At 64.5% G+C, this 230,686-nt stretch carries 196 protein-coding genes, 2 tRNA genes and 1 pseudogene (1 of these 199 cut by a window edge); 90 read left to right on the top strand and 109 right to left on the bottom strand.

Features of this window, described 5'->3' with window-relative positions; genetic code table 11:
* From LDN95_RS06475 to LDN95_RS06460, 4 genes are all read left to right on the top strand, one after another.
* Positions 1-1,422: the 3' portion of a lytic transglycosylase domain-containing protein gene (locus tag LDN95_RS06475; RefSeq protein ID WP_226016827.1), read on the top strand. It extends 360 nt beyond the left edge of the window; 1,422 of the gene's 1,782 nt are visible here — the last part of the coding sequence; the start codon falls outside the window, past its left edge; it ends in the stop codon at positions 1,420-1,422.
* Positions 1,412-1,939 (top strand): molybdenum cofactor biosynthesis protein B, encoded by a 528-nt coding sequence (moaB, locus tag LDN95_RS06470; protein ID WP_226016826.1) that lies wholly within the window; start codon positions 1,412-1,414, stop codon positions 1,937-1,939. Before LDN95_RS06475 ends, moaB begins: the two co-directional genes overlap by 11 nt.
* Positions 1,940-2,017: 78 nt before the next feature.
* Positions 2,018-2,248 (top strand): hypothetical protein, encoded by a 231-nt coding sequence (locus LDN95_RS06465; protein ID WP_226016825.1) that lies wholly within the window; start codon positions 2,018-2,020, stop codon positions 2,246-2,248.
* Between the two features lie 79 nt (positions 2,249-2,327).
* Positions 2,328-3,401, top strand: a complete 1,074-nt coding sequence (locus tag LDN95_RS06460) for a PA0069 family radical SAM protein (protein WP_226016824.1) — start codon at positions 2,328-2,330, stop codon at positions 3,399-3,401.
* Here LDN95_RS06460 and LDN95_RS06455 read toward each other — a convergent pair.
* From LDN95_RS06455 to LDN95_RS06425, 7 genes are all read right to left on the bottom strand, one after another.
* Positions 3,398-3,811 carry a DUF1330 domain-containing protein gene (locus LDN95_RS06455; protein ID WP_226016823.1) on the bottom strand — a complete coding sequence of 138 codons (414 nt, stop codon included), beginning with the start codon at positions 3,809-3,811 and terminating at the stop codon, positions 3,398-3,400. The genes LDN95_RS06460 and LDN95_RS06455 overlap by 4 nt on opposite strands.
* Before the next feature lie 60 nt (positions 3,812-3,871).
* Positions 3,872-5,482, bottom strand: a complete 1,611-nt coding sequence (locus LDN95_RS06450) for a long-chain fatty acid--CoA ligase (RefSeq protein ID WP_226016822.1) — start codon at positions 5,480-5,482, stop codon at positions 3,872-3,874.
* Between the two features lie 54 nt (positions 5,483-5,536).
* A complete protein-coding gene (gene dnaE, locus LDN95_RS06445) occupies positions 5,537-9,127 on the bottom strand; it encodes a DNA polymerase III subunit alpha (RefSeq protein ID WP_226016821.1) in 3,591 nt (1,196 codons plus the stop codon).
* Between the two features lie 135 nt (positions 9,128-9,262).
* Positions 9,263-9,751, bottom strand: a complete 489-nt coding sequence (locus LDN95_RS06440; RefSeq protein ID WP_226016820.1) for a glutathione peroxidase — start codon at positions 9,749-9,751, stop codon at positions 9,263-9,265.
* A gap of 80 nt (positions 9,752-9,831) precedes the next feature.
* Positions 9,832-10,521: an ABC transporter ATP-binding protein gene (locus LDN95_RS06435; RefSeq protein WP_226016819.1), complete on the bottom strand. Its 690-nt coding sequence runs from the start codon at positions 10,519-10,521 to the stop codon at positions 9,832-9,834.
* Complete coding sequence (locus LDN95_RS06430) at positions 10,514-11,755, bottom strand: lipoprotein-releasing ABC transporter permease subunit (RefSeq protein ID WP_226016818.1); 1,242 nt, start codon at positions 11,753-11,755, stop codon at positions 10,514-10,516. Before LDN95_RS06430 ends, LDN95_RS06435 begins: the two co-directional genes overlap by 8 nt.
* Positions 11,756-11,862: 107 nt before the next feature.
* Entirely contained in the window at positions 11,863-13,272 is a 1,410-nt protein-coding gene (locus LDN95_RS06425; protein WP_226016817.1) for a sensor domain-containing diguanylate cyclase, read from the bottom strand.
* A gap of 303 nt (positions 13,273-13,575) precedes the next feature.
* On the opposite strand from LDN95_RS06425, the gene purF reads away from it, so the two are divergent.
* The 3 genes from purF to LDN95_RS06410 all read left to right on the top strand — a co-directional run bounded on the left by purF (position 13,576) and on the right by LDN95_RS06410 (position 16,221).
* On the top strand, positions 13,576-15,045 hold the full coding sequence (gene purF, locus LDN95_RS06420; RefSeq protein ID WP_226016816.1) for an amidophosphoribosyltransferase: 1,470 nt from the start codon (positions 13,576-13,578) through the stop codon (positions 15,043-15,045).
* Positions 15,045-15,758, top strand: coding sequence for an SDR family NAD(P)-dependent oxidoreductase (locus LDN95_RS06415; protein WP_226016815.1), 714 nt, complete (start codon positions 15,045-15,047; stop codon positions 15,756-15,758). Before purF ends, LDN95_RS06415 begins: the two co-directional genes overlap by 1 nt.
* A 94-nt stretch (positions 15,759-15,852) precedes the next feature.
* On the top strand, positions 15,853-16,221 hold the full coding sequence (locus tag LDN95_RS06410) for a PilZ domain-containing protein (protein ID WP_226016814.1): 369 nt from the start codon (positions 15,853-15,855) through the stop codon (positions 16,219-16,221).
* 24 nt (positions 16,222-16,245) lie between these two features.
* Here LDN95_RS06410 and LDN95_RS06405 read toward each other — a convergent pair.
* From LDN95_RS06405 to LDN95_RS06395, 3 genes and pseudogenes are all read right to left on the bottom strand, one after another.
* Positions 16,246-17,607 (bottom strand): annotated as a pseudogene (locus LDN95_RS06405) (deoxyribodipyrimidine photo-lyase).
* Between the two features lie 82 nt (positions 17,608-17,689).
* Positions 17,690-18,706: a 2-oxoacid:ferredoxin oxidoreductase subunit beta gene (locus tag LDN95_RS06400; RefSeq protein WP_226016813.1), complete on the bottom strand. Its 1,017-nt coding sequence runs from the start codon at positions 18,704-18,706 to the stop codon at positions 17,690-17,692.
* 12 nt (positions 18,707-18,718) lie between these two features.
* Positions 18,719-20,605, bottom strand: a complete 1,887-nt coding sequence (locus LDN95_RS06395) for a 2-oxoacid:acceptor oxidoreductase subunit alpha (protein ID WP_226016812.1) — start codon at positions 20,603-20,605, stop codon at positions 18,719-18,721.
* 277 nt (positions 20,606-20,882) lie between these two features.
* Here LDN95_RS06395 and LDN95_RS06390 point away from each other — a divergent pair, with 277 nt between their 5' ends.
* Together LDN95_RS06390 and LDN95_RS06385 are read left to right on the top strand one after the other, a co-directional pair.
* The gene (locus LDN95_RS06390) at positions 20,883-21,866 is read left to right on the top strand and encodes an alpha/beta hydrolase (protein WP_226016811.1); all 984 of its coding nucleotides are present in this window, start codon (positions 20,883-20,885) and stop codon (positions 21,864-21,866) included.
* A complete protein-coding gene (locus tag LDN95_RS06385) occupies positions 21,863-22,384 on the top strand; it encodes an RNA pyrophosphohydrolase (RefSeq protein ID WP_226016810.1) in 522 nt (173 codons plus the stop codon). The genes LDN95_RS06390 and LDN95_RS06385 overlap by 4 nt, the downstream gene beginning before the upstream one ends.
* A gap of 24 nt (positions 22,385-22,408) precedes the next feature.
* On the opposite strand, the gene LDN95_RS06380 is transcribed toward LDN95_RS06385, so the two are convergent.
* The 4 genes from LDN95_RS06380 to LDN95_RS06365 all read right to left on the bottom strand — a co-directional run bounded on the left by LDN95_RS06380 (position 22,409) and on the right by LDN95_RS06365 (position 27,333).
* Entirely contained in the window at positions 22,409-22,915 is a 507-nt protein-coding gene (locus LDN95_RS06380) for a lipopolysaccharide assembly protein LapB (RefSeq protein WP_226016809.1), read from the bottom strand.
* Positions 22,916-22,977: 62 nt separating this feature from the next.
* Positions 22,978-24,162 carry an RsmB/NOP family class I SAM-dependent RNA methyltransferase gene (locus LDN95_RS06375; RefSeq protein ID WP_226016808.1) on the bottom strand — a complete coding sequence of 395 codons (1,185 nt, stop codon included), beginning with the start codon at positions 24,160-24,162 and terminating at the stop codon, positions 22,978-22,980.
* 27 nt (positions 24,163-24,189) lie between these two features.
* The gene (gene guaB, locus LDN95_RS06370) at positions 24,190-25,647 is read right to left on the bottom strand and encodes an IMP dehydrogenase (protein WP_226016807.1); all 1,458 of its coding nucleotides are present in this window, start codon (positions 25,645-25,647) and stop codon (positions 24,190-24,192) included.
* Positions 25,648-25,713: 66 nt separating this feature from the next.
* Positions 25,714-27,333, bottom strand: a complete 1,620-nt coding sequence (locus LDN95_RS06365) for a M28 family metallopeptidase (protein ID WP_226016806.1) — start codon at positions 27,331-27,333, stop codon at positions 25,714-25,716.
* A 224-nt stretch (positions 27,334-27,557) separates the two neighbouring features.
* Here LDN95_RS06365 and LDN95_RS06360 point away from each other — a divergent pair, with 224 nt between their 5' ends.
* A complete protein-coding gene (locus tag LDN95_RS06360) occupies positions 27,558-28,487 on the top strand; it encodes a neutral zinc metallopeptidase (RefSeq protein WP_226016805.1) in 930 nt (309 codons plus the stop codon).
* Between the two features lie 98 nt (positions 28,488-28,585).
* Positions 28,586-29,155 (top strand): hypothetical protein, encoded by a 570-nt coding sequence (locus LDN95_RS06355; protein ID WP_226016804.1) that lies wholly within the window; start codon positions 28,586-28,588, stop codon positions 29,153-29,155.
* Positions 29,156-29,248: 93 nt separating this feature from the next.
* Here LDN95_RS06355 and sdhA read toward each other — a convergent pair whose 3' ends face one another.
* Genes sdhA through sdhC form a run of 3 tightly spaced genes read right to left on the bottom strand, consistent with a single transcriptional unit; the run spans position 29,249 to position 31,923 of the window.
* Positions 29,249-31,075 (bottom strand): succinate dehydrogenase flavoprotein subunit, encoded by a 1,827-nt coding sequence (gene sdhA, locus LDN95_RS06350; protein ID WP_226016803.1) that lies wholly within the window; start codon positions 31,073-31,075, stop codon positions 29,249-29,251.
* Between the two features lie 3 nt (positions 31,076-31,078).
* Positions 31,079-31,462 carry a succinate dehydrogenase, hydrophobic membrane anchor protein gene (sdhD, locus tag LDN95_RS06345; protein ID WP_226016802.1) on the bottom strand — a complete coding sequence of 128 codons (384 nt, stop codon included), beginning with the start codon at positions 31,460-31,462 and terminating at the stop codon, positions 31,079-31,081.
* A gap of 35 nt (positions 31,463-31,497) precedes the next feature.
* Positions 31,498-31,923 carry a succinate dehydrogenase, cytochrome b556 subunit gene (sdhC, locus tag LDN95_RS06340; RefSeq protein ID WP_226016801.1) on the bottom strand — a complete coding sequence of 142 codons (426 nt, stop codon included), beginning with the start codon at positions 31,921-31,923 and terminating at the stop codon, positions 31,498-31,500.
* Between the two features lie 193 nt (positions 31,924-32,116).
* On the opposite strand from sdhC, the gene LDN95_RS06335 reads away from it, so the two are divergent.
* The 4 genes from LDN95_RS06335 to LDN95_RS06320 all read left to right on the top strand — a co-directional run bounded on the left by LDN95_RS06335 (position 32,117) and on the right by LDN95_RS06320 (position 35,548).
* A complete protein-coding gene (locus tag LDN95_RS06335) occupies positions 32,117-32,824 on the top strand; it encodes an SDR family oxidoreductase (protein WP_226016924.1) in 708 nt (235 codons plus the stop codon).
* Positions 32,814-33,716 (top strand): subclass B3 metallo-beta-lactamase, encoded by a 903-nt coding sequence (bla, locus tag LDN95_RS06330; protein ID WP_226016800.1) that lies wholly within the window; start codon positions 32,814-32,816, stop codon positions 33,714-33,716. The genes LDN95_RS06335 and bla overlap by 11 nt, the downstream gene beginning before the upstream one ends.
* A complete protein-coding gene (locus LDN95_RS06325; protein WP_226016799.1) occupies positions 33,713-34,669 on the top strand; it encodes a 50S ribosomal protein L11 methyltransferase in 957 nt (318 codons plus the stop codon). Before bla ends, LDN95_RS06325 begins: the two co-directional genes overlap by 4 nt.
* 66 nt (positions 34,670-34,735) lie before the next feature.
* The gene (locus LDN95_RS06320; RefSeq protein WP_226016798.1) at positions 34,736-35,548 is read left to right on the top strand and encodes an enoyl-CoA hydratase/isomerase family protein; all 813 of its coding nucleotides are present in this window, start codon (positions 34,736-34,738) and stop codon (positions 35,546-35,548) included.
* On the opposite strand, the gene LDN95_RS06315 is transcribed toward LDN95_RS06320, so the two are convergent.
* Genes LDN95_RS06315 through recN form a run of 5 tightly spaced genes read right to left on the bottom strand, consistent with a single transcriptional unit; the run spans position 35,533 to position 41,148 of the window.
* A complete protein-coding gene (locus tag LDN95_RS06315; RefSeq protein WP_226016797.1) occupies positions 35,533-36,042 on the bottom strand; it encodes a CinA family protein in 510 nt (169 codons plus the stop codon). The genes LDN95_RS06320 and LDN95_RS06315 overlap by 16 nt on opposite strands.
* Entirely contained in the window at positions 36,042-36,665 is a 624-nt protein-coding gene (locus LDN95_RS06310; RefSeq protein WP_226016796.1) for a LysE family translocator, read from the bottom strand. Before LDN95_RS06310 ends, LDN95_RS06315 begins: the two co-directional genes overlap by 1 nt.
* A 30-nt stretch (positions 36,666-36,695) precedes the next feature.
* On the bottom strand, positions 36,696-38,759 hold the full coding sequence (ligA, locus tag LDN95_RS06305) for an NAD-dependent DNA ligase LigA (protein WP_370631660.1): 2,064 nt from the start codon (positions 38,757-38,759) through the stop codon (positions 36,696-36,698).
* A 2-nt stretch (positions 38,760-38,761) separates the two neighbouring features.
* Positions 38,762-39,454, bottom strand: a complete 693-nt coding sequence (locus tag LDN95_RS06300; protein ID WP_370631661.1) for a GNAT family N-acetyltransferase — start codon at positions 39,452-39,454, stop codon at positions 38,762-38,764.
* 2 nt (positions 39,455-39,456) lie between these two features.
* On the bottom strand, positions 39,457-41,148 hold the full coding sequence (gene recN, locus LDN95_RS06295; protein WP_226016794.1) for a DNA repair protein RecN: 1,692 nt from the start codon (positions 41,146-41,148) through the stop codon (positions 39,457-39,459).
* A gap of 201 nt (positions 41,149-41,349) precedes the next feature.
* Between recN and LDN95_RS06290 the strand changes: the two genes are divergently transcribed.
* Entirely contained in the window at positions 41,350-42,294 is a 945-nt protein-coding gene (locus LDN95_RS06290; RefSeq protein ID WP_226016793.1) for a UDP-2,3-diacylglucosamine diphosphatase, read from the top strand.
* The gene (locus LDN95_RS06285) at positions 42,291-43,352 is read left to right on the top strand and encodes a glycosyltransferase family 1 protein (RefSeq protein ID WP_226016792.1); all 1,062 of its coding nucleotides are present in this window, start codon (positions 42,291-42,293) and stop codon (positions 43,350-43,352) included. The genes LDN95_RS06290 and LDN95_RS06285 overlap by 4 nt, the downstream gene beginning before the upstream one ends.
* A gap of 93 nt (positions 43,353-43,445) precedes the next feature.
* Here LDN95_RS06285 and LDN95_RS06280 read toward each other — a convergent pair whose 3' ends face one another.
* The 6 genes from LDN95_RS06280 to LDN95_RS06255 form a co-directional block, all read right to left on the bottom strand.
* Positions 43,446-44,258: an outer membrane protein assembly factor BamD gene (locus tag LDN95_RS06280; protein WP_226016791.1), complete on the bottom strand. Its 813-nt coding sequence runs from the start codon at positions 44,256-44,258 to the stop codon at positions 43,446-43,448.
* Positions 44,259-44,342: 84 nt separating this feature from the next.
* Positions 44,343-44,780, bottom strand: a complete 438-nt coding sequence (locus LDN95_RS06275; protein ID WP_226016790.1) for an Rrf2 family transcriptional regulator — start codon at positions 44,778-44,780, stop codon at positions 44,343-44,345.
* A 66-nt stretch (positions 44,781-44,846) separates the two neighbouring features.
* Complete coding sequence (locus tag LDN95_RS06270) at positions 44,847-46,148, bottom strand: sugar MFS transporter (RefSeq protein ID WP_226016789.1); 1,302 nt, start codon at positions 46,146-46,148, stop codon at positions 44,847-44,849.
* Between the two features lie 46 nt (positions 46,149-46,194).
* A complete protein-coding gene (locus LDN95_RS06265) occupies positions 46,195-47,700 on the bottom strand; it encodes a carboxylesterase/lipase family protein (RefSeq protein WP_226016788.1) in 1,506 nt (501 codons plus the stop codon).
* A 4-nt stretch (positions 47,701-47,704) separates the two neighbouring features.
* On the bottom strand, positions 47,705-49,930 hold the full coding sequence (locus LDN95_RS06260; protein ID WP_226016787.1) for a glycoside hydrolase family 3 C-terminal domain-containing protein: 2,226 nt from the start codon (positions 49,928-49,930) through the stop codon (positions 47,705-47,707).
* A gap of 92 nt (positions 49,931-50,022) precedes the next feature.
* Entirely contained in the window at positions 50,023-52,281 is a 2,259-nt protein-coding gene (locus LDN95_RS06255) for a TonB-dependent receptor (protein ID WP_226016786.1), read from the bottom strand.
* Positions 52,282-52,637: 356 nt separating this feature from the next.
* Here LDN95_RS06255 and LDN95_RS06250 point away from each other — a divergent pair, with 356 nt between their 5' ends.
* From LDN95_RS06250 to LDN95_RS06240, 3 genes are read left to right on the top strand one after another with little or no spacing between them, the layout of a single operon-like run.
* On the top strand, positions 52,638-53,672 hold the full coding sequence (locus tag LDN95_RS06250) for a LacI family DNA-binding transcriptional regulator (protein WP_226016785.1): 1,035 nt from the start codon (positions 52,638-52,640) through the stop codon (positions 53,670-53,672).
* Positions 53,669-55,168, top strand: coding sequence for a DUF1593 domain-containing protein (locus LDN95_RS06245; protein ID WP_226016784.1), 1,500 nt, complete (start codon positions 53,669-53,671; stop codon positions 55,166-55,168). The genes LDN95_RS06250 and LDN95_RS06245 overlap by 4 nt, the downstream gene beginning before the upstream one ends.
* Positions 55,152-56,675: a glycoside hydrolase family 30 beta sandwich domain-containing protein gene (locus LDN95_RS06240; protein ID WP_226016783.1), complete on the top strand. Its 1,524-nt coding sequence runs from the start codon at positions 55,152-55,154 to the stop codon at positions 56,673-56,675. The genes LDN95_RS06245 and LDN95_RS06240 overlap by 17 nt, the downstream gene beginning before the upstream one ends.
* 47 nt (positions 56,676-56,722) lie before the next feature.
* Here the strand turns inward: LDN95_RS06240 and LDN95_RS06235 are convergent, their stop codons facing one another.
* The 3 genes from LDN95_RS06235 to LDN95_RS06225 all read right to left on the bottom strand — a co-directional run bounded on the left by LDN95_RS06235 (position 56,723) and on the right by LDN95_RS06225 (position 63,647).
* Entirely contained in the window at positions 56,723-60,130 is a 3,408-nt protein-coding gene (locus tag LDN95_RS06235; RefSeq protein ID WP_226016782.1) for a glycosyl hydrolase, read from the bottom strand.
* A gap of 47 nt (positions 60,131-60,177) precedes the next feature.
* A complete protein-coding gene (gene rhaI / locus LDN95_RS06230) occupies positions 60,178-61,470 on the bottom strand; it encodes an L-rhamnose catabolism isomerase (RefSeq protein WP_226016781.1) in 1,293 nt (430 codons plus the stop codon).
* A gap of 65 nt (positions 61,471-61,535) precedes the next feature.
* Positions 61,536-63,647, bottom strand: a complete 2,112-nt coding sequence (locus tag LDN95_RS06225) for a bifunctional rhamnulose-1-phosphate aldolase/short-chain dehydrogenase (RefSeq protein WP_226016780.1) — start codon at positions 63,645-63,647, stop codon at positions 61,536-61,538.
* Positions 63,648-63,773: 126 nt separating this feature from the next.
* On the opposite strand from LDN95_RS06225, the gene LDN95_RS06220 reads away from it, so the two are divergent.
* The 4 genes from LDN95_RS06220 (at position 63,774) to LDN95_RS06205 (ending at position 68,400) form a co-directional block, all read left to right on the top strand.
* On the top strand, positions 63,774-65,174 hold the full coding sequence (locus LDN95_RS06220) for an FGGY-family carbohydrate kinase (RefSeq protein ID WP_226016779.1): 1,401 nt from the start codon (positions 63,774-63,776) through the stop codon (positions 65,172-65,174).
* Entirely contained in the window at positions 65,171-66,316 is a 1,146-nt protein-coding gene (lldD, locus tag LDN95_RS06215) for an FMN-dependent L-lactate dehydrogenase LldD (protein ID WP_226016778.1), read from the top strand. Before LDN95_RS06220 ends, lldD begins: the two co-directional genes overlap by 4 nt.
* A gap of 67 nt (positions 66,317-66,383) precedes the next feature.
* Positions 66,384-67,463, top strand: a complete 1,080-nt coding sequence (rhaT, locus tag LDN95_RS06210; RefSeq protein ID WP_226016777.1) for an L-rhamnose/proton symporter RhaT — start codon at positions 66,384-66,386, stop codon at positions 67,461-67,463.
* 145 nt (positions 67,464-67,608) lie between these two features.
* Positions 67,609-68,400, top strand: a complete 792-nt coding sequence (locus LDN95_RS06205; RefSeq protein WP_226016776.1) for a DeoR/GlpR family DNA-binding transcription regulator — start codon at positions 67,609-67,611, stop codon at positions 68,398-68,400.
* A gap of 12 nt (positions 68,401-68,412) precedes the next feature.
* On the opposite strand, the gene LDN95_RS06200 is transcribed toward LDN95_RS06205, so the two are convergent.
* From LDN95_RS06200 to ahpC, 13 genes are all read right to left on the bottom strand, one after another.
* Positions 68,413-69,732: a family 1 glycosylhydrolase gene (locus LDN95_RS06200; RefSeq protein ID WP_226016775.1), complete on the bottom strand. Its 1,320-nt coding sequence runs from the start codon at positions 69,730-69,732 to the stop codon at positions 68,413-68,415.
* A 50-nt stretch (positions 69,733-69,782) separates the two neighbouring features.
* Positions 69,783-70,643 (bottom strand): alpha/beta hydrolase, encoded by an 861-nt coding sequence (locus tag LDN95_RS06195; protein ID WP_226016774.1) that lies wholly within the window; start codon positions 70,641-70,643, stop codon positions 69,783-69,785.
* 58 nt (positions 70,644-70,701) lie between these two features.
* Positions 70,702-73,065: a TonB-dependent receptor gene (locus tag LDN95_RS06190; protein ID WP_226016773.1), complete on the bottom strand. Its 2,364-nt coding sequence runs from the start codon at positions 73,063-73,065 to the stop codon at positions 70,702-70,704.
* A gap of 24 nt (positions 73,066-73,089) precedes the next feature.
* Positions 73,090-73,923, bottom strand: a complete 834-nt coding sequence (locus tag LDN95_RS06185) for a fumarylacetoacetate hydrolase family protein (RefSeq protein ID WP_226016772.1) — start codon at positions 73,921-73,923, stop codon at positions 73,090-73,092.
* 60 nt (positions 73,924-73,983) lie between these two features.
* Positions 73,984-74,892, bottom strand: a complete 909-nt coding sequence (locus LDN95_RS06180) for a VOC family protein (protein ID WP_226016771.1) — start codon at positions 74,890-74,892, stop codon at positions 73,984-73,986.
* Positions 74,889-75,323 carry a heme-binding protein gene (locus LDN95_RS06175; RefSeq protein ID WP_226016770.1) on the bottom strand — a complete coding sequence of 145 codons (435 nt, stop codon included), beginning with the start codon at positions 75,321-75,323 and terminating at the stop codon, positions 74,889-74,891. Before LDN95_RS06175 ends, LDN95_RS06180 begins: the two co-directional genes overlap by 4 nt.
* Positions 75,320-76,834: a bifunctional 3-(3-hydroxy-phenyl)propionate/3-hydroxycinnamic acid hydroxylase gene (locus LDN95_RS06170; RefSeq protein ID WP_226016769.1), complete on the bottom strand. Its 1,515-nt coding sequence runs from the start codon at positions 76,832-76,834 to the stop codon at positions 75,320-75,322. Before LDN95_RS06170 ends, LDN95_RS06175 begins: the two co-directional genes overlap by 4 nt.
* Positions 76,831-78,063 carry an amidohydrolase family protein gene (locus LDN95_RS06165; RefSeq protein WP_226016768.1) on the bottom strand — a complete coding sequence of 411 codons (1,233 nt, stop codon included), beginning with the start codon at positions 78,061-78,063 and terminating at the stop codon, positions 76,831-76,833. Before LDN95_RS06165 ends, LDN95_RS06170 begins: the two co-directional genes overlap by 4 nt.
* A gap of 106 nt (positions 78,064-78,169) precedes the next feature.
* Positions 78,170-79,063 (bottom strand): LysR family transcriptional regulator, encoded by an 894-nt coding sequence (locus tag LDN95_RS06160; protein ID WP_226016767.1) that lies wholly within the window; start codon positions 79,061-79,063, stop codon positions 78,170-78,172.
* 126 nt (positions 79,064-79,189) lie between these two features.
* The gene (locus LDN95_RS06155) at positions 79,190-79,585 is read right to left on the bottom strand and encodes a cytochrome c family protein (RefSeq protein WP_226016766.1); all 396 of its coding nucleotides are present in this window, start codon (positions 79,583-79,585) and stop codon (positions 79,190-79,192) included.
* Positions 79,586-79,696: 111 nt separating this feature from the next.
* Positions 79,697-81,166, bottom strand: a complete 1,470-nt coding sequence (locus tag LDN95_RS06150; protein ID WP_226016765.1) for an ATP-binding protein — start codon at positions 81,164-81,166, stop codon at positions 79,697-79,699.
* A gap of 236 nt (positions 81,167-81,402) precedes the next feature.
* A complete protein-coding gene (gene ahpF / locus LDN95_RS06145; protein ID WP_226016764.1) occupies positions 81,403-82,959 on the bottom strand; it encodes an alkyl hydroperoxide reductase subunit F in 1,557 nt (518 codons plus the stop codon).
* A gap of 252 nt (positions 82,960-83,211) precedes the next feature.
* The gene (gene ahpC, locus LDN95_RS06140) at positions 83,212-83,775 is read right to left on the bottom strand and encodes an alkyl hydroperoxide reductase subunit C (protein ID WP_226016763.1); all 564 of its coding nucleotides are present in this window, start codon (positions 83,773-83,775) and stop codon (positions 83,212-83,214) included.
* Positions 83,776-84,245: 470 nt separating this feature from the next.
* Between ahpC and LDN95_RS06135 the strand changes: the two genes are divergently transcribed.
* The 4 genes from LDN95_RS06135 (at position 84,246) to LDN95_RS06120 (ending at position 89,521) form a co-directional block, all read left to right on the top strand.
* Positions 84,246-85,310 (top strand): HlyD family secretion protein, encoded by a 1,065-nt coding sequence (locus tag LDN95_RS06135; RefSeq protein WP_226016762.1) that lies wholly within the window; start codon positions 84,246-84,248, stop codon positions 85,308-85,310.
* Entirely contained in the window at positions 85,307-86,914 is a 1,608-nt protein-coding gene (locus LDN95_RS06130) for an MDR family MFS transporter (RefSeq protein ID WP_226016761.1), read from the top strand. The genes LDN95_RS06135 and LDN95_RS06130 overlap by 4 nt, the downstream gene beginning before the upstream one ends.
* Positions 86,914-88,392 carry an efflux transporter outer membrane subunit gene (locus LDN95_RS06125; RefSeq protein WP_226016760.1) on the top strand — a complete coding sequence of 493 codons (1,479 nt, stop codon included), beginning with the start codon at positions 86,914-86,916 and terminating at the stop codon, positions 88,390-88,392. The genes LDN95_RS06130 and LDN95_RS06125 overlap by 1 nt, the downstream gene beginning before the upstream one ends.
* 217 nt (positions 88,393-88,609) lie before the next feature.
* Positions 88,610-89,521, top strand: coding sequence for a TetR/AcrR family transcriptional regulator (locus LDN95_RS06120; RefSeq protein WP_226016759.1), 912 nt, complete (start codon positions 88,610-88,612; stop codon positions 89,519-89,521).
* Between the two features lie 50 nt (positions 89,522-89,571).
* On the opposite strand, the gene LDN95_RS06115 is transcribed toward LDN95_RS06120, so the two are convergent.
* Entirely contained in the window at positions 89,572-90,837 is a 1,266-nt protein-coding gene (locus tag LDN95_RS06115) for a YceI family protein (RefSeq protein WP_226016758.1), read from the bottom strand.
* A gap of 208 nt (positions 90,838-91,045) precedes the next feature.
* On the opposite strand from LDN95_RS06115, the gene LDN95_RS06110 reads away from it, so the two are divergent.
* Positions 91,046-91,879, top strand: coding sequence for an AIM24 family protein (locus LDN95_RS06110; RefSeq protein WP_226016757.1), 834 nt, complete (start codon positions 91,046-91,048; stop codon positions 91,877-91,879).
* Positions 91,880-91,959: 80 nt separating this feature from the next.
* On the opposite strand, the gene LDN95_RS06105 is transcribed toward LDN95_RS06110, so the two are convergent.
* Both LDN95_RS06105 and LDN95_RS06100 read right to left on the bottom strand, forming a co-directional pair.
* Positions 91,960-94,461, bottom strand: coding sequence for a TonB-dependent receptor (locus LDN95_RS06105; RefSeq protein ID WP_226016756.1), 2,502 nt, complete (start codon positions 94,459-94,461; stop codon positions 91,960-91,962).
* Positions 94,462-94,585: 124 nt separating this feature from the next.
* A complete protein-coding gene (locus LDN95_RS06100) occupies positions 94,586-94,783 on the bottom strand; it encodes a YezD family protein (RefSeq protein WP_226016755.1) in 198 nt (65 codons plus the stop codon).
* Positions 94,784-95,275: 492 nt separating this feature from the next.
* On the opposite strand from LDN95_RS06100, the gene LDN95_RS06095 reads away from it, so the two are divergent.
* From LDN95_RS06095 to LDN95_RS06085, 3 genes are all read left to right on the top strand, one after another.
* Complete coding sequence (locus LDN95_RS06095; protein ID WP_226016922.1) at positions 95,276-97,414, top strand: RNA degradosome polyphosphate kinase; 2,139 nt, start codon at positions 95,276-95,278, stop codon at positions 97,412-97,414.
* Positions 97,415-97,487: 73 nt separating this feature from the next.
* Positions 97,488-98,972, top strand: coding sequence for a Ppx/GppA family phosphatase (locus LDN95_RS06090; protein ID WP_226016754.1), 1,485 nt, complete (start codon positions 97,488-97,490; stop codon positions 98,970-98,972).
* Between the two features lie 259 nt (positions 98,973-99,231).
* Positions 99,232-100,248 carry a Tat pathway signal protein gene (locus LDN95_RS06085; protein WP_226016753.1) on the top strand — a complete coding sequence of 339 codons (1,017 nt, stop codon included), beginning with the start codon at positions 99,232-99,234 and terminating at the stop codon, positions 100,246-100,248.
* Positions 100,249-100,322: 74 nt separating this feature from the next.
* Here LDN95_RS06085 and LDN95_RS06080 read toward each other — a convergent pair.
* Positions 100,323-100,413 (bottom strand) — tRNA-Ser (locus tag LDN95_RS06080).
* A gap of 74 nt (positions 100,414-100,487) precedes the next feature.
* Between LDN95_RS06080 and LDN95_RS06075 the strand changes: the two genes are divergently transcribed.
* From LDN95_RS06075 to LDN95_RS06065, 3 genes are all read left to right on the top strand, one after another.
* Entirely contained in the window at positions 100,488-101,441 is a 954-nt protein-coding gene (locus tag LDN95_RS06075; protein WP_226016752.1) for a peptidylprolyl isomerase, read from the top strand.
* Positions 101,438-101,758, top strand: coding sequence for a DUF1905 domain-containing protein (locus LDN95_RS06070; RefSeq protein ID WP_226016751.1), 321 nt, complete (start codon positions 101,438-101,440; stop codon positions 101,756-101,758). The genes LDN95_RS06075 and LDN95_RS06070 overlap by 4 nt, the downstream gene beginning before the upstream one ends.
* A gap of 98 nt (positions 101,759-101,856) precedes the next feature.
* Positions 101,857-102,996, top strand: coding sequence for a CaiB/BaiF CoA-transferase family protein (locus tag LDN95_RS06065; protein ID WP_226016750.1), 1,140 nt, complete (start codon positions 101,857-101,859; stop codon positions 102,994-102,996).
* A 24-nt stretch (positions 102,997-103,020) separates the two neighbouring features.
* On the opposite strand, the gene LDN95_RS06060 is transcribed toward LDN95_RS06065, so the two are convergent.
* Positions 103,021-103,953: an MBL fold metallo-hydrolase gene (locus LDN95_RS06060; RefSeq protein ID WP_370631659.1), complete on the bottom strand. Its 933-nt coding sequence runs from the start codon at positions 103,951-103,953 to the stop codon at positions 103,021-103,023.
* Between the two features lie 119 nt (positions 103,954-104,072).
* Positions 104,073-106,166: a bifunctional (p)ppGpp synthetase/guanosine-3',5'-bis(diphosphate) 3'-pyrophosphohydrolase gene (locus LDN95_RS06055; protein ID WP_226016749.1), complete on the bottom strand. Its 2,094-nt coding sequence runs from the start codon at positions 106,164-106,166 to the stop codon at positions 104,073-104,075.
* Positions 106,167-106,272: 106 nt separating this feature from the next.
* On the opposite strand from LDN95_RS06055, the gene LDN95_RS06050 reads away from it, so the two are divergent.
* The gene (locus LDN95_RS06050; RefSeq protein ID WP_226016748.1) at positions 106,273-107,499 is read left to right on the top strand and encodes a glycosyltransferase family 87 protein; all 1,227 of its coding nucleotides are present in this window, start codon (positions 106,273-106,275) and stop codon (positions 107,497-107,499) included.
* On the opposite strand, the gene LDN95_RS06045 is transcribed toward LDN95_RS06050, so the two are convergent.
* Both LDN95_RS06045 and hemF read right to left on the bottom strand, forming a co-directional pair.
* Positions 107,428-108,081 carry an N-acetyltransferase gene (locus tag LDN95_RS06045; protein ID WP_226016747.1) on the bottom strand — a complete coding sequence of 218 codons (654 nt, stop codon included), beginning with the start codon at positions 108,079-108,081 and terminating at the stop codon, positions 107,428-107,430. The two genes, LDN95_RS06050 and LDN95_RS06045, sit on opposite strands and share 72 nt — an antisense overlap.
* A 13-nt stretch (positions 108,082-108,094) precedes the next feature.
* Complete coding sequence (hemF, locus tag LDN95_RS06040; protein ID WP_226016746.1) at positions 108,095-108,958, bottom strand: oxygen-dependent coproporphyrinogen oxidase; 864 nt, start codon at positions 108,956-108,958, stop codon at positions 108,095-108,097.
* A 71-nt stretch (positions 108,959-109,029) separates the two neighbouring features.
* Here hemF and pdeM point away from each other — a divergent pair, with 71 nt between their 5' ends.
* The 4 genes from pdeM (at position 109,030) to LDN95_RS06020 (ending at position 113,838) form a co-directional block, all read left to right on the top strand.
* Positions 109,030-109,716 (top strand): ligase-associated DNA damage response endonuclease PdeM, encoded by a 687-nt coding sequence (gene pdeM / locus LDN95_RS06035; protein ID WP_226016745.1) that lies wholly within the window; start codon positions 109,030-109,032, stop codon positions 109,714-109,716.
* A 168-nt stretch (positions 109,717-109,884) separates the two neighbouring features.
* Entirely contained in the window at positions 109,885-110,406 is a 522-nt protein-coding gene (gene infC, locus LDN95_RS06030) for a translation initiation factor IF-3 (RefSeq protein WP_226016744.1), read from the top strand.
* 135 nt (positions 110,407-110,541) lie between these two features.
* Entirely contained in the window at positions 110,542-112,656 is a 2,115-nt protein-coding gene (locus LDN95_RS06025; RefSeq protein WP_226016743.1) for an amidohydrolase family protein, read from the top strand.
* A 69-nt stretch (positions 112,657-112,725) separates the two neighbouring features.
* On the top strand, positions 112,726-113,838 hold the full coding sequence (locus LDN95_RS06020; RefSeq protein ID WP_370631658.1) for a TrkA family potassium uptake protein: 1,113 nt from the start codon (positions 112,726-112,728) through the stop codon (positions 113,836-113,838).
* Positions 113,839-113,850: 12 nt separating this feature from the next.
* On the opposite strand, the gene sthA is transcribed toward LDN95_RS06020, so the two are convergent.
* The 13 genes from sthA to ccoN all read right to left on the bottom strand — a co-directional run bounded on the left by sthA (position 113,851) and on the right by ccoN (position 128,437).
* Positions 113,851-115,242 carry a Si-specific NAD(P)(+) transhydrogenase gene (sthA, locus tag LDN95_RS06015; RefSeq protein WP_226016742.1) on the bottom strand — a complete coding sequence of 464 codons (1,392 nt, stop codon included), beginning with the start codon at positions 115,240-115,242 and terminating at the stop codon, positions 113,851-113,853.
* A 165-nt stretch (positions 115,243-115,407) separates the two neighbouring features.
* On the bottom strand, positions 115,408-118,197 hold the full coding sequence (locus LDN95_RS06010) for a phosphoenolpyruvate carboxylase (protein WP_226016741.1): 2,790 nt from the start codon (positions 118,195-118,197) through the stop codon (positions 115,408-115,410).
* 71 nt (positions 118,198-118,268) lie between these two features.
* Positions 118,269-118,883, bottom strand: a complete 615-nt coding sequence (gene eda / locus LDN95_RS06005; RefSeq protein WP_226016740.1) for a bifunctional 4-hydroxy-2-oxoglutarate aldolase/2-dehydro-3-deoxy-phosphogluconate aldolase — start codon at positions 118,881-118,883, stop codon at positions 118,269-118,271.
* Positions 118,884-118,990: 107 nt separating this feature from the next.
* Entirely contained in the window at positions 118,991-120,322 is a 1,332-nt protein-coding gene (hemN, locus tag LDN95_RS06000; protein WP_226016739.1) for an oxygen-independent coproporphyrinogen III oxidase, read from the bottom strand.
* Positions 120,312-120,572: a hypothetical protein gene (locus LDN95_RS05995; protein ID WP_226016738.1), complete on the bottom strand. Its 261-nt coding sequence runs from the start codon at positions 120,570-120,572 to the stop codon at positions 120,312-120,314. The genes hemN and LDN95_RS05995 overlap by 11 nt, the downstream gene beginning before the upstream one ends.
* Positions 120,569-120,730 (bottom strand): cbb3-type cytochrome oxidase assembly protein CcoS, encoded by a 162-nt coding sequence (gene ccoS, locus LDN95_RS05990; RefSeq protein ID WP_226016737.1) that lies wholly within the window; start codon positions 120,728-120,730, stop codon positions 120,569-120,571. Before ccoS ends, LDN95_RS05995 begins: the two co-directional genes overlap by 4 nt.
* 13 nt (positions 120,731-120,743) lie before the next feature.
* Entirely contained in the window at positions 120,744-122,891 is a 2,148-nt protein-coding gene (locus LDN95_RS05985) for a heavy metal translocating P-type ATPase (protein ID WP_255630686.1), read from the bottom strand.
* The gene (locus tag LDN95_RS05980; protein ID WP_226016736.1) at positions 122,888-123,406 is read right to left on the bottom strand and encodes a FixH family protein; all 519 of its coding nucleotides are present in this window, start codon (positions 123,404-123,406) and stop codon (positions 122,888-122,890) included. Before LDN95_RS05980 ends, LDN95_RS05985 begins: the two co-directional genes overlap by 4 nt.
* A complete protein-coding gene (gene ccoG, locus LDN95_RS05975; protein WP_226016735.1) occupies positions 123,403-124,875 on the bottom strand; it encodes a cytochrome c oxidase accessory protein CcoG in 1,473 nt (490 codons plus the stop codon). Before ccoG ends, LDN95_RS05980 begins: the two co-directional genes overlap by 4 nt.
* Positions 124,876-124,905: 30 nt before the next feature.
* A complete protein-coding gene (ccoP, locus tag LDN95_RS05970; RefSeq protein WP_226016734.1) occupies positions 124,906-125,835 on the bottom strand; it encodes a cytochrome-c oxidase, cbb3-type subunit III in 930 nt (309 codons plus the stop codon).
* Positions 125,825-125,998, bottom strand: coding sequence for a cbb3-type cytochrome c oxidase subunit 3 (locus LDN95_RS05965; protein ID WP_226016733.1), 174 nt, complete (start codon positions 125,996-125,998; stop codon positions 125,825-125,827). The genes ccoP and LDN95_RS05965 overlap by 11 nt, the downstream gene beginning before the upstream one ends.
* On the bottom strand, positions 125,995-126,747 hold the full coding sequence (gene ccoO / locus LDN95_RS05960) for a cytochrome-c oxidase, cbb3-type subunit II (RefSeq protein WP_226016732.1): 753 nt from the start codon (positions 126,745-126,747) through the stop codon (positions 125,995-125,997). The genes LDN95_RS05965 and ccoO overlap by 4 nt, the downstream gene beginning before the upstream one ends.
* Before the next feature lie 31 nt (positions 126,748-126,778).
* Entirely contained in the window at positions 126,779-128,437 is a 1,659-nt protein-coding gene (ccoN, locus tag LDN95_RS05955; RefSeq protein WP_226016731.1) for a cytochrome-c oxidase, cbb3-type subunit I, read from the bottom strand.
* A gap of 251 nt (positions 128,438-128,688) precedes the next feature.
* Between ccoN and LDN95_RS05950 the strand changes: the two genes are divergently transcribed.
* A complete protein-coding gene (locus LDN95_RS05950) occupies positions 128,689-129,375 on the top strand; it encodes an OmpW family protein (protein ID WP_226016730.1) in 687 nt (228 codons plus the stop codon).
* Positions 129,376-129,538: 163 nt separating this feature from the next.
* Here the strand turns inward: LDN95_RS05950 and LDN95_RS05945 are convergent, their stop codons facing one another.
* Entirely contained in the window at positions 129,539-130,888 is a 1,350-nt protein-coding gene (locus LDN95_RS05945; RefSeq protein WP_226016729.1) for an alginate export family protein, read from the bottom strand.
* 151 nt (positions 130,889-131,039) lie between these two features.
* Positions 131,040-131,735 carry a Crp/Fnr family transcriptional regulator gene (locus LDN95_RS05940; protein ID WP_226016728.1) on the bottom strand — a complete coding sequence of 232 codons (696 nt, stop codon included), beginning with the start codon at positions 131,733-131,735 and terminating at the stop codon, positions 131,040-131,042.
* On the opposite strand from LDN95_RS05940, the gene LDN95_RS05935 reads away from it, so the two are divergent.
* Positions 131,734-131,928: a hypothetical protein gene (locus tag LDN95_RS05935; protein WP_226016727.1), complete on the top strand. Its 195-nt coding sequence runs from the start codon at positions 131,734-131,736 to the stop codon at positions 131,926-131,928. The two genes, LDN95_RS05940 and LDN95_RS05935, sit on opposite strands and share 2 nt — an antisense overlap.
* 63 nt (positions 131,929-131,991) lie before the next feature.
* On the opposite strand, the gene LDN95_RS05930 is transcribed toward LDN95_RS05935, so the two are convergent.
* Both LDN95_RS05930 and LDN95_RS05925 read right to left on the bottom strand, forming a co-directional pair.
* Entirely contained in the window at positions 131,992-132,477 is a 486-nt protein-coding gene (locus LDN95_RS05930; protein WP_226016726.1) for a flavin reductase family protein, read from the bottom strand.
* 67 nt (positions 132,478-132,544) lie between these two features.
* Positions 132,545-133,483 (bottom strand): CmcJ/NvfI family oxidoreductase, encoded by a 939-nt coding sequence (locus LDN95_RS05925; protein WP_226016725.1) that lies wholly within the window; start codon positions 133,481-133,483, stop codon positions 132,545-132,547.
* Positions 133,484-133,630: 147 nt separating this feature from the next.
* On the opposite strand from LDN95_RS05925, the gene LDN95_RS05920 reads away from it, so the two are divergent.
* Positions 133,631-134,203, top strand: coding sequence for a TetR/AcrR family transcriptional regulator (locus LDN95_RS05920; protein ID WP_226016724.1), 573 nt, complete (start codon positions 133,631-133,633; stop codon positions 134,201-134,203).
* A 276-nt stretch (positions 134,204-134,479) separates the two neighbouring features.
* Here the strand turns inward: LDN95_RS05920 and LDN95_RS05915 are convergent, their stop codons facing one another.
* From LDN95_RS05915 to LDN95_RS05905, 3 genes are all read right to left on the bottom strand, one after another.
* Positions 134,480-135,370 (bottom strand): phosphatase PAP2 family protein, encoded by an 891-nt coding sequence (locus tag LDN95_RS05915; protein ID WP_226016723.1) that lies wholly within the window; start codon positions 135,368-135,370, stop codon positions 134,480-134,482.
* Positions 135,371-135,636: 266 nt separating this feature from the next.
* Positions 135,637-137,439 (bottom strand): translation elongation factor 4, encoded by a 1,803-nt coding sequence (gene lepA / locus LDN95_RS05910; RefSeq protein WP_226016722.1) that lies wholly within the window; start codon positions 137,437-137,439, stop codon positions 135,637-135,639.
* Between the two features lie 72 nt (positions 137,440-137,511).
* The gene (locus tag LDN95_RS05905) at positions 137,512-140,211 is read right to left on the bottom strand and encodes an EAL domain-containing protein (protein ID WP_226016721.1); all 2,700 of its coding nucleotides are present in this window, start codon (positions 140,209-140,211) and stop codon (positions 137,512-137,514) included.
* Positions 140,212-140,368: 157 nt separating this feature from the next.
* Between LDN95_RS05905 and LDN95_RS05900 the strand changes: the two genes are divergently transcribed.
* From LDN95_RS05900 to LDN95_RS05885, 4 genes are all read left to right on the top strand, one after another.
* Positions 140,369-141,214, top strand: a complete 846-nt coding sequence (locus LDN95_RS05900) for an alpha/beta fold hydrolase (protein WP_226016720.1) — start codon at positions 140,369-140,371, stop codon at positions 141,212-141,214.
* A 112-nt stretch (positions 141,215-141,326) separates the two neighbouring features.
* On the top strand, positions 141,327-142,646 hold the full coding sequence (locus tag LDN95_RS05895; protein WP_226016719.1) for an FAD-dependent oxidoreductase: 1,320 nt from the start codon (positions 141,327-141,329) through the stop codon (positions 142,644-142,646).
* A 132-nt stretch (positions 142,647-142,778) separates the two neighbouring features.
* The gene (locus LDN95_RS05890) at positions 142,779-144,527 is read left to right on the top strand and encodes an amidohydrolase family protein (RefSeq protein ID WP_226016718.1); all 1,749 of its coding nucleotides are present in this window, start codon (positions 142,779-142,781) and stop codon (positions 144,525-144,527) included.
* Positions 144,524-145,537 carry an NAD(P)-dependent alcohol dehydrogenase gene (locus tag LDN95_RS05885; RefSeq protein ID WP_255630676.1) on the top strand — a complete coding sequence of 338 codons (1,014 nt, stop codon included), beginning with the start codon at positions 144,524-144,526 and terminating at the stop codon, positions 145,535-145,537. Before LDN95_RS05890 ends, LDN95_RS05885 begins: the two co-directional genes overlap by 4 nt.
* 14 nt (positions 145,538-145,551) lie before the next feature.
* Here the strand turns inward: LDN95_RS05885 and LDN95_RS05880 are convergent, their stop codons facing one another.
* From LDN95_RS05880 to LDN95_RS05855, 6 genes are all read right to left on the bottom strand, one after another.
* Positions 145,552-146,985, bottom strand: coding sequence for a globin-coupled sensor protein (locus LDN95_RS05880; RefSeq protein WP_226016717.1), 1,434 nt, complete (start codon positions 146,983-146,985; stop codon positions 145,552-145,554).
* 97 nt (positions 146,986-147,082) lie between these two features.
* The gene (gene dnaN / locus LDN95_RS05875) at positions 147,083-148,201 is read right to left on the bottom strand and encodes a DNA polymerase III subunit beta (protein ID WP_226016716.1); all 1,119 of its coding nucleotides are present in this window, start codon (positions 148,199-148,201) and stop codon (positions 147,083-147,085) included.
* A gap of 234 nt (positions 148,202-148,435) precedes the next feature.
* Positions 148,436-148,969, bottom strand: coding sequence for a hypothetical protein (locus LDN95_RS05870; RefSeq protein WP_226016715.1), 534 nt, complete (start codon positions 148,967-148,969; stop codon positions 148,436-148,438).
* On the bottom strand, positions 148,969-149,730 hold the full coding sequence (fabG, locus tag LDN95_RS05865) for a 3-oxoacyl-[acyl-carrier-protein] reductase (RefSeq protein ID WP_226016714.1): 762 nt from the start codon (positions 149,728-149,730) through the stop codon (positions 148,969-148,971). The genes LDN95_RS05870 and fabG overlap by 1 nt, the downstream gene beginning before the upstream one ends.
* Before the next feature lie 3 nt (positions 149,731-149,733).
* On the bottom strand, positions 149,734-150,669 hold the full coding sequence (gene fabD, locus LDN95_RS05860; protein WP_226016713.1) for an ACP S-malonyltransferase: 936 nt from the start codon (positions 150,667-150,669) through the stop codon (positions 149,734-149,736).
* A gap of 29 nt (positions 150,670-150,698) precedes the next feature.
* The gene (locus tag LDN95_RS05855; RefSeq protein ID WP_226016712.1) at positions 150,699-151,529 is read right to left on the bottom strand and encodes an LD-carboxypeptidase; all 831 of its coding nucleotides are present in this window, start codon (positions 151,527-151,529) and stop codon (positions 150,699-150,701) included.
* Positions 151,530-151,638: 109 nt separating this feature from the next.
* Here LDN95_RS05855 and LDN95_RS05850 point away from each other — a divergent pair, with 109 nt between their 5' ends.
* The gene (locus tag LDN95_RS05850; protein ID WP_226016711.1) at positions 151,639-153,057 is read left to right on the top strand and encodes a Mur ligase family protein; all 1,419 of its coding nucleotides are present in this window, start codon (positions 151,639-151,641) and stop codon (positions 153,055-153,057) included.
* A 48-nt stretch (positions 153,058-153,105) separates the two neighbouring features.
* Here the strand turns inward: LDN95_RS05850 and LDN95_RS05845 are convergent, their stop codons facing one another.
* On the bottom strand, positions 153,106-153,642 hold the full coding sequence (locus LDN95_RS05845) for a GNAT family N-acetyltransferase (protein ID WP_226016710.1): 537 nt from the start codon (positions 153,640-153,642) through the stop codon (positions 153,106-153,108).
* A gap of 326 nt (positions 153,643-153,968) precedes the next feature.
* Here LDN95_RS05845 and rpsA point away from each other — a divergent pair, with 326 nt between their 5' ends.
* The 5 genes from rpsA to LDN95_RS05820 all read left to right on the top strand — a co-directional run bounded on the left by rpsA (position 153,969) and on the right by LDN95_RS05820 (position 158,583).
* A complete protein-coding gene (gene rpsA, locus LDN95_RS05840) occupies positions 153,969-155,675 on the top strand; it encodes a 30S ribosomal protein S1 (protein WP_226016709.1) in 1,707 nt (568 codons plus the stop codon).
* A gap of 119 nt (positions 155,676-155,794) precedes the next feature.
* Entirely contained in the window at positions 155,795-156,193 is a 399-nt protein-coding gene (locus tag LDN95_RS05835) for a GFA family protein (protein ID WP_226016708.1), read from the top strand.
* Positions 156,194-156,201: 8 nt separating this feature from the next.
* Positions 156,202-156,963, top strand: a complete 762-nt coding sequence (gene gloB, locus LDN95_RS05830) for a hydroxyacylglutathione hydrolase (RefSeq protein ID WP_226016707.1) — start codon at positions 156,202-156,204, stop codon at positions 156,961-156,963.
* Between the two features lie 79 nt (positions 156,964-157,042).
* On the top strand, positions 157,043-158,068 hold the full coding sequence (locus LDN95_RS05825; protein ID WP_226016706.1) for a LacI family DNA-binding transcriptional regulator: 1,026 nt from the start codon (positions 157,043-157,045) through the stop codon (positions 158,066-158,068).
* Between the two features lie 14 nt (positions 158,069-158,082).
* Complete coding sequence (locus LDN95_RS05820) at positions 158,083-158,583, top strand: GNAT family N-acetyltransferase (protein ID WP_226016705.1); 501 nt, start codon at positions 158,083-158,085, stop codon at positions 158,581-158,583.
* A 77-nt stretch (positions 158,584-158,660) separates the two neighbouring features.
* On the opposite strand, the gene LDN95_RS05815 is transcribed toward LDN95_RS05820, so the two are convergent.
* The 8 genes from LDN95_RS05815 to LDN95_RS05780 all read right to left on the bottom strand — a co-directional run bounded on the left by LDN95_RS05815 (position 158,661) and on the right by LDN95_RS05780 (position 165,414).
* Positions 158,661-159,212 (bottom strand): hypothetical protein, encoded by a 552-nt coding sequence (locus tag LDN95_RS05815; RefSeq protein WP_226016704.1) that lies wholly within the window; start codon positions 159,210-159,212, stop codon positions 158,661-158,663.
* On the bottom strand, positions 159,205-159,699 hold the full coding sequence (locus LDN95_RS05810; RefSeq protein ID WP_226016703.1) for an ATPase: 495 nt from the start codon (positions 159,697-159,699) through the stop codon (positions 159,205-159,207). The genes LDN95_RS05815 and LDN95_RS05810 overlap by 8 nt, the downstream gene beginning before the upstream one ends.
* A 68-nt stretch (positions 159,700-159,767) precedes the next feature.
* Positions 159,768-159,995, bottom strand: a complete 228-nt coding sequence (locus LDN95_RS05805) for a F0F1 ATP synthase subunit C (RefSeq protein ID WP_022677864.1) — start codon at positions 159,993-159,995, stop codon at positions 159,768-159,770.
* A 48-nt stretch (positions 159,996-160,043) separates the two neighbouring features.
* Complete coding sequence (locus LDN95_RS05800) at positions 160,044-160,826, bottom strand: F0F1 ATP synthase subunit A (protein WP_226016702.1); 783 nt, start codon at positions 160,824-160,826, stop codon at positions 160,044-160,046.
* A 73-nt stretch (positions 160,827-160,899) separates the two neighbouring features.
* Positions 160,900-161,220: an AtpZ/AtpI family protein gene (locus tag LDN95_RS05795; RefSeq protein WP_226016701.1), complete on the bottom strand. Its 321-nt coding sequence runs from the start codon at positions 161,218-161,220 to the stop codon at positions 160,900-160,902.
* A 215-nt stretch (positions 161,221-161,435) separates the two neighbouring features.
* Positions 161,436-161,837 carry a YdbL family protein gene (locus LDN95_RS05790; RefSeq protein WP_370631657.1) on the bottom strand — a complete coding sequence of 134 codons (402 nt, stop codon included), beginning with the start codon at positions 161,835-161,837 and terminating at the stop codon, positions 161,436-161,438.
* Positions 161,837-162,082, bottom strand: coding sequence for a YnbE family lipoprotein (locus tag LDN95_RS05785; RefSeq protein ID WP_226016700.1), 246 nt, complete (start codon positions 162,080-162,082; stop codon positions 161,837-161,839). Before LDN95_RS05785 ends, LDN95_RS05790 begins: the two co-directional genes overlap by 1 nt.
* 47 nt (positions 162,083-162,129) lie before the next feature.
* Positions 162,130-165,414 carry a YdbH domain-containing protein gene (locus LDN95_RS05780; RefSeq protein WP_226016699.1) on the bottom strand — a complete coding sequence of 1,095 codons (3,285 nt, stop codon included), beginning with the start codon at positions 165,412-165,414 and terminating at the stop codon, positions 162,130-162,132.
* Positions 165,415-165,503: 89 nt separating this feature from the next.
* Between LDN95_RS05780 and radC the strand changes: the two genes are divergently transcribed.
* The 7 genes from radC to LDN95_RS05745 all read left to right on the top strand — a co-directional run bounded on the left by radC (position 165,504) and on the right by LDN95_RS05745 (position 170,854).
* Positions 165,504-166,256, top strand: a complete 753-nt coding sequence (gene radC, locus LDN95_RS05775; protein ID WP_226016698.1) for a DNA repair protein RadC — start codon at positions 165,504-165,506, stop codon at positions 166,254-166,256.
* A gap of 112 nt (positions 166,257-166,368) precedes the next feature.
* Positions 166,369-167,697, top strand: a complete 1,329-nt coding sequence (gene purB, locus LDN95_RS05770) for an adenylosuccinate lyase (RefSeq protein ID WP_226016697.1) — start codon at positions 166,369-166,371, stop codon at positions 167,695-167,697.
* A gap of 88 nt (positions 167,698-167,785) precedes the next feature.
* Entirely contained in the window at positions 167,786-168,082 is a 297-nt protein-coding gene (locus LDN95_RS05765) for a DUF1049 domain-containing protein (protein WP_226016696.1), read from the top strand.
* Positions 168,079-168,753: an orotidine-5'-phosphate decarboxylase gene (gene pyrF / locus LDN95_RS05760; protein WP_226016695.1), complete on the top strand. Its 675-nt coding sequence runs from the start codon at positions 168,079-168,081 to the stop codon at positions 168,751-168,753. Before LDN95_RS05765 ends, pyrF begins: the two co-directional genes overlap by 4 nt.
* Before the next feature lie 13 nt (positions 168,754-168,766).
* Positions 168,767-169,279, top strand: coding sequence for a GNAT family N-acetyltransferase (locus LDN95_RS05755; RefSeq protein ID WP_226016694.1), 513 nt, complete (start codon positions 168,767-168,769; stop codon positions 169,277-169,279).
* Between the two features lie 109 nt (positions 169,280-169,388).
* Entirely contained in the window at positions 169,389-170,153 is a 765-nt protein-coding gene (locus LDN95_RS05750; protein WP_226016693.1) for an SIMPL domain-containing protein, read from the top strand.
* Positions 170,154-170,209: 56 nt separating this feature from the next.
* Positions 170,210-170,854, top strand: a complete 645-nt coding sequence (locus LDN95_RS05745; protein WP_226016692.1) for a phosphoribosylanthranilate isomerase — start codon at positions 170,210-170,212, stop codon at positions 170,852-170,854.
* A gap of 88 nt (positions 170,855-170,942) precedes the next feature.
* On the opposite strand, the gene LDN95_RS05740 is transcribed toward LDN95_RS05745, so the two are convergent.
* Positions 170,943-171,416 carry a hypothetical protein gene (locus tag LDN95_RS05740; protein WP_226016691.1) on the bottom strand — a complete coding sequence of 158 codons (474 nt, stop codon included), beginning with the start codon at positions 171,414-171,416 and terminating at the stop codon, positions 170,943-170,945.
* Between LDN95_RS05740 and LDN95_RS05735 the strand changes: the two genes are divergently transcribed.
* The 6 genes from LDN95_RS05735 (at position 171,408) to LDN95_RS05710 (ending at position 176,456) form a co-directional block, all read left to right on the top strand.
* Positions 171,408-171,725 carry a hypothetical protein gene (locus tag LDN95_RS05735; RefSeq protein ID WP_226016690.1) on the top strand — a complete coding sequence of 106 codons (318 nt, stop codon included), beginning with the start codon at positions 171,408-171,410 and terminating at the stop codon, positions 171,723-171,725. The two genes, LDN95_RS05740 and LDN95_RS05735, sit on opposite strands and share 9 nt — an antisense overlap.
* Before the next feature lie 39 nt (positions 171,726-171,764).
* Complete coding sequence (trpB, locus tag LDN95_RS05730) at positions 171,765-172,979, top strand: tryptophan synthase subunit beta (protein ID WP_226016689.1); 1,215 nt, start codon at positions 171,765-171,767, stop codon at positions 172,977-172,979.
* Positions 172,980-173,199: 220 nt separating this feature from the next.
* Positions 173,200-173,424, top strand: coding sequence for a hypothetical protein (locus LDN95_RS05725; RefSeq protein WP_226016688.1), 225 nt, complete (start codon positions 173,200-173,202; stop codon positions 173,422-173,424).
* 43 nt (positions 173,425-173,467) lie between these two features.
* Positions 173,468-174,271 carry a tryptophan synthase subunit alpha gene (gene trpA / locus LDN95_RS05720; RefSeq protein WP_226016687.1) on the top strand — a complete coding sequence of 268 codons (804 nt, stop codon included), beginning with the start codon at positions 173,468-173,470 and terminating at the stop codon, positions 174,269-174,271.
* A 13-nt stretch (positions 174,272-174,284) separates the two neighbouring features.
* The gene (gene accD / locus LDN95_RS05715; protein ID WP_226016686.1) at positions 174,285-175,136 is read left to right on the top strand and encodes an acetyl-CoA carboxylase, carboxyltransferase subunit beta; all 852 of its coding nucleotides are present in this window, start codon (positions 174,285-174,287) and stop codon (positions 175,134-175,136) included.
* Between the two features lie 9 nt (positions 175,137-175,145).
* Positions 175,146-176,456 (top strand): folylpolyglutamate synthase/dihydrofolate synthase family protein, encoded by a 1,311-nt coding sequence (locus LDN95_RS05710; RefSeq protein WP_226016685.1) that lies wholly within the window; start codon positions 175,146-175,148, stop codon positions 176,454-176,456.
* A gap of 6 nt (positions 176,457-176,462) precedes the next feature.
* Here the strand turns inward: LDN95_RS05710 and LDN95_RS05705 are convergent, their stop codons facing one another.
* Positions 176,463-178,151, bottom strand: coding sequence for an MFS transporter (locus LDN95_RS05705; RefSeq protein ID WP_226016684.1), 1,689 nt, complete (start codon positions 178,149-178,151; stop codon positions 176,463-176,465).
* Between the two features lie 134 nt (positions 178,152-178,285).
* Between LDN95_RS05705 and LDN95_RS05700 the strand changes: the two genes are divergently transcribed.
* On the top strand, positions 178,286-179,632 hold the full coding sequence (locus LDN95_RS05700) for a pseudouridine synthase (protein ID WP_226016683.1): 1,347 nt from the start codon (positions 178,286-178,288) through the stop codon (positions 179,630-179,632).
* A gap of 10 nt (positions 179,633-179,642) precedes the next feature.
* Positions 179,643-180,200, top strand: coding sequence for a 16S rRNA (guanine(966)-N(2))-methyltransferase RsmD (rsmD, locus tag LDN95_RS05695; protein ID WP_226016682.1), 558 nt, complete (start codon positions 179,643-179,645; stop codon positions 180,198-180,200).
* Between the two features lie 8 nt (positions 180,201-180,208).
* Here rsmD and LDN95_RS05690 read toward each other — a convergent pair whose 3' ends face one another.
* Positions 180,209-181,468, bottom strand: coding sequence for an MFS transporter (locus LDN95_RS05690; RefSeq protein ID WP_226016681.1), 1,260 nt, complete (start codon positions 181,466-181,468; stop codon positions 180,209-180,211).
* A 253-nt stretch (positions 181,469-181,721) separates the two neighbouring features.
* Here LDN95_RS05690 and LDN95_RS05685 point away from each other — a divergent pair, with 253 nt between their 5' ends.
* Positions 181,722-181,988, top strand: a complete 267-nt coding sequence (locus LDN95_RS05685; RefSeq protein ID WP_226016680.1) for a hypothetical protein — start codon at positions 181,722-181,724, stop codon at positions 181,986-181,988.
* A 37-nt stretch (positions 181,989-182,025) separates the two neighbouring features.
* Positions 182,026-184,350 carry an ATP-dependent helicase gene (locus tag LDN95_RS05680; protein WP_370631656.1) on the top strand — a complete coding sequence of 775 codons (2,325 nt, stop codon included), beginning with the start codon at positions 182,026-182,028 and terminating at the stop codon, positions 184,348-184,350.
* A gap of 15 nt (positions 184,351-184,365) precedes the next feature.
* Here LDN95_RS05680 and LDN95_RS05675 read toward each other — a convergent pair whose 3' ends face one another.
* The 3 genes from LDN95_RS05675 to LDN95_RS05665 all read right to left on the bottom strand — a co-directional run bounded on the left by LDN95_RS05675 (position 184,366) and on the right by LDN95_RS05665 (position 187,101).
* Positions 184,366-184,545 (bottom strand): Flp family type IVb pilin, encoded by a 180-nt coding sequence (locus tag LDN95_RS05675; RefSeq protein ID WP_226016678.1) that lies wholly within the window; start codon positions 184,543-184,545, stop codon positions 184,366-184,368.
* Between the two features lie 288 nt (positions 184,546-184,833).
* Positions 184,834-186,381, bottom strand: a complete 1,548-nt coding sequence (locus LDN95_RS05670; protein WP_226016677.1) for a DEAD/DEAH box helicase — start codon at positions 186,379-186,381, stop codon at positions 184,834-184,836.
* Between the two features lie 159 nt (positions 186,382-186,540).
* The gene (locus LDN95_RS05665) at positions 186,541-187,101 is read right to left on the bottom strand and encodes a hypothetical protein (protein WP_226016676.1); all 561 of its coding nucleotides are present in this window, start codon (positions 187,099-187,101) and stop codon (positions 186,541-186,543) included.
* Positions 187,102-187,327: 226 nt separating this feature from the next.
* On the opposite strand from LDN95_RS05665, the gene LDN95_RS05660 reads away from it, so the two are divergent.
* Both LDN95_RS05660 and LDN95_RS05655 read left to right on the top strand, forming a co-directional pair.
* Positions 187,328-188,785, top strand: a complete 1,458-nt coding sequence (locus tag LDN95_RS05660; RefSeq protein ID WP_226016675.1) for an FAD-binding oxidoreductase — start codon at positions 187,328-187,330, stop codon at positions 188,783-188,785.
* Positions 188,786-188,991: 206 nt separating this feature from the next.
* Positions 188,992-189,774, top strand: a complete 783-nt coding sequence (locus tag LDN95_RS05655) for a SapC family protein (protein ID WP_226016674.1) — start codon at positions 188,992-188,994, stop codon at positions 189,772-189,774.
* Between the two features lie 374 nt (positions 189,775-190,148).
* On the opposite strand, the gene LDN95_RS05650 is transcribed toward LDN95_RS05655, so the two are convergent.
* Entirely contained in the window at positions 190,149-191,207 is a 1,059-nt protein-coding gene (locus tag LDN95_RS05650; RefSeq protein WP_226016673.1) for an N-formylglutamate amidohydrolase, read from the bottom strand.
* Between the two features lie 181 nt (positions 191,208-191,388).
* Between LDN95_RS05650 and cpdR the strand changes: the two genes are divergently transcribed.
* The gene (gene cpdR / locus LDN95_RS05645; protein WP_226016916.1) at positions 191,389-191,778 is read left to right on the top strand and encodes a cell cycle two-component system response regulator CpdR; all 390 of its coding nucleotides are present in this window, start codon (positions 191,389-191,391) and stop codon (positions 191,776-191,778) included.
* A gap of 123 nt (positions 191,779-191,901) precedes the next feature.
* Positions 191,902-191,976, top strand: a tRNA-Val gene (locus LDN95_RS05640).
* Between the two features lie 70 nt (positions 191,977-192,046).
* Here LDN95_RS05640 and LDN95_RS05635 read toward each other — a convergent pair.
* Both LDN95_RS05635 and LDN95_RS05630 read right to left on the bottom strand, forming a co-directional pair.
* On the bottom strand, positions 192,047-193,537 hold the full coding sequence (locus tag LDN95_RS05635; protein WP_226016672.1) for a methyl-accepting chemotaxis protein: 1,491 nt from the start codon (positions 193,535-193,537) through the stop codon (positions 192,047-192,049).
* 206 nt (positions 193,538-193,743) lie between these two features.
* Positions 193,744-194,511 carry a crotonase/enoyl-CoA hydratase family protein gene (locus LDN95_RS05630; protein WP_226016671.1) on the bottom strand — a complete coding sequence of 256 codons (768 nt, stop codon included), beginning with the start codon at positions 194,509-194,511 and terminating at the stop codon, positions 193,744-193,746.
* Positions 194,512-194,689: 178 nt separating this feature from the next.
* On the opposite strand from LDN95_RS05630, the gene LDN95_RS05625 reads away from it, so the two are divergent.
* The 3 genes from LDN95_RS05625 to LDN95_RS05615 all read left to right on the top strand — a co-directional run bounded on the left by LDN95_RS05625 (position 194,690) and on the right by LDN95_RS05615 (position 199,464).
* Positions 194,690-195,913: an NADP-dependent isocitrate dehydrogenase gene (locus tag LDN95_RS05625; protein ID WP_226016670.1), complete on the top strand. Its 1,224-nt coding sequence runs from the start codon at positions 194,690-194,692 to the stop codon at positions 195,911-195,913.
* Positions 195,914-196,084: 171 nt separating this feature from the next.
* A complete protein-coding gene (locus LDN95_RS05620) occupies positions 196,085-197,599 on the top strand; it encodes a DUF1963 domain-containing protein (RefSeq protein WP_226016915.1) in 1,515 nt (504 codons plus the stop codon).
* Positions 197,600-197,679: 80 nt separating this feature from the next.
* Entirely contained in the window at positions 197,680-199,464 is a 1,785-nt protein-coding gene (locus LDN95_RS05615; RefSeq protein ID WP_226016669.1) for a cation:proton antiporter, read from the top strand.
* Positions 199,465-199,480: 16 nt separating this feature from the next.
* Here the strand turns inward: LDN95_RS05615 and LDN95_RS05610 are convergent, their stop codons facing one another.
* The 5 genes from LDN95_RS05610 to recA form a co-directional block, all read right to left on the bottom strand.
* Complete coding sequence (locus LDN95_RS05610) at positions 199,481-201,532, bottom strand: S9 family peptidase (protein ID WP_226016668.1); 2,052 nt, start codon at positions 201,530-201,532, stop codon at positions 199,481-199,483.
* A 116-nt stretch (positions 201,533-201,648) separates the two neighbouring features.
* The gene (alaS, locus tag LDN95_RS05605) at positions 201,649-204,294 is read right to left on the bottom strand and encodes an alanine--tRNA ligase (RefSeq protein ID WP_226016667.1); all 2,646 of its coding nucleotides are present in this window, start codon (positions 204,292-204,294) and stop codon (positions 201,649-201,651) included.
* Between the two features lie 43 nt (positions 204,295-204,337).
* Positions 204,338-205,201, bottom strand: coding sequence for a trans-aconitate 2-methyltransferase (locus tag LDN95_RS05600; protein ID WP_226016666.1), 864 nt, complete (start codon positions 205,199-205,201; stop codon positions 204,338-204,340).
* Between the two features lie 15 nt (positions 205,202-205,216).
* The gene (locus LDN95_RS05595) at positions 205,217-205,846 is read right to left on the bottom strand and encodes a glutathione S-transferase (protein WP_226016665.1); all 630 of its coding nucleotides are present in this window, start codon (positions 205,844-205,846) and stop codon (positions 205,217-205,219) included.
* 262 nt (positions 205,847-206,108) lie between these two features.
* Entirely contained in the window at positions 206,109-207,179 is a 1,071-nt protein-coding gene (recA, locus tag LDN95_RS05590; RefSeq protein WP_226016664.1) for a recombinase RecA, read from the bottom strand.
* A gap of 414 nt (positions 207,180-207,593) precedes the next feature.
* On the opposite strand from recA, the gene LDN95_RS05585 reads away from it, so the two are divergent.
* The gene (locus LDN95_RS05585) at positions 207,594-209,684 is read left to right on the top strand and encodes a PAS domain-containing methyl-accepting chemotaxis protein (protein ID WP_226016663.1); all 2,091 of its coding nucleotides are present in this window, start codon (positions 207,594-207,596) and stop codon (positions 209,682-209,684) included.
* An 8-nt stretch (positions 209,685-209,692) separates the two neighbouring features.
* On the top strand, positions 209,693-211,309 hold the full coding sequence (locus LDN95_RS05580) for a chemotaxis protein CheW (protein WP_226016662.1): 1,617 nt from the start codon (positions 209,693-209,695) through the stop codon (positions 211,307-211,309).
* A gap of 6 nt (positions 211,310-211,315) precedes the next feature.
* On the opposite strand, the gene LDN95_RS05575 is transcribed toward LDN95_RS05580, so the two are convergent.
* The 4 genes from LDN95_RS05575 to smpB form a co-directional block, all read right to left on the bottom strand.
* Complete coding sequence (locus LDN95_RS05575) at positions 211,316-212,263, bottom strand: S-adenosyl-l-methionine hydroxide adenosyltransferase family protein (RefSeq protein WP_226016661.1); 948 nt, start codon at positions 212,261-212,263, stop codon at positions 211,316-211,318.
* A gap of 124 nt (positions 212,264-212,387) precedes the next feature.
* The gene (locus LDN95_RS05570; RefSeq protein ID WP_370631655.1) at positions 212,388-214,874 is read right to left on the bottom strand and encodes an ATP-binding protein; all 2,487 of its coding nucleotides are present in this window, start codon (positions 214,872-214,874) and stop codon (positions 212,388-212,390) included.
* Entirely contained in the window at positions 214,871-215,422 is a 552-nt protein-coding gene (locus LDN95_RS05565) for a DUF2062 domain-containing protein (RefSeq protein ID WP_226016660.1), read from the bottom strand. Before LDN95_RS05565 ends, LDN95_RS05570 begins: the two co-directional genes overlap by 4 nt.
* 117 nt (positions 215,423-215,539) lie before the next feature.
* Positions 215,540-216,022, bottom strand: coding sequence for an SsrA-binding protein SmpB (gene smpB, locus LDN95_RS05560; protein ID WP_226016659.1), 483 nt, complete (start codon positions 216,020-216,022; stop codon positions 215,540-215,542).
* Between the two features lie 194 nt (positions 216,023-216,216).
* On the opposite strand from smpB, the gene LDN95_RS05555 reads away from it, so the two are divergent.
* Positions 216,217-217,344: a patatin-like phospholipase family protein gene (locus tag LDN95_RS05555; RefSeq protein ID WP_226016658.1), complete on the top strand. Its 1,128-nt coding sequence runs from the start codon at positions 216,217-216,219 to the stop codon at positions 217,342-217,344.
* 77 nt (positions 217,345-217,421) lie between these two features.
* Positions 217,422-218,204: a 3-hydroxybutyrate dehydrogenase gene (locus LDN95_RS05550; RefSeq protein WP_226016657.1), complete on the top strand. Its 783-nt coding sequence runs from the start codon at positions 217,422-217,424 to the stop codon at positions 218,202-218,204.
* Positions 218,205-218,466: 262 nt separating this feature from the next.
* On the opposite strand, the gene dapA is transcribed toward LDN95_RS05550, so the two are convergent.
* Complete coding sequence (gene dapA / locus LDN95_RS05545) at positions 218,467-219,348, bottom strand: 4-hydroxy-tetrahydrodipicolinate synthase (protein ID WP_226016656.1); 882 nt, start codon at positions 219,346-219,348, stop codon at positions 218,467-218,469.
* A 127-nt stretch (positions 219,349-219,475) separates the two neighbouring features.
* Here dapA and LDN95_RS05540 point away from each other — a divergent pair, with 127 nt between their 5' ends.
* The 6 genes from LDN95_RS05540 to LDN95_RS05515 all read left to right on the top strand — a co-directional run bounded on the left by LDN95_RS05540 (position 219,476) and on the right by LDN95_RS05515 (position 223,657).
* On the top strand, positions 219,476-221,491 hold the full coding sequence (locus LDN95_RS05540; RefSeq protein ID WP_226016655.1) for a lytic transglycosylase domain-containing protein: 2,016 nt from the start codon (positions 219,476-219,478) through the stop codon (positions 221,489-221,491).
* Positions 221,492-221,560: 69 nt separating this feature from the next.
* A complete protein-coding gene (gene greB, locus LDN95_RS05535; RefSeq protein WP_226016654.1) occupies positions 221,561-222,049 on the top strand; it encodes a transcription elongation factor GreB in 489 nt (162 codons plus the stop codon).
* Between the two features lie 30 nt (positions 222,050-222,079).
* Positions 222,080-222,757 carry a histidine phosphatase family protein gene (locus LDN95_RS05530; RefSeq protein ID WP_226016653.1) on the top strand — a complete coding sequence of 226 codons (678 nt, stop codon included), beginning with the start codon at positions 222,080-222,082 and terminating at the stop codon, positions 222,755-222,757.
* A complete protein-coding gene (locus LDN95_RS05525; RefSeq protein WP_226016652.1) occupies positions 222,757-222,957 on the top strand; it encodes a DUF4169 family protein in 201 nt (66 codons plus the stop codon). Before LDN95_RS05530 ends, LDN95_RS05525 begins: the two co-directional genes overlap by 1 nt.
* Positions 222,957-223,160 (top strand): hypothetical protein, encoded by a 204-nt coding sequence (locus LDN95_RS05520; protein ID WP_226016651.1) that lies wholly within the window; start codon positions 222,957-222,959, stop codon positions 223,158-223,160. Before LDN95_RS05525 ends, LDN95_RS05520 begins: the two co-directional genes overlap by 1 nt.
* Positions 223,157-223,657, top strand: a complete 501-nt coding sequence (locus LDN95_RS05515) for an invasion associated locus B family protein (RefSeq protein WP_226016650.1) — start codon at positions 223,157-223,159, stop codon at positions 223,655-223,657. Before LDN95_RS05520 ends, LDN95_RS05515 begins: the two co-directional genes overlap by 4 nt.
* Positions 223,658-223,713: 56 nt before the next feature.
* On the opposite strand, the gene LDN95_RS05510 is transcribed toward LDN95_RS05515, so the two are convergent.
* Together LDN95_RS05510 and LDN95_RS05505 are read right to left on the bottom strand one after the other, a co-directional pair.
* Entirely contained in the window at positions 223,714-224,394 is a 681-nt protein-coding gene (locus LDN95_RS05510) for an outer membrane protein (protein ID WP_226016649.1), read from the bottom strand.
* A gap of 143 nt (positions 224,395-224,537) precedes the next feature.
* A complete protein-coding gene (locus tag LDN95_RS05505; RefSeq protein WP_226016648.1) occupies positions 224,538-225,239 on the bottom strand; it encodes an outer membrane protein in 702 nt (233 codons plus the stop codon).
* A 251-nt stretch (positions 225,240-225,490) separates the two neighbouring features.
* Between LDN95_RS05505 and rlmN the strand changes: the two genes are divergently transcribed.
* Positions 225,491-226,753 carry a 23S rRNA (adenine(2503)-C(2))-methyltransferase RlmN gene (rlmN, locus tag LDN95_RS05500; RefSeq protein WP_370631654.1) on the top strand — a complete coding sequence of 421 codons (1,263 nt, stop codon included), beginning with the start codon at positions 225,491-225,493 and terminating at the stop codon, positions 226,751-226,753.
* 34 nt (positions 226,754-226,787) lie between these two features.
* Here rlmN and LDN95_RS05495 read toward each other — a convergent pair whose 3' ends face one another.
* On the bottom strand, positions 226,788-227,627 hold the full coding sequence (locus LDN95_RS05495) for a PhzF family phenazine biosynthesis protein (RefSeq protein ID WP_226016647.1): 840 nt from the start codon (positions 227,625-227,627) through the stop codon (positions 226,788-226,790).
* 610 nt (positions 227,628-228,237) lie between these two features.
* On the opposite strand from LDN95_RS05495, the gene LDN95_RS05490 reads away from it, so the two are divergent.
* Positions 228,238-229,455, top strand: a complete 1,218-nt coding sequence (locus LDN95_RS05490; RefSeq protein ID WP_226016646.1) for an argininosuccinate synthase — start codon at positions 228,238-228,240, stop codon at positions 229,453-229,455.
* A gap of 1,008 nt (positions 229,456-230,463) precedes the next feature.
* On the top strand, positions 230,464-230,586 hold the full coding sequence (locus tag LDN95_RS23130) for a hypothetical protein (RefSeq protein WP_255630665.1): 123 nt from the start codon (positions 230,464-230,466) through the stop codon (positions 230,584-230,586).
* Positions 230,587-230,686 lie beyond the last annotated feature (100 nt).

The raw sequence follows: 230,686 nt of genomic DNA, 5'->3' as shown, positions 1-230,686 counted from the left end.
CAGGTCGGACGGCTGGCGCTGAAGCGTGGCGCCACGACGTTGCCGATCGCGTTGCCCACCACGCAACCGATGTTCACGCTGCCGACGATCTCGCGCCGGACCAAGCCACGCCCGGTGGCCGACGGCACGATGCCCGACAGCGTGGCCAGCGCGATCATGGACCGGATCAAGAACGACGATCCCCTTGGCGCCCGCGTTCTGCTTGATGGCATCGACGCCATGCTTTCGGATGAAGCACGCACCGAATGGCGTCAGCGCGTCGGTTGGGCGTTCTATATCGGCAACGACGATGCGAACGCACGCCTTGTCGCGCAATCGGCGGCTGAGACTGGCACCGGGGCATGGCTCGGCGAAGCGCGCTGGACCGCTGGCCTTGCCGCGTGGCGGTTGAACGACTGGGAAGCCGCCGCCGCCAGTTTTGAAAGCGCAGCGGCCAGCGCGCCGAACGTCGAACTGGCCTCTGCTGCCAATTACTGGGCCGGTCGAGCATGGATGCGCGCACGCCACCCCGAGAATGTGGCACAAGCGCTGCGCAAGGCTGCCACCGCGCGCGACACGCTTTATGGCATGTTGGCTGCCGAATCGCTGGGTCTGCGTGACAGCGTCCCCGCTGCCGCACCCGATTTCTCCGCCGATGACTGGCAACATCTGCGGGCTTGCGCCAATGTCCGGCTGGCCGTGCAACTCGCCGAGATCGGGGAGGATGGTCTGGCCGATGAAGTGCTGCGCTATCAGGCCCGCATCGGCGATCCCGCGCTCTACGCGCCGCTTTCCCGCCTGGCGCGCGATCTTGGCTTGCCCGCCACCCAATTGTGGATGGCCTACAATGCCCCCGCCGGGGCCCGCCCGGATGAGGCGGCGCGCTTCCCAGCGCCCAAATGGGCACCCGCCAACGGCTGGAAGGTCGATCCGGCCCTGCTGTTCGCCCATTCTCTGCAGGAATCCAACTTTCGGACCCAAGTCACCAGCCCCGCCGGTGCCAAAGGCTTGATGCAGGTGCTGCCCGGCACCGCGCGCGACATGAGCAAGATCGAACCGCTGATGCAGGGGCGCGATCGCGAACTGGACGTGCCGCAAGTCAATCTTGCCTTCGGGCAGACCTATCTCGCCTTGTTGCGCGACAAGCCCGCTACTCAAGGGCTGCTGCCCAAGGTAATCGCCGCCTATAACGCAGGGCCAATGCCGGTCGATCGCTGGAATACGGCGATCCGCGACAATGGCGACCCGCTGCTGTGGATGGAATCGATCCCTTATTGGGAAACGCGCGGCTATGTCGCCACGGTTTTGCGCAACTACTGGATGTACGAACGCCAAGCGGGCGGCCCGTCCGAAAGCCGCCTCGGGCTGACTCAAGGCCTGTGGCCGAAGTTTCCCGGATTGGGCAGCACCGAATCGGTCAGGATCGCCTCGCGTGGCAATTGACCTGACCCGCACGTTCAAGCCGATCAATATCGCGTTGTTGACCGTTTCGGATACCCGCGGCCCCGATCAGGACACATCGGGTGACATCCTTGCCGGGCGCATTCGCGACGCCGGCCACACCCTTGCCGCACGCACCATCGAAAAGGATGATGCAACCGCCATCGCCGCGCTGCTGAACCGCTGGATCGATGATGCCGGCATCGATGCGGTCGTCATCACCGGGGGCACCGGTCTTACCGGACGCGACGTCACGCCCGAAGCGCTCGACCGGGTCAAGACCCGCGACATCCCCGGCTTTGGCGAACTGTTCCGCTGGTTGAGTTATCGGACGATCGGCACCAGCACGATCCAGTCGCGCGCCTGCGCAGTCGTGGCGCGTGGCACGTACATTTTTGCGCTGCCCGGCTCCAATGGTGCGGTCAAGGATGGTTGGGACGGCATCCTTGCCGAGCAGCTAGACAGCCGCAACCGTCCCTGCAACTTTGTCGAACTGATGCCGCGCCTGCTGGAAAAGTAGCTCCGATCACGAGCAATATGTGCGCCAGATCACAAAATCGGACTTCAATTTCCGGCGCTGTGCGGGCATTGGGGTGTCATGACGATCCACGACAAGCATATCACCTCCTGCCCCTCCGCTCGCTCGGATGCAGACGCGGCAAGTTTCAAAGCCGCACCCGACCAGCCTGAAGTGGCTGAACCTGAAGTGGCTGAAATTGCAGATGAAATTGCACACCTACTTGGACGGTTGGACGCAATGGGACTGACCACCCCCGGCAATCACATCAGTCATGGATTGGAATTGCTGCGTCTGCATATCGCAGCCTGACACTTCTCGGAGGGGATAACGCTCGGGACTTGAACGGTCGGGACTTGCGTCAAAGTTCACTTTATGTTCTTATCTTGCCATGTCCTCCAGGGTTCATGGCAGGGGTGCCCAATCGGCGGCGGCTCCCACGCGGTTCGGCCTCGCCTCGCGCGTGGACGATGGGGACTGGCGTGATGCGCGTGAGGAGATCGACGGACCGGGCCCAAAACTGCGCACCACCGTTACCGACGAATTTCCCAAGTCGATACTGACCTTCAACTCCTCGCCCGACGTGCCGTTCGACCGCTCGGTCAACGCCTATCGTGGGTGCGAGCACGGCTGCATCTATTGCTATGCGCGCCCCACCCACGCCTACCACGATCTGTCCCCGGGCCTCGATTTCGAGACAAAACTATTCGCAAAACCGCAAGCGGCTGCGCTCTTGCGCAAGACTTTTGCCAAACGCGGTTACGTTCCCAAACCGCTGGCGATGGGCACCAATACCGATCCTTACCAGCCGATCGAAACGCGTTACCGCATCACTCGCCAAGTGCTGGAACTGTGCCTTGAAGTTGGCCATCCGCTGACCATCACCACCAAATCGGCGCGCGTGCTGGACGATCTCGATTTGCTGCGTGAACTTGCGGGGCGCCGACTGGTGGCAGTCGGCGTTTCGGTTACCAGCCTTGATCCGCGCCTTTCCGGCCTGCTGGAACCACGCGCAAGCAGTCCGGCCAAACGGCTGGCCGCCTTGAAAGCGCTGGCAGACGCCGGAGTGCCGACCCATCTCGGTGTCTCGCCGGTCATCCCGGCGATAACCGACCAGTTCATCGAGGCGATTGTCGCGCAAGGTGGAGAACTGGGGGTCCGGTCGGCAAGCTGGATCATGCTGCGCCTGCCGCATGAAGTGGCGCCGCTGTTCCGCGAATGGCTGGACACGCACTTTCCCGACCGCGCCGACAAAGTGATGCACGCCGTCCAATCGATGCGGCAAGGGAAGGATTACGACAGCGCGTTTTTCACCCGGATGAAGCCGGTCGGGGTATGGGCCGACCTGATCCGCACCCGTTTTCGTATTGCCGTGAAGAAAGCGGGCATTCCGCAGGCACGGGCCGAACTGGATTGTGCGCAGTTCCGCGCCCCCCGGCTCGATGGGCAACTCAGTCTGCTTTAGGATCCGGGTGCAAATCGTACCAGTCTGCTATCCTCAACAGCGGCCTGACGATGGACGACGACCGGGGCATAGTCGGGATCCTTGACCATACCCATGAACGCTGCGGCATCGGGATAGGCCATCACGAAGCTTTCATCCCAAGGCCAGTCGGCCGGGCCGGTAACGACGGTTTCGAACAGGCCTTTCCACACGATGTGCCCGCCTGCGCGCTCAAGCACAGGCTGGATGGTACGCATGTATTCGACATAAGCGTCGTGCCCGGTCAGCCCCTTGCCTGCAAGCGGGTGCCCCTCGGGATAGGCCGCCTCAGCGCGGAACCGCACGAGGTTGAGCATGTGGATCGGCGTGTCACGCGGCAGCGCCTTGAACCTGTCGAAATTCTCGCGGGTCGGATCGATATGGCCGGTCATTACGCTTTCTCCCCCAATTTGCCCGCACCCGGATCAGGCAGCCGGATCAGGCAGCCCCAATCAAGCCGCCCAAGCATAGTCGCGGAACCGGTAGCGCAAGTCCTTCTTGCTGATCTTGCCGGTGCCAGTGTGCGGAATCTCGTCGACGAAGGCCACCGCATCGGGCACGCACCATTTGGCCACGTGCTGCGCCAGATAGCTGCGCAATTCGCCTTCGCTGACCTCTGATCCGGGTTTCCTGACGACAACCAGCAGCGGGCGCTCGTCCCACTTGGGATGGAAAATGCCGATCGCGGCGGCCTCGGCCACGGCAGGATGGCCGACTGCGGCGTTTTCCAGTTCGACCGAGCTGATCCACTCCCCGCCCGACTTGATCACGTCCTTGGTGCGATCGGTCAATTGCAGCGTACCGTCGGGGTGGATCACCGCGACATCGCCGGTATCGAACCATTGATCGGCCCCGGTCGCATCGCGTTCGGCCTTGAAGTAGCGTTTGACCACCCAAGGCCCGCGCACTTGCAGCGCGCCCGCCGTGACCCCGTCGCGTGGCAATACCGTGTCAGCATCGCCCAGATCGACGCAGCGCAGTTCAACCCCGAACGGCACGCGGCCCTGCATCGCCTTGGCCGTGACCTGTTCCTCGAACGAGAGATCATCCCAGTTCCACGTCTCGCACCCGGTGGTGCCGATGGGCGAGGTTTCGGTCATGCCCCAGGCGTGGGCCACGCGGATACCCTTGGCCATGAACCGTTCGACCATCGCGCGCGGCATCGCCGACCCGCCGCACACCACCTGCTGCAGCGTTTCGGGGATCTCCTTGCCGGTTGCATCCAGATGCTGGAGCAAGCTGAGCCAGACGGTCGGCACGCCCGCCGAACAGGTGACTTTCTCGCGCTCGAACAAGTCGCACAGCACGGCGGCATCGTTGACCGCCGAGTATACGAATTTCGCCCCCGCAGCAGCCCCTGCCCAAGGCAGTCCCCAACTGGCGGCATGGAACATCGGCACGATCGGCATCATCACCGCACGGCAATCCATGCCGAACACGCCGGGCGACAGGCAGGTCAAGGCGTGCAGCATCGTCGAGCGGTGTTCATAAAGCACGCCCTTGGGATTGCCGGTGGTGCCGCTGGTATAGCACAGCATGCACGGATCGCGCTCGTCGCCCTCAGCCCACGCACCCTCGGCACTGTACCCGCCGATCCAGTCCTCGAAGTGCGGGGCCGGCTCGTCGCTATCGAAACAGATGTAGTGCTCGATCGTCGGCCAGCGCGGCTTCATTCGCTCGACGATCGGGGCCCAAACTTTGTCGAACAGCAACACCCGGTCTTCGGCATGGTTGACGATGTAGTCCAACTGGTCGTCGAACAGGCGCGGGTTGACGGTGTGCAGCACCGCGCCTGCACCCACCGCGCCGTACCAGGTGATCAGGTGGCGATGGTGGTTCATCGCCAGCGTCGCCACCCGTTCGCCTTGTCCGATCCCGAGCGCACGCAAGGCATTGGCCATGCGCATCGCATCGCGGCGAATGCCGGCCCAGTTGGTGCGGCTTTCGCTGCCATCGGCCCAACGGCTGACGATCTCGCGCCCGCCATGTTCGCGCGCCGCATGATCGATCAGGTGCGTTACCCGCAGCGTCCAGTCCTGCATCGCACCGAGCAGCATCAGCATCCCTCCTGAATGATCTTATCGTTGTTTTGCCGACGTTCTTGTTTGTCAGCCGTTTTATTCGACGAGCCGCAGATGTCTGTCCGCTTTCGCCGTCAGCGCTACATTGGCAAGGCCCTCGATCGGAATCAACCGTTCGATTAGTTCACTGTCGAGTTGAAAGTCTGACCCCAACCGCACCAACGGTTCGCGCGGGCCGCCCGTGCGCAACCGCGCGAACACCTCGCCCTTGGCGTCGCGCGCGCGCGGAAGCAGCAGCGCCAGTTCGGTCGCTGCTTCGGGCCGGGTGATGTCGAGCTTCAACTGCATCCGGCTGGCGCTTGTCACGGTGTCCAGCGGTCGTCCGCCGCGCACCGTCACGCGCGGCGGCTCGTCCGGATTGGGCCGATCAAGTTCCACAGTCAGCAGCACGCACGTACCCTCGCGCGCCCATTGGACGAAGGCATCGACCATCGACTCCTCGAAACACGAGGCAGAAAACAGCCCGCTCGCATCGGAGAAATCGGCCAACACGAAGTCCTTGCCGCGCTTGGTCTTGCGCTTCTGCACGTTCTCCACCAGCGCTGCCATGACCGCGCCTGACCGCGCTCCGCCATCGCCCCCGGCCATCAGGCTGGCATAAGTGCGCGCACCATTGGCCGAGGCGACCGCACGGTACTCCTCGACCGGGTGCGCCGCGAAATAGAAGCCGAAGTTTTCGCGCTCGGCCGCCATCTGCTCGGCGCGGGTCCATGGCTTGGTCTCGACCAGCCTTGTCGCAGGCACCGCATGATCATCCCCACCGAACAGGCCGCCCTGCCCTGATGTACGTGCGCGTACCGCCTCGTCCGCAACGGCCATCAGCAATTCAGCGTTGGCGATCAGTTGCGCGCGGTTGGGCTCCAGCGCATCGAGCGCGCCGCCTGCCGCCAATGCTTCAAGCTGGCGGCGGTTCATCGATCCGGCCGGGATGCGGCGGAAAAGGTCGTCCAGACCCGTGAACGGGCCATTGGCCTCACGTTCGGCAACGATCGCTTCCATCGCCTTTTCACCGACATTGCGCAGCCCTGCCAGCGCATAGCGCACCGCATAAGAATCCTGCGTGCGCTCGACCGTGAATTCGGCTTCCGACTTGTTGATATCGGGCCCGGCCAGAGCCACCCCGTTGCGGCGCATGTCATCGACAAAGATGTTGAGCTTTTCCGACTGGTGCATGTCGAAGCACATCGAGGCGGCGTAGAATTCGTGCGGGTAATGCGTCTTGAGCCATGCGGTCTGATAGGCGAGCAGCGCATAGGCGGCGGCGTGGCTCTTGTTGAAGCCGTAGCCTGCGAACTTGTCGATCAAGTCGAACAGTTCGTTGGCCTTGCCCGCCTCGATCCCTGACACGGTTTTGCAGCCATCGACAAAACGCTGGCGCTGTGCGTCCATTTCGGCCTGGACCTTCTTGCCCATGGCGCGGCGCAGCAAGTCGGCGTCGCCCAGCGAATAGCCCGCCAGGATCTGCGCGGCCTGCATCACCTGTTCCTGATAGACGAAGATGCCGTAAGTTTCGGACAGGATGCCCGACAGCTTTTCGTGCGGGTACTCGATGCTTTCCAGGCCGTTCTTGCGGCGGCCGAACAGCGGAATGTTGTCCATCGGGCCGGGGCGATAAAGCGAGACGAGAGCGATAATGTCACCGAAGTTGGTCGGCTTCACTGCCGCCAGCGTGCGCCGCATCCCTTCGGATTCCAGCTGGAACACGCCGACCGTGTCGCCCGATTGCAGCAGCTTGTAGACATCGGCATCGTCCCATGGCAGCGCCGACAGGTCGATCTCGATCGAACGGCGACCCAGCAGATCGACCGCCTTGCGCAGCACCGACAGCGTTTTCAGGCCAAGGAAGTCGAACTTGACGAGGCCTGCATCCTCGACATGCTTCATGTCGAACTGCGTCACCGGCATGTCGGACCGCGGATCGCGGTAGAGCGGCACCAGATGCGCCAGCGGACGATCACCGATCACCACGCCCGCCGCGTGCGTGGAACTGTTGCGCGGCAGACCCTCCAGTTGCATCGCCAGATCGATCAGCCGACGCACTTCGGGATCGCGATCATACTCGCGGCGCAGTTCGGCCACGCCGTTAAGAGCGCGCGGCAGCGGCCACGGATCGGTCGGATGGTTGGGCACCATCTTGCACAGCCGGTCTACCTGACCATAGCTCATCTGCAGGATGCGCCCGGTATCGCGCAGCACCGCGCGCGCCTTCAGCTTGCCGAAGGTGATGATCTGCGCGACGTGGTCATCGCCATACTTGCGCTGAACATAGCGGATGACTTCGCCACGCCGCGTTTCGCAGAAGTCGATATCGAAGTCGGGCATCGACACGCGTTCGGGGTTCAGGAAGCGTTCGAACAGCAGCCCCAGCCTGATCGGATCAAGGTCGGTGATGGTCAGCGCCCAAGCCACCAGCGAGCCTGCGCCCGATCCGCGCCCCGGCCCCACCGGAATGCCCTGATCCTTGGCCCACTTGATGAAGTCGGCCACGATCAGGAAGTATCCGCCGAACCCCATCCGGTTGATGATGGCGATCTCGAATTCCAGGCGCTCACGATAGCCGAGCACTTCGTCCCAGATACCTGCGGCAGCGAGTGCTGGAAACTGCCCCGCATCGGCTTCCAGATCGGGGCCCAGCGTAAGCAGATTGGCCAGCTCGCCGTGCGTCGCCTCGGGGTAATAGGGACGCAGCCGCGCCACCAGACCGGTGCGACTGTCGGCGGCACAGGCCTTGGCCTCGCCCTCCTGATCGCCAGCAAGGCTGGGCAAGATCGGCTTGCGCTTGGGCGGCATGACCGCGCAACGCTGCGCGACCACCAGCGTATTGGCCAGCGCTTCGGGCAGATCGGCAAACGCCTCTTCCATCACCGCCGCAGGCTTGATCCACCATTCCACCGACGAGCGCGGGCGGTCGGTGCTGTCCACATGCGTCGAACTGGCGATGCACAACATCGCGTCGTGCGCGGCATAGAAGCTGCGCTCGGCAAAGCTGGCCGGATTGGTCGCGACCAATGGCAGGTCGCGTGCATAGGCGAGCTCGATAAGCGCCTCCTCGGCACGCTGCTCGGCCTCCTCGCCCCGACGCGCGATCTCGATATAGAGCCGGTCGGGGAACAGTTCGGACAACCATGTAGCATACGCTTCCGCAGCCACCTGTTGCTCACCCGCCAGCAGGCGCACCAGCGCACCCTCGCCTGCAGCCGTCAGGCACAACAGCCCCTCGGTGTGGCCGAACAGATCGGAGAGCAGCACATGCGGCGCGAATTCGAGCGGACGATCAAGATGCGCGCGGCTGACGAGATGGCACAAGTTGTCGTAGCCCGCAGAATCCTGAGCATAGAGCGCCAGCCAGTCGATCGTCGGCGCATGATTGCCGAAACCGGGCTTGCCAGCCCCATCGCGCTCGGGACGGGCGACCGCCAGCATCGTGCCGATGACCGGCTGCACGCCCTTGTCCTTGCACGCCTTGGCAAAAGCGACCGAGCCGTACAGGCCGTTGCGGTCGGTGATGGCGATCGCCGGGAAACCCCGGTCCGCCGCTGTCTTGGCGATGTCCTTTGGGTCCACCGCGCCATCGAGCATGGTGTAGGACGAGAAGACACGCAGCGGAACGAACGGGGCGTAAGGCATTGGCTCAGACTAGGGGTTCGGCCGGGATTCGGCGAGGTCCACGCGGGGCTTTATCCACTTGGCAATGGTCGGAACACAGCCCCGCGGCCTGCGTTCGTATCAGGAGACGTTAAAGCAGAACGCGTTGAACTGCGCTCAAAGCAGCGCTTCGATATCCTTGGCAAGTCCAGCAGGCTTGTCCGTCGGCGCATACCGGCGCACGACCTTGCCCGAGCGGTCGATCAGGAACTTGGTGAAGTTCCACTTGATCCCCTTCGATCCCAGCACGCCCGGCGCTTCCGACTTGAGCCAGGTGTAAAGCGGATCGGCACCCGCGCCGTTGACTTCGATCTTGGCCATCAGCGGAAAGCTGACGCCGAAGTTCACCTTGCAGAAGCTCTCGATCTCGTCGGCATTGCCCGGTTCCTGCCCGCCGAACTGGTTGCACGGGAAAGCCAGCACTTCGAAGCCCTTGTCGCCGTATTCCTTCCACAGCGCCTCAAGCCCGTCATACTGCGGGGTGAACCCGCATTTGCTGGCGGTGTTGACAACCAACAGCACTTTGCCGAGCTTGTCGGCAAGGCTGATTTCCTCGCCATTGGGTTTCTTGGCGGTAAAGTCGGCAATGGTCTGCGGTCCGGACATGGCGATTCCCCCGAATTGTTATCGTTCGGATAAAATGTGCCTCGGGTTGCCAATCGAAGCAAGCGCCAACCTGCTCGTTGTTACTCCAACCGGCCTTCGTGCAGCCGCAACACACGGTCCATGCGGAAGGCGAGGCGCTCGTTGTGGGTGGCGACAAGCGCCGCGCTGCCTTCGCCGCGCACCAGGCGGATGAATTCATCGAACACCCGCTCGGCGGTCGCTTCGTCAAGGTTACCCGTCGGCTCGTCCGCCAGCACAAGCGACGGACGATTGGCCAGCGCGCGCGCCACTGCGACCCGCTGTTGCTCGCCGCCCGAAAGCTGGCTGGGGCGATGGTCAAGCCGGTGATCAAGGCCTAGCGCGGCCAGCAGTTCACGCGCACGGACATGCGCATCGGCCACCGACCTGCCAGCCACCAGTTGCGGCAGCACGACGTTTTCGGTGGCGTTGAAATCGGGCAGCAGGTGGTGGAACTGATAGACGAAGCCAAGGTGTTCGCGCCGCAAGGTGGTGCGCGCATCGCCCGACATCGCCGTAGCATCCTGCCCGACGATGCTGATCGAACCCTGAAAGCCACCTTCGAGCAGGCCAACCGCCTGCAACATCGTCGATTTGCCCGAGCCGGAGGGGCCCAGAAGTGCCACGATCTCGCCCGGATTGATGTCGAGGTTGATGCCGCGCAGCACCTCGATCGTCTCGCCGCCTTGCGAAAAGCTGCGGCGCAAATCGCGCAGACGCACGACGGGTTCGGCGTTTGTCGCATCACTCATAGCGCAGTACCTGTACCGGATCGGTGCTCGCTGCCTTGAGCGCGGGATAGAGTGTGGCAAGGAAGCTGAGCAGCAGCGCCATCAGGCAGATGACGGTGATCTCGACCGGATCGCTCCGGCTGGGCAGCTCCGTCAGAAAGCGGATCGAAGGATCCCACAGGTTCTGCCCGGTCAGGATTTCGACCAGATGCACGATCGGCTGGCGGAAATAGAGGAACACCAGCCCCAGCAGCAGTCCGATCAGCGTGCCCAACGCGCCGATGACGAAGCCTATAGTCACGAAGATCTTGAGCAGGCTGGTCCGGGTTGCCCCCATTGTGCGCAGGATCGCGATGTCGCGCGTCTTGGCGCGCACCAGCATGATCAGCGACGACAGGATGTTGAACACCGCCACCAGCACGATGATCGAGAGCACCACGAACATCGCCACGCGTTCGACCGCGAGCGCTTCGAACAGGCTGGCGTTGATGGTTTTCCAGTCCGTCACCACCGCCTTGCCTGCCAGTGCCGCCTTGATCGGGGCCAGTGTGGCGCCAACGGTGTCTGGGTCGGTGGTCGTCACCTCGATCATACCGATCGAATCGCCGGTAAGCAGCAGCGTCTGCGCATCGGGAATAGGCATGACAACGAAGGAATTGTCGTAGTCATAGACGCCGATCTCGAAGATCGCGCCGACCCGGTAGCCGATCTCGCGCGGGACGGTGCCGAACGGTGTCGACCGACCCGCCGGATTGACGATGGTCAGCGTGTCGCCCACCTGCACACCAAGGTTCTCGGCGAGCCGCGATCCGATCGCCACGTTGTTAGAACCCGGCTTGATCGAGGCGACATCGCCGCCGACTCGCTTGGGGGCGAGCCGGCCAATGTCGCTGGCAGTGTTGCCGCGCACGATGACCGCTTCGACCCGCCCGTTGAACGTTGCCAAAAGCGGTTGTTCAAGCAAGGGCGAGGCGCGTGTGACACCCGGCGTTGTCTGCACCCGGTGCAGAATGTCCTGCCAGTTGTCCAACCGCCCACCATAGGCCTGAATGATGGCATGACCGTTCAGGCCCACGATCTTGTCGAGCAGTTCGGCGCGAAAACCGTTCATCACGCTCATCACGATGACCAGTGCGGCCACCCCCAGCATCACCGCGACGAGACTGATCCCGGCCACCATGGCGATGAAGGCTTCCCCTCTGCCAGGCAGCATATAACGCCGGGCAATGGTCCATTCGAACGGTGAAAGCAGCAAACCTCAGCGCCTCTGGTCAAGTTTCGCGAGGGGATTAGGCGCTGCAACATGAACTGGCAATGGCCACGCCGGTCGTTGCGGCTGCGGCATCTCCCAGCTTGGAAAGTTCAGGCAGCAACCACCAGCCGTGAGCGCCCGGCATTCTTGGCGCGGTAAAGCGCCCGGTCGGCCGCCAGAAATGCTGCATCCGGGTCATCGCCAAGCGTCGCTATGCCGGTGCTGATGGTGACGCGGATCTCGCCTCCCGGTACCGGAATACCGGTTTCTGCGATGCGCTGCCCCAGCCGCTCGCAGATCTTTTCGGCCAGATCGATGGACGTATCGCGCAGCAGAAGGGCGAATTCCTCGCCACCGATCCGGGCAATGCAGTCGCTTGCGCGGACCGCTTGCAACGCGGTCCGCGCGAATACGCACAGGGCATCGTCGCCGACGGTATGGCCGTATCGGTCGTTGACCTGCTTGAAGTGGTCGATGTCGAGAATGGCGATACAGTCGGCATCGCCCCGGCTGATCGATGCGCGCATCTGGTCAAAGAAGGCCCGGCGATTGGCAAGCCCGGTCAACGGATCGGTGAAGGCCGCGCGGGTCAGATGGCGGATCGTGTCGTCCGCTTCGACCACGAGGCGGCGATAGTGCTGCTCGCGATTGGCGAGTCGGCCGATTTCGTGACGGCGGCGCTCCTGTTCGGCGACGACCGGCAGGGTGCACAACAGGATGAACGCCGAATAGAGCTGTTGTGCCTGCAACTGGTCGCCAAGATCGGCGCGGAAAAGCTGGATCGGCCCATGGCCAAGCCATGTCTGCAAGCCGCCTGCAATGGCGATCGCCAGCGGCAGGGCCAGCGCCACCATGCTATCGGTCCACATCCCGGCCAACATGGCGAAGACCAATGGCAGCAACATGAATCCGGGAACACGCTGCCCGAATACCGCAAAAGTCAAAGCCATCATGGCCGAGAAAAACAGGGCATAAAGCAGCAGGCGCGAACGCGTCGGACGAAGCGCTGGATTCGCAACAGCACCTGCAACGGCCAGGGCGGTCGGCAGCAGCAGGATCAGCCCCACCGAATGACCTACCAGATAGTGCAGGAAGTTGCTCTCGAACGGCACCCCGACGATGGCGTGGACAAGTATCGCACCGACAAAAGCGCTGCACACCGGGACTGCAAGCCCGATCCCAAGATAGCATCCGGACATCAATTCAAGAGGGTGGCTGGGCCAGTGCGCATCGATCAGGCGGCGCGCGACGAGCGCGGCAGCAATCGCTTCGGCCACGTTGACGCAAGACAATGGCAATGCAACCGGCCAGCCAAGACCGAACAGACCCGCTGCGATCGCATTGGCAATGACGCCAGCCACGGCGTTGGACGGCCATTCGGAGCGGGGCAAGACCAGCAACCTCGCCGCTAAAAGTGCGCCGGGGAGCCAGATTTGCGCAACACCATTGTCGAACCGGAAAAATTGCAGCGACGCCACTGTTGCCAAAAAATACAACAGCGCGGTCACTATCGGACTCATCAGACGTCGAACGCTACCCATGCCTGAACAAGTGAAGGAAACTAGTAAAAATACCTATAACGCAAGCGGATCGGGCACCAATCGGGCGACCGGCAGCGTGCCCTTGCGCCCGCCGTCACGCAGCGCAAGGCCTCGTATCGTACCGCACGCAACCACCTTGGGCTTGCGTTCCGTTACAAACATCCTACATGGCGGACCCGAGAACCGGTGGATCGGTCGCCCTGTTTGTTAGCGCAACCTTGCGACCCCAACCTTGCAACCCCAACCTTGCAACCCATGCATGCGGACCTTGCGCGAAAAGCCATGAACCTTACCGACCCCTTTCGTGACGCGGACGGCGACAAGCTCCGTGAGGAATGCGGCATTTTCGGCGTGCTCGGCGCGCGTGATGCCGCCGCGCTGACAGCGCTCGGCCTGCACGCACTGCAACACCGTGGCCAGGAAGCGGTGGGCATCACCAGCTTTGACGGTCAGGAATTCTATTCGCGCAAGGGCATCGGCCATGTTGCGCAGAATTTTTCGAGCGGCTCGGCCATCGCCGAATTGCCAGGCATGATGGCAGCAGGGCACGTGCGGTATTCGACCACTGGCGGATCGGGCCTGCGCAATGTCCAGCCGCTGTTCGCCGATCTCGCCTCGGGCGGTTTCGCGATCGCCCACAATGGCAACATCTCGAACGCCACCACGCTCAAGCGCGATCTGGTCAACAAGGGCGCGATTTTCCAGTCGACCTCGGATACCGAGGTCATCATCCACCTCGTTGCAACCAGCCGCTACCCCACCCTGCCCGACCGCTTCGTCGATGCGCTGCGGCTGGTCGAAGGCGCCTACTCGCTCATCTGCATGACCCCGCTGGGCATGATCGCCTGCCGCGATCCGCTGGGCATCCGCCCGCTGGTTATGGGCAAGCTTGGCGATGCCGTGGTCTTTGCCAGCGAAACCGTCGCGCTTGATGTGGTTGGCGCCGAATTCGTGCGCGAGGTCGAGCCGGGCGAGATGATCCAGGTCGATCTGGATGGACAGATCAGCAGCCACCGTCCGTTCGGCAGCCCGGCGGCGCGCCCGTGCATTTTCGAGCACGTCTATTTCAGCCGCCCGGATTCGATCCTCAACGGTCACTCGGTCTATGAAGTGCGCAAGGCAATCGGCGCGCAACTCGCGATCGAAGCGGGGGTCGATGCCGATCTGGTGATCCCGGTGCCCGACAGCGGCACCCCGGCCGCGCTCGGCTATGCGCGCGAATCTGGCATTCCGTTCGAACTGGGCATCATCCGTTCGCACTATGTCGGCCGCACTTTCATCCAGCCCTCCGACGGCGCCCGCAACGCCGACGTGAAGCGCAAGCACAACGCAAACCGCGCACTGGTCGAAGGCAAGCGCATCGTGCTGATCGACGATTCGATCGTGCGCGGCACCACCAGCCTCAAGATCGTGCAGATGATGCGCGATGCCGGTGCCCGCGAAGTCCACTTCCGCGTCGCCAGTCCGCCGACCGAACATTCGTGCTTCTATGGCGTCGATACGCCCGAACGCTCGAAGCTGCTTGCCGCGCGCATGGATATCGAGGCGATGGCCCGCTTCATTCAGGCTGACAGCCTTGCCTTCGTGTCGATCGACGGGCTTTACCGTGCGGTTGGCGAAGCGCGCCGCAACGACGGCTGTCCGCAATATTGCGACGCCTGCTTCACTGGCGATTACCCGACAGCGCTGACCGACCTTGCCGAGCGCAACGCCCACGGTCAGCTTGATCTCGCCGTCAACAAGGTAGCCTGATGAGCACGCTGGCGGGGCAAGTCGCGCTCGTCACCGGGGCGAGCAAGGGCATCGGTGCGGCCACTGCGCGCGCACTGGCGGCGGCAGGGGCACACGTCATCCTCGTCGCCCGTTCCGCGCGCGAGCTTGAAGCGGTCGAGGAGAGCATCTTTGCAGCAGGCGGTTCGGCAACGATCGCGCCTGTTGATCTGGCCGAGCCCGAAGGCATTGCCCGACTGGCCGTGGCGATCGGTTCGCGCTGGGATGCGCTCGACATTCTGGTGATCAATGCGGCGGTGCTACCGGTGCTGACCCCGGTCTGGCAGATCGATCAGCATGACCTTACCCGTGCATTGACGCTCAACGTCGTGGCGACACAGGCGCTGATCGCCGGGTTCGACCGCTTGCTGAAGAAAAGCCCCGATGCGCGGGTGATCGGCGTCACCAGCAGCGTCGGCGCGTCCCCGCGCGCTTATTGGGGCGCTTATGGCGCGACCAAAGCCGCGTTCGACAACCTGCTCGATGCCTATGCGCAGGAAGTTCGCAGCATCTCCAACGTACGCGTGGCCATCGTCGATCCCGGCGCAACCCGTACCGCGATGCGGGCCAAAGCCTATCCCGGTGAAGACCCTGCCAGCCTTAAGGGCCCGGAAGTCGTTGCCGATCGGATAACCGCACTGGTGAGCGAGCGTTTCGACAGCCCGCACCGCGAACGGGTCGATCCGGTCAACTAACCAGAAATTAACGATTATTGCTGATCTTATACCAAGATCCTGCGGAAAGCCCGGTGGCATTGTTTACCGGAATCCCGATTCGGGGACTTGGAAGATGAGCACGACTTGGCACGATTCCCGGTTCGGTCCGGGCAGTTACGAACATTCCGCCCAGGAAGACCGTTGCGTGCCGCGCCAGCGCGTCAACATCCCGGCAACGCTGCGCATTTCGGGTGGCACATCCTTCCATACCGTCGTCCACGACCTTGGCGCAGGTGGCTTTGCCGCCTTCAGCGCCGAGCCGCTGCCCGAAGGGGTTGCCTGCTGGCTCACCCTGCCGGGGCTTGATGCGGTTCAGGCCCACGTCGCTTGGTGGCGTGAAGGTCGCCTCGGCGCCGCGTTTTCAGGCCTGCTTGATCCTGCAGTGATCGACGAAATGCTCAACAGCTATAGCGAAGCACGCAGTCCCAAGGCGGTGCGCTGACCAGTCCGGCAAGACTGACGGCGATCAGCCGTCCTTCATCGCCGCATGGACCGCCAGCGCCCTCGCCCGCGCGACCGTATGCTCGATCATCCGCGCGGGGTATCCAGCAGGCCGGATGATCGGATCGTGAACCGTATCGCCCGGCAGATTCGCCAATTCGGGCACCCAGCGCCGGATATAGTTCCCCGCATCGAACTTCGGTGATTGGGTCAGTGGCGCCATGATCCGCACGAACATGTTGGAATCAACGCCGGTACCGGCGCTCCACTGCCAGTTGACCGCATTCGAGCCATAGTCGGCATCGACCAGCGTGTCCCAGAACCACTCCTCCCCGCGACGCCAGTCTATCAGCAGATGCTTGACCAGAAAGCTGGCGGCAATCATGCGGACACGGTTGTGCATCCATCCGGTTGCCCACTACTCGCGCATACCGGCATCCACGATCGGATAGCCGGTGCGCCCCTGCTGCCAAGCCACCAGATCGTCGGGTGCATCGCGCCAGCCAAGTTGATCATACGCGGGTCGCGCATTGCGGTGGCCATAGTCGGGCAATTGCAGGATCACATTCTGGGCATAGTCACGCCAGCCCAGTTCGCCGAGGAAAGTATCGACCGAGCCGCCCGCTGCGGCGGTGGCATGCCAGATGGTGGCGGGCGAAATCTCGCCGAAGTGGAGGTGCGGCGACAGCCGTGAAGTCCCCTCCGACGTCGGCAGGTTGCGCGTTTCGGCATAACGCGCAGCCTTGCCGACAAAGGCATCGAGCCGAGCACGCGCACCGCCTTCCCCCGGCGTCCATTCAGCGCGCATGCCCCCGGCCCAATCCGGCTTGGTCGGCAGCAAGTCCCAATCATCGAGCCGATCGCTTTCCGGCCAGAACGTCGGCGCGCCCAGCGATTGAGGCACCGGCAGGGGCGGCGGCGGCGGCATGCGTTCGACCAGCGCGCGCCAGAACGGGGTGAAGATGCGGTAAGGCTGGCCTGCTCCGGTCAGCACCGAGCCGGGCGGCGCAAGGAAGTTACCGTCGTGCAGCACCAGATCGAGCGCCTTGCCCACCGCGCGCTCGGCATTGCGCCACCACGGTTCGTAATGGCGCAAGGCATGGACCGTTCGCGCCCCGGTCTCACGGCGCAGCGCGGCAAGCACTTCGTGGGACTTGCCGCGGCGCAGGATCAGGCGCGAACCCAGCTTACGCAAGTCGGCATCAAGGCTGACCAAACTGTGGTGCAACCACCAGCGCGAGGCAGCCCCCATGCGGCGATGGCGCGGGGTATGATCATCGAGCACATAGACCGGCAGCACCGGTCCGATCCGGGCGGCTGCAGTCAGTGCGGCGTGGTCGGCCAACCGCAAATCGCGGCGCAACCAGACAATTACAGGAGCAGTCATACCGCCCCTTGTGCCGGGAAGGCCGGTTCGCACGACCTGCCCCTTTGGGCAAGCGTGCGAACCATCGGCACAAAAGGCGCGATCAGGCGGTCACGGTCCAGGTCTGACCTTTGGCGAGCAGACCAGCGAGGTCGTTGCTGCGACCGGCACGCGCCTTTGCGTCCTGATCGAGCACCGCGCTTTCGTAAGTCGGGCGCGGATCGTCATAGATCACGCCCAGCGCCATCGGGAACGGGCCGAACGGCATTTCCACCAGCATGTGCGCCACAGCGCGGTTGGTCACGTCGTGGACGATCACGCCCGCCGCCTGCCAATCGCCATCGACCACGTCGACGACCTTGAGGTTGAGCGCAGCCACATCGAGCGCGATGCCCTGCGTGCCCTTGTTGAACAGCATCGGAGCGCCGTTCTGGAGCCACAACTGGCCGGTGTTGGCGTTGGCCTTCTCGGTGAAGTCGGCAAACACGTCCTTGTTGTAGACGATGCAGTTCTGGAAGATCTCGACGAATGCCGCGCCCTGATGCGCATGCGCAGCCTTGAGAACGTTCGGCAATTCCTTGCTCACGTCATAGGCGCGCGCGATGAAACGACCACCGGCACCCAACGCGAAGGCACACGGGCTGGCAGGCCGATCGACCGAGCCCAGCGGGCTGGTGGGGCTGTTGGTGCCAAGGCGGCTGGTAGGCGAATACTGGCCCTTGGTCAGGCCATAGATCTCGTTGTTGAACAGCAGGATCTGCAGGTTCACGTTGCGCCGGATCACGTGCATCGTGTGATTGCCGCCGATCGACATGCCGTCACCGTCGCCGGTCACCAGCCACACGTCCAAATCGGGATTGGCCAGCTTGATGCCGGTAGCAAAGGCCGGCGCGCGGCCGTGGATGGTGTGGAAGCCGTAGCTTTCGACATAGTACGGAAAGCGGCTGGAGCAGCCGATACCGCTGACGAACACGGTGTTGGCCGGGTCAGCGCCCAGATCGGGCAAGGTGCGCTGCACCGCCTTCAAAATGGCGTAGTCGCCGCAACCGGGGCACCAGCGTACTTCCTGGTCGGTCTCCCAGTCCTTGATCGTGGTCTTGATCGGGGTCAGGTCGTTCATGGTTCTATCCCCTCAAGCCAGCGCAGCTTCGATCGCGGCTTCGATTTCCGCGATGGTGAAGGGCTGGCCGCTGGTCTTGTTGAGCGGCTTTGCGTCGACGAGGTACTGGTCGCGCAGCACCGTCTTGAGCTGACCGGTGTTCATCTCGGGAACGATGATCTTGTCGTACCCGCGCAGCAGGTCACCAAGATTTTCGGGCAGCGGCCAGATGTGGCGGATATGGATGTGCGACACATCCAGCCCGTTCTTGCGTGCGCGGCGAACAGCCTGATGGATCGGCCCGAAGGTGCTGCCCCAACCGACCAGCGCCAGCTTGCCGGTGTTTTCGCCGAGCGTCACCTCTTGTGCCGGGATCGAACGGGCAATGCCATCGACCTTGGCCTTGCGCGCGTCGGTCATCGACTGGTGGCTGGCGGGGCTGTAGTCGATGTTGCCGGTGCCGGGGTTCTTCTCGATGCCGCCGATACGGTGCATCAGGCCCGGCGTGCCCGGCTTGATCCAGGGCCGCGCACCCTTTTCGTCGCGGGCAAACGGCAGCAATTCGCCGTTGGGCCCGTTACGCTCCTCAAGGAACGTGACCGGGAACGGGGTGTAGCTGGCCGGATCGGGCACCTTCCACGGCTCGGCCGCGTTGGCGATATAGCCATCGGTCAGCAGGATCACCGGGGTCATGTACTGTACCGCGATGCGGCACGCCTCGATCGCGCAGTCGAACGCATCCGACGGGCTGCGCGCGGCGATCACCGGGATTGGCGCGTCGCCATTGCGGCCATAGACCGCCTGATACAAATCGCTCTGCTCGGTCTTGGTCGGAAGGCCGGTGGAAGGCCCACCGCGCTGCGAATTAACGATGACCAGCGGCAGTTCGGTCATCACCGCAAGGCCCATCGCCTCACCCTTCAGGGCGATACCCGGACCCGACGACGAGGTGACACCCAGATGACCGGCATAGCTGGCGCCGATGGCCGACGCGATCGCCGCGATCTCATCCTCTGCCTGGAAGGTGGTCACGCCAAACTCCTTGAGCTTGGCCAGATTGTGCAGGATCGAGCTGGCTGGCGTGATCGGATAGCCGCCGAAGAACATCGGCAGGCTCGCCAGTTGGGCACCAGCGACCAGCCCGTAGCTGATGCTTTCGGCGCCCGTCACCGTGCGATAAAGACCCGGAGCGCTTTCGACCGGCGCGATGTGATACTGCTTGAGCGGCCCGGACAGTTCGGCGGTTTCGCCATAGGCGTGCCCGGCGTTGAGCGCGGCAATATTGGCCTCGGCCAGCAGCGGCGCCTTCTTGAACTTGCCGTTGAGCCAGTCGATCAGCGGCTGGCGGTCACGGTCAAACATCCACAGCGCCAGACCCAGCGTCCACATGTTCTTGCAGCGCAGGGCTTCCTTGTTGCCAAGGCCGAACGGCTTGACCGCTTCGAGCGTCAGAGCGCTGATGTCGAAAGCCAGCAACTGCCACTTCTCAAGGCTGCCATCCTCAAGCGGGTTGACCTCGTACTTGGCCTTTTCGAGGTTGCGCTTGTTGAACTCGCCGGTGTCGGCAATGATCAACCCGCCGGTCTTGAGCGCGGTGACGTTGGTCTTGAGCGCGGCCGGGTTCATCGCCACCAGCACGTCGGGCTGGTCACCCGCCGTCTCGATCTCGGTCGAGCCGAAGTTGATCTGGAACGCCGAAACCCCGAACAGCGTGCCTTGCGGCGCGCGGATTTCCGCCGGAAAATCGGGGAAAGTCGACAGGTCGTTGCCCGCAAGCGCGGTCGAGAGCGTGAACTGCCCCCCCGTCAACTGCATGCCATCACCGGAATCGCCAGCAAAGCGCACCACCACCGCTTCGGGCGTTGGCGAGTCCTTGCCGCCGGTCAGTGCGTCGGGTCCGTCTACAAGTGCAGTGGCCATCGTCATCCTCAATCAACGCCATGCGCCGCCATGGTTGCAGCGCGACTAGGACCGCGCGCAAGGCAGAGCAAAGAAGAAAATCTCTTTCCCGGGAAAAACTCCTGCAGGCGATTTCCTCCGAAGGAAACCCCTGATCGTGATCATGCCCATGAGTCCTTGACACCGCTCAAGTTTCAAATCCAGACTTAAAAACGTCCGGTACGGCGCACCCAGCGCCGACCTGCGCCGGGTGCGACACGCAAACGCAACCAGAACAAGGCAAACAGAGGATACCAAAATGGCCGAAACCGACACCGCAGCCGCCCCTTCGTCGACCGGGACGTCGCACTTTGTCCGCCCGGACGTGCGCGGATTCCTTGATTTCCTCAACGCCACGGCCGGTCCGACGATGAGCCAGATCGGGGCCGTCGCGGCGCGCGAGGCCTATCTGGCGATGGGGGCGGTCGGTGAAGCCGAACCCCGCGCGCTGGCGGTGATCCGCGACCTGAGCTTTGCCGGCCCGGCTGGAAACATTGCCGTTCGCCTCTACGATCCGCGCGAAAGCCGCGAGGCAGGCCCCGCCGTGGTGTTCTTCCATGGCGGTGGCTTCGTCATTGGCGATCTTGATTCGCACCATTCGCTGTGCACCGAAATCGCCGCCGAACTCGATTTGCCGGTGATCGCGGTCGACTATCGCCTTGCCCCCGAGCACCCCTTCCCGGCGGCGCCGATCGATTGCATTGCCGCCGCACGCTGGGTTGCGACAAGCCCGGCCGAACTCGGGCGCACGGTGACCGGACTGATCCCGATGGGCGATTCGGCAGGCGGCAACCTGACGATCGTGGTCACCCAGGCGCTAACCGACGAACCGGCCGCGGTGCCCGTCGTGCTGCAAGTGCCGATCTATCCCTTGAGCGACGACCGCGGCGATCATGCCTCGTTCCAGTCGTTCGCCGATGGTTTTCTGCTTACCGCAGAGACGATGAACTGGTTCGCCGAAGCTTATGCCGCTGTTCCGGGTGACAAGTTGGCATATCCGATCTACAACGATCACGCGGCGACCCCGCCGACCGTCCTTGTGACGGCCAGCCTTGACCCGATCCGGGACAGCGGCCGCCTCTATGGAGAGGCACTGATCCGCGCCGGAGCCGAACTCGTGTTTCTTGAGCGCAAGGGCACGATCCACGGCTTCAGCCAGTTGCGCAAGGCCCTGCCGAGCGCGAACGACGACATGCAGGCGATCTTCGCTGCCGTGAAATTGCTATTGGAACGAACGCGATGACGAATGACCAGCCCGGCGAATTGCCCGAAAACGGGGCCCTCGATCTTGCCGGGCTGCCTTATCGTCCCTGCGTCGGCGTGATGCTCGTGAATGCGGCTGGCCGCGTTTTCGTGGGCAAGCGTATCGACAACAAGGAAGGCGATGCCTGGCAAATGCCGCAGGGCGGTATCGACGAAGGCGAAGACCTTCATGCCGCCGCCCTGCGCGAGCTGTACGAAGAAACCGGCGTTCCGGCCGAACTGGTCAGCTTGATCGCGCAGACGCCCGAGGAACTGCTCTATGACTTGCCGCCCGAACTGCTCGGCAAGCTGTGGAAAGGCCGTTATCGCGGCCAGCGCCAGTTCTGGTTGCTGCTGCGCTTTGCCGGGGCCGATACCGACATCAACCTGAACGCGCACGATCCTGCCGAATTCCTCGACTGGAAGTGGGTCGATCCCGAGCAGTTGCCTGACCTGATCGTCCCGTTCAAGCGCCGGGTCTACCGTCAGGTGCTCGACGAATTCCGCCCGCTGATCTGAAGATCGGCGGGCAATCGTTCCGGCTCAGTTGCTTTCGACCACCGGCTGCGGCTTGATCGTGTCGGCTGAGACGACGCGTGGCGCAGGCCCCCGTGCGATCGTTGCCGCAAGCTGGTCTGTTTCGGGGCAAGCCCTGCCGCACAGGCCCTGAAGCCGGGCAAGATTTCCGCGCGCCTTGTCGATCGCGCCTTTCTCGACCATCGCCGCGCCCTCGCCCGAGATCGCGCCGATATTGTTGGGATCGCGCTCAAGCGCCTCGCGGTAATAGTGGATCGCCTTGCCCTGCAGACCGGCCCGGCGCGCGGCGTCTCCCAGCGCAAGGTAGGTGCCGATGTAGCCCGGATCGACCGCAAGTGCCGCCTCGAAGCTATCGGTCGCGCGATTGACGTCACCCTGCGCCAACGCGGCGCGGCCATCATAGATCAGCGCCTGCGCGCGCGGGTCCACCGGATCGCCCACCCTGGCCGACCCCATGCTGCCGGTCACGGCCAGAACAAGCGACAACGCGGCGGCAACGGGCGTATAACGCATCAGCAACTCCTTGAGCCGGGGTCGGGACGGGGGATGGTGACCGGCGGCCATGGTGTCGCGGTTTACCATGCACGGGTTAATTTTGAGAAGTAAAACCCATCCGTCGCATCATGAAAGGGCGTGAGCCGCAAGCCCGGCCCAATCGCGCGCCCGGCCCCGACCGAGATCGGCTCGGCCCGCCACCCGGCTTGGTCTGCAAGGAACTGTTCGACCACCACCGGGCCTTCATCGACCAGCAGCGAGCAGACGATATAGAGCAAGCGCCCGCCAGGCCGAACCAGCCCCGCGCCAAGCCGCAACACGTGCGCCTGCGCCGTGGCATAGCGCGCAACTTCGGCCGGGGTCAGCCGCCAGCGTGCTTCGGGATTTCGCCGCCAGGTGCCCGTCCCCGAACAGGGCGCGTCGACCAGCACGGCGTCGGCCACACCCACCCAGTCGGCCAACATTTCGGCCTCGCGCCCGGGATTGAGCAGGCGCGTTTCGGCCAGAGCCCCGGCGCGCGCCGCGCGGTCGGGCAAGCGTTGCAGCCGCGCCCGGTCGATGTCGCAGGCCAGCAGTCGCCCCGAATTGGCCATCGCGGCTGCAAGCGCCAGCGTCTTGCCCCCCGCCCCGGCGCACAGATCGACCACCGTTTCGCCGGGCTGCACCTCAAGCGCAGCGCAAGCAAGCTGGCTGCCGGTATCCTGAACCTCGAACAGCCCTTCCTCGAACGCGCTCCAGCTTTCGGCCTGCGTGCCGGTAGGCAGGCGCAATGCATCGGGCGCGGCAGTCGGTTCGGACGGCACCGGGAGCAATACAGCCAGCGCTTCACGCGACGTCTTCAGCCGATTTGCGCGGATATCGAGCGGTGCACGGCCAAGCAACGCGGCCTGCTCATCAGCGCCAAGCCCCGTTGCCGCAAGCCCCTGCTCCAGCCAGCGCGGAGCCACGCCCGCAGTCGCGACCGGCTCGCCCGGCGTTAACGCTACCGGCCCATAGTTCGAACCATCGAACAGCGCGAGCAGCGCCGCGTCCTCATGCGCAAGCGCAAGCATCGCCGCCCGGCCACTCGACGGTATTTCGCCGCAATGGCGGATCGCTTGCCATGCCAGATCGCGGATGGCGCGCCGGTCTTTCGAGCCGACGAAGCGGCGCTGGCGGAACCAGTCAGCCGCGATGCGGTCGGCAGAGGCACCTTGCCCGCGCGCCGCCGCAATCACCGCATCAAGGATATCGATCGCCGCCTGAACACGTGCTGCGGGCGTCACGACGCCGCTCCTTCGGTCCGGATCGGCTCAGCGGGTCGGATAGTTCGGCGCCTCACGCGTGATGGTCACGTCGTGCACGTGGCTTTCCTTCAGGCCCGCATTGGTGATCCGAACGAAGCGTGCATTTTTGCGCAGCTCCTCGATCGTGCGGCTGCCGGTATAGCCCATGGCCGCCTTGATGCCGCCGACCAACTGGTGAACCACATCCTTGGCCGGGCCCTTATACGGCACTTGCCCCTCGATGCCCTCGGGAACCAGCTTCATCTGGTCCTTGATGTCCTGCTGGAAATAGCGGTCGGCGCTGCCGCGCGCCATCGCGCCGACCGAACCCATACCGCGATAGGCCTTGTACGCGCGACCCTGATACAGGAACGTCTCGCCCGGCGCTTCCTCGGTGCCAGCCAGCAGCGATCCGATCATGATCGAGCTTGCCCCGGCTGCCAGCGCCTTGGCCGCATCGCCCGAAGTGCGCAGGCCACCATCGGCGATCACCGGCACGTTGTTCTTCTCGGCCTCGGCCGCGCATTCCAGCACCGCCGTCAATTGCGGCACACCGACGCCTGCCACGATGCGCGTGGTGCAGATCGAGCCCGGCCCGATGCCGACCTTGATCCCGTCGGCACCCGCGTCGATCAACGCACGGGTGGCTTCGGCGGTGGCAACATTGCCCGCGATGACCTGCACCGTGTTCGACAGCTTCTTCACCGCCTCCACCGCGCGGGCGACATCACGGTTGTGACCGTGCGCCGTGTCGATGATGATCACGTCGCATTCGGCATCGACCAGCGCGGCCGTGCGATCCAGACCCTTGGCCCCGACGGTGGTGGCCGCCGCCACGCGCAGCCGCCCGGCCGCATCCTTGGTGGCATTGGGATAAGTGACCGCCTTTTCGATGTCCTTGACCGTGATCAGGCCAACACAGTGATAGGCATCGTCAACCACCAACAGCTTCTCGATGCGGCGGGCATGAAGCACGCGGCGTGCATCGATGTGGTTGGTGCCAAGCTTCACCGTCGCCAGGTTCTCGTGCGTCATCAGCTCGCGCACCGGCTGCAGCGGATTGTCAGCGAAGCGCACGTCGCGGTTGGTGAGGATGCCGACAAGCCGCCCGTTGGCCTCGACCACAGGAATGCCGCTGATGCGGTGGCTGCGCATCAGCGCCTGCGCCTCGCCCAACGTGGCATCGGGCGCGATCGTGATCGGGTTGACGACCATTCCGCTCTCAAAACGCTTGACCGCGCGCACCGCGGCGCACTGTTCCTCGACCGACAGATTGCGATGAAGCACGCCGATGCCGCCCACTTGCGCCATGACAATCGCCATGTCGGCTTCTGTCACGGTGTCCATCGCCGATGACAACACCGGAATGTTGAGCGAGATCGTGCTGGTCAGCCGGGTGCGCGTGTCAGCCTCGCTCGGCACCAGATCCGATGCGCCGGGCCGAAGCAGCACGTCGTCGAAGGTAAGACCGAGGGGGATTTCCATGCTGACTGCCACTTCCTGTCCGGGGAGAATCGTGGCGGCCCATGTAATCAAGCGGGGCCGTTTGCGCTAGGGGGTACCTGAGGCCGTCTGTTTACCCTCGTCGATCGGCAGCGGTGGACCGATATAGCGCTTGAGATCGGCCAGATAGCGCACCAGCTCGACCTGCACCTGCACATCCTCGGCCATGCCGCCATATTCGACCTTGTCGGCCACATCGGCGGTTCGGTGATACCGATCATCCATGAAGCGTTCGAGACGTTCAGGGTCGGAATAGGCGCTGCTGACCATGACGGCGGGAACATCGTGCTGGATGAAGACCCAGCCATCCTGCCGACGGACATAGGCATTGGCCGCGTCACCCGGCACGATCTTGCGCTTCATCGCCTTGAGCACCCGCGCGATATGCTCGTCCAGATTGGTCATGCCCTTGCCGATCACACTGACCGGAAGGCCGGCCGGCACGATGCCGGTGCTGTCGACATTGAGCACGGCGACGATCCGATCGAGCGGAACCGGCGGATTTTCAGCAAAGGCCTGCGCGCCAAGCAACCCCAGTTCCTCGCCGGTGCTGGCCAGAAAATAGACGTCGCGGTCAAGCTGCCGCCCCAGCGCCAGCGTACGCGCCACCTCGGTGATCACGGCCAGTCCGCTGGCGTTGTCGACCGCACCGTTGCAGATCAGATGCTCTGCAGGCGGTGAGGCGCATTTGCCGAAATGATCCCAGTGCGCAACCAGCAGGACCGCGCCGGTCTCGGGCTTGCGTCCCTCGATCCGGCCGATCAGGTTGTGCGTGTTGATCCGGGTTTCGCGGCTGGTCGCCTCAAGCGTGCCGGAAATGCCGAGCAACCGCGGAGAGAAATCGCGCGCCTCACCCGCACGGCGCAGATCGGCCAGTGACCCCGCACCGCCCGATGCCAGCAAAGCCTCGGCCGCGTGGACGGTCAGGAACGCCTCGATGTCCCCGCCTAGCCGTTGGTTGGCGAGCGCATAACCTGCGCGGCTGCGCCGGGCGATCACGCCATCCAGCCCGATATCGCCGTCCAGCACGGTGATCACCGCCGAAGCCCCGGCATCAAGCAGGCGCCCGGCCCGGTCGCCCGCGGCCTTGTCGATCCTTATATCGGACTGGCTGTCGAGCACGACCGCGATGCGGCCTGCCAATTCTGTGCGCGCAATCGCGATGTTCGTACTTTTGCCCACGTACACCAGCGGGGCGTTTTCGATCAGGCTGCGCAAGCCCGAGGTGACCACGAACGTTTCTGCATCGGCTAGCGCGAGCCGCTTGCGCGCATGAAAGAACTGCGCACGCGATCCCAGGGGCACCCGCTCGACCAGCACGACCGGGGCGAACCAGGCGTTACCCGGATCGTTGGTGCCCGACTGCAGCCCGATGTCGAACCACTGGCGGGCAAGGTAGCGCAAGGTACGGGTTTCGCCGTCTGTGCCCGGTTCGCGACCGAGGTATTCGTCGCTGGCAAGCGTCTCGACATGCTGGCGCAATGCACTCTCGAGCGTGCCCTCGCGACGCTGGACCGATGTGGGGGAGCGCAACGCCGCGTCGGCTGATACGGGGACGGTGCTGGCACCCAGGGCAAGCCAAAACGCAAGGCAGATGCCGATTGCCCGGCGAACGCCAAGCGCGAGGGCCAAAGCCCCTCCACCCGGTCGCTGGCCGCCACGACTCATCGAATACTCCACACGCTCTATCGCACCGTCTCGTGGTGACAAATGGACCCCATTCGCGCAAGTTTCCTTGTTGATTTGTTGCCAAGACAGCGTGAAACCGTGGTCCAAATCACGCAAAATCCCGTCCAATCGTGCACTTTGGCGCCGCCAACCCGATCGCCAATGCTTGTCGCGGCGGCACCAACGCCTAAGTGAGTGGTTCGCCAGTCCAGGAGTGAGCGACCATGCGGCTCGACGATTATGACGATTCGATACAAGTTGAAGATCAGCGCGGCGGCGGCGGTGGCGGCTTTTCGTTCGGCGGTGGCGGCGGTGGCGGGCTGCCTTTCATGCTGCTGGGGCTCATCGGCAGCCGCTTTGGTATCGGCGGCGTGGTGGTGGTCGTCATCGCCACGCTGTTGTTCGGCGGGCTTCAGCGCGGGCCTGTCGGCTCGACCAACCCGGCGCTGGAGCGCTCGGCCACGATGCCCGGCAGCGCCAGAACCGGCGGCGGCACAAGCACTCTGGCGCAAAGCTGCAATGTCAACGCGTTCAGCCACGAAAGCTGCAATGCGCTGTCCTCGCTCAACAAGACATGGAAGCCACTGCTCGCTGCGAGCGATGTAGCGTTCCGCGCGCCGCATCTGGTGTTCTACAGCCAGCAGGGCACATCCGGCTGCGGAGCGGCGCAAAGCGCGATGGGGCCGTTCTATTGCCCAAGCGACGCAGGTATCTACATCGACACCGACTTCTACACAGAAATGGACAAGCAGATGGATGCGGGCGGCGATTTCGCCCGCGCCTATGTGATGGCGCACGAATATGGCCACCACATCCAGAGCCTGACCGGCATCTCGGAGCAAGTGCATGCCGCGCAACAGCGCAACCCATCGGCCGCCAACCCGCTGTCGGTCCGGCTTGAATTGCAGGCGGATTGCTATGCCGGGGTCTGGGCCGCGCGCAACCGTGACCGTATCGAACCGGGCGATGTCGAGGAAGGAATGAAGGCCGCGCACCAGATCGGCGATGACACACTGATGAAGCAGGCGGGACGCAATCCGGTCGAAGCCGCTTTTACCCACGGCAGCTCCGCCCAACGCATGACCTGGCTACGCAAGGGGCTGGAAACCGGCGACCCGGCGCAGTGCAACACCTTTGCTACCGCTCAACTCTGAGCGGTGCTGGCGAAATGCAGGCTTATGAGTTGAAGTATTGCATCCCTGATGGAACTTGCACACCATTGCGCAATTGATGGAGCAACAGGAGAATCCGCATGCGTTCGCTTTTGCTCGTCCCCGCGCTTTGCGCTTTGACCCTTTCGGCCGACGGTGTCGCCCAGACCGTCATTGCGCCCAAGAACGTGACCGCTGGCGAAGTCGTTACTCAGCCACTGGCCGTCATCAACGTGAAGAAGCACGACATTCCGCAAGTTCTGGTGTCGGCGCAGGCCAATCCCTACAGCGGCTCCGGTCTGCGCTCTTGCCCCACGATTGCCGCAAAAGTACGCGAACTTGATGCCGCGCTGGGCGACGACTTCGATGTCGCCAGCGAAAAGTCTCTGGCCGAAAAGCGTGGTAATACCGTAGGTTCGCTCGCAAAGTCGGTGACCGGCTCGCTCATTCCGTTCGGTGGGATCATCCGCGAGGTGAGCGGAGCCAACGCCAGCGAGCGACAGTGGCAAGTGGCGCTGTATGCCGGATCGGTCCGTCGCGCCTTCCTGAAGGGCATCGGCCAGCAACGCGGCTGCGCCTATCCGGCGCGCACCGCCACCGCGCGCGATGTCGCGGCAGTCGAACGGACCCGCGCCGCTACCAGGCACAACAAGTCTGCCAGCAAAGACTGACCCACCCAACCGTTGCGGCGCCAGCGCCAAAAGAAACGGGCCGGAGCAGCGCTGCTCCGGCCCGTCTTTTTGATGACAACCCGCTTTCGCAGATCAGTACACGCGGGCCTTGGGCTTGATGTACTGCACGTCGTCGGTGAGCGTGTATTCGTGGACCGGGCGGTAGTCGAGCTTGACCGCGCCGCCCTTACCGCCCCAGCCATCGAACCAGCCGACGGTGTGCTTCATCCAGTTGGCATCGTCGCGGCTCGGATAATCCTCGTGCGCGTGGGCGCCACGGCTTTCCTTGCGGTTGAATGCCGAATGCATCGTGACGGCAGCCTGGCTGATCAGGTTGTCGAGTTCGAGCGTCTCGATCAGATCCGAGTTCCAGATCAGCGAGCGGTCGGACACGTTGATGTCCTGCATCTTCTCGTAAGTTGCCGACAGCTTGACCTTGCCTTCGGCCATCAGTTCGTCGGTGCGGAACACCGCTGCGTGACCCGACATCGTGCGCTGCATTTCGGTGCGGACGACGGCCGTGGGCGAGCCGCCCTTGGCATGGCGGAAGTGATCGAGGCGGCCGAGCGCAAGGTCGGCGCTGTCCTTGGGCAGCGAGGCATGCGCGGTGCCCGGCTTGATCAGTTCCTTCAGACGCAGGCCGGTTGCGCGGCCGAACACGACAAGGTCGATCAGCGAATTCGAGCCGAGGCGGTTGGCGCCATGGACCGAAACACAGGCCGCTTCACCGACCGCGAACAGGCCGGGGATGATCGTTTCCGGATTGCCGTCCGCACCGATCGTCACGACTTCGCCGTGATAGTTGGTGGGAATGCCGCCCATGTTGTAGTGCACGGTCGGCACCACCGGCAGCGGCTGACGCGTCAGATCGACACCGGCAAAAATCTTGCCGCTTTCGGTGATGCCCGGCAGACGCTCGCCCAACACCTTGGCGTCGATGTGGTCGAGGTGCAGATAGATGTGGTCCTTATGCGGACCGACACCGCGACCTTCGCGGATTTCCAGCGCCATCGAGCGCGACACGACATCGCGGCTCGCCAGATCCTTGGCCGACGGGGCATAGCGTTCCATGAACCGCTCGCCCTCGGAGTTGGTGAGATACCCGCCCTCGCCGCGCGCACCTTCGGTGATCAGCACGCCCGCGCCATAGATGCCGGTCGGGTGGAACTGGACGAATTCCATGTCCTGCAGCGGCAGTCCGGCGCGCAGCACCATCCCGCCGCCGTCGCCGGTGCAGGTGTGTGCCGACGTGGCGGTGAAGTAGCTGCGACCATAGCCACCGGTCGCCAGCACGACGGCGTGGCTGCGGAAGCGGTGGATCGAGCCATCGTCCATGCACAGCGCGATCACGCCACGGCACACCGGAATGCCATCGGAGCCGTTCTCCATGATCAGGTCGATGGCGAAGTATTCGATGAAGAAGTCGGCATCGTACTTCAGCGATTGCTGATACAGTGCATGCAGCATCGCGTGACCGGTGCGGTCGGCAGCGGCGCAAGTCCGCTGCACCGGCGGACCTTCGCCCATGTTCTGCATGTGACCGCCGAACGGCCGCTGATAGATCGTGCCATCGGCGTTGCGGCTGAACGGCACGCCTGCATGTTCGAGCTCATAGACCGCGGCCGGAGCTTCGCGGACCATGTATTCGATCGCGTCCTGATCGCCCAGCCAGTCCGACCCCTTGACGGTGTCGTACATGTGCCAGGTCCAGTGATCGGGCGTGTTGTTCTGCAGTGACGCCGCGATGCCGCCTTGCGCGGCCACGGTGTGGCTGCGTGTCGGGAACACCTTGGTGATGCAGGCGGTGCGCAGGCCGGCCTGGGCCGAGCCCATCGTCGCGCGCAGGCCCGAGCCGCCCGCACCCACGACAACCGTGTCGTACGTGTGGTCGATGATCTTGTAAGCAGGTGAAGCAGTCATGGCTCAGGCGCCCCCGAGAGCGATGCGGATAACCGAGACGATGCCAAAGGCAGCGGCGGCGAACGGCACGATGTTGATGAACAGCCAGACCGCGACCTTGCCACCTTCGTCGTGGATATAGTCTTCAAGCATGACCTGAATGCCAAGCCGGGCGTGATAGATGGTGTTGATCAGGATCAGCACCAGCGCGGTCGATGCCACGGGCTTGGCCGCCCACGAATGGACGGTCGCGAAGGTGTGGTCGGGCAGCAGCGCCAGACTGACCAGCAGCCAAGGAATGAGCACCAGATTGCCCACCGCCGTCAGGCGCGAAAGCAGCCAGTGATGCGTGCCCTGATGGCTTGAGCCCAGCCCGCGCACGCGGCCAATTGAGGTACCGTTACCCATGAAACCCTCGATCCAGAAGGAGGCCGAACCGCTGCTTAGCGCAGCAGCACGAAGGCCCAGAAGAATGCCGTGGCGGCGACGGAAAACAGCAGCGTGAAGCTTGACCAGCGGGCGTTGGTGTCCAGTTCGTAACCAGCGCCGATGTCGAGCACGAGGTGCCGCACGCCGGTGGCCAGATGCTGGAAGAATGCCCATGTCAGGCCGACCAGAACGATCTTGCCCAGCAGCGCGGTCAACACTTGCAGGCCACCGCCAGTGCCAAGCCAGACCCAGTCGAGGAACGACTGATAGCTGGCAGGGCCACCTGCCAGCGCACCGATCCACCACAACAGCAAACCGATGCCCGCAAACGCCAGCCCGTTGCCGGTAACACGGTGCAGGATGGACACCAGCATCGCCGGGCCCCAGCGCCAGATCTGCAGGTGTGGCGAAAGTGGGCGATTGCCGGGCGCCTGCGCCATGAGAAAATCCCTTGGTTAATGTTGGTGTTCGCAACCGCAACGGGTCGGATCGCGATTCGTATTAGTCGAAATGCGGCCTTGTGCAACCACCGCCAGAGGGCAAATCGCACAGACGAATGCATAGGTATGTGCGACGAACCGCTCCGACGTCTCTTGTCGGGCCGTCCTTGGCTGTTAGAGCGGCATCATGAGCATACCTACCGTCCTTGTCACCGGCGCAACGCGCGGCATCGGCGCCGCGATCGCGGCAGCCCTGTCCACTCGCGGTGCCCGCGTCATCCGTCACGGCAGCAAGAGCGTCGACGGAGCGCTTGGCGCGGACCTTGCCGATCCGGGCGCGCCGCAGCAGTTGTGGCACGATGCGCTGGAACTTGCCGGTGGCCCGATCGACATCCTGATCAACAACGCCGGGCGGTTCGAGGCCAACCCGATCGAAGGTTCCGACATCGGCTGGCTCGATAACTGGGAAGACACGCTGCGCATCAATCTGACCGCCGCCGCCCAGCTTTCGCGCTTTGCGATCCGCCACTGGCAGCGTCAGGCCATCCCCGGCCGGATCATCCACGTCGCAAGCCGCGCGGCCTATCGCGGGGATTCACCCGCCCACTGGCATTACGCCGCCGCCAAGGCCGGCATGATCGGCCTGCACAAGACGATCGCCCGCGCTTACGCAGCCGAGCATATCCTCAGCTTTGCGATCACGCCGGGCTTTACCGATACCGCCATGGCCGATGATTATCTCGCCTCGCGCGGGGGGCCCGCGTTGTTGGCCGACATTCCGCTCGGCCGGGTCGCCACCCCGCTCGAGATTGCCGCCATCGCGGTGTTCTGCGCGCTTGATGCGCCGCCCAGCATGACCGGCGCGGTGATCGACGCCAACGGGGCAAGCTATGTTCGGTAAGGCGGCGCTTGCCGTTGCCGGGGTCATGTTCGCGCAGACTTTCGCGCAAGCCCCGCTCGCCGCGGCACCTGCGTCCCCACCTCCGGCCGACACCGCTGGCGCGAAGGCGCTGATGGCAGCTTGCGCGGGCAAGGAGGACTTTTCCGATCCGGCACCGCCGGTGCGCATCTTCGGCAACGTCTGGTATGTCGGCACCTGCACCGTCAGCGCGATCCTGCTAACATCGCGCCAAGGGCATGTGCTGATCGACGCCACGACGCAGCAGGCCGCGCCTGCCATTCTTGCCAATATCCGCGCCGCCGGGTTCCGGCCCAAGGACGTGCGCTGGATCGTCACCAGCCATGAACACTTCGACCATGTCGGCGGTCTGGCCGCGTTGAAGGCGGCAACCGGCGCCAGGGTCGCTTCCTTGCGCGCGGCCGTACCCGCATTGGAGAGCGGCAAGGTGAGTTCCGCCGACCCGCAGGCGCAGGAGATCGGCGGCTTTGCTCCGGTCAAAGTCGCGCGGGTATTGCGTTCGGGCGATGCTGTCATGGCAGGCCCTTTGCGGCTGACGGCTCTGGCCACCCCGGGCCATACCGAAGGATCGACCAGCTGGCGCTGGACCAGTTGCGAACAGGCCGATTGCCGCCATTTCACTTATGTCGACAGCCTCTCGGCGCTGCCATTGGGAACTTATCGGTTCGCCGATCATCCCGACAGAGTGGCCTTGTTCCGCAGCACGATCAGAACGGTGCGCAAGCTGGACTGCGGTATCCTGGTGACCCCGCACCCTTCCGCCAGTGACCTGTTCGAGCGGATGGCCGGACAAGAACCCTTGCAAGACAAAGGCGCTTGCCGCGCGCTGGCCGATGCGGCCGAACAGCGGCTGGAAAAGGCCCTGAAGCCATGAGTTGGAAAATCACCGTCCTAGCCCCGCGTGACGTCGTGCAGGCGGCCCTGATCGCGCATGAGGACGTGTTCGACTGGGATGGCGATATCGTCATCGCAGGCAGCGAGATCGCCGAGGACCGGCCCGATGACTGGCAGTTGGAGGCATGGTTCGACCGCAAGCCGACCGCTGCCGACCGGGCCGCAATCGCCGCATTGTTCGTCGATGGCATGCCCAAACCGGTGGTCGAGAAGTTGCCCGAAACCGATTGGGTCACACTCAGTCAGGCTGGGGTGGAACCGATCCGCGAGGGGCCGTTCCATGTCCATACGCCTGATTACGCGCCGCTCGAGGAACCCGGTGTCCGCGATTTCGTGATCCCCGCCAGTTTGGCCTTCGGCACCGGCCAGCATGCGACGACCGCCGGTTGTCTGGCCATGCTTGCCCACATGAAGGCGCAGGGCGTGATCGTGCGCAGTCTGGCCGATATCGGCACAGGAACCGGGCTGCTGGCCTTTGCCGGACTGTACCTGTGGCCGCACGCTCGGGCGCTGGCGAGCGATATCGATGCAGTCTGCGGCCCAGTCATGGCGCTGAACGCCGATACCAACCACGTCCCGCTAGGCGATGGACCGGGCAAGCTGGCGATGGTCATCGCAGCGGGCACCGACCACCCGCTGATCCGGGCCAGCGCGCCGTTCGATCTGCTGATCGCCAACATCCTTGCAGGGCCGCTGGTCGAACTGGCGCCGGACTTTGCCGACAGTGTTGTGCCCGGCGGCAGTGTGTTGCTGTCCGGACTGCTGACCACGCAGGAGCCCGCCGTGCGCGCCGCCTATGCGCGCGCCGGTCTGAGGCTGGCGGCACGGTTGACCCGTGGCGACTGGTCGGTGCTGTGGCTGCGCCGCCGCAGCCACGGCCGCATCCGGGCAAGCGCTGTGGGCAAGCTGCCCGAATGGTCGCGCCGCTGGTAACACTTGCCGAAAGCCCTCGCCCGCCCTACCCCTTAATCAAACGATTAAGGCTTGGGAGCGGCGGCGATGGCATATCCGGATGACTATCGGACGATCACGATCGAACGGCGCGGAGCAGCCGACTGGTTGACGCTCAATCGGCCCGATTCGCTCAATGCCATCACCGCCACCATGGTCGGCGAACTGGCGGACTATTTCGGACGGCTGGTTCATGATCGGACCACGCGGGTCGTGGTGATGCGCGGGGCCGGGCGGGCATTCTGCGCCGGCCTCGACATCCGCGACCGCAGCGAGAGCGGCCATGATAGCGTCCCGTTTGCCGGTGGTTATGGCTTTCAGGGCTATCTCGCCGACGTTTATGTTCGGATGCGTCGCTGCCCGCAGCCGATCGTGTCGCTGATCCAAGGGGCGGCTTGCGGCGGTGGCTTCAGCTTCGTGCTCGCCTCCGACATCCGCATCGCTGGCGAAAGCGCGAGGATGAACGCCGCCTACATCAAGCTGGGGCTGACCGCGTGCGACATGGGCTGCAGCTACTTCCTGCCGCGCCTCGTCGGCACATCGGTGGCGAGCGAACTGATGCTGACCGGCCGCTTCATCCATGCCCAGCGCGCGCTGGCGACGGGCCTTGTCTCAGAAGTTGTGCCTGACGCCGATCTCGAAGCTGCGGGCGAGCGGCTGGTCGAGGAACTGCTGGCCGCCTCGCCGATGGGGCTGCGCATGACCAAGGAGGGCATCAATCTTGCCATCGACGCGCCAAGCCTTGAAGCGGCGATGGCGATCGAGAACCGCAACCAGTTGATGACCGCCGCCAGCCCGGACTTTCAGGAAGGGATGCAGGCGTTTCTCGAAAAGCGGCGTCCCAATTACGCGGGCGGCTGAGCGGCGCCCAGCACGTCGCACAGCAACGTCAGCGCGGCGTGCGCAAACGCCTCCATGTTACCGAGCCGATCCTCGCTGCCGGTCTGCACGGTGATTGACGCGCGCTGCGCTTGAGGCCCGACAATGGCGATTGCGCTGGTACCCGAAGCGACACCCAGCGGGTGCTTGCCCGGCCCGGCAGCGCCGGTTTCGGCAATGCCCCAATCGGCGTCATAGCGCGCGCGGATCAGTTCGGCCTGCGCCAGTGCATAGGCTTCGGTGGCCGAGGTAAGGCCGCGCAACGAGCCCGGCTCATGCCCCAGCACGATCCGCCGCCCTTTGAGCGAATAGATCACTCCGCCGCCCTTGTAGTATGCCGAGGCTCCGGCGCGCGCGAGCAGGCCTGCTGAAATCAGCCCGCCGGTTGCGCCATCGACTACCGCAATGCTTTCCCCGCGCGCAGCAAGCAGGTCGCCCGCCGCAATCCCCGGCGCGGTCAGTTCAGCAAGGTCCATCAGCGTGATCCAGCCATGGCCAGACCGAACGCCACGAAGGCTCCGCCGGTCAGGCGGTTGAACAGCTTGCGCGGCGCGGGACGCTCAAGGAACTGCGCGATCGAACGACCGCCGACCGCATAGACGAAGTACCACGAGATCTCGATCACCGCGAACGTCGCCACCATCACCGCGAACTGCGCTCCCTTGGGAGCGGAGGCGTCGATGAACTGGGGCAGGAACGCCGCGGCAAACAGCAAAGCCTTGGGATTGCTGATGCCGACCGCAAAAGCCTTGGCGAACACGCGCCACGGCGACAGCGCCGCGCTGACCTCGCCGCTGCCGATGTCGATCGGTGCATCCTTGGCCGTCCATGCGTTGTAGCCCAGCCAGATCAGGTAGGCTGCGCCCGCCAGCCGCAGCACGGTGAACGCCCCCGGAATGGCCAGCAGCAGCGCGGTCAACCCCAGCGCCGATGCGCTCAGCAGGCTCAACACCGCGACAAAGCACCCGGCCATTGCCGCGAACGAGCGGACCAGCCCCAGTTCGATGCTGCGCGCCATCACGTGGAGCATGTTCGGCCCCGGCGTTGCCGAAACGAAGAATACAGTGACGGCATAGAGCCACCAGGTGTGAAGTGCCATCGTATCAGCCCCTTTCCTCAAGCCCTGCCATTATCCTGCGGTGCGGACGATTTCGGCCCATGCCGCTTCGTCGATCACTTCGATACCGAGTGTTGCCGCCTGCTTGAGCTTCGATCCCGCGCCCGGCCCCGCCACGACCAGATCGGTCTTGGCCGAAACCGAGCCTGCCGCGCGCGCGCCCAAGGCCTCGGCTTGTGCCTTGGCCTCGTCACGGCTCATCGTTTCCAGCTTGCCGGTGAACACCACGATCTTGCCCGCGACCACACTGGCCCTCGTTTCGACCACGTAGGGCGGCGGCGACACTTGCGCCAGCAGGTCGTCCCACACCGCCACGTTGTGCGGTTCGTGGAAGAAGTCGCCCAACGCTTCGACCACTGCCGGGCCGACGCCATCGATACCGCTGATCTCGGCCAGCGCTTCAGCCTCGCCGCGATGCGCGCCCTCTGCCGCGATGCGCAACGCAGGCAGCGTGGCAAAGCGCTTCATCAGATCGCGCGCGGTCACGGCGCCGACATGGCGGACACCCAGCCCGAACAGCAACCGCGCAGCGTCGGGCGCGCGTTTCGCCTCGATCGCTGTCAACAGGTTGTCCACAGACTTGTCCTTCCAGCCCTCACGCGTCAGCAGTTCGGCACGGTGCATTTTCAGGCGGAAGATATCGGCCGGACTTTCCAGCCAGCCGAGCCCAAAGAACTCGATGATCGTCTTTTCGCCCAGCCCCTCGATGTCGAGCGCGCCACGGCTGACGAAGTGCTTGAGCCGCTCCACGCGTTGCGCCGGACAGACCAGACCGCCGGTGCAACGCACATCTACCTCACCCTCCTCGGCCACCGCCTCGCTGCCGCATTCGGGGCAGTGATCAGGGAAGGCATAGGCCTCGCGTTGGTCATCGCGCGTCAGGTTGTCGACCACTTGCGGGATCACGTCTCCTGCGCGTTGCAGCACCACACGGTCGCCCACGCGAACACCCAGCCGCCCGATCTCGTCGCGGTTGTGCAGGGTCACGTTGGTGACCGTCACCCCGCCGACCAGCACCGGTCGTAGCCGCCCGACCGGGGTCAGCTTGCCAGTGCGGCCCACCTGAATGTCGATGGCTTCAAGCACGGTCTCGGCGCGCTCGGCCGGAAACTTGTGCGCCATGCCCCAGCGCGGCGCCTTGGCGACGAAGCCAAGCCGCTCCTGCCAGTCGAGCCGGTCGACCTTGTAGACCACGCCGTCGATGTCATATGGCAAGTCCGGCCGCGCCGTGCCGATCGCGCGATAATGCGCGATCATCGCCTCGGCAGAGGCGCAACGCGTCAGCAAGGGCGAAACCGGTACGCCCCACGCCTTGATTTGCTGCATCATCGCGTATTGGCTTTCGGCCGGGACCGCGCTGGCCGCCCCCCAGCCATGGGCCAGAAAGCGCAAGGGGCGGCTGGCGGTCACGCTCGCGTCCTTTTGCCGCAATGATCCCGCAGCGGCATTGCGCGGGTTGGCGAACAGCTTGTCGCCCTTTTCGGCTTGGGCGGCGTTGAGCGCGGCAAAGTCGGCCTTGGCCATGTAGACTTCGCCGCGGATCTCGAAAACCTCGGGCACGTCTCCGGTCAGTTGCTGCGGAATGTCGGCAATATAGGCGACGTTCGGCGTCACGTCCTCACCCACCTGCCCATCACCGCGTGTGGCCGCGCGCACCAGCCGCCCATGCTCATAACGCAGCGAACACGACAGCCCGTCGATCTTATCCTCGGCGGTCATCACCACCTCAGCCTCGGGCGGCAGGGCCAGAAAACGGCGGACGCGGGCGACGAATTCCTCAACCTCCTCATCCGAAAAGGCGTTGTCGAGGCTCATCATCCGCACTTCATGCGTAACTTTGGCCAAGGGTGAGGCGGCCACTTCATGACCGACCTTGCCGGATGGGCTGTCAGGCCGGATCAGGTGCGGAAACGCGGCCTCAAGCTCGGCATTGCGGCGAACCAGCGCGTCGTACTCGGCGTCGGCGATCTCGGGCGCGTCATCGACGTGATAGAGCTTGTTCGCACGGTTGATCGCGCGCGCCAGCCGCATCAGTTCGTTTGCGGCTTCGGCTTCGCCCAGACCTTCCACGCTCACGCTCACGCCTTTCCCAGAATTGTCGCCACCATCGCCGCGCGCGGCCGAAAGCCGAGCTGTTCGTATAGCTTTATCGCCGCGACGTTGCCCGCATAGCTGTGTAGAAAGGATATGTCACCGCGCGCGCGATGCCCAGCCATCACGCGGCGGATCAGCCGCGCCGCCATGCCCTGCCCGCGATGTTCGGGCCAGGTGCACACACCGCTCACTTCTGCCAGCCCCGGCGCGGGACGCATCCGCTCTCCCGCCATCGCCGCCAGCCTGCCGTCGATGCGGATACCGTAGAACTGGCCATACCGCCACGTTGACGGACCCCACGGGCCAGGTTGCGTGGCCAGAGCCAGCGCAGTCATCTCGGGCACGTCGCCTTCACCAAGAGCAACGATCGCGGGGTCGACCGGCGCGGGCGGCAACGGACCATCGGCGATCATCTGCAACAGGGGAGCGCTGCGGATAAGTCGGGTGCCGGGTGGAGGCGCGACCTGCGTGGTTTCGACCAGCCAGACTTCGTCGTCGTCATGGGTGAGAAATGCCGCCAGATCGGCTTCATGCCCCACGGCGGCTGCCGCGAAGGGGCCATAGGCCGGGTCTGTCCGCACCGCCTCCCCCTGTCGCAATCCCAGACCGGACTGTGCCAGACAGGACTGGCGACCATGAAGCGCATGCCAAACCGGCCGATCGAGCGGGTTCGCCACGCTCAAGCCTGTTCCAGCAGTCGATCCGCCTGTGCGCGCGCTTCGGGCGTGATTTCAGCGCCCGAAAGCATCCGGGCGATCTCCTCCTGCCGCCCGCAAGCATCGAGACGGTGGACCGAAGTGCGCGTGACCGTGCCCCCATCCTCATCGGCACTCGCCTTGGCGATCAGGTAATGCGTGTTGCCCCGTGCAGCGACCTGAGGGCTGTGCGTGACCGCCAGCAATTGCCCGCCATCGTCCCGGCCCTGCCCGGCCAGCCGGGCAAGCCGTTCGCCAATGGCGCTGGCCACCGCGCCACCCACGCCCCGGTCGATCTCATCAAAGATCACGGTTGCCGCGCCACCTTGTTCGGCCAACGCGACCTTGAGAGCGAGAATGAAACGCGACAGTTCGCCCCCGCTGGCGATCTTGCCCAGCGGCGCGAACTCGGCGCCGGGATTGGTGGCGATGAGGAATTCGACCGCATCGACGCCGCCTGAACCCCACCGATCTTCGGGCAGACGGACGACGGCTGTGCGAAAGCGCGCGGAATCGAGTTTCAGCGGTACCAGTTCGGCGGCCACGGCCTTGTCCAGTCGCACCGCCGCCTCGGCCCGCGTCACCGAAAGCGCCTCAGCCTTGGCGCGATAATCGAGCCCGGCATCCTGCGCAGCGCGGTCAAGTTCGACGATATGTGCCTCGCCCCCCTCAATCGCGTCAAGCTGCGCGCGCATGGCCAGCATCCGCGCAGGCAGATCGTCGACCGCACAGGCATGCTTGCGCGCAGCAGCGCGCAGCTCGAACAGCCGCGTCTCGATCCGATCGAGCAACGCGGGATCATGCGCAAGCGCCTCGGCGGCGGCGCCGATCCGATCTTCGGCCTCCCCAGCCTCGATCACCGCACGATCGAGCGATTCAAGCGCCTGCGCCAGTAGCGGGTGTTCCCCGGCGATACGGTCAAGCCGTCGTGCCGCGCTGCGCAGGCTGGCGAGCGCCGAATCCGATCCGCTCCACAAGTGTTGCAGTTCGGCCAGATCGCCCGAGAGCCGCTCACCCTTCTGCATGGCGGCACGTTGCCCGGCAAGTTCGTCCTCTTCACCCACTTGCGGGCTCAGTTCGGTCAGTTGCGCAAGATGCGCCAGCAGCAAGTCCTGTTCATCCTTGGCCGACTGGACCTCGGTCCGGGCTGCTGCCAGCGCCGCTTCGGCTGCGCGCCAGCGGTGCCATGCCTCGGCCACATCCGCGCTGGCTGCCCCGGCATAGCGATCGAGCAAGGCGCGATGCCCGCGCGCGTTGACCAGCCCACGGTCATCGTGCTGGCCATGCAGTTCGACGAGACTGCGCGCCAGTTCGCGCAACAACGCCACGCCGACCGGCTGATCGTTGACGAACGCCTTGCTGCCACCGTCAGCGCGCAAGCGGCGCTTGATGATCAGTGCTTCACCCGGCTCGACATCGATTTCCGCTTCGGCCAGCGTGTTACGCAACGCAACGGGCAGTTCGGCAAACTCGAAAGTGGCCGTCACGCTTGCCTGATCGGTGCCGGCGCGGACCAGCCCCGCATCGGCGCGATCCCCAAGCACCAGTCCGAGCGAATCCAGCAGAATCGACTTGCCCGCCCCGGTTTCGCCGGTCAGCACGCCAAGGCCCTGCCCGAAAGCGAGGTCGAGCGCTTCGATCAGGACGATGTTGCGAATGGATAGGCCAGTCAGCATCGCCTGACACATAGCGCGCGCGCAAAACGAAGTCACCCTTTGTTCCGTGCTTTCCCGGCTGGATCGTCGCCAAATTGGTTTTGCGGATCACGCCGGAACAGGTCTGCGCCACATGACGCAATCATGACAGGGTGACATATGTCCGACTTGCAAATGTGACAAAGCATCAAGACATCAACCACCGTGCTGAGGGGCACATTGATGTCGCATCGTGCCATTGCCAAGGGGGCTCTGCCCTCCATCACCGAACTGGCCACTTCGATCCCCGCCTGGCTGGACTTGCCCGAACCGCGCGGGTTCCGTCCGAAGCGTAAGGTCCGCACGGTGTGGATCTCCGATATCCATCTTGGCACCCGCGGCTGCAACGCCACGATGCTGCTCGATTTCCTGTCCTCGATCGAGTGTGAGACGCTCTATCTGGTCGGCGATATCGTCGATGGCTGGCGGCTGTCGCGCGGCTGGTACTGGCCCGACGAGCACAACGAGGTCGTTCGCCGCATCCTCAAGATGGCGCATCGTGGCACCCGCGTCGTCCTGATCGCGGGCAATCATGATGAAATGCTGCGCCCTTATGCGGGGATGAGCTTTGGCGGCGTCGAACTGGCACTCGACACGATCCACGTCACCGCCGATGGCCGCCGTCTGCTGGTGACGCATGGCGACGGCTTCGACGGCATCGTGCTTTATGCGCGCTGGCTCGCCTTCCTTGGCGACAAGGCCTACGAGGTGCTGCTCAAGCTCAATCGCTGGTTCAACATCGTCCGGCGCCATTTCAAGCTGCCCTACTGGTCGCTGTCGGCTTACCTGAAGAAGCGGGTGAAGAACGCGGTTCAGTTCATCTGCGACTTCGAAGAAGCGGTCGCCCACGCGGCGCGCGACATGGGCGTGGACGGCGTGGTGTGCGGACACATCCACTATGCCGAGATTCGCAAGATCGGCGACATCACCTATTATAACGACGGTGATTGGGTCGAAAGCTGCACTGCGCTGGTCGAAGATCATGTCGGCGAGATGAGCATAATCGACTGGGCAGCCGAGAGCGCGCGTCAGCAGACCGTTGACGGCGTGGTCGTTGCAGAAACCATTGCTCCGGCCGACGAGCCGGCAACCGACCAACAGCCCAGCCGCGAAAGGCAGGATGCATGAGGATTGCCATCTGCACCGACGCCTGGCACCCGCAAGTAAATGGCGTCGTGCGCACGCTGGCGACCACGGTCGATCGACTTCGCGCGCGCGGCATCACGGTCGAACTGATCACTCCGGCCCAATTCCTGACCGTTGGCTTGCCCGGCTACAGCGAAATCCGGCTGGCCATGGCGCCCCGTTTCGGCACGCGCCGCCGGTTGCGCGCTTTCCGCCCGGATATCGTCCATATTTCCACAGAAGGCCCGATCGGCTGGAGCGCGCGCGCATGGTGCCGCGCCAACGACGTGCCATTCACCAGCGCATTCCACACCCGGTTTCCCGATTATGCGGCGGTGCGGACGGGCCTTTCCCCTGCACGATTCTGGCCGATCATGCGACGCTTCCATGCCGCCAGCGAGACGGTGCTTGTCGCGACGCCGACATTGCAGGCCGAACTGGCCGGGCACGGCATCACGCATACCAGCATCTGGTCGCGCGGGATCGACGCCGCGCTGTTCCGCCCCAATCATGAACCCCTGCCCGAACTGGCCGATCTGCCAAGGCCGATACAGCTCAACGTCGGCAGGGTTGCGGTCGAGAAGAACTTGCGCGCCTTCCTCGATGCCGAGACACCGGGAAGCAAGGTCGTGGTTGGCGGTGGTCCCGATCTCGCCAGCTTGCGCGCGGCCTATCCGCAAGTCACGTTCCTTGGGCCGCTGGCAGGCGAGAAACTCGCGCGGGCCTATTGCTCGGCCGACGTGTTCGTGTTCCCGAGCAAGACCGACACCTTTGGTCTGGTGATGATCGAAGCGATGGCTTGCGGCTTGCCTGTCGCCGCCTACCCGGTAGCCGGTCCGCTCGATATCGTCGGCGCCGCCGGCTATGGTCCAAATGGCGATCTGCCGATGCGGGTCGGCGTGCTGCACGAGGATCTTTCCATCGCCATCGCAGGAGCCTTGCGCTGCGACCGCCTCGGCGCTGCGGTGCATGGCGCCAGCTACACCTGGGACAACGCAACCGACCAATTCCTTGGCGCGGTCATGGCTGCAGCGCAACGCGAACGGCGCAAAGCCGCCTGAATTTCCTGCCGTCAGAATCATCACCAACAAGAAAGGCCGCGTCCCATGTCGGACGCGGCCTTTTTTCTGGTCGGATGACAATGGGGCAGGCGTTCACCCCGCGACGGTGATTCCCGGCGCCTTGTCGTTGATCAGCTTGTACGCGCGCTGATACCATTCGTTGCCCGGATAGTTGTTGCCGAGCACCGCCGCCGATTTCTGCGCCTCTTCGGGCAGGCCGAGCGCCAGATAGGTTTCGACCAACCGGTAAAGCGCCTCAGGCGTATGGCTGGTGGCCTGATACTTGTCGATCACCACGCGGAAGCGCAGCGCCCCGGCGAGCCACTTGCCGCTGCGTTCATAGAAGCGACCGATCTCCATCTCCTTGCCGGCAAGGTGATCGTTGACGAGATCGAGCTTCAGCCGCGCATCGGTCGCGTATTGCGTGTTGGGATAGCGGCGGATCACCTCGGTCAGCGATTGCAGCGCCTGCTGGGTGATTTTCTGGTCGCGGGTTACGTCGCTGATCTGCTCATAATAGCACAAGCCGATCAGATAGTAGGCGTAAGGCGCATCCTTGTTGCCCGGGTGAATCGACAGGAAGCGCTGCGCCGCCTGCACCGACTTCACGTAATCGCGCGCGACGTAATAGCTGAACGCGCTCATCAACTGGGCGCGGCGAGCCCACGGCGAATAGGGATGCTGGCGCTCGACCTCGTCGAACAGGGCTGCGGCCTGCTTGGCATCGCCCCGGTCAAGCCGATCCTTGGCGGCTGCATAAAGCGTGTCGACGTCGCGCGCGACATAGGCGACGTCCTTCTTGGCCTTCGGACCACCGCCACAACCGGCGGTCAGGCCGATGGCGACGATTGCTGCGGCAAGGACGGGAAGGCGCAAGGGGCTGCGGCCGAGGGCTTGAAGCGTCATGGGCCCGCTATAACCAGCACCCCGCTGAACGCCAAGTGAAGTTCGCGTAAACCTTAGGAACAAACGCGGAGTTCGGATAACGGGTCAGGGAACCCCGACGAAGGGCGGTTCCAGCGTGATCGCGTCGGCCAGCGAGACCCGGTCGAGCATAGCGGCCATTTCATCGCGCAGTTGCAGCATCAGCCCGCGCAGGCGGCATTCGGCCTCGGGCAGACAGTTCGCGCAGGTTTCGTGCGCATTGCGACTGGCGCAGGGCACCAGCGCAAGACTGCCGCGCGTCAGGCGGATGATGTCACCGTAACGGATGTCAACGGGCGGGAGAGCAAGCTCGTAGCCCCCGTCACGGCCGCGTTGCGAGATCACGATCCCCTCTCGCGCCATCTCGGACAAGATGACGGTCAGAAACTTGCGCGGAATGTTCTGCGCGGTGGCAATCGTGTCCAACCGCACTGGCCCCTGACCGTAAGTATCGGCAAGGTGTTGCAGAGCGCGGATGGAGTAACGCGTTTTCTGCGATAGCATGGTCTAACCAAAGCTGCCCCCACGCCGAATGTCAACGGCGCGGGGGATGATTTACGTGCAATTCATTCAGGCAAAGGTGGCGGCCTCGGTCACCACCGGGCGCCGGGCATAGAACCCGAACGCCGCGATCACCGCATAGCAAATCGCTGGAAGTACCAGAGAAAGCGTCAGGCTGCCGGTCACGTCGGCGAGGCTTCCGGTCAGCAACGGGATGACCGCGCCACCAAAGATGGCGATGTTGATGATCCCCGAACCGTCTGCGGTACGCGCACCCAGACCCGCGCTGGCCAATGTGAAGATCGTCGGGAACATGATCGAGTTCATCAGGCCGATCAGCAGCAAACTGCCTGCGGCGACCGATCCGACCGAAAAACCCGAAATTGCCAGTAGCACCAAAGCTCCGACTGCGGTTCCGGCCAGAGCCTTGCCGGGGCTGACGCGCATCATCACGGCAGAACCGACAAAGCGCCCGACCAGCGCCCCCGCCCAGTAATAGGGGATGAATCCGCCCGCCGCCTCAGCCGAGAGGCCCAGTACGCGCGGCTGCTGCATGTAGTTGACGATGAGCGAGCCGATCGACACTTCGGCCCCCACATAAAGAAAAATGCATATCGCACCGAACGCGAAGCGCGGATCGCGGAGCAGTTCGAAACTGCTCAGGATCGAGCTGTCGTGGTGCTTTTCGCCCTTCAACCGGTTGCGGTTGGCCCAGACCACGGCCGCCACAATCGCGAGCGCAATCGCCAAGCCGATGTACGTGCGCGCGACGATCTGGGTTTCGGCAACGCGGTAGGCATCGAGCGCCGCGCCCGAGAGTTGCGCCGCCGTGACCCCGGCCAGCGAGCCCAGAATCAGGATAGCGCCGACCTTGGGAAAGATCACCGTCCCCAGCGAGTTGAAGGCCTGTGCAAAGGTCAACCGGCTGGGCGCGGTGCGCGCGGGCCCGAGCAACGAAATCAGCGGGTTGGTAACGACCTGCACGACAACCACGCCGCTTGCCAGCACGAACAGCGCGAACAGGAACAGCGGATAGGCGGCGCCTTGCGATGCGGGAATGAACAGCAGGCAGCCGACCATCATCGTCAGCAGCCCCACCACTGCGCCGCGCATGTAGCCGACCTTCTTCACCAGTGCCGCGCCGGGGATGCCGACCAGCAGATAGGCGGTAAAGAAGCAGAACTGCACCAGCATCGCCTGCGTGTAGTTGAGCGTGAACAGTTCCTTCAGCTTCGGAATGATCACGTCGTTAAGCGACGTGATCCCACCGAAAATGAAGAACAGGACCATGACGAAGGCGCGCAGTTCGGGCGCATCAAGCGTTTCGCCGTCTCCGACTGTTTTATCGGCAGTGCCGGGGGCAAGGGCCATCAGTCAATATCTCCCGTTTCGGATACGCAGCCTTGCAACGGCCCGTTCACTCCGCCTTGTTGGCGAGGCTTTCGGCAAAGTCCACGCGCATACGTATGGGATCGTTCACATGGGTGGCGCCTGATGCATCAAGGAGTTGTACGGTGGTGTCATCGGCGGTCACCACTGGCCAGGCGGGCACCCCTGCGGCGCCGTCGGGGCGACCGGTCTTGGCAAAATTGATCCAGTATTGGTGGGTCAACCGCGCGACACTGGCCTCCTCTGGCCGTGGCGCACCTCCTTTGCGGGCCGCAACGGTATCAAAGACATAAGGGATCTCGCTGGCATGCGGCGCGCCGCCCATGGCTGCCGCCAGTTCGGGACGGGCATAACCGAATCGATAGAGCCATACCGGCTGGCGCGAGCCAAGCGTGCGGGCGATGGCGCGCGCCGATTCGATGAACATGCGGTCGGCTGCGGACTGTGTGGCCAGCACCGAAACCGGCGTCTTGCCATCAGGATCATAAAGCTTGCGCGCCTCGGCCTCACGCGGACCATAGGCGGCAAAGATGCGGTTACGGTCACTCTCCATGCTGAAACCGTCCGCGGAATTGGCGCCGACGATGACCGGCACCCTGGCGTAAAGGCCCGCAGCAGCGCCGTCGATCGCCTGCCCCAGGATCGTCCGGCCATCGACCATCGGCCCCGAATAACCCGGCTGCCCCATCGTCATCATGCTGAGGTTGCCGGTCACTTGCGCAGCCGGGAGCGCGCGCAAGGCAGCCGCATCCAGACCCTGCGCAAATGCGGCCCCGGCCTTTGCCGCGTTGGCAATCGTCGGCATCGGCAGCGTGCGATCACGCCCGCCGCCGCTCTCGATGATCACCCGGTGGAACAGCCCGCGCGCAAGCGGGGATTGCAACAGCATGTGCATCGACATTCCGCCCGCGCTTTCGCCGAACGCAGTGACATTGCCCGGATCGCCGCCAAACGCGGCAATATTGGCCTGCACCCATTTGAGTGCGGCGATCTGGTCAAGAAACCCGAAATTGCCGCCGAAACCCTCGGACGCCAACGCCGGATGCGCAAAGAACCCGAACCGGCCAAGCCGGTAGTTGAGGCTGACGAACACCACGCCATCGCGCGCAAAGTTTTCGCCCGAATAGATTGCCGGAGACGTGCCGCCGTTGACGAAGCCGCCGCCGTGGACCCACACCATTACCGGAAGCCGGGAGGACGAAGCCGCCGCTGCTGGTTTCCACACGTTGAGGAACAGGCAATCCTCGGCCGGTGTCGTGACGATCGGCGCCGCGTCCGGCGGAAACGGGGCTTGCGCGCAGTCCGCACCATAGTGCGTCGCGTCGCGCTCGCCGCGCCAAGGCGTAACGGGTTGCGGTGCCCGCCAGCGGTTCTCGCCAACCGGAGCGGCGGCATAGGGTATGCCCTTGAAGCTGCTTGCCGCACCGCTGGTCTCGCCCCTGATCGTGCCCGAGGCGATCGTCACGCTTTGCGCCCCGGCCCCCACCGGAACAGCAAGCGCCATGGCCGAGGCCAGCAGTGCAGCAAGCTTCATCAAGTCAATCCTTCCAGGTCTTGCCAGCGATCTTGACCGTGACGACCGGGCCAAGGTCATCGGCATTGCGACCCAGCGCGAAGCCGTAGTCCCCAGCCGGAACGGTCCAGCCGCCGTCCTTCCAATCGGCCAGCAGGCGCGGGTCGATGGTCACGCTGACCTGCTGCGAAGCGCCGGGCGCCAGCGACACGCGCTGGAAGCCGACCAGACGCCGCCTGGCCTCACCCTTGCGGCTGACCAGATAGACCTGACCGACATCGTCGCCCGCCAGCTTGCCTGTGTTGGTCAGCGTAAAGTGTGCGGTCGCCGAAACGCCCTTGGCCGCAATAGCAAGACCCGAACCGGCAAAGCTAGTATAGCTGAGTCCGAAGCCGAACGGGAACAGCGGCTTGGCCCCTTTGCGCGCGAACCAGCGATAGCCGACATCCGATCCTTCGATGTCATAGTTGGCGTGCAACTGGTCTTTGCCCGGCGCGGCATCGCCCGCGAAGTTCGGTTCGACCCAGTCCGCACCATCCAGCTTGGGGCGCGGCAACTGGTCAAGGCTGGCGGGGAACGTCACCGGCAGACGCCCGCCCGGATTGGTATCGCCGAACAGCACCGATGCAATCGCCTCACCCCCGCGCGCACCGGGATACCAAGCCTCGAGCACGCCGGCCACCTTGTCCAGCCATGGCATCGCGATCGGGCCACCGGTCTGCAACACGACGATGGTATTGGGATTGGCCGCAGCGACTGCCGCGATCAGCGCATCCTGCCCATCGGGCAACGACAGATCGGGCTGATCGAGCCCTTCGGCGCGCCACTCGTTGGCAAACACGATGGCGACTTCGGCCTGCTTGGCCTTTTCGACCGCATCGGCGATATAGCGTCCGTCGCGGAAGGTCACCGTTGCCTGGGGCGCCAGCGCCTTGATTGCCTTGAGCGGAGCCGAGCGGTGGTACTGCTGGTTCATGAACGCCGCGAACGGGCCGTCACCGCCGACCGAGCGGACCGCTGCCGGACCGCCCTCACCCTGCACCTGGCTTGACCCGGCGCCCGACAGCACGCCGGTATCGGCATAGCCGCCGATGACCGCGATCGACTTGGTCGACTTGGCCAAGGGCAAGGCCCCGTTGGCATTGCGCAACAGCACGATCGCCTGCTTGGCCGCATCAAGCGCGATTTGGCCGTGCGCAGCAAAGTCGATGGTGCCGCCGGGCTTTGCCGGAAACTTGTCGATGCCAGTCGCATAGATCGCGGTCAGTACGCGCTTGTTGATGTCATCGACGCGCGCCGCCCATGCCGGGTCTGCCGCCGCCTTGGCCTTGAGCGGGCCGGTAAAGAACACCGCCTTGTCCAGCTGTTCGCCCGATTGCTGGTCAAGCCCGTTGATCGCCGCCTCGACGCCGGGAACCGCGCCCCAGTCGGACATCACGAAGCCCTTCCAGCCCCACGACTGCTTGAGCACCTTGTTCAGCAGCCAGTCCTGATCGCAGCCCTGCTTGCCCAGAATGCGGTTGTACGAACACATCACCGAGCCGGGCTGGCCCTGTTCGATGCCGATCTGGAAGGCCAGCAGATCGCTTTCGCGCGCGGCCCCTTCGGCAATCTTGACGTCCACGTACTTGCGACCGGTTTCCTGGCCATTGAGCGCGAAGTGCTTGATCGTGGAAATGATATGGTTCGACTGGATGCCACGGATGGCTGCGCCGACAAGCACGCCCGACAGCAGCGGATCCTCGGCAAGGTATTCGAAGGTGCGTCCGTTGCGCGGATCGCGCGCCAGATTGACCCCACCGGCCAGCAGCACGTTGAAGGCCTTGGCCCGCGCTTCGGCACCGATCGCCGCGCCGCCTGCGTAAAGCGTGTCTGGGTTCCACGTCGCGGCCTGCGCCAGCCCCGATGGCAGCGCAGTGGCGCCGTCATGACGCAGCCCGCCGACCCATGCCACCCCAAGGCTGGCATCGGATTCGGTCAGCGCCGGAATGTTCAGCCGGGGAATGCCCGCGACATAGCCTGCCCCAAGCACGCCATCGGCCGGGACCACCGTGCCGGGAATGAACGGCACAGCCATGATGCCATGGGTGAGCACGTACTTTTCGTCCACCGTCATCTGCTTGAGCGTGGCGACTGCACGCGCCTCGGCTTTGGCAAAGTCGGCAGAAGTGACCGGTTCGGCAGCCGCAGGCAGACCGACAGCCAATGCAGCAACGGCGCAACCGACGGAAAAGACAGGACGAAGTTTCATGCGCTCTCCTTGGGGGAACGAGAGGGAAGGTAAAACGACAAGGGCGGGGGCCGCAAGCACGCCTGCAGCCCCCTGAGGGAACCAATTTCAGATCAGAACTTGAGCCCCGCGCGAACGCCGTACTGGCGCGGCGCTTCGATGGTCACGCCCGCACCAAGGCCGGTTGCGGCATTGGCGATGGTGATCTTGTTCTCGATGTTCTTGACGAAGCCCTGAACATAGAACCGATCATGCGGCGCGGTGTAGGTGATCGTCGCGTCGGTCTTGGTGAACGACGGCTGGCGGAACTGCGACAGATTGTTGAGGTCGATGATGTAGTATTCCGAGCTCAACCGGCTGCGCAGCGTGGCTTCAAAGCGGCTGCCGTCGCCCAGCGGGATGGTCTTGGTCACGGCCCCGGTCACGACGTTCTTGGGCGCATGGTCAAGCGCGGCGCCCTTGAACGAGAAGTTCGGGAAGTTCACCGCGTCGGGCACGAAGTTGGCATAGCGCGCGTTCGTGTAGGTATATCCCAGATCGACCGTGAAGGTGTCGCTGGGCTTCAGCGTCGCTTCCAGTTCGACACCGTCGACCTTGGCCTTGGCGGCATTGCTGATCAGCGTAGCCGGGATCGGCACGGTGACGACCTGGCTGACCTGCAGGCTGTCATAATCATAGTGGAACACCGCCGCGTTGAAGCGGAAGGCGGGCGAGATGCGGAACTTCACGCCCGCTTCATAGTTCGTCAGCGTTTCGGGGTTGTAGTACAGCGCCGCGGGCGTGAGCGCGCAACCGACGCCAGCGCCGGTGACGCAACCGTCGTTGAAACCACCAGCCTTGTAACCGGTCGACACCGCCGCATAGATCAGGCCCAGACCCGGCGCATCATAATCGACGCCGACCTTCCAGATCGTCTTGTTGAAGGTGCGCGCGGCCACGTTTTCGTTGAGCACGCAACGCGCCTTGCCGCAGATCGACTTGGTGACGTCGGCAAAATCGACCACGGTGGCACCGTTACGCGACTTGAAGTCGTTGGTGTAGCGAATGCCGCCGGTAATGTGCAGCGCCGGGGTGATGTCGAACGTCAACTGGCCAAAGGCGGCCTTCGACTTGGACACGGTCGGCCCTTGCGGGAAGGCAAAGCCGGTAGCGTTCGGGACGACGATGCTCGACAGCGGCGCGCCAAGGTTGAATTCCAGCGACGACTTTTCGTGGAAGTAATAGCCGCCTACCTGGCCATGCAGACGCGAGCCCTGACCGAAGGCCAGACGCAGTTCGTGGCTATCCTGCTTGAACGTGCCGAAGAAGAACGCCGGGTTGTTCAACGCACTGAACAGCAGCAGGTTGCGCGTGTCATCGCGGTCGGTCTTGCGGTACGCACCCAGATAAGTCAGCTGCACCGGGCCGAAATCATAGGTGAACTCACCCATGATGCCGTAGTTCTTGTTGTTGCGCTGGCTGGGATAGATCGGCGCGACAGTCAGCAGGCGCTCGTAATTGGCCGGGTGATCGACATAGACCGGGTTGACCGTCTTGATGCCGACGGTGGACGTGTCATAGAAACGGTCCAGCGTGACGAGGTTGCCGTTGCTGCCCGAACCCTTGGTGTTCGAATAGTCACCACGGACCACGAACGTCAGGTTGTCGCCCAGCTTGCCGCCGAACGACAGGCGCGCAGACAGCGTTTCGCGGAACGGATTGACCGAAGTCGGCGACGTGCCGTTGACGGTGTAGAACGTGTCCTGCCGCTGATAGTTGACCGCAGCGCGCACGCCCAGTCCTTCGGCCACACGCAAGTTGATCATGCCCGTCGAATCGACGGTGTTGAGGCTGCCATAGCTGCCGTCGAGCGATGCGGCGAACTCGTCCTTGGGCTTGGCGCTGATCACGTTGATCACACCGGCCGTGGTGTTGCGGCCGTAAAGCGTGCCCTGCGGCCCGCGCAGCACTTCGACGCGTTCCACGTCGTAGAAGCTGCCCAACGCATCGGACGGACGCGCGATATAGATGCCATCGAGCAGGAAGGCCGCCGAGGGGTCACCCTTTTCGGTGGTGTCGGTGCTGGTCACGCCACGGATCGAGATGCGCACGGCATCGCCGCTTTCGGTCAATGCCAGGTTGGGCACGGCCATCGACAAGGCGCGTGCGTCGGTGACGCCAGCGCTCTTGAGCTGGTCTCCGCTGATGGCCGACAGCGTGATCGGGGTCTTGGACAGCAGGGTCGATTGGCGCGTGGCGGTGACGATGATGTCACCGGTCGATGCCGCCGCAGCGGCGGCGTCCTGAGCACCAGTGGTCTGGGCATCCTGCGCATAGGCCGGCACGGCAAGCGTGAAGACCGAGGCAAGGCAAGCAGTGCGGATCAATTTCATTTTTTCCTCCCTCTTGTTGCACAACCGCGATGTGCCGTTGCGCTCCCCGTCGGATGGTTCGCAGCAAGCCCAAGCCAACCACCCGACCAAGAAAACGACCAACGTGGGTTGGCCCAAAGCGCCCGGATCACGCGCACAGGGTTGCTGCCTCGCCCCACAGGTGGAGCGATTGGAACATTGAGGAAATTTTGCTGAAGGCCAGCGCATGCCAAGTGCGCCAACCGACCCTTCCCTCTCCCTGAGCGAGCTTTCCGCTTGCTTCTGATGTACGATTGACACCCGTTGTCAGCGCTGTCAAGACTGCGCTGTCAGACACGGTAGATGACTGGACAAAGGGACAGGGCCATAAGGCTGTCATGAACAATACGATCCGACAGCATCATGCGCCTCACGCCACCATGGAGGACGTTGCCCGGCTTGCGGGCGTGTCGCTAAAGAGCGTCTCGCGCGTCATCAACAACGAGCCGCACGTATCCGCAAAGCTACGTGCAAAGGTCGAAGCAGCGATAACAGAGCTCGACTATGTACCTGATATGGCGGCACGTTCGCTTGCCGGATCGCGCACCTTCATTATCGGCCTGCTGTTCGACAACCCGAGTCCGAACTACACCATGAAAGTGCAGTCGGGCGTCTACCGCGCCTGTGTCGAACACCAGTACCACTTGCGAATCGACCAGATCGATTCGTCGTGCAGCGATGACCTTGTGCAGGCGCAGTTGAGCGCGATCTTGCGCAACAGCCGTTGCGACGGCTTCATCCTGACCCCTCCGCTGACCGACAATCAGCTGGTTCTGGATTTTCTGGAGAAGCAGGGGATTCGCTATGCGCGCATTGCTCCGGACATCCAGCTGGACCGAGCGCCGTGCGTGTTGATCGACGATTTCGCCGCCGGAGCGATGGTAGCGCACTATCTGTTCAACCTTGGCCACCGGCGCTTTGGCATCATCACCGGCCCCGACCATCACGGCGCGGCGCACCGCAGGCGTGATGGATTCGTTTCGGCTTTGCGCACGATGGGTCTGGACGGGCCGATCCTTGAGGCGCCGGGCGGGTTCGCTTTCAGCGGCGGAATTGCGGCCGGTCAGGTGCTGATGGATGCATCGCCAAGGATAACGGCCATTTTCGCGACCAACGACGATTCGGCAGCAGGCGCGATGGTCAGTTGCATGCGCGCAGGCGTTACCGTGCCGGGCGATGTTTCGGTTTGCGGCTTCGACGATAGCTGGGTGGCGGAATCGGTCTGGCCTGCGCTGACCACCGTCTATCAGCCGATCGAGGAAATGGCGCACCGTACCGCGCTGATGCTGCTCGACCGCACCGGACAGGCAGCAACGCAAACAACGCTCGATTTCCGGCTGATCGTGCGCGATTCGGTTGCCGCCGCGCCATGAAACGCGGAAGCGCCTTCACCGCCTTCACCGCCTTCACCGCCTTGATGGCAATGATCGCGCTGCCTCAGGTTGCGCTTGCAGCCACTGCACCGTTGCAGGCGCAATCACACCCACGCCTGTTCGTGATCAGCGACATCGGCAACGAACCCGATGACCAGATGTCGCTGGTCCGTTTGCTGCTGTACGCCAACGAAATCGACATCACCGGATTTGCCGCCGCCACCTCGGTCTGGCAGCGCACGGCCATCCATCCCGAAATCGCGCGCGACGTGATCGACGGTTATGGCGAAGTGATTGCAAACCTGCGCTTGCACGGCACAGGCTGGCCCGATGCTGCGGTCCTGCGCGCGCGGGTTGTCGACGGCGTGGCAGGATACGGCATGGCAGCGATCCATCCCGACCACCCTTCGGCCGGAGCGCAGGCCTTGCTCGACCAAGCGCAAGCCGATGACCCGCGCCCGCTATGGGTCAGCCTTTGGGGCGGGGCAAATACGCTGGCCGAAGCGCTCGCCCATGCCCGCGCCACCCTGCCCCCCGACCGGCTGGCGCAAGTGGTGGCCAAGCTGCGTGTCTACGCCATCAGCGATCAGGATGATGCCGGGCCGTGGTTGCGGCGCGAATTCCCCGACTTGCTCATGATCGTCAGCCCGTCCTCGCTCGATGGCGGGGACTATGCCCGCGCGACGTGGACCGGGATCAGCGGCGATCAGTATTACCGCAATGGCGCAGGTGCGGACTTCACCACCGTCAGCAATGCATGGCTCGACGCCAATATCCGCAGCAAGGGACCGCTCGGACGCCACTATCCGCGCCACATGTTCATCATGGAAGGCGACACGCCATCCTTCCTCGGGCTCATTCCCAACGGGTTGATGTCGCAGCAAGGGCCAGGCTGGGGCGGCTGGGGTGGCCGCTATATCCTGCGCCAGCCCGCCGGCGAGCCACGCCCGATCTGGACGCAAGGCGGCGACAGTTTCATGCGCGTGACTTCGGCCGATAGCGTCAACGGGGTGGTGTCCGATCAGGCGACGATCTGGCGCTGGCGCGTAGCCTTCCAGAACGACTTCGCCGCCCGCATGGACTGGACGATCAAGCCCTTTGCCAAGGCCAACCATCCACCCAAGGTGGGGTTGCGCGGCCTTGAATCCGCCGGGCAGATCGTTGTCCGCACAAAGATCGGCCAACGGTGGAGCTTCGATGCCTCGGCCAGCAGCGATCCCGATGGGGACAAGCTGCACTATCGCTGGTTCGCCTATCCCGAAGCCGGTTTCGACGGGCGTGGCGCCAATCCGGTCCTGCAACTGAGCCACCCGGAGCGCGCGCAAGTCACCGTGACCGCCACCGCGCGCTGCGCCGATGCGTGGTTGCCGCTGATCCCTTGCCCGCCCGGCCCGCGTACCGCGCACCTTATCCTTGCCGTCACCGACAGCGGCAAGCCCACTCTGACCCGTTACAAACGAATCCTGATAGAGGTGAACGATGAAAAACCGGAGTGAAACCGGCCTGAACCGGAGAGAAGCGCTGGAACTTCTTGGCACCGGCGTTGCCGCATCGACGCTTGCTGCTGCGCCTGTAGGGGCGGCAGCAGCGGCTGGAAAGACCGCAAGCGAGGCCTCGGCCTCGGCTGGCGCAAGCTGGCATGCCACCGTTGCCGGTCGGCCTTGGCGAGCCCGACCGGTGAGCCCGCTCACCGCGCCGTCGGGCAGCCTGTTCGATCTCGACGTGGTGTTGCGCATCGACCAGCCGGCCCAGACCATCGCCGGGTTCGGCGGCGCTTTCACCGAAAAGGGCTGGCAGGCGCTGTCCGCGCTTTCGCCCGCGCGCCGCGATGCCGCTCTGGCAGCGCTGTTCGGCGCGGACGGTTGCAATTTCAGCCGCTGCCGCACCCCGATCGGGGCCAACGACATCTCGCGCGGGTGGTACAGCTATGACGAAGTGGCTGATGACTTCGCACTCGATCACTTTTCCGTCGCCAACGATACCGAGACGCTGATCCCGTTCATTCAGGCAGCGCAAGCGCATCAGCCCGCGCTCAAGGTCTGGGCATCGCCATGGTCCCCGCCGACATGGATGAAGAAGGGCGGCCATTATGCGCAGGCACCAGCCTGGCCCGGCCAGCCGTCCAACGGCATCCGCCCTGACCAGTTGGGCAAGGAGGGCACCGATTCCTTCAAGCTCGAGGACCGCTATCTCGACGCCTATGCCCGCTATTTCGCCCGTTATGTCGAGGAATACCGCAAACACGGCATCCGCATCGACACGGTCATGCCGCAGAACGAGTTCAACTCCGCCCAGCCCTTCCCCAGTTGTACCTGGACGCCCGAGGGACTTGCCCGCTTCGTGCCCTATCTGGGTCGCGAGATGGACAAGTTGGGGGTCAACGTGTTCTTCGGCACGCTGGAACGCGGCAACGCGGCCCTGTTCGAAAAAGTCATGGCCGATCCTGCCGCGGCAAAGGTGATCAAGGGCATCGGCGTGCAATGGGCTGGCAAGGGCGCGTTGCCGGCCTTGCGCGAACACTTCCCCGACGTGGAACTGTGGGGTTCGGAACAGGAGTGCGGTTTCGGCACCAACGACTGGCATTATGCGCGATACAGCTGGAACACGCTCAAGCGCTATTTCGAACATGGTGCCAGCGTGTGGACCTACTGGAACATGGTGATGCCAATCGGCGGGATGAGCGGCTGGGGCTGGCCGCAGAACGCGCTGGTCGATGTTGATACCAAAGCCGGGACTTTCCGCCTGACCGAGGATTACTGGCTGATGCGCCATATCGCCGGGTCGGTGCAGACCGGTGCGCGGTTCATTCCGGCGGAAAGCTTCCTTGGCTTCACCGACCAGATCGCCTTCCGCAATCCCGATGGTTCGGTGGTGCTGGTGGCCAGCAATCCGATCAGCCAGCCGTTGCGGGTGCGCTTTGCCATCGGCCAACGCGTGCTGACGCTGAATCTTGAGCCGGATTCACTCAACACCGTGGTGATACCGGCCGCGCAACTGGCCTGAAATACCTGATCGGGCCGCTTTAAGGGACGAGCGGCCCGATCGCCCGATCACCGGTCGCTGCTGAGCGTAACCGGCCCGACCAACCCGGCCGGACGCAGCGGTGCGTCGGCGCGGTAGGTCGGCAGCGCGGTCCACGTTACCTTGGTCGCGCCGGGCTGGGCATCGCCGATCAGCCGGTTGACCCAGGTATTCGCGACCTTCACGGTCAACGTGTTGAAGCCCTTGCGCAGCGCCGCAGAAGCCTCGACCCGATAGGGCGGGTGCCAAACGGTGCCAAGATCGCGCCCGTTGAGCGAGACTTGCGCCAGATCGCGCACAGCCCCCAGGTCGATCCACAGCGGTCCGCGCCGATAGGTCTTGGGCAGCCTGAACACTTTGGTATAAGTCGCCACGCCCGAGAAGTACTTCACGCCCGGATCGGCATTCTGGTCCAGCGGAGCGAGCGCGGGCAGCGTGATGGTGGCTGGCGCACCCCGGCCCGACTGGAACGCCACGTTCCACGGTCCCGACAGCGGCCCCAGCGGCAACGGCACCGACTTGCGCAAGTCCAGCCGATCCGCCTTTGCCGCCTTGCGAAACACGACGAAGGCCGAACTTTCCGCCGCCAGCGTCAGCGGCACCACCGTCTCGCCGTTTTCGATCCGATAGCTGACCGGCTCGATCTTGCCGGTATCGGCATGCCACAATTCGGGCTGCTTGCCGGAAATGCGGAAGTGCGCTTCGAACACTTCGTCACGCGGCAGACGATTGGCGACGAACCATGCCGCGCCATCGGCCAGTTCGCGGTGGACGAACAGCAATTGCGCGTCGCTGCTGGTTCCGGTCGCCCGGAAATCGGGAGCCACGCCGATCTGCGCCAGCGCAGCGTCGGCATCGCGGCTGGCGATCACCCTGCCCTGCCCGACCGTCGCCATGGCGTCGCCCGGCCACAACTTGTGCACCAGCGCGCTCCACTGCCCGGCGTCGTCATCAAGGCTGGGGCTGGCAACTGGCGCATTACCGATCACAGTCGCGCCACCTTCAACCAGAGCGGCCAGCCTTTGCAGGGTCTTGAGCGTCATCCGCTGCGACGATCCGCCCAGATAGATCGCGCGATACCGCGCGCCACCCTGACTGACGAGTTCATTGCCCTGATTGAGCAAGGCGGCGTTGAGCGCGTCGGCGCCGATGAAATCCCACGCGTGCAGGCGCGGAGCGTCGGCAACCGGCGACTGGCCATAAAGCCCGGTCAAGGGTGCTTCTTCGCCATAGAAATAGGCAAGATCGGCCACGTTTCGGCCCGATTGCAGCAACAGCGATGACCGTGCGATGTAATCGACCCAAGGCTTGGCCATCTCGGCCCAGCTTTCGTGGCGGTTGAAGTACTGGCCGAAGATCATCAGCGACAGGCCGGGGAGCTTGTCATCGACCGGCTGGTGCACCGAGGTGTGGATCACCGGGCGGTTGATGCCGCTGGCGAATTCCAGATCGATGTAGCGGCGCAAGTCGACCGGCGCATAGTTCCAGGGCGCCAGTGCGGCGGTCATGGATTCTGCCGCCGCCAGGTTCTGGCCATAGACGTGCGCCACCGACGCCGCGCCCTTCATGTCGGCCAGATAGCTTGGGTTGGGCCCGGTCTTGCGGCCATAAGTCCACAGCGCCGCCATCGGCACATCGGCAAACTTGCGCATGGCCATGTCATCGCCCAGCGAGGGGCGGTTGTCCTCCAGCGCCTCGCCATAGAGCTTGAGGCCGTTCTCGCGGGCGATGCGCGCGACCATGGCATAGTGCTCACCGGCCATCAGATCGGCCAACGTACGACGATAATCGTACAGGAAGCGGTCCGACTTCTCGCGATCACCGACGATCACGCCGGTCAGCGCCGGGAACCACGGTGTCGGGTCATAACCGCGCAACCGCTTGAACTGCGCCACCATCTTGGGCGTCCAGTTGGCGGCACCGACTTCGATCGAGTCGGTCAGCAGCGCGCGCACGCCCTTCTTGCCGAACAAGTCTGCCCCAGCGGCATCACGCACCATGCCCAGATAGTGCTGGATATAGCCCTTCACCGCCTCGCCATCGAACTTGTCGACCTCAAGCCCGGTCGCCTCGGGCGTGGCGGGATGGTTGGTGGTGCCTAGCAGGCTCCAGCCCAGCCGGACGACCTGCCAAGACGATCCCTTGGGTGCGGTCCAGTCGAGCGTACCGTCGGGGCGCACTTTGCCCGTCAGGTTGATCACGCGCGCAGGATCGACACCAATAGCCGCTGCATCCGGGTTGCCCAGCGCATAGTAATCGCGTGCAATGGCAAAACCGGCCTTGGTCTCGAAACGGTCGACAACGGCTTCGGCCGAAAGGCGCACCTGCTTGACATGCAAAGGCGCGGCGGCTGCGGCCGCCATCATCTGGACAAAGAAACCCGGGTCCGAACCCGGTGCCGGATCGCCGAGGTTCGACCCGTTGAACGGACGTGGCGAAAGCACCAGCCGGAAGGCCTTGGCTGTCACCGCCGGGAAACTGACCGTTGTCGGCGCGGCATCGACCGGCAAGTCGGCCACCTTGCGCCAGGCGGCGCCGTCATCACTCGCTTCAAGCACCGGGGCGACAGTGGCGCCCGAGAACATCCCCTTGGCGCCTTCGACGAACACGGTTGCCGAGCGCACGCTGACCGGCTGGTCATAAGTGTAAAGGATCGTTGTGGGGCTTTCCGCCGTACCGCGCGGCAAGTCGACCCCGGTCTTGAGGCTGTCATCGGTCAGCGCGGCGCCATCGATGGTCTTGCCGTCGCTGCCGGTCACCAATGGTACAGGCAACGTTGCGGCAGCAACCGGATAGGCGAGCACCGCAATGTCGCCATAGGCTTCGGGCACTGGAGGCCCTGCTGCGCCACCGATTGCGGCCACTTCGTCATGATACGGCACGTCGAGGTAGGGACCGGTGGCCTTGGGCGGCGATGGCAGCACACCCTCGACCTTGCGACCGCCTTCGACCGTCGTCTGGCTCCAGACCAGCTTCTTCAGACCATCGATGGGGGCGACCCACGGCCCGCCCGTTTCCGACCATCCGGGCGATGCCGCGACCGCCATTTCCAGCCCCAGCCGGTCGGCTTCGGATGCGGCAAAGCGGAAGGCGTCCTTCCATTCCGGCGTCATGTAGACCAGCCGCTTTTCGACGATCTGCGGGGTCGCAAGGTTCGCATCGAAGTTCTGCAGGCCGCCGATGCCGACCCGCTTCATCCATGCCAGATCCTTGGCAATGCCGTCCTTGGTGACATTGCCGTTCATCCAGTGCCACCACACGCGCGGACGCGCCGAATTTGGGGGATCGAGGAACTGCTGTTCAAGCGCTTCGGGCTTGGCCGTCGGCGGGGCCTTCGCCGGGGTCGTGGCCACAGGCGTGTCCGCCAATGCCGTGACCGGGGTCAGCGCCGCACCGGCAAGGCAGGTGGCCGCCATCAGGCCAAACCGCTTGATCATCTCAGAATCTCCCGCCCCAAAGGCTTGTTATTGTTGATACGCCAGATTCAGACAATGCCCGCGCCAAGACCCACGGCCTTGCGCTCCTGCGCCTTGCGATCGCGATACTGGCTGGCACGATAGGCGGCGAGCACATCGATAGCGCCACCAGCATCTGCCCGCGCGCGCGCCAGGATCGGCGCTACGTCGATGGTATAGGCGCGACGCAGCGCCTGAAACGCCATCATCGTGTCATTAGTGCCTTGCGCCGCATGCAAGGCATCGCGATCGACCAGCAGCGCCTTGGCGAAGCACTGGGTGATCGCCTCGGCGCTCGACAACATCGATTCGATCGGGTCGGTCACATTGTGCGACTGGTCGATCATGTAGCTGGGGTTGAAGCCGTCTCGGGGATTCAGTTCGGCCTCGACCAGTTCGTTGAACACCAGAAACAGCTGATGCGGATTGATCGAACCCGAATCGAGGTCATCGTCGCCGTACTTGCTGTCGTTGAAGTGGAATCCGCCCAGCTTGCCGAACCGGTGCAGGCGCGCCACGATCTGTTCGATGTTCACGTTGGGCGCGTGGTGCCCCAGATCGACCAGACACTTGGCCTTTGGCCCCAGTTCCTGCGCCGCCAGAATTGAGCTGCCCCAATCCGAAATGACGGTGGAGTAGAACGCCGGCTCGAACATCTTGTGCTCCAGCAGCATCCGCCAATCGTCGGGCAGCGCGGCATAGACTTGCGCTGCGGCCTCAAGATAGCGATCAAGGCTGCGCGCAAAGTCCTGTTGGCCAGGAAAGTTGGTGCCATCGCCCACCCACACGGTCAGGTCGGTCGAACCGATCTGTCGGCCGATCTCGATGCATTCGATGTTGTGTTCGATGGCCTGTTGACGCGTCGCTTCCAGCGTCGAGGACAGCGAGCCGGTGGAATAGCTGTGCGGCTGTCCCGGCTGGTCCTGAAAGGTGTTCGAGTTGACCGCATCAAAGCCCAGCCCAAGCGCTGCTGCTTCTTCGCGCAGTGCCTTGTAATCGCTTACCTTGTCCCACGGGAAATGCGGGCTGACGCGGGGCGTGACGCGTGACAGCTGGTTGATGACCGCGCAGTCCTCCAGCTTTTCGTGGATGTTGGTCGGCTCGCCGGGGATGGGGAACTTGGCGAAACGGGTACCGCCGCGCCCCGCACCCCACGAAGGCACCGCGACCGAAAACGCCGCCACGCGGTCCTTGATCGCATCGATGGCAATGCCGCTGCGCGCCAGCTTGCGCCCCAGCGCGTCATAGTCCTCATCCAGCGCTTGCACCTGCGCGGCGTTGTGTTCGGCAATCAGGTCGGCGGAAATAGGCAAATCGGTCATGGTCATTCTCTCCGGCTCCACTCCGTCCGCGCCTTGCTTGATCACGCGGACGGGGGCGTTGTCATTCAGCGTGTGAACGCCTGCACGTTACCGGCATCGACGTTGATCATGTTGCCGGTCGATTTGGCCGAGGCATCGCTGGCAAGGAAATACACCGCTTCGGCGATATCGGCGGGCAGCACGTCACGCTTGAGCATCGAGCGCTGACGGTAATGCTCTTCCAGTTCCTTGCCCGCATCGATGCCGTGCGCGCCTGCACGTTCCTTGCGCCAGTCGCCGTCCCAGATGCGGCTGCCCTTGATCACAGCGTCAGGGTTGACGGTGTTGACGCGGATGCCGAAGGGCGCGCCTTCCAGCGCCAGACAGCGGGCAAGATGGTTCGCCGCCGCCTTGGCCGAGGCATAGGCCGACGCACCGGCGGCCGCAGCCACCCCGTTCTTCGAGCCGATGAACACCACTGAAGTGCCGCCCTGCTCCTTCATCCGGCGCAGCAACGGCCACGCCGCGCGCGCGGTAAGGAAGTACCCTTCGGCCAGCACGTCATAGTTCTTGCGCCACAGCGCGACCGTCGTCTCCTCGATCGGCGCGGACGAGGCGATCCCGGCATTGGCGACCAGAATGTCGAGGCCGCCGAATTCGCGTGCGGCCAGATCGAAAGCGGCCTTTACTTGCGCTTCGTCAGTCACGTCGCACACGGCGGCGCGCACCACGTCCTTGCCGAACTGCTTGGCAAAGCCTGCGCGCACCTCCTCGATGGCGGTGGCATCGCGATCGGCCAGAACCACGCAGGCGCCGTCGGCCAGCAGCCGCGCCGCTGTCGCTGCGCCGATGCCGCCTGCTCCGCCGGTGACCAGCGCGATGCGACCGACTTGCGGCTTGGGCGCGGGCATGCGTTGCAGCTTGGCCTCTTCCAGCAGCCAGTATTCGATGTCGAAGGCTTCCTGCTCGTCGAGCGCGATGTAGCTGCCGATCGCCTCGGCTCCGCGCATCACGTTGATGGCATTGCCGTAGAATTCACCGGCCAGCCGCGCCGTCGTCTTGTCGGTGGCAAAAGTGATCCTGCCGACACCAGGCACCAGCACCACCACCGGATTCGGATCGCGGATCGCCGGGCTGTTGGCTCGCTTGCAGCGCTCGTAATAAGCCGCGTACATCGCGCGATAGTCGGCCAGCTTTTCGGCGAGATAGCCATCGTCCTGCAAGCGTAGCGGATCGAGCGTCAACGGCGCGATCTTGGTGCGCAAGAAGTGATCAGGGCATGACGTGCCCAGCGCGGCCAGCCGCTCGAACTCGGCGCTGCCGGTGAACTCCAGCGCCTCGGCATCGTCGGAATAGTGGCCGACCTTGCGCCGCGCTCCGGTCATCAGCCCGCGCAGGCGGGGCATCAGATCGGCGGCGATTCCCGCCCGATCCGGGTTCGGCGCCACGACCTGCCCGCCAAACGCGGGGGCATCACCCAATTCGCCGTTCAGATAGTTCGCGGCGTCGGCGATCAGTTGCACGGTGTGTTCGTAACAGGCCTTGGCGCTGTCTGCCCAGCAGATGATGCCATGCCCGGCCAGCATCACGCCTTCGACCTGCGGATTGGCGGCCACATAGTCGCGCAATTGCACGCCAAGCGTATAGCCCGGTCGCTTCCAGCCGAGCCAGCCGATCTTGCCGCCCCAAATTTTCAGCGTAGCCGCCTCGCCACCCGACGATGCCGCCAGCGCGATGATCGCGTCGGGGTGCACGTGATCGACGTGCGCGAACGGCAGCAGCGAATGCAGCGGCGTATCGATACTGGCCGCCCGGCCGTTCAGATTGAAGGTGCAGTGCGGCAGGTAGCCGACCATCTTGTCGTCGTCATCCGGCCCGGCATAATGCTTTTCCAATGCCAGCAGCTTGTGCTGGTACAATGTGGCAAAGCCGTCGAGCTTCATCGAGCCGATGTCACCGCCCGAACCCTTGACCCACAGCACTTCGACCGACTCGCCGCTCAACGGATCGACTTCGATCAGCTTGGCCGAGGTATTGCCGCCACCGAAATTGGTGACGGTAAGGTCGCTGCCTAGCAGGTTGGAACGGTACAGCAGCAGCTCGGCCGGACTCAGTTTGGCGGCAACCGCATCATCCCAGCGGCTTGTCGGCACGGCAAACGGGATCGCTGCGGGCGAGATGGGGGTCTGGGCGTTCATGGCATCCCTTCGGGGTAAACGGGTGACATTGCGTCTTGTTGAGCGCCTGCTACCATTTTTGCTGGAAACGATCAATAATGATTGCTATTGATTGTTTCAACAAAATCGAAGCGGAGAGATTGCGGTTTGGCACGCGGCACCACCATCGTCATCGACCTTGGCAAAACCCTCAGCAAAGTAAGCCTGTGGTCCGCATGCGGCGAACTGCTGGACCGGCACGTGCGCCCCAATGCGCCGATCGAAGTTGACGGCCTGCGGCGCCTCGATGCTGGCGGCACTGGACAGTGGCTACTGGAAACGCTGGCGCACTTTGCCGATCATCCGGTTGAAACCATCATTCCGGTCGGTCATGGCGCAGCCGTAGCGGTGCTTCATGGCGGCGCGCTGGCGTTCGCCCCGCTCGATTATGAGCAAGCCATTCCGGTCGAAACGATGGCCGCCTATCGCACCACGCGCGATACGTTCGCCGTCACCGGATCGCCCGCGCTGCCCGATGGCCTGAACATCGGTAGCCAGTTGCATCTGCTCGAACAGCGCTACCCCGAAGTGATGGCCCGCGCCACGCTGCTGCCCTGGGCCCAGTACTGGGCGTACTTCCTGACAGGCGTGGCCGCCAGCGAAGTGACCAGCCTTGGCTGCCACAGCGACTTGTGGAACCCGCTTGCCGCCGACTTCGCACCCATGGCACGGACACGCGGCTGGGCGCAGCGCTTTGCCCCGCTGGCGAAGGCCGGCGATGCGGTGGGGGTATTGCTGCCGTGGATTGCCAGCCAGACCGGCCTGTCGCGCAATGTCCGGGTGCTGGCTGGCCTGCATGATTCCAATGCGGCGCTGCTGGCTGCCCGCGGCTTTGCCGAGATCGCCGACAATGAAGCGACTGTTCTGTCGACCGGCACCTGGTTCGTGGCAATGCGATTGGCGCGCTCGGGCGTGAACATGGCCGCCCTGCCCGAGGCGCGCGACTGCCTTGTCAATGTAGACGCCTATGGCCAACCGGTGCCATCGGCGCGCTTCATGGGCGGGCGCGAGATCGAGACACTGATCGAGATCGACACCCGCCGCGTCGACATCCGCCCTGATCAGCCCGCCCTGCTGGCTGCGGTGCCCGAAGTACTGGCGCTGCAAAAGATGGTTCTGCCAACGTTGATGCGCGGGTTCGGTCCTTTTCCGCATGGCACGTTTGGCTGGATCAACCGACCCGAGGATTGGTTCGAGCGCCGTGCCGCCGCATGTCTTTACGCCGCAATGGTGGCCGATACCGCGCTTGATCTGATTGGATCATGCGAACGTCTGCTGGTCGAAGGGCGCTTTTCCGAGGCCGATGTGTTCGTGCGTGCACTCGCCGCGCTGCGCCCACAAACGCAAGTATATGTCGGCAATGCGCATAATGATGTCTCATTCGGTGCGCTTCGGCTTGTCGATCCGGCCTTGCGACCGCTAGGTGCGCTGGTCAGGGTGGAACCGCTCGATGGGCCGATCGATGCCTATCGCCGCCGCTGGCATGCTGAAATCGGAGCTTTTGCATGATTGCCGCGTCCATATCCGACTATCGCGAACTCGCGCGCAGACGCCTGCCCAAATTCCTGTTCGAGTACATCGACGGCGGCTCCTACGCCGAAGTTACGCTGCGCCGGAACATCACTGACCTTGAAAGCGTGGCGCTGCGCCAGCGGGTGATGCGCGACATGTCGCAAGTCGACCTCTCGACCACGCTGTTCGGCCGCAAACAGGCACTGCCTGTCGCACTCGCGCCGGTCGGTCTTGCGGGGATGAATGCCCGGCGCGGTGAACGTCAGGCAGTGCGCGCGGCCGAAGGCGCAGGCGTGCCCTTCACCCTGTCCACGGTCTCGGCCTGCTCGCTCAGCGAAGTCGCCGCCGCTGCGGCCAAGCCGTTCTGGTTCCAGCTATATATGACGCGCGATCGCGGCTTCGTGCGCGAACTGCTGGCAGAGGCGGCCGAAACCGGTTGTTCGACGCTGATCTTCACCGTCGACATGCCAACGCCGGGCAGCCGTTATCGCGACTATCATTCAGGTCTTGCCGGATCTCCCGGGCCTATCGGCCAGATGCGGCGCGCCTTGCAAGGGGCGCTCAAGCCCGGCTGGGCGTGGGATGTCGGCGTGATGGGGCGCCCTCACGCGCTCGGCAACATCGCCCGCAAGCTTGAGGGCAAGACCGGGATCGAGGACTTCTTCGCGTGGATGCGCGCCAACTTCGACAATTCGATCCAGTGGCATGACCTTGATTTCATCCGCTCCGAATGGCGCGGCCCCCTTGTTATCAAGGGCATTCTCGATCCGCAGGACGCCCTGCAGGCTGCCGAGGTAGGTGCCGACGGCATTGTCGTGTCCAATCACGGCGGTCGCCAGCTCGATGGCGTTCTGTCGAGCGCGCGGGCGCTGCCCCCGATCGCCGATGCGGTGGGCGACCGGCTGACCGTGCTGGCCGATGGCGGGGTGCGCTCGGGTCTTGACGTGGTGCGCATGCTGGCACTCGGCGCCAAGGGCGTGCTGCTCGGTCGCGCCTGGGCCTATGCTCTGGCGGCAAAGGGCGAAGCGGGCGTGGCGCACATGCTGAGCCTGCTGGAAGCCGAAATGCGCGTGGCGATGACCCTGACCGGCGTGACGCGCGTGTCTGAAATCGACGGCTCGATCCTCGCCGGGCGCTGACCTGCTCGCCAGCGTCAGCCCCCCCTTGCAACCCCAACGACAACCAGAACAATCAGGAGATGACGGAATGAACGGCAACCCGGCGCTGGGCGTGCTCTTCCACTGGATCGGCGGGTTCTCCTCGGCCAGCTTCTATGTGCCCTACAAGCGCATCCAGCGGTGGTCGTGGGAGGTGTTCTGGCTGGCCGGGGGGCTGTTCAGCTGGCTGATCGCGCCATGGACTTTTGCCGCTCTGCGCACGCACGACCTGTTGGGCGTACTCGCGGCAGCGCCGTCCTCGACGCTGTTCTGGTGCTGGTTCTGGGGCGCGATGTGGGGTTTCGGCGGGCTGACGTTCGGGCTGACGATGCGCTACCTCGGGCTGTCGCTCGGCATGGCGGTGGCGCTGGGGCTGACCACCGTGATCGGTACGATGGGCCCGCCGATCTTTGCCGGTACGCTGGGCACGATCGCGGCCAGTACCAGCGGCAAGCTGACCTTGCTGGGCATCCTGATCACGCTTGTTGGCATCGTCGTCGTCGCGCAGGCGGGCAGCGCCAAGGAGCGCGAACTGGCCAGTACCGGCGGATCGTCAGCGGGGGTAGCCGAGTTCGATTTGCGCAAGGGCCTTGCCATCGCGGTATTCTCGGGCGTGATGTCGGGCTGTTTCGCGTGGGGTCTTGCCGCAGGCCAGCCGGTCCGCGATCTGACGCTTGCCGCTGGCACCGATCCGTTGAGCCAGGGGTTGCCGGTGCTGTGCGTCGTGCTGGCCGGGGGCCTGACGACCAATGCGCTGTGGTGCGCGTGGCTGATCGTGCGCAACCGCAGCTTCGGCCAGTTCTTCGGCGCGGCGGCCGATCCGCAAACCGGCGGCAAAGTGCCTGTTCTGGCCAATTACCTGCTGGCTGCGCTGGGTGGCACGCTGTGGTATTTCCAGTTCTTCTTCTACACCATGGGCGAAAGCCAGATGGGACGTTACGGCTTTTCAAGCTGGACGCTGCACATGGCCTCGATCATCCTGTTTTCGACGATCTGGGGGTTCGCCCTCAAGGAATGGCAGGAAGCCAGCGCCCGCACCCGCACGATGGTATGGACCGGGATCGGCCTGCTGGTCGGAGCGACGGTGGTGATCGGTGCAGGCAACATGCTGAATGCGGCAACCGGCTGAGCGTCAGGGTCTTGCCGACTTTGTGACAGCCTTCGGACACCGGACGTGGATTTCGCTGGGCAGAACAGCCATAAGCGGCAGCGCCGTGGACAGGAATGAGCCTTGACCCACCGTTTGAACCGTACACCGGAGCCGACCTGACGCCATGCATGCCAACGAGCGCGAACGCCGGATCATCGACGCGATGCAGCCGACCGGCTTCGTCAGCTACCGCGCGCTGGAAAGCATGTTGTCGGCCTCACCCGCCACGATCCGCCGCGACCTGACCCGACTTGAGGAACAGGGCGCGATCGTGCGTGTCCACGGCGGGGCCAAACTCGTCGGGGAAGACGATGCCGGCGGCAGTGTCAGCAACGGGCCAACGCTACTGGGCACGCCGTTCGATCAGTCGATCACCGAGAATCTGGTCGCCAAACAGGCGATCGGTCGTGCCGCCGCCGCCCTGTGCCGCGCGGGCGAAGGCATCATGGTCGACGGTGGGACCACCACCTTGCAAATGTGTCCGCACCTTGACGGGCTTGGCCTGCAAGTGCTGACCAATTCGCTGCACATCGTCAACGCTTTGCTGCCGCAACCGACCACACGCATTCTGGTGCCGTCTGGCGCGCTGTTTCGCGAACAGAACATCATTCTGGCCCCGGCGGGCGAGGAATCGATGCCGCGCTTCCATGCGCCCAAGCTATTCATGGGGGCAGCCAGCGTCGGTCCGCAAGGCGTGATGCAGGCCGATGTCGTGCTGGTGGCGGCCGAGCGGCGTCTGATCGACCGGGCGGAGCAGCTGATCCTGATGGTTGATTCGTCCAAATTCCATAACCGCTCGGGCACGATCGTCTGCGGGCTGGATGAAGTCGACATCCTGATCACCGATGCCGGTATCCCCGCCGCCGCCGCCCGTCAGGTGGAAGCAGCCGGCGTCGAGCTGGTTGTCGCAACCTGATCAGCAGAGGCGTCAGCTCGGCAGGCGGTTGGCCCGCGCGATGGCCCCCAACACGGCTGCGCTCGGCTTGGGGGTGCGCGCAAACGTCACCGGATCGAACGAGGCCAGCCCCAGCTTGGGCCCGTAGCCAAAAATCCATTCGAAATTGTCGATCAGCGACCAATGGCAATACCCGAGCACTTGCACGCCATCGGCCATCGCCCGCTTCAATTCGGGCAAGGCGGCGCTGATGAACGCGGCGCGAATGCGGTCGTCGGGGGTATTCACGCCATGTTCGGAGACAAGGATCTTCCGCCCGGTTTCCGCGTGGATATACCGTACAGCACCCGCCAGTGACGGCGCGTAGACTTCCACGCCTGCCCCGTTCAGGACTGCTCCCGGCGGTGGCGGCAGGCGCCCCTTGTCGCCCCACATCACCCGCTCATAGTTTTGTACGCCGACGAAATCGTCCTCACGCACGAGGCCAAGGAATGGGCCATAAAGTTCCTGCCGCATCTTGTCCCGGATCGAGTTCTTGCCGACCGCCTGATCATCGAACACCGAAAGCGACAGTCCGACCGGCAGGTTGCCGCGCACCGACTTGATCGCGGCCCGCGCCGCCTTGTGCCCGGCAACCTGCCCGGCAACGATGCCGTCAACGTCTTCAAGCCGCGCGACATTGGCGCAGATGTAGCGGGGCAAACCCAGCGAGCGCGCCGTGGCTGCCAGCGTCGCGGCCTGAATGTCCCACACCGGCGGCGGCAGGATCGTGCGCAGTACCGGCAGGATGTTCGGCTCGTTCAGGGTGATCGCCATGGCAATCCCATCGCCGATGCGCCGCGTCACGGTTTCGGCAAAGCGCGCGAACAACGCGGCGCTGTCGGCCACAAGCCAACCGCCGCGCGCGGCAAACCAGCGCGGGGTGGTATAATGGTTGTAGGTAACGATCGGCGTCAGCCCGCGCGCGTGGCACCCAGCGATGATCCGTCCGTAATGATCGATCATCGCCTGCGAGAATTGCCCCTGTTCTGGCTCGATCCGCGACCATTCCAGCCCGAAACGATAGGCATTCAGACCGATTGCCTTCGCCAGGTCGAGATCTTGTTCCCACAAGTCCAGACTGTTGGCAGCGTCGCCCGAAGGCGTGCGGAACACCGAAGGCGTCGCGTGCTCCACCGGCCAAAGATCGGCGTTGAGGTTGTTGCCCTCCACCTGATGACCGGCGGTCGATGCGCCCCACAGGAACCCTTGCGGGAACACCGGGTCGAGCGGCCGGGGCGCAGCCGTGCGGGCGAGTACCGGGCTGGCGGCCAGTGCGGCGGTTCCGGCAAGCATGCTGCGACGATCGATCATGGCGTAAACTCCTGTATTCCGGTGAGGCTATGTCGCCAACGCAACGTCGATCAGGTGCAGCATTCGCGCACAAAGCCGATCAATTCGTCGCCAAGGCGGCGGTCGGACGTGCCAAGATGCATCGCCATCGAGTAATGGTTGTGGCCGCTGGCGATATAGGCTCGCGGCAATGCGCCGTGCCGCGCCAGTCGCTCGTCCAGCAGCCCGGCAAACTCCTGCTGGAAGCGCAGCGGATCGAATTCCGCTGTCGCCACCAGCAATGGCAATGCCGTGCTCGCAACCGCATCGCGCGGCATCCGTTCGGCGCACGAGGATGCGTCGCCGAAATAGGCCTGATCGCGCGCATCGAGCGTGGTGTAGCCATAGAGGCCCGACAGCAGCACCAGCCCGCGCACCGGCAGGTCGGCACGCAGTTGCAGCGCCGTCGACACATGGACCGCGCCAGCAGAGGTGCCCATGACCACAATCCGGTCAGGATCGCCGCCGTGCTTCGACGCATTGGCGACCAGCCAGTCGATTGCCGCGTTCACGTCCTCGCCGCCCGCAGGCCACACTGCATCGGGCACCAGCCGATAGTTCATCACCGCGCCCAGCAAACCGGCTTCGGCGGCAAGGCGCCCGACCGCCGCGTTCTGCCAGTTGTCGGTGCCGCCCTTGTCACCCATGCGAAAACCGCCGCCGTGAACGAACAGCAAGATTGGTCGCAAGCTGTCGTCGCTCCCGGCCGCACCATAGATATCAAGCCGATGCCGCACGTCCGGGCCATAAGCACAGTCGCGCGCCGCAACCGGCACCCGTTTGGCAAGCGCTGTTTGCTCGGCATCGAACAACGCCTGACATTGGCTGAGGACATCGGGCCCAAGCTCGGTGCCCATGCCGGCGATCGCGCTGCGCGTGTTCGGCACTACCATCAGGATCATCCCGCAAAAGGGACCGGGGCAGCCGACTGGCCACCCCGGATGGGCATCATCAGAACTTGACCTGCAAGTTCGCGCCGACGGTCCGGCGCCCTTCGCGGGTCAGCCAGTTCACCTCGCCGCCAGCATCGGCAAAAGGCAGCCCGATGACCGACGCGTGGAAGCGCTTGTCGAGCAGGTTGCGTGCGAACACACCGATGCGCCAGTTGCCGTCGGGGTGGCCCAGACCGGCGTTCAGGCCGATCGTGGCATAGCCCGGCTGGAACGACAGTGCGTTGGCCACGTCGTATTGCACGCGGCTGCGGTAATAGACGTTGCCCGACCAGTCGAAGGCAAGGCTGTCGTTGATCGGCAGACGGATGTCGGCCCCGAACGTGGCGCTGTACTTGGGCGCACCCGACAGCGGCTCGCCCGCTGCCTGCACCAGACTGGTGCCGTTCTGGGTGTAGCAGGTGTAACCGGCCTTCACCACGGCTGGGCATGCGGTCACATAATCGGTGAACTTGGTGTCCGAATAGGTGAAGCTGCCGTTGAGCGAGAATTCGCGGCTTACGCGCCATGCGGCATCGAACTCGAAGCCCTTGGCCTCAAACCCACCGGCGTTTTCGGTCAGGAATTCGATCCCGTTGAACACCGAGGTTTGCAGGTTGGTGTACTTGTCGAAGAACACGTTGGCGTTGAAGGTGACGGCGCGGTTGAACAACTGGCTCTTGATGCCGATCGTCACGTCGCGCACGGTCTGCGGATCGACCGAGGTCTTGGTACCGGTGAGGCCCGAGAACGTGACCGTGGGCCCAAGGTAACCGCGCGCGATGGTGCCGAACAGCATCACGTCGTTGTCGACCTTGTATTCCAGACCCGCACGGCCCGACCAACCGGTCTTGCTGGTCTTGCCCGACACCAGTGCCGAAGGGCTGTAGGGCACGACAAAGCCCGCAGGCGTGGTCGCGAAATCGAGCGAGCCGGGCGCGTAGGCCGGATCGATGATCGAGAAGAAGCGCGAGTGCACTTTGTCACGCTGAACGCGGAAACCGCCCAGGATGGCGAACTGCTGGGTGACATGGAACTTGCCGTCGATGAACCCGGCGACCGAGTCCGACTTGGTTTGGGTGTTGCCCTGCCCGCCGCTGATGTTGACGACCGGCGTGACCGACAGCGTCGGCCCCAATGCGATCGGCGTGAACGGATAGGCCGGACGCAGTTGCGCACGGTTGAAATCGTTATCGTCCCCGACCTTGCGCGACGAGGCATAGACACCGCCGGTAAACTCGAACGCCGACCCCTTTGGCGAGGACAGCCGCAGTTCCTGCGACGCGAAGCTCTGGTCGGTGCCGGTCGGCTGTGCGGTAAAGATCGGTGCGCTCGAACCGTCGATCGAGAACGACTGCGGACCTTCATCAAGGCGCCGCCAAGCGCTGACCGAGGTCAGGTTGTAACCGCCGCCCAGTTCAAGGTTGATTTCAAGGCTGGCGCCATAGTTCTGTTCCGAACTGTAACCGGCGTATTCCTCGACCGATTTGTCGTTCTTGAACCCCGGCGTCACGCCCAGTGCCGCGAGGTTGGCAAATCGCAGTCCCATCAAGGGGTTGAAGGCTGTGTCATATGGCAGCGACGCCAGCGTCCACAATTGGCCCGGCCCGGTGCGAGTGATCTTCGAATAATCGCCGATCAGGTAGAAGCTGAGGCCATCCGTCGGCTCCCACAACAACTTTGCGCGCCCGCCATAGCTTTCCTCGCCGCCCCACTTTTCGTTGCGGACGACGTTCTGGATGAAGCCATCGTTGCGGCGGTAGAAGCCATAGACGCCAAGCGCGGCGTTGCTGCTGAGCGGCAGGTTGATCTGAGCGTTGGTGTTGACTTCGTTGAGTTCGCCGTACGAAGCGAAAGCCTTGCCCGAGATCTTGTCGAACTTGGGCTTGGCAGTGGTGATGTTGATCACGCCCGATGAGGCGTTCTTGCCGAACTGCGTGCCCTGCGGTCCCTTCAGAACCTCCACCCGCTCAAGATCGCCCAGGCTGTTCACCGGGTTGCCGAACGGGATGACGACGTTGTCGACCACGGTGCCGACGTTCTGTTCGGACGATGACGAAAATCCGCCAGCCGTGCCAACGCCGCGCAGGCGGAAGCCGGAATCGTTGGGCGAGGTGCCGAACTGCACGCCCGAGAACTGGAACTGGATGTCAGTCAGCTTCTGAAAGCCGCTTTCGGTCAACTGCGCGCCCGAGACCGCGGAAACGGCCAGCGGAACGTCCTGCAAGCGTTCGGCACGGCGGCTGGCCGTGACCACGATTTCGCCGGGCGCGATGGTCGGCGCTTCTGCGGCGCCTTCGGCCGGTGCTTCGGCCGCAAACGCGGGCGCGGCAATGGCGAACAGACTGATCCCGGCCAGAAGGCCGAGTCGGTTGTGAAACTGCATGTATCTTCTCCCCAGAGATTGATCTTAGTTTTCGTCGTGTACCGGGTTGGTCAGCGATCCGATCAGCCCGATCGAAACGGTCACCGTGTCACCCTGCTTCATGTAAAGTGGCGGCTTGCGCTTGTCGCCGACCCCGCCGGGTGTGCCGGTGACGATCACGTCGCCCGCCGCCAACGGCGTGAAAGTCGAGCAGTATTCGATCAGGAACGGGATATCCCAGATCAGATCGCTGATCGGCTGATCCTGCACCACGGTGCCGTTCAGGGTCGTCGTCACGCGCAAGGCGGTGATGTCGGCAACTTCATCGGGCGTGACCAGTTCGGGACCGAAGGCGCCCGTGGCCGGAAAGTTCTTGCCCGGCGTGAACTGGATGTTGTGGCGCTGCCAATCGCGCGCCGACGCATCGTTGAAGATAGAATAGCCCGCGATATGAGCCCAGGCATCGGCCCGGGCGATGCGGCGCCCGCCCTTGCCGATGATCACGGCCAGTTCGCCTTCGTAATCGAAGCGCTCGCTTTCGCGGGGGCGCAGCAGTGGTTCGCCAGCGGCGACCAGCGTGTCGGCCCAGCGGGTGAACACCGCCGGATGCTCCTTTTGCTCGCGCCCGGTTTCGGCAACGTGCGTGGCATAGTTCAGCCCGATGCACAGGATCTTGCCCGCATCCGGAACCACCGGCAGCAAGGCCACGTCACCGCGCGCAAACGTCGCCGTGGTGGTCAATGCCGACAGGTCATCGCCAAGCACGCCGCTCAGCAGTGCATCGCCGCCCGGAGCGCCCAGATCATGGACAGCATCGCCCTCAAGACGACCGAAGCTGGCAGTGCCATCGGGGCGGCGGAAGCTGATGTAACGGCTCATTCTCTGTTCTCCCCAGCGTCTTGCGGATGCCATGTCAGCACGACCGCAAAACCGCCTTATTCAATGCCCAAGCGGCTGCGGTTCCCAATCACGACGAAAACGGAAACGCTCTTCGGCCACGCGCAATCCGGCGAAGTCCTTGTCGGACACGCCCCACTGGTCGATGCGTTTGTCGGGCCAGGTCCAATCGTCCGGCGCGCCCGCAACATAATCGGCGGGCACCTTTTCGACAGGCGTCGAATACTCGATTACCGGGCCAAACGGCGCGATGTAGTAAGCGTAGACATTGTCGCCGGGACCATGCCGACCGGGGCCCCAAGCTGGCGCAAAGCCGTGATCACGCATATTGCCGATGCCGCGCATCACCGCATCAAGATCATCCATTTCGAACGCGATATGGTTCAAACTGGCGAAACCGGCGCGGGCAAAGGCGGTGGAATGGTGCGCGTCATTGCAACGCACGAACACCATGCCGCGCGTGCGGTCGGAAACCCGAAAGCCCAGTACGTCCTCGATCAGGTGGCCGGAAGCTTCGGCGTCGATGGCGTTGAACACCACGTGCGTCAGCTTGACCGGCATGACCTTGCGGCTGGCCTTGGGATGCCCGGCAATCGGCGCGACTTCGGTCGCCCCCACCAGAAAGCGCAGCAATTCACCTTCGGGCAGTTCGACGATGACCCCCTGCCCCTCGCCCGGATCGGCGGAAACGGTAGGCGTGGCAGGCCAGCCAAGCGCGGTCACCCGCGCGGCGATCCCGGCAAGCTCATCTGCGCTGCACACAAAGGTGGTGGTGCGCACGAACTCGCTGTCCGACTGCTCGAACGCGACCAGATAGGGATAACCGCCCGAACCGCGCAGATAGTGCGTCGTTCCGCGCACTTCGCCGCGCGCAAGGCCCCACACATCGACCATGAAGTCAGCCGCGGCCGCCGGATCGGGCAGGGCCAGTTCGATACTGCGCAGTTTCACTGGGTGTCCTCCTGCCGCAAGCCTGCCGCAACCAGCCCGGCGAACGCGCACAATTCGTCGATATCACCAGTATCGCCGCTGATGCCGACCGCGCCGATCAAGTTGCCCGCCTCGTGGCGCACCACGACACCGCCGGGCGAGAACGCGATCGCGCCGTTCACCGCAACCGCCACGCTCTGGAAGAACGCCGGATTGGCTTGCGCACGCTGCGCCAGCACGCGGGTGTCATCCCCCATGCCGAGCGCGCCCGCAGCCTTGGCCCGGGCAATATCGAAGCGATAGATCGTTGCCCCGTCTTCGCGCGCGAAGGCCAGTGGATGCCCCCCGGCGTCGAGCACGATCACCGCCAGCGGCTTGGCGTTGCGGGCGCGTGCATCGTTCAGCGCGCCTGCAACAATCGCCTGCGCGGCGGCAAGATCAAGGGCACTCATGCGGCAGTCTCCAGCGCGACACCCAACAGGAACGCACGTGCTTCAAGCAGTTCGGCGGCCTTGCCGGTGCCGAACACGTAATGGTCGGGGCGGACCAGCACCGCTTCGGCCGAACGGGCCGCAAGCCAATCGCTGACCGCGCCATTGTCGGGCAGGTCGGCGGCAACGATGCGGCTGACCCCGCTCGCGGAACCCTCGACCGAAGCCGAGCGCACGAACAGCCGCCAGCCATCGCCGACAAGGTCATCCAGCTTGCGACCATCGGCCAGCAAAGGCTGGATGAACCGCTCGCCCGCGCTGGCCGCGCCGCTGGCGATGAAGCCTGCGCCGATGGCCGGGATCAGGTCCGCTGCGGTTTCGCCCTGTTTCTGCGCGGCCTGGGCACGGATCGCCATATCGCGCGCTGCGGCCTTGGCCGGGTCGAGTTCGCAGATATAGCGCCCAGCAGCCACCGCCGCGCCGATCACGCCGCGCACATGCGGATCGCGCTCGGGCTGGTAGGTGCCAAGGATGCCAACATCGGCCCCGTCCTTGACGATGGCCGCCATCTTCCACGCCAGATTGGCCACGTCGCGCAACCCGTGGCACATGCCCTGCCCGAAAAACGGGGGGGTCTGGTGCGCCGCATCCCCGGCAAGGAACACATTGCCCACCTGCCACTTCTCGGCCACCAGCCCGTGGAAGCGGTAAGTCGCCGCGCGCACGATTTTGTGCGGCACGTCCTTCATCCACGCACCGACCAAGGCGGCGACATTGTCGGGCTGCATCATCACGGCATCATCCTCGCCGGGCAGCAGCATGAATTCCCAGCGACGGTGGTTGCCCCGCCCGGGAACGACGGTCGCGGGCCGCACAGGGTCGCACATCATCACCGAAAGTCGCTGCAAATCGGCCCCCGCCGGAACGCCGGTCAAAGCAGGAAAGCTGACCGGGCCTTCGACTTCGGCATCGACAACCAGCCATGGCTCTTCGAACTGCAGGTCATCGAGGCTGACGCCCAGCGCCTTGCGCACCGGACTGCGTGATCCGTCGCAGGCGATGACCCAGCGCGCGGTAACGGAGTGGCTGGCACCTTTGTGATCATAGGCAACCTGCACCCGGTCCCCGTCCTGCACCAACGACGTGAATGCGGCACCAAGCTTCAGATCGATGGCGCCATGGTCGGCAAAGGCCGCGCGCAAGTGCGCTTCGAGTTCGGGCTGATAGAAGAAGTAATCGTTTGACCAGCCGAATGGTTTGGGTTTGCCGACCGTGCCCATATAGCGGATCACGCCATGATCGGCACCGATGTGCAGGTGCCCGTCGGTGGCCACCATGTCGGCCTCCACCCGTTCGATCACACCAGCCGACTGGAAAAGCCGCATCATCTCGTGATCGAGATGCACCGCGCGCGGAAGCGGATAGTGCTCGCGCTCCTTTTCCAGCACCACCACCGAAAGTCCGGCGCATCCGAGTAGATTGGCAGCGAGCGCCCCTACCGGCCCGCAACCGATGATCACGACGTCGATCATGCCGCCAGCACCTCGGCCAAAGCCTTGTACACGACGCCATCCTTCATGATCATCGCCAGCCGGGTCTTGTCCTGCAGGATGGCGACATCGACGGTCGGATCGCCATCGACCAACAGCAAGTCGGCCAGATAGCCTTCGCGCACCTGCCCCACCGGCAAGCCCATCAGTTCACCGCCCAGCGCAGTCGCCGCCTGCAGCGCCTCTGCCGGAGTATACCCGAAGCGATCGACGAATATCTCCAGATCGCGGGCGTTGCGACCGTTGGGGTTGAAGGGAAAGCCGTAGTCGCCGCCGATCAGGATGCGCACACCGCGAGCCTTCAATGCAGGCACGATCTTCGCTTCACGCTCAAGCCGGTCGGCCGCGCTCGCCTTCATGTGGCTCATGTCGATGTGCGGCGGCGGACTGGCCTCAAGCGCGGCGACCGAGACACCGGGGCCGGGCGCATAGAATGTCGTGTCACGCGCGGCGACCATGCGATCGAGCGTGGCTTCGTCTGCGTACGACGCGTGATAGATGATCCGCGCTCCGGCATCGAGCGCCAGTCCCACCGCTTCGGGCGAATAAGCGTGCGTGGCGATGGCCAACCCAGCTTCGCGCGCGGCAACCGCAACCGCCTCGATCTCCTCACGGGTATAATGGACATCGCCCGACGATCCGGGTTTGAGCGCATCCTCGCCCGAGATGACCAGTTTGATCGAACGGATTCCGGACGCCTTGCAGTAGGCGACAAAGCCACGGATGGCGTCCGGCCCGCGACCATTGAACACGTCGCCGGTCTCGACGCCCTCTGCGCCCTCAGGGCTGCGTTCCAGCGTAGAAGGGACCAGACGCGGCCCCGGCGTGTCTCCTCGGTCAATCGCGGCGGCCAGTTCGACCTCGATCCCGTCGCCAAGCGCACCGGCGGACCATGCGCTGGTGAAGCCGTGGTCAAGCAGCACGCGCGCATTGCGCCAGGCTGCGACCTTCAACTCGTCATGCGGCAGGATGAACTGGTGATAGATCTTCTCGACCGACGACCCCCATGTGAGGTGGGCGTGCGATTCGACCAAGCCGGGCATCAGGGTACGCCCGGCGCCTGCGATCTCGACATCAGCAGACACATCGGCCAGCGCCGCATCACCCAGTTCGACGCTGGCGATCGTGTTGCCATCGATCAGCACGGCGCCCTTGCGCAGCGCAGCGCCCGTTCCATCAAAAATGAAAACATCGCGGATTACTGTCCGCATGATCCTTCTCCCCGGCAGACACCGCTGCGCTTGCCAGCGGGATACCGCTGAACAGGCCGCTCACAAAATAATGAATTATGCAACTACCATAGCCCAGAGCTATGGATCAGCCGAGCGCCGCCAGGAGCACTTGCGCAAGTGGCGAGAGCGCTGCATCCCGCAAGTGCCGGACGCCAAGGCTGCGGGCAAATTGCGCTTCCTCGATTTCGATCGCGCGCAGGATACCGGCGGCGACCTCTGCGGCAACAACCTCGCGCGGCAGTACCGTGATGCGCCCGGTCATGCCGACCACCGCCTTGGTCACGAGCAACGAATCGCAGCGGATGGCGTCGCGCGGCACCGCCACCGAGGCTGCGACGAACAGCGCGTCGACCTGACGGCGGAACGCACCTTGCGCTTCGGGCAAGACCCACTGGCCAGCGGGCAGAGCGCGCAGCGAAACGCGATCGGGCAAGTGGTCGTTCTGCTTGCCGACGATCAGCGCGAAGGGGTCGCGGGCAAAGGTCCGCTCGGCAATGTCGGGCGGAGGGGTTTCGATCTCGGTGGTGACGAAGGCCAGTTCGATCGAACCACGGCGAAGCATCTCGATAAGGTCGCGATCGGGTCGCTCCACAACGTTGAGTGCAAACGGGCCGCTGTCGCGTTCGATCCGTTCGACCGCGCGCGGCAGCAGCGTCACCAGCGCACCGGGGGTTCCACCGACGTTGAGCGGCCCGGCAATACCGTCGCGCGAATGGTCGATCTCGCGCGCAGCCTGCGCCAGCAGCACATCAAGCGCTTCGGCCCGGCGCTGCAGCAACCTGCCCTCGGCGGTCAACTGGATACCGGCCCGGCCGCGCTCGAACAGTTGCACACCCAGTCGCTGCTCCAGCGTGGCGATGGTGTTCGAGACCGATGGTTGCGAGATATTGAGCGCGCGCGCCGCTGCGCTGATCGACCCTGCAGCGCATACCGCGCCAAACGTGCGCAACGCGCGAGGATCAATCGGAAGGCCTGTCACCGCAGCGACCAGCCGAAAAAAGGCGCGGCAACAGCCATGAACGGGACCGGATCGACCATGCCCCGGCGATACGCCGCGCGGGCCGTCCGCTCAAGCGATGAACGAACGGCCCGGCAATGTGCGATGTTACTTGGCCGCCTGTTGCAGGTAGGCAATCAGGTTGGTGCGGTCATCCTGGCTCGGCAGACCGGCAAACGGCATGCGCGTGCCCGGAATGGCCTTCATCGGCGCGGTCAGGAACGTGTCGAGCGCCTGCGGCGTCCAGGTGCCGCCCTTGGCCTTGACCGCGGGCGAATACGCGAAGTTCGCGACCGAGCCGACCTTGCGACCGACAATGCCCTTGAGCGACGGGCCAAGCAGCGTCTTGCCGGTGTTCAAGTCGTGGCAGGCGGCGCAACGAGCGAACACGGTCTTGCCCTTGACCGGATCACCAGCCGGGGCGGCCGTGGCCGAGGTCGCCGCAACACCGGCAAGAGTGGCGGCAAAAGCTACAAATCCAATGGCAAAACCGGCAAACTTCATCACGTAACTCCCCGTATTTCACTCCGAATAGCGGCATTTGGCTGTCGCTTCGCTTAATGACCAGACCCTTTTTGGGGTATCACCAGTGCGTTTTTCGTGTCCTGTGGTGCATCAGGCGGCAACAGGCGCGGTGGTCAGGCCAAGTCCGGGGATGCCGACCGAACGGCGCCCACCGTAATCGGTCCGCACCACGATCAGCCCGCTGCGCTCAAGATGGTCGAGCAGGCGGCGAATGCGGCCCGGCGAGCGCGTGCCGTAGACTTCGGCAAGCCGATCATCGTCGGGGCACGGCGCGCCCTCCATCGCGGCCACTGCCAGCATCAGAAAAGGGGCGAGCAAGTCGTCAGGGACATCGCGCGCCAAGGCCAGCACTTCGCGCCAGCGCGGCGCCTTGTCGTCGGGAACACCCGCCACCGCCATGGCGAAACGACGGCGGAACCCGGCAAGGTCGATACCCGTATTGGCAAGCCGCGCCATTCGGCAGCGCACGGTGAAATCCTGATAGAGCTGCGCGGCTGGCTGAAACGTACAGTCGGGCTCCTGCGCCATTTCGGCAAGGATCGCGACCACGTTGGCGGCGGTCTCCTCCTGCTCGAACAGACTGGGCTCCACAGGCTTTTCGACCTGCTCTGCGACCGGCACCGTGCTTTCGATCTGCTCGAGCAGTTCGCCCGCATCGATCGGCTCCGCCGCGCTCTCGTCGACACGCGGCTGCGCGTCGAAGGTCAGCGATTCGGCAAGCAGCAGCGATTCCATCGCCTGCCCGGCTGCGGTCGGCATCGGCATCAGCCCCTGCACGACATTGCGCGCACGGGTGTGGACATCGGCAATGCGCACCCCCACCGGACGGCGCGCAATGGCCGGGCCCAGTCCAAGGAAGTGACCGCGCTCAAGATCACGGATCTGCTCGGCCTGCTTGCGTTCCATGCCCAGCAGATCCGCCGCGCGGGCCATGTCGATATCAAGGAACGTGCGCCCCATCAGGAAATTGCTGGCCTCAGCCGCGACATTCTTGGCCAGCTTGGCAAGGCGTTGCGTGGCGATCACCCCGGCCAACCCACGTTTGCGGCCACGGCACATCAGGTTGGTCATCGCCGCCAGCGACAACCGGCGCACTTCATCGGTCACGTCGCCCGCAGCCGCCGGCGCGAACATCTGCGCTTCATCGACCACCACCAGCACCGGGTACCATTCATCGCGCGGGGCGTCGAACAAGGTGTTGAGGAACACGGCGGCGCAGCGCATCTGCGCTTCCAGTTCAAGCCCGTCGAGCGCCAGCACCACCGAGGCGCGATGCGTGCGGATGCGCGCGGCAAGCCTGGCGATTTCGGCCTGATCGTAAGCGGCTCCATCGACCACGACATGCCCGAACGGCTCGGCCAGCGTCACAAAGTCGCCTTCGGGATCGATCACGACCTGTTGGACGACAGGCGCGCTTTCTTCGAGCAATCGACGCAGAAGGTGCGACTTGCCGGACCCGGAATTGCCCTGCACCAGCAGGCGGGTCGCCAGCAGTTCCTCAATGTCAATCCGCACGGGGGCGCCGTTGCGGTCGGCCCCGATGACGATGGATGCGCTCACGCCGCTGCCTCTGACGCGGGGCAGCCGATTCGACCAGCCCTGTCGCGCATTTCTCCCCGGCCTTTCGAAGGTGCCGCGTACAGGATCTGGTCCTGCGCGTGATGCAACTTTTGCAGCGACTTTTGCAGCGACTGTTGCGGCATGCTTTCCACCACCAAAAACGCAAGCGACCGGGCGGTTTCCCACCCGGTCACTCACACGACCCGTTCGGGCTTTTTGGTGTTCAGGCCATGAAATCAGTGCCGGATCAGGTAGTCAAATGCCGATAGCGCCGCTTTCGAGCCTTCTCCCATTGCAATGATGATTTGCTTGTAAGGCACCGTCGTGGCGTCGCCCGCAGCAAAGACCCCCGGCAGGCTGGTCTCACCGCGTGCGTCGACCTCGATCTCACCGCGATTGGACAGGCCGATGGAGCCCTTGAGCCATTCCGTATTGGGAACCAGCCCGATCTGCACGAAGATGCCTTCGAGTGCGACGGTGTGCACTTCCTCGGTGTTGCGGTCGCGGTAGACCAGCCCGGTGACCTTCTCGCCATCGCCCGTCACTTCGGTGCTGAGCGCCGAGGTGATGATGGTGACGTTGGGCAACGAGCGCAGCTTGGTCTGCAGCACCGCGTCGGCGCGCAACTGGCTGTCGAATTCGACCAGCGTGACGTGGGACACGATACCGGCAAGGTCGATTGCCGCCTCGACACCCGAATTGCCGCCGCCGATCACCGCAACCCGCTTGCCCTTGTAGAGCGGGCCATCACAGTGCGGGCAATAAGCCACGCCCTTGTTGCGATACTGATCTTCGCCCGGCACACCCATCTGGCGCCAGCGAGCGCCGGTGGACAGGATCACGGTCCTGGCTTTGACCGAGGCGCCGCTTTCCAGTTCCACGGTGGCCAGACCGTCGCCGTTGGCAGCCTTGAGCCCGACCGCCGTCTGCAGGTTCATCACGTCGACGGAGTAGTCCTTGACGTGCTGTTCCAGTTGCGCGGCCAGCTTCGGCCCTTCGGTGTGCGAAACCGAGATGAAGTTCTCGATCCCCATCGTGTCGAGCACTTGCCCGCCGAAGCGCTCGGCCACCACGCCGGTGCGGATACCCTTGCGCGCGGCGTAGATCGCGGCGGCTGCGCCAGCGGGGCCACCACCGACGACCAGCACATCGAACGGCTCCTTGGCGGCGATCTTTTCGGCCGCACGGGCAACCGCGCCGGTGTCCAGCTTGGCGACGATCTGCGCCAAGTCCATGCGCCCTTGCCCGAACTGCTCTCCATTCAGGAAGATGGTTGGCACGGCCATGATCTTGCGCCGTTCGACTTCGTCCTGAAACAGCGCCCCGTCGATGGCGACATGGGTGATGTTGGGGTTGAGCGCCGCCATGATGTTGAGCGCCTGCACCACGTCAGGGCAGTTCTGGCAGGTCAGCGAGAAGAACGTCTCGAAGTGCAGCGGACCTTCAAGGCCGCGCACCTGATCGAGCAGCTCGGCATCTTCCTTGGGCGGGTGACCGCCGACGTGCAGCAGCGCGAGGATCAGCGAAGTGAATTCATGGCCCAGCGGCAACCCGGCAAACACCGCCTGCGCGCGGCCTTCATCGGCGCGGATGGCAAAGCTGGGCCGCCGTGCATCCTCGCCATCGAAGCGGGCGGTGATCTTGTCAGACAGCACGGCGATTTCTTCGACAAGGCTGCGCATGTCGGCCGACTTCGGGCTGTCGTTGAGCGAGGCGACCAGTTCGACCGGCCGGCGCAGGTTGCCGAGGTAAGCCTTCAGCTGGCTGGTGGTGGCGGTATCGAGAACGGGCATGATCGGGCCTCTTCAAGGCATGAGGGGACGCGTGCGGCCGAAGGTATATCTTCCGGCGCAGGATTGAACAGTTGACGATAGGTGCGGGAAAGCGGGGTTAGGGAAAATGGCCGGGCGGCCCGGGGATCAAGGGGGGATTCAGGCCGCCCGGCGTGCGGCAGGATCACTCCCGCCGCATGGTCAAAAGGTATTCTGGCTTGCCCATCCGGCCAGAAAGCATGGCCGGACGCGCAAGCGGGTATTCAGTACAAATCAGATCTTGCCGACGAGGTCGATCGACGGCGCCAAAGTGGCTTCGCCTTCTTCCCACTTGGCCGGGCAAACCTGACCGGGGTGTTCGCGCCAGTACTTGGCAGCCTTGATCTTGCGGACCAGTTCCTCGGCGTTGCGGCCCACGCCTTCGGGCGTGATTTCGACGAGCTGGATGGTACCATCAGGATCGACCACGAAGGTGCCACGGTCAGCCAGGCCGACGCCTTCGCGCAGGATGCCGAAGTTGTTCGAGATCGTGTGGTTCTGGTCGCCCAGCATGTAATAGTTGATCTTGCCGATCGCCGGCGAGCTGTCGTGCCACGCCTTGTGGCTGAAGTGCGTGTCGGTCGAGACCGAGTAGACTTCAACGCCGAGGCCCTGCAGCTCCTCGTACTTGTCGGCAAGGTCTTCCAGTTCGGTCGGGCACACGAACGTGAAGTCGGCGGGGTAGAAGAAGAACACGCCCCACTTGCCCGCGACGTCCGCTTCGCTGACATCGACGAACTTGCCCTGATAATAGGCAGTGGCGTTGAACGGCTTGATGGCTGTTCCGACGATCGACATGATTTCAGGTATCCTTGCGGTTGTTGAACGGATGCATAGAAAATCGGGCCAGGAGCGTTCCTGACGCAGCGGAGGTAGGCGCTGTCAGTTGGGATTTCCAACGATCAATTCCGGCGTCAATGATTGATAAACTCGATAAGTGGCCACATCGACCGTGGCTCAGGCCGATTGTGGGCAATTACCGGCATTCGTATTCGTAATCTCGAAATGGTCGGGAACTACGGCATTTCAAGGGCATTTTGCAGGCATTGCGCAGTGCAGCGAATAACGATTGCAATATGTGCAACCCGATGCCCGAATGTTGCACTTGAAACCTGCTTCATGGTGAACCATCTGCGCGACACAAACGAAACGAATTCGTTCCATTATCAGGAAATCCCATGTCCGACGCCCCGCAATCGCCCGCCCTCGAGTCGAATCCGATTGAGCAGCCTGCTTCGGGAACGAAGCGTCAAGTCGTCCGCGCTGCGGTGATCGTGGCTTTGATCGCGGGCGCTGCCTATGGCGCCTACGCTTGGTATGGCTACGAAACCCACGGGAAATACGTGCAGTCGACCGAAGACGCCTATGTCAAGGCCGACGCCATCGCCGTATCGTCCAAGCTGGGTGGCTATGTCCGCTCGATCAGCGTGGTGGACAACCAGGACGTGCAGGTTGGCACCCCGTTGGTGCAGATCGATCCGACCGACTACAGCACCCGGCTGGCTCAGGCTACCGCGCAGGTCGATGTCGCCCGCGCCGGGCAAGCGGTTGCGCAAGCCAGCATCGGCGAAACCGAGGCCGCCGTCGGTCAGGCCGCAGCGGCATTGGCATCGGCCCAGCGCGAACTTGCCTACCTCAACGGTGAAGTCGCGCGCTATCGCCCGCTGGTAGCGAGCGGCGCCGAACCGAAGCAGACGCTCGACCAGTTGACCAGCAACCGCGACAAGGCCGCCGAGCAGGTTCGCGCACAAAGCGCAGCGCTTGCCGCCGCACGCAGCAAAGTCACCGCGACCAAAGCGCAAGTCGGTCAATCGACGGCACAGATCGAAGCCGCTGCCGCCCAAGCCAATGCCGCGCGCAATGATCTGAACACCACCCGCCTGATCGCGCCGATCGCCGGCAAGGTCGGGTCGTCGGCAGTGCGTCTGGGTCAATTCGTCCAGCCCGGCCAGCGCCTGCTGACAATCGTGCCGACCCAGTCGATCTATATCGAAGCCAACTTCAAGGAAACCCAGATCGGCCTGATGCGCCCGGGTCAACCGGTGACGATCGAGGTCGATGCCCTGCCGGGCGTGGATTTCCATGGCAAGGTCGACAGCATCACACCGGGCACCGGCGCCAACTTCTCGCTGATCCCGCCGCAAAACGCCACCGGCAACTTCACCAAGATCGTGCAGCGCGTGCCTGTGCGGATCAAGCTTGACGCCGGGCCGGAATCGCGACGCGTGCTGGTACCGGGCTTGTCGGTTCATGTGAATGTCGACACCTCGTCGGCCAGCGGCGCGATCAAGGCCATCCGCAACGAACAGGAAAAAGCAGGCGCCGCACGATGAGCGCGGCCACGCTCTCCGGCTCGGCAGAACCGCCTGTCCCGGCAACCGGCCCGGCTGCGCCACGTGCCTCGGGCAATGCCGACCTGTCGGCCTGGCTGGCTGTGATCGCCGGAGCCATCGGCGCGTTGATGGCAACGCTCGACATCTCGATCGTCAACTCGGCGCTCCCGACCATTCAGGGCGAGATCGGCGCGTCCTCTTCAGAAGGCACGTGGATCGCCACAAGCTATCTTGTCGCCGAGATCATCGTCATCCCGCTGACGTCGTGGCTTGAACGGGTGTTTGGCCTGCGCCGGTTCCTGCTGATTGCAGCAGCCCTGTTCACCGGCTTCTCGATCATCTGCGGCCTGTCGAACTCGCTGCCGATGATGATCGCCGGTCGCGTCGGCCAAGGCTTCACCGGCGGGGCGATGATCCCGACCGGCATGACCATCATCGCCACGCGCCTGCCGCGTCACCAGCAACCGATGGGCACCGCGCTGTTCGGCTCGACGCTGATCCTTGGGCCAGTGCTGGGGCCTTTGGCTGGCGGCTGGCTGACCGAAAACTTCAGCTGGCACTACGCGTTCTTCATCAATATCCCGATCTGCGCGATCCTCGTCACGTTCCTGCTCGTGGGCCTGAAGTCCACCGCCATGCATCTTGACGAGCTGATCCACGCCGACTGGCTGGGCATCCTTGGCCTTGCGCTGGGGCTTGGCGGGCTGACGATCGTGCTGGAAGAGGGCAACCGCGAACAGTGGTTTGAATCGAGCCTGATCTGGCAACTGTCGATCGTTACCGCGCTTGGCTTTGCGCTGATCACCGCCGGGCAGTTCCTCGCCAGACAACCGGTGGTCAAACTGGCACTGCTCCGCAATCGTGCCTTCGCGGCGGTGTTCGTGCTCGGCTTGCTGGTGGGCGCGGTGCTTTATGGCACGTCTTACGTCATCCCGCAGTTCCTTGCAGGGATCGCCGGTTACAACGCACTCCAATCCGGCCAGATCGTTTTCCTGTCGGGCATCCCGGCGATGATGATGATGCCGCTGTTCCCGCTGCTGGTCACCCGCTTCGACTTGCGCGCGGTGGTCGCGACCGGGATGCTCGTGATGGCGACATCGTGCTGGCTCGACACCGGACTGACCGCCAACTCGGACGGTTCCGACTTCGTGGTGTCGCAGTTGCTGCGTGGCCTTGGTCAGGCGCTTTCGATGCTGTTCCTCAACCAGGCGGCGATCGCCAGCGTTGCAGCCGAAGATGCCGGGCAAGCGTCCGGGCTGTTCAACGCCGCCCGCAACCTCGGTGGCTCGATCTCGCTGGCACTGCTGGCCACGCTGCAAGAACGGCGGCTCGATTTCCACCGCTGGACGCTCCACGAAGGCTTGCCGGCCAACGATCCGGCCATCCAGAACTGGGTCTCAAGCCAGACCCAGACGTATGGCGGCGGGCCCGAAGGTCTGGGTGCCGCGCTCCATTCGATCGACATGTCGGTGACGCGCGACGCACTGGTGCTGGCCTTCAGCGATGAATTCAATGCCCTGTTCGTGGCGATCCTGCTGGTCGTCCCGCTTGTCCTGCTCCTCCGCCCGCTGCCCAAGGGCCACCACCAGATGGCGATGCACTGATGACCGATACCAACCTTCCCCGCCCCCGTCGTGCCGCACTCGTGGCCGCGCTGTTGCCCGCGCTGATGCTGGGCGGCTGCATGACCGTCGGTCCGGATTATCGCGGTGCTCCGGTCAGCGCCCCTGCGGCAGCCGCGCGCGGCGGGTTCCTGCGCGCCGATGCGCAGACCACGTCACCTGTGGCACCCGCGCCGCGCTGGTGGGAAAGCCTTGCCGATCCAGTGCTTTCCGGGTTGATCGACGATGCGCTCGCCTCATCGCCGGACATCGCCATCGCCAGCGCCCGCATCACCCAGGCACGCGCCGGACTGGCCGCGCAAAAGACCGCGCTGGTGCCCACGTTCAACGTCTCGGGCGTGGCGCCGTATATCAACTTGCCCGCCAACCTGCTGGGCGGCAGCGACGGTGGCCGCACCGAAACCAACATCTACAGTCCTGCGCTTGACGCTTCGTGGGAAGCCGACCTGTTTGGCGGAACCCGTCGAAAGGTCGAGGCAGCATCGGCTCGTGCCGAAGCGGCGGACGCCGGGCTTGCCGACGCCCGCGTGGCCCTGTCGGCGGAGATCGCACGGACGTATGCCGCCTTGCGCGCCCGGCAAAGCTCGTCAGCCCTGCTCGACCGGCAAGCTGCCATCGATACGCAGCTAGCGACGCTGGCCGAACAGCGTTTCAATGCAGGCACCGCGCCCGAACAGCCACTCGATCAGGTCCGTGCGCAACAAGCCCAGACCGCAGCCGATCAGGCCAAGGCAAAGGCTGAAGCACAGGTACTTACCGACCAGTTGGCGGTCCTGACCGGCAAGGAGCCCGGCGCGCTCGACAGCCTTTTGGCCAGCCCTGCCCCGGTGCCGCTGCCGCCTGCGCAAGTAGCTATCGGCGATCCGGCCTCGGTGCTGCGCCAGCGTCCGGACATCCGCCGCGCCGAACGCAGCCTTGCTGCCGCCAATGCCGATATCGGGGCAAAGATGGCCGACCGTTTTCCCAAGCTGACCTTCACCGGTTTCCTTGGCATCGGCGGATCGTCGCTCGGTGACATATTCGACCCCGCAAGCATCATCGGCCTGGCCCTGCCCCAGCTCAAATGGAACCTGTTCGATGCAGGACGTTCGGCCGCGCAAGTGCGCAACGCCCGCGGCGCTTATGCCGAAGCCGAAGCGCAATACCGCAAGGTGGTGCTGGGCGCACTGCAGGACGCCGAAGGCTCGCTTTCCCGCTTTGGCGGAATGCGCATTGCTTATGCCCGCGCGCTTGACAGTCAGAATGCCGCTGCGCGAAGCGCAACCTTGCAACAGGCGCGCGCGCAGGGCGGCACAATCGGCCGTTCCGACTCACTGGCCGCCGAGCGCCAGCAGATTCAGGCCAGCCTTGCCGTGGTTTCTGCGCAGACCGATTTCACCAATGCCTTTATCGCCGTCGAGAAGGCACTTGGATTGGGGTGGGAAACCCCCGCCGCTCCGGAGGGGCAACTGCGGAAATGAACCGAATTCGTCCAATTTATACCGACTTGACCAAATCGGTTTTTGAGTCGAACATCCGTTTCATAAAGCCACAAAGGCAAGGAATTGGGACGGATGGACTGGATCTCTTCTTTCGGAAGGCGATTCGTGCAGGCTTACACGGAAGGCCTGACGATGAGCTGCCCCACGTATCGCTGCTCGCACGACATGCCAGCGGCTATCGATCAGCGACAGGATAATGTCCGCGCCGTGCGGACCGGACCGCAACCCCTCAAGCATTGACCCTTCCCCAAACGTTGAAGATTGCCCAAGCGTTGATGATCCTTCCGGTTCTGAGACTCGCTTGGGTAATGAAACTTCTGGCGAGATCAGCGCGGCGACCGTTAGCGCGGATGGAACTGGGGCTTGTGACGATCGACGTTGTGACACTGAGCCTTGCGAGGCTCGTGCAGACGCGCCTCAAGCCATAGCTAACAATCCGGTTATCAAGCGCGGCAGGCCTTCGCTGGCAGACGCTGAGCAGCTATCTGGACGCATTCTGGACGCAAGTTGGGATGTGCTGCTGGCCACCGGCTTTGAAAGCTTCACCTTTGATCGCGTAGCGCGCCATGCCCGGATCGGCAAAGCCACGATCTATTCGCGCTTTGCCAACAAGCACGATCTGATGACCGCGCTGCTGAAACGACGCGTTTCCGAGCAAAACGGATTCATCGAAGCGCAGGCGCTTGATCTTCCGCCAGTTGAGGCTTTTGCCCGTCGTGCGACCGAAGTGCTCAAGACTATCGGCACCCCCGACGGTCTGCTGCTCGATCGGTTGATCGACTGGCTTGATCAGGAGCGCCTGGACGGGACAACAGGGTCGCCCGGTCAGGGCTTGGATTTCCGCTCGCAAGTCTATCGCTTCTTTCTCGAATCAATCAAGAAATCGCTGCGCGAAAGCGCCGAGCGCAATGCGCTGCGCATCGTGGATGTCGATACGGCAGCGCAGTTCTGGCTAGAGGGCATCCTTGGCCACGTGCGATTGACCGGCGCCGGTCTACAGACCGACAGCGACGCGATCAGCAACTGGGCAAAGGCTTATACCGCCTTCTTTTTCTCGGCGATCGAGTACATGGCGGAAAAGGGCAGACCGGCTGGCGCTGCTGGCTGACAACTGCCCTTTCGCCTTGGCTTCGAATGCCCGCCCCGGTTGGGGCAGTTTCAGGGCTTGCGCCGTGCCGTCAGCGCAAAGGCGATGCGCACATCGTCCTTCAATTCGTCGGTCGCCGCCCATTCGGCCGTGCCCACACCGAATGCTGTACGACGCAACGATGCCGAACCCTTGGCCCGCGCGGTATCGCCCGCAATATCAAGCGTGAAATCCAGCGTCACCGGCTGCTTGCGTCCGTTGAGCGACAGGGTACCTGGCGCCCGATACCGCCCTTTGCCAGCCTCGCGGATCGAACTTGAAACGAACGTCGCGACCGGATGCGCACCAACAGCAAAGAAGCTGTCGCTGCGCAGCATGTCGTCTCGCTGGGAATCTCCGCTGCCGACCGACGCAAGATCGACCGTGACCTTGATCGACGAGCCGGCCAGATCGTCGGGAGAAAACCGGATTGCGGCGTCCCACTTGGCGAAGCTGCCTTCGATCGGACTGCCCGTGTAGACGATGGCAAAGCCCAGTCGACCACCCTTTGCAACCGCCCAGTCGGCGACTTTGGTCGCATCTGCGCCCGCAGAAGCATCAGCCGACGGGGCGCTGCTGGCAACGGCATCATCCGCCGCAACGGTCGTCGCTTCGGGAACCTCGTCGGAAGGTGCGGCAGATGGCGTAGCGCTCGGCGAAGCGGATGCTGCACCGAACGTGATCAGTTTGGCAGCCGACATCGCCAGCAACACACCGCCCAGTGCCACGACGACTGCAACGCTCAACGCGCGATGGCTGCGCAACGGGATCATCCGTCCGATCGTGTCGTCGCGCAGCAGATGGTGACGAAGCGCGCCTGCCACATGGAGCACGAACAGCCCCACCAGCAACCAGCCGAGCAGGCCATGGATCGTTTCGGCCGGCTCATGCCAAGCCGCAGGAACCGGCAAATCGGGCCAGGGCACCGTGCCGAACAGCATCGTGTGCAAGCGAATCTTGGCCGTCGAAACCAGCGCCCAGCCGGTCAGCGGCCCGCCCAACATCACCGCGTAAAGACCCAAATGTACCGCCGAGACCAGCGCCTTCAATGGCGGCGGGGCGGGCAAGGGCACGGGTTGGCGCACGAACAGACGGATCGCGACGCGGATCAGCGTCAACAGCAGAATCGTGATCCCCACCGACTTGTGCAACTGGAACGCGGCGAACTGTCCAGCCCCCTTGGGCAGATCTTCCAGCCGCCAGCCAAGTGAAAGCTGGAACGCAAGCAAGGCCGCGATCGACCAGTGCAGCACGATCGCCGCAGGCGAATAGCGATTGTTCAGACCGGCACGATTCATCACCAAACTCGCTCCCGGAGCCGCAGACATTCGGCTCTGCAGACATCATGATAACGCATGGCCCGGCCTCGGTCACGGGGGGGAATTCCACCGTTTGTAAGATCGTTGCTACCCACGACCAACGGCTGGCACCATTCGTCGAGCGACGCTTCACGCCGAGGCACTTGGCGCTATCGTGACGCTTGCGATTCCGCAGGAGACACCGAGCATGGCCCCTAACAGCCCCTGGCAGCACAACCGCAGTGCAAGCGTTGCCGACGACGTCGATTTTGCCATCCGTGGCCACGAACTGCAATTCGTCGAGATCGAACTCGATCCCGGCGAAAGCGCGGTTGGCGAAGCAGGCGCGTTCGTGTGGAAGGATGCCGCCATCGACATGACCACGGTGTTCGGCGATGGCTCGGACAGCGGCGACACCGGCTTCATGGGCAAGCTGTTGGGCGCTGGCAAGCGGCTCATCACCGGCGCCAGCCTGTTCACCACGGTGTTCACCCATCGCGGCCAGGGCAAGGCGCGCGTGGCTTTTGCCGCACCGATTCCCGGCGCCATCCTGCCGATCCGGCTGGCCGAAATCGGTGGAACGCTGATCTGCCAAAAGGACAGTTTCCTGTGCGCCGCACGCGGTGTTTCGATCGGCATCGCCTTTCAGCGGCGGATCATGACCGGCCTGTTCGGCGGCGAGGGTTTCGTGATGCAGCGGCTCGACGGCGATGGCTGGGTATTCGTCCAGATGGGCGGCACGCTGGTGGAGCGCGAACTGGCGCCGGGCGAGCAGTTACACGTCGATACCGGCTGCCTTGCCGCCTACACCCCGTCCGTGGAGTTCGACCTTGTGACGGCAGGCGGCGTCAAGAGCGTGCTGTTCGGCGGCGAAGGATTGTTTTTTGCGCGCCTGACCGGCCCGGGCAAAGTGTGGATTCAGTCGTTGCCCTTCGCCCGTCTGGCCGCCCGGATCGCCGCAGCCGCCCTGCCCGCAGGCGGACAGAACCGCGGTGAAGGCTCGGTACTGGGCCCGCTAGGGCAGTTCATCGACGGCAACTGATTGGCTCTGCCCCACGCGAAAAAGGGGCCGGAGGATCGCTCCTCCGGCCCCTTTTGCGTGTCGTTTCGCGCGTTCGACGCTCAGAACGTCAACTTGACAGTGCCGCCGAACGTGCGCGGATCCCCCAGGTTGCCGACCAGCAGTCCGACACTGTTCGGCGCGACCTGCAGCTGTTCCAGATAGCCCTTGTCGAAGGCGTTGCGGACCCAGCCGAACACGTCGATGCCGACCCCGGCCGCATTGCGATCCGAACGCCAGCCAAGGCGGAAGTTGGCGATGGTGTAGCCCGGCAACGTGGTGGCAGCAGAAGGCGTGGCGTTGGACGAATAGGACGAACGGTAGTTGCCATCCGCCCCCAGATAGACCTGACCATCGCGGCCAGCGATCGCCACCGGCAGGTTCGCCTCACCCCCGAACGACAACGCATAGGCCGAGATGCCGGGCAAACGCTGACCCGAAATGTCGCAACTGATCGGGCTGACCCCGGCCTTCAACGTCGTTGGGATGGAACAGTCGGTGCCCGAGAAGGTCGACCCACCCGAGAGCTCGACCGGCGGCGGCGCGTCGGTGAAGCGGCGATAGGTCGCATCGGTATAGGCAAAGTTCGAATAGACGTTGAAGCGCGGGCTGGGCCGTGCCGAGAAGTCCACTTCTAGACCCTGCGAACGGACGCTGGGCACGTTCGCCACGAAGCCGCGCAAGGTGCTGAGCGAAGCGGCATTATTGGCACTGAAGATCGCCTGATAGTTGGCGATATCGGTGCGGAAAGCGGCCAGGTTCAGCGTCACCTTGCGGTCGAACAGTTGGGTCTTGATGCCCAGTTCGTAGTTCTGAACTGATTCCGGGGCCACCGTCTGATACTGCGTCTGCGGCAGGCCGGTGACAGCGTCGGCAGGAACACCGTTCAGGTTGATGCCACCGGTCTGGAACGTCTTGGAATACGTCGCATAAGCATGGATGTCGCTGGTGACATCGTAGCTGAGCGTCAGATCGTAGGACAGATTCCACTTGCTGAAGCTGGGGGAATAGCTTTCGGGCAACAGCACGCCGAGTTGGGCCTTTTGCGTGGCGTTGCCGGTCGACACCAGACCGGGATCAAGAACCACACCGGCCGCAGTGCGAACCACCGCGTCGTATGACCCGCTTTTCTTGTCGTAGTTGACGCGCACGCCCGGCTGGATCGTCAGGCGCGCCAGCGGACGCCAGCTTGCCTGACCATAGGCCGACCAGCTGGTGTTGGTCAGTCGGATGGTGTTGGTGGAATTGAGCCCGTCGAGCACGTTGTTGTTATAAGGGTTGCTGGCAGAGGCGTTGGGCGAGAGCAGCCACTTTGTCGCCGCCGCACCTTGCTCCTGATAGCCGTTGGTGTTGATCACCTGATAATAATAGAAAGTGCCGACCTGAAAATCGAGCGCCGCGCTGTGCTGGTTATAACGCAATTCCTGCGTGAACTGCTGCTGCTTCGACGGGTTCTGGCTCTTCGTGGTGATCGGCAGCGCAGTGAAATCGCGGTCGTTGGAAGGATCCCAGTCCCAGAAGCGCCATGCCGAGATCGACGTGAGCGTGCCCGCGCCCAGATCCAGCTTGGCCTTCAGCGAAACGCCGCCCAGCGACTGCTTGGCACGCAACTCAGCGTCCAGATCGGTCACGCGGTTGAACGGGTCTTGGCTGGCGGCATTGGCGGTGTAAGCCTGCCCGGTGGCGACCTTGTAGATCGCCGGATACTGGCGGTTGACCGCCTTTTGGGTAGGAACATAGCCTGCAAATACGGTGGCGCAGCACACCGAGTTCTGATGGCTGAAATCACCCGCAAGCGTCACGTCGAGGGTGTCGGTAGGCCGCCACAGCAATTGGCCGCGCAGTCCGAGGTTATCGAGATTATTGACCTTGGTACCGGTGGTGATGTTGGACACCGTGCCGTTGCGGCGGGTTTCGGAGATGGCAAAGCGCGCCGCCAGCTTATCGCCGAGCGGACCCGACACGGCAGCCTTGGCCTGAAGGTAGCCATAGTTGCCGGCGGTCACTTCGATCCGGCCCTCGGGGGTGAAGGTGGGCTGGCGCGACGAGATGTTGATCGCCCCGGCCGTTGTGTTCTTGCCATAAAGCGTGCCCTGCGGACCGCGCAGGACTTCGATCTGTCCGACATCGAGGAAATCGAACGTGGAAGAGGCAACGCGCGAGTAATAGACATCGTCGACATAGATGCCCACGCCCTGGTCGATGCCATCGTTGGTCAGGCCAAGCGGCGCACCGAACCCGCGAACGTTGACCGAGGTATTGCGCGGATTGGACGAATAGAACTGCAGAGTCGGCGTCAATTGCTGCAAGCGGCCGACGTTGAAGGCCCCGGCGTTGTCGATATGATCGCCTCCGACGACCGAAATGGCCAGCGGCACGGCCTGCGAACTTTCGTTGCGGTGGCGCGCGGTCACGACGATCGCGTCATTGTCGCTTTGTCCGGTTCCGACAGAGGTCGTCTGCTCGGGCGCAACGTCGGCGGCGGCATCGGCTGCATAAGCAGGTGACAGTGCCCCGAGGGCAAGCGGCGCAGCACCTGTGAGAAGCAGGAAGCGGGTGATCATAGGACATCCTTCAAGATCGCACGATACCGCACCGGCGGACCGGAAGTCGGGAGCGTGGGTTGTTGTCTGGGCAATATGGAAGTTGGTCGGTTCAGGCTTCTGGTTCAGGCTGGCGCGGCGATGGTCAGTTGGGACGCAGCCGCTTTTTCTCGGTCACGTCGATCTGCACGAAGCGGCCTTCGTGAATGGTCAGGGCGATGCTGCCATAACGGAGCCCTGTCAGCGCTTCGCGGACACTGGCGATGCTTTCCTCGATATGCGCGGCATCGCCACGAGCCGCGGCAGCGGGGGTTCCGGACGGAGGGGGAGCGGACTGGCTCATCTCGGGGCTTTCGATCGGATGGCGACGAACGGGCGTTCCACAGGCACACAACCTGACCAGCGGGTGGTGCGCAAAAAAGGCACACCTTTCTGTCCCGAAGCCTGCGCGGCATCGGCGAATGTTCGCATGGTTTGGACTCCCTGTTCGTCCGCGTGGACGTTGCGCTTCCATATACTCAACTATAACCGTAGACATAACAGGAAAAGTATCTACCCCTAAAGCAGGGCTTGAAAGCAGGGATGGCCGAGCGAGCAGGACTTCGAGCTTGACGGACACCCCCGCCCCGTCCGGTGAATATTTATGTTTTGAACCTAGGCGCTTGCCACAGGCCCCGCGTTGCATGCTATGCAACAGGTCTGCATTTTAATCGGAGCGTAACAAACCACCGCCATGGCACCGGCAACACAGTACTCGGCAAGGATCGCATCGATGGATCACAACGGCCCGGCTCCTGTGCCAGCCCTCAAGCACCGCGATAACGAATGCCCCGATATGAAAGCCGTGCTCGCCATTCCCGCTGCCCAACGCTTTTTCAACCGCGAGCAAAGCTGGCTGGCGTTCAACCGCCGTGTGCTCGCCGAAGCGCAGAACCCGGCCTACCCGTTGCTGGAACGGCTGCGGTTCCTGTCGATATCGGGCAGTAACCTCGATGAATTCATCACCGTGCGTGTTGCCGGTCTGGCCGGGCAAGTTCGCCGCCAGATCGACGAACGCTCGATCGACGGCCTGTCGCCGGCGCAGCAGTTGCAAGGCGTTCATGGCGCGATCAATGCGCTGGTCGGCGCACAGCATGACATCTTCGTCAACCTGGCGCGCAAGCTCGAAGGCGAAGGCATCAGCCTGATCGGCGATCGCAAGCTGACCAAGCCCGAGGCCGAATTCCTTGCCGACTACTTTGAACGGCATGTCCTGCCCGCGCTGACACCGCAGGCGATCGACCCGGCGCACCCCTTCCCCTTCATCGCCAATCAGGGCACCGGCATCCTGTTCACGCTGGTGCGTGTGGCCGACGGCGCCGACGTCAACGAAATGGTGCTCATCCCGCCCGCGATGCCCCGGTTCGTCCGGCTGCCCGGCGAACAGGCGACATGGATCGCGATCGAGGATCTGGTACGGCGCAAGGCCGCGCGGCTGTTCCCCGGCTTCCGTATCCGTGGGCACGGCACATTCCGTGTCCTGCGCGACAGCGACATGGAAATCGAAGAGGACGCCGAAGATCTCGTCCGCTACTTCCGCACCGCGATCCAGCGGCGACGGCGCGGCCGGGTGATCCTGCTCAATCTGCAGCAGGGCATCGATCCTGCGGCAGAGGACATGTTGCGCCAGCAATTGCGGCTCGACCATGCGCTGGTGATCAAGTCGCCCGGCCTGCTGTCGATGACCGGCCTTTCGGCGCTGGTCGATGAACCGCGTGCTGACCTGAAGTTCGAACCTTACAGCCCGCGCTACCCCGAACGCATCCTTGAGCATAACGGCGATTGCTTTGCCGCGATCCGCGAAAAGGATATCGTCATCCACCACCCGTTCGAAAGCTTCGACGTGGTGGTCGATTTCCTGCGACAGGCAGCGTCCGACCCTGACGTCGTGGCGATCAAGCAGACGCTCTATCGCGCGGGCAAGCAATCCGCCGTGATCTCGGCGCTCATCGCCGCCGCCGAAGCAGGCAAGTCGGTCACGGCTGTGGTCGAACTGAAAGCGCGCTTCGACGAGGAGCAGAACCTGCACTGGGCCAGCCAGTTGGAGCGTGCGGGCGTGCAGGTGATCTACGGCTTCGTCGACTGGAAAACGCACGCCAAAGTGTCGATGGTTGTGCGGCGCGAAGGCGATGGCTATCGCACCTACTGCCACTTCGGGACCGGCAATTACCACCCGATCACCGCGCGCATCTACACCGACCTGTCCTTCTTCACCGCCGATCCGCGCTTTGGTCGCGACGCCGGGCTGCTGTTCAATTTCATCACCGGCTATATCGAACCCAAGGGCACCGAAATGCTGGCGATCAGCCCGGGCGGTGTGCGGGCCAAGCTGTACGAATGCATCGACCGCGAGATCGCCTTTGCCAGGGCGGGCAAGCCAGCCACGATCTGGGCCAAGCTCAACGCGCTGACCGACAGCCAGTTGATCAACCGGCTCTATGCCGCCAGCCGGGCGGGTGTGGAAATCCGTCTGGTGGTGCGCGGCATCTGCTGTTTGCGCCCCGGCGTTCCGGGACTGTCCGAGACGATCACGGTCAAGTCGGTCATCGGCCGGTTTCTGGAACACAGCCGCATCTGGGCGTTCGGCAATGGCGGCGCGCTGCCCAACAAGCGGGCGCGGGTCTACATCTCGTCGGCTGACGGGATGACCCGCAACCTCGATCGACGCGTCGAAGTGCTTGTGCCGATCCGCAACAGCACGGTGCACGATCAGGTGCTCGATCAGGTGATGCTCGCCAACCTGCTCGATACCGAACAAAGCTGGCGACTTCTGGCGGACGGCACCTCGCACCGGGTCGACCCCGGCGACAAACCGTTCAACGTGCATCGCTATTTCATGACCAACCCTTCGCTGTCGGGGCGTGGTGCGGCGCTGACGAAGGGACGCAAAGTCCCCAAGCTTGCGCTGCGGCGGGGTGGCGCCTTGTCCGAGTGAGGTGTAAGCCCCATGGCTTGGCGGGGTTTTCCCGCTTTCATTCGATCACCCAAAGGCCGATTCCGACCGAGCGATGACCAGTAGAGAGCGCAAGGCCGCCCGCGCCACCTCACGGGCCATCATCGACATCGGTTCCAACACCGTGCGTCTGGTCATCTACGGACCGCCGCTGCGCGCGCCGGAAGTGTTGCACAATGAAAAGGTCACGGCGCGGCTGGGCAAAGGCGTTGCGGAGAATGGCCTGCTCGGAAACCGCGCCATGGCGACTTCACTTGCCGCGCTGGCGCGCTACCGGACGTTGCTGCAACTGCGCGGGATCGAGAACATCACCGTCGTTGCCACCGCCGCATCCCGCGATGCCCGCAACGGACCCGAATTCCTTGACCAAGTACGCGCGCTGGGGTTCGAGCCGCGCCTGCTGACGGGTGAAGAAGAAGCGGTCACCAGCGCGCATGGCGTGATCGGCGCCTTTCCGGGCGCACGCGGGATCGCCGCCGATCTTGGCGGCGGCAGTCTGGAACTGACCGACATCGACGGCGATCGCTGCCGTCATGGCGTATCCTTGCCGCTGGGTTCCCTGCGCTTGCCCGCCATGCGCACGGGGGGCGACCGCGCGTTTGGACAGATCATCGGCAAGGCGCTGAAAAAGGCGGATTGGTCCGCCGAGCCGGGTACAACCCTGTACCTTGTCGGCGGATCGCTACGCGCCTTTGCCCGCTATGCGATGCACATGATGGACTGGCCGATTGACGATCCGCATGGCTTTGAACTGGCAGCGGATGACGCAACGCGCATCGCCCGGCGTCTGGCCGGCAAGCGCACCGAAGCCCTGCCCGCGCTTGAAGGTCTGGCCAGCGGTCGCCTCGCCGCATTGCCAGATACCGCGGCCTTGTTGGCGGTCCTGGTGCGACGCCTGCAGCCGGCCAAACTGGTCTTTTCAGCATGGGGCCTGCGCGAAGGCTTGCTGATCGAAGAGCTGCCCGAATACGTGCGCGGTCAAGACCCGCTGGTCGCCGGGGTATCTGCGTTTGCGGCCGAGCAAGGCATCTCGCCGCACATGGGGGCGATGGTGGCCGGATGGACGCTCGCAGCCAGCAGTGGCAGCGGACGCCGCGAGAACCTTCGGCTGGCCGCGACCTTGCTATGTCTGGCAACGGCAACGGTCGAACCCAACTTGCGCCGTGACCTCGCCCGCGATTGGGGCCTGCGCAAGCGCTGGGTCGGCATCGGCCCGGTCGAGCGCGTGCTGCTGGCCGCAGCCATGATCGCGGTCACCGGCAAGACTGATCTGCCCTCCGAACTGGCGGCGATGGTACCGCAGAACCTGCTGCACGAAGCGCAAGGCTGGGGCCTTGCCGCACGCCTGTGTCGCCGGTTGAGCAGCTGCACCACGCAAGGGTTGAGCGGCTCCAGCCTGGTCCGCGAAGACGGCGCACTGGTCCTGCGCGTGCAACCGGCCCTTGCCGCGCTCGTCAACGAAGGCGTCGAGCGCGATCTCAAGGCGCTGGCAACGCACCTTGGCTTGCGCGGCGAAGTGCAAAAGCAGAGCGCTGGCTAAGCGCGGCTCTAGGCGGCGTGGACAAGATTTGATCGTCTCGGCAGGGTTGGTCTGCCCGACCAAAACCTGCACGCATGGGTGCTTTCCGACGCTGTGGCGCGGCATCTGACAGGTGCATACGCTTCAAGCTGTCAGGGCAGGCTTGTCTGGTCGGCATCTTTGACAAAGGGCGCCATGCGTGAACCGACGAAGTGTATTGATGGGCGCGGGAGCCTGCGCCGCGGTTGGCGGCAGTACCGCTCTTTTTACGGCAATCGGCATGGGATCATCGGCGACCTATGCCGAACAGAGCGCCCATTTGCGCAGTCCGTTGGCCGTCTCCCCGTCCGCCCGCGATCTGATCCGCTACGCCACGCTGGCCCCGAACGGCCACAATGCCCAGCCATGGCATTTCCGCATCGGCGAGCGGCGGATCGACATCATGCCCGACCTTGCGCGGCGGACACCCATTGTCGACCCTGATGATCATCACATCTTCGTCAGCCTTGGCGCTGCTGCCGAAAATCTGGTGCTGGCATCCGCCGCGCGCGGCGCGCCGGGCATGATCTCCTTCGATCCGCGCAAGGACGGTGCGGTCGGCATCGTGTTCGAGCGGGCAAGGCCGATACCGTCGCGCTTGTTCGATGCCATTCCCCGGCGCCAATCGACACGCGCGGTTTACGATGGCCGACAAGTCAGTGCGGTCGATATCGACTCCCTTGCCCGATCGGCGGCCGTGCCCGGCGTCGATCTCGTGTTGCTGACCGACCACAGGCGCATCGACCATTTGCGCGATCTTGTGCTGACCGGGAACACCAACCAGATGGCCGATCCGGCGTTTGTGCGCGAACTCAAGTCTTGGCTGCGCTTCAATCCGCGTCAGGCGCTGCGTTCCGCCGATGGCCTTTACAGCGTGGCAAGCGGCAATCCCGAATTGCCCGATTGGCTTGGGCCCTTTGCGTTCGACCGGTTTTCGACGGCGGAGTCCGAAAACGAGGCGTATGCCAGGCAAATCCGGTCCTCTGCCGGCCTCGCGGTATTCGTCGGCGGCGGAGCATCGCCTGAACATTGGGTGTCGGTCGGCCGTTCATGCCAGCGCTTCGCCTTGCAGGCGACGGCGCTGGGGCTGAGCCACGCCTTCATCAACCAGCCGGTCGAAGTGGCCCGCCTGCGCCCCGAACTCGCCGCGCTGATCGGCCTGCCGGGGCGGCGGCCCGATATCGTGATGCGCTTCGGCTACGGCCCCACGATGCCCTGGTCCCCCCGCAGGCCGGTCGACGCCGTCATCGTGACATGACAGGTGGTCCATCACGGCCTGCCCACACACGCAATACCCCCGACCGCAACGCGGATACCGACGCGAACGAACCATGGCGGAGCGGGAGGGATTCGAACCCTCGATACGCTTTTGGCGTATACTCACTTTCCAGGCGAGCGCCTTCGACCACTCGGCCACCGCTCCGCATGCACTGGAAGAGCGCCCCTAGCCGCACGTGACCACTTCCGCAAGGGCGCGAACGCTGTCAGACTGGCGTAATGTATCGCCAGACCGTTCTTGCCGCCGTTGCGGCCGCCACCATCGCTTGCCAACCGGCGCGCGCCGCCGATCCTGCTCCGCTTGCACCGACGCAGATCGTCGCCGCAGCCCCCGTCAGCGACTGGACCGCGATCGCGCCGGCCGATCTGCTGGTGATGGACCTTGCCCCGGTGCCATCCGGCAAAGCGCGCAGGGTGGTGATCCAGTTGATACCCGCGCCGTTCTCGTTCGCATGGGTCGGCAATATCCGGATGCTGGCGGCCGCGCATTGGTGGGACGCCACCAGCATCAACCGGGTGCAGGACAACTATGTCGTCCAGTGGGGCGACCCCGACGGCGAGGACAAAGTCTTGGCCAAGCCCTTGCCACCGGGGTTGCTGAAGGTGCAGCAATCCAATTATGTCGTCGCCATCGACAATCAGGCACTCAAGCGCTTCACCCCTGCAAGTACCGGCGAGAGCAAGGTGTCCATCGGCAAGGACAGCTATGCCGATGGCGTGGAGTTCCGCAACGGCTGGCCGTTCGCAAGCGATGCCAAGACAATCTGGCCGATCCACTGCTATGGAACCGTCGGCGTCGGGCGTGACATGCCGCCGGACACCGGAACCGGTGCGGAACTATACGCGGTGATCGGGCAAGCCCCGCGCCAGTTGGACCGCAACATCGCGATCGTTGGCCGGGTTATCGAGGGAATGGAATACCTCGCCAGCCTGCCGCGCGGCACTGGCGACATCGGCTTCTACAAGTCGGCGATCGAGCGCGTGCCCATTCGGCAGATCCGTCTGGGAGGCGAGGTGCCAGACCTGCCCCGCTACCAATACCTGACCACCGACAGCGCGAGTTTCAAACGCTATGCCGAGGCGCGCGCCAATCGGCGCGATCCGTTCTACATCAAGCCCGCCGGTGGGGTGGACGTGTGCAACGTGCCGGTACCGGTGCGGCGGGTGCCTTGACCGGCGATGAGCAGCACGAACTGACGAGCACGCTCTGGCGTTGGCAGAGCGCTGGAGGAACCGCGTGGTGGTTCGTGTCGGTTGACGGCGTGGCGGCGGACGCCTTGTCGGCCACCGCATTGGTTCGGCGGCTGGAGAGCGGACGGCGCGCGGGTTTCGGCTCGGTCAAGGTCGCTGTCCGGATCGGTGGCAGCCGATGGCAGACCAGCGCCTTTCCGATGAAGGAAGAAGGCTGGTCGATCCCGGTCAAGGCTGCTGTGCGCAAGGCCGAGGCCCTGAACGAAGGCGATCCCGTCAAGATCACCATCGGGTTCTGAGCGGCGGCGGGACAATACACCGGACGGCGGTTGCACAAATTTAATTGATCAATTAAACCCTACGGCATCCGCGTCCCGAACCGCAAAAGGAACCGCCCTTGGCCCAGCCTCGTCTGCTTGAAGGCATCCGCATCGTTGATTTGACCAGCGTTGTATTCGGGCCTTATGCCACTGAGATATTGGCCGATCTGGGGGCCGATGTGATCAAGGTCGAGGGGCTTACCGGCGACCAGTTTCGCCACGCCGGGCGGCCCGCCAAGACCTTTGGCATGGGGCCTTGCACACTCAACCTCAACAAAGGCAAGCGATCGCTGGCGGTCGATCTCAAGACCGAGGATGGCAAGGCCGCGCTGACCAAAGTGTTGCTGGATGCCGACGTATTCATCCACAATGTGCGCGAACAGGCGATCGAGCGACTGGGTTTCGGGTATGAAGCGGTCACCGCGCTGAAACCGGGTATCGTCTATGTCCATTGTGTCGGCTTCGGCTCGGACGGACCTTATGCGGGTTTGCAGGCTTATGACGATGTCATTCAGGCCGCGACGGGCACGGCCACACTGCTGCCCCGCGCCGACGGCAACCCCGCGCCGCGCTATCTGCCATCCTTGATCGCGGACAAGGTGGCGGGATTGCATGGTGCCTATGCGACGCTGGCCGCGATCATCCACAAGCTGCGCACAGGCGAAGGCCAGTTCGTCGAAGTGCCGATGTTCGAAGCATTCTCGCACTTCATGATGCAGGAACACTTGTACGGTGCCACGCTGGTGCCGCCGCTGGAACCGGCGGGCTATCCCCGGCAGGTCGATCCGCACCGCCAGCCCTTCCCCACGGCCGATGGCTACATCTCGATCGTCCCCTACACCCCCGAAGCGGTCGAGCGGATCATGCCGCTGATCGGCGCGCCTGAACTGATCGAGGACGAGCGGTTTGCCACGCCTTACGGCCGCATCGTCAACATCAGTGCGTTCTATGACGAGATCGCAAGCCGAACACCGGCCAGGACAAGCGCCGAATGGTGCGCCTTGTTCGCCGAGCACCAGATTCCGGCCATGCCCGTGCGCGATCTGGCCGATATCACCGACGATCCCCACTTGCAGGCGGTCGACTTCTTCCAGCACCGCACGCACCCGACCGAGGGCGACTATCTGCAACTGCGCGCTCCAGTGAAGTTTTCGGTCGGTGGCTTCGACGTGGGCCCCGCGCCGACCATCGGGCAGGACAACGCCGAACTGGCATGAAGTCGCGACGGAGGTCGACGGCGGTTACCCCCCGTTGGGGCGTGGCGGCACCGGAAAGACGATGAAATGGTCGTGTACCTGACTCGCCTTTGACCCGTCTGGAAGTGCGTGCAGGCCGCGCTGGAGTTCGCCGATTGCGTCGGGCCCGAGTTCCAGCCGGTGCTCGTCTGGGTGGGTCGGGGCCGCCTGAACGTAGTCGTGTCCCGGCGTGGTCGTCATCTCGATGTGTGCGCCAAGCGCTGCGCGAATGCGCTTGCCTCGGGCAAAACGTGCCAGACGGTCGATGCTCGCGCGCGCCACGGCGAACTTGTCGAGCGGCACATAAAGCCGTCCAGGATAGAGCGCATCGCCCGAAAGCAGGATGCCAAGCTGCGGGTCATGGATCATGATGTGCGCCGGTTGGTGCCCCGGCGTCGGGATGACCGTCAGCATCCGGCCGCCCAGATCAAGACGGCCAAGCTGGTCGGGCCAATGCGCGATGCCGAAGAAGCTCGCCACGTCGGCAGGCGCAAGGCCGACGACCACCGTGTCGGGCCGGTTGCGGAATTGTGCATCTCCGGCAACATGATCGCCATGGCTATGGCTGTGCGCGACTACCAAGGGAATGGCCGCGCGGCCATGGGCGGCCAGCCAGCGCGCAATAAGGCCGTCGATCGTGGGGCGCACCGCCACATTGCCAGCCCCCGTATCGAGCAACAGCGCGCGCTCCTTGCCGAACAGCAGGTATAGGAACGGCGCCTCGAAGTTGGTCTTGACCGACTGGCGGATCACGAACGTGTCAGCGTCGAGCGCTTGAACCTGCAATGCAGGCTCAACCCCCTGCGTACCGTCGATCCACCGCTCGGCGAAAAGCTGCGGCGGCGCTGGTGCTTGCCGGGCGGCAACCGGTGTTGCCATCATCGACACCCCGGCGCCCCCGGCCAGAGCGAGTTTGGCTAAGGTTGCAAATCCCTGCATGGCATTTTCCCGGCGGGCATACGGTGCCGAACGCCCGGCCCTTGGGGTAACACTACCGCGCGTTCTGCTGGCGTGCGACATCTTACCCGATGGACTTGAAAAAGGGTGCCGGGCGACGGCTAGATGCGGTCGGCCTGGGCCACCGCATCGCTGGCGCGCAGGGCGCTGATGATGCGGGTCAGGTGCGCCAGATCGCGGACTTCCAGATCGACTTCATACGTATGGAACGGGTTTTCGCGCTGGGTCATTTCAAGATTGACCACGTTGGCGTGGTTCTTGGCGAAAGTGCCAGCCATTTCGGCAAGCGTGCCGGGGCGGTTGTAGAGTTCGGCGCGAACGCGTCCGACCGCGCCATCGGTGCGCGCATCCCATTGCAGATCGATCCAGTCGGCATCGACCCCGTCGGCCAGTTGCAGACAGTCGATGGCGTGGACTTCCACCCCCTTGCCCGGGCGGCGCAGACCCACGATCCGGTCGCCTGGCACCGGATGACAGCAATCGGCAAGCTGAAACGCGACACCCGGCGTCAACCCGCGCACCGCGATGGCGCGTTGCTGGCTTGGCCAAGTCTCGCTGGCAGGCAAGTTGGCGGCGCTGCCGGGCACCAGCGCCTCCATCACCTGCCGGTCGTCCAGCTTGGCCGAACCGATCGCGACCATCAGGTCTTCCTCGCTGTTCAACTTAAGCCGCTTTATCGCCTCAGCCAGCGCCTTCTTGCCAATCTGACTGGGCAGGCGTTCGGCGATCTCCTCATAGATCTTGCGGCCGATGGCGGCGATCTCGGAGCGTTCCTTTTGCCGAACGAAGCGGCGGATGCCGGCCCGCGCCTTGCCGGTCACGACGAACGCCAGCCACGACAACTGGGGTTCGGCGTTGCGGCTCTTGATGATTTCCACCACGTCACCGTTCTGCAGGGGCGTGCGCAACGGAACGTGGCGTCCGTTGATCTTGGCGCCCACTGCCTGCGCGCCCAGATTGGTGTGGACGGCAAATGCAAAGTCGATCGGCGAGGCACCCTTGGGCAACTGGAACAGCGCACCCTTGGGGGTGAAGGCAAAGATGCGGTCCTGATAGATCGCCATCTTGGTATTTTCGAGCAGTTCGTCAGGATCGCTGCTGGTTTCGAGAATTTCCACCAGATCGCGTAGCCAACCCACTTGCTCGTCGGGTTTGGGCTCACCCTGCTTATAGGCCCAGTGCGCCGCAAGGCCGTATTCATTGAGCCGGTGCATTTCGCGCGTCTTGAGCTGTACTTCCACGCGCATGGCGTTGGAATAGATCAGGCTGGTGTGAACCGAGCGATAGCCGTTCATCTTGGGCGTGGAGATGTAGTCCTTGAACCGACCGGGAATCATCTGCCAGGTACGGTGCAGCACCCCGAGCGCCTTGTAGCAATCGTCGACATCATCGATCAGCACGCGAAACGCCATGATGTCGGTGATCTGTTCGAAGCTGACGTGGCGCTCGGCCATCTTCTTCCAGATCGAATAAGGGTGCTTTTCGCGGCCCGACACTTCGACCTTCAGCCCTGCTTCGGCCAACGCCTGCTTGATCGAAAGCGCGATCTCGTCGACCTGGCTGCCCTCTTCGCTGCGGATCGCGGCAAGCCGCTGGGTAATCGTGGCATAGGCTTCGGGTTCAAGCTGCTCGAACGCCAGCAACTGCATTTCGCGCATGTATTCGTACATACCCACGCGTTGGGCCAGCGGAGCATAGATCTCCATCGTTTCGCGCGCGATGCGGCGGCGCTTGTCGGCGCTCTTGATGAAGTGCAGCGTGCGCATGTTGTGCAAGCGGTCGGCCAGTTTGACCAACAGAACGCGCAAGTCCTCGCTCATCGCCAACAGGAACTTGCGCAGGTTTTCGGCCGCGCGCTCGTTGTCGCTCATCGTTTCGATCTTGGACAGCTTGGTCACGCCGTCGACCAGGCGGGCGACGTCGGGGCCGAACAGCCGCTCGATCTCCTCGACTGTGGCCAGAGTATCCTCGACCGTATCGTGCAACAGCGCGGTGATGATCGTTTCCTGATCGAGCTTCAGCTCGGTCATCAGGCCCGCCACTTCGACCGGATGCGAGAAATACGGGTCACCGCTCGCACGCTTTTGGGTGCCGTGTTTTTGCACGGTATAGACATAGGCACGGTTCAGCATCGCCTCGTCCGCATCGGGATCATAGGCGAGCACACGTTCGACAAGTTCGTACTGGCGCAGCATTTCGCAACCAAGATGGGGCGCGAAGGGGCCATGCCGCAAGTCAAAAGTCCCGATCAGGGAGATCGGCATACGTTTCTTTCACCGCTGCGGCCTTATCGTACCTCAGATGACCGCCAAAGCCGCCCCGCAACCTGCGATCAACCCGCCGTCTGAGCCGTGGTGGCGGGTGCTGCGCGATGGCGGCTGGCCGGACCTGAGCCGGGTTCGGGTCTATGCCGCGATGGTGCTGATCGCCTATCTGCCGATGCTGGCGGTGGTGTTTGCGCAAGCCACCGGCCATGTCGGGTCGGACTTTCTGGCTTTCTGGGGCGCAGGCCACCTGGCGGTCGGGGGCCATCCGGCGCAAGTCTATGACCTTGCAGCAGAACAGGCTGCACAAGCGCTCACCGGCACCGGACAACTGGTCGCCTTTGTCAATCCTCCGCCGTTCCTGTTTGCCACCCTGCCGCTGGGACTGCTGCCGTATGGCGTGGCATGGATCGCCTTTGCGCTGGGCGGCTGGGCGATCTGGTTTGCGGTGGCGCGCAAACTGGCGCCGCCGCATCTGGCGCTGGCGGTGCTGGCCTTTCCCGGTGCCTATCTTGCGGCAAGCCATGCCCAGACCGGGTTCATCACCGGAGTGCTGCTGATCGGCGGCGTGATCGCCCTGCCCCGCCGGCCGTGGCATTCGGGCGCGCTGCTGGGCGCATTGGTCATCAAGCCGCATCTGGCCCTGCTAGTGCCGGTGTGGCTGCTCGCCGGGCGCCAGTGGCGTGCGCTGGCCAGCGCCGCCATGGCGGCCATCGGGCTTTGCCTTGCCGCGCTGCTGGCTTTCGGTTGGCAGACCTGGGCCGCATGGCCACAGGCCTTTGCCGTCAGCAAGGTGCTGATGGCGCAAGGACCGAGCGCCTTCTGGTTGCGGATGTGCACGCCATATGCCGCGCTGCACCAGCACGGCGGACCGTTGGTCGCGATGGTGGGCCAAGCGGCTTTGACCCTGCTCGCCGCCGCCCTGAGCGCACTGGCATGGCGGCGCAGTCGCGACCCACAGGCAACCGGGGCGGTGATGCTGGCGGCTACCGCGCTCGGCTCGCCCTACTTGTTCAGCTACGATTTGCCGTTCCTGATCCAGCCGCTGTGCTGGCTGGCCACGCAAGCCCGCGTGAATGGCTGGAGGGCTTGGGAAAAGCCGCTGCTGGTGCTCTTGTGGCTTGCCCCATTGGCGACGCGCGCTGCCGCCTTGCCGCTGGGTGTCAACCTGATGCCCCTGGCCGCCGCCGGGTTACTCTGGCTGGTCTGGACCCGGCTCGACCATCCCCAGCACCGGAGCGTGCGGAGCGCTGTCGGCGGGTAGCAGGCCCGACAGACGCGGGTCGGGGAACACCTCGACGAACCGCGCATAAGGCCGGAATCCGCGTTTCATGTAGAACGGCAGCGCATTGGGGTCATCGAGCGTGCACGTGTGCACCCATACCCGCTCCACCCCCGGCGCCCATGCCAGTTGCAACGCGCGGCGCATCAGCCATTTGCCAAAGCCCTTGCCGGTGGCCTTCACCACCAGCCCGAAGAAGACGATCTCGCACTGGCCCTGCTCGCGGAAATCCAGTTCGAGCATGCCCACTTCCACCCCGGCGCGGTCGGTCACCGCATAAAGCTGAACCGCAGGATCGCGGATGATCGCTTCCAGTTCCGCATCGGGCTTGACCAGCCGCGACCACCAGATCCAGTAGCCACCCACCCGCTTGTAGAGCAGGCGGTACTTTTCGGCCGAACAATCCTTCCACCGCTTGAGTGCCAGCGGCACCTCCGGTTCGGGCACCAGCCGCTTGAGATCGGCCGGGGGCGCCAGCATTTCCAGCGCCGTCACCACGCACGGCAGGTCGCCATTGCGGACATTGTGATAGCCCTCGGTCAGCGGCGCGCCGGGAATGTCCATGGCCTTTTGCCTTTCAGCTCCACACCGCTTCAGGCGGCAGGCTCATCAGGATGGCGTCGATATTGCCGCCAGTCTTGAGCCCGAACAGCGTTCCGCGATCGTAAACGAGGTTGAACTCGGCATAGCGCCCGCGCCACTGCAACTGCTGCAACTTCTCGGCATCGTTGAAGGGCGTATGCATGCGGCGGCGCACGAGTGTGGGGAACGCGGTCAGGAATGCTTCCCCCACATCGCGGGTAAAGGCGAAATTCGCCTCGAACGCGGCATCGTCGACACACTCCAGATGATCGTAGAAGATCCCGCCGACACCGCGATGAACCTTGCGGTGGGGAATGTAGAAATAGTCGTCCGCCCACTTTTTGAAGCGCGGATAATAGCCAGCATCGTGTGCATCGCAGGCGGCCTTGTAGGCGGCGTGGAACTCGTCGGTATCCTGCGCATAGGGGATCGGCGGGTTTAGGTCGCCGCCACCGCCGAACCACGCCTTGCGCGTGGTCAGGAAGCGGGTGTTCATGTGCACGGCGGGCACGTGGGGGTTGGCCATGTGGGCCACCAGACTGATGCCCGTGGCAGTAAAGCCCGGATTTTCAGGGTCGGCGCCGTTGATCGTTCCGGCAAATTCCTTGGAGAAGGTGCCGCCGACGGTCGAAACGTTGACGCCGACTTTCTCGAATACCTTGCCCTTCATCAGCCCTTGCACGCCGCCACCACCGTTCGCGACCGGCTCACCATCGTGTGATCGGTCCCAGGGGGTATATGCAAAGACGGCATCGCTGCCCGCCTCGCGCTCGATCGCCTCGAACTCGGCGCAGATCCGGTCACGAAGGCTTTCGAACCAGCTACGGGCGCGGGCGGTGTGGTCGGTCCAGTCGGTCATGCTTGTCCTTTTGCCCGGCAGGCGGAAACCCGGCACTTGCCAAGGGAATCGCCATCCGGCAAGGGGAAGCCATGGTTCCCTTTTCGTTCGCAAGTCAGGAATTACGGCTGGGCGCGTCGCGCGCGCTGTTCTGGCCTGCCGAAAACGCGCTGCTGGTGGCTGATCTGCACCTTGAAAAGGCCAGCTGGTTTGCCCGCTTCGGCCAGATGCTTCCCCCCTATGACAGCCGCGAGACGCTGGAACGAATCGCGCTTTCCCTGCGCGAGACGGGCGCGCGGCGGGTGTTCTGTCTGGGCGACAACTTTCACGATGCGGATGGCGCAAACCGCCTTGAACCGCATGCTGCGGGCATGCTGGCCGCGCTGACCCGCGCAACCGAATGGGTGTGGATCACCGGCAACCACGATGAAAAAGGCGGCAGCGTGCCCGGCGAGTACCTGCCTGAGGTACGTATCGGCGGGCTGTTGTTGCGCCATGAAGCGCAGGCGGATGAGCTAGAGCCCGAGCTCTCCGGCCATTTCCACCCCAAGTTGCGCATCGTCGCACGGGGCCGTTCGATCGCCCGCCCCTGCGCGGTTTCCAGCGAAAACAAGCTGATACTTCCCGCCTTCGGCGCTTTGACCGGCGGGATGGACGCTGCCGATCCGGTGATTCTGGGGCGCCTTGGTGCGGGCCTTGGCCAGACCCGCGCGATCGACGCGCTTGTGCCGACCGAACGGCGGATCACCCGCTTTGCGCTATGGCGCGCGGCTGCTTGAACCATTCGCAAGCGCTTGCAAACGCTGCGGGGCGTTCCCATGTCAAAAGACTGGCCCTCAGGACAGACAAGCCCTTTATCTACGCGCGCATTGTGATAAGAGCGCGCGCTAAGCCGCCTATTTCGTGAAACATCAGGAGAGAGCACTATAGCCCCCCCACCCCGGCGCATGATGGCGCCCCCCGTCAAGAGCGGGCCTCGCTTCAACCAGATGATCAACGTGCCCAAGGTGCGCGTGATCGATGAGAATGGCGAGAACCTGGGTGTAATGTACACCCGCGAAGCAATCGATCAGGCAGCCGAAGTCGGGCTGGACCTGGTTGAGGTTTCGCCCACCGCCGATCCGCCGGTGTGCAAGTTCCTCGATGTCGGCAAATTCCGGTACGAAGCGCAAAAAAAGGCCAACGCCGCGCGCAAGAGCCAGAAGACGCAGGAGATCAAGGAGATCAAGATGCGTCCCAACATCGACGACCACGACTATGACGTGAAGCTGCGCGCCGTGCACCGCTTCATCGAAGAAGGCGACAAGGTGAAAGTCACCCTGCGCTTCCGTGGCCGCGAACTGTCGCACCAGCAACTGGGCATGAACCTTTTGCGCAAGGTGCAGGACGATGTCGCCGAAATCGCCAAGGTCGAAGCCTTCCCCCGCATGGAAGGCCGCCAGATGCTGATGGTGATCGCGCCAAAGTAAGCGCCAGGTTTCAGCACCTGCCAAACCCGAAGGGGCGCGCCGCAAGGTTGCGCCCCTTCTGTTTTGCGCCACATCCGATCCGGTTGCACAAGCAACCATTGCCCGGCGGCGTTCCGTGTCCTAGCATCGCATCCCATGAGCCAAACCACTCGCGCGCGCGCCGCATTCGCCCTGATCCTTGCCACCTCTACCGCGCTGGGCGCCTGCCCGGCTCTTGCTGCAAGCGAGCACTTCTCGGTCATCAGCGGCAACAAGATAGTCGGGCATCTGGACGTCGAGACGACCGGCAAAGCCGTCACCATCGACTTCGACATCAAGGACAACGGTCGCGGCCCGACGATGAAGGAAGCGCTGACGCTGGGCTCTGACGGACTGCCGGTAACCTGGGCGATCGATGGCGCCACCACCTTTGGCAGCAAGGTGGCCGAACGCTTTGCGTTGAAGGGGGGCAAGGCGACCTGGACCGACGCGGCGGGCAAAGGTTCTGCAACGGTCAAGGCGCCAACGCTCTATGTCACACAGAACGGCAGCCCATGGGAGTTCGGTCTGCAAGTGCGCGCCCTGCTCGCCGCGCCCGGCCAGACGCTGCCCGCGCTGCCGGGCGGCGCGCTGCGCCTGACCAAGGGCGACGTGCTGACCGTCAATGGCGCGGACGGTCCGCTCGAGGTCACGCAATATGCCATCAGCGGCACCAACTATGCCCCAGCCTACGCGCTGCTGGACAAGGACGGCGCACTGTTTGCGCAAATCGACCCGAGCTCGGTCGTGGTCCGCAAGGGGTATGAAGGGGAGCAAGTGCAGCTGCGCGGTCTCGCCGCCGATCTGCAATCACGCCGCTATGCCGATCTTCAGGCGCGCTATGCCCACAACTTTGGCGCGCCGGTGCGGATCACCAACGTGCGGCTGTTCGACCCGGTGGCCAAGGCGCTGACCGGGCCCGTTCAAGTGTTGGTGAACGGCAACCGCATCACCGCAGTGGAACCCGCCGACAGCCCGGCCACCCCCGGCGAAGCCACCATCGACGGCGCTGGCGGTACGCTGGTTGCGGGCATGACCGACATGCATGGCCACATCGGTCAGGACGACGCGCTGCTCAACGTGCTGGCCGGGGTGACCTCGGTGCGCGACATGGGCAACGACAACGCCGTACTCGATGACCTGATCAGCCGCATCGAAAAGGGCGTGATTACGGGGCCGCGCGTGATCCGCAGCGGCTTCATCGAAGGCAAAAGCCCGTTCAACGCGAACAACGGCTTCGTCGTCGACAGCGAGGCCAAGGCGATCGACGCGGTTCGCTGGTACGCCGCGCGCGGATACTGGCAAGTGAAGATCTACAACTCGATGAACCCGGCGTGGGTGCCTGCGGTGGTGGCCGAGGCTCACCGGCTGGGTCTGCGCGTGGCCGGACACGTCCCCGCCTTCACCAATGCCGACGCGATGATCGCCGCCGGTTACGACGAGATGACCCACATCAATCAGGTCTCGCTGGGCTGGGTGATCAAGCAGGGCGAGGATACGCGAACACTGTTCCGGCTCTATGGCTTGAAGCGGCTGGCAACGCTCGATCTGGCCAGCGCGCCGGTGCAGGCGACCATCGCCACAATGGCGCAAAAGCACATCGCCATCGATCCGACGCTTGGCATCCATGAAAACCTGCTGCTCAACCGCGATGGCACCGTGGCGCCCGGGGCTGTGGATTACGTCGACCATTTGCCCGTCGCCGAACAACGTGCCAAGCGCCAGCAGTGGATCGACACCAGCGCTCCGGGTGACGAGGCCGCCTATCGCGCCGCTTATGGCAAGCTGATCGCGATCACCAAGCAGATGCACGATGCCGGAATCTTCATCGTGCCCGGCACCGATACAGGCGGCTCGTTCACCTACCATCGCGAACTGGAACTGTATGAGGCCGCCGGATTCTCCTCCGCCGAGATCCTTGCCCGCGCCACGCTGGACGTACAGCGCTACATGGGCCGCGATCAGGAACTGGGTTCGATCGCCAAGGGCAAGCTGGCCGACTTCTTCCTGATTCCGGGCGATCCGGTGAAGGATCTGAAAGCGATCAAAACCATCCGCATGGTGGTGAAGAACGGCACCTTCTATTTCCCCACCGAGATCTATCCCGAACTGGGGGTCAAACCGTTCACCACCACGCCGGCAATCACCCTGCCAGCACCGGTTGCCAAGCAGGCCAATGCGGGCGGTGCATCGACGCTGCGGCATGACGCGGGGGAACTGCTCGGCCTTTGATCCAGCCTCGTGCGGTCTGCGCTGGACAAGCGCTGTCAGGGTACGCCACTATCCTGACAGCACAGGGGCATGATGGACAGCAACGGACAACCTTCGGCCCTTTCGCAAGGGGCCAACAGCGTGCTCGGCTCGCCGCTGCGGCTGCTGTCGGGCACGGTGACATATGTCGCAGTGCTGTTCGTCGTCTCTACGCTGGGGTACGTCCACGCCGGATGGCCGCTGGGCGATGCCGCCTACATGGTGCTGCTGACGATCTTTTCGGTCGGCTATGGCGAAGTCCGGCCGATCGACACCACGTATCTGCGCCTGTGGACGACCTTCACGATCGTGCTCGGCTGCACCGGCATGATCGTGCTGACCGGCGCGCTGGTGCAAGTGTTCACCCTGTTCCAGTTTCGCCGCCTTTTGGGGTTGGATCGCATGGCATCCGATATCGAACGCCTTGAAAATCACGTGATCATCTGCGGGTATGGCCGCATCGGCGTGCAATTGGCCAAGGCCCTGACCGAAGCGCGCACGCCGTTCCTGATCGTTGAACGCAGCGCCGCCAAGGCCGAGGTTTCCAAGTCCCACGGCTTCCTGACGCTGATCGGTGAAGCAACGCACGAGGATACGCTCCGGCAGGCCGGAATCGCGCGCGCGCGCGTGCTCGCCACCGTGCTGCCAGACGATGCCGCCAACGTGTTCATCACCCTGTCTGCGCGCAACCTCAACCCGGCTGTCCAGATCATCGCGCGCGGCGAGGCTCCGACCACGGAGAGCAAGCTGTTTCATGCTGGGGCCGACAAGGTCGTGCTGCCCACCCACATCGGCGCCGAGCGCATCACCGAACTGATCCTCTACCCCGCCACCGACCGCGTGCTGGACGAGGCGACAAGGATGACCGACGTGAAGCGGCAGTTGCATGACTTCGGGCTCGACCTTGAAGTGGTGCAGGTTGCCGCCAAAAGCGCGCTCGTCGGCGAAACGGTGGGTGAGGCGGAGCGACGCGGCAACGGGGCGTTCTTTGTGGTCCAGATCGATCGCATCGACGGCAAGTCGATCGAGCATCCGGGCGAGGACGTGCGCATTGAGGTTGGCGATTCAATCCTGCTGGTGGTGCGCGGCAGTCGCTTGTCGGCGGGCGCGGTTTTCAACGCGCCGGCGCGACCGGTTCGGTCTGGGCGAACGTTTTTGGGGTGAATACAGCCGCCCCTATTTCGGCATCCTGTTCCACGCATCGAGCGCGGCGATCTTGTAGGCTTCGGCCAGCGTCGGGTAGTTGAAAGTGTTCTCGATGAAGAAGTCGAGCGTGCCCTTCAGGTTGAGTACCGCCTGACCGATGTGGATCAATTCAGTCGCCCCCTCGCCCAGGATATGCACGCCCAGCAGACGCCGGGTTTTGAGCGAGAACAACATCTTCATCATACCGGTGTTCAGCCCCATGATGTGGCCACGGCTGGTTTCGCGAAAGCGGGCGATACCCACTTCATAACTGATGCCGCGCGCGCGCACCTCCTGCTCGTTCATACCCACGGTCGAGATTTCGGGCACGGCATAGATGCCATAAGGGAAGTATTGCGGCGCTGGCGGCAGTGGCAGGCCAAAGGCATGACATGCGGCGATGCGGCCCTGCTCCATCGACGTGGAGGCAAGGCTGGGAAAGCCGATCACGTCGCCTGCGGCATAGATGTGCGGAACGGCGGTCTGCAGTGTCTTGGGATCAACCGTGATCCGGCCGCGATGGTCGGCGGTCAGTCCGCACTTGGCCAGCTCGAGCGCATCCGTCGCGCCAGTACGGCCAGCGGCGTAGAGGAGCATCTCGGTGCGGATCGTCCGCCCGTCCGCAAGCGTGGTGGTGACCCAGCCGTCGGCCCCCTTCTCCACTTTGGCCACGGCGACGCCCGTGCGGATGATCATGCCGCGATCGCGCAAGTCGTGAACGAACTCGTCGATCACTTCGCGGTCGATGAAGTCGAGAAACGTCTCGCGCGGTTCGACGAGAGTCACCGGAACATCCATCGCCGAAAAGATCGTGGCATATTCGATGCCGATCACGCCTGCGCCGATCACGCACAGACTGCGCGGCACGCGCGGCACTTCGACGATGCGGTCGCTGTCGACGACCGCCAGATCGTCGAACGGAATGGTATCGGGACGGTGCGGCACGGTGCCCACGCAGATCAGGATGCGCTCGGCGGTAACGCGCAGGTCGCTGCCATCGGCCCGGCCGATCGCGATCTCGTGCGGTCCGGTAAAGCGCGCCATGCCCGATACCGTGCGGATCTTGTTGCGGTGGAACTGGTGCTCAAGCACGTTGACCTCGTGCTCCAGCGTCTTGCCTAGCCGGTGCCCCAGATCGTCACCGCCGATCTCGGCCTTCACACGATAGGAATGTCCATAGAATCCACGTTCGCGCCAGCCCGACAGATTGAGCACGGTTTCGCGCAAGGTCTTGGACGGAATGGTGCCGGTATGGACCGAAACGCCGCCAACCCGCCGCCGCCCTTCGACGACCAGCACCTGCTTGCCCAGCTTGGCGGCCTGCACCCCGGCGCGTCGCCCTGCCGGGCCGCTGCCGATCACCACCAGGTCGTACCGTTCCATCCGTGTCCCCCCAGCCCCCGCGCCCGCCTTGATCGGCGGTTGCGTTGCCCTGTGCAGGAACCCTCCCCTATCGCCGCAATCTGGTGGATCGCGTTGCGGTCTTCACGCGCAATCCTACGCACGGTTAACCGGCAGGCAACGCCTTTGCTGGAGCGACAGAAACGGTCAGCCGTGGGCGCCGAAGTAATTGGCGATAGCCGCCGCGATGCGGATGTTCAGCGCATGCGCCTGCTCGATCGGGTCGATGAAGCGGGCGCGGATGGCGCTGTAGTCCTCACCCTGACTGTCGGGATAGTCGGTCGGCTCGTCCAGCGTGAAATCGCCGATCTTGGGCTCGATCACCGGATAAGCGCGGCGCAACTGGGCCAAAGCCTCATCCACCCGCAGCGACAGGACCATTTCAAGCACATCGTCGCGGCTGACATCGTTGGCGCGGCTGAACGCGGGCACTTGCACCGCACGCAGGAACATGTGCATCAGCAGCGCAAGGCGCACCGCTTGCAACAAGCCGATGTTGCGACGCTGTTCGTCGGCCACCGGATCGCGGCCTTCAGCCTTGCCGCCGCCGACCATCGCCAGCAGACGGTGAAGCTTCATCCAGTCCACGCGCAACCGCGACGCAAGCCGCCGGAACACGCCCGCGCGATCATCCTTGGTCAGGTACTCGGCCAGCCCCAGACAGCCGTTTTCGAGGTGCGTTTCGGTGCCGCGATAGGGTCTGCTCGCCCAATAGGCGCTGTTGAACAGTTCACCGAACGCGCCCACCGTCTTGATCGAGGCAAGGCCATTGGCCGCCTGCAGCAGCCGCACGAGTTGCCGCCCGCGCTCCGACCGCCCAAGCAGGTCGGCAATCGCCTCGGCCTCGTCCCCAGCAGCCGTTCCGGCCCCGGCGATCACGTTCACCGAATAACCGATCTGCTGCAGGATCGCGTTGTGCGGGATCGCGCGGATCTGGCGCAGGCTCATCGTCCGGTCGGCGTGGATGTCCGACTGACGGCGCGACACGCGGCTGCCCGTGGACTTGAGCATGCCGAGCCCAAACGCGGTCACCGCACGGGCATAAGTCGCGCTTTCCAGATGCTCGCGCTGCACGCGGCGTATGGAGCGATAGAAGTCGAGGCTGAGGTCGGTGCGGTCATAGAACGGGTCGTTCTGGTAGTCGCCCGAGAGCGCCCCTTCGGCCTCGGCAATGCGGGTGAGCGTCGCCAGCGCCAGTTCGTCGTTGCGGAAGAACAGGTAGCCATCGCCGCCTTGGAAGCTGGCCTCGGCCTCGATGCGGATGCCCGCGCGGGCAAAGCGGCCGCGCGCCCAGCGCGACAGCGGCCAGGTCAACCGATCGGCAAAGCCCGAAGGATGCGCGCCGCGCCCCATGCTTTCGCCGTGCGTATCGAAGATCAGCGCGGACACATCGGTCAGTCCGTTGACCTTCATCGCATCGGCCAGCCGCCCTTGCAGACGCTCGATCGCCAATGCGGCGGGGATCTGACCAAGGAAGCGTCCGGCATCGGAAAAGCCGGTCTGCACCGCCACGCGGCCGCGCAGCCGCGCATAGTCGCGATAGGCCGGTTCAGCGAGAAGCGCGTCAAGAAAGCGTCCGCCATGCTCCAGCGCAGTTTCGGTCTCGAACAGCGGCGATACGTCGACTTTGTCGTCGATACCGAACAGCCGGGCGAGGTATAGCGCGGCCAGCACCGTCTGCGGTTGTTCGCACTCGGCGATCAGCATGCGGATCGGCGCGTCGGCATCGATGTGGTGGAGGATCTGCGCCATCACCAGGAACTGGCGCATCGCAGTGGACGTCTCGATCGCCAAAGCACCGAAATTGACACGCAACGGCCTGGCCTGCGCCAAAACCTCACGCAGGCGCGAAAGTGCACCCTTGCTGCCGAGGTCGAGCGTGCCATCGGGATCGATCCGGCGGCGCAAGGCGTTGTGCAGTTGCGACGAATTCACCCGGAAGTGAATCCAGCCCATGCCCAGCCCATCGGCCCGCATCGCAGCGGCCAGCGTGGCATACCCTATTGCAGCCTGCCCATCGGTTGCGGCGCGTGCATCCGCTTCCAGCCGGGCGATCGCGGGTGCCAGCGACAGCAGCTTGCCCGGCTCATCGGCCGTCATGCGGTTGGCGACTGCCGACAGCGCCTCGGGCTCGGTCAGGGGTTGCACGAACAGCGCCGCCATCTCGGCAGCATGTGCCTCACCTGCGCGCAGGCTTTCGAGCAGCGGATGGTTCGCCTCGATCGCTGTCAGTTGAGCGACATACGTGCCAAGCCGCCGCGCCTTTTCGCGCAGGCGGAAGGCGATGGAGGTGGTCCAACTGATGTCGGTCCGCCCGTCCATGTCATAGCCGACCCATGAGGCAAACCGGAACGGCAGGGGACGAAAATCGAGCCAGCGCCCCGGCCAGCGTGCGCGGGCATGCCCCAGCAGCGTGGCATTGATGGCATCGCGCGCACGGGCCGCGCGCTCGATTGCGTCGAGCGCCTCGCCATGCTCGAATTCGAGCGTGATCTTGGGGCCAACGTGGGGCACGGCGCAAACCGTCGCGGCCAGCGGGTCATCGGCCAGCGCGGCACTCGCCACCGCATCGGCTTCGGCGGGGTTGAGCAGGAAGGTCGGGTGCGCGGTGAACACCGCATGCAGCAGCGGCGCTTCCCAGCGCTTGCGGAATTCGGAAAAGCCGTCCTCCTCGTTCAGCAGCGTGGCGATACTGCCGAGGTTGGCGGCGGGATCGGTTGGCGCGACGAGCCTGCGCAGGCGACCTGCCCGGCTCTGCAGCGCCTCGCACTCGAGTTCGGCGACCAACCCTTCGACTTCGGCGAGATCGAGTGCGCCGCTCTCAAGCTGGCGCGACAGATCGTGGCTTAGCTGGAAAACGGGGTTGAACAGCGGGGTCTCGGCGGTGCGCTGGTGGAGTTCCTGCAACCGGTTACGCAGTGCCTCGACCGTCTTCATCGCCCGATTTCCCTTTTTGCGAGGCTGCCGACCGGCCTTGCTCACCCGCCCTGCATCCATCTGATCAATGCTCAAACCGCCAGCGCGAATGCGGCGCTGGCCGCGGCAGCAATGGCCTCCTCATCGGGAATGCCCTTGCCGACAAGCCAGGAGCCGCCAACGCACAACACCGGGTCCACCGCGAGCCAGTCGGGCGCCGTGGCCTGCGTGATGCCGCCAGTCGGGCAGAACAGCACCTGACCGAACGGCCCGCTCAACGCCTTGAGCGCGGGGATACCACCCGAAGTCGCTGCCGGAAAGAACTTGAAATGGGCAAGGCCAAGGTCGAGCCCCAGCATGATGTCGGCAGCATTGGCGGTGCCGGGCAGGAACGGAATGCCGCTGGCGACCGCCGCTTCACCCAGACGCGGGGTCAGGCCCGGCGACACGATGAACTCGGCCCCGGCATCGATCGACGCCTTGAGTTCATCGGGGTTGACCACGGTTCCGGCGCCGACGATCGCGCCTTCGACACCGCGCATGGCCTTGATCACATCGAGCGCACAAGGCGTGCGCAACGTGACTTCGAGCACACGCAAGCCACCTGCCACCAGCGCGCGGGCGACAGGCACGGCATGCGCAACGTCCTCGATCACCAGGACGGGTATGACGGGCGCGGTGCGCATGATGGTTTCGATCGGCTTCATCGGGTCTCTCTCGGACGATTATTCGTCGTCGGACCCTATCGCGCAACGCCCTATTGTGCAGCCGCTAACTCCCCCGATGCATACTTATTCTTGGGCGCACAAACCGCCTAGACCGCCGAGCTGAACTGCCGCGCGCCGACGCGATAGGCGTCGAACACCGCCGCAATCGCACGCGCATAAGGCGTTGCACCGCGGGCAAGTACCAGATCATCGCCTTCGCGATGGAGCAGCCCCCGCCCGGCGAAGGGTTCCAGCCGATCGCGTACCTGTGCCAGCAGGTCCGGCTCGATCCGGGCGCGCCCACGGCACAACAGGTCTTCGATCACCGCACCACGCAGTCGGTCGTCGGCGGTTCGCGCAATGCCCTTGCGCCCCGGCAGGTGATCGGCGCCGACCAGCATGCGATAGCGCCCGGCGTTCTTCTCGTTCTGCACGAACATGTCGGGAAACGCGCTGATCGAGGACGCGCCAAGGCCAAGCAGAACCGGTGCCTGGTCCTCGGTAAAACCCTGAAAATTGCGGCGCAAGGTACCGTTCAGCGCAGCGCGGGCAAGATCGTCACCCGGCAGTGCGAAGTGATCGAAACCGACCGCTTCATACCCGGCATCGACAAGCCGCGCGTGGCCCTCAGCCGCCATGCGAAACCGCGCGCGCTGATCGGGCAAGGCATCATCGGCGATCCGGCGCTGGCGCGGGATCAGGTGCGGCACATGGGCATAGCCGAACAGCGCGATGCGGTCCGCACCCATGGCCGCCGACTGGTCGAGCGTATCGGCCAGAATGGCGTCGTCCTGCCCCGGCAGGCCGTACATCAGGTCGAAGTTGATCGAACCGACGCCGGCCTTGCGCAGCCCATCGACCGCGCGTTCGATGTGATCGCGCGGCTGAACCCGACCGATCGCGGCCTGCACCGCCGGATCGAGCGTCTGCACGCCAAGGCTGGCCTTGATCACGCCGATACCCTGGATTGCCTTGAACCAACCGGGATCGAGGCTGCGCGGATCAAGCTCGATCGACACCACCGGGTTGACCAGCCGGAAACGCAGCACCAGCGCATCGACCAGCCGCACGAACTGGGTCGGGCTGATCGCGTTGGGACTGCCGCCACCGAACGCGATGCGCCGTACCCGCACCGATGGATGAACCTCGCCCGCGACCAGCTCGATCTCGCGGGTGAGCGCCTCAAGATAGGCGGCAAGCCGGTTGGTTCGGTTGGCGGCGCCGGTGTTGCAGCCGCAATACCAGCAGATATCCTGACAATAGGGGATGTGGACATAGAGCGAGACGTCGCCTCGCAAGGCCCGCGTCGCCGCCAATTGGCGCTCACCGAACGGTTCCTCGACGAATTCAGCCGCCGTTGGATAGCTGGTGTAGCGCGGCACAGGCCGGGCGAGCAGGTCGGGGTAATACGCCCAGTCGGCAAAGCGTTCATGCGGCATCGAGATCATCCTCTCCGTCTCCGCAACAACCGCTATCGCCGCCCGAACGCTTGCGCATTGCGATATGGCAAATTTTGCAACACGGCGCACCGCCGGGGCCGCTGCCATCGTTCTTGCCCGGAATGCGGATCGGCCGGGCGTGTCCGCCCTCACCGCAGATCGGCACGAGCACGAAAGCCGCCTGCGCGGGCGCGGGCAGCACCATCTGCACCACGGCCAGCGGCGCCAGAGCCCAGATCGCCGGGTTCACGGCTTCACGTCCGGCACGTCGTCCTCATCGATCAGGATGCGCGCGGCGGCCCCGTCAAGGTCGCTGAACTGACCGTGGCGCAAGGCCCAGAAGAACGTGGCAAGGCCGCACAGGCCCATACCCAGCGCGATCGGCAGCAGAATGGCGATCGAGGTCATCTTCCCGAAGCCCTCAAACCGGCCGCCGCGCAAGACGCAGCGAATTGGCGATAACGATCAGCGAGGACGTGCTCATGGCCACGGCCGCCAGCAACGGTGTGACAACGCCAGCGATAGCAAGTGGCACCGCCAGCGCATTGTAGCCGATTGCCAGCACGAAGTTCTGGCGCACCACGCGCATCGTCGCGCGCGCCACGGCGATGCCACGCGGGACGGCGAGCAGAGAATCGCCGGTGAACACAAGATCGGCTGCCTGCCGCCCGACATCGCAAGCGCTGCCCGGTGCGATCGACGCGTGTGCGGCGGCCAGCGCCGGACCATCATTCAGCCCGTCGCCGACCATCAACACCTTGCGTCCAGCCCCCTGCAACACCGCAATCGCCTCAAGTTTGTCGTTGGGCAAGGCGCCGCCCTGTCCCAGCAAACCAGTCTGGCGCGCGATTTCGGCAACGGCAGGTAGCGCATCACCCGACAGGATCGAGGCGGTTATGCCCATGCGTTGCAGTCGAGCCAGCGCCTCGACAGCATCCGGCCGCAGCCGGTCGGCAAATCCGATCAGGCGGGTCGGTTGCCCGGCGATGGCCAGGGCGGTGGCCGTACCGTCAGCCGCCACCGGTCGACCCAGCGACACGTCGAGCGCACCCCACCTGGCCGAAACGCCGCGTCCGGCCTCCTCCTCTACCACGGCAAGCGGAACGGCGGTGACGCCGCGCGCTGCCAGTGCGCGGGCAAGGCCGGTGCTGAGCGGGTGGCGGCTATGGCTGGCAAGAGCCAGCGCAACGCCTGCCTCATCGCCAGTCAAAGCGTCGAGTGCAGCCGGATCAGGCACCGGCTGGCCGAGCGTTAACGTACCGGTCTTGTCGAGCAAGGCGCGATCGACCTCGGCAAGGCGTTCGAGCGCGGAACCGTCCTTGACCAGAATGCCGCGTTGCAACAGCGCGCCTGCCGCCACGACTTGTGCCACTGGCACGGCGAGCCCCAGCGCACAGGGGCAAGTGATGATCAGCACCGCAATGGCGATAACCAGCGAATGATAAACGCCGGCCCCGGCGATCATCCACCCGACGAAGCTGACCGCGGCCAGCGTGTGCACGGCGGGCGCATAAAGCCGCGAGGCGCGGTCGGCGATGCGAACATAGGCAGAGCGCGACTGGCCCGCCGCCTCCATCGTCCGCGCGATCTCGGCCAGCACAGTATCCGTGCCGCTTGCCGTGACGGTGACATCGATCGGGTTTTCGGTGTTGAGCGTCCCGGCCACGACCGGATCGCCGGGTGCGGCGGCCACGGGAACGCTCTCGCCGGTCAGCAGCGACTGATCGATGCGGGTGTGCCCGCTCGTGATCGTGCCATCGGCGGCAAGTCGTTCACCCAGCCCGACACGAATGACCATGCCCGGCACCAGCGCCGATGACGGCAACCAGTTTGCCTTGCCTTCGCCGTCGATCACCAGCGCGCCCGGCGCGGCCTGCCGCAGCAGTGCATCGACCCCGGCGCGCGCGCGGTCGCGCATCATCGCATCGAGCACCCGCCCGGACAGCAGGAACAGCAACAACATCAGCGTGCCGTCGAACCACGCTTCAGCGCCGTGGGTGACAGTCTCGTACACCGAGAGGCTGGTGGCCAAGATCACCCCGATCGAGATGGGCACGTCCATGTTGGTTCGCGCGTGACGCAGCGCGCCTAGTGCAGACGAGAAGAACGGACGCCCGGCAAACAGGATCGCAGGCACGCCGATCGCTGCCGATATCCAGTGAAACAGATCGCGTGTCGGGCCATCCGCCCCGGACCAGACCGACACCGACAGCAACATCACGTTCATGCAGGCAAAGCCCGCAACGGCCAGCGGTGCGAGCAACGGCCTTACCGCCGACGGCCGCTCGTCTGCCTCGGGCTCGCGCGGTTGCGCGGCGAAACCGACGCCCTCCAACGCAGCGATCAACACCGGCCAATCGGTGCCGCCATCATGGACGACATCGACGCTTCGTGCGGTCAGGTTTGCACGCGCGGACACGACGCCATCCAGCGCAGAAAGGCTGCGCTCGACTTTGCCCATGCAGCCAGCACAATGCATCGAAGGCACCGACAGGACGCAGTGGACCAGCGGATCGGCCGAAGCCGTCGGAACCGCCGTGTCGCTTAGGGGGAACGCCGGGGCATTCATGGCAGATCGCCGATGGTGTGCCAGGTCTGCCCCTTGGCGCTCACTTGCAGGCGCAGCCGCCAGCGTCCGGCGGGGAGCGCCGCCGCATAGCGGCCGGGCACCGTTTCGTGCAGAACGACCTTTTCGTCATCGCGCAGCCCCAACGGGTGCTCCGCCACTGCCGATACACGCGCCTGCGTCAGCGGATTGCCGTTGGCATCGCGCAGATCGACGCTGACCGCGCCGGTGACATCGCGGGTAAAGTCTGCCTTCCAGCCGAGCGCGCGGTCGGCCTTGGCCGAATCGAGCCAGCGGTTGAAATGCTGGCTGGCGACATAGGAATTCTCGACCACTTCACCACCGAAAGTGCTGATGGCCAGGTTCGCCATCAGCAGATTGACCGCGATGACCACCCCGAAGAATGTGACGAGGATCGCGGTCATATGATAGCCGGTGAAACGCCGGACGGGTCGCCCAGATGGCGCCGACAGAACGGTAGCGGCGGACGAGCCCTGTGCAGACAGCGGTTCGGTCATTGGCCGTTTCCTTTTGCGGTGGTGAAGGTGGTCTGCGATTGACCATGCCCGCCCTGCGCGTCGATGGCTTTGAGCTGGAACAAGAATTGTCCGGGTTCGGTCCCGCGCGGCGCTACTACATAAACGCGCAGACGGCGGGTCTCGTCGGCAGGCACCTGCAATTGCAGACTGGGACGCGCCGCGTTCGAGGCCATGTCGTCGGTATAGATCGCGCCACCGGGCAAGCCTGCGATCGACAGCACCACCGGGCGTGGTCGATCCTCCATGTTGCGCAGCTTGACCGTGAAGCCGTTGTGGATCGCGCCCCCCGACTGCTGGACGTATTCGGGGTTGCGGTCCTTGGCCACCGACAGGTCAAGCCTGCTGCGCTGACCAAGCATGAACAACAGCGCGAGCCCGATGCCGGCCCATATCCCGAAATAGACCAGCGTGCGCGGCCGGAACAGGGTCTTGAGCACCGGTGCATCGGGCTGGCCGTTGCGCTCGCGGGTGGCGTCCTCAAGCGTGCAGTAATCGATCAGGCCGCGCGGACGGCCGATATCACGCATCGCCTTGTCGCAGGCATCGATGCACAATCCGCAGGTTATGCAGCCGATCTGTGCGCCTTCGCGGATATCGATGCCGGTCGGGCACACTGCCTCGCACTGCTGGCAATCGATGCAATCGCCCAGCGGAACCGGGCTGCGCGCGGCCGACTTGACCGAACCGCGCGGCTCGCCCCGCCAGTGCTTGTAAGTGACGATCAGCGATTTTTCGTCGAGCATCGCGGTCTGGATACGCGGCCAGGGGCACATGTAGACGCAGACCTGTTCGCGCATGAACCCGCCCAGCCAGAACGTCGTGAAGGTCAGGATGCCGGTGGTGGCATAGGCAACCGGATCGGCCTGTCCGGTCCAGAACGCATGTTGCAGCGTCGGCGCATCGGCAAAGTAGAAGATCCACGCACCGCCGGTGACGAACGCGATGGCCAGATAAATGCCCCACTTGAACGTACGCCGCGCCAGTTTGGAGGCTGTCCACGGCGCCTTTTGCAGCCGCAACTGCGCGTTGCGATCACCATCGACGATGCGATCGACATGCTGATACAGGTCGGTCCACACTGTCTGCGGACAGGCATAGCCGCACCACGCCCGGCCGACCGCGCTGGTGACCAGGAACAGGCCGATGCCCGCCATGATCAGCAGCCCCGCGACGAAATAGAATTCGTGCGGCCAGATTTCGATATCGAACATGTAGAACCGCCGGTTCGCCATGTCGATCAGCACCGCCTGATGCGGCGCGTAAGGACCGCGATCCCAACGGATCCACGGAGTGCCCCAGTAGACGGCGAGGCATAGTGCCATCACCGTCCACTTGAAGCGCCGGAAGGGACCATCGACCTTCTTCGGAAACACGCCCTTGCGCTTGGCATAAAGGCCAAGGTCTTTGGAATGGTCGACGCGAACGAGCCTGGGATCTTGCACGTTCATCATGTGCCCCCTTTCGGATTGGCAGCAGTGTTACTTGGTGGCGGTAGCGGGTTGTGCCGGAGCTTCAGCAGGTGCAACGGGTGCAGCCGCTTCGCCCCCGCCCAGCGAATGGACATAGGCTGCAAGCATCTTGACCGTGACCGGATCGAGCCGCTGAGACCATGCAGGCATGACCCCGGCGTGGGCATTGGTCACGGTTTCGGTCAGGCTCGCGCGGTCGCCGCCATAGAGCCAGATCGCGTCGCTGAGCCTGGGCGCACCGACCAACCGGTTGCCTTCGCCATTGGCGCCGTGACAGACCGCGCAGTTCGCCGCGAAGATCGCCGCGCCGCGCTGAGCCGAACCATTGGCTTTGTCCTCGCCGCTGATCACGCGGACATGGCTGACCACATCCTGCACTTGCGCGGGCGTAAGGATGCCATCGCGACCGAACGCGGGCATCTGGCTCTGCCGGGCCTGGTCATCGCCCGGATAGCGGATGCCGTGCTGCAAAGTCTGGTGAATGGTGGCGATGTCACCGCCCCACAGCCAGTCGTCGTCGTTGAGGTTGGGATAGCCCTTGCTCCCGGCGGCACCAGCGCCGTGGCACTGTACGCAGTTGACCTTGAACGCGGCGCGGCCGCCTTCGATCGCGACGCGCAGCAGCTTGGGATCGGCAGCAAGCTGTTCGACCGGAATGGCCGCGATCTGTGCCCGAACCGCGGCTTTCGATGCCTCTGCCGCCTTCAGGTCGGCGGCAAGCGCGCCACGGCTGGTCCAGCCGAGCGTACCCGGCGTGGCCCCGGTCAGCCCGGGCAGCGCCGGGTAAAGCACCACATAGCCCAGCGCAAAGGCAATACAGGCATAGAATGTCCACAGCCACCAGCGCGGCAGCGGATTGTTGAGTTCCTCGATGCCGTCCCATTCGTGTCCGACGGTCTCGACACCGGTGGCTTCGTCGATGCGGGGTTCATTCGCCATCGTTCTCATCCTTGAAGATCGAGTTGGCCGCTTCATCGGAATAGGCGCGCGAGCCGGGACGAAATGGCCACAGGCACAAGCCAAGGAAGATGAAGCTCATCATCACCAGCCCCCAGCTATCGGCCAGATGGCGCAGCGCCTCATAGGTCGAATGCGGGTTCATCGGCCCTTCTCCTTGACCAGGACTTCCTGAGCGGCGGGCGCGTTGACATCGACCAGTGTGCCCAGCACCTGAAGATAGGCGACCAGCGCGTCCATTTCGGTCAACCGCTTGGGATTGCCATCAAAGTCGCGTGCTTGCGCCTTGGGATAGCGCTTCTTGAGGTCGGCGGTGGCCGCCTCAGGATCGGCCTGCGCTTTCAGGTCGTCGTTGCCCTTGGCGATATCGTCCTTCGAATAGGGCACACCCACCTGATAGAGCGTGCGCAACTCGGCGGTCATGTCCCCGGCCTTGAGATCCCGCTCCGCCAGGAACGGATAAGCCGGCATGATTGATTCCGGAACGACCGCGCGCGGGTCTTTCAGGTGCTGCACGTGCCATTCGTCGGAGTACTTGCCACCGACACGGGCAAGGTCCGGTCCGGTTCGCTTCGAGCCCCACTGGAAGGGGTGATCGTACATCGATTCCGCCGCCAGACTGTAGTGGCCATAGCGTTCGGTCTCGTCGCGGAACGGGCGGATCATCTGGCTGTGACAGACATAGCAGCCTTCACGGATGTAGATGTCGCGACCGGCGGTTTCGAGCGGGGTGAAAGGACGCATCCCCTGCACTTTCTCGATCGTGTTATCGATCCAGAACAGCGGTGCGATCTCGACGATCCCGCCCACCGTCACCGCTGCAAAGGCAAGCGCGCCCAGCAGCGTGACGTTGCGTTCGATTTTCTTGTGACGCTCCAGAAAAGAGAGTGCCATCGGAGTTCTCCTTGACGCAGGGTTCGCAGGATCAGTGCGCTGCAGCGGGCCGCAGCGGCACATCGCGCGCCGGGTCGAACGGGGTCTCGGTCATCGGCGCCTCAACGCGCAGCTTGGAACCGAGGATGGTGCGGGTGATGTTGATCGTCATGATCACGGCGCCCGAGAGGTAGAGCAGCCCGCCAAAGGCACGCAGCACATACATCGGATGGAGCGCGGCGACCGTCTCTGCGAACGAGTTCACCAGATAGCCGTCCGGCCCGTATTCACGCCACATCAGGCCCTGGGTAATCCCGGCCACCCACATCGATGCCGCGTAGAAAACGATGCCGATGGTCGCCAGCCAGAAGTGCCAGTTGATCATGCGCAGGCTGTACATGCGCTCGCGGTTCCACAGGCGCGGCGTGACGTAATAGAGCATGCCGAAAGTCACCATGCCGTTCCAGCCGAGTGCGCCGGAATGAACGTGGCCGATGGTCCAGTCGGTATAGTGCGACAGGCTGTTGACCGTCTTGATCGACATCATCGGGCCTTCGAACGTGCTCATGCCATAGAAGGCCAGGCTCATCACGAACATGCGGATGATCGGGTCGGTGCGGATCTTGTCCCAGGCGCCGTTCAGCGTCATCAGGCCGTTGATCATGCCGCCCCAGCTCGGCATCCACAGCATGAGCGAGAATACCATGCCCAGCGTCTGCGCCCAGTCGGGCAGCGCCGTGTAGTGAAGGTGGTGGGGGCCTGCCCAGATATACAGGAAGATCAGCGCCCAGAAGTGGATGATCGACAAGCGGTAGCTGTAGATCGGCCGTTCGGCCTGCTTGGGAACGAAGTAGTACATCATCGCCAGGAAGCCGGCAGTCAGGAAGAACCCGACCGCGTTATGGCCGTACCACCATTCGATCAGCGCGCTCTGCACGCCGCCTGCCAACGCGATGCTCTTGGAGCCGAAGAAGCTGATCGGGATCGCTGCACCGTTCACCAGATGCAGCATCGCCACGGTCAGAATGAACGACAGGTAGAACCAGTTGGCCACATAGATGTGCGGTTCCGAGCGCTTGAGGATCGTGCCGCCAAAGACGATCAGGTACGAAACCCAGACGACCGTAAGCCACAGATCGACGTACCATTCCGGCTCGGCATATTCCTTGCCCTGCGTGATGCCCATCAGATAGCCGGTTGCGGCCAGTACGATGAACAACTGATAGCCCCAGAACACGAAACGGGCGAGGCCGGGGAAGGCCAGCCTCGCCCGGCAGGTACGCTGCACCACGTAATACGACGAGGCGATCAGCGCATTGCCTCCGAATGCAAAGATCACCGCGCTGGTGTGCAGCGGGCGCAACCGGCCGAAGTTGATGAATTCAAGGCCGAAGTTCAGTTGCGGGAACGCCAGTTCCAACGCGATGTAAAGCCCGGCGAGGAAACCCGCCATGCCCCAGAACACGGTCGCGATCACGCCCCACCGGATCGGTTCGTCATCGTAACGGCTCTGATCGGGTGACTTGATGATGCCCTTGGAAATCGCGTCCGCGTCAGTCCCGCGCAGGGTGACGATCAGACCGATCAGCGCAGCCAGACCGCAGATGGCCATATGCACAGCAAAACCGCGATCGACCGCCAAAGCACAGGCGACGATCGCAAACAGCAGCGCGGCAAACCACGCGCCACTTTTGGCGAGTATGGATTCCATGGAGCCTTCCCTTCCATGACGGATGTCAAGAACGGCCGCTGCGCCCGATTGCGCAGAGCAACATTGATGAGTGTCAAATTGGCGGCCCCTTATTTGAGACTGCGACCAAAGAAGGGTGCGGTCAATCGGTCGTTTTTCGAAATTTGCGCTCCGTCAATGTATGCCGCAACGCAGCAGCGCATCAGCATGTCACACCGTCGGGAACGAGCCAGCGAGGGGCTGGACGGCCGGGGTGGCAGGAATTGATTGATATGAAAAAGATCCTTGCTGCAGCGCTCGGCGCTGCCCTCCTCGCGCCTCTCCCGGCGCACGCCGGCTCGGTCGATGGCAAGTGGCAGTTCAAGCTGCTCGGCACTGCGGTGCTGGCAGATGGCAAGATCGATGAGGTCAAGCACATCGATTCTTCGCTCGCCGCTTTGGCACCTTTCGCCGCGCCCCAGGCAAAGGCCAGCAACAACAGCTTCACGCCGACGGTCGCGATCGAATACTTCCTGACGCCGAACGTCTCTGTCGAGACGATCGCCGGGATCACCTCGCACCACGTCAACGGGCGCGGCTCCTTGGCCGGTACCAATCTGGTCAACCATGTCGGGATCATTCCGGCGACGCTGACCGCCAAGTACCACCTGCCGCTGGGCGCGATCAAACCCTACGTCGGCGTCGGCCCGTCGCTCTACATCGTCACCTCGAGCCGCCCGGGCGACACTGCCGCCGCGCTGGGCGTGACCCGCACCAAGCTGTCGAGCAACGTCGGCTTTGCGTTGCAAGCCGGTGTCGACGTTCCGCTGGGCAAGTCGGGCTATGGCCTCACGCTTGATGCCAAGAAGTACTTCGTGCCCACCACCGCGCACTTCTATGCCGGATCGGCCGAAGTGTTGACGACCAAGCACAAGCTCGATCCCTGGGTGTTGAGCGCCGGCCTGTCCTACCGCTTCTGACAGGATCCCCGGGCATGCCCCGGGGTAGGTGGGCGGGCAGGCGCGGTGTCTGGGATCCATCGCGCCCGCCCGCCCGCCACTTCAGCGACATAAGGGGATGCTGCGGCATCCCCTTTTTGCATTCAGCCCTTCCGGATAGCGCCCTTGCGCAAGGCCCCTTCCTTCAGAAAAAGGCGGTCACATTGGCCGACAGATACTTTGACGCCCGGCCCGGCGTTGCGTTGGGCGCATCGCGCAGGAAGCGGCCCTTGAACAGCACTGTGCCGCACAGTTCGAGCCGCAAGCGCTTGGGCATGGCCCACCAGCGCAAGTCCGCATCGATCTGGTTGCCGGCAAAAGTGCCAGACCGTCCCGAAGCATCGCGCACACCGGTGGTGGCAAAGGCATCATGCGCATCGGCCAGCCACATCGGGCGATAGAATACGAAACCGTCGAGCCGTGCTGATGGTGCCGCCTCAAGCTTGATCCCCGGCGACACGATGTTCCCGCGGGTGGTCGCATTGTAGAGCCCGGAAGGCGCGAAATCGAGCCTCCGCTGCCCGAACAGGGTGTCGAACCGCGCGTATGTGCGGTTGCCCGGCCCATCCCCGCTCGCCCGATCAAAGTCGAACGACAAGCGCGGTTTCCACGGCGCGGCGAACGTGTAACCGACCCGACCGTGGATGAAGCTGGCCGCAACCGGCACAAGCGGTGCATTGGCGCCAAGCGCGGTCGCGGTCTGGCCGAACTGGCCCATCGCCTCGACCTCACCATCCCAATGGCCCGCCGCTGGCGGCCTGATGAAACGCAAGCCTACGGTATTGAGCGAACGATCGCGGGTTGGCCGCCCCGGCGAATCGTGCTCCCCGTAATGATAGAAACTGGCTTCCACGTTGATTGGCCGGGCCGTACCGAATGCCTTGGCAACGCTGCCGCCCCACAGCACTTGCGCCAGGCTTTCCTTGTCCCACACGATCCGCGAATGGACGATGCCCGCACGGTCATCGGGCAAGCGCTCCTGCGGCAGCATGTACAACCCCATCAGCTTCACCCGACCCGGCAAAGCCAGATCGGCGCGCAATCCGGTATAACCTTGCGTGGTATTGCGATAGTCGTCCGACCAGATCAGGCGTCCTGAACCGATGTTGAGCGTGGTGCGCCCGGCCAGCAGGTTCAGTTGCGTCCCCTTGCCCAATGCCGCACCCAGATCGAGCGCTGCGTGCAATTGCACCAGTTCGGCAGCGTTGACCTCTCCCGTGGTGATCGGCGTGGTCGCATCCTCGCCCCACACGCGGCTGTCAACCAGTTCGGCGACCAGCCGGAACGGCTTGGTACGGTATTCGGCCAACACCCGCAGCCGGGTATTGAACAGCGAATCGGTGTCTCCGAACCCGACGCGCGGCTCGCCATCGATGGTATCGAAGCGCAGGCGCAGGCTGCCCGACACGTGGAAGCCATCGGCGTCGGCCGCCAGTGCTGCGGGCGCGCAGCCCACCAACAGCACTGCCGACAGCACGGTGCGACCGGCGTTCAAGATGTATGCTCTGGTCAAGACCGTCCCCCCGGATCGCCACCAATCGGCGCAGGGCACCTAAAGTGCCATGTTCGATCGGGTCAAGCAGGTTGGAATTCGACCGGTACGGAGCCGTATCGCAAAAAGAAAGCCGCGCCGAACAATCCGGCGATCAGCCAGCCAGCGCGAGCAGCGCCGGACGATCGACGATCTCGACCTCGCGCCGCGAGGGCAGTTCGATTACGCCGTCGTTCTTCAGCCGGGTGAACTGACGGCTGACCGTCTCAATCGTCAGCCCCAGCACGTCAGCCACTTGCTGGCGCGAAAACGGCAACTGGAAGCGCCGGGCCGGTCCGAACTTCGGCGTGCAGTCCGATTCCGACAGCCGCTCCGACATTTCAAGCAGGAACGTCGCGATCTTTTCGGGTGCGGTCTTGCGCCCCAGCAGCATCATCCACGCGCGCGTACGGTCAAGTTCGGCCAGCGTGCGTTCCAGCAACTTGTGCTCAAGGCCCGGATGTTCGCGCGCGAACCGGTCGAAATCGTTGCGGGCGAACACGCAGACCCGCGCATCGGTCAACGCGACTACGCTGGCCTTGCTGGTCTGGCCGAATGGGCGGCCGATGAAATCGGACGGATAGGCAACGCCGACGATCTGTTCGCGGCCATCCTCGGTCGAAGTGGTGAGCTTGAGCACCCCCTCGATCACGTTGGCGACGAGCAACGAATCGTCATCTTCCCAGATCAGTGGCTCCCCGGCAGACACGCTGCGACGACGGCCGATGGCGTTGAGGGACGTGATCTCACGCGCGTCCAACCCATCACAGATCGCCCGGTTGCGTACCACACATGTTTCACAAGACGACATGACGCAGGCTTACCAAATGCCGACGGCGACCACAATCGGCGATCCCGGCACGATTGTGACAAAAAACAGGGCGACCGGTCACCCGATCGCCCAAGTTGGGGAGAAATCGGCGGACGGGAAACTTCCGGCGATCGCCGTGGCCTTCCCGGCCGACGCAGATATCTTTGCCCCCGGATCGACCCAAATGCGTTGATGAAAGTCAAATTGCCCCGAGAAACCGCAGATAAACGCAAATATTGCGCAAATGCGGGCGGGTTCAATCGGTCAGCAGCGCCAGATCATGATAGCCACCGCGAAAGAACAACAACGGATTGCCTTCTTCGCGCCTGCCCAGCGATTCGACCGCACCGACGACCAGCCAGTGATCGCCCACTTCGGTCACGCGTTCGATCGCACAGTCGATCCATGCGATGGCATTGTCGAGCAGCGGTTGGCCCGATTGCGTGGTGCCATGAGCCAGATCGGCGAACTTGTCTTCGCGGCGCGCGGCGAAGTGACGGCACAGGTCCAACTGATCGGCACCCAGCACGTTGACGCAGAAGCGCCCGGCTGCGGCCATCTTGGGCCAGGTGCTTGAACGCTTGTCGGGAAAAAAGCCGACCAGTGGCGGATCAAGCGAGATCGATGTGAACGATCCGATGACCAGCGCATGGCGCGCGCCAGCAGGGTCCACCGCCGTCACGACACAAACGCCAGTGGGATAAGCGCCAAGCACGCTGCGAAAAAGGGCGGGATCGATCATCCCGTTTCCGTGCTGGCAAAAGCGATTCCGGTCAACCACCTATCGGGGCGACCGATTGACTTGGAAGCTATTCGAAAAACGCCACGCAGCGCACTTCGATGCTCGAACGGGTCTTGGTATCGGGCAGACTGGTGTCATGAAACGCGGTGTGCGGACAACGCCATGTCACCGAATGGTCACTGTCCTGAAACTTGAACAGCAGCACATCCTCGGCGCTCATGTTCGAAAAGTACCACCAGCGATGTCGTTCGCGGTGCCGAAAGATGGTGGCGGCGATCATCTGATCCTCGTTCTCGACCGGAGCGACCAGCGCGTCACCGACCGGAAACTCGTCCACCACGAACAGGGTGTTTGAGGCGGTTTCCTCATCCTGCACGGTCCGGCCGTCGCAGACCGCCAAGGGCCAGTCCTGCGGACCGGGACTGAAGGTGCGCCATAGCGACACGCAGATGTACCGTTTATAGCCCGGCCCGTCAGGAAACGCCTGAGCATACATGCGCTGTGCGGCACGCTGCCCGGTGATCTCGTTATAATCGACGTGCGCCTCGCCCGCCGGGGGCTGGATCCCGCCGGCATGCACATAGCCTTCAACCTTTTCGGCAACTTGCGCCGACAAATCGGCCGAGGTGCGGATCATCCAACCCTGCGCCGCGGTGCGGCTCGCCCCGGTCAGGCGGGTCACCAGTTCCTCGACCTCGCGCATGTAGACCGCATCGATCGCCCCCTTGTCGGCAAAATCGGTAATGGCACTGGCATGGCGCCCCAATACGAACCCGTGGGTATCCAGCGCGAAGTGATCGCGGATCGGCATGCCGTCGCGCACCCTCGCCGGATAATCGAGGTATTCGCCGGTGTTGATCTCGGCCCCACGGCTGACATAGCGCCGGGTCACATGGTCGCCGGGGCCAAGGTAGCGGATCAGCGCCGGAGCACATCGCGCAGCCTCTTCGACAGGATCGGGCCGCGCCCCATCGGCAGCGACGGCTTGGTTGGCGAGTGTGGCCATGACATGCTCTCCGGGCAATGCGCCGCGTTCGTTGCGAAGGTCGGCTGAGAGCACGACTCATACACTTGTATAAACGGCCCTGCAAGCGATCGGAATGCGGTTCCAGCCCCTTGCGCGCAGCCCCGCGAACAGTCCATGTGCACGGACATGCAGCCCGCTTCCGACCCGACCCGCGATCGCCTGTTGCAGGCTGCCGAGCGCATCCTGCTGGACCACGGCGCCTCGGCGCTGACCGTGCGCCGGATCGGGGCGGTTGCCGGGCTCAACGGCACGCTGGTGACCTACCACTTCGGCTCGATGGCCCAACTGGAAGGCGAACTGGCCCGCCGCAATCTTCAGCCGATGGAAACTGCATGGCAGCAACTGGAGCAAGTGCCGGACGACATCGAGGCGATCGTGCGCGCCTGGCTGCTGCCGCTGCTCTTGCCAGCCGCATTCCATGCCGACGGTCGCGCTTTGCCCGTGCTGGACGAACTGGCGGCCCACGCGCGCAGCGAACTGCGCGAGGACATGATGCGAGCCATGCGTGCGGTGGCGATCCGCGTGACGGCGCGGCTGCAACCGCTGTTACCGCACATGGCATCGGCGACACTGGCGGCGCGGCTGCGCTTCATCGCTGGTGCGGCGCTAGGACCACCGCCGCGTGGCCAGCCATCGCAGATCGATGGCGACCAACTGGTCGCCTTTGCCAAAGCCGCGCTGGTGAGTTCTAGGTCGTAAACTCATAAATGGCGCCTTCGAGGCACCCGAACGGCGAAGATATCGGACGGAAGCGACCGCCGGGAAGGCTGGTTGCCTTTCCAAGGTTGCTTCCGTTCGAGATCGAAGCCGTTCGGGTGTCCCTTCGGGATTTACCTTGCGGTGAACTTCGTTTGACCAAAACGGCCCATTGCAGCGTCGGAAAGGCTTGAGATATCGACATATCCCTGCGCCTTCCCTCCTTGCACTGAGCCGTTTTGCTTCAAACCTCGAAGGCGCGATTTATGAGTTTACGACCTAGCGCTTGAGCCCGGCTTTCTCAGCCGTGCAGTCGGGTACGATCGGTCGGACATTTGCCAGCTCGGTGCGCGCGGCCGCAAGATCGGTCGAGAACGCCGTATCCTTGAGCAAGACGCGATAAGTGGCCTGCGCGACCACTTGTCCGGCGGCGACGTCGCTGGCCCAATGCACGTTGCAGACCCTTCGACTGTCGCCAAAGTCCTTGCCCCGCGCCAGCAATGCCGCTTTGTGGGCCGGAACCAGCGCCGCAAGCACCAGCCCCCAGCCCTGCCCGATCGCGGCATGGCCGGAAGGGTACGAGCCATTGGCGCGCAATCCAGCGGCCATGTCAGGCGTGCAGATCGGCTTGCCGTCTGTCATGAACGGGCGGGCGCGCTGGTACTTGGCCTTTGCCGCGCTGGTGGCGGCGGCAAAGTCGATCATCGCACGGCGCAAAAGCCTGTCAGTAACAGGCGTTGCGCTGGGCGAAATCTCGCGCCCTGCAGCGCAAGAAAATCCCGAAGTTGCGCGTGGACTGAACAAGTCCGCATCGCGCTTGGCCTGATCCCACCGCGGCTTTCCGAGCAAGGCGTGTGCTGCGCGGGCAAGCGCTTGATCGCGCGCCTCTGCCGGCGACTTTGCCGCTGGCGGCGGCTTAAGCAGGGCGACACTGTCGGGCAAGGCCGTTTGTGCAAGGTAGGGCTTTAGCGTTGCATTGGGGGCCGCTGCCGGCGTCAACGAAGCCACCGGTGCCGATTGCCCCAGCGATTGCCCGCCAGACAAGGCGCATAGTGCCAGCCCGGCCGCAACCCGAACCAACAGCCATCCTGCCCCGGTCAACTCAAGCCGCATTGCCATCGCCCCCGCCCGTTCCGGCCAGGCACCGGTCACGGTACCGCTGGTGGCCAAGGCCGAACGATGCACACCCCGTCCGCGATTGGCAACCGCAGACAGAACCAGAACACCTCAGAAATGGTGGGTGCAGAACGCCAGCAACAGGATCAGCGGCAACGGAATGCCGATTGCCCACAGGATGATCGAACGCATGGGAGTCTCCCGTTCGCGCGGCTGTCGATCAGCCGGGCACGACGGGTCAAACGCACGAAATGCACCCCGGTTCCGCGATCAGGCGCGCAAGCACCCTCCGACGGGACGAACCCGTCGGCATACCCGGCCTATTCCTCGCCCATCCGCAGCGCAGCGATGAAGGCTTCCTGCGGGATCTGCACGTTGCCGTATTCGCGCATCCGCTTCTTGCCTTCCTTCTGCTTTTCCAGAAGCTTCTTCTTGCGGCTGATGTCACCGCCATAGCACTTGGCGGTAACGTCCTTGCGCATGGCGCTGATGGTTTCGCGCGCGATTACCTTGGCACCGATGGCCGCCTGAATCGGAATCTTGAACATGTGGCGCGGGATCAGATCCTTCAGCCGCTCGACCAGATGGCGCCCGCGCGGATCGGCCTGGCTGCGGTGAACGATCATGCTCAAGGCATCGACCGGCTCGTTGTTGACGAGGATGTTCATCATCACCAGATCGCCTTCGCGCAGGCCGATCTGTTCGTAGTCGAAGCTCGCATAGCCACGGCTGATCGACTTGAGCCGGTCGTAAAAGTCGAACACCACTTCGTTGAGCGGCAGCTCGTATGAGACTTGCGCGCGACCGCCCACATAGGTCAGCCCGGTCTGGATACCGCGCCGGTCCTGACACAGCTTCAGGATCGAACCGAGATATTCGTCGGGCGTGTAGATCGTCGCCTTGATCCACGGCTCTTCCATCTCGCGGATCTTGACCGGATCGGGCATGTCCGAAGGGTTGTGCAGTTCGGCGGTCGTGCCGTCGGTCATCGTCAGGCGATAGACCACCGAGGGCGCGGTCGTGATCAGATCGAGATCGTATTCGCGGCTCAGGCGTTCCTGAATGATCTCAAGGTGCAGCAGGCCGAGGAAACCGCAGCGGAAGCCGAAGCCCAGCGCTGCGCTGCTTTCCATCTCGAAGCTGAACGAGGCGTCGTTCAGCCGCAGCTTGCCGATCGATTCGCGCAGCTTCTCGAAGTCTGCCGCATCCACCGGGAACAGCCCGCAGAACACCACCGGCTGCACTTCCTTGAAGCCCGGCAGCGCATCGACCGCGCCGCCCTTTACCGTGGTGATCGTGTCGCCGACGCGCGCCTGCGCCACTTCCTTGATCTGCGCCGTGATGAAGCCGATCTCGCCCGGCCCCAGTTCCTCAAGCACTTCGATCTTCGGTCGCATGCAGCCGACGCGGTCGATAAGATGCTCGGTACCACCGGCCATGAACTTGACTTGCAAGCCCTTGCGGATCACCCCGTCGATCACGCGAACAAGGATGACCACGCCCAGATAAGGGTCGTACCAGCTGTCGACCAGCATGGCTTTCAGCGGACGCGTGCGATCGCCGCCCGGCGGGGGAATGCGCGCGACGATCGCATCGAGCACTTCCTCGATACCGATTCCGGCTTTGGCGCTGGTCATCACCGCCTGGCTGGCGTCGATCCCGATGACTTCCTCAATCTCGGCGCGGACTTTCTCGGGCTCGGCGGCGGGCAGATCGATCTTGTTGATTACCGGCACGATTTCATGGTCGTGCTCGATCGACTGATAGACGTTGGCCAGCGTCTGCGCTTCGACCCCCTGTGCGGCGTCGACCACCAGCAGCGCACCCTCGCACGCGGCAAGGCTGCGGCTCACTTCATAGGCGAAGTCGACGTGGCCGGGCGTGTCCATCAGGTTGAGCTGGTAGGTGCGCCCGTCCTTGCCGGTATAGTCAAGCCGCACGGTCTGCGCCTTGATGGTGATCCCGCGCTCGCGCTCGATGTCCATGTTATCAAGCACCTGCTCGCTCATTTCGCGCGCGGACAGGCCACCGGTAAACTGGATCAGACGATCGGCCAGCGTCGATTTGCCGTGGTCGATGTGAGCGATGATAGAGAAATTGCGAATTAGCGCGAGGTCGGTCATGTCCGCGCCGTTAGCAGTGTGCAACCCTACTGTCATCACGAACGATCAGGCATAACGCCAAGATCGCGGGTGTCAGCCGACCCGGCGCTGCGGGACAGGCTCGGGCACCCGGCGCAGCGGACGTTGCGGCGCGGCAGCCGCGACGGCAGCGATCCGGCCATCGGCATCGATGTGCAGCGGATCGGAGAAGGCCACGCCCATGCGCTCGCCCGCCGACCAGCGGCACGTGGCGGTGACATGGTGCGCGTCAGCAAGCATGATGCGGAAGATCGTACCGGCCGGAACGTTCCACAGCCCTTCGATCAGCGCTCCGGTCTGGCTGATGTTGCGAACCATGCCGTCATAGCTGTGGCCGCCATGCTGGAGCGTGACCTTGCGCAGCATGGTCTGGCGCATCGGACGGGCCGAGCGTGGCCCATGCGCCACCACCACCGGCCCTGCCGCCAGCTTTTCCGCGGCATCGGCCGCTGACATCGGCCGTTCGTAGATGTAGCCCTGCACGTGGCTGACGCCGAGTTGGCGGATCAGGTCGAGTTCGTCGAGCGTTTCGACACCCTCTGCGGTGGTGTCCATCTCCAGCGCCTCGGCAAGGCTGACGATCGAGGCGATGATCGCGCCGTTGCGGCTGCCCGGCTGGGTGGCCCCGCGCACGAACGACTGGTCGATCTTGATCTTGTCGAACGGCGCGTGCTTGAGATAGCCGAGCGAGGAATAGCCCGTGCCGAAGTCGTCGAGTACCAGCCGCACGCCCAAGCCTTTGAGCGAGCGGAACATGGCATCGGTTCCTTCATCATCGTTCAGGAACACGCTTTCGGTGATTTCCAGCTCCAGCCGTTCGGGATCGATGCCGCTGTGGGCCAGCGCGCTTGTCACGATCGACGGCAGCGCCGGGTTGGAGAACTGGATCGGCGAGACGTTTACCGCCACCCGCACGTTGCCCGGCCAGCGCGCCAGATCCTGGCAAGCGGTGCGCAGCGCCCACTCGCCGACTTGCGCGATCAGGCCGGTCTCCTCGGCGATGGGGATGAAGCGGACTGGCGAGATCCAGCCCAGCTTGGGGTGATTCCAGCGCAACAACGCTTCGAACCCGGCGATCTTCTCGGTCGCGGTCTGGACGACGGGTTGATAGCACAACTCGAGCCCGCCGTGGGCCAATGCGTCGCGCAAATCCTCTTCAAGCTGGCGCCGTTCTTCGGCATCGCTGTGCAGATCGGGCGCATAGAAGTGGCAACGGCCACGTCCGCCGTCCTTGGCTGCATAGAGCGCAAGGTCGGCGTTGCGGACCAGCGCCTCGCTGGTCATGCCGTCCTCGGGGGCGATCGCAATGCCGACCGATGCGCCGATCATCACCCGACTGCCTTCGATCGAATAGGGCTGCGACAGGCTTTCGATGATGCGGTTGGCCAGATTGGCCAGCGCGGTCTTTTCGGTCTTGCCCGGCAGGATCACCTGAAACTCGTCGCCGCCAAGCCGCCCGACGCGACCGTCGCCGCCCACGCAATATTCCAGCCGCTGCGCCACCTGCTTGAGCAGGGCGTCACCCGCCGGATGGCCCAGCGTATCGTTGACCTGCTTGAAGCGATCAAGATCGAGCAGCATCACCGCGCACGTCCGCTGATGTACTTGCGGGGTGTTGAGGATCTTTTCGAGCGACTGCGACATGCGGAAGCGGTTGGACAGACCGGTCAGCGAATCGAATTGCGCCAGACGCGAAGCATGTTCCTGCGAGCGCTTCTTCTCGGTCAGGTCGGCACCCGAGCCGCGAAAACCCTGAAAGTTGTTGAATGCATCGTACGTCGGGCGGCCCGTGATCGACCACCAGCGTTCTTCGTCACGCGTCGATGCCCGCACGGTCAGATCGGCAAAGCTCGACCGCGCCGACAGGTGGAAGGCCAGCGTCCGCTCGCCCTCGCCCGCCTGTTCGGACAAGTTGAACAAGTCGGTGAACGGGCGGCCGACAAGGTCTTCCATCTTGCGGTGCAGCGTGTCGGCCACAGGTCGCGACAGATAGCTCAGCATCCCGCGCCGGTCGGTTTCCCAGAACCAGCCCTGGCCTGTTTCCTCGAAGTCGGCGAGTATCTCTTGCGCGCGGGTCTGGACCCGGCTGTCTTCCTCGGCCTTTTCAAAGGCGATGAAATCGATCTCGCGCTGGCGTAGATAGGCGCCGATGGCGATGACGCCGCCGATCGCCAGCGTGAACAGCGCGCCTGCACTGCTGGCTGCACACGTCACCCCGGACCAGAGCGTGACTTGCGCCGCCAGCACCCCGGACAGACGCCCGGATTGCATGACGGTGGCCAGCAGCGAGGTGGTGATCAGCAGCGCAAGGCATTGCAGCCATGGCACCGCACCTGATTCCGCCCACGCCGCGATGCCCCAGCCGTAAACCAGCATCGGCAAACCCAGCGTCAGGGTCATCAGCATCATGCGCGGACCGGTCGACAACCGCACCCGCCGCTCCAGCGACGCCGGGAGGTACCCAAGCAGCGCAAGTGCCGCTCCCAGCAGCGCGACTGCCGGTGCGTGAAGATCGGTCCAGGCATGGTTGACGGTGCCAACGCCGATCACACCGAGAATCATCGGCACGCTGATTTGCGGCCATTCGCGCGTGATCAACAACCGATAGGACGCATCGCCGAACAGGAACGCATCGCCTACGCGCTGGCGCGATTCCGCCCCGGTTCGCTTGCGTTGTGTGCGCCCATAGTCACGCGTAACGGTAGTTCCCGCTTGTTCACCACGTCCGGAGATGATGCTCTGCCCATGTTCCATGTCCTGCTGAATGCGTCATGCGGCTTTGATATTCGGTTAAGCCCACACTCGTCACACACGATTTAATCACGGTGTCGCCCCAACCTTGTCCCCCCGCGCCCTTTTTCCGACGCCGCCAAGGTGGTAGGCGACCGGCGGGGCAATCGGGCGGAGCGACATGGCGGACGGTAAAGCGAAGTTTTCGGTTGTCGGCGTGGCGGGACGGCGCCTGCGGGTGGGTCAATGGCACGCTGGCAAGGTGCTGGCGCATAGCGCAGACCCGCTTGCCGAAGGCGCGCATCGGCCGTTGGTACTGCTGAACGGCATCGGCATGAATATGGAGATGCTCCAGCCGGTCGCTTCATTGCTCGATGACAGACTGGTACTCAGTTTCGACGCGCCGGGCATCGGCGGCTCACCCGATCCGATCTTTCCCTACACCATGCAGCAGATGGCCTTGACCCTGGCCGCGCTGCTCGATCGGCTCGATCTGCCGGTGGTCGATGTGCTGGGCATCAGTTGGGGTGGTGCACTCGCCCAGCAGTTCGCCTTTCAGCATCGCGCGCGCACCGGTCGGCTGGTGCTGGCCGCCACGGCGCCGGGCGGGCTGACCATGGTTCCCGGCAACCCCGGCATGGTCGCGACCATGCTCGATCCGATGGAATACTCGGTCGAGCGCACTTTGCGGCGCAATCTGGCAGCGCTTTACAACGGCGGCGGGTCCGAGCGGGTATCGCTCAACGCCGCCAAGGCGCCCACTCCGTTGGGCTGGAGCTACCAGCTGGCCGCCTTTGCCGGGTGGAGCAGCCTGCCCTTCCTGCCCCTGCTCGATCTGCCCGTGCTGGTCATGGCCGATGAGGATGACCAGTTGATTCCCCCGACCAACGCTCAGGTGCTGCACGGTGCTATACCCCGCAGCCGACTGGAAATGTTCAAGGGCGGCGGCCACTTGTTCATGCTCGGACGCCCGACGCCTTTCGTCGAACACTTGCGCGCGTTTCTCGATCAACCAGACGCGGCGTGAAAAAAGCTCGGCTTCGGACGAAGGCCTCGCTTCCCTTTTGCCGGGCAGGCGATAGCATCCGGCCAAAATGACAACCTGCAACGCGCAGGGGCACCTCGGTATGGGAGACGGCATGCTGCATATTGCGATCATCGGTTCAGGACCGGCAGGGTATTACACGGCCGAAGCCGCGCAAAAGCAGTGGGGCGACAGCGTCCGCATCGACATTTTTGACCGGCTGCCGGTGCCTTACGGGCTGATTCGGACCGGCGTTGCCCCTGACCACCAGTCGATCAAGGGTGTCGCCAGACGGTATGAGACTACCGCCCTGTCTGACAATGTCCGCTTTGTCGGCAATGTCACGATCGGCCGCGATGTTACCATCGCCGAACTGCAAGAGCTTTATGACGCGGTAATTCTGGCCACCGGCGCCCCGCGTGACCGGCCGCTCGATTTGCCGGGCGAGGGTTTGGCCAACATCTATGGTAGCGCCGCCTTCGTCGGCTGGTACAACGGCCATCCCGAGTTCGCCGAACTTGATCCGGACTTGTCGGTCGATACCGCCGTCGTCATCGGGATGGGCAATGTCGCGCTCGACGTGGCGCGCATCCTGTCAAAGACGCGCACCGAATTCGCGGGAAGCGACATTGTCGCGCATGCGCTTGACCTGCTCGACACCTCACGATTGCGCAAGATCATCATTCTGGGTCGGCGCGGTCCGCATCAGATCATGATGACGCCCAAGGAGCTGGGCGAACTGGGCGACCTGGACCGGGCGCGACCACATGTCGACTCGGCGGATCTGCCCGAACCGGCCGACGACGCGCTGCTCGAACCCGGCATCCGCAAATCGGTGGGCCATCTGCGTCGTTTTGCCGAACCGTCCGGCGGAGCCTTCTTCGGCGCACACGATATCGAGATCGACTTCCGATTCTTTGCCGCACCGCACGCCTTGATCGGCACCGACCGGGTCGAGGCGATCGAGGTCGAACGGACCACGCTGGTCGATGGCCGTCCGGTCGGCACCGGCAAGATCGAGCGGATTCCGGCCGGGCTGGTCGTCAGTTGCATCGGTTACCGCACCGAACCCATTGCAGGAGTGCCCTTCGATGAACGCGGCGGGCGCTTTGCCAATACCGACGGCCGCATCGTGCACGGGCTCTATTGCGTGGGCTGGGCCCGGCGCGGCCCGTCGGGCACGATCGGCACCAACCGGCCCGACGGCTTTGGCGTTATCGAAAAAGTGGCCGAGGACAAGGCAGCCGGGGCGTTCGGCGAAAACGCGCGCGAAGGCGGCGGCGGCTTTGATCGGCTGGCCGCGGCGCGCGGGCTGGAAGTTGTCACGTTCGGTGACTGGAAACGCATCGAACAGGCTGAAACCGACCGCGCGCGGACCGGCGCGCCGCGTGAAAAGTTCGTCGATGTGGCCGAAATGATCCGGGCGTTGGGCTGATCCGGCGCGGCAAGCCCTCCCGCAAGATGGCTTGCCTTGCCGGGCAGATCATGACTTAATTGACCGGTTAACAAACGACGGACGACCGCTTCTCTACGAGTCGTCCGCGTTTCGTGGGAAAGGATCGGACCTATGGCTTCCTATGATCTCGTCATCCGTAACGGCACCATCGTCGATGGCACCGGCCGTCAGGGCTATTCGGGCGATGTCGCCGTTCGCGACGGCCTGATCGTCGCTGTCGGCACTGTAAACGGCACCGGCGCGCGCGAAATCGACGCCGCGGGCAAGATCGTGACGCCCGGCTTTGTTGATATCCACACCCATTATGACGGGCAGGCCACGTGGGATGCCGAGATGGCGCCGTCATCCTGGCACGGTGTCACGACCGTGATCATGGGCAATTGCGGCGTCGGCTTCGCCCCTGCAGCGCCCGACCGCCACGAATGGCTGATCGGGCTGATGGAAGGGGTCGAGGATATTCCGGGCACCGCGCTTGCCGAAGGGATCACCTGGGACTGGGAAACCTTTCCCGAATATATCGATTCGCTGGCCAAACTGCCGCGCGCGGTCGATATCGGGACGCAAGTGCCGCACGGCGCGGTTCGTGCCTATGTGCTGGGCGACCGCGAAAAGCCGGGCGCCGTGCCCACCGCCGACGATATCGCCAAGATGGCCAGCATCGTTGAGGAAGGCATTGCTGCCGGGGCCCTTGGCTTTTCCACCAGCCGCACCGTCATCCATCGTTCGATCGAAGGCGAAGTGGTGCCCGGCACCACCGCTACTGCCGAAGAGCTGATCGCCATCGGCAAGGCCATGGGCCGCGCCGGGCATGGCGTGTTCGAACTGGCCAGTGACATGCGCCGCGAATGGAACGAGTTCGAGTGGATGGGCTCGATCAGCCGGGAAACCGGCCTGCCGGTGGTCTTCGCCGCGTTGCAGTCGATCGCGCGCGAACACACGCTGGACGAACAAATCGCCGAAATGGACCGGCAAAACGCCACTGGCGCCAACATCGTCGCCGCCATCGCGTTGCGTGGCAACGGCGTGGTCATGGCCTGGCAGGGCACGATCCATCCGTTCCGCTTCCGCCCGGTCTTTGCCGAAATCGCCGACCTTCCCTGGGCAGAGCAATTGGCCAGCCTGCGCGACCCTGCGTTCAGGGCGCGCTTGCTGGCTGACGACAACGTCTATCCCGGCACCGAAATCGACCACCTCTACCGCCAGATCGCCGAAGGCTGGGACAAGCTTTATGAGATGGACGCTGATTTCGACTACGAACCGCAGGCCGACGCGAGTATTGCCGCACGCGCGGCGCTCAAGGGCGTCAGCCCGGCCGAATATGCCTATGATCTGCTGACCGCCGATGATGGCACCGGCTTCATCTACCACCCGATCCTCAACTACGCCGATGGCAACCTCGACTTCCTCGAAGCGCTTCAGAACCGTGACGATTGCGTCAACTCGTTGTCCGATGGCGGCGCGCACTGCGGCACCATCTGCGATGCGGCCAGCCCCACCTTCATGCTGCAACACTGGGTACGCGACCGCAAGCGTGGTGGTCGCCTCGCGCTCGAACACGCCATCAAGCGCCAGACGCTCGACACGGCGCGCCTTTATGGCCTTAACGATCGCGGCGTCATCGCGCCCGGCACGGTGGCCGACATCAACATAATCGACTTCGATGGGTTGCGGCTTGGCCGTCCGTGGCTGGCGTTCGACCTGCCCGCCGGTGGCAAGCGACTGCTGCAAAAGGCCGAGGGCTATCTTTACACCATCAAGTCGGGCGTGGTGACGTTCGACAACGGTACGTGGACGGGTGCGACCCCCGGTGCGGTGCTGCGCGGACCGCAACGTGCCGAAATCCTGGAGGCTGCAGAATGACCATTTCCGCCATTCGTATTGGCGCGCCCGCCACGCTCGACAGCCTTCATCTTGATACGCTGACCGATCCTGGTGAACCAGGGCCGGGGCAGATCCGCGTGCGGCTGCGCGCGTCGTCGCTCAATTTTCACGACTTCGCGGTCGTTTCCGGGATGCTGCCTGCAGATGCGGGGCGCATCCCCATGTCCGATGGTGCTGGCGAAGTGGTCGCCATCGGCGCAGGCGTCAGCGAGTTCAAGGTTGGCGACAGTGTCGTCTCGACCTTCTTCACCGACTGGAACGACGGCATTCCGCCTGCAACGGCCTTTACTGCCGTGCCCGGCGACGGCATCGATGGCTATGCCCGCGAAGAAGTCGTCACTCCGGCAACGTGGTTCACCCGCGCCCCTCTCGGCTATTCCCACGCCGAAGCGGCAACGTTGACGTGCGCCGGATTGACCGCATGGCGCGCCTTGTTCGTCGACGATGCGATCAAGCCGGGTTCGACGGTGCTGGTTCAAGGCAGCGGCGGCGTTTCGGTGTTTGCACTGCAGTTCGCCAAAGCGGCAGGCGCACGGGTGATCGCCACATCATCGTCGGACGCAAAGCTTGAACGGTTGCGCGAACTCGGCGCGGACGAGACGATCAATTACAAGGAAAACCCTGCCTGGGGGTTCAAGGCGTTGGAACTCACCGGCGGACGCGGGGTCGATTGCGTTGTCGAAATCGGTGGGGCAGGCACGCTCGATCAATCGATGTTTGCCACCCGCAACTTCGGCCATGTCGCGCTTATCGGGGTTCTGGCGGGCTTTGCAGGACCGGTGCAAACCGCGCTGCTGATGGCCAAGAACCTGCGCGTGCAGGGTTTGACCGTCGGCTCACGCGCCGACCAGCTGGCGATGATCGCGGGGATCGAGGCCAATGGCTTGCGTCCGGTCATCAGCGATCATTTCGCGCTGGCCGATCTAGGCGCGGCTTTCCGTCATCAGGCAGCCAACGCCCACTTCGGCAAGATCGTGGTCGACATCTGATTCACGCAGTCAGATCAGGCGGCGCGGCGGAATGATGCCGTCGCGCCGTGCGCTGATCCGGTTGCGCCCAATCTGAAGTGCCCGACAAGGCTGGACATCTGGTCGGCCTCGTTCGCAAGGTTGGCTGCGGCTGCGGTTGCTTGCTCAACCATGGCTGCATTCTGCTGGGTCATGACATCGAGCGCGCGAACGGTTTCTCGGACGAGCCCGATGTTCTGCGCCTGATCCCCGGCCGCCACCGCGATCGAGGTCGCAAGCCCGGCGATCTCACCCACCTTCCCGACAATGCGCTCGAACGTTCCGCCGGTCTGGCCGACGAGAGCGACGCCTCTCTCGACCTGCGTCGAGCTGGCACCGATCAGTTTCTTGATATCAAGCGCCGCTTCGGCCGAACGTTGGGCCAGCGCGCGCACTTCATTGGCAACCACCGCGAACCCGCGCCCTGCATCACCCGCGCGGGCTGCCTCGACTCCGGCATTGAGCGCAAGGAGGTTGGTCTGAAACGCGATCCCGTCGATCACCGCGATGATCTTGCCGATCTCTTGCGCCGACTGGTGGATATCGTTCATCGCCGACACCGCTTCACTCACCACCGCGCCGCCGGCTTGCGCGTCCCCATGCGCCTGCTGCACCGAATCTCGCAGATTGGAGGCATCCCCAGCCGTCGCGCTGACGCTGGAGGCGAGCCCGGTCATCGCCGCCGATGTTTCCTCCAAGCTTGCGGCCTGTTGCTCTGTCCGTCGCGCCAGATCGTCCGATGCCTGCCGGATTTCCTGCGCGCCCAGCTTCACGTTGCCCGAAGTCTCGGAAACCTTCGACAGCGCCGCGCCGACATTCGCGCGCATCGCCTCGAAGTCATCGGCCAGCGCGGCGAAAGCGGCGGGCAGCGGCGGCATCGGCCGGTCCATCTCGCCCGCGCTCAGCGCCCGCATCGCCCCGCCGACGGTATCCATGACAACGGCCCGAGCCTGCTCTTCGGCTTCGAAATAGGTCGAGATCGACAATTCCAGATCGAGCATGGCCATCTTCAACATGGTGCCGATCGTCTGGCCGAAACGCTTGCCGAACGGCCCGAACGCGCGCGAGGCCATCGCCACAACGATTTCGTCGAGCACGCTGGCATAGGCACCGATGTACCATCCGGGCGCCAAACCGATCTTGGCATGGATCTGCCCGACCTTGCGCGCGCCGGCAAAATAGCGCTCACCCGGGGCACCGCTGAACATGGCCGCCCAGTGCTCGACCTGCTTCGCCTTGCCGTGTTCGATTGCACTGCGCGAGGTAAAGAAGCCCGCAGTCTGCGGGGTTTGGGCAATCTTGTCGTAAAGCCGATCGAGCGCCGGCGGCGCAAGCCGCGACATTGCTGACGCAACGCGCGGAAAACGGTCGGTATCGGCCTGGGTCAGGTTGAAAAACGCCAGCTTGGACGCTGGATCCTGATTGTCCATATTCGCGTGCCTTCAAGGATTGATGGCACGGATCTAAATCGGTCAGCACAATTCCGATGAAACGAGGGCTAAGGGAAATCCCGCTCTGCGGGCCCCCTTAGACCCGCATCGGCATCAGCACGTAGAGCGCTGGCGACTTTTCATCCTTGCGGATCAAGGTCGGTGCCCCCGCATCGGCAAGGTGCAATTCGACCGTGTCGCCGTCGATCTGGCTGAGGATATCCTTGAGGTAATTGGCGTTGAAGCCGATCTCGAAGCCCTGCGCGCGATAGTCCGCAGGCAGTTCTTCGGCAGCGGTACCGTTGTCCGGGCTGGTCACCGACAGGGTTACCCGATCGTTCTCGAGCGCCAGCTTAACCGCGCGGGTCTTTTCGGTGACGATCGTCGCGACGCGGTCGACGCCTTCGAAGAACGAGCGCGGATCGAGCTTGAGCAGCTTGTCGTTGCCGGTGGGAATGACCCGGCTGTAATCGGGGAAGGTGCCGTCGATCAGCTTGCTGGTCAGCACGACGCCAAATTCACCGCCCAGGGTGAAACGCACCTTGCTGGCCGACAGGTCGACCAGCACGCTGGTGTCGAGCACGTCTTCCAGCAGCTTGCGCAGTTCGGCGACGCATTTGCGCGGCACGATCACATCGGGCATGCCCTCAGCCCCGTCAGGACGAGCGATGGTGTACCGCGCCAGCCGGTGACCATCGGTTGCGGCCGCCTTCAGCACGTCTTCGGCAACGTGGAAGAAGATACCGTTGAGGTAGTAACGCGTTTCCTCGGTCGAGATCGCGAACCGGGTGCGGTCGATCAGTTCGGCCAGCGTACGTGCCGGGATCTCGAAGCTGGTCGGCAAATCGCCTTCGACGATGACAGGGAAGTCATCGCGCGGCAGGGTCGGCAACTGGAAACGGCTGCGCGTAGCCTTGACCACCAACCGGTTATCGACCGTTTCAAGACTGACTTGCGCGCCATCGGGCAGCTTGCGCGCGATGTCGAACAACAAGTGCGCCGAAACGGTGATGGCGCCGGGCGCATCGACCGAAGCCGCCGGCATCGATTCGACGATCTGAAGATCAAGGTCAGTGGCCACCAGCCGCACCGAGCCATTGGCCGAGGCGTCGATCAGCACATTCGAGAGGATCGGGATCGTGTTGCGCCGTTCGACCACCGATTGGACGTGGGACAAGCAGCGCAGCAGCGTCGCGCGTTCAATGGTCGCCTTCATTCTCGTCTCGATCCCTCCAGTCGTGGCAGAGTCTGGCTCCGCCCGGGCTGTGTCAGAGGCGCCCTTGCGCGGAATCACGCTCAGGACTTATGGTTTGAGACCACCTTCCATACCCGGTGCGGCACCCGCATCAAGCGCTTGCTGCCCCTTGGCAAGCGAAGCTGTGCATAAATGCACCCAATGCCGCACCAAAACCCGCCCGCCGGGACGAATTGGGCGCTTCAGTCGCCGCTTTCAGTCAAGCGTGCGCAGGCCGTCGAACATGTTGGCGGTCGCCACGATCCATGCGGTCACCAGCCCCCAGCCTTCGGGCGTGACCTTGGCCGGATCGGTGCCTTCCTCGCGCAGCGCCTGCGCCACGCGGTTGAGATCGCCTTGCGTGACCTTTTCGGCGGGGTTGTTGGCGTTGCCCGGTCCGATATCAAGCGCCTTGTCGATCAGCGCCGCCGACAGGCCATGCGCTGCCAACCTGCCATCCAGCACGTCGCGTGCCAGCCGCCCCAGCGCATAGCTGAAATAGGAATCGGTCTGCTTTTCGTTGAGGAACTGGTCGGTGGCGCATGCTTCGGTAATGCGCCGAAGTTCGTCCAAAGCGGGCCTGCCGCGATCGTTGTCACGGCTGACCACCACATCGGCCAACCGGGCATCGAGCCCTGCAGGCGCCGCCTTGATGGCGCAGGCAAGCGCCTCGGGCGGGCGGGCATGTGCCGACGCGCCAATCCCTGCCAGGAACAGGGCGAGGCCAGCAACTGCCGCCCGCGACTTCATCAAAGCATCGCCATCCCGCCGTTCACATGCAGCGTCTGGCCGGTCATGTATCCGGCTTCCTTGCTCGCCAGATAGGCAACCGCCGCGCCGATATCGCTGCCCTCACCCATGCGGCCCATCGGGATGCGGGCATTCAGCGCCGCCTTCTGCGCATCGGGCAGAACTTCGGTCATCGCGGTGCGGATGAAGCCGGGCGCGACGCAGTTGACCGTGATATTGCGGCTGGCGAGTTCCTGACCCAGCGACTTGCTCATGCCGACAAGCCCGGCCTTGGCCGCGGCATAGTTCACCTGCCCCGGATTTCCGGTGGTGCCGACCACGCTGGTGATCGTGATGATCCGGCCAAAGCGCGCCTTCATCATCGGCTTGGTCGCCGCGCGCATCAGGCGGAACGCGGCTTCGAGGTTGATGCGGATGACCGCGTCCCACTCATCGTCCTTCATCCGCATGGCCAGATTGTCGCGGGTGATCCCGGCGTTGTTGACCAGAATGTCGATCTTGCCGAGCGTGTCGAGCGCAGCGGGTACCAGATGCTCCACCTGTTCGGTATTCGACAGGTCGCAGGTTATCTCGACATGATCATGACCGTAGGTGTCGTTCAGTTCCTCGCGGAACGCGCGCAGCTTGGCCGGGTTGGTTCCCGACAGCGCCAGTCGCGCGCCTTGCCGAGCCAGCGCATGGCTTATCGCCGAGCCGATGCCACCTGCCGCGCCAGTGACAAGCGCGGTCATGCCCGAAAGGTCGAAAAGGCGGTTTTCCATGGCTCACAGATCCTTGGCGAGAGCTTCGATGTCGGCCATGCCGATGACGCTGGTGATCGAGACGTCGGCCACGGTGCGGCCGATCATCGGCCCAAGCACCTTGCCGCCCAGTTCGATGAAGCGGTCGGTTCCGGCATCGCGCAAGGCGATCACGCTTTCGCGCCAGCGCACCCGCCCGGTAACCTGTTCGACCAGCAAGCGGCGCACTTCGGCGGGGTCGGTAACCACGGCGGCGGTGACGTTGGCCAGCAGCGCCACGCGCAAGGCTTGCGGCGGGGTCGCGTCGAACGCTTCGGCCATCGCATCGGCGGCGGGCTGCATCAGCGGGCAGTGGAACGGCGCCGAGACCGGCAGCAGCACACCGCGCTTGATACCATGTTCCTTGACCAGCGCGATCGCGCGCTCGATCGCAGCCTTGTGGCCCGAGAGCACCACTTGCGTGGGATCATTGTCGTTGGCGACGGTGCAGACCTCGCCCTCGGCGGCGGCGGCGGCAAGTGCGGTGGCCTTTTCGATGTCGGCGCCAAGCAGCGCGCACATCGCGCCCTCACCCACCGGCACAGCGGCCTGCATCGAACGCCCGCGCAGCTTGAGCAGCCGCGCAGTGTCCGCCAGACTGAAGGCTCCGGCAGCGCACAGTGCGGTGTATTCGCCCAGACTGTGCCCGGCGACGAAATCGGCCTTGTCGGCCAGCACCAGCCCGCCTTCCTGCTCAAGCACGCGCAAAACGGCGATAGCGTTGGCCATGATCGCGGGTTGGGCGTTCTCGGTCAGGGTCAGGTCGGCTTCGGGGCCGTCCTTCATGATCTGGAACAGCTTTTGCCCAAGCGCGTCGTCCACTTCCTCGAACACCTGACGCGCCACGGCGCTGGCCTGTGCCAGTTCAACGCCCATGCCGACCTTCTGACTGCCCTGCCCCGGAAAAACGAATGCTGTCATGCTAACCCTCGTACGTCTTTGAGCGCGCCCTATTGGCCTGCCGCGCGCTGGGCAAGTGCGAACGGCACGATCTTGTTGGCCGCATCGTGGCCGATATCGGCGATGCCAAGGAACGGGATACCCGCGCGCGCGCACCAGAACTGCGCCATTTCAAGCGGTTCGGCACCGAACGGACGGTCGTTTTCGGGAACATCGCCGATTCTGCCCAGCCGCAGGCCCGCAAGACCCGCATCGCGCAGCGCCGTTGTTACGTGGAACAGCAGCCGGTCGACCGCATAAAGGTACTCGGACACTTCCTCGATCAACAGGACGCAGCCGCGCAGATCGGGCATCAATGGCGTTCCCACCAGCATCGCCAGCGTCATCAGGTTGAAGGCGACGACGGGTCCGCCATCAAGAGCCGCCTCCTCGCCGCTGCGATCCCCGCTCAGCCAAGCCAGCGAACGCCGCACGGCAGCCTCGCCCCCGGCGCGGCGGATATCGGCGGGCATCGGCGCATGGACCGGCTGCCCAATGCCCGCAGCAGCCAGCGCCGCCAGCATCGTCCCGGCATCAGAGTAGCCGAGATAGGCCTTGCCGTGCGCCGCTTCGTCAAGCCCCGCCACCGCCTGCCCGGCAATCCGCACCGCGCCATAGCCGCCGCGCACGAACCACACCGCCTCGCTTGCCGGATCGTTGGCACAGTCGAGAAACGCGGCAAGGCGCGCCTCGTCCGACCCGGCAAAGTGGCCCTGCACGGCAAAGCACTGATCGTGGAACTGCAGGTCGATCGCCGGGAACTCGGCTTGCGCAAGGGCACGCACGCGCGCGGCGTCGTCGCGGGTGAACGGGGTCGACGGGGCGCAAATCGCAACACGCATGCCCTCGGCATAGCGCCTTGCCCGCAGCGCGCAAGGTGGCCCCGGAATCGCGGCAAGGCCTGCCGACCCAACTGGACTGGTCGGGCAGAATGTGTAGTGCGCTGTGATCATGACGACGCAAGCGGACAACCTGCTCACCCATCCCTGGTTCTTCTGCGGCATCGGCGGATCGGGCATGTTGCCGCTCGCGCTGATCCTGCGCGGACAAGGGGCACGGGTCGCCGGGTCCGACCGCAGCCGCGATCAGGGCCGCACGCCGGAAAAGTTCGCGTGGCTTGAGGCACAGGGTTTCGACCTGTTCGCTCAGGACGGCAGCGGCGTGACCTCGGCGGATCAGGTACTGATCGCATCAGCGGCAATCGAGGATACCGTTCCCGAAGTCGTCCGCGCCAAGGCGCTGGGCTGCGCGCGGATGAGCCGGGCGGAACTGCTCTCGCGCCTGTTCAATGCAGCCGCGCTGGGCGTGGCGGTCGGCGGCACCAGTGGCAAATCGACCGTGACCGGCATGATCGGCTGGATCCTGACCCACGCCGGTCGCGATCCCACGATCATGAACGGCGCGGTGATGAAGAATTTCGTCGCGCCCGATGCGCCATTCGCCTCCGCGCGGGTTGGACAAGGCGATGCTTTCGTTGCCGAAGTCGATGAAAGCGACGGCTCGATCGCGCTCTACACTCCAGCGGTCGCGGTGCTCAACAACGTCAGCCTCGATCACAAGAGCATGGCCGAACTGCGCGAATTGTTTGGCGATTTCCTCGCCCGTGCTCCGCGCTCCGTGCTCAACGCCGACGATGCCGAGAGCCTTGCCCTGCTGCCCCGCGCCGCTGTGGCAACAACGTTCGGGTTGAGCGAAGCGGCGCAGGTTTCGGTCGTCACCGGCTCGATCGTTGAAAGTCCGACCGCTCTGACAGCCACCGTGCTCGACCGCCGGACCGGCGCGCAGCATCCGCTGTCGCTGCAAGTGCCGGGGCGCCACAACTTGTCCAACGCGCTGGCCGCCTTGGCCGCAGCGGAGGCTGCTGGAGTTTCGCTGGCCGAAGGCGTTGCCGCGCTGGGCGGGTTTGTCGGCCTTGCCCGGCGTTTCGACATCGTCGGCACCAGCCCATCGGGCGTGACGGTGATCGACGATTTCGGCCACAATCCCGAAAAGGTCGCCGCCACGCTGGCCACGCTCAAGGCACATCCCGGGCGGGTCATCGCCTTCTTCCAGCCGCACGGCTATGGCCCACTGCGGCAGATGGGGGCGGAACTGGCCGAGGTTCTGGCCACCCGACTGGACCGGGACGACCTGACGATCCTGTGCGATCCGGTCTACTTCGGCGGTACGGTCGATCGCTCTGTCGGGTCGGAACGCATCGTGGCGCTGATCGAACAGCACGGCGGGAAGGCCGAGCACATTGCGGAACGAAAGGCCTGCGGTGACCGCATCCTTGCGCTCGCTCGCCCCGGCGACCGCGTCGTCATCATGGGCGCGCGCGATGACACGCTGTCAGCCTTTGCCAACGACTTGCTGGCCGCTTTGCCCTGAAAGTGTGCCCGGCGCGCGAGGTCTGTCCCCGCACGCCGAACCCCGGTTTCAGGCCGCAAAGACCTTTTCCAGCAGCACCAGGTGCGGGTCATCCTCGACACCGCGCGCGGCAAAGCCCTGTTCGCGCTCCAGATCGATGGCCGCGTGGTTGTCGCGATCCTCGATCGAGATCACGCGCCGCAGGCCGCGCCGTTCACCTTCGCCGGCCAGCATGTCGAGCAGGGTCCAGGCCACGCCCTTGCCGCGATAATCACCGCGAATGGAAATGGCGACCTCGCCGGTGTCCATCTTGGCGTCGCAGGCGAGCATCGCCGAGGCCACCAGCTCGCCGGTTGCCGCATCGAACGCGATGAAGCTCTCTGTCCGCCAGTGATCGACATGGGTCAGGGGCGCAAGCTGATCGCGCCCCAGATGGTTGATTGCGGTCAGGAAGCGGAACCGCCGATCCTCGGCCGTCACCTGATCGAAGAACGCGGCAAGCGCATCTGCGTCTTCGGCGTAGGCGGCGCGCACCGTCAGGTTGGTGCCGTCGCGGGTGGTCAACTGGGTCATCGGGGCAAGCTCCGCAAGAGTGAGGGTGGTCATCGGGGATCTCCGTTCAAGCGTGTGGCGCGGGATCATCGCGGCCCCCTCCTACGTAACGCGCCGCCTCGAACCTTGATCCAGCGCAACCCCGACCTTGCAAAACATACGCTTGCGCTTGCGTTTTGCGCTGTTCCGGCATAAGGGCCCGCTCGTTCGCAGTCGGTTCCCCCGCAAGGGATGGATCGGTCGCGCGCACCCGGCCGGGCATACGGCCTTCCGGGTAGTTCGGCCCTTTTGGCCCGTTTGCCTGCATGGTGCAGCAAACGGAGAAAAGACCGGCGGAAACAACCGCCTGGCCGGAAACAGCAAAGACAGGAATTCTCCTAATGCCGTCAAATCCGACGCGCGACGATTTTGCCGCGCTGCTCGACGAATCGCTTGGTGGAGCCTCCAATGGTGGCTTTGAAGGCCGCGTCGTCAAGGGCACCATCACCGCCATCGAAAACGACAAGGCCGTCATCGACGTGGGCCTCAAGAGCGAAGGCCGCGTGCCGCTGCGCGAGTTCGCCTCGCCCGGCCAGCCGCATGGCCTCTCGGTCGGCGACGAAGTCGAAGTCTTTGTCGACCGCGTCGAAAACGCCGATGGCGAAGCCATGCTCAGCCGCGACCGCGCCCGCCGCGAAGCCGCTTGGGACAAGCTTGAAAACGAATTCGGCGAAGGCAAGCGCGTTGAAGGCGTGATCTTCGGCCGCGTGAAGGGTGGCTTCACCGTCGATCTCGACGGCGCCGTGGCCTTCCTGCCCGGCAGCCAGGTCGATATCCGCCCGGTGCGCGATGTCACCCCGCTGATGGACGTGCCGCAGCCCTTCCAGATCCTCAAGATGGACCGCCGTCGTGGCAACATCGTCGTCTCGCGCCGTGCGGTGCTGGAAGAAACCCGCGCTGAACAGCGCTCGGGCCTGATCCAGAACCTCAAGGAAGGCCAGATCATCGACGGCGTGGTCAAGAACATCACCGACTACGGTGCGTTCGTCGACCTCGGCGGCATCGACGGCCTGCTCCATGTCACCGACATGAGCTACAAGCGCGTCAACCACCCGAGCGAAGTCATCGCCATCGGTGACACGGTCAAGGTGCAGATCATCCGCATCAACCAGGACACGCAGCGTATCTCGCTGGGCATGAAGCAGCTAGAAAGCGATCCGTGGGATGGCGTGGCCGCCAAGTACCCGGTCGGCGCCAAGCTGCGCGGCACCGTGACCAACATCACCGAATACGGCGCGTTCGTCGAACTGGAAGCTGGCATCGAAGGCCTCGTCCACGTTTCGGAAATGAGCTGGACCAAGAAGAACGTCCACCCCGGCAAGATCGTTTCGACCAGCCAGGAAGTCGACGTGCTGGTGCTCGAAGTCGACAGCGACAAGCGCCGCATCTCGCTGGGCCTCAAGCAGGCGCAGCAGAACCCGTGGGAAGCTTTCGCCGAAAAGCACCCGGTCGGCACCATCGTCGAGGGCGAAGTCAAGAACGCGACCGAATTCGGTCTGTTCATCGGCCTGGACGGCGAAGTCGACGGCATGGTCCACATGTCCGACATCGCGTGGGGCATTTCGGGCGAAGACGCGCTGGCTCTGCACCGCAAGGGCGAGCAGGTTTCGGCCGTGGTTCTCGATGTCGATATCGACAAGGAACGCATCAGCCTGGGCATGAAGCAGCTTGAAAAGGGCGCTCCGGCGGCCGGCGGCGTTGCTGCATCGGGTGGCACCAGCCTGCGTCGTGGTGAAGTCACCACCGTCACCGTCCTCGAAGTCCGCGATGGCGGCCTCGAAGTGCAGGCCGGTGAAGACGGCGCAACCGGCTTCATCAAGCGTTCGGATCTGGGTCGCGACCGCGACGAACAGCGCCCCGACCGCTTCCAGGTCGGTCAGAAGATCGACGCTCTGGTCATCGGTTTCGACCGTTCGAAGAAGCCCAACTTCTCGATCAAGGCCCGTCAGTTGGCCGAAGAGAAGGAAGCCGTGGAGCAGTACGGTTCTTCGGATGCCGGCGCTTCGCTGGGCGACATCCTCGGTGCTGCCCTCAAGGCACGCTCGTAAGGGTCACGCGGCCTCGTCAAGGGGCCGCACCCAAAGCAACACAAGCCCGTCCGGAGCGATCCGGGCGGGCTTTTGCTTTGGCCGCGTGTTCAGCTAGAACGCTACGCGCGGAGGACAGGATGCGCGCACAATGCCAATGCGGCCAGCTTTCGGCCGAAGTTCAGGTCGCCACGGACCAGATCGTCGCCTGTCATTGCCAGGCATGCCAGCGGCGCACAGGCGCTCCCTTTGGCCTGATCGCCTACTACGCCACCGCCGATGTCACGATTGCCGGGCAATCGGTGGCATACACCCGCACTGCCGATAGCGGACGGACCTTCACCGGGCATTTCTGCGCAACATGTGGCACCACGTTGTGGTTCGACGCCGATCTCAAGCCCGACGTGATCGGCATCGCGGTCGGCGCCTTTGCCGATCCGACCCACCCTGCGCCTGCCCGGTCGGTCTGGGAGGATACCATGCACGAATGGGTTGCCATTCCCGGCCCGATCCCGCACTTCCCCAAAGGCCGTTCCTGAGGATCATCATGACGCTCGAAATCCACCAGTTTCCCTGCCTGTCCGACAACTACGGCTATCTGGTCCACGATCCAGCCAGCGGCGAGACGGTGGCGATCGACACGCCCGATGCGCAGGCCTACCTTGCGGCGGCGGCGGCCAAGGGCTGGCGGATCACGCAGATCTGGAACACCCACTGGCACCCCGATCACGCTGGCGGGAACGAGGCGATCAAGGAGCAATCCGGCTGCCTGATCACCGCGCCCGAACGCGATGCCGCGCGCATTTCCGGGATCGATCGCACGGTCGAACAGGGCGATACCGTCTCTATCGGCGATTTTGACGGACAAGTGATCGACGTTGGCGGCCACACGCTGGGCCATGTCGCCTATTACCTTCCCGCAGCCGAAATCGCCTTTGTCGGCGATGCGCTGTTTCCGCTGGGTTGCGGGCGCATGTTCGAAGGCACGCCCGAGCAGTTCTGGCAAAGCCTGTTGCGGCTGAAGGCCCTGCCCCCTGCCACGGCTTTGTACAGCGCGCACGAATACACCGCCTCGAACGCACGCTTTGCGCTCCATGCCGACCCCCAGAACGCCGCACTGGCCGCTTATGCCTCTCAGGTCTCCTCAAAGCGCGCACAGGGCCTTGCTACGGTGCCAACGACCTTGGCTGCCGAACTTGCCGCAAACCCCTTCCTGCGGGCCGATGACGCCGTTTTACAGGCAGCATGGGGTGGCGGCGATGCAATTGCCACGTTTGCTGCCTTGCGCGCGGCAAAGGACACGTTCTAGGGATACCGACCGGGCATGGTTTCGCGCCCGGTAAGGCTATCGCGCCAAGGGGTGCGACCGGGGAGGCTTAAGCAGGGCAATGGCGGACAAGCGAATTTCCCGGGTAACGTCATTCGATGTCGCCGAGGCCGCCGGCGTAAGCCAGTCGACCGTCAGCCGCGCACTGGCCGGGGACACCTCGATCAGCGAGCCCACGCGCAAACGTGTGGTCGAAGCGGCCAAGCGGCTCAACTATCAGGTCGATGAAAACGCCGCCCGGCTGCGGCGTGGCCGTACCGGCACGATCGCGCTGGTGATGATCTGCCGCGCTGGCCAAGACCGCAAGGATCTCAACCCCTTCTATTTCGCGCTGCTGGGCAGCACCTGTGCCGCCGCATCGGCGCGTGGATATGAGGCGCTCGTCTCGTTCCAGGACAGCACCACCAACTTCTGGGGCCACTATCAGGAACGGCGCAAGGCCGATGGCATGATCGTGATCGGCACAAGCGAGAATACCGACGCGTGGGAGTACTTCGGCGGTTTGCCCGAAGGCACCAACTGGGTCTGCTGGGGCGCCCCGAACGACAACTTCCCATGGGTGCGCAGCGACAACCACGCTGGCGCTGCGCTGGCGACGCGCCATATGCTCGTCCGAGGCTATCGCGAGGTCGTTTGCCTCGGCTCGGAAACCTCGCCCCAGCGCCAATTCAAGGAGCGGTTCGACGGCTATGCATCCGCGATGCACGACGCCGGGCTGGAACCCTACCTGCAGCGGATCGAGCGCGGCCTCCCGCGTGAGGAACAGGGCCGCCTTGCCGCGATTGCCCTGATCGAAAGCGGACGGCCGTTCGACGCCGTGTTCGGGGTCAGCGACGAGATTGCACTCGGCGCGCTCAAGGAGCTGACCGCGCGCGGCTATCGCGTGCCCGACGATGTCGGTGTCGTCGGGTTTGACGGCGTGCGCGCCGGAGCATGGTCCACGCCGCCGCTCACCACGGTTGAATCGGACTTTGAAGTGGCCGGATCGCTGCTGGTCGATCGCCTGATCGCCCAGATCGGTGGCGAAGCGCCCTCGCCCCGGCGGGCTCCTGTCCGCCTTGTGGTGCGCGGATCGACCCGTCCCTGAAAGGAATCCTGCCAATGGCTGATACTTCCCCGACAGTGCGTCTGGCGGTTGCGGCGGACGCCGAGGAAATCTGGCGCCTCCTTGAACCGATGATCCGGGCGGGCGAGACCTTTGCACTCGACCGCGACATGTCCCGCGATGCGGCGCTGGCCTATTGGCTGGGCACCGACGAGACGACATTCGTGGCGCAGGACGCCGACGGCACGATCATCGGCACTTATTTCCTCAAGGCAAATCAGGCCGGTGGCGGCAGGCATGTCAGCAACTGCGGCTACGTGGTGGCCCCGCATACAACCGGGCGCGGCGTCGCACGAACCATGGCGGAGCATTCGTTCGTCATCGCGCGCAGCCAAGGCTTCACCGCCATGCAGTATAATTTCGTGATCGCCAGCAATGTTCGTGCGGTGCGGCTGTGGGAGGATCTGGGCTTTGCCATCGTCGGCCGCTTGCCCGGCGCCTTCATCCACCCGACGGATGGCGCCGTCGATGCACTGGTGATGCACCGCTTCCTGTAGGCAGTAGCCTCTGCCACAAAAAAGCCCCGCCGTTGCCAGCGGGGCTTTTTTGTAAGGCGATCAACGATCTGCAGCGATCAGTGGGCCAAGCCCGCAATCGTGCTGTCGACGAGCGCGCGATCCGCGTCTGCCCCAAGGTTGCTGGCAATCAACTGCGACGCTGCAGCGGTGGCAATCGCACCGGCCTTGGCGCGCAGTTCATCGATCGTGGCGCGCTCGGTCGCCGCGATCTTGTCCTGCGCCATCCGCTCGCGGCGGACGATCACGTCCTGTGCATCGGCAGAAGCCTTGGCGACGATCGCATCCGCCTCGGTACGAGCGTGCGCGAGCATGGCAGCCGCGTCCTTCTCGGCGTTGGCAATGCGCGCTGCGTACTCGGCACGAAGCTTTTCAGCCTCGGCACGCAGTGTCTTGGCTTCATCAAGGTGCTTGCGGATCGCGACAATCTGCTTGTCGAGACCGCCTGCAAGCGCCGCCGGAACCTTTTTCCAGACCAGTACCAGCAGGAACACGAGCATCGAAGCGGCAACCCACATGCCGGGGGTCAGCCCCAGCGCTGCGGGTTCGATTTCATGCTCTGCACCGTGAGGCTGTTCGACCACAGCCGTGGTCTGCGTGGTGTCAGCCATGGGCAAGAACTCCCTTCACCGCTTCACCAGCCTGATCGGGACTGACCGAAAGGCCGGCCACGCGGGCTGCGATATCCTGCACGGCGTCGACCGCAACCGCTTCGATTTCGGTCAGAGCCGCAGCGCGGGCATTGCCGATACGGGCATCGGCCGCTGCCAGGGTCTGTTCGATCCGATCCGAAGCTTCGGCCAGACGTGCAGCGGTATGCGCCGCTGCTTCGACCTTGGCCTTGGCGATAGCGTCCTGCGCGGCAGCGCGCTGGCGATTGGCATTGGCCCGCCACGCTTCTTCCTCGGCATCAGCGGCAGAACGAGCAGCCTCAGCGGCGGCAAGGTCGGCGGCAATCTGCCGGTCGCGCAGGTCGATGGTGCCGGTCACCTTCGGCAGCAGGCCGCGGCCCACGACGAAGAAAACGACACCGAAGCACACCAGCAACCAGAAGATCTGGCTGGCATACGTGGTGGCAAGCTGGGCTATCTGGGGCATCGCGTTGTTCCGCGCATCAACCGGCCGGGGCGAACCCCGGCCGTTCCATCAACTGTTCGCGAAATCGTTCAGGCAACGAAGATCAGGATCATCGCCACGACGAACGACAGCAGGCCGAGAAGTTCAGCAGCCGCGAAGCCGATGAACAGACGACCCTGCTGGCCGTCAGCCGCACCCGGATTGCGCAGCGCGCCTTCCAGGAACTTGGCGAAGACGTTGCCAACGCCCAGCGAGGCAAGACCGGCACCGATAGCGGCCAGACCAGCGCCGAGAAGCTTTGCGCTCTGTGCGTCCATGGTAAAAAACTCCCTCTTTCAGGTCCCTAGTGGAACAGTTGCAAGTGTTTAGTGAAGGTTTTCCGCGTCGTTCAGATAGACGCAGGTCAACAAGGCGAAAACGTAGGCCTGAATGCCGGCAACCAGCAATTCCAGCGCGCAGATGCCGATCATCAGCAGGAAGCTGGGAACGGCGGCAATCGCGAAAGTCAGTGCACCAGCGTTGGTGCCCGAGATGACGAAGCCCGACAACACTTCGAGCAGCACGTGCCCGGCCATCATGGCGACGAACAGACGCAGACCAAGGCTGAACGGGCGCACCAGGAACGAGATCAGCTCGATCGGAAAAATGATCGGGATCATCAGCACCGGGGTGCCGTGCGGCACGAACAGCGAGAAGAAGTGCAGTCCGTGCTTCCAGAAGCCGACGACCAGCACGATCGCAAAGCTCATCACCGCCAGCACGCCGGTCACGGTGAAGTGACTGGTGGCGGTGAACGGGTGAACCCCGACCAGTGCCAGCGGCAGCAGCCCCAGCAAATTGGAAAACAGGATGAAGGTGAACAGCGAGAAGATGTAAGGCAGGTACTTACGACCCGCATCGCCGATGTTCGACTGCAGCAGGTTGTCGACAAAGCCAGCAAGGCTTTCGACCGCGACCTGCCAGCGGCCCGGAACGAGCGATTGCTTTGCACCACCGCCGATGAAAACCACCAGCACGATGGTGGTGATCGCCATCCACAGCGCCGAATTGGTGAAAGCGATGTTGTACCCTGCCAGCGACCAATGATCGGTCCCGAACAGCGGCTCGATCGTGAACTGATGTACCGGATCGACCTTGCCTGCGGCCACGCGCTTGTCCCCGTGCTTTCAACCCCGGACCCATTACCTTGACGGCAAGCAGCCCGACCCAATCACGACGTCCCTATTCGGGTCGCCTGCTCGAAATCCTGATGATGTTGCGAAAGGCGACGAATACGCCCGCGAACAACATCACCAACAAACCCAACGGCCTGGTTCCCGCCAACTGGTCTATCACCCAGCCGATGAAGGCCCCGCCCACCATACCACCCAGCAATTCGGCCAGAACCCGATTGCCCAGGCGGTAGTCCGCATCCGAGCTATCCGGCTCCTTGGCCTTGATGCGCTTGTCTTCGCGCTCTCGCACGGCTTTTAGCCGTTCGTCGAGCGTCTGGATGCGCGCATCCTCACCGAGGGGTGCCAAGTCGGACGGTTCGTCAACCATGCTCTTCCCCTGTCAGTTACCCGACCCGAAAAGCGTCGCACGACCAGCGGCCGTCCACCGTGGGCGCCGACCCCTTAGGCGGGGGTCACAATCGAGTCAACCGCTAGCAAAGTACCATGGACGCCAAACCAATCCGCCCCCGGCGAGCAGGCCGCAAGGGGCGGAATTGCGTTGGCGATTCGTATGCGCGGAGAAATGCCGCGCCGAACCGCGGTTCAGGGGCAGCGCGCATCGCGCAAGGGCGCTCCGGCACCGCGCGTTTGCCAGGTGCCATCGGGTGCCTGATACTTCTCTCCCGGCCGCGTCTGGGCGATCAGGACGCACCCGGAAGTGAGCGCATATTCCTCAACCGTCGCGTTGTTGGCCTTGGCCTTGTCGGCATAGACGGCCTTGCGCTTGATGTTGACGTCATCGATAACGGCACGCAGCGCTGGTGCAGGCGGCGTGACGAAGCCCAGATATCCGTCGATCTTTTCACCCACCTGCCCCGCCGAGCGCGCGGCGGCATAAGCCGGGTCGCGAGCTTGCGCCAGCGCGGCAGAGGTCATCAGCGGGCCCAGCGCCATGGCACCAAGCGCCAGTGCAGTGGCCACATTGCGGAAACGGCGCGACATCATCAGAAAATCTCCGCGTTCTTGTCGATCGTCTGGGCAGCATCACCGGCCAGACGATAGATCACTTCCTGCTTGATGTTGATGTTCAACTCGATGACGATCGGCTTGTCCGGTGCCTTCACCGAAATGCAGCCCGACAGCATCGCGCCTCCCACCAACGGCAATACCAGACGCGCCGTTGCCCAGATGGCACCTCGCGCCGATCGCCTCGAACCCTTTGCACCAATGCCCATGTCGGAACTGCCCATGGCGGCATTGTTTGCAGGCTTGATGGCCCGGGTCAATCGTGTGGGTTTCATGGCCTGCTCCCGATGACTGATGGCTGAATGCCGGACTTGCCCGGCGGTAATGTTGAGGCTTGCTGCGCTGTCGCAGCTTGATTTGGCACTGGTTTGCCGCGCGGGCTGATCAGTCCAAGAGTCCGCGGATCACGCACCGAGGCCGGATCGTACATCGATTTGAGCGACGTGATCAGTTGCAGGAACGGCGCACGGATGTTGACGTTGAACTGGATCGGCAAGTTTGCCACTTGCCGCGTCAGGAAGTTCTTGCTGGCGGCGCTACCCTGCTTTATCCCGCTGAACTTGACGTTGGTCACGATCTCGCCCGCCAGATCGCCCTGCATGGTGATGATCATGGTGCGATAGTCCATCGATTTGAGCGCCGCGAAGGCGTAGTTGGCCATCGGCGACAAGTCCTTGTAAGTCAGCGCACCGACATAGGCGACGGTTCCGCCCGGCGCGCGCGACACCAGATTGCCACCGACGATGCGCCCCTTGTCGCCATCGAATTCGAGCGGCAACTGACCATCGAACACCCCGGTTGCCGACAGGTTCGACAGGTCCATGCGTTCAAGGAACCTTGCGGCATCCAGTTTGTCGATGACCAGCGTGAAACGGCGCACTTCGGTTTGCGCAAGATGCAGCACCGCAGGTTTGAGCGAAAGCCGCCCGCCAAGGAACGGCCAGCGTGCATCGTTGAGCACGACCACCTGATCGGGCAGCAGTTGCAGATCGACCGTCCCGTCGTTAACCTCGATCCCCGGATTGACCGAAGCGACCCGCACGACCTGATGCGGCGCGGTCACCAGCCCGATCAGGTCGGTGAAGTCGAGTGCGCCCGACAACCCCTTGACCGGGCCGAACGCTGCGGCAAGATCCAGTCCCGTGGTGGCAAAACGGCCGCTGCTGGTCAGCTTGTCGCCCTTCCAGTCGATCCGCCCCTTGCCGGTGACCGTACCGTTGGCATTGGCGACCACACCGAGCGCCAGCTTGCTGAGATCGGCCGGTTGCAACCCCGCGTTGTCCTTGCGATCCTCGAACTTCAGGCCGTCGACGGCAATGTCGGCATGGCCCGCCTTGGTGATGGCATCGTGGTGGATCGTGGCATGAACCACCTCGCCACCGGTTTTTGGCGCGAACAGCCGGGCATCGGCATCGATGCGGTTGTCGGCAAGCGTCAGGGTCGCGTCCTTGGCGTGGAGCGGTTCGAACCGGGCGACCTTCTGACGGTCGGTCAGGTCGAACACGGCATCGCTCACTGTCAGACGGCCATCGGCCAGACGCCAGCGCCCCGTGCCCTTGGCGACGTCGGCAGGCACTGCGGCGAAGCGCGCGTCGGCACCGGTAAACTGGCCGCTTACATCTTTGCCTGCCTGCGCGTCGAATGTGTCGAGATGGAGCCGGTTCAGGTTTTCGCCGCTGCCGATCGTGATCCCAAGCGCTTGCGCGTTGAGCCGTCCTGCGCCGTTGCCATAGCCGAACGCCAGCGGGCCGCCCGCGACCGCCAGCGGGCTCTCCCCCAGCCGTCCGGTCAGGGTCAGCGCGGGCAGCCGTCCGCCAATGCGCAAGCCACCGGTACCGCCGCGCACGATCGCCGCGTCCGCGCCTTGCGGACATAGCGTCAAGGCCTGCCGCGTGAGGACCAGCGACGCCATGGTCAGTTGCTCGAAGGCAGGCGTCACACAACGCGACCACAACGACCAGTCACCCTGCCGGGAAATCGTCGCCTCCAGCGGCAGGTTGAGGCGCTCGACAGTCCCGCCGGGAAACGCACCCGAAGCCTGCGCTGATCCACTGAGCGTGGCGCTGCCATCAGCTGCTGAGCGGACCGTCAGGTCGGGAATGCCGATCCGGTCGGTGTCGCTGCCATAGGGCTCGAGCCGGGCGCGCAAAACGGTGCCGACACCTTGCTCGCCGCGATCGAATCGCCCGAACACCTGCGGCAATCCGCGCCCGCCGCTTGCAAACTGACCGGCCAGCCGCAACGGCAAGCCTGCTCCGCCGGCCACTTGCAAGCGCGATGCGCTGAGCAAACGCTGGCCACCACGCGCGCGCAGCACCAGATCGGGCATGGCGAGACTCCAGCCCGAGCCGGTCACACCACGATCGACCACCGCATTGCCGCTTTTCCAGACGAATTCGCCGCTCAGCCGACTGCCCACCTCTTCGCGGGTCAGCGCGCCATGCGCCTGCGCCAGAACCGGAGCGATCAGCGTGCCCGATGCAGCAGCCGTGGCGTTGTTCAGCATGCGAGCGATGGCCGCGCCATGGCGTACATCCTCGCCCGCCACGGTGCCCCTGAGTTGAACGTTGGAGAAGCCGTCACGCACGTGGACCCCGCCATCGAGGGACAGCGCGGCCAGCGTCGCTTGCGGCTGGCTGACCCGCTCCGCCCGCAGCGAAACCCGTCCGCCAAGCGCGTCATTGCGCCAGGCGAGCCCGGTAGCCAGGGTAAGTGCGGCGACCCGGGTGTCGCCGACGGATAGCGCACCGGTCTGGCCACGGGCATCGATCGCCAGCCCTTTCAGATCCTTGTCCGCCAGCAGCGCAAGGTCGGCCTGCCCGCCCGACAGCACCAGTCCGGCGGCAGGACAGCGTAGCTCGCCCGTCCGCAGCGGCCCGGCAATACGCGGCCGTTCGTCGCTGATCGACACCTGCCCGTAATAGCTGACACGCCCCGTCCGGCAGCCACCAACCCGCGATTCGGGCACCAGCAGCCCAAGCTGACCGGCAAAACCGTTGCGCAGATTGCCTTGTCCCTCAGCCTTGAACGCCAGACGGCCCAGATCGCTGCCGATCAGGCCGCGCGCATCGTTCAGTTCGACCTGCCAGTCGGGCAGGCGGAAGGGCGCGGTCGAGGGAGCGAAGAGCACTTTGTCGAGCGTGCCAAAGCTCAGCTTGCCGCCCAGGTGGCTGCCGAACAGGCGGGCGCCATCGATGCGCAAACGACCGATGCGTGGACCGGCAAAGCCATAGGCGGGCCGAAGCTCCAGCCGGGCGATGGTAAGATCGGGATGGCGCGGATCGCCGATCACGACGTTGCGCAGCACCTCCACCCCCGGACCGATCGATTCGATCTGATAAGTCGCGGGTAGATCGAGATCGGCCAGGTTAGCGTCGATCACGCGGGTGGCGATGGTATTGCGCGCAAGCCAGACTCCGCCCAGCGCCAGCAGCACGATGCTGCCGGCCGCCAATGCGGCCCGCCGTCGGCGCGAAAAACCGGCACGGGCGGGCTCAGCGCGAAACGCTTGAGCGGCCGCGTCAGAATTTTCCGCCAAATCGGTTGCGTCCGTCATCTGCCCCCTTCTTGCGCAGTGAACCGCCATAGGCAATGCACTGATACATTACGCCCAAGCGACCGAACGGCGCCCCACGCGTTAGAGGAATGACAAACCAAAACCGACTCTTTCCTGAACGGTTGGCCGCAGACGGCAGCAAGACCGACCAAAATCGGCTTCGGGAAGCGGGACACGATCCCTCGGGCCACCGCGCTCGCTTGCGCCAGCGCCTGCTGGTCGGCAATGGCGATGCGCTGGCCGACCATGAAATCATCGAATACCTGCTGATGACGGCGATACCGCGTCAGGATGTGAAACCGCTGGCCCGGCTGCTGCTCAAGCGGTTCGGCTCGCTGTCTGGCGTGTTCAACGCCGATCCGCGCGCGCTGACGGGCATTCCCGGCATCAAGGAAACCGCAGCCGCCGCGCTCAAGATCGTCGGCGTGTCCGCGCTGCGGCTTGCGCGCAGTGCCGTCCGCGAAAAGCCGGTGCTGTCCAGTTGGCAGGCGCTGATCGACTATCTGCATATCGACATGGCGCACCTCAACCACGAGCGGGTGCGCGTGCTTTACCTCGATACGCAGAACCGGCTGATCGTCGATGACGTGCTGAGCGACGGCACGCTGGACGAATCGGCGATCTACACGCGCGAGATCATCCGCAAGGCGATGGACATCGGCGCGGCCTCGATGATCCTTGTCCACAACCACCCCTCGGGCTCGCCGCAGCCGAGCAGGGCCGACATCCAGGTGACGCAGAAAATCATCGAGGCGGCGCGCCTGCTCAACATCTCTGTCCATGATCACGTGATCATCGGGCGCGAAGGCCATGTCTCGATGAAGGCCAAGGGCCTCATCTGAACCGGCCGATGCGGGGTTCTGCACTTGCATCGTCGCGCCGCGCGCCGTAGCGGCAGCGCAACAGCGTCGCGCGCGCTTTATTCGCCGCCCCCTTCAAGCTCGGAGTCGAACCATGGTCCCCCGTTATGCCCGCCCCGCGATGACCGCCATCTGGGAACCGCAGGCGCGCTATCGCATCTGGTTCGAGATCGAGGCGCACGCCACCGAAAAGCTGGGTGAACTGGGCGTGGTTCCGCCCAGCGGCGCGAAGGCGCTGTGGGACTGGTGGGCAACCGAGCCGGTGATCGACGTCGCCGCGATCGACGCGATCGAGGCGGTGACCAAGCACGACGTGATCGCCTTCCTCGATTGGGTGGCGCAGCAGGTCGGCCCCGAAGCGCGCTTCATGCATCAGGGTATGACCAGTTCCGATGTGCTGGACACGACGTTGTCGGTGCAACTGGCGCGCGCGTCGGACATTCTGCTTGATGACATCGACGCCTTGCTTGCCGCGATCCGCCGCCGCGCGTTCGAACACAAGTACACGCCCACCATCGGTCGCAGCCACGGCATTCACGCCGAGCCGACCACGTTCGGCAAGAAGCTGGCAGAAGCCTTTGCCGAGTTCACCCGCTGCCGCGCCCGACTGGTCAACGCCCGCGCTGAAATCGCCACCTGCGCGATCTCGGGCGCGGTTGGAACCTTTGCCAACATCGACCCGCAAGTCGAGGAATACGTTGCCGAAAAGCTGGGCCTTGCGGTCGAACCGGTGTCCACGCAGGTGATCCCGCGCGATCGTCACGCGATGTTCTTCGCCACGCTGGGCGTGATCGCAAGCAGCATCGAACGGCTCGCCACCGAAGTGCGTCACCTGCAGCGCACCGAAGTGCTCGAAGCCGAGGAATACTTCTCGCCGGGGCAGAAGGGCTCGTCGGCGATGCCGCACAAGCGCAATCCGGTGCTCACCGAAAACCTCACCGGCCTTGCCCGCGTGGTACGCTCGGCCGTGACCCCGGCACTGGAGAACGTGGCACTGTGGCACGAGCGTGACATCTCGCACTCGTCGGTCGAACGCTACATCGGGCCGGACGCCACGATCACGCTCGACTTCGCGCTCGCCCGGCTGACCAGCGTGGTCGACAAATTGGTGATCTATCCCGAGCGCATGCAAAAGAACCTCGATCGCATGGGCGGGCTGGTCCATTCGCAGCGCGTGCTGCTGGCGCTGACGCAGGCCGGGGTGACCCGCGACGACGCGTATCGGCTGGTCCAGCGCAACGCGATGCAGGTGTGGCAATCTGACGGACAGCTCAGCTTGCTCGAACTGCTCAAGGCCGACGCCGAAGTCACCGCCGCGCTTACCCCGGCACAGATCGAGGACAAGTTCGACCTTGGCTATCACTTCAAGGCGGTCGATACGATTTTCGACCGGGTGTTCGGACCGGATGCAACTGCTGGCTGAGGCCGGCACACGTCGCAACTGGCATCAGCCTCTGGTCAACTTGCGAAGTTGTGCTTAGGCTTGGTGCAACGACAACAGGAGGATCGTGATGAAAGGTTTGCGCACGTTCCTGTGGCTGGTGCTGATACTGGCGCTGGTGGCATTCACCGCCGCCAACTGGAACTCGGTCGAAGTGCGGATCTGGCCGGGTCTGGTGATGGACGCCAAGCTGCCCGGACTGGTCATAGGCGCGTTCCTCGGCGGCCTTGTCCCGACAGCGCTTGTCCTGCAGGCCACGCGCTGGCGGCTTGGGCGGCGGATTGCCAATCTCGAAGCCACGCTGGGCAACAGCGGCACCGCCAACTCCTCTTCCCTCCCTTCAGACCGGACCGAGCCCCAATCGTGAGCAACCCCATCTATCTCGCGCTCGACTTGCCCCGCCTCGACGCTGCCGTGGCGCTTGCCCAGAAGGTGCGCGGCCATGTCGGCGGGCTCAAGCTCGGGCTCGAATTCTTCTGCGCCCACGGCCATCATGGCGTGCATGAGATCGCCAAGGTCGGCCTGCCGATATTTCTCGACCTGAAGCTGCACGACATTCCCAACACCGTGGCCGCCGCGATGCAGGCCATTCACGTGCTTGAGCCGGCCATTGTCACCGTCCACGCCGCCGGTGGGCGCGCCATGCTTGAGGATGCCAAGGCTGCGGCGGGCGAGCATACCAAGGTCGTGGCCGTGACCGTGCTGACCAGCCTTGACGACGCCGACCTCGCACGGATCGGGGTCAATGGCGGCGCCCATAATCAGGCCCTGCGGCTGGCCGACCTTGCACAGGAAGCCGGACTCGACGGCATCGTATGTTCGGGCCATGAAGTCGGCGCGATCCACCAGCGCTGGAAGAAGGGCTTCTTCGTGGTGCCCGGCCTGCGCCCAGCCGAAGGCAGCGCGGCTGACCAGAAGCGCACCGTCACGCCGCGCGCCGCGCGCGATGCCGGGGCCAGCGTGCTGGTGATCGGTCGCCCGATTGCCCGCGCCGAAGACCCGGTAGCCGCCGCGCGCGCGATCGAAGGTACGCTCTGACCACATTGCCGCGATGACCGAACTCTGCTTTCGCTTCGCCACGCTGGCCGATGTGCCGCGCCTGCGGGCACTGGTCGAATCCGCCTATCGCGGCGCCAGCGCCAAGCGCGGCTGGACGCATGAGGCCGATCTGCTCGATGGGGATCGCACCTCCGACGATGAGTTGGCCAGCCTGATCGCCGATCCCGACAAGCGCGTGCTGCTGGCAGAGGACGCCATTGGCGCACTGGCAGGGTCCGTCAACGCCACGAACCTCGGCAATGGCCGCGCCTATATGGGCATGCTCTGCGTCGATCCGGAACTGCAGAGCGATGGACTCGGCCGCGCGCTGATCGCCGCGATCGAGGCAGTCGCCGTTCGCGAATTCGCCGCCAGCGTGATGGAAATGACCGTGGTCGATGCGCGGCCTGAACTGATCGCCTATTATGAGCGGCGCGGATATGTCCGCACGCCCGAAGTCCGCCCCTTCCCGCTGCCGATCGCCGTGCCGTTCGCCATGGCCGTGCTGGAACGCGCCATCGGCTGAAACTCATTGGCCCATGGATGCCCGCTTAACGCAGGCCGACGTTGCGGTTCATCACCCTGTCATCACTGCTGCCCCACCATGGGTCCATCGTAACAGGGAGACCAATCTGATGACCCGCACCGTTCTTGTCGCCTCGCTCGCCGCGCTTCCGCTTGCCGCGATGGCGCTGCCCGCCACCGCTCAAACGCTGTCGAGCGGGCCGGTGGTCGCCGCTGGCGATGCCGTGCTGACGCTCACCGCCGAGGGCAAAACGACGGCCACGCCCGATCTGGCGCTGTTTTCGGCAGGCGTGACGACGCAAGCCAAGTCGGCATCGGGCGCGCTGTCTGACAATGCGAACAAGATGAACCACGTGATCGCCGCGCTCAAGAAGGCAGGCATCGCCGACCGTGATATCCAGACAAGCAACCTGTCGGTGAACCCGGTCTATGCCGAGCAGCGCCCGGACAACAACGGCTCCGGCCCGCGCGAACCAGCGATCGTCGGCTATCAAGCCACCAATCAGGTACAGGTCAAGCAGCGCCGCGTCAGCGAATTCGGCAAAGTCATCGACACGCTCGTCTCCGCCGGGGCCAACCAGATCAGCGGTCCCCAGTTCCTGCTCGACAATCCCGATGCCGCCACCGATCAGGCGCGGGTCGAGGCGGTCAGCAAGGCCCGCGCGCGCGCCGAGCTTTACGCCAAGGCTTCGGGCCTGCGGGTGCTGCGCGTGCTGACGATCAGCGAAGGCGGTGGCTACAACCCGCAGCCGATGCCGGTGTTCGCCATGGCCAAGGCGATGCGCGCCGACGCCCCCAGCCCGGTCGCGGCAGGCGAACTCGATATCGCCGCCAGCGTCACGGTGACTTACGAACTGGCCCCGACCGCCAACTGATCGCACGCCCGACAAGTCGGTTTGACGCATGCGCATGGCTGGCCTAACCCGCCACCATGCGCACGCCACTTATCAAGATCTGCGGAATTTCGACGCCCGACACGCTCGATGCGGCCGTCGCCGCGCGTGCCGATTACATCGGGCTGGTGTTCTTTGCCAAAAGCCCGCGCACCGTCGATCCGGCGCTGGCCGCAGCACTTGCCAACCGCGCCGCCGGCAAGGTCAGGGTCGTAGGGCTGTTCGTTGATCCCCAGCCCGCGTTTCTGAGCGAAGTTCTGGCGCAAGTGCCACTCGACGTGCTGCAACTTCACGGCAAGGAAGACGCGGCCACGCTGGCGCGCATCCAAGCCGAAACCGGGCGCGAGGTGTGGAAGGCGATCGGTGTCCGCAAACGCGCCGATCTTGCCGCGGCAAAGACCTTCGTCGGCGCGGCCGACCGCATTCTCTATGACGCAAAGCCGCCCGAAGGCGCCGACCTGCCCGGCGGTACGGGTTTGCGCATCGATTGGGACTTGTTGCGCGGGGTCAGCCATCCCTTGCCCTGGATGCTGGCGGGCGGGCTTGATCCTGCCAATGTGGGCGAAGCGATCGGACTGACCGGAGCGACTGCGGTGGATGTCTCAACCGGCGTTGAAAGCGCCCCCGGCATCAAGGATGCAGGCAGGATCGCAGCATTCTGCGCGGCCGTTCGCGCTGCTTGATATCCGTACAAAAAAAGGGCAGCGATTCCGCTAGGAACCGCCGCCCTGTTCAAGTTTTTGCACGCACAATGCGCGCAGGTGGGTTCGGTCAGAAGTGCGTGCCGATGCCGATCAGCACGCCGTTTGCAGCGGCTGAGCGCTGCGATGCATAGTAATGACGATATTCGGCCTTGCCATAGACGCCGGGCAGGATCGGGTGCTGGATGCCGCCGCCTGCGTTCCACACGCTGTCGCCACCCCGATAGGACCGCGTGGCGTAACCACCGACGGCATAGATCTTGCCGATGGCAGGAAGCTCAAACCCCGCGCGCCCAGCCAGACCCAAGGAAACGCGTGCACCTCTGGTCAAACCCTTGTCGAGATCGGCTTCAGCACCGACGAACACCGGCCCGACCACTGTGGTGTCAACGCCGCCGCTGACGCCGATGACGCCCTTGGCATGACCATGCGACCACACCGGTCCGGCATGAACTTCACCGCGCCAATCGTAATCACCTGCCTTGGCGACAGTCGGCGCAACAAAAGCACCAAATGCTGCAAGCGTAATAATCAGATGACGCATGGCGACTTCTCCAAAGCGCAAAAACATCTCTGCTCTGCTTCAACGCGGCTTCTAAAGTTCACGCAACTGATCGACAACAGGAAATCTGAAAAGCGCGGTCAAGCGGCCAGTGATCGTAACAAATATGCCACACATCGCGCTCGATACTGGATGTGCACTTGTTGGATCGCCGGACGTCCGCTGCTTTCATTCTGCGGCCAGCGCGCCCCGCTGCCCGCCGCAACCTTGCTGCAGGCTGAACGCGCCTCGCGTGATCACCATGTGGCGGGAGCCGCCCATGCGGGCAGCGACACCTGTTTTGCGGGGTGAATCTGGACAATCGCCCTGCGCTCTGCCAAGCGACCGGGCATGACCGCTCAGACCCCAAACAGCTTCCGCAACCAGCCTGACGAGCGCGGCCACTTCGGCCAGTTCGGCGGGCGTTATGTCGCCGAAACGCTGATGCCGCTGGTGCTCGACCTTGAAGCCGAATACCGCAAGGCCAAGGCCGACCCGGCGTTCCAGGCTGAGTTCGACGACCTGCTCGAACACTATGTCGGCCGCCCCAGCCCGTTGTACTTCGCCCCCCGCCTCACCGAGGAATTGGGCGGCGCGCAAGTGTGGTTCAAGCGTGACGAGCTCAACCACACCGGCGCGCACAAGATCAACAACTGCATCGGCCAGATCCTGCTGGCCATCCGCATGGGCAAGACGCGGATCATCGCGGAAACCGGCGCGGGTCAGCACGGCGTCGCCACGGCCACCGTCTGCGCGCGCTTCGGCCTGCCTTGCGTGATCTTCATGGGCGCAACCGACGTGGCGCGCCAGGCGCCCAATGTGTTCCGCATGAAGCTGCTGGGCGCCGAAGTGGTGCCCGTTACCGCAGGCGCCGGCACGCTCAAGGACGCGATGAACGAGGCGCTGCGCGACTGGGTGGCGAACGTGCACAACACGTTCTACATCATCGGCACCGCCGCCGGTCCGCATCCTTACCCCGAACTCGTCCGCGACTTCCAGAGCGTGATCGGGCGTGAGGCGCGCGCGCAGATGCTCAGCCGCATCAATCGCCTGCCCGATCTGTTGGTCGCGGCCATCGGCGGCGGCAGCAACGCCATCGGCCTGTTCCACCCCTTCCTCGATGATCCCAGCGTCAAGATGCTGGGCGTGGAGGCTGCGGGCCACGGGTTGCACGACCTGCACGCCGCCAGCCTTGCCGGTGGCAAGCCGGGCGTCCTCCACGGCAACAAGACCTATCTGCTGCAGGACGAGGACGGCCAGATCCTTGAAGGCCATTCGATCTCGGCAGGTCTGGACTATCCCGGGATTGGGCCGGAACACGCCTGGCTCAAGGAAAACGGCCGGGTGGAATATACCTCGGTCACCGACACCGAGGCGCTCGACGGCTTCCAGTTGCTGTGCCGCACCGAAGGCATCATCCCCGCGCTGGAGCCCGCCCACGCCATCGCCGCGGTCAAGAAGATCGCCCCGACGATGGACAAGGACCAGATCATCCTGGCCAACCTGTGCGGCCGCGGCGACAAGGACATCTTCTCGGTCGCGGAGCATCTGGGGGTTACGTTGTGAGGCTGGGCGCGGGGCACTATGCTGTGTCCTGCGCCGCCTTGCTGACTACTGCACTTGCCTTACTGCAGTGGTTGAACTCTGGCGCATTCCGTTGGCAACCTACCGACACAGCAGCGCCACGTTGTGTGTATGATTGCTCGATTGTTGGTTTTGGCTATGTAGTCGCGACGGCAGCACTAATCGCTTTTGCGACTTCAGTCCTGTGCGGGGTTGCAGCGATTTGGAAATTCAAGAGATGATCCCGATGCAAAGTGTTGTGAGCATTGGCCAGCAAGCTGTCCCGGCCCTTGTCACCCTGAACTTGTTTCAGGGTCCATCGGGCATCAGACGCGGTGCCAGCAATTCCAGAATCGGCGGTGATGTTGGCATTATGCCGCATTCCTCAGCACAACCGGCAAAATGGACCCTGAAACAAGTTCAGGGTGACGAAGGTAGTTCGATATGACGTTTCGAAGCCCAACCCACTCCCCTCAAGGGGAGCGGGCCAAGTGACCACCCGCCTCTCTGCCGCCTTCGCCAAGGGCCATCCGGCGCTCGTCTGCTTCGTCACCGGGGGCGATCCCACGCCCGCCGCCACGCCCGCCATCCTTGATGCGCTTGTCGAGGGCGGGGCCGATGTGATCGAACTGGGCATGCCGTTCACCGATCCGATGGCCGATGGCCCGGCGATCCAGTTGGCCAACTTGCGCGCGCTCGGTGCGGGGACCAGGACCGCCGACATCTTCCGCATCGCCAAGGACTTCCGCGCGCGCCATCCTGATGTGCCGCTGGTGCTGATGGGCTATGCCAACCCGATGATCGTGCGCGGGCCCGAATGGTTTGCCAATGCCTGCGCCGATGCGGGCGTCGATGGCGTGATCTGCGTCGACATTCCGCCCGAAGAGGACGCCGAGCTCGGGCCCTCGCTGCGCGCCAAGGGCATCAGCCCGATCCGTCTGGCCACGCCGACCACCGATCATGCGCGGCTTCCCGCTGTGCTCGATGGATCGTCAGGTTTCCTCTATTACGTGTCGGTCGCCGGGATCACCGGCAAGCAGTCGGCCGCGCTCGCCAGCATCGAGGAAGCGGTGACGCGGATCAAGCAGACCGCGCAAGTGCCGATCGCCGTCGGCTTCGGCGTGCGCACCCCCGAACAGGCCGGGCCGATTGCGGCCGTGGCCGATGGCGTGGTCGTCGGCTCGGCGATCATCGACCTTGTCCAACAGCATGGCGCGAATGCCGCAGGCCCGGTGCGAGACCTTGTCCGCGCGCTGGCCGATGCCGTTCACGCCGCCCGCAAGGGCACATTGTGAGGAGTATCCGGGTATGAGCTGGATCACCAAAGTCCGCAACGCGCTGCCGTTCACGCCCAAGCGCGACACGCCCGACAACTTGTGGATCAAGTGCCCGTCGTGTGCCGAGATGCTGTTCGTCAAGGACTACCAGGAAAACCTGTCGGTCTGCCCGCGTTGCGAACACCACGGCCGCATCGGTGCCGATGCGCGGCTGTCGCAACTGCTTGACCCCGGTTTCACCCTGCTGCCCGCGCCCAAGGTCAAGGACGACCCGCTCAAGTTCCGTGACTCCAAGCGCTACGTCGACCGGATCAAGGCCGCCCGCGCCGCCAATCCGCATGCCGATGCGCTGACCAACGGCGTCGGCACGATCAACGGGCACAAGGCCGTGGTTGGCGTTCAGGAATTCGCCTTCATGGGCGGGTCGATGGGCATGGCGGTGGGCGATGCATTCATTGCCGGGGTCCGGGCCGCGATCAAGGAAAAGGCGCCCTACATCGCCGTCACCGCTGCCGGTGGCGCACGCATGCAGGAAGGCATCCTGTCATTGATGCAGATGCCCCGCACCACGGTGGCGATCTCGCTGCTGCATGCGGCGGGGCTGCCCTATATCGTCGTACTGACCGATCCCACCACGGGGGGCGTCACCGCCAGCTATGCCATGCTGGGCGACGTACAGATTGCCGAACCGGGCGCTCTGATCGGCTTTGCCGGGCAGCGCGTCATTCAGGACACGATCCGCGAAAAGCTGCCCGAAGGCTTCCAGCGCGCCGAATACCTGCACGCCCATGGCATGCTCGACATGGTGGTCCATCGCCGCGACCTGAAGGCTACCTTGGCCACGGTGCTCGACTACCTTATGGCGGGCAAGGCGGCGGCGTAAGGCGCCTTCGTGAAAGACTTCGCCATATCCGAAAACCCGCGGGTGCAGGCGCAGCTTGACCGGCTGGGCGCGTTGAGCCTGCCGCAAGGGCGGCTCGGGCTCGACACCGTGCGCACGATGTGCGCGCGGCTCGGCGATCCGCAGCGGCGCCTGCCGCCGGTGTTCCATGTTGCGGGGACCAACGGCAAAGGCTCGACCTGCGCCTATTTGCGCGCCATTCTGGAGGCGCAAGGGCTGACCGTCCATAGCGCGACCAAGCCGCATCTGGTCCGCTACAACGAACGCATCCGCATTGCCGGGCAACTGGTCGGCGATGACCATCTGGCCGACCTGCTGGGCCGTGTGCTCGATGCCAGCGAGGATCTGGGCCCCAGCTTCTTCGAAGTGACGACGGTCGCCACGTTTCTGGCCTTTGCCGAGACGCATGCCAACGCCTGCGTTATCGAGACCGGCCTTGGCGGACGGCTCGACGCAACCAACGTGCTGGAAAGCCCGGCGGTTTGCGGCATCGCCACGCTCGGCATCGACCACGAAGCGTTCCTGCTGGTTCCCGAGGCTGGCACCCCCGCAGAGCCATTGGCGCGCATCGCCTTTGAAAAGGCCAGCATCGCCAAGCCGGGCGCGCCCCTGGTGACGCAGACGTATCCCGAACCGGCGTTGTCATCGGTACTTCAAACCGCTGCAAGGATCGGTGCGCCGGTCGTGCTGCGCAGTCGCGACTGGTGGGCGGACGTGAGCGCAGACGGCATCGCCTATCGCGACGCGTCAGGATCGCTCGACTTGCCCCTGCCCATGCTGCCCGGTGTCCATCAGGGCGACAACGCCGCGCTGGCCGTCGCCATGTTGCGTCATCAGGATGCGGTGCAAGTCAGCCCGGAAGCGATGGCGCAGGGCATCCGCGCCGCGCGCTGGCCCGCGCGGTTGCAGCGCCTGTCCGACGGCCCGCTGACCGCGCTTGCGGGCAATCGCACGGTCTGGCTCGATGGCGGGCACAACCCAGACGCCGGACTTGCCATCGCCCGCCATCTCGCGCCGCTGCCGCCGATGCATCTGATCATGGGCATGCTTTCGAGCAAAGATCCCGCCGCGATCCTGACCCCTCTGGCCGACCGCGTGCTGTCGGTCTCGATCGTTCCCGCACCGGGGCATGACGCGCATCGGCCCGAGGACTTCGCGCCGTTCACCCGCCTGCCCGTGCACAGCTTTGCCGATGTGGCGCAGGCGCTGGCGGCCCTGCCCGGTGATGGCGACGTGCTGATTGCGGGTTCGCTCTACCTTGCCGGTGACGTGCTGCGGCGAAACGGTGAAGTGCCGGATTGATCGGGTTCAACCAATCTGTCCGGTCGGCTCGCTCAGCTTGATCTCCCGCCCCGTCCGCAGCCATTCCAGCAGTACGAACACCACCGCCACACCGCCCGCTGCCGCCGTCCAGCGGAACACGGTGGCATAGCCATAGAGATCGAACGCCTCACCCGCGATGCCGCGCCCCAGCGATCCGATGAGGAACGTCAGCGAGGACAGCAGCGCATATTGCACCGCCGTGTAATTCTTGCTGACGATGCCCGACAGATAAGCGACGAAGGCCGCGCCCGCGATGCCGGTGGACACATTCTCGAAGCTGATTGCCAGCAACAGCCGGATCATCCGCTCGTCAAAGCCGAACAGACCGAACAGCGCCTTCAAGCCGATCGCGCTGCCCACCGCGTCGATATGCACCGCCCCTTCGGCAAGGTCGGCATAGACGAAATTGCCCAGCACCGGCAGCACCGCGCCGATCAGGATCGTCGGCATCCGCCCCAGCCGCAGGAACAGAAAGCCGCCAAGGCTGATCCCGGCTATCGTCATGAAAATGCCGAACAGCTTGGATGCAAAGGCCACCTCGTCCTTGGTGTAGTGCAGATATTCGAGGTAGAACGGAAAGGCGAAGCTGGACCAGATGTTGTAGCACAAGGTGTAGGTCAGGATCATGCCGATCACCACGAGCACGCCCCAGCCCAATCGACCGGACAGTTCGGCCAGCGGCGATACCAGCGCGACATAGAGATGGTCGGCCGCGTTGCGCACCGCGCCCTTGCGCGTGTCAGGCCCGGTCAGAACCGCCATGCCGCGCGCCTTCAACGCGTTGGTCACCGCCGCCACGATCAAGGGTACCGCCACTGTCGCGGCCACGATCCATGGCGCCATGGTGCGCGTAAAATCGCCCACGGAGGGGTGCTTCTGCCCTGGCGGCAGAGGGCTGAGCATGCCGATCATGAAGTGCGCGATCGTGCCGATGGCCCATGCCCAACTCAGCCCGACCACGATCAGCGCCACTGCACGGGCGCGCGGGTCCAATGCTCCCGCCTCACCCAGCGCGGCATAGAGCGCACCCTGCCCGCCGCGCGGTGTATCGGGCGCGCGCAAAGTGACGATCACGATCAGCGCGATGAACCCGGCCATCAGCAGATAGACCAGCGGCCAGCCCAGCCGCCCGGCCAGCACCAGCGCCAGCGCTCCGCCGACAATCGAAGCGATGCGGTAGCCGAACTGATAGATCGACGAGAGCAATTCGACCGGCGCGATCTCGTCCGCCACGTCGATCCGCCAGGCGTCGATCGCCACGTCCTGCGTGGCAGAGGCAAGCGCGGCGAGGAATGCAAACAGCGCGAACGTGCCGATGGCATGGACCGGATCGGTCGCGGCAAGGCCTGCGAAAGCCAGCACCAGCACGATCTGGCACAGCACGATCCAGCTTTTGCGGCGCCCCAGTGTGCCCAGCCCCGGCAGGGCCAGCCGGTCCACCAGCGGCGACCACAGGAACTTGAACGAGTACGACAGGCCGATCCACGACAGCACGCCGATGGTGGCAAGGTCGACCTTGGCTTCGCCCAGCCACGCGTTGAGCGTACCGATCAGCAGTGCATAGGGCAGGCCCGAGGCGAAACCGAAGCCCAGCATCGTGCCCGACTTGCGGTTGCTCAGCGCCACGCGCAACAAGCGCCAGCCTTTGGGGCGCGGCGCGGCGGTCGATGCCATGGATGTCCTTTCGCGGGTCTTGATGCCACAACGAAACCCGATGTTCGCGGATATCGCTTCGATCTTGCAGACTAACGGGCTTTCCCGCCAAGGCTAGGGGTGACGCGCGCCTCATCCCCCGCTATGGGCACAAGATGGCATTTCCTCCAAAAGACAAGAGCGGCCGCCCGGGACGGCCCGCCGCTCCCAAAGGCGCTTCGCGCGGTGGCCCTCGTGGCCCCGCCGCAGGTGACCGGACCCCCACCGATGGCAAGAACTTCGGTGACAAGAGCAGCGCAGGCCGAGGTCGGCGTGGTCGCCAGCGCGATGACACCGCTGGCGAATGGGTGACCACAGGCAAGATTTCAGGCGAACGGACTGCCACAGACCGCAATCGCAAGCCCCGAGACCGTTCCGAGCCGCAGGAAGCCCCGCGCAGCGGCAAGCCCTATGGCGAGCGCACGTCTTCCGCCCCGGCGCGGGCAGCGACGCCACGCAGCAAGGACGATCCTGCAGCCAAGCCCTATAGTGCCAGGCCCTCAGCCGGAACCGGGTCCACGCCCCGGTCGGTCCAGCCGCGCGGCTATGCCGGTGTGGCGCCCGATCGCCGTGGCACGCCCGGCAACCTGAGCGTCGGTTCGCGGCGCTCGGACGGCCCGTTTGGCGGAAGGGCTGCTGCCGGAGCGCCGATCGTCCACGCCGGCCAACGCCCGCCCCGAGTGCCCGCCGCAGGCAAGGCACCGGTCGTGCACAAGCCATCTGAACTGGGTGAAGGCGACCGTATTGCCAAGCTGCTCGCGCGCGCAGGTGTTGCCAGCCGCCGCGAAGTCGAACGCCTGATCAGCGAAGGCCGGGTCAAACTGAACGGTGAAGTCATCACCACTCCGGCCACCGTGCTCACATCGCTGCGCGGCGTATCGGTGGATGACACGCTGGTCGGTCCTGCCGCTGCCACCCGCCTGTTCCGCTTTCACAAGCCCGAAGGCCTGATCACCGCCGAGCGCGATCCCGCCGGACGCCCGACGATCTACAACGCACTGATCAATGCGCTGCCCCCCGGCACGCCGCGGGTCATGCCGGTCGGGCGGCTCGACCTCAGTACCGAAGGGCTGCTGCTGCTGACCAACGACGGCGAACTCAAGCGGGCGATGGAACTGCCCGCCACCGGCGTGCCGCGCACTTATCGCGCGCGAACCTTTGGCGACATCAGCCAGCCCCGTCTGGAAGAACTGATGGCGGGCATAGAGATCGAGGGCGTTCGCTATGGTCCGATCAACGCCAATATGGAGCGCCGCACCGGGCGCAACCAGTGGATCGAGATGACCCTGACCGAAGGCAAGAACCGCGAAGTGCGCCGCGTGCTCGAATTCATCGGGCTGCAGGTGTCTCGCCTGATCCGCACGGCTTATGGCCCGTTCGAACTGGCCGACCTGCCGCGCGGCGCTGCCGAGGAAATCCCGCAAGTCATGGTCGAGCGTTTCCGCAAGAGCTTGAAGGCATGAGGGGCCGCGCATGAGCTTGCGGATCATTGCCGGGCAATGGCGTGGCCGAAAGCTGCAAGTGCCCGAGAGCGAAGCCACCCGGCCGACATCGGACCGCACGCGCGAAACGCTGTTTTCGATGCTCAACAGCCGCCTTGGCAGCTTTGACGGATTGGCGGTGGCCGATCTGTTTGCCGGGTCGGGCGCGTTGGGGCTTGAGGCGCTGTCGCGCGGGGCCGCCAGCGCGATAATCGTCGAGCAGGATCCGCCCGCGATCCGCGCCATCCGTGCCAACATCGCCAACTTGCGCGCGCAAGCCCAGTGCGATGTGCGCGCCTGTTCGGTCATGTCGCTGGGCGTGGCCAAGGCACCGCTCGATGTCGTGTTCCTCGATCCACCCTATGGCACCGGCGCGGGCGCGGTGGCGATCGACAAGCTGGTGCGGCTGGGCTGGATCGGCGAAGCGACGTGGATCAGTCTGGAAACCGCCGCCAGCGAACCGCCGCAGATCCGCTCGTGCACGCTCGATGCCGAGCGCAAGGTGGGCAAGGCTTTGATCTCGTTGTTCCGGCGCACAAATCCGGCGTAAGCTCGGGCTCAGGCCGTTCTGCGCGAGGCGGACCGGACCCCGGCAAACGTGACGGCGCCAGCTACGGTCAGGAACAGCCCGACAAAGGCGGTGCCGCCCGCAGCCGCAAGCCAGCTTGCGGCAAACGGCGCCAGTGCGCCGCCGATGATCCCGCCAAGGTTGAACGCCACCGAGATGCCGGTGTAGCGCACCTCGACCGGGAACAACGTCGGCAGCCAACTGCTTACCGGTCCGTAGACCAGCCCCATCACGAACAGCGCCGCCGACAGCGTCACGAACACGATCGGCAACTGACCCGAGCCGAGCCCGCTGCCAAAGCCAAGACCTACCAGCGCCGTCAGCCCCGCCCCGACCGACAACACCCGCGCAGCGCTCGTCCGGTCGGCCCAGGCTCCGGCAAAGATGATTCCCAGCGCAAGAAACGTATTGGCCCCCAGTTGCACCGCCAGAAACGCCTGCTTGGAGTAGCCCAGCTTGGTCGTGGCGAAAGACAGCGCGAACGTGGTGGCAAGGTAGAACACGGCAAAGCAGGCAACCACACCCGCCGTGCCTGCCAGCACCGCGCCCGGATGGTGACGCAACAGGCGACCGACGGGGACGGCAGGAGGCGCCGAGTGGTCGCGCGCTTCGCGAAATGCGGCGGTCTCGCCGATCCGCAAGCGCACCCACAAGCCCACGCCGACCAGCAGCACCGAGGCAAGGAAAGGCAAGCGCCAGCCCCATGCCACGAAATCGGCCTCGGACAACGTCGCACCCAGCAGCAGGAACAACCCGTTGGCAAACAGAAAGCCCAGCGGAGCCCCCAATTGCGGGGCTGAGCCAAAGCGTGATTCCCATCCCTTTGGCGCATTCTCGACCGCCAGCAGCGATGCCCCGCCCCATTCACCGCCAAGCCCGAACCCTTGCCCGAACCGCAGTACGCACAGCAGCGCAGGCGCAACCGGACCAGCCATCGCATACGTCGGCAGGAAGGCGATCAGCAGAGTCGACGCCCCCATCAGCATCAGCGACGCCACCAGCGTCGATTTTCGGCCAAGCCGATCGCCGAAGTGGCCGAACGCGATCGCCCCCAACGGACGCGCCACGAACGCCAACCCCAGCGTCATGAACGAAAGCAGCACCTGCGCGGCGGGCGATTGCACCGGGAAGAACAGCGGCCCGATCACCAGCGCGGCCGCCGTGGCATAGATATAGAAGTCGTAAAACTCGACCGCAGTCCCCACCAAACTGGCCATAAGGATGCGCGCATGGCGCCTGATCGGATGCATCTGCGGCTTCCCCTTCCAAGCCGGTCACGGCTGATCATGCCCGGCTGAGCTTACTTTGGCCGCATAGCGTTCGATGCAGCGGCGGCCAACACCTGGTTACGCCTTCGCCGCCAACGCTCCGCTTCAGGCACTTGGTCAAGCCAGCGATCATCCTATTTGCAAGTATGACAATCAGTAACAAGCTCTTTCACCAATGGGCTGACCCTGAAAAAACCTGCACGGCTTAACGAAACCACAACCTCATACCGCCAAAATGGATGCATCAGCGGGGGCTGCAGCAATGCAATTCATCAAGTACATTTTTGCGGGTATTTTGTTCATCTGGCTGTTGAGCGTTGCCTCGTGCGCGATGCTTGGCACCGGCACGGTGATGGTTATCGATAGCGTGGCCAATTCCGACACGGCCAAACGCGTGGCTCGCAGAATCCGTGAGGATGAATTGAAAGAGCACAACGAGCGCGCCAACCACGAATCGTACCACGACCACGATGACTACGAACAGGAATATTACGACAAATAGAACCGCCTAGCGCGGCCCCCCCTTGCTCTGCGCGATCATGTTCCCTAATCGTTCCGGCGTGACCGTTCCTGCGCATCCCGACTCCGCCGCCGCCGACAACGCCTGGCTCGATGGCCTCAATCCGCCGCAGCGCGAAGCCGTGCTGACCAGCGAAGGGCCCGTGCTCATGCTGGCCGGCGCCGGCACCGGCAAGACTGCCGCCCTGACCGCGCGCCTCGCCAATCTGCTGCGCGAACGCAAGGCCTGGCCTAGCGAGATCCTGTGCGTGACGTTCACGAACAGGGCCGCGCGCGAGATGCGCGAACGCGTTGGCGCGCTGATCGGCCCGGCGGTCGAAGGGATGCCATGGCTGGGCACGTTTCACGCCATCGCCGCGCGAATGCTGCGTCGTCATGCCGAACTGGTCGGGCTGCAAAGCAACTTCACGATCATCGACACCGACGATCAGTTGCGCCTGCTCAAGCAGTTGATTCAGGCCGAGGGCATCGACGACAAGCGCTGGCCGGCGCGCCAGTTGGCCGGACTGATCGACCGATGGAAGAACCGCGGCTACAACCCCGCCGACCTTGATGCGCTGGAAAACGAGGCCTGGGCCAACGGCAAGGGGCAGCGTTTCTATACGCTGTATCAGGATCGGCTGCGCGCGCTCAACGCCTGCGATTTCGGCGATCTCCTGTTGCACATGCTCAACATTTTCCGGCGTGAGCGCGATGTGCTCGAAAGCTACCAGCAGCGCTTCAAGTACGTGATGGTAGACGAATATCAGGACACCAACGCGGTGCAGTATCTGTGGCTGCGGCTGATCGCACAGACCCGCAAGAACATCTGCGTGGTGGGTGACGACGACCAGTCGATCTATTCATGGCGCGGCGCCGAAGTCGCCAACATCCTGCGGTTTGAAAAGGATTTTCCCGGCGCCAAGGTGATCCGGCTCGAACAGAACTATCGCTCCACCCCGCACATTCTGGGTGCCGCATCGGGCCTCATTGCCGAGAACTCGGAACGATTGGGCAAGACGCTGTGGACCGAACGGGACGGCGGCGACAAAGTCCGCGTGATCGGCGTGTGGGACGGACCCGAAGAAGCGCGCCGGGTGGGCGAGGACATCGAGCGGCTCGAACGCGAGGGCCTGCCACTGGATCGCGTGGCCATTCTGGTGCGCGCCCAGTTCCAGACGCGTGAGTTCGAGGATCGCTTCATCCAGATCGGGCTCGGCTACCGGATCGTCGGCGGCTTTCGCTTCTACGAGCGCGCTGAAATCCGCGATGCGCTCGCCTACTTGCGGCTGATCTCGTCCCCGTCCGACGATCTGGCGTTCGAGCGAATCTACAATACCCCCAAGCGGGGGCTTGGCGACAAGACGCTGGAAAAGCTGCACCGCTTTGCCCGGGCGCAGTCGGTGCCATTGCTGCGCGCCGCGCTCGACATTTGCGACACCGACGAACTGCCCGCCCGCGCGCGCAACACGTTGATTGCGCTGATCCGCGACTTTGCGCGTTGGCGCGACAACGTCGCCACGCTGACCCCGGCGGAACTGGTGCGCACCATGCTTGAGGAAAGCGGCTACACCGCAGCGCTTCAGGCTGAAAAGAGCACAGAGGCGAGCGGGCGGCTGGAAAACCTCACCGAATTGGCGCGGGCGATGGAGGAGTACGAGACGCTCGGCGACTTCCTCGAGCATGTCAGTCTGGTGATGGACAACGAGAACGCGGCCGACACCGAAAAGGTCACGATCATGACCATGCACGGCGCCAAGGGCCTTGAATTCGATCAGGTGTTCCTGCCCGGCTGGGAAGAAGGGGTTTTCCCCTCGCAGCGCTCGCTTGATGAAGGGGGCCTCGCCAGTCTGGAAGAAGAACGCAGGCTGGCATACGTGGCGATCACCCGCGCAAGACGGCGCTGCACGATCATCCATGCCGCCAATCGCCGCATCTATGGCCAGTGGACCAGTTCGATCCCCAGCCGGTTCATCGGCGAACTGCCCGCCGAGCATATCGAAGAGGAAACCACCCTGTCGGGCGGTGCTTCGCTGTGGCGCGCACAGTGGTCTGAACATGCCGATCCGTTTGCCGATGTGGTGCGCAACCAGCCCGGCAAGGCGGCATCGCGCGGTCCAGGCTGGCAACGCGCAGCCGCAACACAGGATTTCAATCCGGTGCCGCGCAGAATTGCCGAGCCATCGCGCAGCGCCGCCAGTTTTGCCAGCAAACCGCGTACCGACGTTCACATCGGCACGCGCGTTTTCCACGACAAGTTTGGTTATGGGACCGTTGCCGCCCAGGAAGGCAACAAGCTGGAAATCGATTTCGAGACGGCAGGGCGTAAGCGCGTGATCGACAGCTTCGTCAAACCTGCCGCGTAAGCTGCTCGGCTTCGATCAGCGCGCGGTCTTTGCAGCCTCCGCCTTGTTCGACAGGATATTCAGCGACACGGACAGCGAATCGCCAAGTCCCGCCATCGCCGTGACCGCCGAAACCGCAATCAGCGAGGTAAGCAGGCTGTATTCGATCGCGGTCGCAGCCCGTTCGTTGATGAACAGTCGGCGCAGGAAAGCCATGAAACCAACCCTCGTCAGCCCCGCATGAATCGCGGGATTGATTAACGATTGGGCTACAATTCCGAAGAAAACGTTAACGAATGCCCGGTGAATCTTACCGGACCCGATCAGGCTTCGAGAAAAAATCGTTTAATTCAAACGACCCGTCCCGTTGGCACCAGCACGTTCTCGTTACGCGCACTGGTTAATGCAGGATGAAACAGCCGTGCATTCAAGCGCTTGGTATAAGGAGACAGTGCACTGAAACCAGTTCGCAGAATTCAGTGCCCCGAGTTCAGTTCCCAGAACTCAGTTCAACGCCGAAACGTGCAGGAAACCGGGCACTGGGCCGTTCCAATCGGAGGCAACCGGTGAAGGCTGCGCCGGAATCCGCTGTGGCGCATTGCTGCCTTCCTTGGCGGCTTCGGCGCGCCGAGCCGGTGCCTTGGGCGGGGTTGCTTCGGCACGGGTTGCAGGGGACGGTTCAGGCCGCTTGACAGGCGCTGGCGCTGGCGCTGCTGGTGCTGCCACCGCGACAGGCTCTGCGTCGCGCTCAGTCCTGCTCGTCCGCGGACGGCGTTCGCCCCGGGCCGGCCGCTCGGACTGCTCGGCAGCAGCAGGACGTTCGCCACGGGCAGGACGGTCTGAACGACCGGGTCGCTCGGTACGCGCCCTGCGTCCACCCGCGCTCCGCTCCTCAGCCTGATCGCCGCGTGCCGGTTCGGGCACCGCAGAGCCACCGAGGTTGACGACCATTTCCGGGATCTTGAACCCGGTCAGCTTTTCGACATTGTCGATCGCCTCGGCATCCTCGGGCGCAACCAGCGTGAAAGCGCGGCCGGTGGCGCCACCGCGACCGGTACGGCCGATGCGATGGACATAGTCATCGGGATGCCAGGGCGTGTCGAAGTTGAAGACGTGGCTTACGCCCTTCACGTCGAGTCCGCGCGCGGCGACGTCGGACGCGCACAGGATGTCGATCGCGCCGTCCTTGAACTTCTGCAGTTCGGCGTTGCGCGCCGACTGGTCCATGTCCCCGTGAATTTCACCAGCCGAAAAGCCGTGGCTCTGCAGGCTCTTGGCCAGCTCGCGCACGGTCGTCTTGCGGTTGGCGAAGATGATCGCCGTGGTCACGTTGTCGGTCCGCAGCAAATGGCGCAGCACTTCGCGCTTGGCGCGGCTGGCAACCTTGACCTTGTGCTGGACGATGCTGGTGTTGTTGGACGCCGGGCGCGCCACTTCGATCGACTTGGGGTTCGACAGGAACTTGTCGGCCAGTTTCTTGATCGGCGGCGGCATCGTGGCCGAAAACAGCAGCGTCTGACGGGTAGCCGGAAGCTTCGAACAGATGGTCTCGATATCGGGAATGAACCCCATGTCGAGCATGCGGTCGGCTTCATCGATCACCAGCAGATCGCAACCGGTCAAGAGGATCTTGCCGCGTTCGAACAAGTCCATGAGGCGGCCCGGCGTGGCGATCAGCACGTCGACCCCGTCCTGCAGTGCCTTGACCTGATCGCCCATCTGTACGCCGCCGATCAGCAGCGCCATTTTGAGATCGTGGTTCTTGCCGTACTTTTCAAAGTTTTCGGCGACCTGCGCGGCAAGCTCACGCGTCGGTTCAAGGATGAGCGAGCGGGGCATCAGCGCACGACGACGGCCATGCGCAAGGATGTCGATCATCGGCAATACGAACCCGGCGGTCTTGCCGGTGCCGGTCTGGGCAATGCCGATGATGTCGCGCATCATCAGCACGGAAGGGATGCACTGCGCCTGAATCGGCGTCGGCTCATCATAGCCGGCATCGATCACCGACTTCAGCAATTCTTCGGACAGGCCGAGGTCGGCAAATTTCATGCGGAGCAGGTTTCCGGAGTAAAAAGGGAACGGCAGTAACAGACCGACGACGACGCCGGACTGCGCAATCCGGCGCATCGTTACCAATGGTTGCGCGCTTTGCCGATCAGCGCGGTAAAGTCAAGAAATGCCGGTGCCGACGCACCGCCGGTTGCTCCGTCATGGTTCCAATTCGTGCAAACGCGCAATGGTGCAGGTTGTTCCGGCGCGCGAGTGGATCGTGTCGCGCTTGGCACACAACTGCCCATCGCTGGCCGATTCGACATAGAACCCGGAATAGAAATCGCGTGCATTGCACATGCGATCAAGATCGGCGCCCATCAGCCGCCGGTCGCGCATGAACAGTACCAGCCGTGAATCCGAAACCGGCCTTGAGCCGAAGATGCCGGACACCGACAGGCATTTTGCGGACTTTTTCTCGCGCAGTCGCACGACAGCAGGCGGACCGATGTCGCGGAACGGGTCTGGCCGGGGGCCGCCGGGCGCGATTCGAATGATGAGCCGTTGTTCGATCCGCACCTGCTCCCAGCGTATGTCATCGATCAGAGCAGAGAGCGTACCCATCCCGTTGTCGCCGGGTGCTTGGTCGACCGACGTGTCTTCAGCCCGGATCAGCGCTGGCCCGGACGTGCTCCAGCCTGACCGCGCCCTGTCCGTGACAGGCGGCGTCCGAGGCAGCAACAGCGCCGATACCGCTAACAGGAAGCCAGACATCATCATCGTCGCGGTTGCGCTTGCAGTCCCTCAAATCCCAGGGCCATTCTGATGCGTCTTGACCGTGGACACACTCTCGATAGCTGGCGCGGTTGAACACCCGCTTAACCTGCATCATCGATGCGACAGGGCGTTGCCCAAAGCAATGCCATTTGCAACGAGGCCATTGAGGCACGCAGGGGCGCGGCAAAAATCCATTGCCGACCCGCCCGCGCGGGCTTAGCCCGCCAACATGACCTCCAGCCCGTCCCTGCAGTCGGACTTGCCCGACGATCGCCTCGGCCATTTCATCGTCGCTGCGCTCGCTTTGCTTGGCCAGCGCGGCTTTACGACCGACGCAGACCAGATCGCGCCATGGCTGACCGATTGGCGCGGACGGTTCACCGGACGGACGCTTGGCCTGGCTTCGCCCGCCAGCACGGACGAAGTTGCCGCAATCGTCCGCCTTTGCGCGGCGCACGGGGTGCCGATCGTACCGCAAGGTGGCAACAGCGGCATGTCGGGTGGTGCCACTCCTGATAACAGCGGTACCGCGATCGTGCTGTCGCTGCGCCGGATGAACGCGATTCGCGCATTGGACAGATCGGCCAGAACCGTGACGTGCGAGGCAGGTGTCGTGTTGCAGGTGCTGCATGAGGCAGCCGAGCGCGAGAACCTGCGCTTCCCGCTGTCGCTTGGTGGCAAGGGTTCGGCTACGGTCGGCGGACTGATCTCGACCAATGCCGGGGGCACCCAAGTGCTGCGGCACGGCTCGATGCGTGCGCTCACGCTGGGGGTCGAGGCAGTGCTGCCCGACGGTTCCGTGCTCAACCAGTTGGTTCCGTTGAAGAAGGACAATCGCGGCTTTGACCTCAAGCAGTTGCTGATCGGGTCGGAAGGCACGCTGGGCATCGTCACCGCCGCCGCGCTCAAACTGGAGCCTGCCGTCGCGGCGCGCGCCGTGTTGTGGGCAGGGCTCGATTCGCTGCCGCAAGCAAGGGGGCTGCTGCTCCATGCCGAAGCGCTTGCCGGGCAGGCGCTGGAAGGCTTTGAGGTGCTACCCCGCCATTCGCTCGAAGCCGTGCTCGACTATCTCCCCGGAGCGCGCCGCCCGATCGGGGGCGACCATGCGTGGCATGCCCTGATCGAACTGGTCGCCGATGCCGATGCTGCCGATCGCCTGCCCGAACTGGCCGAGCGTGTCCTCGTGGGGGCACTGGAGCAAGGTTTGATCGCCGATGCCACGATCGCCAGCAGCGAGGCGCAGGCCGAAGCATTCTGGGCCTTGCGCGAAAACATCGCCCCGGCAGAACGGGCTATCGGCCCAGCCGTGCAGCACGACATCAGCGTGCCGGTGGCTTTGATGCCCGATTTTGTCGAACAGACTGCACCCGAGATCGAGGCCGCATGGCCGGGGACGAAGGCGGTCGGCTTCGGTCATCTGGGCGACGGCAACATCCATTACCACGTGCTCGCGCCTGCGGGCGTGGACGCGGCAAGCTGGCAGGCAGGTGATGGCAAGGCGATCAGCCGGATGGTGCATGATCTTGTCACACAATGGGGCGGGTCGATCAGCGCCGAACATGGCATCGGCCAACTCAAGCGGGATGAACTGGCGCGGCTCGGCGATCCGGTGGCACTGGCCCTGCTGCGCGCGGTCAAGAACGCGCTTGATCCGCAAGGACTGCTCAACCCCGGCAAACTGATCTGACCCCGCCACTTTGACCAAGCTGCCGCCCACCTGCTGCGGGGCGACACAATCGTTCCGCGAACTTGCCATAAAGCGCCCAAAACCGCGCGTTTGTATGACAGTGATGTTGCAGGTGGCCTTGCGCGGCCCGGCCCCCTCCCCTAAACGACCGCATCCACCGGGGGCTGGTCAAAGCTCCGGTGCCATGCTTGACGGAGTGTAATTCCATGGCCAGCGCGCCTGCCAACCTGCCCCTGCTTTACAATGACCTGGTACCGGTCAACCTGCGTGACCACGCCACCTGGCGCGCGCGCGGTGCGAATCAGGCCAAGTGGCTGGTCGGCCAACACGCCGTACCGCTGACGGTCGAGGAATTCCCCCAGGCCGCCCGCCACTTCCCGATCATCTTTTCGAGCGGCGACAACCCCGTTCCGCTGGCGCTGCTGGGCCTGAACGAGGGCGTCAACACGTTCGTCGATGCCGACGGCAACGTCGAGCCCAACGTCTACCTGCCGGCTTATGCCCGCCGTTATCCGTTCATGCTCGCCAAGCTGCAGCCCGATAGCGAAGAATTGTCGCTGTGCTTCGATCCGACTGCCGGCCTGATCGGTCCGTTCGAAGATGGCGAGCCGCTGTTCGACGGCGATCAACCCTCCGAAGCGACCAAGGCCGCACTGTCGTTCTGCGAACAGTTCGAACAGGCTGGCCAGCGTACGCAGGCTTTCGTCGAGGAAATCAGCAAGCACAAGCTGCTGATGGAAGGCGAAGTCTCGATCCAGCCGAACACGGGCGGCCAGCCGTTCGTCTATCGCGGCTTCCAGATGGTCGACCAGCAGAAGCTGCGCGAGCTGCGCGGCGACCAATTGCGCGCCTGGGCGCAAAGTGGCCTGTTGCCGCTGCTCTATGCGCATGTGTTCTCGCTCGAACTGATGAGCGCGATCTTCCAGCGTCAGGCCGAACAGGGCACCGCGCCTGCGCCGGCCCTGCCCGATCTGCCCGGCCTCGGCTGACCTGACCCCACGATTGCGCCAGACGGAATGTCGGGCGCGGTCGTCAAAAACACCGAAGCGGCGCCTTCCGGTAACCCGGAACGGCGCCGCAATTCGTTGAATCTTCATGAGTCTGACTACGCGATGAACACTAGGTTTTACCCTATTCACGCAATTTGACTTGCATGACGATTTGTCTTTGCCTATTGTAAAGATGTCACGGCGGTGCTCCCCTCATGGCCCGACGTGACCGGTGCACTTTGTGCACCTCCTCCCTGAACCTTGGCCACCTGGAGCGTGTCTCCAGGTGGTTTTTTCTTGTGATGCCCGTCTGGTTTGTCTTGCGAAACCAAGGGCCATGCAATGTCGGGCGGCTTGGCTGGCGGTGCGACCCGCTATTCGGCGGCAGCGCGCCAATGTTGCCTGCCACGCCCGCATTCGGCGACGGTCACGGCAATACGCCGCACCAGCCCGGCCAGCATATCAACCACGCCGGCATAGCCCGGCCCCGGCTCTGCCAGCCGCCCGTCGAGATAGGCTTGCCGGTCGATTTCCAGTTGCAGGCCGTGGACCCCGCGATGGCGTCGGGCGTGGCGCTCAAGCACATAGCCCCCCGCATAAGGCCGGTTATGCGCCACCGGCCAGCGACTCTCCGTAAGGGCCGCGAACATGGCGCTGACGATGGTCCCGTCGCACGCTGCGCCAAAGCGGTCGCCCACCACAAGGCGCGGCGGCACATCGCCCGGCCCAGCGCTGGCCAGCGGAGGCATCGAATGCAGATCGATGAGCAACACCGCTCCCCACCGCGCGCAGACCGCTTCAAGCATGGTGCCCAAAGCTTCATGATAGGGAACGTGCACATTGTTGATGCGCGCTGCCAATTCGTCGGGCTCTAGCCGGGAGCGCCATACGTCGCCCAGCGCGGGCAGACGGCGTGGGACCAGTCCCAAACCACTGCGGGCGCGGTGGATGGCGCTGGGCGCCGCCGTCTTCGCTGCGGGAAAGCTTTGATGACCATCCGCCCGACCACCCACGATCATGTCCCAGTCGATGTCGTCGGGCCCGCGATTGAGGTCGATCATTGCTCGCGGCGCATGGGCAATCAGGATGCCGGCGCCGGTCGCCCGCGCCACTTCGAGCCCGATCAGATCGATCAGGCGGTCCTCAAGCCGGGGCGCCGCGATCTGCGGGTGCCGCATTGCGCCGAGCACTTGCGCCGAATAGGCGCGCCCTGCATGCGGGACGGCGATCACCACGGGGATCGGCGAGGGATCGGGCAGACTGTACGAAAACGCCGGAACGCCTGTCAGTCCCGGGATGACCCCGCCTGCCGACCATGGCGGATCGGCGGGATGGGACTGCGGCATTGCGGAATGCACGCCGTGCGAATCGGCAAGTGCCGCGTTCGCCGAATCGCATGCCGAATCGGGCAAGCCTGAGTCCGCCTTGTCCATGCAATGACGCTGCAATCCTTTTGCGATCGTGTCAAAGAGACGCGCTACCGATCAGGCCGCAGATTCTTAACCGATTGGGGTGTAAAGCGAGTACGACAATGACGAGAGGCGATGTCGGCCTGGCCGTTTGCGCCGCCTTGCCGATGCCCGATGCTCAACTCTGGATGAAGCGAAAGTGACGATGATCCGCATCCTGCTGGCCGAAGACGAAGAAGCCATGCGCACCTATCTGGCCCGCGCGCTGGAAAACGCCGGATATGAAGTGGTCGCGGTCGATCGCGGAACCGAAGCGGTGCCGCTGCTTGAGCGCGAACATTTCGATCTGCTGCTGTCCGACATTGTCATGCCAGAGATGGATGGAATCGAACTGGCCCAGCGCTGTGGCGAGATCAGCCCGGCGACCAAGGTCATGTTCATCACCGGTTTTGCCGCAGTCACGCTCAAGGCCAACCGCGAAGCTCCGCAGGCCCGTGTCCTGTCCAAGCCTTTCCATCTGCGCGATCTGGTGCTCGAGGTCGAACGCGTGTTCGCCGATCATCCGTTGGCCGGAAACAGCCAGCCGATCCACTGACCGTTCCTGCCAGAACCGGCCCGCGAGGCCGCCTCAATTGATGTTAAATGCCCTCTTGCAGTCCGGGCAGACCCCGGTTAAAGGGCTGCTCCCACGGCCGAGAGGCTGCGGACACGATGGTGCGGGCGTATAGCTCAGTGGTAGAGCACTATGTTGACATCGTAGGGGTCGCAAGTTCAATCCTTGCTACGCCCACCATCGAAAAAGGCCGCCCTCTCAGTGAGTTGGGCGGCTTTTTCGTGTCTGACTGAGGTCTGATCCGACGAACTCAGGCAGCTTTCGACGCGACGTGTCCCTTGGCTGCAGCCGCGGCGCGTTGTGCCGGGGTCCACACTTCGCCGGACTTGCGCAATGTGTGGCGGTGTTCAAGCTTGAAGCGGGCGACGAGCGTGGCCAGCCGCCCGGCTTGCTCCGAAAGCCCGTGCGCGGCCGCGTTGGTCTGCTCGGCCATCGCGGCATTCTGCTGGGTATTGGTGTCCATTTCGTGGATTTCGGTGCTGATCGCGCGCAGTCTGTCGGTCTGCTGCTCAGCGTAACTGGCGATCTCGCTGGTCTGCTCGGTAGCGGCGCGCACCCGTTCGATGATCGTTTCCAGCGCGGTGCCGGTGCGACCGACCAGATCGACCCCCTCGTCCACGTCCTGACCCGATTTGCCGATCAGATTCTTGATCGATTTGGCTGATTCGGTCGTGCGGTGGGCGAGCGCCCGCACTTCGCTGGCCACCACGGCAAAGCCTTTGCCCGCCTCGCCCGCCCGCGCCGCTTCGACCCCGGCGTTAAGCGCCAGCAGATTGGTCTGAAACGCGATGCCTTCGATGACCTCGATGATCTTGGCGATTTCTTCGGAGGACATCTTGATCTTGTCCATGGCGGCAATGGCGTCCTGAACGATCTCGCCGCTGGCCCGCGCGCTTTCGTCGACTTCCGCGACCGTTGCATTGACGTCGCGGGCGCTTTCTGCCGTCGTCTCGACCCCTTTTGCGATCTGGCGCATGGCTTCGGATGCACGAGCCAGAGCGGCCGCCTGCCGCTCGGTGCGGTGGGCCTGATCGTCGGCGGCATCGCTGATCTCGCGTGCGCCCACGTTGATGTTGTCCGCAGCTTCGGTCATCGCCACGATCATCTGGCTCATCTCGCGGCGCATGTCGTGAAAATCGCTGGCGATGCGGTTGTAGGCTGACGGCATACCGGAAAGTTCCGCGCGCAAATCACCGACCGCCATGGCCTTGAGCGCGGTGCCGAGGCGGTCGATGACGTCCTTGCGGCCCCGTTCCTCCGCCTTGAAATAGGCACCAAGCGCGGCTTCCATGTCGAGCAGAGCGGTCTTGACCAGCGACGCCAGCGCCCGGCGCAGCGAGCGTCCCAACAACCGCCCCATCGGGTGCGATTTCATTGCCCGCTCGATCAGCGTTTCAAGCACCAGCGCATAGCTGCCGACATAATAATTCGGCGTCAGCCCGATGTCGGCATGAACCTGACCGACCCGTTCGGCGCGGGCGATCGCCGCGGTATCGAAGGCAGTCGAAAAAAGTTTGTTCCAGTGCTGCAACTGGGCATTGGCCGCCCGATCGCGTTGTTCTGCAGTGGGTAGCAGTCTGGCTGTGGTGGCATCGGTAGAGATACGAGCATAGAGCCGGTCGAGCGCCGGCTGAGCGTGCCGGGCGACAATGGCCTTGATCGCCGGAAATGCGGCAAGGTTGCCCGCATCAAGTGTAACAAACGAGCCGCTGTCCGTGCTTGTGGCGCCTTCAACTGTCATGCGTCGGTACCCGGTCCCAAAGGAATTTCAGGCACCTATCCTTGTGCAACACGGTTAATTTGGTCGCAGCTCAACCCTCCGTAACAGCCGCAGTGTCTTGCTGGCGTCAGGTGTTGGCCGCCCGGTCAGCCCCACGACTGCAACCGGCGCATGGCAGCAGGAATCCTGCCGCCATGCGCCGGTCCGATCATGTCATGCGCTGGCGCTCACTTGCCCTGCCAGTTGGGCTTGCGCTTTTCGGCGAAGGCTGCGGCGCCTTCGCGCGCATCCGACGAGGTGAACACCGGCGTGATGTAGGCCTGCTGCTTGTCCCACATCTCTGCCTCGGTCCATTCGTGCGAATCGCGAACGATCGCCTTGCTGGCGATAAGCGCGAGCGGGCCGTTTTCGGCGACTCGTGCAGCCAGCACTTTGGCCGCATCGAGCGAAGGTCCGTCGACGATCTGGTTGATGAAGCCCAGCTCATAGGCGCGCTGCGCGGTGATGAAGTCACCGGTAAGCGCCAGTTCCATGGCGATGCGCGGCGGGATCTGGCGCGGCAGCTTGATCAGGCCCCCGGCAGCGGCGGCAAGACCGCGCTTGGCTTCGGGGATGCCGAATCTGGAAGAGGCGCTGGCCACGATCAGGTCGCACGAAAGGGCCAGCTCCATGCCCCCTGCCAGCGCGTAGCCGTCAACGGCCGCGATCACCGGCTTTTTGGGCGTCCATTGCGACAAACCGCCAAAGCCGCGCCCGGGAATGCTGGGCGACTCGCCGCGCAGAAAGCCCTTGAGGTCCATGCCCGAACAGAACGTGCCTCCTGCGCCGGTGAGGATCGCCGCACGCAAGTCGGGATCGGCGTCAAGCCGGTCCATTGCCGCAGAAATGCCCTCGGCCGCAGCCTTGTTCATCGCGTTCTTGGCATCGGGCCGGTTGATGGTGACGATCAGGACGTTGCCGTCCACTTCGGTGAGAACTTCGGCTGCTTCGCTCATGAGACATCCTCCACGATCTGGTGACGATTAATCGTTCGATTAAGCGGTTTGGCGCGCAACAGCGGCGCTGTCCAGTCCCCTGAGGTTCGGATGCGCCTTTTTGCCCCCCACCTTGCACGTTGCTGCCCACCTGCTAAGGGAACCGCAAAACCTCCCCCAGGACGCGGACAGGACGAACATGGCGAAGATCAAGGTGAAGAACCCGGTCGTCGAACTTGACGGCGATGAAATGACCCGGATCATCTGGCAATGGATCCGCGAGCGGCTGATCCTCCCCTATCTCGACATCGATCTGAAGTACTACGATCTGTCGGTCGAGAAGCGCGACGAGACCAACGACCAGATCACCATCGACTCGGCCAACGCGATCAAGGAATATGGCGTGGGCGTGAAGTGCGCCACGATCACCCCCGATGAAGCGCGCGTGGAGGAATTCGGCCTCAAGCAGATGTGGAAGTCGCCCAACGGCACGATCCGCAACATTCTGGGCGGCGTGGTGTTCCGGGAACCGATCGTGATCCAGAACGTGCCCCGCCTGGTTCCGGGCTGGACCGATCCCATCGTGGTCGGCCGCCATGCGTTCGGCGACCAGTACCGCGCCACCGATTTCGTCGTTCCGGGTCCGGGCAAGCTGCGCCTGATCTGGGAAGGCGACAACGGCGAAGTGATCGACCGCGAGGTGTTCAACTACCCGTCGGGTGGCGTTGCGATGGCGATGTACAACCTCGACGATTCGATCCGCGATTTCGCCCGCGCCTCGTTCAACTATGGCCTGAACCTTGGCTGGCCGGTGTATCTGTCGACCAAGAACACGATCCTCAAGGCCTATGACGGCCGATTCAAGGATCTGTTCCAGGAAGTGTTCGACACCGAAGGCTTCAAGGAAAAGTTCGCGGCGGCAGGCATCGTCTACGAACACCGCCTGATCGACGACATGGTCGCCTCGGCGCTCAAGTGGTCGGGCAAGTTCGTGTGGGCCTGCAAGAACTACGACGGCGACGTGCAGTCCGACACTGTTGCGCAAGGGTTCGGCTCGCTCGGCCTGATGACTTCGGTGCTGATGACGCCCGATGGCAAGACCGTGGAAGCAGAAGCGGCGCACGGCACCGTCACGCGCCACTATCGCCAGCACCAGCAGGGCAAGCAGACTTCGACCAACCCGATCGCGTCGATCTTCGCGTGGACGCGCGGCCTGATCTATCGCGGCAAGTTCGACGACACGCCCGATGTGGTGAAGTTTGCCGAAACGCTGGAGCGGGTCTGCATCGAAACCGTCGAAAGCGGCGCGATGACCAAGGATCTGGCAATCCTGATCGGCCCCAACCAGCCGTGGATGACCACCGAGAAGTTCTTCGAGGCGATCGTCCAGAATCTTGAAACGGCGATGACGACCTGGGGGTGACCCTCTGCGTTTCAGCCACTTGACTGCAAAGGCCCCGGCAGAGTCCGGGGCCTTTTTGTATTGAAAACAGTCCGGCTTGTCCGGTTTGGGCAATCTGGTTAAGGCCGTTACAACCTTTTCCGGTTCAAAGACTGCGGGCAACAGGCAGCAGGGAGAATAACGGGCGTGGTGATGCTGGTGGCAATCTTCTCGGCAAGCCTGATTGGGCTGATCGGGTTGCTTGTCCTGCTGGTGCAATCCAGCCGCGAGCGCAGCCGAGGCACGCCCAAGTCTCGCCCGATTGCCCGCAAAGCCAAAGCGATACAGGGCGATGCGTCGCCCTCGGTTGCGGAAGCACCCGCTCCATCGGCAGGTCGCAGACGCTCGATCCGAAACCTCGTGCCGGCAGTCGAAGGGGCGGACGCGGCGCCCGAAATGGCGCTCCAACCAACCATCTCCCCCGTGCTGAAACGGGCCGCCGGTCAGGCGATCGTGTTCCGTCAGGACTTTCCGACCGACCCCACCAGCGCATCGCCGCAACCACAGGGTCTTGGCTGGTTCGGCGGCCTTCCGTCGGCTTCGGCTGGTTTTGTCTGGCCGCGCGGCCATACGCACGGGCGGCCGCTGCACTTTCTCGCCCAGATCGATCTGGCAGAGGTGGCTCCTGCCGGACGGCTCGAACTGTTGCCCGATCACGGTTTGCTGTGGCTGTTCGTCGACCTGACCGACGGCCTGCAAGGCGATTTTGCCGTCATCTGGCATACTGGAGAAGTCGGCGCGGGTGCGGGCGATGTCGCGCTGCCGCCCGACCTGGCCCCCGCTTTTGGCGCGGCTGCCGCAACCGCTTGGCCATGGGTCTTGCCCGGCGCCACGGGAACCCCAGTGTTGCCATGCTGGCGGTTTCGCCCGATCGTGATTGACTTGCCCGCGACCGATCCTGCCCAGACTGTTCCGATATGGCCCGAAACGGATGCGGTTGGGCCCGCGCTGCTGGCAGCACAAGGCCAGCCGGTGCCGTTCGATCCGATCAGCGCGCGGGACTTTCCCGCCCTGCAGCCCCCGTGGAGCGGTTTCCCGCGTGACTGGCTGTCGGTGCAGATCGTGACCGCGCAACTGGTGCAGGAAGCCGACCGCGCCGCGCGCATCCCCTCACCCTCGTTATGGCCGGGTCTGTCTGAAAGCGAGCGGCTGCTCGCGATCGCACGGACTCGCGACGAGGCGATCGAATGGCACGACCATGCCGCGCGCAATGCCGCGTTCGATCCACTCGACAGCGGGGTGCGCGCCGTGTTCAACCAATGGTTCGCGGAACAGGACGAACTGGCGCGACTGGTCGGTCCGCGCGCGTTCGAAGCGGCGATCGAGACGGGACTGCACGCCTTTCCGGGCAGCGCAGCCGACGTGCCCAGCCCCATCCTTGCCCGCATCGCCGCGCGACACGCTCTGGCCACGTGCGCCGATGGCCGGATCATCGCCGACCGGCCCGACCGCATGCTTTCCGCCCCCAGCGGTATCGCAGGCGAGGCGCCGCCGCTGGCGCAAAGCCATCTGTTGCTGATCGAACTTGTCGGCAATCGGGCACTGGGCCATCATTTCGACGGGCGCATCGTGCAGTTCTGGATCAGTCCGACCGATCTTGCCGCGCGCCGGTTCGAGCGTGCCGTGATGACCTGTCTCGACCCCTGGCGCCCCCACGACGAGGGCTGAGGCCCGGCCCCGGCCCCGCATGCTACCAAACCAGCCCATTGCGGCTGGCGGATGCGCGATCCCTCGCCTAAGCTGCGATAATGTCTGGATCAATCGTTCCTTCGACCGCGCTCAGCGACGCGCTGGTAATTCTGGGTGCGGCGGGAATCGTCATCCCCGCCTTCGCGCGGGTGCGGATAACGCCGATCATCGGTTTCATTCTGGTGGGACTGGCGGTCGGCCCCTATGGCCTGGGCGCGATGGTGCCGCAGCATCCATGGCTCTACCATATCACGATCACCGATCCGCACGCGATCGAACCCTTTGCCGAATTCGGCATCGTGCTGCTGCTGTTCGAGATCGGGCTGGAACTGTCGTTCGGGCGGTTGTGGGCGATGCGGCGTCTGGTGTTTGGTCTTGGCCCGATGGAACTGCTGGTATCGGCAGGGCTGCTGGCCATCGCCTTGCGCACGTCGGGTGAAAGCACGGTTGGCGGCCTCGGGCTGGGGCTGGCGCTGGCGCTGTCATCGACCGCGCTGGTACTGCCGATCTCGGGCACCCAAGGCGCGGTCGGGCGCGGTGCGCTGGCGATGCTGCTGTTCGAGGATATCGCGCTGGTTCCGATCATCTTCCTGCTGGGCGCGCTGGCGCCCGCAGGATCGGTCGATGCGCCCGACATCGTCACGACTCTGTGGCAAGGCGCGCTGGTCGTTGCCGTCCTGCTGATCGCGGGCAAGTTGCTGCTGCCGCGCCTGTTTGCCCAGGCGGCGGGGACGAAAAGCCCCGAACTGTTCCTTGCCGCCAGCCTGCTGGTGGTGATCGTGTCGTCGCTGGCGACCGGAGCGGTTGGCCTGTCGCCGATCATGGGCGCGCTGCTGGCCGGACTGCTGATTGCCGAAACCGCCTATCACGGCGAGGTCGAAGCGATCACCAAACCGTTCAAGGGCCTCGCGCTCGGGGTGTTCCTGATCACGGTGGGCATGGGCATCGACTTGCGGCAAGTGTGGGCACAAGGCTGGCAACTGGCGCTGGCCGTGGCGGGGGTGGTGCTGATCAAGACGGTGGTCACCGCGATTGCCTTGCGCATTGTCGGCAAGGACCGTGCCACCGCGTTGCAGACCGGCATCCTGATGGCCAGCCCCTCTGAAACGACGCTGATCGTCCTGACCGCAGCCACGCAAGCCCGGCTGATCGCCGCCGACACCGCACAGTTCTGGCAGATCGTCACCGCCATCGGCCTGACCATCACGCCACTGCTGGCCAAACTCGGCGAATTGTCGGGCCGCCGGGTCGAGCGGTCCGAAGCCCGCAGCGGGGCAGCCGCAGAGCCCCCTGCACCCATCGCCCACACCGACGTGGTGATTCTGGGCTTCGGGCGCGTAGGGCGCCTGATCGGTGACATGCTCAAGGTGCATGGACTGTCGTTCCGCGCCATCGACAGCGACCCCGCGATCGTCCGCGCCGCACGGGCTGAGGGCCTGCCGGTACTGTTCGGCAATATCGACAGCCCCGCAACGCTCGACCGGTTGGACCTGACCAACACCCGCGCGCTGGTGCTGACGATGGACGAGCCGGTGCTGGCGGTGCGCATCGTCAAACGGTTGCGCGCAGCCCTGCCCGATCTGCTGATGATCGCCCGCGCGCGCGATGCCAGCCATGCTGCCGAGTTGTACCGCGCGGGGGCTAGCCATGCCGTGCCCGAAACGCTGGAAAGCTCGTTGCAACTGTCCGAAGCGGTGCTGGTCGACCTTGGCACGGCGATGGGCCCGGTGATCGCCTCGATCCACGAAAAGCGCGACGAACTGCGCCGCCAGATCATGGCCGAGGGCGAGCTGGACAGCCCGCCCCGGCTCAAGACCCGCCGCCTTCGTCCACGCGAGGTTTAGGCCGCGCGAGATCCAGTCACGGCTTCAGGTAGCGGCCATACCAGTCGAGCACCCGCTCATAGCGGTCGCGCTGGAAGCTGGGGCGGCGGATGCCGTGGAACTCTTCGGGATAGGCCACCAGCCGCGTCGGAACACCCGTCAACTTCAGCGCCTGATAAAGTTGCTGGCCACCGATCAACGGCACGTTGTCGTCTGCCGTGCCGCCCAGAAACAGCGTCGGCGTCTTGATCCGGTCGGCGTGCAGCAGCGGTTCGGACATTTGCACATAGCGGTCGAACGCACCCCAAGGCGTGCCGATTTCCTGCGAATACTGCTTGATGTATTGGTCCACCCCGAACAGCGCGAAGATGTTGCCCTCGCCCGCGCCGCTGATCGCCGCCTTCACCCGATTGTCGCGCACGATCAGGAAGTCGGTGAGGATGCCGCCATAGCTCCATCCGCCCGAGCCCAACCGCGCCGGATCGGCAAAGCCTTGCGCCACCGCCCAGTCATAGGCCGCGTGCAGATCCTTGACCTCCTTGTTGCCCCAGTCGGCGGCGATCGTGCGGGCATAGTCGTCACCCCGGCCCGAACTGCCCCGGTAATTCAGCGCCAGCGCGGCATAGCCGTTGGCGGCGAGCAACTGGCGGAACATGTTGTCGCTGATCGCTTCCAGTTCGTGCGCATCTTGCGCAGTCGGCCCGCCATGGATCCACATCACGGCGGGATAGCGGGTGCCGGGCTTCGCTCCGAGCGGACGAACCAGCAGGCCATGTGCCTCGCTGCCGTCGATGGCCTTGACCGCAAAGTCCTCCACGGGCGCCCACGCGACGCGCGCGGCCACCTCGCGGTTGTGGCTGGTCAACACGCGAAACCGGTTGCCCTCAAGCGCATAGACCTCGCTAGGCTTGCCATCGCCGCTGGCGATCACTGCGCGCGGCGCCTTGGCATCGGGGGCGTCGCACTGGTCCGCAACGGCAAGGCTGCCATCGCCCAGCCGCTGCACCGCACCGCTGGCAAGGTCCGCCACCAACGGCACCTCGTGCCGGTCGTCGGCGGCGACCAGCCCGACTTTGCCTGCCCCCAACGAAACCGGGAACGCGACCGAATACGGCAAGGCCCCGGCCACTGGCGTCGTCACGCCGGTTGCCAGCACCGTCTGTGCCAGATGCGGCTGGGTATATTCATTGACCTTGACCACATCGCCATAAAGGTGCGCGATCCTGGTGCCATCGGCCGACCAGATCAGCTTCTGGCCAAAGGCATAGGCAAGCTTGGCGACGACCCGCGGGGTGGCCTTGGCCTCGGGCGCAACCAGCGTCAGCCAGTCGGTTGCGGGCGCCGCCGGGTCGAGCCGATGGTCGGCCAGATAGGCGATGGTCTTGCCATCGGGCGACCATTCCGCCGCAGTCTCGTCGGCAATACCGCTCGGCGTGATCTGGGTCAGCGCTTTGGTTGCCACGTCGAACACATAAAGATGCCCGTGGTCCTCGGCGGTGACGAAGCCCTGCCGATCCTCCTTGATCTGCGTGCCGTCGATCACCAACGGCCGGGGCCGTTCGGGATCGTCCTTGGGGCCTTCGGGCTTGGCGTCGGACAGGGTGAGCAGCAGCCTCCGGGCATCGGGCGACCACTTGTAGCCAAGGATTTCACCCTTGACGTCGGTCAGCTTCTGCGCCTCGCCGCCGCGCCGGTCGAGCACCCAGATCTGCGCGTGTTCGTCCTTGCCCCGCTTGGCCACGAACGAGATCGCCTTGCCATCCGGCGTGAACTGGGCATCGGCCACCCCGTCGGGGTTATCGACCAGCACGCGCGGGGCATCGCCCGCAAGATCGGCGAGCCACAGCGCCTGATGCCGCTTGTCGGCCTTGGCATCGACCGTGCCGACCAGATAAGCCGCCTGCTTGCCATCGGGCGAGCAGGTCAGCCCGCCGACGGTCTTGAGCGCCATGATGTCGTCGATCGTCAGCGGATGCGGCGCGGGCGCCGGTTGCGCCTGCAATGCTGTGCCCGCCGCCAGCGTTGCCAGCATGGCCCCGACCCGCATCGCCGTTACGGTCGATCGCGTCCGGCCTGATTGCCCCTGCATAGAATCCTCCACCCGATGTTGCGGGCGCAGGCGTACCGGGCGAACCGGCCCAGCGGCAAGCGCATTGCTGAAAAAGGGTTGTGCCCGATCGTGCGGCACCGACCCTCTCAGGACTGTTATCCGGCCAGCACCGCGCGCACTGCGGCCAGCGCCTCGCCCGCCTTGTCGCCATCAGGGCCGCCGCCCTGCGCCATGTCGGGCCGTCCGCCGCCGCCCTTGCCGCCAAGCGCGGCAACGCCAGCACGCACCAGATCGACCGCGCTGATGCGCCCGAGCAAGTCCTCGGTCACCGCCGCCGCGATGCTCGCCTTACCCTCGTTGACCGCAACGATCACCGCCACACCCGAGCCCAGACGCTGCTTGGCCTGATCGAGCAGTCCGCGCAAATCCTTGGGATCGAGCCCTTCGAGCACTTGCCCCGCGAACTTGACCCCGCCGATGTCCTCGTCGGCGGTTTCGGCCTTGGCCCCGCCGCCGCCCAGCGCCAGCGCCTTGCGCGCCTCGGCCAGTTCGCGCTCCAGCTTGCGCCGCTCGTCGAGCAGCGCCGCCACGCGCGCTTCCACGTCGTCAGGCGTGGTGCGCAGCAGGCTGGCGGTTGCCTTGAGCGCTTCCTCGCGGCCGACCAGCCACTGCCGCGCGCCTTCGCCGGTGACCGCTTCGATCCGGCGAACGCCCGAACTGACCGCGCTTTCGCCGATGATGCGGAACACGCCGATGTCACCCAGCGCGTGCACGTGGGTGCCGCCGCACAGCTCCAGCGAATAGGGCTTGTCGGTGACGCGGCCCATCGTCAGCACGCGCACTTCGTCGCCGTACTTCTCGCCGAACAGCGCCATGGCCCCGGCCTCGATCGCATCGTCGGGCGTCATCAGCCGGGTCGTCACCGCTTCGTTCGCGCGAATCTCGGCGTTGACCTCGGCCTCGATCACCGCGATGTCCTCGGCGCTGAGTGCGGTCGGGTGCGAATAGTCGAAGCGCAGCCGGTCGGGCGCGACCAGCGAGCCTTTCTGCGTCACATGCGCGCCCAAACGGTTGCGCAGCGCCGCATGCAGCAAGTGCGTGGCCGAGTGGTTGGCGCGGGTGGCGTCACGCCGCGCCACATCAACCGTCAATACCACCGCATCGCCGACGCGGATCGTCCCGGCCTCGACCGTGGCAGAATGGGCATGCAGCCGACCGAGCGGCTTGGCCGTGTCGCTGACCGTCAGCACCAATCCATCGGCACCGGTGATCGTGCCGGTGTCGCCGGTTTGCCCGCCCGATTCGCCATAGAACGGCGTCTGGTTGGTCAGCACGGTAACGCTGTCGCCGGCGCTTGCCGCATCGACTTCCTTGCCGTCGCGGACCAGCGCCACGACCACGCCTTCGCCGACCGTGGCGGTATAACCGGTGAACTCGGTCGCGCCGTGGCGTTCGGCAATGTCGAACCATACTTCGCTGTCGGCAGCCTGCCCCGAACCCTTCCACGCCGCGCGCGCCGCCGCCTTCTGCTGCGCCATCGCGCTGTCGAAGCCATCGCGATCGACGCTGATCCCGCGCGCGCGCAAGGCGTCCTCGGTCAGGTCGTAGGGGAAGCCGAACGTGTCATAGAGCCGGAACGCGGTTGCGCCGGGCAGCTTGTCGCCCTCGCCCAGCGTGCCGGTGGCCTCGTCGAGCAGGCGCAGGCCATTGGCCAGCGTGCGGCGGAACTGCACTTCCTCGCGCAGCAGCGTTTCCTCGATCAGCGGTTGCGCGCGGCCGAGTTCGGGGAAGGCCTGCCCCATTTCGGTGACCAACCCGCCGACCAGACGGTGCATCAGCGGATCCTTCGCCCCCAGCAAGTGGGCATGGCGCATCGCCCGGCGCATGATCCGGCGCAGCACATAACCGCGCCCCTCGTTGCTGGGCAATACGCCATCGGCAAGCAGGAAGCTCGACGAGCGCAGATGGTCGGCAATCACGCGATGGCTGGCGCGCTGTTCGCCCTGCGCCTTCACGCCCGTCAGGCTCTCGCTGGCGGCGATCAGCGCGCGGAAGGTGTCGGTGTCATAGTTGTCGTGCTCGCCCTGCATGACCGCGGCGATACGCTCCAACCCCATGCCGGTGTCGATGCTGGGGCGCGGCAGGTTGCCGGTGATCTCGCCCGCCGTCTGCTCGAACTGCATGAACACCAGATTCCAGATCTCGATGAACCGGTCGCCATCCTCGTCCGCCGACCCCGGTGGGCCGCCCCAGATGTGGTCGCCATGGTCAAAGAAGATTTCCGAGCACGGACCGCATGGGCCATCGTCACCCATCGCCCAGAAGTTGTCCTTGGTGGGAATGCGGATGATCTTGCTCTCGGGAAGCCCGGCGATCTTCTGCCACAGCGCGAACGCTTCATCGTCGGTGTGATACACCGTGACGAGCAGCTTTTCCTCGGGCAAGCCCCATACTTTGGTCAGCAGGGTCCAGGCATTGAGGATCGCCTGTTCTTTGAAATAGTCGCCGAACGAGAAATTGCCCAGCATTTCAAAGAACGTGTGGTGCCGCGCGGTGTAGCCGACATTGTCCAGATCGTTGTGTTTGCCGCCGGCGCGCACGCACTTCTGCGATGACGTGGCACGGCGGTAGGGCCGTGTTTCCAGCCCGGTGAACACGTTCTTGAACGGCACCATCCCGGCGTTGGTAAACATCAACGTGGGATCGTTGTACGGCACCAAGGGCGCAGAGGGCACGATCTCGTGCTCACGCGAGCCAAAGAAGTCGAGGAAGGAGCGGCGGATTTCGTTCGTCGAAGTCATGCCAAGCCGATTAGGCGACCGATTGGCGCCGAACAAGCACGTTTCAACGATTAGCGTGATCGGCGGTGGCGGTAACGATCCACGCCGACGCCGCAAAGCTCACGCGGTTGCCCGACCGATGCTGCTCCAGCAAATGGATAAGCCTTGTTTCCAATGCCTTGCGCTCACTTTCGGGCAAAGCCCGCAGCGCACGCGCGGCAGGACCGATGCGGCGGAAGAAATCAAGCGCATCCACCACCGGGTCGGCTGCGTGACCATCGCCAGCGCCCTCGCCCGCCACGTATTCGAAATCGACGCGGGTGAATGCGATATCGGTCCACCCGGCCATCCAACGGCGCACGTCATCCGGATCGGCAAAAGCAAATGGGCCGGGCGCGTAGGCCCACGGAGATTCCGGCGGGGCTGGTGTGGCCGAACCTGTTGGCACGATCTCCGCGATCCCGCTTGCCCACGCGTTGTCGGCAGGCGCACGGAAGCAGGAAAAGACGATTCGTCCTCCGGGAACTGTCTGCGCGGCCAAATGCGCAAAGGCGTGGTTCGGGTCGGGAAAGAACATCACCCCATGGCGCGAGACATGGAGATCGAACGGTCCGGCCGGATCGGCCCAGGTTGCGGCATCGGCCAGTTCGAAGCGCAAGTTGGCCGGGCGCTGGCCCCGCTGCTCGGCGGCGGCCAGCAAGTCGGCCGAAATGTCGATGCCGGTGACTTGCGCGTTTGGCCTTGCGCGCGCGATCGCCCATGCGAGTTCGCCCGCGCCGCATCCCACATCGACCACGCGCACACCACGCTCACGGGAAATCGCCGCCGAAAGATGCGGCGTCAGGTTGCTGAAGCTGCGGTCGGTCCGAACATGCAGATCAGCCCAGTTGCGGCCAACCGCCGCCTGCCATTCGGCCCCGCTTGTCATATCAGCCGCGCCGCCTCAGAAGCCGTAGTAGGCCCCGCCCACCTCGCGCGCCCGCTGCCATGCCGGGCGGGCATGGATCTTGGCCACGAAGGCGGCGAGTGCGGGATAGGCATCCGCATTTCCGCTCAGGACAGCGATCTCGGCCGGGAAGCTGAGCATGACGTCGGCTCCGGTCCAGTCATCACCTATGAAATGTCCGGACGGGCGGAGAATCGATTCGAGATAGCCGAAATGCGCAGCAAGCTGTTCCTGAACGCGCGGCTGCAGCGGTGCGGCGGCTTCTCCCAATCGACCGATGTAGATGTTGAGGAGGATCGGGGTCATCGCCGATCCTTCGGCGAAATGCATCAGTTGCAGGTGGCGATCGGCCTCAGCCGTGCCGGCTTCGGGAAGCCAGCCGCCCTGCCCGAAACGTTCGCACAGGATCTGCACGATCGCGCCCGATTCCTCGATCAGTTGACCGTCGATTTCCAGCAGCGGCGACTTGCCGAGCGGATGGATCGCCTCGAGTTCGGGCGGGGCCAGGTTGGTTACGGCATCGCGCTGATAATGGCGCACTTCGTAAGCCAGACCAAGTTCCTCCAACAACCAGAGCACACGCTGCGAACGGCTGTTGTTGAGGTGATGGAGGACGATGCTGGTCACGATGATCTCCCTTGATATCCGCTTGGATGCGTCCGCTTGTGGCGTTGTTGTTGTCGCATTGGTGCAGGTTGGCAATCGCTATGTCCGGTTCGTATCCGGCAGGGCGCGGTTGCGGTGCGCAGTGCAGCCGCAATGCAGCCGGGAACGCGCCGCAACGATCCCGAAAACAGCAAAACCGGCGCGTTCCGTCCGGGGAACGCGCCGGCTGCTGGTGTGGTAGCGGTACTTGCGGCCGGGTCTGCGGTCGCGCGCCACCCGAAGATCAGATATCGTCGTCCGCGTCCGGACCAGACATCATGCCTTCGGCAACCTTGTCGGTCTGGCCGCGAATGGCGGCTTCCAACCGGTCGCAAATTTCACGGTTGTTGCGCAGATAGGTCTTGGCGTTTTCACGCCCCTGACCGATCCGGATGCTGTCGTAGCTGAACCACGAGCCCGACTTTTCGACGATGCCGGCCTTGACGCCAAGATCGAGGATTTCCCCGATCTTGGAGATGCCTTCACCGTACATGATGTCGAATTCGACCTGCTTGAACGGCGGCGCCACCTTGTTCTTGACGACTTTGACGCGGGTGGCGTTGCCGACGATTTCGTCGCGATCCTTGATCTGGCCGGTGCGGCGGATGTCGAGCCGGACCGAGGCATAGAACTTGAGCGCGTTGCCGCCGGTGGTGGTTTCCGGGTTGCCGTACATCACGCCGATCTTCATGCGCAGCTGGTTGATGAAGATCACCATGCAGCGCGAACGGCTGATCGAACCGGTCAGCTTGCGCAAGCTTTGCGACATCAGCCGCGCCTGCAAGCCGACGTGGCTGTCGCCCATTTCACCTTCGATTTCAGCGCGGGGCACCAGTGCGGCAACCGAGTCCACCACCAGCACGTCGATCGCGTTGGAACGCACCAGCGTGTCGGTGATCTCGAGCGCCTGTTCACCGGTATCGGGCTGCGAGATGATCAGGTTGTCGATATCGACGCCCAGCTTTTTGGCATAGACCGGGTCGAGCGCGTGTTCGGCATCGACGAAGGCAGCGGTCCCGCCACCCTTCTGCGCCTCAGCGATCACGTGCAGCGCAAGCGTGGTCTTGCCCGAGCTTTCCGGTCCATAGACCTCGATCACGCGGCCGCGCGGCAGCCCGCCGATGCCCAGCGCAATGTCCAGTCCGAGCGAACCGGTCGAGATCGCCTCAACCTGCATCGCCTCTTTCTGGCCGAGCCGCATGGCCGAGCCCTTGCCGAACGCACGGTCGATCTGGGCCAGCGCGGCCTCGAGCGCCTTCTGACGATCCATCTGTTTTTCTTTGCCTTCCTCGATAAGCTTGAGCTGTGCCGCCATGGCCTGGCTATCCCTTGCTAGAGTGGGCTCACATGAACCGTCAACACTCACCTTGTACCCACTATGTTCCACCAGAACAAGGGGGGAACGGAAATTTGCCGCCAATTTCGAAACAAAGTATTGCAAGCACTTAGCAGATAAGGTGTTTTCCTTGCCTCACAAGGCCCAGCCGGTGACGACCCACCAGCAACAGTGACCGTTTGCAGCTTGGCGGCGAGGTCGTTTCGGCAGCAGGAACGCGCCGGTTGCGGTTGATGCAAGCCCGAATTCCCGAGCGAGAATGCGAATCGCCAACCGTTTCCCGATGTCGCAAACGCCCTAAGTGAAACCACCTGAGCGGTTCGCGGCCTTATGGCAACTGTGGTTAATTTAAGGGTCGGCGCGAGAAATCCTGGGCCAAGGACCGCCAGATCGATGAACATGGACAAGATCGAAGCGCCGAACAGCGCGCAGCAGATCACGGCCGACCAAGGCACACTGCGCGCGATCGAGCAGGCGTTCGCGGTGATCGAATTCGACACTGCGGGCAACATCCTGCGCGCAAACGACCGCTTTCTGGCGCTGACCGGTTACACCGCCGATGAGCTGGCCGGCCTGCACCACCGGATATTCTGCCAGCGGAGCTATGTAGCGAGCATTGCATACAGCCAGTTCTGGGAAAAGTTGGCGGGCGGCGAAGTACAGCAGGGAGAATTTCTGCGGCTGCGCAAGGATGGCAGGGAAGTCTGGATGCAGGCCAGCTACAACCCTGTACTCGATGCAGATGGACGACCCGAGCGCATCGTCAAGGTGGCGATGGATGTCACCACCCAGCGACTGGAATCGCTTGCCGCATCGGGCAAGATCGAGGCGATCGAGCGATCTCAGGCGGTGATCGAATTCGATCTCACTGGCCGGATCGTCAAGGTCAACGACCTGTTTCTGGCGATCAAGGGCTATACGCGCGAGGCGGCGCTCAACTTGTGCCACCGCGACTTGTGCGATCCGGCATATGCCGCCAGCGACGATTATGCGCGGTTCTGGGACAGTCTGGTGCGCGGCGAATTTGTGTCTGGTGTGTTCCGGCGCCGGACGCAAACCGGCCGCGATGTATGGATCCGCGCCACCTACAGCCCCATCCTCGATCTGAACGGGACGCCGCGCGGCATCGTCCAGTTCGCGCACGATATCACCACCCAGCGCCAGAAGGACGCGGAATTCGAGGGCAAAGTCCGCGCAATGGACCGCGCCGAAGCGGTGATCGAATTCGAACTGGACGGCACGATCATCGACGCCAACGCCAATTTCCTGAACCTTACCGGCTATGCCCGCGAAGAGATCGTCGGGCGCCATCACCGCATCTTCTGTGACGCGCAGACCGCCAATGACGATGCCTACAAGGCGTTCTGGGCAGGCCTTGGCCGTGGCGAGTTCGACAAGGGCGAATACAAGCGGCTGTGCAAGAATGGCGAGGAGATCTGGATCCAGGCATCGTACAATCCGATCTTCGACGCCGACGGCAAGCCGTTCAAGGTGGTGAAGTTCGCCTCGGACGTGACCGCGGAAAAGCACCAGAGCAACGACAATCAGGCCCGCCTTGCGGCGATCGCGCGAAGCCTTGCGGTGATCGAATTCGACCTTGACGGCAAAGTCGTGGCCGCCAACGAGAACTTCCAGCGATTGTCGGGCTATGCCTTGCGCGAACTGATGGGCCAGCACCATTCGATGCTGTGTTCGCCCGACCACATCCGCAGCCAGGCTTACCGCGATTTCTGGCTGGACCTGAACGCCGGGCGGTTCCAGTCGGGAAGGTTCCATCGGGTCGGCAAGTACGATCGCGATATCTGGATCCAGGCCACATACAGTCCGATCATGGATTTGCGCGGAGAAGTCTGCCGCATCGTCAAATATGCCTTCGACGTGACCGAGGAAGTGCAGCTGGAACGCGCCATTTCCAGCCGGGCCGAGCAGATGTCCGAACTGGCGCGGCGATTGGCCCAACTGATCGGCGACATCTCGGGATCGACCGAAAAAGTCCACAACCTGTCGCTGCGGACCAAGGCCAATGCCGAGGACGGTCAGGAAACGCTGGGGTCGGTGATCGATTCGATCGAGCAGATCCAACGCTCGGCTTCGGGCATCGCCGAGATCGTCGCGATCATCAGCGAGATTGCGGGGCAAACCAACCTGCTGGCCTTCAACGCCGAGATCGAGGCGGCGCGCGCGGGCGAACATGGCGTGGGCTTTTCGGTGGTGGCGGGCGAAGTGCGCAAGCTGGCCGAGCGCAGCTCGGCCGCCGCGCGCGACATCACCCGCCTGATCGAGGAATCGAACAGCCGGGTCGGCGAAGGCACCGGCCGATCGCAGCGCGCGCGTGAGGCCTTTGGCCACATCGTTGCCAGCGTGCATCAGACCGGCGACGAGATTGCCCGCATCACCGGCCTTGTCAGCGCGCAGGAAGGCTTGTCGGGCGACGTGGTGAAGCTGGTCGAGGAACTGGTCGCGGTCACGCACAACGATGGATGATCTTACGGATGGATGATCCGGCGCCACATGACCGCGATGGTGGAACGGCCAGCCTGCACGGCCTGATACTGGTAGCCGGGCTGCTGACCGCCACGCCTATCGCGATGATCCGCGAGGTCGTGCCCCGGCCACCGGCGCTGCAGCCCTTTCCTTCGCATCGCAGAGAAGTGCGCGGTGCCATCGATCTGCGCGGCCAGCGCATCCCGGTGATCGATCTGGCCGCCGTGCTTGGCCTGCCGGTGAACGATGATCCGGCCAGTAGCCCGGTCGTCGCCATCCTGCGCCATGAAGGACGGGTGTTCGGCGCGCTGGTCGAGGCGACGGCGGGGGTTATCGCGCTGGATGATGCCACCCTGACCGGCATCGATCTGGCATCCTCGAACGCGCGTTTGTCGACAGCGGAAGTGCCCGTCATGGGCCAGGCTGCGGTGACGGCGGGGTTCATCGTGGGCGAGTTGACCGGCGTGGTCCTTGACTGCGGCTACATCGCAAGACTGGAAGGCATGCCGCTGGTGCGCGAACGGCTCGCTTCGGCCGCCCACCACCTCAACAAGACACTGCCGACGCTGGTGTTCAGGGTCGGCACCTTGCGCGCCGCGATCCCGGCCAGTTGCGTCGATGCCACGGTGCCATGGCAAACGATCCTGCCCCCGCCGACCGATGCGCCGCCGTGGATCGGCATGCTGCCGTACAACGGGGCCGAGATACCCGTGGTCGATACCTTGCGCATTCTGGGACAGGGCCAGCTTCCCGCCGGGCGCAGCAGCGGCGCGGCGATCGTGATCCGTACCACCACGACGCCTGCCTCGGCCGATGGCTCCACCGCGCCCCCCGCAACACCCGCCCGTCAGGGACTGGTCGCGCTGTTGATCGACGGGATCGACGACATCGTCCGCCTGACCGGGGCCGACGTCCATGGGATCAACCACAGCGGGCTTCCGGGTTCGGCGCTGTCCAAGGGGATCGCGATCTGCGGCGGCTTGCCCTGCCTCCTGCTCGATGAAGGCCGCATCGCCGCCGACCGGCAACTGGTCCAGTTGAGCCAGATCGAACAGCGCGCGCCGGGTGCTGGCCAGACCATCGGCGCAGGTCGGCGCGGCGGCGACTTGTCCTTGGCCCGCGCCGGCGCACCACTTTCCGGCGCACCACTTGCCGCCACACCACTGGCAGGCGTGCGGCCCTATCTGGTGCTGCGGCTGGGAGAGGCGCGCTTCAGCGTGCCGCTGGAGCAGGTCGAGGAAATTCTCCCCGCCGGTCAGGACGTAATCGAGCTGCCCGACAACGGCGATGGACTGCGCGGCCTGTTTTCGCACCGGGGGCAGGCGGTGCCGTTGGTCGATCTGGCGTGCTGTCTGGGGCTGGCGGCGATGTCGGAAGCAAGCGCTCCACCGGGCTTCGTGGTCATCGCCCGCGAGACGACCGCAAAGGGCCTGCGCCGCACCGCGTTCAGCGTCGATGCGCTGTGTTCGGTCGACCGGATCGCCCCGCAAGTCATGGGCGTAAGCGAACAGGGCAAGCGCCACGCCGGGGTGCCGCACCACACCATCCGGCTCGGCGACGGCCACGCCAGCACCGTGCTCGACTTCAACGAACTGGCTGCGCGGTTCGACGCGACCGTCGACTGACGATCGTCAGGGACGGCTGACCTGTACCGACCAGCCCGGCCCCGAGCCGATGTGGTGGTCGCGCGCATAGTCGCCCTGATTGAGCGCTACCGACACATCGAGCAGGCTGTTGATATAGACCATCGGCTGCCCCACCGGCACATCGCCGAAGGTGCGGGTGAACGGCGCGACCATGCTGTCGACGACTTTGCCGTCATGCAGGAATTCGACCTTCACCTTGTCGCCCAGCTTGAAGCCAGCCGCCTCGAACAAGTTGCGCGGAATGTTGGACCAGACGTTGCCGTACTGCACATCGAGCACCGGGATCATGCCCTTGAGCACGCCCAGTTCGAGCGAGGGGCGCTGATAGGGCAGACGCACGAGCTGGCTGACCGGATAGACCGGGCCAACCTGTTCCCAGCCGATCACCCCCGCCGCCAGCCGTGCGCCGGTGTAGCCGAACACGTCGCGCCCGTGGAAGGTATTGCTCGCCTCCGATCCGCGCAGCCGGTTGACGGTTTCGTCGATCACGCGGGCCTCGTCGATGCCCTCGGCCTCGTCGATCAGGGTGTAGAGGCCGTTGTCGGGGCCGACGAAGTAGTGTCCGGCCTTGGTCCGCACGACGATCGACTTGCGCGCGGTGCCCACGCCCGGATCGACCACGGTGACGAACACGGTGCCCTTGGGCCAGTACGGCGCGACTTGATAAAGGCGATAGGCGCCGTCCCAGATGCTGTCGATCTGGTGGCTGAGGTCGGAGATCAGCAGATCCTGCGACACGCCATAGGCCACGCCCTTGACCGCAGACACCGCGCCGTCCTTGGTTCCGAAGTCGGTCATCAGCACCAGCGGCGATCCGCGATGCAGCGGCGCTGCGGCAGCCGGCGCGCTCTGCTGCTGGGCGAACGATGGTGCGGAAAGCGCGAGCGGTGCCGCCAGCAACAACACACCGGCAAGGGCAGAGCGGAACGTCATGGCGGGCAGTCTCCACAAATGCGCGCGCAGATCGGCCTCCCGTGCGCACGTCATCCTCATGCCATGCCATCTACCAATCCGGTAGACAAGGGCCCCTAGCTACCCCGGATCAGGCCGCCACCGCTCAGGACGCGCGCAGCACTTCTTCGACCGCGGTAACGATCTGCGCCACGCTGAACGGCTTGGCCAGAAAGTGCATGCGCGGAATGTCGATCTCGCGGCGCAACTGTTCCTCGGCATAGCCCGACATGAACAGGAACGGGATGTCCGGTTGTTGCGCGCGGATGGCGCGGGCCATCGTCGGCCCGTCCATGCTGGGCATGACCACGTCGGACAGCACCAGATCGAACGCACCGCCGGTGGCATAAGTCCGTTCGAGCGCCTCCAGCCCATCCTCGCCATCGGCTGCCGTCGTCACTTCATAACCCTGCCGCACCAGCGCGCGTTCGGCGACCGCGCGGACGGTATCCTCATCTTCGACCAGCAGCACCCGCCCGCCGCCGGTCCATTCGCGGCGCGGCGTTTCGCGCGTTGCCGCGGCCAGCGCTGCCGCCGCCGTCTCGGCCACTTCGCTGGCATCGGGCACGTGCACCGGCAGATAGATGGTAAAGCGCGTGCCCTTGCCCACTTCGCTGTCGGCAAAGATGAAGCCGCCCGACTGCTTGACGATGCCATAGACGGTCGACAGGCCAAGGCCAGTGCCCTTGCCGCGATCCTTGGTGGTGAAGAAGGGCTCGAAGATCTTGCCCAGCAACGCCGGCTTGATGCCGTGGCCGTTGTCCTCGACGATCAGCGCGGTGTAATCGCCGATCGGCAGGATCTCGCTTTTCATCGCGCGCACGTCGGCTGCGGTGACGCGCTTGGTCACCAGCTTGAGCAGACCGGGAACCTTGCTTTCATCGCCGCCGTTGCCGGTCATCGCATCGCGCGCGTTGACCGCAAGGTTGAGCAGGACTTGCTCCAATTGCACCGGGTCGGCGCGCACCGCGCCAAGATCGCGGTCGTGCGTGACCTGCAAGGTGATGCGGTCGCCGATCAGCCGCTTGAGCAGGGTCGAGACTTCGGCCACCACGTCGGGCAGTTGCAGCACTTGCGGGCGCAAGGTCTGCTGGCGCGAAAAGGCCAGCAACTGCCGGGTCAGGCTGGCGGCGCGGTTGGAGTTGGCCTTGATCTGCTGGATGTCGTCGTAATCGCTGTCGCCCGGCGTGTGGCGCATCAGCATCAGGTCGCAATAGCCGATGATCGCGGTCAGCACGTTGTTGAAATCGTGCGCCACGCCGCCCGCAAGCTGGCCGACCGCCTGCATCTTGGTGGCCTGCGCGATCTCGCGCTTGAGCCGGGTTTCCTCGGACGAATCCTTCAGGCTGAGCAGCACCGCCCCCTCGCCCAGCCCGCGCACCCCGGCAAGGCTGAGCGAGACCGGGTCTTCGGGCGCGGCGCGCAGCCGCACCGCCACGTCCCCTGCCATCGGCGCGCCCTGCACATAGCGCCGCACCGCATCCGACAGCGCGCCCTTGTCCTCGCGGATCACCAGATCGGACGGATAGGGCGGCGGGGTCGGCCCATCGTGCCCGGCGGCGCGCAGGAACGCAGGGTTGGCGAACAGGAAACGCCCGTCGCGGTCGGCCATCGCCAGCCCCAGCGGCAGGCGCGAGAGCAGCGCTTCGACTTGCGGCAATCCGGTGCGCGCGTCGCCGATGCCGCCCTCATTGTCGAGCAGCAGGAAGAACGAGGCCGCGTGCGCCGGGTCGATCGCACCGCCGCGCTCGTCGGGATCGGCCAGCGGCAGGTGGACGAAGCGCACCGGCGCGCCCTTGGTCCCTTCGCGGGCGTAGAAGATACGCTCCTGTTCGTCCGAGCGGAAATAGCCGACGAAGTCGGTGCCGGCGACGCGCGCCGTTTCGTCTCCGGCGGCGCGCGCGCAGAACGGGGCGTTGGCCGACAGGATCAGGCCATCGGGACCGACCACGGCGGCCTGCAATCCCTCGCGCGCCAAAGCCCGGCCCAGCTTGCCATCGATGCGATCGGCCACGTCGGCCACCAGATCGTGCTCGGCCACCGGCGCCAGCCGCCAGACGAGGTGGTCCTCGCCCCGCCCGACGCGGACGATGGTCAGGGTGAAGGCAGTGCCAGCCTTGCGCACTCTGGCCAGCCGCACGCTGCCATCGCGCCAGGCGGCGCGCGCGGCCTGTTCGGCGGCTTCGGTGTCGGGTGGATCGAGCGGCAGACGCGGCGGCGCGGCGGCGGCACCGAACCATTCGGCAAAGCGGGCGTTGGCGCAGACCAGCCGTCCGGCGCGGTCGGTGATGGCAACCGCGGCATCCTCCTGCTCGATCGCTGCGTTCGTCACCGACCAGTCGGGCGCGGCGAATTCGGCCGTCTCGACCTCGGGACGCAGCCGCAAGGCCACCAGCACCAGCGCGCCAAGGCACACGACACCGGCCAGAAACGCCGCCGGAACCAGCAATTGTCCCGAAACCAGCCACAGCACGGCCGCGCTGAGTGCCACCCCCGCGCCCAGCGCCAGCGCTTCACCCGTGCGCGATGGACCTGCCCTGTCGGCAGCGTTCGCGTCGGCAAGGCGGAGCGGCGCGGCCAGAGCCCGCCTCAACCGCGTTGCGCGCGGGCGGCGTTGCGCAACCGGCGCTTGCGCAAGGTGTGCCAGCGCCAGCCGATGGTGGTCAGGACATAGCCGACGATCGCCGACACCAGCCCGATCACCGCAAGCCCGATGACCAGCGCGGGCGCGGCATCGGTGCCCAGCCACGCCAGCCAGTCCATGATCGACGCGCCATCGGCGAACAGATGGCTCAGCGTGGCGAAATCGGCATGATAGCCCACGCGGTTGCCCACCCAGATCGCGCCGGGCAGGAACACGAACAGCGTCGTCGGGGGAATGCTGACGAACGTCATCAGCGCCGCGATCGGTACATTGGCGCGGAACGGCATGCACAACAGCGCAGCGCCGATCACCTGCAACCCCGGGATCATCAGGAAGATGCCGATGAACAGCCCCACCGCCACCCCGCGCGGCACCGAGCGGCGGGTAAAGCGCCACAATTCGTGCCGCACCGCCAGCCGCCGGGCAAAGCGGTTGCTTTCCATCTGTTCGCGCGTGGGCATGTTGGCATGCGCCCAGTTGGTCATCCGCGTGATCATCGTTCGGTCTTGCCTGAGGGAGCGGGGGAAAGACCGTTCATGCCCGAAAAGTCCCTGACGGACGATGAACAGCGCGCGCGCAAAGCGTCCCGAATGCTCAGGATGCTGGCGGGCCGATCAGCCATGGTCACGCATGATGCGCGCCTTGTCGCGCTGCCAGTCGCGTTCCTTGATCGTGTGGCGCTTGTCGGCGGCGTTCTTGCCCTTGGCCAGCGCCAGTTCGACCTTGGCCCGACCGCGCCCGTTGAAATAGACCGACAGCGGCACCAGCGTCATCCCCTTGCGCTCGACCGCGCCGTGGAACTTGCTGATCTCGCGCTCTTTCAACAGCAGCTTGCGCAGCCGCTTGGGCTCATGGTTGTAGCGGTTGCCGTGGCTGAATTCGGGCACGTTGGAATTGACCAGCCAGACCTCGCCGTTCTTCACCTCGGCATAGGATTCGGCGATCGACCCTTGCCCGAACCGCAACGACTTCACCTCGGTCCCGGTCAGCGCGATGCCCGCCTCGAACACATCCTCGATGTAATAGTCGAAGCGCGCGCGGCGGTTTTCGGCGACGATTTTCTTCTTGTCGAACGCGGGGGGAGTGGGACGTGCCATGATCGTTGCTCATGTAGGGGCGATTGCGCGCAAAGGAAAGGTCCGCGCTAGCCCGTCCCTGCTCCTCCATCCCTGCTCCTCCATCCCTGATCGCCCAATCGCGCGCCGCACACCTTGCGTCCCGCAGGACTTGCCTTTTTCGTGTTGCAGTGCACAAGCGGCAGCGGGGGACTCGAACGACTGCGAGGAACGCCATGGCCGCCGCACCCGATACCGGCTCGACCGCACCCGTCACCGTCCTCGTCCTGCAAGGCGGCGGCGCGCTGGGCGCCTATCAGGCCGGGGTGTTCGAGGCGCTCAGCATCAACGGCCACCAGCCCGACTGGGTGGCCGGCATCTCGATCGGGGCGATCAACGCCGCGCTGATCGCGGGCAACCCGCCCGAAAAGCGACTGCAAGCGCTGCAGGCATTCTGGCACAAGACGTCAAGCCGCGTACCCTTCCCCTCCCCCTTTGCCGATGGCTGGGGCCGCCGCCTGTTCAACGAAGCAGCCGCCGGACTTGTCGCGCTCACCGGGATTCCCGGCTTCTTCACGCCGCGCCCGTTGCCGCCCGCGCTGGCGCTGCCCGGCTCGCCCGAAGCGATCAGCCTGTATGACACCGCGCCCTTGCGCGAGACGCTGCTGGAACTGGTCGACTTCGACCTGCTCAACAGCGGGCCGGTGCGCTTCAGTGTTGGTGCGGTCAACGTCAACACCGGCAACTTCGTCTATTTCGACAACCGCGACCGCTGGATCGGGCCGGAACACGTGATGGCCAGCGGCGCGCTGCCGCCCGGTTTTCCGCCGATCATCATCGACGGCGACCCCTATTGGGATGGTGGCATCGTCTCGAACACCCCGCTCGACTTCGTGCTCGATGAACGTGGTTGCGATCCGCTGCTGGTGTTCCAGGTCGATCTGTTTTCGGCGCGCGGCCAGATCCCGCGTACGCTGGGCGAGGCGCAGCAGCGCGAAAAGGACATCCGCTTTTCCAGCCGCACGCGCATGAATACCGATGTCCACAAGCGGATCGCCGAGCTCGAAGTTGCCGCCGCCGGGCTGATCGAGCGCCTGCCCGCCGCCGTTCTGGCCGATCTGCGCGACGATCCCGATCTTGCCGTATTGCGCCAGCGGACGCCCTCGGGGCCGGTCACCATCCTGCATCTGATCAACCGGCCGGAAAGCTATGAAACCGAATCGAAGGATTACGAGTTCTCCCGGATGACGATGCTCGGCCACTGGGAATCGGGCAAGGCCGACGTGCTGCGCTCGTTGGCCAGCCCCCGGTGGCAGCGGCACCGCGCGCCACTAACCGGCATCGTCACGCTCGATCTGGCCTGATCCCCTTCGCCCCCACCGCTTTCCCCCACCGCTCTCCCCCACTGCACTCCCCCACTGTCCTCAAGGAGTTCCCCCCCATGACCCTCGACAACAAGATCGCCATCGTCACCGGCGCCGCCAGCGGCATCGGCCTTGCCATTGCCAAGCGCTATGCCGCCGCCGGGGCGCGGGTCGCCATCGCCGATCTGAAGCTGGACGCGGCGCAGGCCGCAGCCGATGGCATCAACGCCGATCACCCCGGCGCGGCGCTGGCCGTGGCGATGGACGTGACCGACGAGGATCAGGTCAACGCCGGCGTGGCCAAAGTGGTCGAGACCTGGGGCACCGTCGACATCCTGATCAGCAATGCCGGAATCCAGATCGTCAATCCGGTCGAACTGTTCGCCTTTGCCGACTGGAAGAAGATGCTGGCGATCCACCTCGACGGTGCGTTCCTGACCAGCAAGGCGGTGCTGCCGCACATGTATGCGCAAAGGTCGGGCACGATCCTGTTCATGGGCTCGGTCCATTCCAAGGAAGCCTCGCCGCTCAAGAGCGCCTATGTCACCGCCAAGCACGGGTTGCTCGGCCTGTCGCGCACGATCGCCAAGGAAGGCGGGCCCAAGGGCGTGCGCACCAATGTGATCTGTCCAGGCTTCGTGCGCACCCCGCTGGTGGAAAAGCAGATCCCCGAACAGGCCAAGGAACTGGGCATTTCCGAAGAGGACGTGGTCAAGAAGGTGATGCTGGGCCAGACCGTCGACGGCGAGTTCACCACCGTCGACGACATTGCCGAAGTTGCGCTGTTCCTTGCCGCCTTCCCAAGCAACGCGCTGACCGGCCAGTCGCTGACGGCGAGCCATGGCTGGTCGATGACCTGAAAATAAGCGGGAAAAGCGGGGTTTGCCTCCGTCCCCCATCCCGGGGCGGAGGCGGACCACTGGGATCATGGCCGGTCGTCCATTGGGGGGAACGACGCACCGGTCATCGCAGCCAACCGCAAGGGGTCGGGCTGCCGCCTCCGGTTTTCCGCCGGGATCGGGCAGAAGAACCTACCGGCAGGGGTAACGCCGGCATGACCTGAAAATAACCAAAGTTAGGGAAACTGCAAGCGATATTTGCGAGTCGCTTGCAATAGCCCACTCAAACCAGTCCGGCGTGCTCCAGCGCGGCATCGACCGCACGGCGCGCCGTCTCGCTGCACGGCACCAATGGCAGGCGCAGTTCGTCGGTCAGCCAGTCATGAACGCGGGTCAGCGCATACTTGAGCGGACCGGGCGAAGCGTCCTCGAACATCGCGTAGTGCAGCGGATAAAGCAGGTCGTTCAGTTCGCGCGCACGGACCAGATCGTTCTCGGCACAGGCCTGCTGGAAATCGGCGCAGAGCCGTGGCGCGACGTTGGCGGTCACCGAGATGCAGCCGACCGCGCCCGCCGCATTGGCCGGAAGCGCCAGTTCGTCGTCGCCCGAAAGCTGACAGAACCCCTTGCCGATGCCCATACGGTGGTCGGTGACGCGCGACAGGTCGCCGCTGGCATCCTTGATCCCGATGATCTTGTCGGGATAGCGGTGCGCCAGTTCGCACACCGTTTCGGGCAGGATGTCGGTCACCGTGCGTCCGGGCACGTTGTACAGGATGATCGGCAGGTCGTTGTGCTCGGCCAGATAGGAAAAGTGCGCGATCAGCCCGGCCTGGCTGGGCCGGTTGTAGTAAGGCGCGACGCACAGCGCCGCCGCTGCGCCCGACTTCTTGGAAAAGGTCATGTGCAGCAGGGCGTTCATCGTGTCGTTGCTGCCGCATCCGGCGATGATCGGCACGCGGCCCGCCGCCTGTTCGACGCAGACCTCGATCACGCGGTGATGTTCGGCGTTCGACAGGGTGCTCGCCTCACCGGTCGTGCCGCAGGGGACCAGCGCCGACGATCCGTTCTCGATCTGCCAGTCGACCAGCCGCCGGAACGCCTTTTCGTCAAACGCTCCGTCGCGAAAAGGTGTGACCAGAGCCGGAATGGAGCCGGAAAACATGGACTTTGTTCCTCAAACTGCGGCATACTGCGAGCCGAGAACCGGAAGCCTTGTCCGGTTCGCACCCGCCTTGCGCCTGATACAGGGTGCTTGACAGAGTGTGCCTGATAGGGAGCCGTTACCCCCGATGTCCAGCGCGGACATGAAAGCATTGCTGCGAAAGATCGTCGGGCTGGCGTTGATCCTGCCCGGGATCGCGGTGTCGGTCGCCTGCCACGCCAGCGGGACGGCAACCGATGGCAGCGCGTGGGATCAGGCGCGCGCCGCGCTGATCGCCCAAGGCCAGGGCCCGATGGCGCAGGCGATCGACCGCTGGCGGGTGCTGAGCACGTCCAACCGCTTCGGCTTTTCCGACTATGCCGGGTTCATCCTGTCCTATCCGGGCTTTCCCGATGAGGACAAGATGCGCCGCTATGCCGAAGCCGCGCTTGAGCGGGAGGCGCCCAGTCCGACCAGCCTTGCGGCATTCTTCGACCGCCAGCCGCCGCTGACCAACCCGGCGCGCGCGCAATACGCCCTCGCCTTGCGCGCGCTGGCCCGGCCCGATGCCGCGCAAGTGGCGCGCGCGGCGTGGCGCGGCGGGCCGATGAGCGATGCCGCCGAAGCCGCGATCCAGTCGGTCTGGGGCAGCACGTTCACGCAGGACGATCATGACGCGCGGATCGACGCGCTGCTGTGGGCCGGTGCCACCGAGCAGGCCAGCCGCGAACTCGGCTGGGTCAGCCCGGCGCGGCGTGGGGTTGAGGCAGCGCGGCTGGCCATCCTGCAAGGCGGCGATCCCTATGCCGCCGCCGCCGGGCTTCCGGTGCAGACACTCAACGCCGATCCGGGGTTCCTGTACTTGCGCGCGCGGCAGTTGCGCCGACAGGGCAATGGCGCGGCGGCGCAATCGCTGCTTGCCAACCGCCCGCTGCTGGCCCGTCCGCCGCTCGACCGCGATCGCTGGGTCGATGAGCTGCTCGCCAACGCGCGCGGCGCCGCTGCGGTGGGCGATGCGGCGGGGGTGCTGCGCATCGCCCGCAGCATCGATGACGCATTCCGGCCGGGCGAGGATATCAGCCAGCTCGCGTATGGCTTGCGCGATGATTACACCTCGCTGATGTGGCTGGGCGGCACGCAAGCGCTGTGGAAGCTGGGCCTTCCGGCCGAGGCGGCGCCGCTGTTCTGGCGCTATGGCGCGGCGGCGCGCACGCCGGGGACCAAGGCCAAGGGCTTCTACTGGTCGGCGCTGGCGCTGGCGCGTGGCGGCTACACGGCCGAGGCGCAGCAGCAGTTCACCTCGGCCGCGCGCTATGCCGACCAGTTCTATGGCCTGCTCGCACTCGAACGTTTGCGCCAGCCGGTGCCGCGCTTCGCCACCGATTCGACCGTGCAGCCCACGCCCGCCGAGCGCGCCCGCTTCGCCTCGGCCCCGCTGACGCTGGCGGTGCGCGAAGTCGCGCGCAACAGCGACTGGAAAACCACCGTCCGCTTCTTCAAGGAAATCGCCGACCAGCAGGTCACCGAAGGCCAGCACATGCTGGTGGCCGAGCTTGCACGGGAGATCGGACGGCGCGATCTGGGCGTGATCGTGGGGCAAGCGGCTGCCGCGCGCGGCTACCTCGATTTCCAGCACATCGCCTTTCCGCTGATCCCGGTGCCGCCGGGGACCGAGCAGTCGTGGACGATGGTCCATGCCATCACCCGGCAGGAAAGCCAGTTCGCGCAGAACGCGATGAGCCATGCCGGCGCGCGCGGGCTGATGCAACTGATGCCCGCGACCGCCGGCGAACAGGCCGGAAAGCTGGGCCTGTCGTTCAGCCCGCAAGCGCTGATCGACGATGCCGGGTTCAACATCATGGTCGGCAGCGCCTATTTCGGGCACTTGCTCGATCGCTTCGGGGGCAGCTATCCGCTGGCCGTCGCCGCCTACAACGCAGGCGGTGGCAACGTGAACAAGTGGCTGCGCGCCAATGGCGACCCGCGTGAGGGCAACATCGACTGGGTCGACTGGGTCGAGCGCATCCCGCTCTCCGAAACGCGCAACTATGTCGAGCGCGTGCTCGAAAACGCGGTCGTCTATGAAGCGATGAACCCCGAACGCGCCAGCTATCGCGGACCCGATCCGATGAGCCACTTCATCGGCAAGCGCACGCCGGGCTGAGGGGGCCGCGCCCGTTCGCATGATGCATCACCGATTGATTCAGGGTGACGGCCCGGTAGAGCGACTTGCATGAAACCCGATGGCAACCCGATCACCCCGGCCGGAATCTCGGCCTTGCGCGCGCGCTATGACCATCTGCTGGGCACCGAACGGCCGCAGATCGTCGAGATCGTGAGCTGGGCTGCGGGCAATGGCGACCGCTCGGAGAACGGCGACTACCTTTATGGCCGCAAGCGGATGCGCGAGATCGATCGCGAACTGGCATTCCTTGCCCGGCGGATGAAGGCGGCGCGGGTGATCGACCCGGCGCGGCAGGAGGACCACAGCCGCGTGCTGTTCGGCGCGACGGTCGAGATCGCCGACGAGGATGACAACCGCAAAGTGCTGACGCTGGTCGGCGATGACGAGCAGGACGCCACCGCCAGCAAGATCGGCTGGAGCGCCCCGATCGCGCGCGCATTGCGCGGGGCGCGGGTCGGCGACTTGCGCACGGTGCGGCTGCCGGGTGGCGAGAAGCAGTGGGAGATCATGAGCATCACCTACCCAGCCGCCACTTGACCAGCCGCCACTTGACTGCCCGCCGCCTGAATGCCCGACTCTGACGGAGTTCTGACCACCATGTCCGGTACGACCGATTGCCCGCCCGGCCGCTTCTTCATCCTGCGCCACGGCGAAACCGTGTTCAACCTGACGCACCGTCTGCAGTCGAACACGATCCACACGCCGCTGACCCGGCTGGGGTGCGAGCAGGCGCTGCAGATGGGGGCCGCGCTGAAGCAGGGACTGGGGCTTGCGCCCAAGGTCACGCTCCACGTCTCGGACACCGGCCGTGCGCTGCAAACGCTGGCGCTGATCTGCGAGGAACTGGGGCTCGACTGGTTCGCCGCACGGCGGACGATGGACCTGAAAGAGATCGACATGGGCAGCTGGTGTCTGCGCAGCTATGCCGATGTCGAGGCCGAGTTCGGCCCGATCCGCCTGCCCGATCACTTGCTGCGCCCCGCCCCCGATGGCGAAAACTACGTGACCATCGCCGCCCGCCTGCGCCGCTGGCTGCGTTTTGTCGGCAATGAGGGCGGCGATCACATCGTGGTAATGCACGGCATTTCCAGCCGGGTGCTGCGCGGGATCATGGCGGGCTATCCGGTGCATCCCGAATTTGGCGCCCCGGTCGCGCCCTCGCTGGTGCAAGGCTCGATCGCACTGGTCGCCGATGGCGCCGAACAGGTGTTCCACGGCTCCACCCAGGGCACGGAGCACGCCTGATGGGCGATGTCGTCAACTTGCGCACCGCGCGCAAGACGGCCGCGCGCAAGGCCGCCGCCGATCAGGCCTCGGCCAACCGCGCGCTGCATGGCCGCACCCGCGCCGAACGCGAACGCAGCGCGCAGGAAGCCGACCGCGCGGCGCGGCTGCTCGATGGTGCCCGGCGCGATCCGCAAGCTGCGGACAAGGACAAGCCCTGATGCGCACCACCCACGACGACGCCAGCGTGCGGCTCTATCACCTTGGTGACGCGGTTGAAGGCGGCTCGGCCGAGACGCTGTTCTATGGCCCGTTGTCCGAAGCGATGCGCATCGCCGCCGCGCAAACCGAGGACGTACAGGAGGGGCTGTTCATCGCCACCGACAACGACGTGGTGGCCTGGCTGGACCTGATCGAGGGATGAGCCGGGCGCTCCTTGGGTCTGCCCTCGGGATGGCGGCCTTGCTCGCGGCGGCGCCCGCCACGGCGCGCGATTCGCTCGGCATCTTCGATCGCTGGGGCGCGTTCCGCGATCTGGGCGTGCCGCGCTGCTACGCCATTGCCAAGGCCGAAGGGTCACCCGGCCACGCCGACGAGTTCCAGCCCTATTTCACCGTCGGGGTCTGGCCCCGGCGCGGGGTGCGCGCCGAAGTCCACGTCCGGCTGGCGCAAAGGCTCGCTCCGGGCGGGCCGGTCACGCTGTCGCTGGGCGGTCAGAAGTTCGATCTGGTGGCCGGACAAGCCGACGCCTGGGCGCAGGATGCGCGGATGGACGCGGCGATCATCGCGGCCTTGCGCGGCGGTGGCGAGATGGCGGTCAGCGCCCGCGCCGCCAATGGCCGCACCTTTCGCGACACCTTCCGCCTGAGCGGCGCCGCCTCGGCCATCGATGCCGCCGCGCTGGGGTGCTCGGGGGTTTAGGCCAATTGACCGCGAGAAACGGGAGCGAGGCCGCGCGGCCCCGCTCCCGCATCCGGTCAGAAGCGCACGCCGACGCTGGCGACGATCTGGTGGCGGTTGCTGTTCAGCCCGAACGTGCTGGCGTCGGGGGTATAGCCATCATAGTTGCTGGTCGCGTTGCTGTAGTGCGAATAGCGGTATTCCAGCTTGGTGAAGGTCAGCCCGGTGATCTTCTGCTCGACACCGGCACCCAACCGATAGCCATCGAGATCGCGCCGGTCGGTCAGCACTTGCGTGGAATTGGCGCCGGTCAGGTTGAACCGGGCGTTGGTGTACCCGGCCTTGGCATAGAGCAGCGTCGAGGGTGAAACCGCATAGCCGATGCGCGTGCCGATGTACCAGTCGCGCCCGGCGCGCAACCGGGTCAGATTGAAGGTGTCGGTGGCATCGATGGTCGACTTGGCGCTGCTGCCGGTCAGTTCCGCTTCGCCGCCCAGCGTCACGCGCCGGGTCAGGGCAAAGTCGTAGCCGATGCCGCCACCGAACACCACGCCATCGCTCGATGGCTTGTAGGCGGCGGTGCTGTCGATGTCCTTGGTGCTCGATGCGCCGACGTGGTCATAGCCGAGCAAGGCTTCGATGCGGGTGCCCGAAAAGGCTTCGGAAGGGGTGCGCGGCGCGCGGTCCTCTTGCGCCAGAACGGGTTGCGCGATGGTTACGGCAAGGCCGCCCAAAGCGATCGGGAAAAGCTGCTTCATCATTGACTCCATTCGACAATTCCCTGCCTGCTCTCCCTTAACGGTGGAGCAGGCAGGGCCCTTCGCGACAAATGGAGCGCGCCGGTGCCGGCTCCCGCCATGCGGAAACCGGCACCTTCGGGTCGCACCCGATCAGAACCTGATCAGAAGCGGTAGCCGACGCTCGCCATGACCTGATGGCGGTCGGTGTCGATGTTGAAGCGCTGGCTGTCGGCGGTGTTGCCGTTGTAGTCGAACTCGCCCTTGCTGTAGTTCGAGTAGCGGTACTCGACGCGTCCGAACGTGTTGGAGCCGAACTTCTTTTCGACACCGGCGCCGATGCGGTAGCCGTCGGTATCAAGCCGCGCATAGTTGCTGGTGGTGCCGTCGCTGGCCAGCAGGCCGAAGCGCGCGTTGGTGTAGCCGCCCTTCACATAGACCAGCGTGGTGGGCGAAACCGCATAACCGGCGCGCGCGCCGACATAGATGTCACGACCCGCCTTGACCCGGCCGAGGCTGAAGGTGTTGGGCACGCCGTTGTTGTTGTCCCACTTGGCGCTGCTGCCGGTCAGTTCGGCTTCGGCGCCCAGCGTGACGTGGCTGGTGATGGCGTGGTCATAGCCGATCGCGCCGCCATAGGTCACACCGTCGAGCGACTGCTTGGTGCGGCTGCCGTCCAGGTCGTTGGTGCTGCCCGAACGCAGGTGGTCCCAACCGACCGAGGCGCTGACGGTCGGTCCCTGAAAGGCACGCGCCGGTGCGTCGGCATTGGCGTTCGCTTCCTGCGCCATCGCGGGTGCGGCGACCCCGATCAGGGCTCCACCGAACAGGGCGACGCTGGCGAGCTTGAGGGCGACTTTGTGCATGGTATTCCTCCTTGTGACACGACCGGTCCGGTGGATTGTGGCGGCGTTTGAGTGCCGTTCCGGTCACCGGTCGTTGGAGGCTTTTTGGTCCTGCGCACCTGAACCGTTTGGCAACGCTCTGTTATTTCATGTTAATCTGGTTTCGGATGAAACGTGCCCACCGCGCGCCGGGCCGACCTTGCGACAAGCGGCTCCGGTTCCCAAGCACCACGGCATTTGCGCAAACCCGCGCGATTCCCTATATGGCGGCCATGCCCACACCGCTGATGCCCATTCCCGGCCACGTCGACCCGGTTCCCGTTCCCCGTGAAGTCACCCCCCGCGCCGACGGCCGGATCGACCTGATCGGCCTGCCGCGCCCGCAGATCGCCGCGCTGTTCGAGGCCGCCGGGCTCGATGCGAAGGCCGCCAAGCTGCGCGCCAAGCAGGTGTTCCACTGGCTCTATCATCGCGGCGTGACCGAGTTCGAGGCGATGACCGACATCGCCAAGACCATGCGCCCATGGCTGGCCGAACGCTTTGTCGTCGGCCGTCCCGAGATCGTCGAAGCGCAAGTCTCGACCGACGGCACGCGCAAGTGGCTGCTGCGCACCGCCGATGCGCAAGACTATGAAATGGTGTTCATCCCCGACGCCGACCGGGGCACGCTGTGCGTGTCCAGTCAGGTCGGGTGCACGCTCAACTGCCGGTTCTGCCACACCGGGACGATGCGGCTGGTGCGCAACCTGACGCCGGGCGAGATCGTCGGGCAGGTCATGCTGGCGCGCGATGCGCTGGGTGAATGGCCCAAGGGCGGCGGCACGATGGCGGGCCTCGACTACGATGAAGACGAAGAAGAAGCCGCCGGTTCCTACACCTCGGATGGGCGCCTGCTGACCAACATCGTGATGATGGGCATGGGCGAGCCGCTCTACAACTTCGACAACGTGCGCGATGCGCTCAAGCTGGTGATGGATGGCGATGGCCTTGCGCTGTCGAAGCGGCGGATCACGCTGTCGACCAGCGGCGTGGTGCCGATGATGGAGCGCTGCGGCGTCGAGATCGGCGTCAACCTTGCCGTCTCGCTCCACGCGGTGACCAAGGACGTGCGCGACGAGATCGTGCCGATCAACCGCAAGTTCGGCATCGAGCAACTGCTCGAAGCCTGCGCCGCCTACCCCGGCGCTTCGAACGCGCGGCGCATCACGTTCGAGTACGTGATGCTGAAAGATCGCAACGACAGCGACGCCGACGCGCACGAACTCGTCCGCCTGATCAAGCACTACAAGCTGCCGGCCAAGGTCAATCTGATCCCGTTCAACCCCTGGCCCGGCGCGCCTTACGAATGCTCGACGCCCGAGCGCATCCGCCGCTTTTCGGACATCGTGTTCGAAGCCGGCATCTCCGCACCGGTGCGCACCCCGCGCGGGCGCGATATCGATGCCGCCTGTGGTCAGCTAAAGACCACCGCCGAGCGCAAGAGCCGCGCCGAGCTTGACCGGCTGGCCGAGGAAAAGCAGGCCGCGCTAGGCTAAACGATCTGGGGCCTAAGCGATCTGGCGCTCGGTCTTACCAGCGCGGCAGCGCGCCGCCCTGTGTGACCAGCACCGCCTTGCCGCCGATCCACGCAGCGGTGCCGTCGCGGGTGACGTGCACCGCGCCATCGGCTCCGGTCAGCCGCCCTTGCGCCGCGACATAGCCAGCACCGCCCAACCCCTGCTCGAACAGATAAAGCGCGATCGCGGCGTTGAGGCTGCCGGTGACGGGGTCTTCGCGCAGCCGCCCTTGCGGGTCGGTGAAGAAAGCGCGCACCTCGAACGCGGCATCGTTGCCAGCGGGCAAGGCGCCGACCAGCCCGACATCGGTCGGCACCGGGGCTTCGGGCACCGGCTTGGCCGCGAGCACCGCCGCCGCATCGCGCAAGTGCAACAGCTTCCAGCCCGGCCCGTTGCAGGCGTGGACCGCCGCGATCACGTCGTCGTCCTGCACCCCCGCGATCCGCACCGCATCGGCGCGTTCGGCGTGATCGAGCGGCCCTGAGCGGATCAAGGGCGGCGCGCGGAACGCCAGCCTGTCGTCCTCGATTCGCACTTCGACCAGCCCGATGCCGCATTGCTGCACGACCACGCCGGGTCGGCGCGGTTGCCCCCCAGCGGCCAGCCAGGCCCTTGCGCTGCCCAGTGTCGGATGCCCGGCAAAGGGCAATTCGCCCGCCGGATAGAAGATCCGCACCCGGTAATCGGCCGCTGGATCGGTCGGTTCGAGCAGAAAGGTCGTCTCCGAAAAGCCCAGCCAGCGGGTGAGCGCCAGCATCGCCGCGTCGTCCAGCGCCTGCCCGCCGCGTACCACGGCCAGCGGATTGCCGGTCAGCGCGGCAGAAGCGAATACATCGACAAGGTCCAGATCCATGCGATCAGGCTATGAGTCCGCAAGGGCGATGGCAAGGGGCGCGGGCGCGATGCTGCCATGTGCCCGAGAGCCAATCCAAAACGGAGGGGTTGCGGGCCATCGCCAAAGCCCATGAATTGCCTGCACATCTGCCAATTCTCGCCGGTCCGGATACTACGCTCGGCCAGGTTTTGCAGCGATCTCCATCCGAACTGCATGTGTCTGGGGATGACCTTGGGCCAAGTCCATGCGCTTTTACTTACGCGGCAACACTGCGGCGTGTTCCTCAGGATTACAGGAAAGGTGCAGGACGATAGGCGGATTGGCCATAGCTCCGGAGGGTTACCATGGGCTGGGGAGTCCTGGTTTCTGCTATCCGTCAGGAGATGTTTCGTGCTCCTGACCCGCTGACCCGAACCCTGCCAGCCCAAGGCTCGCAGGTCTCGTCCAATGATATGATCCTGGCAAAGACTCGTGCCGGGCAGTTTGTCGGCAGGATCGAAGCCCTTGCGCGGGGCTTCGGCGCCATATGGTTGCCTATTGCACGCCTGCCTGTTAGGCGGCGCGCCGCAAGGGTGCGCGCTTTCCAGCCGTCCCTGACCTTACGCCAGATGCCCAAGGGGATAAGTCCATGTCCGATATCAAGCGGGTCGTCCTTGCCTATTCCGGCGGGCTCGACACCTCCGTCATCCTCAAGTGGCTGCAGGTCACGTACGGGTGCGAGGTCGTGACCTTCACCGCCGATCTGGGTCAGGGTGAGGAGCTGGAGCCCGCGCGCGCCAAGGCCGAACTGATGGGCGTGAAGCCCGAGCACATCTATATCGACGATTTGCGCGAAGAGTTCGTGCGCGATTTCGTGTTCCCGATGATGCGCGCCAATGCCCGCTATGAAGGCGACTACCTGCTCGGCACTTCGATCGCGCGGCCGCTGATTTCCAAGCGCCTGATCGAGATCGCGCGTGAGACCGGGGCCGACGCGGTCGCGCACGGCGCCACCGGCAAGGGCAACGATCAGGTCCGCTTCGAACTGTCGGCTTATGCGCTCGACCCGTCGATCAAGGTCATCGCCCCCTGGCGCGAATGGGATCTGGCCAGCCGCACCGCGCTGATCGCCTGGGCCGAAGCGCATCAGGTGCCGGTGCCCAAGGACAAGCGCGGCGAAAGCCCGTTCAGCACCGACGCCAACATGCTGCACACCTCGTCCGAGGGCAAAGTGCTCGAAGATCCGTGGGCCGAAGTGCCCGACTACGTGTTCTCGCGCACGGTCAACCCCGAAGACGCGCCCGACGTGCCCGAATACATCACCATCGACTTTGCCAAGGGCGATGGCGTCGCGCTGAATGGTGAGGCGATGAGCCCGGCCACCCTGCTCGAGGCGCTGAACGAACTGGGCCGCAAGCACGGCATCGGCCGCCTCGATCTGGTCGAGAACCGCTTCGTCGGGATGAAGAGCCGCGGCATGTACGAAACGCCGGGTGGCACGATCTATGCCGCCGCGCACCGGGGCATCGAATCGATCACGCTCGACCGGGGTGCCGCGCACCTCAAGGACGAGCTGATGCCCAAGTACGCCGAACTGATCTACAACGGCTTCTGGTTCAGCCCGGAACGCGAGATGCTGCAGGCCGCGATCGACCTCAGCCAGGAGAAGGTCAACGGCACCGTCCGGCTCAAGCTGTACAAGGGGCTGGCCAGCGTCGTCGGGCGCAAGTCGGACGACAGCCTCTATTCCGAACGCCACGTCACGTTCGAGGACGATGCCGGCGCCTATGACCAGAAGGATGCGGCGGGCTTCATCAAGCTGAACGCGTTGCGGCTGCGCCTGCTGGCCCAGCGCGACCGGGGCTGATCCGCTTCCTACGCAAGAATCCCCAGTCGACACGCAAACCGCCGGAAAAGCACAAGCTTTTCGGCGGTTTGTCGTTTTGTCCACCGCAAGCCGCAACGCCTGTGGATAACTCTGTCATTTTTCGCTTGCACGACTCGGACGATGGGCGCAGCTTTTACCTGTCGAGTGGGGAGATCAGCGCATGCGCAGGCCCGCAACCGCCTGTTAACGCGTCACTTTTCCTTGCAAGGCCCGGTTCTGGACGTTGCTGGTGAAACCGGTTTGCAGGGCTGCTCGCGGCGCCTTGCAACCTTGCCAACAACGTTGTCTGCCGGAGCGAAAGTCGCGCGTCGACACCGTTCGCGAGCGACCGAGCAGCTTGCCCTGCGCTCAGGGAATGCGTCCGACCGGCTGCCTGAGGGTGGCCCATGCGGGAGCGCTGCCGGAGACTGGTCAAGCCATCACATGCCCGCCCGGCGCGCGTTTCCCGTGCATTGCGCACGCCAGCGTCCGCCGAACCGGCGACCGGCAGACACCGGGCGCGATCGTGCCAAGGGCCCCACCCACGGGGGCATCCTTGACAGACCGATCGAGCGCCACGCCCTGCCCCGGATGCGCCGTTTGCGAGCACCAAACGGGGGCCAGCCTGACCGCTGGCCCCTTTTTTGCGCCTGATTTCGCAAGGGCAAGTCCCTCCCCAATCGGCAAGGACTTCCACGCGGACGCCGGACACGCGAAAAATCCGGGCGCTACCCCGGACCATTTGCGTAAGGAAAACAAACCAATCAGGATCACGCGACCGGTGCGGCGCCAGCCATGGCGCTGCGGGCAGGAGCGTGCGTTGCCGTGTGTGTGCGAATGTCCGGGCCCCGCCAACGCGCGCTGGCCCGGATCGGCCTTGAGGTGTGATCAAACCGCGCGCGGGTGACGCTGACAGGTCCGGCGGCGGCTCGCAAACGGCCGACCCGGCGGAAGTCCTTGAAATCACGTTTTATATTGTGATTTCAGACACTTCCCGGACGCAGCACGATGGCTCGCCCGTTCACCCCGCGCGGTGCTGGCAGCGAATTGCCCGGCCTGGGACTTGAGGGGGGAGAAACGCCCACGCAAGACCCGCAGCAACCCGCACCGGTCGCGCCGATCAGGCTGTGAACCCTGACCGAAAGAAGCAAAAGACAAGACCGGCCTTGGCCTCGCCCCTCGATCCTTGGCAGCGCAATTATCCTATATGGTTCGTTTTGTCAAGATAGCC

The sequence above is a fragment of the Novosphingobium sp. FKTRR1 genome, assembly GCF_020404405.1.
GTDB lineage: Bacteria > Pseudomonadota > Alphaproteobacteria > Sphingomonadales > Sphingomonadaceae > Novosphingobium.
This window is presented reverse-complemented; position numbering and strand designations above follow the sequence as displayed.

Excerpts from the sequence above, each read along its gene's own strand:
- LDN95_RS06465 (WP_226016825.1), top strand. The coding sequence starts at position 2,018 with ATGACGATCCACGACAAGCATATCACCTCCTGCCCCTCCGCTCGCTCG.
- LDN95_RS06460 (WP_226016824.1), top strand. The coding sequence starts at position 2,328 with ATGTCCTCCAGGGTTCATGGCAGGGGTGCCCAATCGGCGGCGGCTCCC.
- LDN95_RS06455 (WP_226016823.1), bottom strand. The coding sequence starts at position 3,811 with ATGACCGGCCATATCGATCCGACCCGCGAGAATTTCGACAGGTTCAAG.
- LDN95_RS06450 (WP_226016822.1), bottom strand. The coding sequence starts at position 5,482 with ATGCTGATGCTGCTCGGTGCGATGCAGGACTGGACGCTGCGGGTAACG.
- dnaE (WP_226016821.1), bottom strand. The coding sequence starts at position 9,127 with ATGCCTTACGCCCCGTTCGTTCCGCTGCGTGTCTTCTCGTCCTACACC.
- LDN95_RS06440 (WP_226016820.1), bottom strand. The coding sequence starts at position 9,751 with ATGTCCGGACCGCAGACCATTGCCGACTTTACCGCCAAGAAACCCAAT.
- LDN95_RS06435 (WP_226016819.1), bottom strand. The coding sequence starts at position 10,521 with ATGAGTGATGCGACAAACGCCGAACCCGTCGTGCGTCTGCGCGATTTG.
- LDN95_RS06425 (WP_226016817.1), bottom strand. The coding sequence starts at position 13,272 with ATGAGTCCGATAGTGACCGCGCTGTTGTATTTTTTGGCAACAGTGGCG.
- purF (WP_226016816.1), top strand. The coding sequence starts at position 13,576 with ATGAACCTTACCGACCCCTTTCGTGACGCGGACGGCGACAAGCTCCGT.
- LDN95_RS06415 (WP_226016815.1), top strand. The coding sequence starts at position 15,045 with ATGAGCACGCTGGCGGGGCAAGTCGCGCTCGTCACCGGGGCGAGCAAG.
- LDN95_RS06410 (WP_226016814.1), top strand. The coding sequence starts at position 15,853 with ATGAGCACGACTTGGCACGATTCCCGGTTCGGTCCGGGCAGTTACGAA.
- LDN95_RS06400 (WP_226016813.1), bottom strand. The coding sequence starts at position 18,706 with ATGAACGACCTGACCCCGATCAAGACCACGATCAAGGACTGGGAGACC.
- LDN95_RS06395 (WP_226016812.1), bottom strand. The coding sequence starts at position 20,605 with ATGGCCACTGCACTTGTAGACGGACCCGACGCACTGACCGGCGGCAAG.
- LDN95_RS06390 (WP_226016811.1), top strand. The coding sequence starts at position 20,883 with ATGGCCGAAACCGACACCGCAGCCGCCCCTTCGTCGACCGGGACGTCG.
- LDN95_RS06385 (WP_226016810.1), top strand. The coding sequence starts at position 21,863 with ATGACGAATGACCAGCCCGGCGAATTGCCCGAAAACGGGGCCCTCGAT.
- LDN95_RS06380 (WP_226016809.1), bottom strand. The coding sequence starts at position 22,915 with ATGCGTTATACGCCCGTTGCCGCCGCGTTGTCGCTTGTTCTGGCCGTG.
- guaB (WP_226016807.1), bottom strand. The coding sequence starts at position 25,647 with ATGGAAATCCCCCTCGGTCTTACCTTCGACGACGTGCTGCTTCGGCCC.
- LDN95_RS06365 (WP_226016806.1), bottom strand. The coding sequence starts at position 27,333 with ATGAGTCGTGGCGGCCAGCGACCGGGTGGAGGGGCTTTGGCCCTCGCG.
- LDN95_RS06360 (WP_226016805.1), top strand. The coding sequence starts at position 27,558 with ATGCGGCTCGACGATTATGACGATTCGATACAAGTTGAAGATCAGCGC.
- LDN95_RS06355 (WP_226016804.1), top strand. The coding sequence starts at position 28,586 with ATGCGTTCGCTTTTGCTCGTCCCCGCGCTTTGCGCTTTGACCCTTTCG.
- sdhA (WP_226016803.1), bottom strand. The coding sequence starts at position 31,075 with ATGACTGCTTCACCTGCTTACAAGATCATCGACCACACGTACGACACG.
- sdhD (WP_226016802.1), bottom strand. The coding sequence starts at position 31,462 with ATGGGTAACGGTACCTCAATTGGCCGCGTGCGCGGGCTGGGCTCAAGC.
- sdhC (WP_226016801.1), bottom strand. The coding sequence starts at position 31,923 with ATGGCGCAGGCGCCCGGCAATCGCCCACTTTCGCCACACCTGCAGATC.
- bla (WP_226016800.1), top strand. The coding sequence starts at position 32,814 with ATGTTCGGTAAGGCGGCGCTTGCCGTTGCCGGGGTCATGTTCGCGCAG.
- LDN95_RS06325 (WP_226016799.1), top strand. The coding sequence starts at position 33,713 with ATGAGTTGGAAAATCACCGTCCTAGCCCCGCGTGACGTCGTGCAGGCG.
- LDN95_RS06320 (WP_226016798.1), top strand. The coding sequence starts at position 34,736 with ATGGCATATCCGGATGACTATCGGACGATCACGATCGAACGGCGCGGA.
- LDN95_RS06315 (WP_226016797.1), bottom strand. The coding sequence starts at position 36,042 with ATGGACCTTGCTGAACTGACCGCGCCGGGGATTGCGGCGGGCGACCTG.
- LDN95_RS06310 (WP_226016796.1), bottom strand. The coding sequence starts at position 36,665 with ATGGCACTTCACACCTGGTGGCTCTATGCCGTCACTGTATTCTTCGTT.
- recN (WP_226016794.1), bottom strand. The coding sequence starts at position 41,148 with ATGCTGACTGGCCTATCCATTCGCAACATCGTCCTGATCGAAGCGCTC.
- LDN95_RS06290 (WP_226016793.1), top strand. The coding sequence starts at position 41,350 with ATGTCGCATCGTGCCATTGCCAAGGGGGCTCTGCCCTCCATCACCGAA.
- LDN95_RS06285 (WP_226016792.1), top strand. The coding sequence starts at position 42,291 with ATGAGGATTGCCATCTGCACCGACGCCTGGCACCCGCAAGTAAATGGC.
- LDN95_RS06280 (WP_226016791.1), bottom strand. The coding sequence starts at position 44,258 with ATGACGCTTCAAGCCCTCGGCCGCAGCCCCTTGCGCCTTCCCGTCCTT.
- LDN95_RS06275 (WP_226016790.1), bottom strand. The coding sequence starts at position 44,780 with ATGCTATCGCAGAAAACGCGTTACTCCATCCGCGCTCTGCAACACCTT.
- LDN95_RS06270 (WP_226016789.1), bottom strand. The coding sequence starts at position 46,148 with ATGGCCCTTGCCCCCGGCACTGCCGATAAAACAGTCGGAGACGGCGAA.
- LDN95_RS06265 (WP_226016788.1), bottom strand. The coding sequence starts at position 47,700 with ATGAAGCTTGCTGCACTGCTGGCCTCGGCCATGGCGCTTGCTGTTCCG.
- LDN95_RS06260 (WP_226016787.1), bottom strand. The coding sequence starts at position 49,930 with ATGAAACTTCGTCCTGTCTTTTCCGTCGGTTGCGCCGTTGCTGCATTG.
- LDN95_RS06255 (WP_226016786.1), bottom strand. The coding sequence starts at position 52,281 with ATGAAATTGATCCGCACTGCTTGCCTTGCCTCGGTCTTCACGCTTGCC.
- LDN95_RS06250 (WP_226016785.1), top strand. The coding sequence starts at position 52,638 with ATGAACAATACGATCCGACAGCATCATGCGCCTCACGCCACCATGGAG.
- LDN95_RS06245 (WP_226016784.1), top strand. The coding sequence starts at position 53,669 with ATGAAACGCGGAAGCGCCTTCACCGCCTTCACCGCCTTCACCGCCTTG.
- LDN95_RS06240 (WP_226016783.1), top strand. The coding sequence starts at position 55,152 with ATGAAAAACCGGAGTGAAACCGGCCTGAACCGGAGAGAAGCGCTGGAA.
- LDN95_RS06235 (WP_226016782.1), bottom strand. The coding sequence starts at position 60,130 with ATGATCAAGCGGTTTGGCCTGATGGCGGCCACCTGCCTTGCCGGTGCG.
- rhaI (WP_226016781.1), bottom strand. The coding sequence starts at position 61,470 with ATGACCGATTTGCCTATTTCCGCCGACCTGATTGCCGAACACAACGCC.
- LDN95_RS06225 (WP_226016780.1), bottom strand. The coding sequence starts at position 63,647 with ATGAACGCCCAGACCCCCATCTCGCCCGCAGCGATCCCGTTTGCCGTG.
- lldD (WP_226016778.1), top strand. The coding sequence starts at position 65,171 with ATGATTGCCGCGTCCATATCCGACTATCGCGAACTCGCGCGCAGACGC.
- rhaT (WP_226016777.1), top strand. The coding sequence starts at position 66,384 with ATGAACGGCAACCCGGCGCTGGGCGTGCTCTTCCACTGGATCGGCGGG.
- LDN95_RS06205 (WP_226016776.1), top strand. The coding sequence starts at position 67,609 with ATGCATGCCAACGAGCGCGAACGCCGGATCATCGACGCGATGCAGCCG.
- LDN95_RS06200 (WP_226016775.1), bottom strand. The coding sequence starts at position 69,732 with ATGATCGATCGTCGCAGCATGCTTGCCGGAACCGCCGCACTGGCCGCC.
- LDN95_RS06195 (WP_226016774.1), bottom strand. The coding sequence starts at position 70,643 with ATGGTAGTGCCGAACACGCGCAGCGCGATCGCCGGCATGGGCACCGAG.
- LDN95_RS06190 (WP_226016773.1), bottom strand. The coding sequence starts at position 73,065 with ATGCAGTTTCACAACCGACTCGGCCTTCTGGCCGGGATCAGTCTGTTC.
- LDN95_RS06185 (WP_226016772.1), bottom strand. The coding sequence starts at position 73,923 with ATGAGCCGTTACATCAGCTTCCGCCGCCCCGATGGCACTGCCAGCTTC.
- LDN95_RS06175 (WP_226016770.1), bottom strand. The coding sequence starts at position 75,323 with ATGAGTGCCCTTGATCTTGCCGCCGCGCAGGCGATTGTTGCAGGCGCG.
- LDN95_RS06170 (WP_226016769.1), bottom strand. The coding sequence starts at position 76,834 with ATGATCGACGTCGTGATCATCGGTTGCGGGCCGGTAGGGGCGCTCGCT.
- LDN95_RS06165 (WP_226016768.1), bottom strand. The coding sequence starts at position 78,063 with ATGCGGACAGTAATCCGCGATGTTTTCATTTTTGATGGAACGGGCGCT.
- LDN95_RS06155 (WP_226016766.1), bottom strand. The coding sequence starts at position 79,585 with ATGAAGTTTGCCGGTTTTGCCATTGGATTTGTAGCTTTTGCCGCCACT.
- ahpF (WP_226016764.1), bottom strand. The coding sequence starts at position 82,959 with ATGCCCGTTCTCGATACCGCCACCACCAGCCAGCTGAAGGCTTACCTC.
- ahpC (WP_226016763.1), bottom strand. The coding sequence starts at position 83,775 with ATGTCGATCGTCGGAACAGCCATCAAGCCGTTCAACGCCACTGCCTAT.
- LDN95_RS06130 (WP_226016761.1), top strand. The coding sequence starts at position 85,307 with ATGAGCGCGGCCACGCTCTCCGGCTCGGCAGAACCGCCTGTCCCGGCA.
- LDN95_RS06125 (WP_226016760.1), top strand. The coding sequence starts at position 86,914 with ATGACCGATACCAACCTTCCCCGCCCCCGTCGTGCCGCACTCGTGGCC.
- LDN95_RS06120 (WP_226016759.1), top strand. The coding sequence starts at position 88,610 with ATGTCCGCGCCGTGCGGACCGGACCGCAACCCCTCAAGCATTGACCCT.
- LDN95_RS06115 (WP_226016758.1), bottom strand. The coding sequence starts at position 90,837 with ATGAATCGTGCCGGTCTGAACAATCGCTATTCGCCTGCGGCGATCGTG.
- LDN95_RS06110 (WP_226016757.1), top strand. The coding sequence starts at position 91,046 with ATGGCCCCTAACAGCCCCTGGCAGCACAACCGCAGTGCAAGCGTTGCC.
- LDN95_RS06105 (WP_226016756.1), bottom strand. The coding sequence starts at position 94,461 with ATGATCACCCGCTTCCTGCTTCTCACAGGTGCTGCGCCGCTTGCCCTC.
- LDN95_RS06100 (WP_226016755.1), bottom strand. The coding sequence starts at position 94,783 with ATGAGCCAGTCCGCTCCCCCTCCGTCCGGAACCCCCGCTGCCGCGGCT.
- LDN95_RS06095 (WP_226016922.1), top strand. The coding sequence starts at position 95,276 with ATGAAAGCCGTGCTCGCCATTCCCGCTGCCCAACGCTTTTTCAACCGC.
- LDN95_RS06090 (WP_226016754.1), top strand. The coding sequence starts at position 97,488 with ATGACCAGTAGAGAGCGCAAGGCCGCCCGCGCCACCTCACGGGCCATC.
- LDN95_RS06085 (WP_226016753.1), top strand. The coding sequence starts at position 99,232 with ATGGGATCATCGGCGACCTATGCCGAACAGAGCGCCCATTTGCGCAGT.
- LDN95_RS06075 (WP_226016752.1), top strand. The coding sequence starts at position 100,488 with ATGTATCGCCAGACCGTTCTTGCCGCCGTTGCGGCCGCCACCATCGCT.
- LDN95_RS06060 (WP_370631659.1), bottom strand. The coding sequence starts at position 103,953 with ATGCAGGGATTTGCAACCTTAGCCAAACTCGCTCTGGCCGGGGGCGCC.
- LDN95_RS06055 (WP_226016749.1), bottom strand. The coding sequence starts at position 106,166 with ATGCTGCGCCAGTACGAACTTGTCGAACGTGTGCTCGCCTATGATCCC.
- LDN95_RS06050 (WP_226016748.1), top strand. The coding sequence starts at position 106,273 with ATGACCGCCAAAGCCGCCCCGCAACCTGCGATCAACCCGCCGTCTGAG.
- LDN95_RS06045 (WP_226016747.1), bottom strand. The coding sequence starts at position 108,081 with ATGGACATTCCCGGCGCGCCGCTGACCGAGGGCTATCACAATGTCCGC.
- hemF (WP_226016746.1), bottom strand. The coding sequence starts at position 108,958 with ATGACCGACTGGACCGACCACACCGCCCGCGCCCGTAGCTGGTTCGAA.
- pdeM (WP_226016745.1), top strand. The coding sequence starts at position 109,030 with ATGGTTCCCTTTTCGTTCGCAAGTCAGGAATTACGGCTGGGCGCGTCG.
- infC (WP_226016744.1), top strand. The coding sequence starts at position 109,885 with ATGATGGCGCCCCCCGTCAAGAGCGGGCCTCGCTTCAACCAGATGATC.
- LDN95_RS06025 (WP_226016743.1), top strand. The coding sequence starts at position 110,542 with ATGAGCCAAACCACTCGCGCGCGCGCCGCATTCGCCCTGATCCTTGCC.
- LDN95_RS06020 (WP_370631658.1), top strand. The coding sequence starts at position 112,726 with ATGATGGACAGCAACGGACAACCTTCGGCCCTTTCGCAAGGGGCCAAC.
- sthA (WP_226016742.1), bottom strand. The coding sequence starts at position 115,242 with ATGGAACGGTACGACCTGGTGGTGATCGGCAGCGGCCCGGCAGGGCGA.
- LDN95_RS06010 (WP_226016741.1), bottom strand. The coding sequence starts at position 118,197 with ATGAAGACGGTCGAGGCACTGCGTAACCGGTTGCAGGAACTCCACCAG.
- eda (WP_226016740.1), bottom strand. The coding sequence starts at position 118,883 with ATGAAGCCGATCGAAACCATCATGCGCACCGCGCCCGTCATACCCGTC.
- hemN (WP_226016739.1), bottom strand. The coding sequence starts at position 120,322 with ATGCCGCATGAACGCTTTGCCGACTGGGCGTATTACCCCGACCTGCTC.
- ccoS (WP_226016737.1), bottom strand. The coding sequence starts at position 120,730 with ATGACCTCGATCGCCATTCTGCTGCCGATCGCGCTGGGTATGGGCCTG.
- LDN95_RS05985 (WP_255630686.1), bottom strand. The coding sequence starts at position 122,891 with ATGAATGCCCCGGCGTTCCCCCTAAGCGACACGGCGGTTCCGACGGCT.
- LDN95_RS05980 (WP_226016736.1), bottom strand. The coding sequence starts at position 123,406 with ATGACCGAACCGCTGTCTGCACAGGGCTCGTCCGCCGCTACCGTTCTG.
- ccoG (WP_226016735.1), bottom strand. The coding sequence starts at position 124,875 with ATGAACGTGCAAGATCCCAGGCTCGTTCGCGTCGACCATTCCAAAGAC.
- ccoP (WP_226016734.1), bottom strand. The coding sequence starts at position 125,835 with ATGGCGAATGAACCCCGCATCGACGAAGCCACCGGTGTCGAGACCGTC.
- LDN95_RS05965 (WP_226016733.1), bottom strand. The coding sequence starts at position 125,998 with ATGAACCCGCATTCGACCTATGAGGCGCTGCGCCATCTGGCCGATAGC.
- ccoO (WP_226016732.1), bottom strand. The coding sequence starts at position 126,747 with ATGGCACTCTCTTTTCTGGAGCGTCACAAGAAAATCGAACGCAACGTC.
- ccoN (WP_226016731.1), bottom strand. The coding sequence starts at position 128,437 with ATGGAATCCATACTCGCCAAAAGTGGCGCGTGGTTTGCCGCGCTGCTG.
- LDN95_RS05950 (WP_226016730.1), top strand. The coding sequence starts at position 128,689 with ATGAAAAAGATCCTTGCTGCAGCGCTCGGCGCTGCCCTCCTCGCGCCT.
- LDN95_RS05935 (WP_226016727.1), top strand. The coding sequence starts at position 131,734 with ATGACGCAGGCTTACCAAATGCCGACGGCGACCACAATCGGCGATCCC.
- LDN95_RS05940 (WP_226016728.1), bottom strand. The coding sequence starts at position 131,735 with ATGTCGTCTTGTGAAACATGTGTGGTACGCAACCGGGCGATCTGTGAT.
- LDN95_RS05930 (WP_226016726.1), bottom strand. The coding sequence starts at position 132,477 with ATGATCGATCCCGCCCTTTTTCGCAGCGTGCTTGGCGCTTATCCCACT.
- LDN95_RS05925 (WP_226016725.1), bottom strand. The coding sequence starts at position 133,483 with ATGGCCACACTCGCCAACCAAGCCGTCGCTGCCGATGGGGCGCGGCCC.
- LDN95_RS05920 (WP_226016724.1), top strand. The coding sequence starts at position 133,631 with ATGCAGCCCGCTTCCGACCCGACCCGCGATCGCCTGTTGCAGGCTGCC.
- lepA (WP_226016722.1), bottom strand. The coding sequence starts at position 137,439 with ATGACCGACCTCGCGCTAATTCGCAATTTCTCTATCATCGCTCACATC.
- LDN95_RS05905 (WP_226016721.1), bottom strand. The coding sequence starts at position 140,211 with ATGGAACATGGGCAGAGCATCATCTCCGGACGTGGTGAACAAGCGGGA.
- LDN95_RS05900 (WP_226016720.1), top strand. The coding sequence starts at position 140,369 with ATGGCGGACGGTAAAGCGAAGTTTTCGGTTGTCGGCGTGGCGGGACGG.
- LDN95_RS05895 (WP_226016719.1), top strand. The coding sequence starts at position 141,327 with ATGCTGCATATTGCGATCATCGGTTCAGGACCGGCAGGGTATTACACG.
- LDN95_RS05890 (WP_226016718.1), top strand. The coding sequence starts at position 142,779 with ATGGCTTCCTATGATCTCGTCATCCGTAACGGCACCATCGTCGATGGC.
- LDN95_RS05885 (WP_255630676.1), top strand. The coding sequence starts at position 144,524 with ATGACCATTTCCGCCATTCGTATTGGCGCGCCCGCCACGCTCGACAGC.
- LDN95_RS05880 (WP_226016717.1), bottom strand. The coding sequence starts at position 146,985 with ATGGACAATCAGGATCCAGCGTCCAAGCTGGCGTTTTTCAACCTGACC.
- dnaN (WP_226016716.1), bottom strand. The coding sequence starts at position 148,201 with ATGAAGGCGACCATTGAACGCGCGACGCTGCTGCGCTGCTTGTCCCAC.
- LDN95_RS05870 (WP_226016715.1), bottom strand. The coding sequence starts at position 148,969 with ATGAAGTCGCGGGCGGCAGTTGCTGGCCTCGCCCTGTTCCTGGCAGGG.
- fabG (WP_226016714.1), bottom strand. The coding sequence starts at position 149,730 with ATGGAAAACCGCCTTTTCGACCTTTCGGGCATGACCGCGCTTGTCACT.
- fabD (WP_226016713.1), bottom strand. The coding sequence starts at position 150,669 with ATGACAGCATTCGTTTTTCCGGGGCAGGGCAGTCAGAAGGTCGGCATG.
- LDN95_RS05855 (WP_226016712.1), bottom strand. The coding sequence starts at position 151,529 with ATGCGTGTTGCGATTTGCGCCCCGTCGACCCCGTTCACCCGCGACGAC.
- LDN95_RS05850 (WP_226016711.1), top strand. The coding sequence starts at position 151,639 with ATGACGACGCAAGCGGACAACCTGCTCACCCATCCCTGGTTCTTCTGC.
- LDN95_RS05845 (WP_226016710.1), bottom strand. The coding sequence starts at position 153,642 with ATGACCACCCTCACTCTTGCGGAGCTTGCCCCGATGACCCAGTTGACC.
- rpsA (WP_226016709.1), top strand. The coding sequence starts at position 153,969 with ATGCCGTCAAATCCGACGCGCGACGATTTTGCCGCGCTGCTCGACGAA.
- LDN95_RS05835 (WP_226016708.1), top strand. The coding sequence starts at position 155,795 with ATGCGCGCACAATGCCAATGCGGCCAGCTTTCGGCCGAAGTTCAGGTC.
- gloB (WP_226016707.1), top strand. The coding sequence starts at position 156,202 with ATGACGCTCGAAATCCACCAGTTTCCCTGCCTGTCCGACAACTACGGC.
- LDN95_RS05825 (WP_226016706.1), top strand. The coding sequence starts at position 157,043 with ATGGCGGACAAGCGAATTTCCCGGGTAACGTCATTCGATGTCGCCGAG.
- LDN95_RS05820 (WP_226016705.1), top strand. The coding sequence starts at position 158,083 with ATGGCTGATACTTCCCCGACAGTGCGTCTGGCGGTTGCGGCGGACGCC.
- LDN95_RS05815 (WP_226016704.1), bottom strand. The coding sequence starts at position 159,212 with ATGGCTGACACCACGCAGACCACGGCTGTGGTCGAACAGCCTCACGGT.
- LDN95_RS05810 (WP_226016703.1), bottom strand. The coding sequence starts at position 159,699 with ATGCCCCAGATAGCCCAGCTTGCCACCACGTATGCCAGCCAGATCTTC.
- LDN95_RS05805 (WP_022677864.1), bottom strand. The coding sequence starts at position 159,995 with ATGGACGCACAGAGCGCAAAGCTTCTCGGCGCTGGTCTGGCCGCTATC.
- LDN95_RS05795 (WP_226016701.1), bottom strand. The coding sequence starts at position 161,220 with ATGGTTGACGAACCGTCCGACTTGGCACCCCTCGGTGAGGATGCGCGC.
- LDN95_RS05790 (WP_370631657.1), bottom strand. The coding sequence starts at position 161,837 with ATGATGTCGCGCCGTTTCCGCAATGTGGCCACTGCACTGGCGCTTGGT.
- LDN95_RS05785 (WP_226016700.1), bottom strand. The coding sequence starts at position 162,082 with ATGGGCAGTTCCGACATGGGCATTGGTGCAAAGGGTTCGAGGCGATCG.
- LDN95_RS05780 (WP_226016699.1), bottom strand. The coding sequence starts at position 165,414 with ATGACGGACGCAACCGATTTGGCGGAAAATTCTGACGCGGCCGCTCAA.
- radC (WP_226016698.1), top strand. The coding sequence starts at position 165,504 with ATGACAAACCAAAACCGACTCTTTCCTGAACGGTTGGCCGCAGACGGC.
- purB (WP_226016697.1), top strand. The coding sequence starts at position 166,369 with ATGGTCCCCCGTTATGCCCGCCCCGCGATGACCGCCATCTGGGAACCG.
- LDN95_RS05765 (WP_226016696.1), top strand. The coding sequence starts at position 167,786 with ATGAAAGGTTTGCGCACGTTCCTGTGGCTGGTGCTGATACTGGCGCTG.
- LDN95_RS05755 (WP_226016694.1), top strand. The coding sequence starts at position 168,767 with ATGACCGAACTCTGCTTTCGCTTCGCCACGCTGGCCGATGTGCCGCGC.
- LDN95_RS05750 (WP_226016693.1), top strand. The coding sequence starts at position 169,389 with ATGACCCGCACCGTTCTTGTCGCCTCGCTCGCCGCGCTTCCGCTTGCC.
- LDN95_RS05745 (WP_226016692.1), top strand. The coding sequence starts at position 170,210 with ATGCGCACGCCACTTATCAAGATCTGCGGAATTTCGACGCCCGACACG.
- LDN95_RS05735 (WP_226016690.1), top strand. The coding sequence starts at position 171,408 with ATGACGCATGGCGACTTCTCCAAAGCGCAAAAACATCTCTGCTCTGCT.
- LDN95_RS05740 (WP_226016691.1), bottom strand. The coding sequence starts at position 171,416 with ATGCGTCATCTGATTATTACGCTTGCAGCATTTGGTGCTTTTGTTGCG.
- trpB (WP_226016689.1), top strand. The coding sequence starts at position 171,765 with ATGACCGCTCAGACCCCAAACAGCTTCCGCAACCAGCCTGACGAGCGC.
- accD (WP_226016686.1), top strand. The coding sequence starts at position 174,285 with ATGAGCTGGATCACCAAAGTCCGCAACGCGCTGCCGTTCACGCCCAAG.
- LDN95_RS05705 (WP_226016684.1), bottom strand. The coding sequence starts at position 178,151 with ATGGCATCGACCGCCGCGCCGCGCCCCAAAGGCTGGCGCTTGTTGCGC.
- LDN95_RS05700 (WP_226016683.1), top strand. The coding sequence starts at position 178,286 with ATGGCATTTCCTCCAAAAGACAAGAGCGGCCGCCCGGGACGGCCCGCC.
- rsmD (WP_226016682.1), top strand. The coding sequence starts at position 179,643 with ATGAGCTTGCGGATCATTGCCGGGCAATGGCGTGGCCGAAAGCTGCAA.
- LDN95_RS05690 (WP_226016681.1), bottom strand. The coding sequence starts at position 181,468 with ATGCATCCGATCAGGCGCCATGCGCGCATCCTTATGGCCAGTTTGGTG.
- LDN95_RS05685 (WP_226016680.1), top strand. The coding sequence starts at position 181,722 with ATGGATGCATCAGCGGGGGCTGCAGCAATGCAATTCATCAAGTACATT.
- LDN95_RS05680 (WP_370631656.1), top strand. The coding sequence starts at position 182,026 with ATGTTCCCTAATCGTTCCGGCGTGACCGTTCCTGCGCATCCCGACTCC.
- LDN95_RS05675 (WP_226016678.1), bottom strand. The coding sequence starts at position 184,545 with ATGGCTTTCCTGCGCCGACTGTTCATCAACGAACGGGCTGCGACCGCG.
- LDN95_RS05670 (WP_226016677.1), bottom strand. The coding sequence starts at position 186,381 with ATGAAATTTGCCGACCTCGGCCTGTCCGAAGAATTGCTGAAGTCGGTG.
- LDN95_RS05665 (WP_226016676.1), bottom strand. The coding sequence starts at position 187,101 with ATGATGATGTCTGGCTTCCTGTTAGCGGTATCGGCGCTGTTGCTGCCT.
- LDN95_RS05660 (WP_226016675.1), top strand. The coding sequence starts at position 187,328 with ATGACCTCCAGCCCGTCCCTGCAGTCGGACTTGCCCGACGATCGCCTC.
- LDN95_RS05655 (WP_226016674.1), top strand. The coding sequence starts at position 188,992 with ATGGCCAGCGCGCCTGCCAACCTGCCCCTGCTTTACAATGACCTGGTA.
- LDN95_RS05650 (WP_226016673.1), bottom strand. The coding sequence starts at position 191,207 with ATGGACAAGGCGGACTCAGGCTTGCCCGATTCGGCATGCGATTCGGCG.
- cpdR (WP_226016916.1), top strand. The coding sequence starts at position 191,389 with ATGATCCGCATCCTGCTGGCCGAAGACGAAGAAGCCATGCGCACCTAT.
- LDN95_RS05635 (WP_226016672.1), bottom strand. The coding sequence starts at position 193,537 with ATGACAGTTGAAGGCGCCACAAGCACGGACAGCGGCTCGTTTGTTACA.
- LDN95_RS05630 (WP_226016671.1), bottom strand. The coding sequence starts at position 194,511 with ATGAGCGAAGCAGCCGAAGTTCTCACCGAAGTGGACGGCAACGTCCTG.
- LDN95_RS05625 (WP_226016670.1), top strand. The coding sequence starts at position 194,690 with ATGGCGAAGATCAAGGTGAAGAACCCGGTCGTCGAACTTGACGGCGAT.
- LDN95_RS05620 (WP_226016915.1), top strand. The coding sequence starts at position 196,085 with ATGCTGGTGGCAATCTTCTCGGCAAGCCTGATTGGGCTGATCGGGTTG.
- LDN95_RS05615 (WP_226016669.1), top strand. The coding sequence starts at position 197,680 with ATGTCTGGATCAATCGTTCCTTCGACCGCGCTCAGCGACGCGCTGGTA.
- LDN95_RS05610 (WP_226016668.1), bottom strand. The coding sequence starts at position 201,532 with ATGCAGGGGCAATCAGGCCGGACGCGATCGACCGTAACGGCGATGCGG.
- alaS (WP_226016667.1), bottom strand. The coding sequence starts at position 204,294 with ATGACTTCGACGAACGAAATCCGCCGCTCCTTCCTCGACTTCTTTGGC.
- LDN95_RS05600 (WP_226016666.1), bottom strand. The coding sequence starts at position 205,201 with ATGACAAGCGGGGCCGAATGGCAGGCGGCGGTTGGCCGCAACTGGGCT.
- recA (WP_226016664.1), bottom strand. The coding sequence starts at position 207,179 with ATGGCGGCACAGCTCAAGCTTATCGAGGAAGGCAAAGAAAAACAGATG.
- LDN95_RS05585 (WP_226016663.1), top strand. The coding sequence starts at position 207,594 with ATGAACATGGACAAGATCGAAGCGCCGAACAGCGCGCAGCAGATCACG.
- LDN95_RS05580 (WP_226016662.1), top strand. The coding sequence starts at position 209,693 with ATGGATGATCCGGCGCCACATGACCGCGATGGTGGAACGGCCAGCCTG.
- LDN95_RS05575 (WP_226016661.1), bottom strand. The coding sequence starts at position 212,263 with ATGACGTTCCGCTCTGCCCTTGCCGGTGTGTTGTTGCTGGCGGCACCG.
- LDN95_RS05565 (WP_226016660.1), bottom strand. The coding sequence starts at position 215,422 with ATGATCACGCGGATGACCAACTGGGCGCATGCCAACATGCCCACGCGC.
- smpB (WP_226016659.1), bottom strand. The coding sequence starts at position 216,022 with ATGGCACGTCCCACTCCCCCCGCGTTCGACAAGAAGAAAATCGTCGCC.
- LDN95_RS05555 (WP_226016658.1), top strand. The coding sequence starts at position 216,217 with ATGGCCGCCGCACCCGATACCGGCTCGACCGCACCCGTCACCGTCCTC.
- LDN95_RS05550 (WP_226016657.1), top strand. The coding sequence starts at position 217,422 with ATGACCCTCGACAACAAGATCGCCATCGTCACCGGCGCCGCCAGCGGC.
- dapA (WP_226016656.1), bottom strand. The coding sequence starts at position 219,348 with ATGTTTTCCGGCTCCATTCCGGCTCTGGTCACACCTTTTCGCGACGGA.
- LDN95_RS05540 (WP_226016655.1), top strand. The coding sequence starts at position 219,476 with ATGTCCAGCGCGGACATGAAAGCATTGCTGCGAAAGATCGTCGGGCTG.
- greB (WP_226016654.1), top strand. The coding sequence starts at position 221,561 with ATGAAACCCGATGGCAACCCGATCACCCCGGCCGGAATCTCGGCCTTG.
- LDN95_RS05530 (WP_226016653.1), top strand. The coding sequence starts at position 222,080 with ATGCCCGACTCTGACGGAGTTCTGACCACCATGTCCGGTACGACCGAT.
- LDN95_RS05525 (WP_226016652.1), top strand. The coding sequence starts at position 222,757 with ATGGGCGATGTCGTCAACTTGCGCACCGCGCGCAAGACGGCCGCGCGC.
- LDN95_RS05520 (WP_226016651.1), top strand. The coding sequence starts at position 222,957 with ATGCGCACCACCCACGACGACGCCAGCGTGCGGCTCTATCACCTTGGT.
- LDN95_RS05515 (WP_226016650.1), top strand. The coding sequence starts at position 223,157 with ATGAGCCGGGCGCTCCTTGGGTCTGCCCTCGGGATGGCGGCCTTGCTC.
- LDN95_RS05510 (WP_226016649.1), bottom strand. The coding sequence starts at position 224,394 with ATGAAGCAGCTTTTCCCGATCGCTTTGGGCGGCCTTGCCGTAACCATC.
- LDN95_RS05505 (WP_226016648.1), bottom strand. The coding sequence starts at position 225,239 with ATGCACAAAGTCGCCCTCAAGCTCGCCAGCGTCGCCCTGTTCGGTGGA.
- rlmN (WP_370631654.1), top strand. The coding sequence starts at position 225,491 with ATGCCCACACCGCTGATGCCCATTCCCGGCCACGTCGACCCGGTTCCC.
- LDN95_RS05495 (WP_226016647.1), bottom strand. The coding sequence starts at position 227,627 with ATGGATCTGGACCTTGTCGATGTATTCGCTTCTGCCGCGCTGACCGGC.
- LDN95_RS05490 (WP_226016646.1), top strand. The coding sequence starts at position 228,238 with ATGTCCGATATCAAGCGGGTCGTCCTTGCCTATTCCGGCGGGCTCGAC.
- LDN95_RS23130 (WP_255630665.1), top strand. The coding sequence starts at position 230,464 with ATGGCTCGCCCGTTCACCCCGCGCGGTGCTGGCAGCGAATTGCCCGGC.